The organism is Vibrio phycocola (genome assembly GCF_054404255.1).
On the sequence record NZ_JBTAMQ010000005.1, the window covers coordinates 57,672 to 288,357 of the forward strand.

The 230,686-nt window shown below is 41.7% G+C and carries 190 protein-coding genes, 11 tRNA genes and 1 other RNA gene (2 of these 202 only partly in view); 146 read left to right on the forward strand and 56 right to left on the reverse strand.

What is annotated here, in order from left to right; translation table 11 throughout:
- From ACXJY6_RS08935 to ACXJY6_RS08985, 11 genes are all read left to right on the forward strand, one after another.
- Positions 1 to 20, forward strand: partial view of a FecCD family ABC transporter permease gene (locus tag ACXJY6_RS08935; protein WP_458768124.1) — the 3' portion only. It extends 979 nt beyond the left edge of the window; 20 of the gene's 999 nt are visible here — the last part of the coding sequence; its start codon lies beyond the left edge, outside the window; its stop codon occupies positions 18 to 20.
- The gene (locus tag ACXJY6_RS08940; RefSeq protein WP_458768125.1) at positions 21 to 992 is read left to right on the forward strand and encodes an iron chelate uptake ABC transporter family permease subunit; all 972 of its coding nucleotides are present in this window, start codon (positions 21 to 23) and stop codon (positions 990 to 992) included.
- Entirely contained in the window at positions 989 to 1,753 is a 765-nt protein-coding gene (gene fecE / locus ACXJY6_RS08945; RefSeq protein ID WP_458768126.1) for a Fe(3+) dicitrate ABC transporter ATP-binding protein FecE, read from the forward strand. The genes ACXJY6_RS08940 and fecE overlap by 4 nt, the downstream gene beginning before the upstream one ends.
- Positions 1,754 to 1,959: 206 nt before the next feature.
- Complete coding sequence (locus ACXJY6_RS08950; RefSeq protein ID WP_458768127.1) at positions 1,960 to 4,080, forward strand: TonB-dependent siderophore receptor; 2,121 nt, start codon at positions 1,960 to 1,962, stop codon at positions 4,078 to 4,080.
- 619 nt (positions 4,081 to 4,699) lie between these two features.
- A complete protein-coding gene (locus ACXJY6_RS08955) occupies positions 4,700 to 5,176 on the forward strand; it encodes a hypothetical protein (RefSeq protein ID WP_456052874.1) in 477 nt (158 codons plus the stop codon).
- A gap of 4 nt (positions 5,177 to 5,180) precedes the next feature.
- Entirely contained in the window at positions 5,181 to 6,668 is a 1,488-nt protein-coding gene (locus tag ACXJY6_RS08960; protein WP_458768128.1) for a diguanylate cyclase domain-containing protein, read from the forward strand.
- A 477-nt stretch (positions 6,669 to 7,145) separates the two neighbouring features.
- Positions 7,146 to 8,597, forward strand: a complete 1,452-nt coding sequence (locus tag ACXJY6_RS08965) for an ethanolamine ammonia-lyase reactivating factor EutA (RefSeq protein ID WP_458768129.1) — start codon at positions 7,146 to 7,148, stop codon at positions 8,595 to 8,597.
- A 17-nt stretch (positions 8,598 to 8,614) separates the two neighbouring features.
- Complete coding sequence (gene eutB, locus ACXJY6_RS08970; protein ID WP_458768130.1) at positions 8,615 to 10,810, forward strand: ethanolamine ammonia-lyase subunit EutB; 2,196 nt, start codon at positions 8,615 to 8,617, stop codon at positions 10,808 to 10,810.
- A 104-nt stretch (positions 10,811 to 10,914) separates the two neighbouring features.
- Positions 10,915 to 11,922, forward strand: a complete 1,008-nt coding sequence (locus ACXJY6_RS08975; protein ID WP_458768131.1) for a TRAP transporter substrate-binding protein — start codon at positions 10,915 to 10,917, stop codon at positions 11,920 to 11,922.
- Between the two features lie 91 nt (positions 11,923 to 12,013).
- Complete coding sequence (locus ACXJY6_RS08980; protein WP_458768132.1) at positions 12,014 to 12,532, forward strand: TRAP transporter small permease; 519 nt, start codon at positions 12,014 to 12,016, stop codon at positions 12,530 to 12,532.
- Entirely contained in the window at positions 12,529 to 13,809 is a 1,281-nt protein-coding gene (locus ACXJY6_RS08985; RefSeq protein WP_458768133.1) for a TRAP transporter large permease, read from the forward strand. Before ACXJY6_RS08980 ends, ACXJY6_RS08985 begins: the two co-directional genes overlap by 4 nt.
- Positions 13,810 to 13,932: 123 nt before the next feature.
- Here ACXJY6_RS08985 and ACXJY6_RS08990 read toward each other — a convergent pair whose 3' ends face one another.
- The 3 genes from ACXJY6_RS08990 to kduD form a co-directional block, all read right to left on the reverse strand.
- Complete coding sequence (locus ACXJY6_RS08990) at positions 13,933 to 14,781, reverse strand: aldo/keto reductase (protein WP_458768134.1); 849 nt, start codon at positions 14,779 to 14,781, stop codon at positions 13,933 to 13,935.
- A 181-nt stretch (positions 14,782 to 14,962) separates the two neighbouring features.
- Complete coding sequence (locus ACXJY6_RS08995) at positions 14,963 to 15,601, reverse strand: RpiB/LacA/LacB family sugar-phosphate isomerase (RefSeq protein ID WP_456052811.1); 639 nt, start codon at positions 15,599 to 15,601, stop codon at positions 14,963 to 14,965.
- A gap of 18 nt (positions 15,602 to 15,619) precedes the next feature.
- Positions 15,620 to 16,378 (reverse strand): 2-dehydro-3-deoxy-D-gluconate 5-dehydrogenase KduD, encoded by a 759-nt coding sequence (gene kduD, locus ACXJY6_RS09000; RefSeq protein WP_456052810.1) that lies wholly within the window; start codon positions 16,376 to 16,378, stop codon positions 15,620 to 15,622.
- 614 nt (positions 16,379 to 16,992) lie between these two features.
- On the opposite strand from kduD, the gene ACXJY6_RS09005 reads away from it, so the two are divergent.
- Complete coding sequence (locus ACXJY6_RS09005; RefSeq protein ID WP_456052809.1) at positions 16,993 to 17,925, forward strand: exopolyphosphatase; 933 nt, start codon at positions 16,993 to 16,995, stop codon at positions 17,923 to 17,925.
- 312 nt (positions 17,926 to 18,237) lie between these two features.
- Here the strand turns inward: ACXJY6_RS09005 and ACXJY6_RS09010 are convergent, their stop codons facing one another.
- On the reverse strand, positions 18,238 to 19,455 hold the full coding sequence (locus tag ACXJY6_RS09010) for a hypothetical protein (RefSeq protein WP_458768135.1): 1,218 nt from the start codon (positions 19,453 to 19,455) through the stop codon (positions 18,238 to 18,240).
- Positions 19,456 to 19,670: 215 nt separating this feature from the next.
- On the reverse strand, positions 19,671 to 21,131 hold the full coding sequence (gene betB, locus ACXJY6_RS09015; protein WP_458768231.1) for a betaine-aldehyde dehydrogenase: 1,461 nt from the start codon (positions 21,129 to 21,131) through the stop codon (positions 19,671 to 19,673).
- Positions 21,132 to 21,443: 312 nt separating this feature from the next.
- Here betB and ACXJY6_RS09020 point away from each other — a divergent pair, with 312 nt between their 5' ends.
- The 4 genes from ACXJY6_RS09020 (at position 21,444) to ACXJY6_RS09035 (ending at position 27,317) form a co-directional block, all read left to right on the forward strand.
- A complete protein-coding gene (locus tag ACXJY6_RS09020; RefSeq protein WP_458768136.1) occupies positions 21,444 to 22,178 on the forward strand; it encodes a FadR/GntR family transcriptional regulator in 735 nt (244 codons plus the stop codon).
- Between the two features lie 65 nt (positions 22,179 to 22,243).
- The gene (betA, locus tag ACXJY6_RS09025; protein ID WP_458768137.1) at positions 22,244 to 23,935 is read left to right on the forward strand and encodes a choline dehydrogenase; all 1,692 of its coding nucleotides are present in this window, start codon (positions 22,244 to 22,246) and stop codon (positions 23,933 to 23,935) included.
- Between the two features lie 390 nt (positions 23,936 to 24,325).
- Positions 24,326 to 25,447: an alanine dehydrogenase gene (gene ald, locus ACXJY6_RS09030; protein ID WP_458768138.1), complete on the forward strand. Its 1,122-nt coding sequence runs from the start codon at positions 24,326 to 24,328 to the stop codon at positions 25,445 to 25,447.
- Positions 25,448 to 25,814: 367 nt separating this feature from the next.
- Entirely contained in the window at positions 25,815 to 27,317 is a 1,503-nt protein-coding gene (locus ACXJY6_RS09035; RefSeq protein ID WP_458768139.1) for an alanine/glycine:cation symporter family protein, read from the forward strand.
- Positions 27,318 to 27,394: 77 nt separating this feature from the next.
- On the opposite strand, the gene ACXJY6_RS09040 is transcribed toward ACXJY6_RS09035, so the two are convergent.
- Positions 27,395 to 28,930: an OpgD/OpgG family glucan biosynthesis protein gene (locus ACXJY6_RS09040; protein ID WP_458768140.1), complete on the reverse strand. Its 1,536-nt coding sequence runs from the start codon at positions 28,928 to 28,930 to the stop codon at positions 27,395 to 27,397.
- Positions 28,931 to 29,554: 624 nt separating this feature from the next.
- Between ACXJY6_RS09040 and ACXJY6_RS09045 the strand changes: the two genes are divergently transcribed.
- The 6 genes from ACXJY6_RS09045 (at position 29,555) to ACXJY6_RS09070 (ending at position 33,993) form a co-directional block, all read left to right on the forward strand.
- Positions 29,555 to 30,853: a tyrosine-type recombinase/integrase gene (locus ACXJY6_RS09045; RefSeq protein WP_458768141.1), complete on the forward strand. Its 1,299-nt coding sequence runs from the start codon at positions 29,555 to 29,557 to the stop codon at positions 30,851 to 30,853.
- Positions 30,850 to 31,632: a hypothetical protein gene (locus ACXJY6_RS09050; RefSeq protein ID WP_458768142.1), complete on the forward strand. Its 783-nt coding sequence runs from the start codon at positions 30,850 to 30,852 to the stop codon at positions 31,630 to 31,632. Before ACXJY6_RS09045 ends, ACXJY6_RS09050 begins: the two co-directional genes overlap by 4 nt.
- Before the next feature lie 87 nt (positions 31,633 to 31,719).
- A complete protein-coding gene (locus tag ACXJY6_RS09055) occupies positions 31,720 to 31,926 on the forward strand; it encodes a helix-turn-helix transcriptional regulator (RefSeq protein WP_458768143.1) in 207 nt (68 codons plus the stop codon).
- Positions 31,923 to 32,048 carry a hypothetical protein gene (locus tag ACXJY6_RS09060; RefSeq protein ID WP_458768144.1) on the forward strand — a complete coding sequence of 42 codons (126 nt, stop codon included), beginning with the start codon at positions 31,923 to 31,925 and terminating at the stop codon, positions 32,046 to 32,048. Before ACXJY6_RS09055 ends, ACXJY6_RS09060 begins: the two co-directional genes overlap by 4 nt.
- Before the next feature lie 63 nt (positions 32,049 to 32,111).
- On the forward strand, positions 32,112 to 33,521 hold the full coding sequence (locus ACXJY6_RS09065; RefSeq protein ID WP_458768145.1) for a DUF3987 domain-containing protein: 1,410 nt from the start codon (positions 32,112 to 32,114) through the stop codon (positions 33,519 to 33,521).
- A 130-nt stretch (positions 33,522 to 33,651) separates the two neighbouring features.
- Positions 33,652 to 33,993 carry a hypothetical protein gene (locus ACXJY6_RS09070; protein ID WP_458768146.1) on the forward strand — a complete coding sequence of 114 codons (342 nt, stop codon included), beginning with the start codon at positions 33,652 to 33,654 and terminating at the stop codon, positions 33,991 to 33,993.
- A gap of 310 nt (positions 33,994 to 34,303) precedes the next feature.
- On the opposite strand, the gene ACXJY6_RS09075 is transcribed toward ACXJY6_RS09070, so the two are convergent.
- The 6 genes from ACXJY6_RS09075 to rpsU form a co-directional block, all read right to left on the reverse strand.
- Positions 34,304 to 35,053 carry a hypothetical protein gene (locus tag ACXJY6_RS09075; RefSeq protein WP_458768147.1) on the reverse strand — a complete coding sequence of 250 codons (750 nt, stop codon included), beginning with the start codon at positions 35,051 to 35,053 and terminating at the stop codon, positions 34,304 to 34,306.
- A 485-nt stretch (positions 35,054 to 35,538) separates the two neighbouring features.
- Positions 35,539 to 35,615 (reverse strand) — tRNA-Ile (locus ACXJY6_RS09080).
- Positions 35,616 to 35,758: 143 nt separating this feature from the next.
- Positions 35,759 to 37,621, reverse strand: coding sequence for an RNA polymerase sigma factor RpoD (rpoD, locus tag ACXJY6_RS09085; protein WP_456052802.1), 1,863 nt, complete (start codon positions 37,619 to 37,621; stop codon positions 35,759 to 35,761).
- Between the two features lie 98 nt (positions 37,622 to 37,719).
- Positions 37,720 to 39,465, reverse strand: coding sequence for a DNA primase (gene dnaG, locus ACXJY6_RS09090; protein WP_458768148.1), 1,746 nt, complete (start codon positions 39,463 to 39,465; stop codon positions 37,720 to 37,722).
- Between the two features lie 96 nt (positions 39,466 to 39,561).
- Positions 39,562 to 40,005 (reverse strand): GatB/YqeY domain-containing protein, encoded by a 444-nt coding sequence (locus tag ACXJY6_RS09095; protein WP_456052800.1) that lies wholly within the window; start codon positions 40,003 to 40,005, stop codon positions 39,562 to 39,564.
- Between the two features lie 27 nt (positions 40,006 to 40,032).
- Positions 40,033 to 40,248, reverse strand: a complete 216-nt coding sequence (rpsU, locus tag ACXJY6_RS09100; protein WP_456052799.1) for a 30S ribosomal protein S21 — start codon at positions 40,246 to 40,248, stop codon at positions 40,033 to 40,035.
- A 253-nt stretch (positions 40,249 to 40,501) separates the two neighbouring features.
- Between rpsU and tsaD the strand changes: the two genes are divergently transcribed.
- Entirely contained in the window at positions 40,502 to 41,533 is a 1,032-nt protein-coding gene (gene tsaD, locus ACXJY6_RS09105) for a tRNA (adenosine(37)-N6)-threonylcarbamoyltransferase complex transferase subunit TsaD (protein WP_458768149.1), read from the forward strand.
- A 2-nt stretch (positions 41,534 to 41,535) separates the two neighbouring features.
- The gene (locus ACXJY6_RS09110; RefSeq protein WP_458768150.1) at positions 41,536 to 42,351 is read left to right on the forward strand and encodes an alpha/beta fold hydrolase; all 816 of its coding nucleotides are present in this window, start codon (positions 41,536 to 41,538) and stop codon (positions 42,349 to 42,351) included.
- 22 nt (positions 42,352 to 42,373) lie between these two features.
- Here ACXJY6_RS09110 and ACXJY6_RS09115 read toward each other — a convergent pair whose 3' ends face one another.
- Positions 42,374 to 43,021, reverse strand: a complete 648-nt coding sequence (locus tag ACXJY6_RS09115) for a cell wall hydrolase (protein WP_456052796.1) — start codon at positions 43,019 to 43,021, stop codon at positions 42,374 to 42,376.
- Between the two features lie 55 nt (positions 43,022 to 43,076).
- Positions 43,077 to 43,673, reverse strand: coding sequence for a glycerol-3-phosphate 1-O-acyltransferase PlsY (plsY, locus tag ACXJY6_RS09120; protein WP_456052795.1), 597 nt, complete (start codon positions 43,671 to 43,673; stop codon positions 43,077 to 43,079).
- Positions 43,674 to 43,955: 282 nt separating this feature from the next.
- On the opposite strand from plsY, the gene folB reads away from it, so the two are divergent.
- The 11 genes from folB to rpoS all read left to right on the forward strand — a co-directional run bounded on the left by folB (position 43,956) and on the right by rpoS (position 51,771).
- Positions 43,956 to 44,309 carry a bifunctional dihydroneopterin aldolase/7,8-dihydroneopterin epimerase gene (gene folB / locus ACXJY6_RS09125; RefSeq protein ID WP_456052794.1) on the forward strand — a complete coding sequence of 118 codons (354 nt, stop codon included), beginning with the start codon at positions 43,956 to 43,958 and terminating at the stop codon, positions 44,307 to 44,309.
- Entirely contained in the window at positions 44,306 to 44,794 is a 489-nt protein-coding gene (folK, locus tag ACXJY6_RS09130; RefSeq protein ID WP_458768151.1) for a 2-amino-4-hydroxy-6-hydroxymethyldihydropteridine diphosphokinase, read from the forward strand. The genes folB and folK overlap by 4 nt, the downstream gene beginning before the upstream one ends.
- Before the next feature lie 18 nt (positions 44,795 to 44,812).
- The gene (locus tag ACXJY6_RS09135) at positions 44,813 to 45,613 is read left to right on the forward strand and encodes an undecaprenyl-diphosphate phosphatase (RefSeq protein ID WP_458768152.1); all 801 of its coding nucleotides are present in this window, start codon (positions 44,813 to 44,815) and stop codon (positions 45,611 to 45,613) included.
- A 141-nt stretch (positions 45,614 to 45,754) separates the two neighbouring features.
- On the forward strand, positions 45,755 to 46,045 hold the full coding sequence (gene ftsB, locus ACXJY6_RS09140) for a cell division protein FtsB (protein ID WP_456052790.1): 291 nt from the start codon (positions 45,755 to 45,757) through the stop codon (positions 46,043 to 46,045).
- The gene (gene ispD / locus ACXJY6_RS09145; RefSeq protein ID WP_456052789.1) at positions 46,038 to 46,751 is read left to right on the forward strand and encodes a 2-C-methyl-D-erythritol 4-phosphate cytidylyltransferase; all 714 of its coding nucleotides are present in this window, start codon (positions 46,038 to 46,040) and stop codon (positions 46,749 to 46,751) included. Before ftsB ends, ispD begins: the two co-directional genes overlap by 8 nt.
- 1 nt (position 46,752) lies before the next feature.
- Positions 46,753 to 47,229, forward strand: coding sequence for a 2-C-methyl-D-erythritol 2,4-cyclodiphosphate synthase (gene ispF, locus ACXJY6_RS09150; protein ID WP_456052788.1), 477 nt, complete (start codon positions 46,753 to 46,755; stop codon positions 47,227 to 47,229).
- Positions 47,230 to 47,256: 27 nt separating this feature from the next.
- A complete protein-coding gene (truD, locus tag ACXJY6_RS09155) occupies positions 47,257 to 48,306 on the forward strand; it encodes a tRNA pseudouridine(13) synthase TruD (RefSeq protein WP_458768153.1) in 1,050 nt (349 codons plus the stop codon).
- Entirely contained in the window at positions 48,303 to 49,043 is a 741-nt protein-coding gene (gene surE / locus ACXJY6_RS09160) for a 5'/3'-nucleotidase SurE (protein ID WP_456052786.1), read from the forward strand. The genes truD and surE overlap by 4 nt, the downstream gene beginning before the upstream one ends.
- A 6-nt stretch (positions 49,044 to 49,049) precedes the next feature.
- A complete protein-coding gene (locus tag ACXJY6_RS09165; protein WP_456052785.1) occupies positions 49,050 to 49,676 on the forward strand; it encodes a protein-L-isoaspartate(D-aspartate) O-methyltransferase in 627 nt (208 codons plus the stop codon).
- Positions 49,676 to 50,710, forward strand: a complete 1,035-nt coding sequence (locus ACXJY6_RS09170) for a peptidoglycan DD-metalloendopeptidase family protein (RefSeq protein ID WP_458768154.1) — start codon at positions 49,676 to 49,678, stop codon at positions 50,708 to 50,710. The genes ACXJY6_RS09165 and ACXJY6_RS09170 overlap by 1 nt, the downstream gene beginning before the upstream one ends.
- A gap of 74 nt (positions 50,711 to 50,784) precedes the next feature.
- Positions 50,785 to 51,771 (forward strand): RNA polymerase sigma factor RpoS, encoded by a 987-nt coding sequence (rpoS, locus tag ACXJY6_RS09175; protein WP_456052783.1) that lies wholly within the window; start codon positions 50,785 to 50,787, stop codon positions 51,769 to 51,771.
- Positions 51,772 to 51,840: 69 nt separating this feature from the next.
- Here rpoS and mutS read toward each other — a convergent pair whose 3' ends face one another.
- Positions 51,841 to 54,387 carry a DNA mismatch repair protein MutS gene (mutS, locus tag ACXJY6_RS09180; RefSeq protein WP_458768232.1) on the reverse strand — a complete coding sequence of 849 codons (2,547 nt, stop codon included), beginning with the start codon at positions 54,385 to 54,387 and terminating at the stop codon, positions 51,841 to 51,843.
- Between the two features lie 109 nt (positions 54,388 to 54,496).
- Here mutS and ACXJY6_RS09185 point away from each other — a divergent pair, with 109 nt between their 5' ends.
- From ACXJY6_RS09185 to luxS, 21 genes are all read left to right on the forward strand, one after another.
- Positions 54,497 to 54,991 carry a CinA family protein gene (locus tag ACXJY6_RS09185; protein ID WP_458768155.1) on the forward strand — a complete coding sequence of 165 codons (495 nt, stop codon included), beginning with the start codon at positions 54,497 to 54,499 and terminating at the stop codon, positions 54,989 to 54,991.
- Positions 54,992 to 55,103: 112 nt separating this feature from the next.
- Positions 55,104 to 56,150, forward strand: a complete 1,047-nt coding sequence (gene recA, locus ACXJY6_RS09190) for a recombinase RecA (RefSeq protein WP_458768156.1) — start codon at positions 55,104 to 55,106, stop codon at positions 56,148 to 56,150.
- Between the two features lie 69 nt (positions 56,151 to 56,219).
- Positions 56,220 to 56,675: a recombination regulator RecX gene (recX, locus tag ACXJY6_RS09195; RefSeq protein WP_458768157.1), complete on the forward strand. Its 456-nt coding sequence runs from the start codon at positions 56,220 to 56,222 to the stop codon at positions 56,673 to 56,675.
- Positions 56,676 to 56,813: 138 nt separating this feature from the next.
- Entirely contained in the window at positions 56,814 to 59,396 is a 2,583-nt protein-coding gene (gene alaS, locus ACXJY6_RS09200; RefSeq protein WP_458768158.1) for an alanine--tRNA ligase, read from the forward strand.
- A 420-nt stretch (positions 59,397 to 59,816) separates the two neighbouring features.
- On the forward strand, positions 59,817 to 60,014 hold the full coding sequence (gene csrA, locus ACXJY6_RS09205; protein ID WP_456052778.1) for a carbon storage regulator CsrA: 198 nt from the start codon (positions 59,817 to 59,819) through the stop codon (positions 60,012 to 60,014).
- Positions 60,015 to 60,195: 181 nt separating this feature from the next.
- A tRNA-Ser gene (locus ACXJY6_RS09210) sits at positions 60,196 to 60,288 on the forward strand.
- Between the two features lie 37 nt (positions 60,289 to 60,325).
- Positions 60,326 to 60,402: transfer RNA gene (locus ACXJY6_RS09215), tRNA-Arg, on the forward strand.
- Between the two features lie 22 nt (positions 60,403 to 60,424).
- Positions 60,425 to 60,517 (forward strand) — tRNA-Ser (locus ACXJY6_RS09220).
- A 65-nt stretch (positions 60,518 to 60,582) separates the two neighbouring features.
- A tRNA-Arg gene (locus ACXJY6_RS09225) sits at positions 60,583 to 60,659 on the forward strand.
- A 34-nt stretch (positions 60,660 to 60,693) separates the two neighbouring features.
- Positions 60,694 to 60,770, forward strand: a tRNA-Arg gene (locus ACXJY6_RS09230).
- A gap of 22 nt (positions 60,771 to 60,792) precedes the next feature.
- Positions 60,793 to 60,885, forward strand: a tRNA-Ser gene (locus ACXJY6_RS09235).
- Between the two features lie 65 nt (positions 60,886 to 60,950).
- Positions 60,951 to 61,027 (forward strand) — tRNA-Arg (locus tag ACXJY6_RS09240).
- Between the two features lie 17 nt (positions 61,028 to 61,044).
- Positions 61,045 to 61,121: transfer RNA gene (locus tag ACXJY6_RS09245), tRNA-Arg, on the forward strand.
- Between the two features lie 363 nt (positions 61,122 to 61,484).
- Complete coding sequence (locus ACXJY6_RS09250; RefSeq protein WP_458768159.1) at positions 61,485 to 61,748, forward strand: oxaloacetate decarboxylase subunit gamma; 264 nt, start codon at positions 61,485 to 61,487, stop codon at positions 61,746 to 61,748.
- Positions 61,749 to 61,777: 29 nt separating this feature from the next.
- Complete coding sequence (gene oadA, locus ACXJY6_RS09255; RefSeq protein ID WP_456050547.1) at positions 61,778 to 63,571, forward strand: sodium-extruding oxaloacetate decarboxylase subunit alpha; 1,794 nt, start codon at positions 61,778 to 61,780, stop codon at positions 63,569 to 63,571.
- 9 nt (positions 63,572 to 63,580) lie between these two features.
- Complete coding sequence (locus ACXJY6_RS09260; protein ID WP_456050548.1) at positions 63,581 to 64,711, forward strand: sodium ion-translocating decarboxylase subunit beta; 1,131 nt, start codon at positions 63,581 to 63,583, stop codon at positions 64,709 to 64,711.
- A gap of 120 nt (positions 64,712 to 64,831) precedes the next feature.
- Entirely contained in the window at positions 64,832 to 65,779 is a 948-nt protein-coding gene (locus tag ACXJY6_RS09265) for an NADP-dependent oxidoreductase (RefSeq protein WP_458768160.1), read from the forward strand.
- Positions 65,776 to 66,237, forward strand: a complete 462-nt coding sequence (locus tag ACXJY6_RS09270; RefSeq protein WP_456050550.1) for a YqaA family protein — start codon at positions 65,776 to 65,778, stop codon at positions 66,235 to 66,237. Before ACXJY6_RS09265 ends, ACXJY6_RS09270 begins: the two co-directional genes overlap by 4 nt.
- A gap of 9 nt (positions 66,238 to 66,246) precedes the next feature.
- Positions 66,247 to 69,102: a M16 family metallopeptidase gene (locus ACXJY6_RS09275; protein WP_458768161.1), complete on the forward strand. Its 2,856-nt coding sequence runs from the start codon at positions 66,247 to 66,249 to the stop codon at positions 69,100 to 69,102.
- A gap of 139 nt (positions 69,103 to 69,241) precedes the next feature.
- Positions 69,242 to 70,810, forward strand: a complete 1,569-nt coding sequence (gene gshA, locus ACXJY6_RS09280; RefSeq protein WP_458768162.1) for a glutamate--cysteine ligase — start codon at positions 69,242 to 69,244, stop codon at positions 70,808 to 70,810.
- Positions 70,811 to 70,914: 104 nt separating this feature from the next.
- Positions 70,915 to 71,433 carry an S-ribosylhomocysteine lyase gene (luxS, locus tag ACXJY6_RS09285; protein WP_456050553.1) on the forward strand — a complete coding sequence of 173 codons (519 nt, stop codon included), beginning with the start codon at positions 70,915 to 70,917 and terminating at the stop codon, positions 71,431 to 71,433.
- Positions 71,434 to 71,533: 100 nt separating this feature from the next.
- Here luxS and ACXJY6_RS09290 read toward each other — a convergent pair whose 3' ends face one another.
- Both ACXJY6_RS09290 and ACXJY6_RS09295 read right to left on the reverse strand, forming a co-directional pair.
- Entirely contained in the window at positions 71,534 to 72,799 is a 1,266-nt protein-coding gene (locus ACXJY6_RS09290) for an HlyC/CorC family transporter (protein WP_458768163.1), read from the reverse strand.
- A 96-nt stretch (positions 72,800 to 72,895) separates the two neighbouring features.
- The gene (locus ACXJY6_RS09295; protein ID WP_456050555.1) at positions 72,896 to 73,690 is read right to left on the reverse strand and encodes a cytochrome C assembly family protein; all 795 of its coding nucleotides are present in this window, start codon (positions 73,688 to 73,690) and stop codon (positions 72,896 to 72,898) included.
- A gap of 219 nt (positions 73,691 to 73,909) precedes the next feature.
- On the opposite strand from ACXJY6_RS09295, the gene ffh reads away from it, so the two are divergent.
- The 5 genes from ffh to rplS all read left to right on the forward strand — a co-directional run bounded on the left by ffh (position 73,910) and on the right by rplS (position 77,435).
- Positions 73,910 to 75,283 (forward strand): signal recognition particle protein, encoded by a 1,374-nt coding sequence (gene ffh, locus ACXJY6_RS09300; RefSeq protein ID WP_456050556.1) that lies wholly within the window; start codon positions 73,910 to 73,912, stop codon positions 75,281 to 75,283.
- A 162-nt stretch (positions 75,284 to 75,445) separates the two neighbouring features.
- Positions 75,446 to 75,694, forward strand: coding sequence for a 30S ribosomal protein S16 (gene rpsP, locus ACXJY6_RS09305; protein WP_456050557.1), 249 nt, complete (start codon positions 75,446 to 75,448; stop codon positions 75,692 to 75,694).
- A 45-nt stretch (positions 75,695 to 75,739) separates the two neighbouring features.
- Positions 75,740 to 76,270, forward strand: a complete 531-nt coding sequence (gene rimM, locus ACXJY6_RS09310; protein ID WP_456050558.1) for a ribosome maturation factor RimM — start codon at positions 75,740 to 75,742, stop codon at positions 76,268 to 76,270.
- Between the two features lie 26 nt (positions 76,271 to 76,296).
- Complete coding sequence (trmD, locus tag ACXJY6_RS09315) at positions 76,297 to 77,040, forward strand: tRNA (guanosine(37)-N1)-methyltransferase TrmD (RefSeq protein ID WP_458768164.1); 744 nt, start codon at positions 76,297 to 76,299, stop codon at positions 77,038 to 77,040.
- 41 nt (positions 77,041 to 77,081) lie between these two features.
- Complete coding sequence (rplS, locus tag ACXJY6_RS09320; protein ID WP_456050560.1) at positions 77,082 to 77,435, forward strand: 50S ribosomal protein L19; 354 nt, start codon at positions 77,082 to 77,084, stop codon at positions 77,433 to 77,435.
- A gap of 89 nt (positions 77,436 to 77,524) precedes the next feature.
- Here rplS and degS read toward each other — a convergent pair whose 3' ends face one another.
- The 3 genes from degS to zapG form a co-directional block, all read right to left on the reverse strand.
- Positions 77,525 to 78,586 (reverse strand): outer membrane-stress sensor serine endopeptidase DegS, encoded by a 1,062-nt coding sequence (degS, locus tag ACXJY6_RS09325; RefSeq protein WP_456050561.1) that lies wholly within the window; start codon positions 78,584 to 78,586, stop codon positions 77,525 to 77,527.
- A 140-nt stretch (positions 78,587 to 78,726) separates the two neighbouring features.
- The gene (locus tag ACXJY6_RS09330; RefSeq protein ID WP_456050562.1) at positions 78,727 to 80,091 is read right to left on the reverse strand and encodes a DegQ family serine endoprotease; all 1,365 of its coding nucleotides are present in this window, start codon (positions 80,089 to 80,091) and stop codon (positions 78,727 to 78,729) included.
- A gap of 134 nt (positions 80,092 to 80,225) precedes the next feature.
- Positions 80,226 to 80,663 carry a Z-ring associated protein ZapG gene (zapG, locus tag ACXJY6_RS09335; RefSeq protein WP_456050563.1) on the reverse strand — a complete coding sequence of 146 codons (438 nt, stop codon included), beginning with the start codon at positions 80,661 to 80,663 and terminating at the stop codon, positions 80,226 to 80,228.
- Between the two features lie 150 nt (positions 80,664 to 80,813).
- Between zapG and zapE the strand changes: the two genes are divergently transcribed.
- The 8 genes from zapE to sspB all read left to right on the forward strand — a co-directional run bounded on the left by zapE (position 80,814) and on the right by sspB (position 87,117).
- Complete coding sequence (zapE, locus tag ACXJY6_RS09340; protein WP_458768165.1) at positions 80,814 to 81,926, forward strand: cell division protein ZapE; 1,113 nt, start codon at positions 80,814 to 80,816, stop codon at positions 81,924 to 81,926.
- 229 nt (positions 81,927 to 82,155) lie between these two features.
- Positions 82,156 to 82,584 carry a 50S ribosomal protein L13 gene (gene rplM / locus ACXJY6_RS09345; protein ID WP_456050565.1) on the forward strand — a complete coding sequence of 143 codons (429 nt, stop codon included), beginning with the start codon at positions 82,156 to 82,158 and terminating at the stop codon, positions 82,582 to 82,584.
- Between the two features lie 15 nt (positions 82,585 to 82,599).
- Positions 82,600 to 82,992 carry a 30S ribosomal protein S9 gene (gene rpsI, locus ACXJY6_RS09350; protein ID WP_456050566.1) on the forward strand — a complete coding sequence of 131 codons (393 nt, stop codon included), beginning with the start codon at positions 82,600 to 82,602 and terminating at the stop codon, positions 82,990 to 82,992.
- 308 nt (positions 82,993 to 83,300) lie between these two features.
- Positions 83,301 to 83,894, forward strand: coding sequence for a ubiquinol-cytochrome c reductase iron-sulfur subunit (gene petA, locus ACXJY6_RS09355; protein ID WP_458768166.1), 594 nt, complete (start codon positions 83,301 to 83,303; stop codon positions 83,892 to 83,894).
- Positions 83,894 to 85,159, forward strand: a complete 1,266-nt coding sequence (locus ACXJY6_RS09360; RefSeq protein WP_456050568.1) for a cytochrome b — start codon at positions 83,894 to 83,896, stop codon at positions 85,157 to 85,159. The genes petA and ACXJY6_RS09360 overlap by 1 nt, the downstream gene beginning before the upstream one ends.
- A complete protein-coding gene (locus ACXJY6_RS09365; protein WP_456050569.1) occupies positions 85,156 to 85,893 on the forward strand; it encodes a cytochrome c1 in 738 nt (245 codons plus the stop codon). The genes ACXJY6_RS09360 and ACXJY6_RS09365 overlap by 4 nt, the downstream gene beginning before the upstream one ends.
- 97 nt (positions 85,894 to 85,990) lie before the next feature.
- Positions 85,991 to 86,626, forward strand: a complete 636-nt coding sequence (sspA, locus tag ACXJY6_RS09370) for a stringent starvation protein SspA (RefSeq protein WP_456050570.1) — start codon at positions 85,991 to 85,993, stop codon at positions 86,624 to 86,626.
- 17 nt (positions 86,627 to 86,643) lie between these two features.
- A complete protein-coding gene (gene sspB, locus ACXJY6_RS09375; protein WP_456050571.1) occupies positions 86,644 to 87,117 on the forward strand; it encodes a ClpXP protease specificity-enhancing factor in 474 nt (157 codons plus the stop codon).
- Between the two features lie 90 nt (positions 87,118 to 87,207).
- Here the strand turns inward: sspB and ACXJY6_RS09380 are convergent, their stop codons facing one another.
- The 4 genes from ACXJY6_RS09380 to ACXJY6_RS09395 are packed head-to-tail and all read right to left on the reverse strand — an operon-like array spanning position 87,208 to position 90,546.
- A complete protein-coding gene (locus tag ACXJY6_RS09380; protein WP_458768167.1) occupies positions 87,208 to 87,777 on the reverse strand; it encodes a BON domain-containing protein in 570 nt (189 codons plus the stop codon).
- Positions 87,778 to 87,779: 2 nt separating this feature from the next.
- Positions 87,780 to 88,370: a phosphoheptose isomerase gene (locus tag ACXJY6_RS09385; protein ID WP_456050573.1), complete on the reverse strand. Its 591-nt coding sequence runs from the start codon at positions 88,368 to 88,370 to the stop codon at positions 87,780 to 87,782.
- 3 nt (positions 88,371 to 88,373) lie between these two features.
- Positions 88,374 to 88,742 carry a YraN family protein gene (locus tag ACXJY6_RS09390; protein WP_456050574.1) on the reverse strand — a complete coding sequence of 123 codons (369 nt, stop codon included), beginning with the start codon at positions 88,740 to 88,742 and terminating at the stop codon, positions 88,374 to 88,376.
- The gene (locus ACXJY6_RS09395; protein WP_456050575.1) at positions 88,729 to 90,546 is read right to left on the reverse strand and encodes a penicillin-binding protein activator; all 1,818 of its coding nucleotides are present in this window, start codon (positions 90,544 to 90,546) and stop codon (positions 88,729 to 88,731) included. Before ACXJY6_RS09395 ends, ACXJY6_RS09390 begins: the two co-directional genes overlap by 14 nt.
- A gap of 64 nt (positions 90,547 to 90,610) precedes the next feature.
- Between ACXJY6_RS09395 and rsmI the strand changes: the two genes are divergently transcribed.
- From rsmI to carB, 21 genes are all read left to right on the forward strand, one after another.
- A complete protein-coding gene (rsmI, locus tag ACXJY6_RS09400; RefSeq protein WP_456050576.1) occupies positions 90,611 to 91,474 on the forward strand; it encodes a 16S rRNA (cytidine(1402)-2'-O)-methyltransferase in 864 nt (287 codons plus the stop codon).
- Positions 91,475 to 91,530: 56 nt separating this feature from the next.
- Positions 91,531 to 91,938: RNase P RNA component class A (gene rnpB, locus ACXJY6_RS09405), an RNA gene on the forward strand.
- A gap of 182 nt (positions 91,939 to 92,120) precedes the next feature.
- Positions 92,121 to 93,071 carry a 16S rRNA (cytosine(1402)-N(4))-methyltransferase RsmH gene (rsmH, locus tag ACXJY6_RS09410; RefSeq protein ID WP_458768168.1) on the forward strand — a complete coding sequence of 317 codons (951 nt, stop codon included), beginning with the start codon at positions 92,121 to 92,123 and terminating at the stop codon, positions 93,069 to 93,071.
- Positions 93,071 to 93,400: a cell division protein FtsL gene (ftsL, locus tag ACXJY6_RS09415; protein ID WP_456050578.1), complete on the forward strand. Its 330-nt coding sequence runs from the start codon at positions 93,071 to 93,073 to the stop codon at positions 93,398 to 93,400. The genes rsmH and ftsL overlap by 1 nt, the downstream gene beginning before the upstream one ends.
- On the forward strand, positions 93,397 to 95,124 hold the full coding sequence (locus ACXJY6_RS09420; RefSeq protein ID WP_458768169.1) for a penicillin-binding transpeptidase domain-containing protein: 1,728 nt from the start codon (positions 93,397 to 93,399) through the stop codon (positions 95,122 to 95,124). Before ftsL ends, ACXJY6_RS09420 begins: the two co-directional genes overlap by 4 nt.
- A gap of 16 nt (positions 95,125 to 95,140) precedes the next feature.
- On the forward strand, positions 95,141 to 96,625 hold the full coding sequence (gene murE, locus ACXJY6_RS09425; protein ID WP_458768170.1) for a UDP-N-acetylmuramoyl-L-alanyl-D-glutamate--2,6-diaminopimelate ligase: 1,485 nt from the start codon (positions 95,141 to 95,143) through the stop codon (positions 96,623 to 96,625).
- Entirely contained in the window at positions 96,625 to 97,986 is a 1,362-nt protein-coding gene (locus ACXJY6_RS09430; RefSeq protein ID WP_458768171.1) for a UDP-N-acetylmuramoyl-tripeptide--D-alanyl-D-alanine ligase, read from the forward strand. The genes murE and ACXJY6_RS09430 overlap by 1 nt, the downstream gene beginning before the upstream one ends.
- Positions 97,983 to 99,065, forward strand: a complete 1,083-nt coding sequence (gene mraY, locus ACXJY6_RS09435; RefSeq protein WP_456050582.1) for a phospho-N-acetylmuramoyl-pentapeptide-transferase — start codon at positions 97,983 to 97,985, stop codon at positions 99,063 to 99,065. Before ACXJY6_RS09430 ends, mraY begins: the two co-directional genes overlap by 4 nt.
- A gap of 26 nt (positions 99,066 to 99,091) precedes the next feature.
- Positions 99,092 to 100,414 carry a UDP-N-acetylmuramoyl-L-alanine--D-glutamate ligase gene (gene murD, locus ACXJY6_RS09440; protein ID WP_458768172.1) on the forward strand — a complete coding sequence of 441 codons (1,323 nt, stop codon included), beginning with the start codon at positions 99,092 to 99,094 and terminating at the stop codon, positions 100,412 to 100,414.
- Positions 100,415 to 100,438: 24 nt separating this feature from the next.
- Positions 100,439 to 101,614: a cell division protein FtsW gene (ftsW, locus tag ACXJY6_RS09445; RefSeq protein WP_456050684.1), complete on the forward strand. Its 1,176-nt coding sequence runs from the start codon at positions 100,439 to 100,441 to the stop codon at positions 101,612 to 101,614.
- Positions 101,611 to 102,672 carry an undecaprenyldiphospho-muramoylpentapeptide beta-N-acetylglucosaminyltransferase gene (murG, locus tag ACXJY6_RS09450; protein ID WP_458768173.1) on the forward strand — a complete coding sequence of 354 codons (1,062 nt, stop codon included), beginning with the start codon at positions 101,611 to 101,613 and terminating at the stop codon, positions 102,670 to 102,672. Before ftsW ends, murG begins: the two co-directional genes overlap by 4 nt.
- A gap of 10 nt (positions 102,673 to 102,682) precedes the next feature.
- Positions 102,683 to 104,143 (forward strand): UDP-N-acetylmuramate--L-alanine ligase, encoded by a 1,461-nt coding sequence (gene murC, locus ACXJY6_RS09455; protein WP_456050585.1) that lies wholly within the window; start codon positions 102,683 to 102,685, stop codon positions 104,141 to 104,143.
- A gap of 157 nt (positions 104,144 to 104,300) precedes the next feature.
- Positions 104,301 to 105,083, forward strand: a complete 783-nt coding sequence (locus ACXJY6_RS09460; protein ID WP_456050586.1) for a cell division protein FtsQ/DivIB — start codon at positions 104,301 to 104,303, stop codon at positions 105,081 to 105,083.
- Positions 105,076 to 106,338: a cell division protein FtsA gene (ftsA, locus tag ACXJY6_RS09465; RefSeq protein ID WP_456050587.1), complete on the forward strand. Its 1,263-nt coding sequence runs from the start codon at positions 105,076 to 105,078 to the stop codon at positions 106,336 to 106,338. The genes ACXJY6_RS09460 and ftsA overlap by 8 nt, the downstream gene beginning before the upstream one ends.
- A gap of 30 nt (positions 106,339 to 106,368) precedes the next feature.
- Positions 106,369 to 107,577 carry a cell division protein FtsZ gene (ftsZ, locus tag ACXJY6_RS09470; protein WP_456050588.1) on the forward strand — a complete coding sequence of 403 codons (1,209 nt, stop codon included), beginning with the start codon at positions 106,369 to 106,371 and terminating at the stop codon, positions 107,575 to 107,577.
- A gap of 102 nt (positions 107,578 to 107,679) precedes the next feature.
- Positions 107,680 to 108,597: a UDP-3-O-acyl-N-acetylglucosamine deacetylase gene (lpxC, locus tag ACXJY6_RS09475; protein WP_456050589.1), complete on the forward strand. Its 918-nt coding sequence runs from the start codon at positions 107,680 to 107,682 to the stop codon at positions 108,595 to 108,597.
- 419 nt (positions 108,598 to 109,016) lie between these two features.
- Positions 109,017 to 111,740 (forward strand): preprotein translocase subunit SecA, encoded by a 2,724-nt coding sequence (gene secA, locus ACXJY6_RS09480; RefSeq protein WP_458768174.1) that lies wholly within the window; start codon positions 109,017 to 109,019, stop codon positions 111,738 to 111,740.
- A gap of 107 nt (positions 111,741 to 111,847) precedes the next feature.
- The gene (gene mutT, locus ACXJY6_RS09485) at positions 111,848 to 112,249 is read left to right on the forward strand and encodes an 8-oxo-dGTP diphosphatase MutT (protein ID WP_458768175.1); all 402 of its coding nucleotides are present in this window, start codon (positions 111,848 to 111,850) and stop codon (positions 112,247 to 112,249) included.
- Positions 112,250 to 112,349: 100 nt separating this feature from the next.
- Positions 112,350 to 113,159, forward strand: coding sequence for a 4-hydroxy-tetrahydrodipicolinate reductase (gene dapB / locus ACXJY6_RS09490; protein ID WP_458768176.1), 810 nt, complete (start codon positions 112,350 to 112,352; stop codon positions 113,157 to 113,159).
- A 479-nt stretch (positions 113,160 to 113,638) separates the two neighbouring features.
- Complete coding sequence (carA, locus tag ACXJY6_RS09495; RefSeq protein WP_456050593.1) at positions 113,639 to 114,778, forward strand: glutamine-hydrolyzing carbamoyl-phosphate synthase small subunit; 1,140 nt, start codon at positions 113,639 to 113,641, stop codon at positions 114,776 to 114,778.
- A gap of 15 nt (positions 114,779 to 114,793) precedes the next feature.
- A complete protein-coding gene (carB, locus tag ACXJY6_RS09500; protein ID WP_456050594.1) occupies positions 114,794 to 118,024 on the forward strand; it encodes a carbamoyl-phosphate synthase large subunit in 3,231 nt (1,076 codons plus the stop codon).
- Positions 118,025 to 118,151: 127 nt separating this feature from the next.
- Here carB and ACXJY6_RS09505 read toward each other — a convergent pair whose 3' ends face one another.
- The 8 genes from ACXJY6_RS09505 to gltB (ACXJY6_RS09540) form a co-directional block, all read right to left on the reverse strand.
- A complete protein-coding gene (locus tag ACXJY6_RS09505) occupies positions 118,152 to 118,763 on the reverse strand; it encodes a TRIC cation channel family protein (RefSeq protein ID WP_458768177.1) in 612 nt (203 codons plus the stop codon).
- Positions 118,764 to 118,838: 75 nt separating this feature from the next.
- On the reverse strand, positions 118,839 to 119,657 hold the full coding sequence (gene btuF / locus ACXJY6_RS09510; protein WP_458768178.1) for a vitamin B12 ABC transporter substrate-binding protein BtuF: 819 nt from the start codon (positions 119,655 to 119,657) through the stop codon (positions 118,839 to 118,841).
- On the reverse strand, positions 119,650 to 120,612 hold the full coding sequence (locus ACXJY6_RS09515) for a cobalamin biosynthesis family protein (RefSeq protein WP_458768179.1): 963 nt from the start codon (positions 120,610 to 120,612) through the stop codon (positions 119,650 to 119,652). Before ACXJY6_RS09515 ends, btuF begins: the two co-directional genes overlap by 8 nt.
- Positions 120,613 to 120,633: 21 nt before the next feature.
- Positions 120,634 to 121,329, reverse strand: a complete 696-nt coding sequence (mtnN, locus tag ACXJY6_RS09520) for a 5'-methylthioadenosine/S-adenosylhomocysteine nucleosidase (protein WP_458768180.1) — start codon at positions 121,327 to 121,329, stop codon at positions 120,634 to 120,636.
- Between the two features lie 208 nt (positions 121,330 to 121,537).
- Positions 121,538 to 122,950, reverse strand: a complete 1,413-nt coding sequence (locus ACXJY6_RS09525) for a glutamate synthase small subunit GltD family protein (protein WP_456050599.1) — start codon at positions 122,948 to 122,950, stop codon at positions 121,538 to 121,540.
- Positions 122,951 to 122,967: 17 nt separating this feature from the next.
- Positions 122,968 to 127,431, reverse strand: a complete 4,464-nt coding sequence (gene gltB, locus ACXJY6_RS09530) for a glutamate synthase large subunit (protein WP_458768181.1) — start codon at positions 127,429 to 127,431, stop codon at positions 122,968 to 122,970.
- A 372-nt stretch (positions 127,432 to 127,803) separates the two neighbouring features.
- Positions 127,804 to 129,273, reverse strand: coding sequence for a glutamate synthase subunit beta (locus tag ACXJY6_RS09535; RefSeq protein ID WP_456050601.1), 1,470 nt, complete (start codon positions 129,271 to 129,273; stop codon positions 127,804 to 127,806).
- The gene (gene gltB / locus ACXJY6_RS09540; protein ID WP_456050602.1) at positions 129,273 to 133,814 is read right to left on the reverse strand and encodes a glutamate synthase large subunit; all 4,542 of its coding nucleotides are present in this window, start codon (positions 133,812 to 133,814) and stop codon (positions 129,273 to 129,275) included. Before gltB (ACXJY6_RS09540) ends, ACXJY6_RS09535 begins: the two co-directional genes overlap by 1 nt.
- 557 nt (positions 133,815 to 134,371) lie before the next feature.
- On the opposite strand from gltB (ACXJY6_RS09540), the gene ACXJY6_RS09545 reads away from it, so the two are divergent.
- A complete protein-coding gene (locus ACXJY6_RS09545) occupies positions 134,372 to 135,298 on the forward strand; it encodes a tRNA modification radical SAM protein MnmL/YtqA (RefSeq protein WP_458768233.1) in 927 nt (308 codons plus the stop codon).
- 125 nt (positions 135,299 to 135,423) lie between these two features.
- A complete protein-coding gene (arcB, locus tag ACXJY6_RS09550) occupies positions 135,424 to 137,778 on the forward strand; it encodes an aerobic respiration two-component sensor histidine kinase ArcB (protein WP_458768234.1) in 2,355 nt (784 codons plus the stop codon).
- 88 nt (positions 137,779 to 137,866) lie between these two features.
- Here arcB and arcA read toward each other — a convergent pair whose 3' ends face one another.
- Positions 137,867 to 138,583, reverse strand: coding sequence for a two-component system response regulator ArcA (gene arcA, locus ACXJY6_RS09555; protein ID WP_458768182.1), 717 nt, complete (start codon positions 138,581 to 138,583; stop codon positions 137,867 to 137,869).
- A 730-nt stretch (positions 138,584 to 139,313) separates the two neighbouring features.
- Here arcA and ACXJY6_RS09560 point away from each other — a divergent pair.
- The 4 genes from ACXJY6_RS09560 to thrC all read left to right on the forward strand — a co-directional run bounded on the left by ACXJY6_RS09560 (position 139,314) and on the right by thrC (position 144,924).
- On the forward strand, positions 139,314 to 139,802 hold the full coding sequence (locus ACXJY6_RS09560) for a putative 4-hydroxy-4-methyl-2-oxoglutarate aldolase (RefSeq protein WP_456050604.1): 489 nt from the start codon (positions 139,314 to 139,316) through the stop codon (positions 139,800 to 139,802).
- Positions 139,803 to 140,211: 409 nt separating this feature from the next.
- Positions 140,212 to 142,671, forward strand: coding sequence for a bifunctional aspartate kinase/homoserine dehydrogenase I (gene thrA / locus ACXJY6_RS09565; protein WP_456050605.1), 2,460 nt, complete (start codon positions 140,212 to 140,214; stop codon positions 142,669 to 142,671).
- 1 nt (position 142,672) lies between these two features.
- Positions 142,673 to 143,644, forward strand: coding sequence for a homoserine kinase (gene thrB, locus ACXJY6_RS09570; RefSeq protein WP_456050606.1), 972 nt, complete (start codon positions 142,673 to 142,675; stop codon positions 143,642 to 143,644).
- On the forward strand, positions 143,641 to 144,924 hold the full coding sequence (gene thrC, locus ACXJY6_RS09575) for a threonine synthase (protein WP_456050607.1): 1,284 nt from the start codon (positions 143,641 to 143,643) through the stop codon (positions 144,922 to 144,924). Before thrB ends, thrC begins: the two co-directional genes overlap by 4 nt.
- Positions 144,925 to 145,065: 141 nt before the next feature.
- Here the strand turns inward: thrC and grcA are convergent, their stop codons facing one another.
- Positions 145,066 to 145,443 carry an autonomous glycyl radical cofactor GrcA gene (gene grcA, locus ACXJY6_RS09580; protein ID WP_456050608.1) on the reverse strand — a complete coding sequence of 126 codons (378 nt, stop codon included), beginning with the start codon at positions 145,441 to 145,443 and terminating at the stop codon, positions 145,066 to 145,068.
- Positions 145,444 to 145,762: 319 nt separating this feature from the next.
- On the opposite strand from grcA, the gene nfo reads away from it, so the two are divergent.
- From nfo to ACXJY6_RS09595, 3 genes are all read left to right on the forward strand, one after another.
- On the forward strand, positions 145,763 to 146,668 hold the full coding sequence (nfo, locus tag ACXJY6_RS09585; protein WP_458768183.1) for a deoxyribonuclease IV: 906 nt from the start codon (positions 145,763 to 145,765) through the stop codon (positions 146,666 to 146,668).
- Between the two features lie 243 nt (positions 146,669 to 146,911).
- Positions 146,912 to 147,592 (forward strand): uracil-DNA glycosylase, encoded by a 681-nt coding sequence (gene ung / locus ACXJY6_RS09590; RefSeq protein WP_458768184.1) that lies wholly within the window; start codon positions 146,912 to 146,914, stop codon positions 147,590 to 147,592.
- A 161-nt stretch (positions 147,593 to 147,753) separates the two neighbouring features.
- A complete protein-coding gene (locus ACXJY6_RS09595) occupies positions 147,754 to 148,293 on the forward strand; it encodes a hemerythrin domain-containing protein (protein WP_456050687.1) in 540 nt (179 codons plus the stop codon).
- 50 nt (positions 148,294 to 148,343) lie between these two features.
- Here the strand turns inward: ACXJY6_RS09595 and ACXJY6_RS09600 are convergent, their stop codons facing one another.
- Positions 148,344 to 148,523 (reverse strand): DUF3545 family protein, encoded by a 180-nt coding sequence (locus ACXJY6_RS09600; protein ID WP_456050611.1) that lies wholly within the window; start codon positions 148,521 to 148,523, stop codon positions 148,344 to 148,346.
- Positions 148,524 to 149,048: 525 nt separating this feature from the next.
- Here ACXJY6_RS09600 and ACXJY6_RS09605 point away from each other — a divergent pair.
- The 4 genes from ACXJY6_RS09605 (at position 149,049) to ACXJY6_RS09620 (ending at position 152,296) form a co-directional block, all read left to right on the forward strand.
- On the forward strand, positions 149,049 to 150,479 hold the full coding sequence (locus ACXJY6_RS09605) for an alanine/glycine:cation symporter family protein (RefSeq protein WP_456050612.1): 1,431 nt from the start codon (positions 149,049 to 149,051) through the stop codon (positions 150,477 to 150,479).
- A gap of 95 nt (positions 150,480 to 150,574) precedes the next feature.
- Entirely contained in the window at positions 150,575 to 151,348 is a 774-nt protein-coding gene (gene yaaA, locus ACXJY6_RS09610) for a peroxide stress protein YaaA (RefSeq protein ID WP_456050613.1), read from the forward strand.
- Between the two features lie 26 nt (positions 151,349 to 151,374).
- On the forward strand, positions 151,375 to 151,512 hold the full coding sequence (locus ACXJY6_RS09615; protein ID WP_458768185.1) for a DUF5363 family protein: 138 nt from the start codon (positions 151,375 to 151,377) through the stop codon (positions 151,510 to 151,512).
- Positions 151,502 to 152,296 (forward strand): TatD family hydrolase, encoded by a 795-nt coding sequence (locus ACXJY6_RS09620; RefSeq protein ID WP_458768186.1) that lies wholly within the window; start codon positions 151,502 to 151,504, stop codon positions 152,294 to 152,296. Before ACXJY6_RS09615 ends, ACXJY6_RS09620 begins: the two co-directional genes overlap by 11 nt.
- Positions 152,297 to 152,396: 100 nt before the next feature.
- Here the strand turns inward: ACXJY6_RS09620 and ACXJY6_RS09625 are convergent, their stop codons facing one another.
- The 4 genes from ACXJY6_RS09625 to ACXJY6_RS09640 form a co-directional block, all read right to left on the reverse strand.
- On the reverse strand, positions 152,397 to 153,362 hold the full coding sequence (locus ACXJY6_RS09625; protein WP_456050616.1) for an ABC transporter permease: 966 nt from the start codon (positions 153,360 to 153,362) through the stop codon (positions 152,397 to 152,399).
- A gap of 2 nt (positions 153,363 to 153,364) precedes the next feature.
- Complete coding sequence (locus ACXJY6_RS09630) at positions 153,365 to 154,480, reverse strand: ABC transporter permease (protein WP_458768187.1); 1,116 nt, start codon at positions 154,478 to 154,480, stop codon at positions 153,365 to 153,367.
- On the reverse strand, positions 154,477 to 156,039 hold the full coding sequence (locus tag ACXJY6_RS09635) for an ABC transporter ATP-binding protein (RefSeq protein ID WP_458768188.1): 1,563 nt from the start codon (positions 156,037 to 156,039) through the stop codon (positions 154,477 to 154,479). The genes ACXJY6_RS09630 and ACXJY6_RS09635 overlap by 4 nt, the downstream gene beginning before the upstream one ends.
- 127 nt (positions 156,040 to 156,166) lie before the next feature.
- Positions 156,167 to 157,162: a BMP family lipoprotein gene (locus tag ACXJY6_RS09640; protein ID WP_456050619.1), complete on the reverse strand. Its 996-nt coding sequence runs from the start codon at positions 157,160 to 157,162 to the stop codon at positions 156,167 to 156,169.
- 455 nt (positions 157,163 to 157,617) lie between these two features.
- Between ACXJY6_RS09640 and ACXJY6_RS09645 the strand changes: the two genes are divergently transcribed.
- The 8 genes from ACXJY6_RS09645 (at position 157,618) to ACXJY6_RS09680 (ending at position 164,569) form a co-directional block, all read left to right on the forward strand.
- On the forward strand, positions 157,618 to 158,022 hold the full coding sequence (locus ACXJY6_RS09645; RefSeq protein ID WP_458768189.1) for a DNA polymerase III subunit psi: 405 nt from the start codon (positions 157,618 to 157,620) through the stop codon (positions 158,020 to 158,022).
- Positions 158,023 to 158,025: 3 nt separating this feature from the next.
- A complete protein-coding gene (gene rimI / locus ACXJY6_RS09650; RefSeq protein WP_458768190.1) occupies positions 158,026 to 158,484 on the forward strand; it encodes a ribosomal protein S18-alanine N-acetyltransferase in 459 nt (152 codons plus the stop codon).
- A 51-nt stretch (positions 158,485 to 158,535) separates the two neighbouring features.
- Positions 158,536 to 158,907 (forward strand): YacL family protein, encoded by a 372-nt coding sequence (locus ACXJY6_RS09655; protein ID WP_456050622.1) that lies wholly within the window; start codon positions 158,536 to 158,538, stop codon positions 158,905 to 158,907.
- Between the two features lie 197 nt (positions 158,908 to 159,104).
- A complete protein-coding gene (glnK, locus tag ACXJY6_RS09660) occupies positions 159,105 to 159,443 on the forward strand; it encodes a P-II family nitrogen regulator (protein WP_456050623.1) in 339 nt (112 codons plus the stop codon).
- 28 nt (positions 159,444 to 159,471) lie between these two features.
- Positions 159,472 to 160,701: an ammonium transporter AmtB gene (locus ACXJY6_RS09665; RefSeq protein WP_458768191.1), complete on the forward strand. Its 1,230-nt coding sequence runs from the start codon at positions 159,472 to 159,474 to the stop codon at positions 160,699 to 160,701.
- Between the two features lie 182 nt (positions 160,702 to 160,883).
- On the forward strand, positions 160,884 to 161,897 hold the full coding sequence (locus ACXJY6_RS09670; RefSeq protein WP_456050688.1) for a Fe(3+) ABC transporter substrate-binding protein: 1,014 nt from the start codon (positions 160,884 to 160,886) through the stop codon (positions 161,895 to 161,897).
- A 9-nt stretch (positions 161,898 to 161,906) separates the two neighbouring features.
- Positions 161,907 to 163,532, forward strand: coding sequence for an ABC transporter permease (locus ACXJY6_RS09675; RefSeq protein ID WP_458768192.1), 1,626 nt, complete (start codon positions 161,907 to 161,909; stop codon positions 163,530 to 163,532).
- Positions 163,532 to 164,569 carry an ABC transporter ATP-binding protein gene (locus ACXJY6_RS09680; protein ID WP_458768193.1) on the forward strand — a complete coding sequence of 346 codons (1,038 nt, stop codon included), beginning with the start codon at positions 163,532 to 163,534 and terminating at the stop codon, positions 164,567 to 164,569. The genes ACXJY6_RS09675 and ACXJY6_RS09680 overlap by 1 nt, the downstream gene beginning before the upstream one ends.
- Before the next feature lie 48 nt (positions 164,570 to 164,617).
- Here the strand turns inward: ACXJY6_RS09680 and ACXJY6_RS09685 are convergent, their stop codons facing one another.
- The 5 genes from ACXJY6_RS09685 to hemL all read right to left on the reverse strand — a co-directional run bounded on the left by ACXJY6_RS09685 (position 164,618) and on the right by hemL (position 171,331).
- Complete coding sequence (locus ACXJY6_RS09685) at positions 164,618 to 166,693, reverse strand: VIT and vWA domain-containing protein (protein WP_458768194.1); 2,076 nt, start codon at positions 166,691 to 166,693, stop codon at positions 164,618 to 164,620.
- 147 nt (positions 166,694 to 166,840) lie between these two features.
- Positions 166,841 to 167,581, reverse strand: coding sequence for a helix-turn-helix domain-containing protein (locus tag ACXJY6_RS09690; RefSeq protein ID WP_458768195.1), 741 nt, complete (start codon positions 167,579 to 167,581; stop codon positions 166,841 to 166,843).
- Between the two features lie 45 nt (positions 167,582 to 167,626).
- Positions 167,627 to 168,652 carry a 16S rRNA (guanine(1207)-N(2))-methyltransferase RsmC gene (gene rsmC, locus ACXJY6_RS09695; protein ID WP_458768196.1) on the reverse strand — a complete coding sequence of 342 codons (1,026 nt, stop codon included), beginning with the start codon at positions 168,650 to 168,652 and terminating at the stop codon, positions 167,627 to 167,629.
- Positions 168,653 to 168,718: 66 nt separating this feature from the next.
- Positions 168,719 to 169,804: an AI-2E family transporter gene (locus tag ACXJY6_RS09700; RefSeq protein ID WP_458768197.1), complete on the reverse strand. Its 1,086-nt coding sequence runs from the start codon at positions 169,802 to 169,804 to the stop codon at positions 168,719 to 168,721.
- A gap of 231 nt (positions 169,805 to 170,035) precedes the next feature.
- Positions 170,036 to 171,331, reverse strand: a complete 1,296-nt coding sequence (gene hemL, locus ACXJY6_RS09705) for a glutamate-1-semialdehyde 2,1-aminomutase (RefSeq protein ID WP_458768198.1) — start codon at positions 171,329 to 171,331, stop codon at positions 170,036 to 170,038.
- Positions 171,332 to 171,590: 259 nt separating this feature from the next.
- Here hemL and erpA point away from each other — a divergent pair, with 259 nt between their 5' ends.
- A complete protein-coding gene (gene erpA / locus ACXJY6_RS09710; protein WP_456050632.1) occupies positions 171,591 to 171,932 on the forward strand; it encodes an iron-sulfur cluster insertion protein ErpA in 342 nt (113 codons plus the stop codon).
- Positions 171,933 to 172,008: 76 nt separating this feature from the next.
- Here erpA and ACXJY6_RS09715 read toward each other — a convergent pair whose 3' ends face one another.
- Complete coding sequence (locus ACXJY6_RS09715; protein WP_456050633.1) at positions 172,009 to 173,301, reverse strand: peptidoglycan DD-endopeptidase ShyC; 1,293 nt, start codon at positions 173,299 to 173,301, stop codon at positions 172,009 to 172,011.
- A gap of 130 nt (positions 173,302 to 173,431) precedes the next feature.
- Between ACXJY6_RS09715 and tyrS the strand changes: the two genes are divergently transcribed.
- Positions 173,432 to 174,619 (forward strand): tyrosine--tRNA ligase, encoded by a 1,188-nt coding sequence (gene tyrS, locus ACXJY6_RS09720; protein ID WP_458768199.1) that lies wholly within the window; start codon positions 173,432 to 173,434, stop codon positions 174,617 to 174,619.
- Positions 174,620 to 174,666: 47 nt separating this feature from the next.
- Here tyrS and dacB read toward each other — a convergent pair whose 3' ends face one another.
- Positions 174,667 to 176,094: a D-alanyl-D-alanine carboxypeptidase/D-alanyl-D-alanine endopeptidase gene (gene dacB, locus ACXJY6_RS09725; RefSeq protein ID WP_458768200.1), complete on the reverse strand. Its 1,428-nt coding sequence runs from the start codon at positions 176,092 to 176,094 to the stop codon at positions 174,667 to 174,669.
- A gap of 201 nt (positions 176,095 to 176,295) precedes the next feature.
- On the opposite strand from dacB, the gene ACXJY6_RS09730 reads away from it, so the two are divergent.
- From ACXJY6_RS09730 to greA, 3 genes are all read left to right on the forward strand, one after another.
- The gene (locus tag ACXJY6_RS09730; RefSeq protein WP_458768201.1) at positions 176,296 to 177,294 is read left to right on the forward strand and encodes a GlxA family transcriptional regulator; all 999 of its coding nucleotides are present in this window, start codon (positions 176,296 to 176,298) and stop codon (positions 177,292 to 177,294) included.
- Between the two features lie 36 nt (positions 177,295 to 177,330).
- Positions 177,331 to 178,470, forward strand: a complete 1,140-nt coding sequence (locus tag ACXJY6_RS09735) for an MFS transporter (protein ID WP_458768202.1) — start codon at positions 177,331 to 177,333, stop codon at positions 178,468 to 178,470.
- Positions 178,471 to 178,815: 345 nt separating this feature from the next.
- Positions 178,816 to 179,289: a transcription elongation factor GreA gene (greA, locus tag ACXJY6_RS09740; RefSeq protein WP_456050638.1), complete on the forward strand. Its 474-nt coding sequence runs from the start codon at positions 178,816 to 178,818 to the stop codon at positions 179,287 to 179,289.
- Between the two features lie 84 nt (positions 179,290 to 179,373).
- On the opposite strand, the gene yhbY is transcribed toward greA, so the two are convergent.
- Positions 179,374 to 179,670, reverse strand: coding sequence for a ribosome assembly RNA-binding protein YhbY (gene yhbY, locus ACXJY6_RS09745; protein WP_456050639.1), 297 nt, complete (start codon positions 179,668 to 179,670; stop codon positions 179,374 to 179,376).
- Positions 179,671 to 179,789: 119 nt separating this feature from the next.
- Between yhbY and rlmE the strand changes: the two genes are divergently transcribed.
- From rlmE to nlpI, 15 genes are all read left to right on the forward strand, one after another.
- A complete protein-coding gene (gene rlmE / locus ACXJY6_RS09750; protein ID WP_456050640.1) occupies positions 179,790 to 180,419 on the forward strand; it encodes a 23S rRNA (uridine(2552)-2'-O)-methyltransferase RlmE in 630 nt (209 codons plus the stop codon).
- 108 nt (positions 180,420 to 180,527) lie between these two features.
- The gene (ftsH, locus tag ACXJY6_RS09755) at positions 180,528 to 182,486 is read left to right on the forward strand and encodes an ATP-dependent zinc metalloprotease FtsH (protein WP_458768203.1); all 1,959 of its coding nucleotides are present in this window, start codon (positions 180,528 to 180,530) and stop codon (positions 182,484 to 182,486) included.
- An 88-nt stretch (positions 182,487 to 182,574) separates the two neighbouring features.
- Positions 182,575 to 183,405, forward strand: coding sequence for a dihydropteroate synthase (folP, locus tag ACXJY6_RS09760; protein ID WP_456050642.1), 831 nt, complete (start codon positions 182,575 to 182,577; stop codon positions 183,403 to 183,405).
- Between the two features lie 39 nt (positions 183,406 to 183,444).
- Positions 183,445 to 184,785, forward strand: coding sequence for a phosphoglucosamine mutase (glmM, locus tag ACXJY6_RS09765; RefSeq protein ID WP_456050643.1), 1,341 nt, complete (start codon positions 183,445 to 183,447; stop codon positions 184,783 to 184,785).
- Positions 184,786 to 185,015: 230 nt separating this feature from the next.
- Positions 185,016 to 185,360 (forward strand): preprotein translocase subunit SecG, encoded by a 345-nt coding sequence (secG, locus tag ACXJY6_RS09770; protein ID WP_456050644.1) that lies wholly within the window; start codon positions 185,016 to 185,018, stop codon positions 185,358 to 185,360.
- A 22-nt stretch (positions 185,361 to 185,382) separates the two neighbouring features.
- Positions 185,383 to 185,466, forward strand: a tRNA-Leu gene (locus ACXJY6_RS09775).
- 54 nt (positions 185,467 to 185,520) lie between these two features.
- Positions 185,521 to 185,597, forward strand: a tRNA-Met gene (locus tag ACXJY6_RS09780).
- Between the two features lie 229 nt (positions 185,598 to 185,826).
- On the forward strand, positions 185,827 to 186,282 hold the full coding sequence (rimP, locus tag ACXJY6_RS09785) for a ribosome maturation factor RimP (RefSeq protein ID WP_456050645.1): 456 nt from the start codon (positions 185,827 to 185,829) through the stop codon (positions 186,280 to 186,282).
- A 20-nt stretch (positions 186,283 to 186,302) separates the two neighbouring features.
- On the forward strand, positions 186,303 to 187,790 hold the full coding sequence (gene nusA / locus ACXJY6_RS09790; RefSeq protein ID WP_456050646.1) for a transcription termination factor NusA: 1,488 nt from the start codon (positions 186,303 to 186,305) through the stop codon (positions 187,788 to 187,790).
- Between the two features lie 24 nt (positions 187,791 to 187,814).
- Positions 187,815 to 190,523 carry a translation initiation factor IF-2 gene (gene infB, locus ACXJY6_RS09795; protein WP_456050647.1) on the forward strand — a complete coding sequence of 903 codons (2,709 nt, stop codon included), beginning with the start codon at positions 187,815 to 187,817 and terminating at the stop codon, positions 190,521 to 190,523.
- Positions 190,524 to 190,656: 133 nt separating this feature from the next.
- Positions 190,657 to 191,052, forward strand: coding sequence for a 30S ribosome-binding factor RbfA (gene rbfA, locus ACXJY6_RS09800; RefSeq protein ID WP_456050648.1), 396 nt, complete (start codon positions 190,657 to 190,659; stop codon positions 191,050 to 191,052).
- On the forward strand, positions 191,052 to 191,999 hold the full coding sequence (gene truB / locus ACXJY6_RS09805) for a tRNA pseudouridine(55) synthase TruB (RefSeq protein ID WP_458768204.1): 948 nt from the start codon (positions 191,052 to 191,054) through the stop codon (positions 191,997 to 191,999). The genes rbfA and truB overlap by 1 nt, the downstream gene beginning before the upstream one ends.
- Positions 192,000 to 192,132: 133 nt before the next feature.
- A complete protein-coding gene (gene rpsO / locus ACXJY6_RS09810) occupies positions 192,133 to 192,402 on the forward strand; it encodes a 30S ribosomal protein S15 (protein WP_456050650.1) in 270 nt (89 codons plus the stop codon).
- Between the two features lie 273 nt (positions 192,403 to 192,675).
- Complete coding sequence (gene pnp, locus ACXJY6_RS09815) at positions 192,676 to 194,805, forward strand: polyribonucleotide nucleotidyltransferase (RefSeq protein ID WP_456050651.1); 2,130 nt, start codon at positions 192,676 to 192,678, stop codon at positions 194,803 to 194,805.
- A 202-nt stretch (positions 194,806 to 195,007) separates the two neighbouring features.
- Complete coding sequence (gene nlpI, locus ACXJY6_RS09820; protein WP_458768205.1) at positions 195,008 to 195,904, forward strand: lipoprotein NlpI; 897 nt, start codon at positions 195,008 to 195,010, stop codon at positions 195,902 to 195,904.
- Positions 195,905 to 196,031: 127 nt separating this feature from the next.
- On the opposite strand, the gene ACXJY6_RS09825 is transcribed toward nlpI, so the two are convergent.
- The 3 genes from ACXJY6_RS09825 to ACXJY6_RS09835 all read right to left on the reverse strand — a co-directional run bounded on the left by ACXJY6_RS09825 (position 196,032) and on the right by ACXJY6_RS09835 (position 200,089).
- Complete coding sequence (locus ACXJY6_RS09825) at positions 196,032 to 196,910, reverse strand: U32 family peptidase (protein ID WP_458768206.1); 879 nt, start codon at positions 196,908 to 196,910, stop codon at positions 196,032 to 196,034.
- Between the two features lie 15 nt (positions 196,911 to 196,925).
- On the reverse strand, positions 196,926 to 197,939 hold the full coding sequence (gene ubiU / locus ACXJY6_RS09830) for a ubiquinone anaerobic biosynthesis protein UbiU (protein ID WP_458768207.1): 1,014 nt from the start codon (positions 197,937 to 197,939) through the stop codon (positions 196,926 to 196,928).
- Positions 197,940 to 198,046: 107 nt separating this feature from the next.
- Positions 198,047 to 200,089, reverse strand: a complete 2,043-nt coding sequence (locus ACXJY6_RS09835) for a sensor domain-containing protein (RefSeq protein ID WP_458768208.1) — start codon at positions 200,087 to 200,089, stop codon at positions 198,047 to 198,049.
- A 226-nt stretch (positions 200,090 to 200,315) separates the two neighbouring features.
- Between ACXJY6_RS09835 and ubiT the strand changes: the two genes are divergently transcribed.
- The 5 genes from ubiT to deoD all read left to right on the forward strand — a co-directional run bounded on the left by ubiT (position 200,316) and on the right by deoD (position 204,497).
- Complete coding sequence (ubiT, locus tag ACXJY6_RS09840) at positions 200,316 to 200,843, forward strand: ubiquinone anaerobic biosynthesis accessory factor UbiT (RefSeq protein WP_456050655.1); 528 nt, start codon at positions 200,316 to 200,318, stop codon at positions 200,841 to 200,843.
- Positions 200,827 to 201,333, forward strand: coding sequence for a GNAT family N-acetyltransferase (locus ACXJY6_RS09845; protein WP_458768209.1), 507 nt, complete (start codon positions 200,827 to 200,829; stop codon positions 201,331 to 201,333). Before ubiT ends, ACXJY6_RS09845 begins: the two co-directional genes overlap by 17 nt.
- Before the next feature lie 270 nt (positions 201,334 to 201,603).
- Complete coding sequence (gene deoC, locus ACXJY6_RS09850; RefSeq protein WP_458768210.1) at positions 201,604 to 202,380, forward strand: deoxyribose-phosphate aldolase; 777 nt, start codon at positions 201,604 to 201,606, stop codon at positions 202,378 to 202,380.
- A 16-nt stretch (positions 202,381 to 202,396) separates the two neighbouring features.
- Entirely contained in the window at positions 202,397 to 203,719 is a 1,323-nt protein-coding gene (gene deoA, locus ACXJY6_RS09855; RefSeq protein WP_458768211.1) for a thymidine phosphorylase, read from the forward strand.
- A gap of 55 nt (positions 203,720 to 203,774) precedes the next feature.
- Positions 203,775 to 204,497, forward strand: coding sequence for a purine-nucleoside phosphorylase (gene deoD, locus ACXJY6_RS09860; RefSeq protein WP_456050659.1), 723 nt, complete (start codon positions 203,775 to 203,777; stop codon positions 204,495 to 204,497).
- A 58-nt stretch (positions 204,498 to 204,555) separates the two neighbouring features.
- Here the strand turns inward: deoD and ACXJY6_RS09865 are convergent, their stop codons facing one another.
- A complete protein-coding gene (locus ACXJY6_RS09865; RefSeq protein ID WP_456050660.1) occupies positions 204,556 to 205,161 on the reverse strand; it encodes a YtjB family periplasmic protein in 606 nt (201 codons plus the stop codon).
- Positions 205,162 to 205,264: 103 nt separating this feature from the next.
- Between ACXJY6_RS09865 and serB the strand changes: the two genes are divergently transcribed.
- Positions 205,265 to 206,245: a phosphoserine phosphatase gene (serB, locus tag ACXJY6_RS09870; RefSeq protein ID WP_456050661.1), complete on the forward strand. Its 981-nt coding sequence runs from the start codon at positions 205,265 to 205,267 to the stop codon at positions 206,243 to 206,245.
- Positions 206,246 to 206,304: 59 nt separating this feature from the next.
- Here serB and ACXJY6_RS09875 read toward each other — a convergent pair whose 3' ends face one another.
- Positions 206,305 to 208,647, reverse strand: coding sequence for a PilZ domain-containing protein (locus ACXJY6_RS09875; RefSeq protein WP_458768212.1), 2,343 nt, complete (start codon positions 208,645 to 208,647; stop codon positions 206,305 to 206,307).
- A gap of 146 nt (positions 208,648 to 208,793) precedes the next feature.
- Between ACXJY6_RS09875 and radA the strand changes: the two genes are divergently transcribed.
- From radA to galM, 5 genes are all read left to right on the forward strand, one after another.
- Positions 208,794 to 210,176, forward strand: a complete 1,383-nt coding sequence (radA, locus tag ACXJY6_RS09880; RefSeq protein ID WP_458768213.1) for a DNA repair protein RadA — start codon at positions 208,794 to 208,796, stop codon at positions 210,174 to 210,176.
- Positions 210,177 to 210,370: 194 nt separating this feature from the next.
- Positions 210,371 to 212,455 (forward strand): elongation factor G, encoded by a 2,085-nt coding sequence (gene fusA / locus ACXJY6_RS09885; RefSeq protein ID WP_456050664.1) that lies wholly within the window; start codon positions 210,371 to 210,373, stop codon positions 212,453 to 212,455.
- Positions 212,456 to 212,778: 323 nt separating this feature from the next.
- On the forward strand, positions 212,779 to 213,825 hold the full coding sequence (locus ACXJY6_RS09890) for a UDP-glucose--hexose-1-phosphate uridylyltransferase (RefSeq protein WP_458768214.1): 1,047 nt from the start codon (positions 212,779 to 212,781) through the stop codon (positions 213,823 to 213,825).
- A 45-nt stretch (positions 213,826 to 213,870) separates the two neighbouring features.
- Positions 213,871 to 215,031, forward strand: coding sequence for a galactokinase (gene galK, locus ACXJY6_RS09895; RefSeq protein WP_456050666.1), 1,161 nt, complete (start codon positions 213,871 to 213,873; stop codon positions 215,029 to 215,031).
- Positions 215,032 to 215,033: 2 nt separating this feature from the next.
- The gene (gene galM / locus ACXJY6_RS09900) at positions 215,034 to 216,095 is read left to right on the forward strand and encodes a galactose-1-epimerase (RefSeq protein WP_458768215.1); all 1,062 of its coding nucleotides are present in this window, start codon (positions 215,034 to 215,036) and stop codon (positions 216,093 to 216,095) included.
- Between the two features lie 55 nt (positions 216,096 to 216,150).
- On the opposite strand, the gene ACXJY6_RS09905 is transcribed toward galM, so the two are convergent.
- Positions 216,151 to 217,149 carry a substrate-binding domain-containing protein gene (locus ACXJY6_RS09905; RefSeq protein ID WP_456050668.1) on the reverse strand — a complete coding sequence of 333 codons (999 nt, stop codon included), beginning with the start codon at positions 217,147 to 217,149 and terminating at the stop codon, positions 216,151 to 216,153.
- 244 nt (positions 217,150 to 217,393) lie between these two features.
- On the reverse strand, positions 217,394 to 217,990 hold the full coding sequence (locus tag ACXJY6_RS09910) for a gamma-glutamylcyclotransferase family protein (protein ID WP_458768216.1): 597 nt from the start codon (positions 217,988 to 217,990) through the stop codon (positions 217,394 to 217,396).
- Positions 217,991 to 218,270: 280 nt separating this feature from the next.
- Here ACXJY6_RS09910 and ACXJY6_RS09915 point away from each other — a divergent pair, with 280 nt between their 5' ends.
- A complete protein-coding gene (locus tag ACXJY6_RS09915) occupies positions 218,271 to 219,455 on the forward strand; it encodes an NnrS family protein (RefSeq protein WP_458768235.1) in 1,185 nt (394 codons plus the stop codon).
- A 100-nt stretch (positions 219,456 to 219,555) separates the two neighbouring features.
- Here the strand turns inward: ACXJY6_RS09915 and dapD are convergent, their stop codons facing one another.
- Both dapD and ACXJY6_RS09925 read right to left on the reverse strand, forming a co-directional pair.
- A complete protein-coding gene (gene dapD / locus ACXJY6_RS09920; protein ID WP_456050670.1) occupies positions 219,556 to 220,587 on the reverse strand; it encodes a 2,3,4,5-tetrahydropyridine-2,6-dicarboxylate N-succinyltransferase in 1,032 nt (343 codons plus the stop codon).
- A gap of 236 nt (positions 220,588 to 220,823) precedes the next feature.
- Entirely contained in the window at positions 220,824 to 221,135 is a 312-nt protein-coding gene (locus tag ACXJY6_RS09925; RefSeq protein WP_458768217.1) for a YebG family protein, read from the reverse strand.
- 208 nt (positions 221,136 to 221,343) lie between these two features.
- On the opposite strand from ACXJY6_RS09925, the gene recC reads away from it, so the two are divergent.
- The 3 genes from recC to recD form a co-directional block, all read left to right on the forward strand.
- On the forward strand, positions 221,344 to 224,763 hold the full coding sequence (gene recC, locus ACXJY6_RS09930; protein ID WP_458768218.1) for an exodeoxyribonuclease V subunit gamma: 3,420 nt from the start codon (positions 221,344 to 221,346) through the stop codon (positions 224,761 to 224,763).
- A gap of 303 nt (positions 224,764 to 225,066) precedes the next feature.
- Positions 225,067 to 228,711, forward strand: a complete 3,645-nt coding sequence (recB, locus tag ACXJY6_RS09935) for an exodeoxyribonuclease V subunit beta (RefSeq protein WP_458768219.1) — start codon at positions 225,067 to 225,069, stop codon at positions 228,709 to 228,711.
- On the forward strand, positions 228,708 to 230,686 hold the 5' portion of the coding sequence (gene recD / locus ACXJY6_RS09940; RefSeq protein ID WP_458768220.1) for an exodeoxyribonuclease V subunit alpha. The gene runs 160 nt beyond the window's last position; 1,979 of the gene's 2,139 nt are visible here — the first part of the coding sequence; its start codon is at positions 228,708 to 228,710; its stop codon lies off the right edge, out of view. The genes recB and recD overlap by 4 nt, the downstream gene beginning before the upstream one ends.

Sequence of the window (230,686 nt, forward strand, 5' to 3'; positions counted from 1 at the left end):
CTGTTCGAGGAGTGCGATAGATGAGTTCAGTAAAGATGACAGCGTTGTTTGGTGTTTTATTGGCAACATCTGTTTTTGCTCTTTTGGTTGGTGCATCGAATTTATCGTTCGAAAAAGTGTATCAAACCCTTCTTTTTGGGGGGGAGTTTGACTTTATTATCAATCAATATCGACTGCCTCGAATCGTTTTAGCATTGGGTGTGGGAGCGGGTCTTGGTATTGCGGGGGTGTTGGTTCAAGGTGTTATTCGAAACCCGTTAGCGTCACCGGACCTTATGGGGGTCAGTGCTGGCGCAGGGTTGGCAGCTACCACTTTGCTCGTGTTGAAGCCTGATTCCTCACTATTTGTTTTATCTCTTAGTAGTATGGGTGGCGGAATCATGACCGCTATTATCATCGCCTTCATAGCAAAGTTGAGTAATCCGACACCATCACGTTTGGCCTTGATCGGTATATCGATTAGCGCGTTTCTTGCAAGTTGTATCGACTATCTCCTGATCGTCCATCCTATTGAGATCAATACCGCGATGGTATGGCTTACTGGGAGTTTATGGGGAAGAAATTGGTCACAAGTGCCATTTTTGTGGGCATCATTGGTTGTGATATTGCCGGTTGCGTTTTGGTTAGCGTGGCGGTTAGATATCCTTGGGCTCGGGGAACCATCGGCAAAAACATTGGGAACTAACCCGGAAAAAGTTCAAGTGTATGCGCTTGTCCTTGCAGTATTGTTAACCGCCATAAGTGTTTCTATTTGCGGAACCATTAGCTTTGTTGGGCTTTTAGCGCCGCATTTATCTCGATTTCTGTTTGGTCACTTTCATAAAATGATCATCCCTGGCGCAGCGGCGATTGGTGCACTGATGATATTGGCAGCAGATACGGTGGCAAGAGGCATTCAACCACCACTAGAGCTTCCTGCTGGTGTACTGACTTCTTTGATCGGCGCGCCTTATTTTATTTTTCTGTTGCGCCGATATAGGGGCTGGCAATGATCACGACAAAAAACCTCTCAGTGTCTTATGGGAAAACAACCATTATTCACGATCTCTCTTGTAGCATTCCGGCTGGGAAAATTACGGCATTAATTGGGCCCAATGGATGCGGTAAGTCGACTTTATTAAAAGCATTATCACGTATAAAAAAGCCCACTTCTGGCGACATTATGTTGTATGAGAAGCCATTATCATCTTATGGAGATAAGGCTTTAGCTCGTGAAGTCTCAATGTTGTCGCAAATTTTGACAACACCTGAAGGGGTATCGGTTCGTAGATTAGTGGAATATGGCCGCTCTCCCTATGTTTCACATTGGGGAAGATTGGGGGAAAAAGATAAGGAAGTAGTTGAGTCATCGATGCGAGAAGCGGGCGTGATTGAGCTTGCTGATGTGAACGTTGATTTGCTTTCTGGAGGGCAGAGACAGCGAGCTTGGATAGCAATGGTGCTCGCACAAGATACTCCGATTGTTTTACTGGATGAACCGACGACCTATTTGGATTTATCTCATCAGGTTGAATTGATGGATATAATGCAAAAGCTTAATGATAAAGGAAAAACAGTCGTTGTTGTTTTGCATGACTTAAACCAAGCGTGTCGATATTGCCATCATTTAGTGGTGCTAAAAGATGGAAACTTAATTCAACAAGGTGACCCGAATACGGTTTTTACAGAAGCGCTTTTATCTGAGGTTTTTTCCTTAAAGGCCAAAGTTATTACGGACCCTGTCAGCGGATCGCCAATGTGTATCGCGCTTTGATAGTTGAGTATGAGTGTGAAATCATCTCTCATGCCTCTGGCGTTTTTTATTGCAATCAATAGCTCAGAACTACTCAAATTATGACCAACAAAACCTCCCTGTAAATGACACCATATTTTATTAATACAAATGATAATAGTATTGAAAATTATTATCATTTGAGTGTATTATTGACCAAAATTTGTCTTCAATGGTGACGTAATATAATGCGGTTAAAAAAATCGATTATTGCAATGCAATTCTTAGGTGTAATCTCTTTTTCTCCTATGGTTTTCGCGGAGGAAGTTAGTGGTGAAATAAAAGAAACACCATCAACGGATGATACTGAAACTCTAGTGGTAACCGGCAGGGCGTTGACGCTTTATCAGGCCGAGGAAGGATCTTTGAGTACTCGCTCTGAGACTCCGGTTGATAAATCACCTCAGTCAATGCAAATTCTGACTCACGATTTGATAGCCGACCAAGCTGCAAATGAAGTAACGGATCTTTTCCGTTCTTTATCGGGCGTATCCTATTTCAATTATGGGGTTATGAAGGTACGAGGCTTCGAGCAAGAGAGCCAAGTGCTTTACGATGGTGTTAAAGGCGACCCGTTTAGAACCTTTACAGTTCCTCAGTTGTTTAATATCGACCAGGTTCAAGTGCTAAAAGGGCCATCTGGTGCGCTATATGGTGCTGGTGAGGCTGGTGGTGTTGTTAACTATGTGACTAAAAAACCGAGCTTTGAGCAACAAACCACCGTTGAGCTTACGGCTGGAAATAAGGACTTTCTAAGCGGGAGTATTGAAACGTCAGGGCCAGCAAATGCCGATGCGTCACAACGCTATCGAGTCGGTATTTATTCAAGTGGTGAAGATTCGTATCGGAATAACGTTGAAGAAGATAACCTTATTATCGACCTTGGGTATGCGTGGGATCTTAATGATCTTTCAACATTAACGTTACAGTACACACACTTTTATCAACTTGGAGAGCGCTTAAGAGGAGTACCGATCGACTCTGATGGGAACTTTTTAGCGGATACATCTTGGAGCAGCAATGAGCCTTCTGATTATCAAAAGTTTCAATCTGATATTATCCAAGCGAATCTCGAGCATTCCATCAATGACTGGCTAGACGGTAATTTTTCAATTCGTATGTACGATACGAAAGAAGTGATTAAATTTCATCAAGCAAGAAGCTTAGTTTACTCCGATGACGCCGATGATTCTAATGACTATGTGACGCGTCGTTATCAAGACCAAGTTCGATATTACAAGGGTCTAGACCTTGCTTCATCTTTTGTCGCCGAGCGTGGTGACCACACGGTTGTGATCGGAGCAGATTATCATTTCGCCAATGAAGATGAGGTTTTCTATTATTCTGGAAACAGTGATGGTACCGCTTCTACACCTTCTAACTTATTCCTTTCTGACCCGACTTACGGTGATGATATCAGTGCGTACTCTATGTCATTAAACCGAGATCGTTCGACCGATCTTAATCAAGTGGGTATTTATATCCAAGACCAATGGCAAACGACAGACAGGCTTAATATTGTTGCAGGCGGTCGAGTTGATTATGTTGATGAAAATGTCGTTGATAACGATGATGGAAGTGATAACGCATCCTATCACGATGTAGGGTACTCTGCTCGAATTGGGGCAACGTATGAAGTCAGTCATCAATTTAAACCTTATGCTTCTTACTCTACAGGCCTTACACCGCAAAGCGCATCTGATCAGCTTGATTCACAAGATGGCAGCTTATTTGACCCTGAAGAGAATAGACAATTTGAGATAGGCGCTCGCTCTTATTTATTTAATCATCGCTTAAGCTTGAACACAGCGGTTTATCACATCGTAAAAAACAACATCGTAACCGAAGATCCGATTGATGATGATTACAATGTGGCAATTGGAGAAATACGCAGTCAGGGATTTGAGTTAGATGCTTTGGCACAAATCACACCAGTTTGGGTCGCGAATATAAGCTATGCATATAATGATTTAGAAGTCTCAGACAGTGATGACTCATTGCGTGCACTTTCAAACTCGCCGCACAATCAATTAGGTGTATGGACTCGCTATGAATTACCAAGTCTTAATTCTTCAATCGCGTTTGGTGCGGATTATGTCAGCGAGCAAACTGATCGTAATGAGAATACCATTAAGCCTTACACCATTTACGATATGTCTTGGCAGACCAATTGGAATCAATGGAAGTTTCAAGCAAACGTTAAAAACCTATTTGACGAGGAGTATGCGATTGCTGGGTTTAACTCAACCTCTGGCGCTATTATCGGTGAACGACGTCGCCTTTACTTAAAAGCTGCGTATCAGTTTTAAGTCGTTGTAGGTTGGTAGGGTTAAAGCTTGGTTATTCAATGTGACAGTAGGAGTGTAAAAAGGTCTTTGGTTGTATGAGTCAACTTAACACTATCAACGAGTAAATACTCTCTAGAAAAATATAAATGAAAAAATTAAATCCGCCGATGATCTTGGCGGATTTTTTATGCTATCGAATCTCTTAATAGAGTAGGTGTAGTAATGCAATAAACCGTATTTACTTATTGTCTTGATCTATTGCACTGACTTTCTGGGAGATAGGGATGAAGATGCATTGATTCCTTGGTTGATGATAAATATCAACCCCATATCCATTCTCCAAATTTAGATATAGATAAACAAAATTTAAGTAATAACTAAATTATCTATAGGATAGTTTGCACATTCCTGCTTATCTGGCTTATTTTTTTGGAAAATGTACTACATTTAATAACATCGTGAGACTTATATGCCAAAAATATAACGGAAACTTACGAGTTAAATCATATTATTAATATGATGTTTTATTATTTTACTTTTTCATATTTGTTTGTGAAAAAGTTCGACACAATCCCAAATGGATTTAAGGGTTAATATGAAAGGTATTTCCGAGCTGATCTTCATTTGCTCATTATTGATAATGGCCAATAAAACTTTTGCTGAATCGAACGCAAGCTATCCAGAAGGATGGGAAAAATGGCCAGTAGTGAAAGAGTCGATGAATCTTCCTGCCGATACTGTCCTGCCGCCAAATACATCATTATTTATTCAAGAGTCGGTTCGAGCTTATGCGTGGATTAATAATGGACAGGGCTCTCCTCTGACGATTCGAGTGAATCCAGAAAAACTAGAACAATATAAAACACATGGTCCTTATAGTGATGGTCCTACTGTTGTTGCTGTTTCCGAAGCGCAAGGGATCATCTGGGTGACTGAGCATCTTGGTGGCATGCCTTTGTACGGAAGTTATGATCGTAATGGTCACGATACAAGCTCAATGCATCCTTCCCTAGAACCTAGTTTCTGCGAAAGTTGTCATTCAACGTATAAAGATATTTGTATCAATGGTACGTGTACAGAGCCTGTTTTAAGTTCTTATATTGATATAAAAGACTAAAGCTATGAGTGATCGGCTGTTTGGTTGGTTGACAATAAACCAAATGCTATTTGTTTCGCATTTAGTGCTTGTGATGTCTATTATTCTGGGGATGTCGTACTCTCGATATCAAAGTGACTGGGCGACAAAAGTTGAATATCTAGCAGACATGTCAGCCAGTCATTTATCTGCGTATAATACATTTTTCTCTGGTTCGGTTGCTGGGCGAAATTATGCGAATTTATTGATGCAATCAACACTCGATAACTTGAAAGCTATTCCCAATCTGAAATTCGCTGAAATCTCCGGAACCAGCGACTATTTAGATAGTAAAGTCAAAGTTAGATATTCGATTGAGAAAAGTAAAGGTTGGCGATTAGACTTGACTCAACAAGATGCTATTCAACTTTCTACCCAGTTAGAGCAATTAGAACGTTCGCTTGATAAAACATCAGAAACCAATACCGTTCATATAAAAAAACTTCACCACCTCATTAATAAAATAAAGCAGGATCTCAAAGGAACAATTGAGAGCATTGAATTACAATCCCTGTTAATCCCTAAAGCACCAGAGTCTATGGGAACAAATTCGTATTATCTCGATGAAAGCAATGCTTTGTTGTATGTACAAATAAAACTGCGTAATCAAAATGGTGGGCTTTTTAAGGCTACTATTGATGCCACTGAACTGAAGACAATCAAAACCAACTTGCTAATAAATGTCGTAAAAGAAGCGATTATTGCGATACTTGCTTCATTCATTCTCATCTATATCATCACATTTTGGCTTGTGAGCCCGCTAAAAGTATTGGCGATATCAATGAAGCAAGACATTGAAACTATCGACCAGTCTAAAATTCCTGAAATTAGACGAGCAGACGAAATTGGTGACTTAGCTCGTTCTTATTCAAGCTTGATTACTAAAATTAAAAATCAGTTACGAATTCTTCACAATCAAACAGAAACGGATCCTTTAACCGGTATCGGCTCTCGTTTTAAATATCAGAAATATGGTGCCAAGCGAGTCCAAGATACATTGTCGAACGGTAATCTTGTTTACGTTGTGATATGTGATATCGATAATTTCAAGCGCTTTAATGATACTTATGGGCATACTGAGGGTGATAATGCTCTCACTGACGTTGCAAACAGTATGTACAGTTTACTGAAACCAAATGAGCTTGGGTGCCGTCTGGGAGGAGAGGAGTTTGTTTTTCTATTATCAGGAAAGGAGAAAGAAGCACTGAAGCAAAGAGTGATCGAGTTGAGGTTAGCAGTGCTGGAGCTTGGTATTCCTCATACAAGTAATGATCCATATGGAATAGTCACTGTATCTATTGGTGCTGTTCCTATTATTTCTCAGCAGCGTTCTGTGACCCTTTCTCAATCAGAACAAGCACTAACACAAGCTCTTTCTGAAGCAGATAAGCAGTTATATCAAGGGAAAGCTCTAGGGCGAAATACGGTAATGGTGAGTTCATCTCTGTCTATAGATGGCAAGAGCCAGTGCTAGAGCATTTTTATTTTTGACCATCCATTTTTATCACAAGAAATCATTGCCAACAATGATGATACCTCTCTTCACTTCTCCGTGTTAGTTGACCATTTTTATTTTTCATTTCTTACTGTAACTCTAGTAGGAAGTGATTATATTTCGAGCAATTAGTTTTATATCGAATGTAACTGAAATAGTGCAATAAGCCGTCGATAATTGTGCATTTTAACAAGTTAAGTAAAAAGCGCTTACTTATAAGGAAAACATCAGGTTAGTTTTACATTTAGTACACATCAAAATAAACCTACATTTAATAAATACTTATTTTTATACATTCATTGATGTAAACGTATACAATTTGGAGGTTCAAGCATCGATACCATCACTAACGATCTGATTTAGCGACTATTAGTTCTCATTCTTTAATTATAAATTTATCTCTATGGCACGATTAATGCTTTTATCACGTTATATAGCATTAATCTCTGGTTGTTTATGGAGCAAGATAGTCTGGTTCAACATAAGAAAGATCAGGTAAAAATGATTGGTATGGACTTTGGTTCTACTACTAGCAGCGCAATGGTAGCTGTTGCTGGTGTTGGATTGAATTCAATTACTGGTCGTATGGCCTTTTCTGATCCGGAAGTTGTTTATCGTTCACAAGTGGAATTTACTCCTTTTAAGGACGGTGAGATAGATGCGACAGCCATTGCTAAACTTTTAGATAGTTGGTTAGAACAAGACCAAAACCTATTTTCGGGTGGTGTCATTATCACGGGACTTGCTGCATTGCGAAGTAACGCTGATCATATTGCTAAACTCGTCAAGGAACGAATTGGAGAGGCGGTGATTGCGACCGTTGATGATCCTAATCTAGAGTCCTGGCTTGCATTTATGGGGTGCTCCACACTTCTTTCTCGTCATTATAGTGACCGTACTTTAGTTAATCTTGATATTGGCGGGGGAACAACGAACCCTGCCGCTGGAGTAAATGGTCATGTTAAAACGACAGGGTGCTTCTATATTGGAGCACGACATTTCCAGTTTAAGCCAGGTACATACTGTTTAATTAATATCTCTGATTATGGGCGAGCAATTTTACATCAGTTGGGCAGTGATGCTCTACTGGGTGAGGAGTTAGAGCCAACTACGGTTGATCAAATATTAGATATTTATGTCGAGGCTTTAAAAGCCATTGCTAATGGTCAGCAAGATTATTTTTCTAACTTTCTTGGTGAACAACTTTGCCAAACTCCATTCATTCTTCCTGAGAATAACCAAACACCATTGATTACATTTTCTGGTGGTGTTGGAGAGCTGATTTATCAAATAACATCAGGTGAAGCTGTACCTAATACCACTTATTATGGTGATCTCGGGGTTGATTTAGCACTTCGTTTGATAGCTGATCCTTTCTTTTCTAGCCACATCAATAGTTTACGACCTGAGAATATGGGGAGAGCAACCGTTTACGGGCTTACTCTACATAATACCGAAATCTCAGGTTCGACCTTATTCATACCCGATTACACTGCGTTACCTTTAAACGATGTTCCGATTGTCGCTCGCCTAAGTATGACTTGTGATATGGAGGAAATTTTGAATGCTATTTCCGTGGTTGGAGCTAGAAGTGGTAAAGCATGTATTCAAATGGTTTCGGCAAAAACTCAAGAAAATGAGTCGCCAATTCCTGCAACTCTTGAAGAGATTAAAACACTAGGTTTGAGAATAGGGGATGCATTAAACACCCTGACCTCGGATCTACCGTTGGTTATTTTGGTTCCTGGAAATTTTGGTAAAGCGCTTGGTAACTATGCAACCGGTTGGGGGAAGTCAATGCATAAGTTAATGATTATTGATGAAATTCCAGATCGTAATGCTCAGTTTGTCAATGTTGGCAGTTCTTATCGTGGTGTTGTTCCCGTTTCATTTTACGGTATATATTAGAAATTAAGGTTTGTTTCATGAAGCATCTCATTCCTCTTAACAATATTAATGTCCCTGTTCCTGGCCCAGAAGAAACCTATTCTTTCCAGATATTAAATGAAACTTTTAGTTTTACGGGTTTGAAGAAACTCCTCGGTGCTGCTGACATCAGTAAGGCGGGCGATCGAACAACTGGGTTGGCTCCGGAAAATGCTATGGCACGAGAAGCCGCCAGAGCTATTATTTCATCGCTTACTCTTCAACATATTTATGATAACCCGTTGACCGGACCCGATGGTCGTGTTGATTCCGTAATGAAAGCAGGTTACGAAATAGATTTGGATATCTTCCATACTATAGCCAGTATGACAATGGGAGAGTTAAAGGATCACTTGTTGGCGAGTAATGGTACTCGTATTGGTGCAGTGGGCTTGGCATTAACTCCGGTGATGGCATCTGCTCTGACTAAGCTTCTGGACGTGCATGAATTGGTATTTTTGCCTGCTAAAATCGTGAGACAAACCAAAGCTCGAACTCTTATTGGCTTACCGAAAACACTCTCTTTTCGTCTGCAACCTAATCACCCGAAGGACAACCTTGATGCCATCTCGATGATGGTTTACAACGATCTTGCGATGGGTATGGGAGATTGCATGATTGGGGTAAATCCTTCAGATGGTTCTGTAGATAATGTTTCGGCGATCCTTTGGCATTTAGATAAGTTGCGCCGTGAAACAGGAGCGCCATCGCAGATTTGTGTTCTAGGGCATATCAAAAGTCAATTGACCGCATTAAAGCAAGGTGCACCCGTAGAGATCCTATTTCAAAGTTTTGCTGGAACCGAACAGACATTAACGGAAGAATTTGACGTTACCGTCGAGTTTATGGACCACGCCTATGAAACGATGAAAAAGGAAGGACCTCTTAAAGATATCGCTGATCAGTTTATGTATTTCGAAACGGGTCAAGGTAGTGAAATGACCTACCGTAAACACAATGATATGGATATGACGACGTGTGAAGCTCTCTGTTATGGGCTGTGTCGTCGATATGATCCGTTTATGGTGAATAATGCGACCGGTTTTATTGGCCCAGAAACTCACCTGAATGATTTTGAATTAATGGTATCGACACTTCAAGATCACTTCATGGGTAAGCTATTGGGATTACCTATGGGGATTAGTCCGAGTTATACCTTGCATTCAAATTCACATATCGAAGGTCAGCAAATGGCGGTTCAATTGGCTACTGCGGCTGGCGCTAATTTCTTTATGGATATCTATCTAGGTGCCGATCGAATGTTGGCGCACTTTGTTAACTCGGGTCACGATGATCAAACCCTAAGGGAAGTTTACCACCGAAATCCTGCTCCAGAATTTTTACAATGGGCTGTAACGAAGGGAATTTACATTCAAAACACTGATGGCAGTGTGGAGCGCGGACCTAATTGGGGTAACCCTAGGTTATTCATAAAGAGCGATATGGAATTTCAGCGTTTACATGAATCGCTACCAAACGCACCTGGTTTTGAAAATGCAGGCCCGCGTCCTGCCAATAAAGTACAAGAAGCGATCAGAATTAATCAGTCAGTAGGACGAGAAGCCGTTCATTCGGAACTTAGAGTGGAAGAATTTAGCGGTTTCAAATTTAGAGAGTTCAAATCGACAGCACTTGATCATTCTGAACATCTTAAAAACCCTGAGTTGGGATCAAAACTATCTCAGGAAGATCTAAATACACTCACAAAAGAGAGCAATGATGTGCAAATTATCATTACTGACGGGCTCTCTGCTGAGGCGATACATCACAATGTTCCAGAGTTGATTCCTGTGCTTATGGATGGACTAAAAAGCCGGAATTACACATTAGGTGAGCCGATAGTAACTCACTTTGGTCGAGTTAAACTCGCTGAGTGTATCGCCGATGTTTTAGATTGCAATATTGCTATTTTACTCGCAGGCGAAAGACCGGGAGGGGATGCTCTTTCTTCTAAAAGCATGTCGGCTTATCTAGTGCTAAAGCTTAAGGATGCAGATGCTCAGAAGAATGCAGCCAAATATAGTGAGCTTGAAAATATTCGCTACGAATACACTTTAATAACCAACATATATCAAGGTGGCTTGCCTCCAGTTGAGGGGGGTAGTGTCGTAGCCGAAAAAGTGATGGAAATTTTGGAACATCAAGCGGCAGGCAATCGTTTAGAGGATTTATTAAAAGAAAAGATCAGTGCTTAGCTATGAGTTTCTAATCTGTACATTAGCTAATCGGTACACTAGCAAGATTTTATTTATACACACCTTAAACAAGGATAGGAAAGATGATGGTAAAAAATAAAATTATGAAAAAGACAACGCTCGCGTTGAGTTGTCTTATGTTGTTTTCAGCTCAAGGACTTCACGCTGAGACAATGAAGCTTAAATTTGCGCACCAAAACAATGTGTTTGATGCCGATCAGTTACTCGCGGAAACGTTTAAATCGTTACTCGAAGCAAAAACGGAAGGTGATTTAGCCGTTTCAATATTCCCCGGAACATTAAGTAGTTCGGAAGAAGAAGCTTTGGAATTTGCAAAAGCGGGCACCGTCGATATCGCGGCCAGCAGTGCCGGACATATTGCGGGTTATTATGATGATATTCAGTTTCTCCAATTACCCTATCTATTTAAAAGCGCAGAGCATTACAAAGTGGCGCGAAGTTCAGGAGTCGTGAAAGAAGTGCTTCAAGGAGTTGGTGATGCAACTGGAATGATTCCGCTTGGGGTTTATTCCGACTGTAACGGGTTTGCAGTAGCGAGTACGAAACCAATCAATAACATTGCAGATGCGAAAGGTATTAAGCTTCGTGCAATGCAAAATCCGTTGTTTATCGATATCTACGAAGCATTTGGTTTTACCGTTACACCAACAGACTGGGGTGAGCTATATACCTCACTACAGACTGGTATGGTTGAAGCTGACGACCTAGGCGTGTACTGCAACAATATCTTTAAAATGAGCGAAGTTGTGAATAGCTATGCGATTCTTAACCAGATGTGGACTCAGAAAATTCTTTTTATCTCGCCAAAAACGTGGGGCAAGCTTAACGATGAACAAAAAGAGATCGTTCAAACCGTGGCTGCTGAAGCAATTGAGCTAACGGATGCTTGGCAATATACCCGTGAAGCGGAATACATTGAAAAAATGAAAGCCGACGGAATCACGGTTACTTACCCTGACACTCAGGAATTTAAAGCGGCCTCTGAAGCGGTTTATACGAAATGGTTTGATGATAAGCCAAATTGGAAAGCATGGTATGAGCATATCCAATATCTAGATCCGAATGCTCGTCTTCCAAAAGCATTTAAATAGTAATAAACCTTTAAGTTTATGCTCTGCTCATCGCTAGGTGAGCAGGCATAAGCTAACCAAACAATATGAGCAACGGGGTCAGCTGCTAATTATGGCTAAAACAGACACAGGTAAATATGATATCGGCCGTTGGGTTGACGTAATAATGAACCGAGTAAAAAACGCCAGTGGTTCGGTTCTGTTTTTGCTAATGGTTGGGCTAATTGCGCTACTCGGAATCAATATTGTATTAAGGTATTGGTTCGACTCTCCTATTTCCTGGTCCAATACTATCTCTCGCTACATTTATATTGTTATTGTTTTAGTCGGTAGCGCTATTGCATATATTGATGATGGACATGCAAGAGTTGATATCCTTTACGACCGTGTTAGCCCTAAAGCTCGCAAGGTGTTCGATTTCATCCATTGCCTTATTATGATAGCGCTTTGTCTGATTTTTATGGTTATTGGGACTGAACACGCCATTTCTATGTGGTCAGTGAGTCCACCGATTATTTCTTGGTTTCCGATCGGCAGCGTTTACTTATCCATACCACTATTTGCCTTTTTAATTTTTCTTTATCTATTAAGAAAATTAATCTCCCTTTTCAGTCCTCGGAGCATCTCATGACTTTTGTTCTGTTAATGATCTTAGTTTTTATATTGCTAATGGCCATTAGAATTCCAATTCCTTTTGCCCTGATTGCGTCGACATTAGTCTACTTCATTGGTTCGGAAGTTCCGCTCAGTATCATGATTGTTAGATTACTACGATCATTCGATTCATTTGTTTTGTTAGCAATACCGTTTTTTATCCTCGCGGGTAAAATTATGTCTGAGTCGGGAATTAGCGACCGAATTATTCGTTTAGCCGACCTTATGGTAGGGAGAGTTAAAGGTAATTTGGCATACGTTAATATTGTAGTCAGTATGTTTTTTGGTGGGATCACTGGTACGGCTATTTCTGATACGACGGCAATTGGCTCTGTGATGATTCCATCGATGACTAAAGCAGGATATAAAAAAAGCTTTAGCGCAGCGGTGACTGCTGCATCATCTACCATGGGTCCAATCATACCGCCAAGTATCATGTTTATTATTTATGGCTCTATTGCTCAGGTTTCTATTCGAGATATGTTTCTTGCTGGAGCACTTCCTGGAATCATGGTTGGTGTTTCACAGATGTTGGTGGTTTGGTTATATGGACGAAAAAATGATCTTCCTAAACGAGAAGAAAAATATACGGTAAAACAGGGGTTTAATATCGTCGGTAGTGCTTTTTACGCTCTGCTTTTGCCGATAATTATTCTGGGCGGAATTCTCATGGGAATCGTCAGTCCAACCGAAGCTGCGGTGATAGCGACATTTTACGCCATGTTTATCGCCATGTTTGTATACCGTTCATTATCTTGGACAAAATTAATGGGGATTATTCGAGAATCTACCGTTGAAACCGGAAGTGTATCGATCATTATCGCTGCCGCAGCGATTTTTGGGTGGGCATTATCTAATGAGCAACTGCCTATGATGTTTGCGGAATACTTGATGGAAAATGTTGAATCGCCTTGGTTGATTCTGCTGCTTATCAACGTGCTGTTGTTTTTCTTAGGTATGTTCATGGACTCAATTCCTGCATTGATGATAGTTACACCTGTATTTTTGCCGCTATTTAATATGATGGGAATCGACCCTATTCATGCGGGATTATTTATGTGTGTAAACTTGATTACAGGACTCGCGACCCCGCCTGTCGGCTGTTGTTTATTTGCTGCATCCATTATTTCAGGGGAATCGATGGAAAAAATTAGCCGTGCGATAATGCCGTTTATCGTGGCCAATATTATTATTGTTCTGTTGATCACTTATATTCCAGCGTTAACCTTATTTATCCCATCGCTGTTTGATTAACCTAAGGTGACATTATGCTTAAAACGCACAAGACGAAGCATTAGTGTCGAGTTTGAAGTCGCTCGGTGGGTGTAGAGAAAGCGGAGGCTGACAGCTATAGAGCTGTCAGCATACCTTGTTCGCTTAAAATGGCACCGAGTCGGGATCTTTTGATTCACCGCATCGACCCGTGAGGTTGGTTAGCATGGCGATATCTTCATCTTTAAGTTGAAAGTCGAAGATGTCAGTATTCGCTTGAATTCTTTCTAGCGTCACGCTTTTTGGCAGCGGTAAGAAGCCCATCTGCAAACTCCATCTCAAAGAGACTTGTGCGATGGTTTTATTATATTTCTCAGCGAGTGCTGTGATTTCTGGTGTGTCAAAAATCGCGCCTTGTCCTAACGGGCTATAAGCCTCAAGCAGCATGTTGTGTTGACGACAAAAATTGACAGTTTCAACATCCACATCACCAGGGCATAAGCGAATTTGATTTATCGCTGGAACCACGGTTGCGGTTTTTAATAGTTCGTTAATATGGTGAGTTTTAAAATTACTCACACCAATAGCTTTTATTTTTCCCTGCTTATAATACGTTTCCAAGGCTCTCCAAGTTTCGCTATTCCGTGATTGCCATTGATCTCGAAACCTTTTAGGGCTCGGCCAATGAATAAGCACGAGATCAATCGTTTCTATGCCGAGTTTGTTAAGGGATTCATCTAAAGATTTTATTGTATTTTCATAACCGTTGACTGAGTTTGCTATTTTGGTGGTAATGAATAATTGCTCGCGAGGAATATCGGATAATTTAATGGCTTCTCCCACACAGCCTTCATTTTTATAGCTTTGGGCTGTATCAATGTGTCGATATCCTACTTTTAGTGCATTTACGATGGCTTCAATACCCGACTGGTCATCCGGAGTTTGAAATGTTCCATAGCCTAATTTAGGAATTTCGATGCCATTATTCAGTTTATATGTCGCGCTCAAATTCATTGTATTTCCTCTATATTCACATTTTTGCAAAACGTTATTCGATTGAGAAATTAGTGCATTCGTTGTCAAGGCATTGGTTGTGGTGACCTATCAGGTTTATGATTTTTTTAAGATAAATAAAAGCAGCAGTATTTATCACTCTGCTGCCTTTATATGCGATGGGCATTAAGTTTGTACTAGGTTAAAGCAATGATCGTACGTAAGCTTCAATATCCTTGTCTTGGCAATTATCAAAGAAGCATTGCTGGAAGCGCTCGCCAGTCACTGCAGTTTTCACTAGCTCCTGATCAATGGCTTTCATACCCTCAAGGAAATCGTTCTTAGCAAGAGCGGCTTTTACATCGTTAAGTAGGCCGGCATTTTTCTGTTGCGGTTCTGCTCTTTCAAGTGGGTAACCTAAACCTCGCTCTCCGGTTGTGAATGCTTTCTCAAACATATAACGCACGTTGAGTTCCGCTCCCCAACCAAAACCTTTAGCAAAAGCCAGCGCTAGGGCATTACCATTGTTGATTTGATTAAAGAGGAATGCATCGGCAGGATCGAGGCAGTAGCCACAAACAACACCAGGGTGAATATTCAGTGACATCATTGCCCCTTGTCCCGTCCCACAGCCTGTAACGACAAAATCAACAGCTTTTGAATTAATAAGTAAGCTGGCCATGATACCCAGGTGAACATAGGTAATTGAATGATCATTCTCATCACTCATACCTACGTTGTAGACAGGGTAATTGAGATCATCAACAACGTGGTGCAACTCTTTTAGTATTGCCGCATTTTTCGTTGCTTGGCTGTTTTCCATCATAAGAGCGATTTTCATTTAAAACTCCATTTGTTATTAGCGAGCTAGCCAACCACCGTCGACTGCTATAGTAAAGCCATTGATATAGTCTGAAGCACTCGATGCGAGGAAAACACATGGGCCAGCAAGGTCATCAGCATTTCCCCACCTTCCGGCTGGGATTCGATTTAGGATCTCTTGGTTTCTAACTTCGTCTGCTCTGAGTGCTTCAGTATTATTCGTTGCCATGTAGCCCGGCGCGATCGCGTTAACATTGATATTGTGCTGAGCCCACTCATTGGCCATAAGGCGCGTTAATCCAAGGATGCCACTTTTTGAGGTTGTATAAGAAGGAACTCGAATACCTCCTTGGTACGATAGCATCGAGGCGATATTGATAATTTTCCCGCCTTCACCTTGGGCGATGAACTGCTTGGCAACGGCTTGAGAGAGGAAAAAAAGAGACTTAGAATTGACGTCCATGACATCATCCCAATCTTGTTCAGTAAAATCGATGGCGTCGTTGCGACGAATAATGCCCGCATTGTTGACGAGAATGTCGATTCTACTCAATTGGCTTAACGTTGTTTCAATAATGGTTGGGATACAGTCGAGTGATGAGATATCAACGCGAATATCGATAAACTGTTGCCCTAATTCTTCAACCTTTTGACGAGTTTCAGTCGGTTCACTGCGGTTCACCCCTGCAATATGACAGCCAGCTTTGGCTAACGCGACAGCCATTCCTTGCCCTAGTCCAGTATTACAACCGGTCACTATTGCAACTTTTCCTTGTAGATTGAATGATTCAAGCATTTGTAGGTTCCTTGAAATGTTTACGCTAAATAATGATGACTGTGAGTGACTTTGAGTAAAGTCGTCTCTACTGAAGAAACCTTCTAGTGGAGGAACTTGAAAGCTCATTCATCAACATGTGCAGGTGAATTTTAATAATCATACAAATATAGCGTTAATGATTTGCGTTTACTACGACCTGAATAACACTTCTACTGCTTAGCTTCATGTTTATTGAATGTTATAGCGAGCCTATGTTTCATATAAACTTCATTTGGAAAGGGATAATGTGCCAATATCAGCTTAGTTAATTATGAATATTGAGCCTCGATTTGGTTGGTTAATATTTCGAAAAGAAAAGCGTAACCTTCTGTGGGTAAAACCTTTTTTTATAAAGGAGCGTGGTCTTTTTTACTCGTAAAAAAAGAATCTAAATTTTTTGTTCGGAGAGTCGTTGTCTCGGCTGGAAAGTTTTCTATCTTTGTCTAATATTAAGGCATAGTAATATTAAATCTTTGGCAGCTACCTGTAGAGGGTTCATGCCACATCATCTGTGTAACTTCTATACCTGAGAAAATAGCATTTCATGCTAATGAAGTTGCGCATAATATTTGAAGTAGATTAGGTGAATCAGTATGTCAGAACAAAAGTATAGGCTTGTCACGCGCAGTGACTTTGATGGGTTGGTGTGCGCAGTACTGTTGAAGCAACAAGGGCTTATTGATGATATTAAGTTCGTCCATCCAAAAGATATGCAGGATGGGATTGTTGAAATAACACCGAATGATATTGTGACTAACCTTCCTTATGTTGAAGATTGCCACCTAACGTTTGATCACCACCTTTCTGAAACGATTCGAAATAAAGGTGCAAAGGATAACCATATTATTGATCCTGATGCACCTTCTGCTGCTCGAGTTGTTTGGCGCTATTACGGGGGCCTTGATACGTTTCCTGTCGAATGGGTGGAAATGATGGAAGCCGTCGATAAAGGTGACTCAGCCCAATTCAATCGTGATGAAGTATTAAACCCACAAGATTGGAATTTATTAAACTTTCTTATGGATGCGAGAACTGGCTTGGGACGTTTCCGTGAGTTCAGAATCTCAAACTATGCATTGATGATGGATTTGATTGATTACTGTAAGAACCATAGTATTGAGGAAATACTCGCATTACCAGATGTGAAAGAGCGCATTGAGTTGTACCGTGAACACGAAATGTTATTTCAACAGCAAATTTTGAATTGTTCAACGGTTCACAACAACTTAGTTCTTCTTGATTTAACCAACGAAGAAACGATTTACGCAGGTAACCGCTTTACTATTTACGCGCTATTCCCCGATTGTAATATTTCTATTCATAAAATGTGGGGCTTCCAAAAACAAAATATTGTATTCGCGACAGGTAAATCGATCTTTGATCGCGGGTGTAAGACCAATGTTGGTGAATTAATGCTCGGTTACGGTGGTGGTGGTCATGTGGCTGCCGGTACTTGCCAAATTGCTATTGAGAAAGCAGATACTGTACAGCAAGAGTTAATCGATACGATTACTAGCGCGGGCTAATTATACTTTAAATTATAAAGCATACGAATCGGGACTTTTAACATGGAAGTTCCGATTTTTTTATGTCTTATTAATGGTTCTCCACAGTAGTTTGAGAATCCGATAAGGCAAGACCTACATTCGGGTCCTTGTTCGCGTTATGGTGCAATGTCGACGTTTATCGCAGATCTAAACCGACAGAAGTTACCATTTATTGAAAGAGAACGAGTTAAATTTTGGAAGGGAGTGACCCGAAACGGATAGATATAAAGTTTAACTTAAAATTTGTGAATAAACATTGAAGGAGGCGTTTTAGCCTCCTTCTTTTTTGGTTTAGTTACTGAGTTCGATTTTCTTAAAATCAACAACGTCATTTTGAGTGGAGCGGTCGATCTTGGCTACTTTCCGATAATTGGTTGCCAAAATATAAACAAAACACCCTAGTATAAGGGCAATCGCTAACGCACCAACCCATTGTATTTGTAAGAAATCCAGTTTAAACAAAAGGGTTAATCCTGATAATAAAACTAAATTACCCACAAAGTAGAGTGGTTTACCAAAGCGTTTAACAGTTAGGTTCAAGTTATCTGTATATAAGCGAACTAACGAATCGAGAGAGTTAACAACAAACGTGATACCAACAAAAATCATCGCTATATTGAAAATGCCATCAACAGGAATCGCTTTTAGATTGTAGTAATAAAGAACGGTAAACCATATCGCAATTGGGATAGATGGGAATATCATCATTGATGCGAGAACTTGGTACGTTTTCAGGCCACCGACAAAGCGAGAGGTAAACTGTCCAATCATAATGCTCCATGAGAACCACCAGAACAGGTAGAATTCATGATAATCATTAAGCGGCAAAACAAATTTATGCAGGTTTGTGAAGTAACTTCCAAGTAAGGAGAACGTCGTAAAGAATTCACCAACACTAGAATTTTCGCCTAAGAAAGCATTTGCCCACATAAGTGCGATTAACCCAAGAAATAACCAGCTACTGCCTAAACTTAATATTCTGACATATCGAATATTAGTGCTTGAATATACGGCAATTGCGATGACCACAAAGACAATTAAATAGAAGCTACCAATCACGGTTTCCCCGTCACCTAATTGCGGGATATACCAAGGTAAATTAATCAATAATAAGTACGCGGTGAAGGCACAAGTGCTTACGATTACGACATTATTTATAAACTTAATGATTGGAATGTCGAAGAATTTTACTTTTGGTTCGATGACGCAAAAGTAGAAGCAAGTTAGAAAGTAGAATGTCCAAATGAAAAATGCCCAATATCCAAACTCGATAGCGAGTGGATTACTGAATGCATATTCGGGGCTTGTCGCGACGTCTGCATATCCAGCAAACTCAGTAAGCGGGAACATTATTAACCCGACATCTAACCCAGATGTAAAAAGGATTGCAATAAAGGTAAAGTTTCGTACTGGTGTAACACCAATGCATTTTAAGTTGCCCCAACGATATAAGACAAATGCGATGGAGATGAAGGTAAATAAAATACCGATAGATATCCAAGCTGTCATTACTTAGTACCTCCGGTTGTTTGCTTAGCACACATATAAGATTCCTTGTGTATGATTATGCAACACTTCAAATCATCAATATCAAATCTTAAGTATCGTGTTAACGATAATTAAAACCTGATTTGCGATATGAAAATGATGCTTGAAATATCGTCATACTCTGAGTCCGTTAGAATATGACGATACGTGTTCGATTGGCTCAGTTATAAAAACCTCTATTCGTATGGCGACTCCAGATCACCTAAAGTGATCAATACGCTCTTAGTTTGTGTATAACTGTGCAGTGTCTCAGGGCCATTTTCACGACCAATACCAGAAAGCTTATACCCACCAACTGGCATTTCAGCGGGAGAGTCACCCCAGGTGTTTATCCAGCAGATACCCGCTTCAAGTTGTGCGATAACTCGGTGAGCTCGAGAAAGATTTTGCGTAAACAAACCAGCTGCGAGACCATACTCGGTATCATTGGCGCGACGAATGACTTCGTCTTCATCTTTAAAACGCAAGACTGACATCACAGGGCCGAAAATTTCGTTTTTCACGTGCGGCATAGTCTCGTCGCAATCTGCAAATATCGTTGGTTGAACAAAGCAGCCTTTATCCATCGGTGGCGTAACTTCGCGTTCTCCACCGCAAACTAAGCGAGCTCCAGAAGCTTTCCCTTGTTCAATAAAATCAAGTACTTTGCTCATGTGCTCTTTCGAAATCAGAGAACCAACTTGCGTCTTTTGATCAAGAGGATCCCCAAGGATTAATTTTTGGGTTCGTTGAGTTAAGGTTTCTAGAAACTCGTCGTAAATAGCATCATGAACGTACACTCGAGTGCCGTTGGTGCAGACTTCTCCCTGGGTATAAAAGTTCGCTAACATGGCACCAGTGATGGCATTATCCATATTGGCATCATCGAATACGATAAGAGGGGACTTACCGCCCAGCTCCATTGTAACTTGCTTTAGAGTTTGAGCTGCAGCGGTCATTACTTTGATACCTGTTGAACTCTCTCCAGTAAAGGAAACTTTGGCGATGTCTGGGTGACCCGTTAACATCTCCCCAACTCGGTAATCGCCTTGGACGACGTTAAAAACACCATCTGGTACACCTGCTTCAGTGTATATTTTCGCTAATTCAATGGCAGTAAGAGGAGTCTCTTCAGAGGGTTTGAAGATCATCGCATTGCCCGCAGCGAGAGCTGGAGCTGATTTCCACATTGCGATCTGTATCGGGTAGTTCCAAGCACCTATACCTGCACATATTCCCAAAGGCTCTCGGCGAGTGTAAAAGAACTGTTCAGTATTTAAGGTTTGCTGTTGTCCTTGCAAACTAGCCGCTAAACCTGCGAAGTATTCGATAACATCGGCACCCGTAGTAATATCGACTTCAAGCGCTTCTTGAAGTGGCTTTCCGGTGTCTTTCACTTCTAATTCAGCGAGTTCATCGTTGCGTTCTCGTAGAATCGCAACCGCACGCATCATAATTCGTCCTCTCTCCGCACCAGAAAGGGCTGACCATTGTTGAAAACCTTTTCGAGCAGACTCAACCGCGGCGTCAACATCTTGTTTTGAAGCTTGGTCTACTTCAGCAAGTTGTTCACCATTTGCAGGATTGAATGTAGGAAAGGTTTCGCCTGATGTCGCTTTGAAGGCTTTTCCGTGGATATAAAGTGAGGTCATATAGATGTGGACTCTTTGTTCAATAAAAAATCAATGTTACCGACTCTACTTTGTAATATCAAACAGCTGTCAATGGAAGTGTACGAGTTTATAGTTAATTGGTTGTTAGTTAAGTTATTGAATTTTATTCATTTAATGGGTTAATTCTATTTGCTTTATTAGCGATTCCCTCACAAGGGAAATATGTTATTTTTATTTAGGTCGTACCAATAGGTTTATATTTGTTTGAATTTTGCTCTATTTTACCATTTTGTTTATAAATGATACTATATTGGTAGTACCATTGTTGTTTGATAACGTAGAGAGAGTAAATTCATCATGGATAAGCAAAGTAGACCCGCTCTATTTATGCCGGCTCAAGCTGGACGCGCTAGTGAAGACATTACCCTTCAGATTGAATCCGCCATATTAAATGAAACGCTGCAACATGGTGATAGCCTTCCTAGTGAAAGGGAGCTTCAGCAGCAGTTTGGTACCGGACGTGGCGTGATTCGAGAAGCGATTAGTGCTTTAAAACAAAAAGGATTGGTTGAAATACGTAAAGGGCCGAAAGGTGGCACGTTTATCAAACAAGTAGATGTTTCAAATATCAGTGAATCCTTAGCCTTGTTCCTTAAGCAAAAGCATGTCAACCCCAATGAAATATCTGAGTTTAGAGAGAGCATTGACCAGAGCGTAGCGTTATTGGCAATGACTCGAGCGACTGAAGAGCAGAAGTCTAAAATGCTGTCTTTGGTTGAACATATGGAACATATCGCAAAGCAAACTCCAGTGGATTTTTTTGAATTGGCCGAAACGGATCGCAAGTTAAATTTGATGTTGGCTGAAATGGCGAGAAATGCGGTGTTTGAATGGGTGATGCATGCGATGCAACAAGGTTTTGGTTCCTACGACAACAACCTGTACGACGATCCATATTTCTTATTAAAAACAGTAGAGAACTGGCGCTATACCGCAGAACAAATTATTCATCAAGAGCCCATTAAGCTACAAGGTTCCATTAGTAGGCACTACTTACTGTTACATGAATGTCTGCAACGACGTTCATCATAAATTTATTACGCAAAGAATTACATTTTTATATTTTTTAAAAGATTAAGTTGAGGAGTTAATATTTCATGGCGGAACAGAATTACGATTACATCATCGTAGGTGGTGGTTCGGCGGGCTGTGTACTGGCTAACCGGTTAAGTGCAAACCCAGAAAATAAAGTCTTGGTATTAGAAGCTGGGCGTCCCGATTATCGATTTGATTTTCGCATTCACATGCCGGCAGCACTGACTTACCTACTTACCGATGGTACGTATAATTGGTTGTATGAATCGGCACCTGAACCTCATATGCATAACCGAAAAATAGCCCATCCTAGAGGGAAAGTTCTCGGCGGTAGTAGCTGTATTAATGGCATGATTTATATCCGCGGCAACGCAATGGATTATGAAAAGTGGGGCGGCCATGAAGGCTTAGATAATTGGGACTATAAGCACTGTTTGCCTTATTTCCGTAAATTTGAAACGCGTTTAAAAGGCGCGAATAAATACCACGGAGATAATGGTCCACTCTCAATTTCTACTGCTGCTTGCGATAACCCTCTATTTGAAGCGTTTTTTAAAGCTACGCAAGAAGCGGGATATCCTTTAACCGATGATGTTAATGGTTATCAACAGGAAGGTTTCGGTGCGTTTGACCAAAATATCTACCGAGGTCGTCGTTTAAGCGCTGCACGTGCGTATTTACATCCGGTTAAAAACCGTAAGAACTTGACGGTATTAACGGGTGCTACAGCAAGTCGTGTTATTTTTGATGATAAAACGGCTATTGGTGTTGAGTTTAAACGTCGCAATAAAACAAATACGGTTTATGGTGGTGAAATTATTTCATGTGGCGGCGCTATTAACTCTCCTAAACTCCTGCAATTGTCGGGTATTGGTAATAAAGAAGAGTTGAAGGCATTGGGTATTGATCCAGTTCACCATTTACCCGGTGTTGGTGAGAACCTTCAGGATCACTTAGAGCTTTATGTTCAATATACGTGTAAGCAACCTGTTAGCCTTTACCCAGCGCTCAAATGGTACAACCAACCAAAAATTGGCTTCGATTGGCTATTTCATCGTAAAGGGAATGCGGCAACCAACCATTTTGAAGCGGGCGGTTTTATTCGCGGAAATGATGAAGTTGCGTATCCTAACCTTCAGTACCATTTCTTACCGTTAGCAATTCGCTACGATGGTAGTGCACCACGTGATGGACATGGCTTCCAGTTGCACGTTGGCCCTATGAATACCGATGTTCGTGGTCACGTGAAGATTAAATCGAGTGATCCAGATGAAAAACCTGAAATCCTATTTAACTATCTTTCGACTGAGCAAGAGCGTAAAGAGTGGGTAGAAGCGATTCGTTGTACTCGTAATATCATTGAACAGCCTGCATTTGATGACTTACGTGGTGAAGAACTTGCACCAGGACCGAATGTACAGACTGATGAAGAGATTCTTGATTTTGTCGCTCGTGATGGTGAAAGTGCTTATCACCCAAGTTGTACCTGTAAAATGGGGTACGATGAGATGGCCGTGGTTGATGGTGAGTTGAAAGTACACGGGGTTAAAAACCTACGAGTTGTCGATGCGTCTATCTTCCCAGTCATCACCAATGGTAACTTATATGCGCCAACGATGATGGTTGCAGAAAAAGCGGCTGATATTATTCTGGGTAACTATATTGAGCCTGCGCAAGATGTTGAATATTATCAACATAATCCAGCAACAAATACTGGCGTTGAAGAGAAAGAAGAAAGTACAGAGCAAGCTTAAACGCACTCTTTCTTCTTCGTTATGATAGTTAGGCACTCTTGCAATGGAGTGCCTATTTTTTTGGATCGACACCTTAAAACTCGCATTCCTTTCCTACTTTTTAGCTACTCACTTTTCCTTTTTCTAACTCATTCTACAGTGCACTATAATCGTGCGTATTGATAAATGTACAAATAAAGAGCATCTTTTTTTTGCCCCATAATTAGTAATAGACACTTAAATTTAAATTTTAAGTGGTGTTTTTATTCATATTTTTTTAATTTTTAGGTTTGTTACACTGCTTGCACCAAAAATACCCAGTTCATATCACTATGTTAGTGTTGATTTTGTGGTTTATTTATCTTTTAATTGCGTTGGTTTTATTAATCACACCTTATTTTGGAGATAGCAATGCTAATTGGCGTACCTAAAGAAATTAAAAATCACGAATACCGTGTTGGAATGACACCTGCGAGTGTTAAAGAATTGAGTAGCCGTGGTCACCGTATTTTGATCGAAACATCTGCTGGAATGGGAATTGGTTTTAGCGACCAAGATTACCTTGATGCTGGTGCGGACATTGCTCCAGATGCTGCAACTGTCTTTGCAGAAAGTGAAATGATCGTAAAAGTAAAAGAGCCACAAGCCGTTGAGCGTGCGATGTTACGTGAAGATCAAATTTTATTTACCTATTTACACCTTGCCCCTGATGCAGAACAAACCGAAGACTTAATTAAAAGCAAAGCCGTATGTATTGCTTACGAAACAGTAACAAGCGATAAGAAAACTCTTCCTTTGCTCGCTCCTATGTCTGAAGTTGCTGGACGTATGGCGATTCAAGCGGCAATGGCATCATTAGAAAAATCTCATGGTGGTTGCGGCATGTTACTTGGTGGTGTTCCGGGAGTTGAGCCTGCTAAAGTAACGATAATTGGTGCTGGTGTTGTTGGACGTAACGCAGCACAAATGGCCGTTGGTGTTGGTGCTGAGGTCGTCATTCTAGATAGAAATACTGATGCATTACGTGAAGTGGATGCTATTTATCAAGGTCGTATTAAAACGGTTTATTCGACAGCGGATAGTATTGAAAAACATGCGACGACGTCAGAAGTTGTTGTTGGTTCTGTACTTCTTCCTGGTGCTTCTGCGCCTAAACTGATTACTCGTGAATTGATCAAAAAAATGAAACCGGGTTCGGTAATCGTCGATGTTGCTATCGATCAGGGCGGCTGTGCAGAAACATCAAAAGCAACAACCCACCAAGATCCAATTTATATCGTTGATGACGTTGTCCATTACTGTGTCGCTAACATGCCAGGTGGCGTTGCTCGAACTTCTACATTTGCTCTAAATAACGCAACGTTGCCATATATTGTTGCGTTGGCAGACAAAGGTTATAAAGATGCATTGCTGAATGATCAGCACTTGTTGAATGGCTTAAACGTATTCCGTGGTCAAATCACGAATCAGTCTGTTGCTGAAAGCCGTAATCTTGAATATGTAGCACCTAAAGAAGCACTATTGAGTAACTAAGCTTTCTATCTCCTTCCGTCTTTTTAGATAAGAAGGTTAATAAAACCCAAGACCCAGCCATTTGATATTCGTGGCTGGGTTTTTTCATTTCTGAATATTAAACGAACCTAATGTGATCATGATTAATAATGGTGCAAAAATAAAAATCTTCATATTTTTGCTTTGAATTGGTGCATTTAATTAGGAAGCTTAGTTTCGTTGTAGAAGATTATTATCCAATCCTTAAGTTTGAATTTTTATAGTTATATAAACTTCTTTTTATGTTGTTATTGGTGGTAATTGATGTTGTTTTGAATTCTGGCGCTATTTTTGCAGTGTTTATATTAACTATATCGATATAAAAAACTACTTTAAGGTAACAAGAAAAATGGAAAGCGTAATAGGATTTTTAAATGGAATAATTTGGAGCCCAGCTCTGATCTATTTATGTTTGGGAGCTGGATTGTATTTTTCAATCAGAACTCGATTCATGCAGGTTCGTGGATTTAAAGAGATGCTTCATCTGATGTTTAAAGGAGAGAAGTCTCCAGCAGGTATCTCTTCTTTTCAAGCATTAGCTATGTCACTCTCGGGGCGAGTTGGAACTGGTAATATTGCGGGTGTGGCAACTGCAATCGCATTTGGTGGTCCAGGAGCTGTCTTTTGGATGTGGATGGTTGCTTTTCTTGGAGCATCTACCGCCTATGTTGAATCGACGCTCGGTCAGATTTACAAAGAGAAAGATGATAATGGTCAGTATCGTGGTGGCCCTGCATTTTATATAGAAAAAGCAATGGGACTGAAATGGTATGCATGGGTATTTGCGGTAGCGACTGCAATCGCGACTGGATTATTTTTACCGGGTGTTCAGGCCAATAGTATTGCTTCAGGTATGGAAAATGCATGGGGGATTTCTCCAGTTATTACCGCCGCGGTTATTGTTATTGGTCTTGCGTTTATTATCTTTGGTGGTGTACGACGTATTGCAGCGTTTGCCGAAATCGTTGTGCCATTTATGGCGCTTGTTTACATCTTCATCGCGGTAGTTATTGTTGCTATGAATGCTTCGAAGATTCCGGAAATGATCATGCTGATCTTAAATAGTGCTTTCGGGTTTGATGCTGGTTTTGGCGCTATGATTGGTATGGCTATTCAATGGGGTGTTAAGCGTGGAGTGTATTCCAACGAAGCAGGTCAGGGTACCGGTCCTCACCCAGCAGCGGCAGCAGAAGTATCGCACCCAGCAAAACAAGGATATGTACAAGCTTTCTCTGTCTATATTGATACTCTGTTTGTGTGTACTGCAACGGCATTTATGCTGCTAGCAACCAATAGCTACAATGTGCATGCGGCTGATGGAACAATGTTAGTTGAAGGGCTGGCTGGCGTAAGTGCTGGTCCTGGTTTTACTCAAGCTGCCGTTGAGTCGGCTCTACCGGGGTTTGGCGCAAGCTTCGTTGCGTTAGCTCTATTATTCTTTTCATTTACGACCATGCTTGCTTATTACTACATGGCGGATTCTAATATCTCTTATATAAACCGTACGACGAAACGCCCTTGGTTGACGTTACTGATGAAGTTGATGTTTCTAGCATCTGTTGGTTATGGAACTGTACATAGTGCTGGTGTCGCATGGGGATTAGGCGATGTTGGTGTTGGCCTGATGGCTTGGTTAAATATTGTCGCCATTCTTATCTTACAAAAGCCAGCATTAGTTTGTTTGAAAGACTACGAAACTCAGAAAAAAGCAGGTCTAAATCCAATTTTTGACCCTGATAAGCTTGGTATCAAAAATGCGGATCTTTGGAAAGAAATTAAAGAACGCAATGAGGCGATGGCTGAACAAGAAAAGCCGGAACTGGATGGGAAGCCATTAGAGAGTACGCACTAAATAACTTTCCGTACCTCTCAATAAAATAGCCTACTGAAAAGTAGGCTATTTTTGTTTTATATACTGCACATATTGGCTTAATCAATAGTTACAGTTACATCACTAACCCAAGTTTCAGATATAACCTCGTCTTCATGCATCAAATACGCTTGGATGTTAGCTGGGTCGCTATTTTCTTGCTTGTAGTCGAAGGCCAATCGCCATTTGTTTGTTCCTACGATAGGGTAAGCTCCGATAGGTTCTAATATTTCACCGTTGCTCGCTTTTACTACCGGTTTAACGCCACTTTCGCGATCGAGTCCCTTTAATCTAGGTCCTTCAAAGTCAATGACCATTTTGTTGACACCTTCAGGAATCGGTTGACCGGGAATTCCGCCTAACCCTTGTCTGGTATCAGAAACACTGGCTAACTGTTTTGATTTCGGATCAACAGGGCGCCATTCGATGTCATAAGAAAAGGAAAACTCTTCTCCTTTACGGGCTTGTTTTTCTGGTACCCAGTAGGCAACGATATTATCGAAAGTTTCATCTTTTGTTGGAATTTCTACGAGCTGTACAACACCTCTTCCCCAATCGCCATTAGGTTTAATCCACGCAGAAGAGCGCTTGTTGTAAAATACGCCATCATCTTGGTAGTTGTCGAAGTTACGATCTCGCTGAATCAGTCCAAATCCCTTTGGGTTTTCATCAGTAAAGCTGTTGGTTGAAACCGAGTGAGGATTATTCAGTGGCCGCCAAATGTGTTGGCCAGTCCCTGTATGGATAGCGAGACCATCACTATCGTGAATCTCTGGGCGCCAGTCTTTAGCGATTGTTTTGTCTCTTTGTGAGTACCAATACATGCTGGTTAGCGGTGCTATCCCTAATCGTTCAACATCGGCACGCATATATAAATGAGCCGAAACAGACGTAACATGTCCTTTGGTTTTTTTGTTGTCTTTGGCTAAACCAAAGCGATATGCGCCAGTTATTGATGGCCCTTCAAGCAGTGCCCACACTGTCAAGCTCTCTCCTCTATGCTCTGCTGGACCAAGCCAAAACGCAGAAAACCGAGGGAACTCTTCAGGCTGATTCATACCTGTATTTATGGCAATACCTCGTGCTGATAGCCCATATTGTCCCTCTGGCCCATCGGTACGAAAATAGGATGCACCCAAAAAAGAAACCCAATCAGGCTTCATATTTGGTCGCATAATTCTAAAACCTGCAAATCCGAATCCTTCAGGTAAATCATGAGCAGGACTATCGGATGGCATATCAAAAAATTCGTTACTGAAAGGGACTTCATCGGCGATATTCTTATCGTCTCTGATATAGATTTTTACCGGTTCTGGGAAGTAGCGGCCAGGGTAAAATAACTGTATGGGCGCCTTTTTCCCACTAGCATACAAGCTTTCATCTTCTTTAAAGCGTATTTTCCAGTGTTGGTCGTAATCAATTTTTTCTATTAATTCCCTTGAGGGAACAACCGGTGCAGAGTATGGCTTTTCCGCCGAAGCTTTTGCGAGTGCTTTTAAATCTTCGAAAGTAAATTCAGTTTGATGTAACTCTTCTGCTGCCTGAGATGATATCGAGATAGAAAACAGAATCGCGATAAATGACTTTAATTTCATAAAGAGAATTTCCGATTAATTAAATCTGAGCTCGCTCCAGTCGACTGGTGCCGTTCTGGTGACGTTGAGCTTCGGTATGACTTCGATAAATATTCACTAACTTTACCGTTCTATTTCAATGTTATCTTTAAATAACCTTGCTAAGTTAAATTTTGGTAAAGCTCATGATAAAAGTTTATCTTGTCTCATTTTTTCGCAATTCTTGAACATAGAAACGACGATTTATAGATAGTTTTTAGTGGATCTGTCGAATAGAGTTTTATCGTTTATCTTTGACATCGTGTGTTGATACATATGTTGTTTAGTTAGCAAAGTTGATATGGCTTATGTGGGCAAGGAAAGTAGGAAAGAAAAAAGGTTAGTAGCCATATTGGATACTAACCTTTTAAAATTTGGTGGGCCTTCCGGGACTCGAACCCAGGACCTGCCGATTATGAGTCGTAAGTGTTATCTTTACTTTATTATCTCACCATTTCTCGCATTAGTTTATTTTTATTGTTATTCAGTCAGTTAAATTTTCGTTGTGTTTTGTATCTTCTCATATAATCTCAAATAGGTATAATCTAACTACACCCATTACTACACCTAATTTAATTTGAGTGTGGTTAACTAGATAGGTATCGCATGGCACTGACACAAAAGGAAATTACAGGACTAAAGCCAAAGAGCAGCGCTTTTTATGTATGGGACGACACTGGAACTAGAGGCACAGGGCGGCTTGGCGTCAAGGTAATGACTAGCGGTTCTAAGGCTTTTGTATTTCGTTACTTTAAAAATAAGCAACGTGCATTCATTCAATTAGGTCGTTTTCCTGAATTAAGTCTTTCCAATGCGAGAGAGGTGGCAAGAAATTACGGGCTATTGCTGCAGCAAGGGCTAGATCCAAAACAAAAGCTTGCTGATGATAGAAAGGCAGAGGAAAAGAAGCGCCGAGAAGAATCCCAAAAGGGCACGATTAAACAGTTATTTCATGCTTACACCGATAGAATGAAAAGAGAAGGGAAGCGCACATACAAGGCAGTGCTTGCCTCGCTGGAAAAAGAGGTTTATCCAATCGTTCCGCCGGACACGAAAGCAAGAGATTTTACCAAAGATGACAGTTTATTAATTCTTTCAGGAATGATAGAACGTGGAGCGCCAGTTCAATCAAACCGAGTTAGAAGCTACCTTTTAGCTGCATTTAATTACGGCATAAACGAACACGAAAACGATCCGGCTAACCTTGTGAGCAATGTCATATTCAGCTTAAATAGTAATCCACTAGCACAGGTGAAGAAACAGAAAAAGGCGGAAAAGGAAGGGAAGCATTATTTAAAAATGAATGAGGTCATAATGTTAATTGATGATCTCAACAATGAATACCAACGATTTAAGATGGGCGATTCTATTCGAAACTTAATATTGTTGTGTCTATACACTGGTGGGCAACGTCCGTATGAGTTAGCTGCGTCAAAGTGGGAGTCGGTAGACTGGCAGCAAAAGACATTACTTATCACGCCCGACATATCAAAGAATAAGCGAGAGCACTTAATACCACTGACTGACAGTGCGCTTGAGGTACTGGAAAGACAACTTACCAATAACGATAGTGACTTTATTTTTCCACACAGGTTAAAGGATGATGCGCATATTAGATTGGACTCTTTAGCTCAAAGCATTGACCGATATCGTAAAGCCACGCCACACACTGAGTCGTTTATACCTAGAGACCTGCGTCGTACAGCTAAAACATTAATGGGCGCGCTTGGATTGAGCAAAGAGATCCGCGACAGACTACAAAATCACGCGCTCAACGACGTATCAGCGAAACATTATGATCAATATAAGTATTTGCCTGAAAAGCGCATAGCATTAGAGGCTTGGGAACAGAGGTTGAATCAATCCGCGGTGGATAATGTGAGTGAGTTTCGGAGGCAGTCATGAGCGAGAAAGACAACGAGCTTGAGCAGCTTAAAATATACGCACAAAAGCAAGGTGTTGATCCTTCAAAAGTCGAGGCAGCTTATCTTGCACTTGGCAATTATCGCAACTACATAAACCAACGAGCGGTTGCATTCAATAAGCCTTTTTTTGATGAAAGCGAATTTAGTCCTGTGTTTTTATTTATGGCTGACACTATCGATGCGTTTGCTGAACTTGAGCATGACAGGCTCATGGCTGGACGTGCAGAAAAGCTAAACATAGCACACAAGAAATATATGTATAATTTGGTTAAAAAAGCTAGGGACGCCTCCAGATCAGCGAATAAACCACTGTCAATGAAAAAACTAGCTAACTTTCTTGATGCTGATGTATTTCAAGCCGAATCACCGCGAAAAATTAAAAGACTAAAAGCAGGACTACCAGAAACAGCGCAAGAGATTGTAAGCCTTATTGAATCGGTTCGAAGCTATAGATTAACTAATTCGAATGAGGAATTTATTGAGTCAGTTTCTGGCTCGCTCAAGTGGTGGGCTGATATTGATATGCCAGATCCAGAGTCATCTCAATCTAGCGCTCGTAGTAATAGTTTAATAAAGAGAAATGAGCATTACCTTGTCAGCATGCTGATAGAGCTTGACCTAGCCACCAGTGATTACTATAAAACCGTGTACCACCGAGAAAAAGGACGTCATTACAAAGGTATTACAAAGAAGCAAATCGGTTCAAAGTTCCTCAAACCGCGAGCAACACCCAGATCACCCATCGAGAAACGCCGCTAACTCAAAAAGTGGCAACGATCCTCCAATAGTTCATATTTTCTCAAATCAGCTTTAATAAGCCCATCAACAACGAACGAGGGCTTTATTATGAACAACCAAAACACCCAAAATAATCAATTCGACCGTGTCATTCCTATGGCAGAGGTCGCACAGATCCTTAACCGCTCTGCAAAAACATTGTGGCGCTGGTACGCAAAAGACAAAATCATTCCGCAGCCGCTAATGGTTAACGGTCGTGCTATTGGCTATCGATCTAGCGTTCTAAATCAAATTATTGACGGCTTTCAGCGATGAGCAGTCTATCCCCAGAAGCACAAGCAAGCCTTGCGCGAATCAAGAAAAAACTGAAATTCCTTAAGGCAGCAAACAGAATTTTAGGTAAAGAAAAAGCCACAACTCAAAAAGAAGCGGCTTAACAAATCAATCTATAGTTGGTGGTTCAGTTTGGCGACAGACCACCATCGATCTGAGGATACACCATGAAAGATAGTTATAACAACACCATTGAGCGATTTATGGACAATTGTTCTGATTTAATCGGATTTTGCCCTGATACTGGTATCGCTCGTTTTTCTCGTGAGTTGGCAGAAAGCGCCAAAATGCCCAGAAACACAACATTCTTAACAGTGTTGAGTATCTTTAGCTCAGTGGCTTGTAGGTCATATCGTGTCAATTATGAGCATGGAGGGGGACAGCCTTTAAGTATCAATTTTTGTGGTGAACAGCCACCAGCAGCAGCGAAAAGCCGAGTATTAGCCGAAGCACAGAAACCCATCATTCAAGCGGTGATGGCTGATAGTAAAGCCATTTATAAAGAGCTAGACGAGAAGCAAAAGCAAATTGCTACTGCTACAGATAAGGAAGAAGAAAAAGCCTTAAAGGTGGAGTTGAAAGAAATTCAGAGAAAGCTGAATGGTCTCTTTGAATTTGTGACTGATACAACGCCCGAGGCGCTAGATATGAGCCTGATAAATTCAAACGGGTACTACTCGATAGCCAGTGCGGAACAGGGCGCAATAAACACCTTGATGGGGATTTCATACGGTGATGGTAAAGGTGTCTCAAACCGTGATTTGGTTCTGAAAGGCTGGAATGGTGAATGGCACAGCTCAAAGCGTAAAGGTCGAGAAAGTTATAAAGGTAATGTCGTTGGTGCTATCACGGCTATTGCTCAAGATGGAATGATCGAGAACTTACTCAAAGCATCAGATACCAGTGGAGTGATTGAACGTTTTATTTTATGGGCTGAAAGTACATTGTTAGGTGAACGAGATCACACTCAATATCACAAGATGAATGAACAGAATGTTAATGACTATCATAATGTGCTGGTGGCGATATATCGAAAAATAGTAAACAGTGACTATAACGATCTCGAAGCCCTTTCATTAAGTATAAGGGCGTGGGACAAAATAAAGTTAAGGCGTAATGAGCTAGAGCCAACAATCGCTAATGATGGTGAAAATGCTAATACTCTGCTAAGGGGGCTTATTGGCAAGTACGATATACACGTAATGAAAATTTCTGCTTGTTTACACTTGAGTAACGGGCAAGACAAATTATTGATTCACGATGACCGAGTAACCGAAGCTATGTCTATTGTGGATTGTTATATATTGCACTTGCAAAGTCTTATTAAAGAAGCAGCAATACTGGCATTTAGTGAGCGAGAAAGGGCTGTTTTAGATTTTGTTAAACCCAAGCAAAAAGCGCAAGCCTCGAGCGTTATAAACGCACTGTCACGGCGAAAATGTTTTACAAAGGGTAAGCGAAGCAGAGATTCAAAAGCGGTACAGGAAACGATAGAGCAGCTAAGTGAGCGTGATTTATTAAGTATAACAAATAAGCCTACGGCTTTGTTTAGTGATGCAATCATCTCGATAGTTTAGCCAAACACATATCTGCTAGTTTTCTAAGTAAAGCTGGCAGATTTTTTTATAAATAGTCAATTTTCTTATCCCACAATGTGCTGAGCTATAGTTATTCATAAGGCAAACCGTTAACCATTCTAGGGACATAATGAAAAATTCATTGATATTGGTAAGGCTGAATAGCGAGCAAATAGAACGAGCTAAAGAGGTAAACGGAAATCGAAAGAAATTCACTCATGCTTTGCTATGCGGTGAATATGGGCAAATATTAGGGACTGAAAAGAAATGTTATAAGTATTTTCATGCTTGGGAAACAATCTTTTCTGATCTATTTTTTGATATTAAGGTGTGCAATGAGCATCACATACAGAATTATGAGACTACATTTAATTTGGTAAATATTCTTTTTGAAGCTTTAGATGGACAAAAACCATCAATACAAATTAAACCAGTCAAAAAACAAGGTTTGTGGTCTCGCCTTTTTAAGTAGCATTTATCGATAGGTGGATGGCTTGAGCAGGAAAGGTATTTAACTGTCAGTGATGTCAGTTCAAAGTCAGTTGATTGACAGCGTGGAAGCCTTGCCACATAAGGGATAGAGAAGAAATAGTAAAAAAGTCAGTTTTTTCTGTTTTCTCTCTTCTTCTTGCTATTTTTTCACTTACTCTCTGGCACACTGACAAAAGTGACTAAATTGACTTTCATGCTCTAAAGCCTTTCTGTGTAAGGGCTGGATGGAGTCAGTTGATTGACTTTATATTGACTATTGCTTTCTAATTACTTTTAGGTGTTGTGAATTGTTATAATTTAAGTCCATATTTGCTTAGTAAAAAATTGGCTGAATCATGAATGTCACTACATTCCTTAGCATCGGTATCAATCAACTCCTTTTGAACGTAGCGTTTTGCTCCTGTGAGAGAACGAAGTCCTTGAGCTTTTATAGCTGGTTCACCAGTTACCATTTTATACCATCCAGATTGATGTAGTTTTGCTTCGTTAAAATTGGTGTCTACAAAATAGGCATACAGTTTTATTGAATCTTCGAAGTAGAGTTTAGAATCGCCAAGGATAGCGTTTGGGTTTACGTCAGCAACACCAGCACAAATTACACTAGCAAAGCCTAATCGCCAGATCGCTATATCATCTTTTGGTGTTATTGGGGGGGCATTTCTATTTGTCATTTTGTCCTGATGGGTATCGTTATCTAGTGGATATCGCTCAAATATCTGATCCTTCACATCAATTAAATTGTCAAATACAGATAGCAGAGCTGAACAGGGGAGACCAGATAGTTCTTCTGATTTAGAAATAAGAACATAGTCTTGAGCATTGATTGAACTTACTATTTTCAAATAGCTATCTTTCTGTTGCTGACTAATTTTGCATGAATTCAGTTGCGACAGTATATAACTGGCTTTGATGTATGAGACGCCATCTTCTCTACTTTGAATATTAATATTTAATTGAAATGGTTCTTGAGTAGTCTCACTATTTGCTTGATTTATAGATGAAAATACAATCAATAAAATAAGCGCAAGAAAACGATTCATTTTAGATTTCCTATAAATGTGTCAGGAAGAGTGATAAAAATTTAATATGTACGCTAACTCATATACCCTACCACTACCAATCTTTTTTAAGTGAGACATATTTCTAAAGGTTAACTTTCCGACATCGTATCGACGGAATAGCATTAGAGGATTGGAAGTCTTTGCTAGAGATTTATCCATCAGCATGGGAAAGAATTTAAAAGAAAGCTTATGGACTTAGAAAATGGATGCCGACGTGGACTCTAGCAATGCGACTGAATGAGACATTCCAAATAATACTTCGACATCAATAAACGCCTACATGAATAATACTTTTGGGGGGCTTATAGAAGGAATATTCGGAAGTCGTAGAGGGATATGTTATTGATATTTTCTAATGCGAAAACAGAGTTAAGCAATTCACTAACTACACCCGCAACTACACCCTTAAAACGACAGGCATAAAAAAGGTTAGTAAACACTACGCTTACTAACCTTTTCGAATTTGGTGGGCCTTCCGGGACTCGAACCCAGGACCTGCCGATTATGAGTCGGACGCTCTAACCAACTGAGCTAAAGGCCCCAAATAGGTCAACGATTATAGGTGAACCCGAGTTGGGTGTCTAGAGAGAATATGGGTTAAATCTGTTTAGATTTTATTCACTTAGAACAATTCGATACAAAAAAGGTGAGCGGAGCTCACCTTTTGTTCAGATTGATGGTTATTTACTCGTCTAAGAAGCTGCGCAGAGTTTCTGAGCGGCTAGGGTGACGCAGTTTACGTAACGCTTTTGCTTCAATCTGACGGATACGTTCACGTGTAACATCAAACTGTTTACCCACTTCTTCAAGTGTGTGGTCAGTGTTCATGTCGATACCGAAACGCATACGCAGAACTTTAGCTTCACGTGGCGTTAAACCTGAAAGAACATCACGTGTCGCGACATGTAGACTGGTTGCTGTTGCTGAGTCTAATGGAAGCTCTAACGTAGTATCTTCGATAAAGTCACCTAGATGAGAATCTTCATCATCGCCTATCGGTGTTTCCATCGAGATTGGCTCTTTCGCAATCTTAAGGACCTTGCGAATTTTGTCTTCTGGCATTTGCATGCGTTCTGCTAGCTCTTCTGGCAGAGGTTCGCGGCCCATCTCTTGCAACATCTGACGAGAAATACGATTCAGTTTATTGATTGTTTCAATCATGTGAACTGGAATACGAATTGTTCGTGCTTGGTCTGCAATGGAGCGAGTAATCGCCTGACGAATCCACCAAGTGGCGTAAGTCGAGAACTTGTAACCACGACGGTATTCAAATTTATCAACCGCTTTCATCAAACCAATGTTGCCTTCTTGGATTAAATCTAAGAATTGCAAGCCGCGGTTAGTGTATTTTTTCGCGATTGAAATAACCAGACGTAAGTTCGCTTCAACCATCTCTTTTTTCGCACGACGAGCTTTTGCCTCACCGATTGACATGCGACGGCTGATGTCTTTAATACGTACGACTTTTAAAGAAGTTTCTTCTTCGATTGATTTTAGCTTCTGGATCGAACGACGAATATCATCCTCATTGAGGCGAATTTTTTCAGCGTAAGGTTTATCAGAAGCTAAAACAGTATCTAACCATTCTTCGCTTGATTCATTACCTGTAAAAGCTTGAACAAATGCTTTTTTCGGCATTTTTGCGTATTCAACCACAGAACGCATAATTAAGCGTTCTTGGGTACGAACACGATCCATTGACGTACGAAGGTTTCGAACTAAATGATCAAACTGCTTGGGTGTTAAACGGAATTCACGGAATGCGTCCAATACCAATTCAGAAGCTTCTTTCGATGGCTTACTTCCATCACCATGTTCATTGAGAGCTAGTTGGTAATTTTGGAAGCGAGAACGAAGGTCATTAAATTTCTCTGCGGCGAATTCAGGATCGATACCAGTATCTTCTTCCTCATCGTCCTCATCATCCGTATCATCTTTGTCTTTATCTTCTTCAGTGTCATCTTCATCAGCAAGATTTGAACCTGTCAGCTCCGAACCGATATGTGTAGCGGTTGGTGCTGCAGTCTCATCTGCATCAGGGTCGACAAAGCCTGAAATCAAATCGGTAAGACGAAGCTCTTCAGCTTGCACTCTATCGAATTGTTCAAGAATGTAAGGAATGGTTCCTGGGTATTCAGCGACAGAACGTTGAACTTGGTTGATCCCTTCTTCGATACGTTTTGCTATATCGATTTCGCCTTCGCGAGTAAGAAGTTCAACAGTACCCATTTCACGCATATACATGCGGACGGGATCGGTCGTTCGGCCAATTTCACTTTCAACGCTTGAAAGTGCAGCAGCAGCAGCTTCAGCTACGTCTTCATCAGTAACTGCAGTGTCGTCATTAAGAGCAAGATCATCGGCATCAGGAGCAGTTTCAACTACCTTTATGCCCATGTCATTGATCATCTGAATAATATCTTCTACCTGTTCAGAATCTACGATCTCTGCAGGTAAGTGGTCATTTACTTCGGCGTATGTCAGATAGCCTTGTTCCTTGCCTTTAATAACAAGTAATTTTAGCTGTGACTGCGGATTTTGATCCATAGACGGTATCCAACTTCATATCTGGTGACGGAATAAGTATGCGAAATGCAAACCACGTATGATAACAAATTTCTAAATTGCTGACTATAAGATAAGGGTTACGCTTTTAAATCTAGCATTAGAGCTAACAGCTCCCTTTTCTCATCGGATGATAAACCGACACTTCGCTCTCTAGCCTGCAAATCTTCAATTTGTTTTTCTATGCACTGTGCAAGTATTTTATCTAGTGAGTCTAAAAACAGCTCTTCTTGGTTTTCTTCATTAATATGTATCTCCCAGCTTGCTAGCCGAGATACCAAAGGCTCGTTTTTATTGCCTCGCCAGTACTCAAGTAACTGGCCTGTTGTGATATGGGGATAATTTCGACAATTTTCAACTACCTCGATTAATAAAGTGAGACCTGGAATAGGTAATGTTCTTACACTGCTTAGATCCGGTACCCTTTGAGCATAGCTCGGATTTTGCAGAAGCAAAGCAATCACTTCTCTCATCGGTGTCCGCTTTATTTCTCTATGTGGTTGAGGTGTTCGGTTATCCTCTTTATTTACAACAGGTTTTTTATAAACTCCCGTTTTTTGCTCCAGCAATTTTAAAAGTTGAGATTGCAAATATTCATCGGGAATCTTAAAAATAAGAGGTAATGCAAGCGCTTCTAATGCTGCTTTACCTTCATTGTTGCCAACATCGACTTGTTGAAGAAGATGATTAAACAAGTACACAGAGAGGGGTTGCGCTTCCTGAACTTGTTGTTCAAATGCTTCTTGTCCATATTGGCGAATGTAACTATCTGGATCTTCCCCATCAGGCAAAAATAAAAATTTGAGAATATTGCCACTCTTGAGGTAACTCAACGCATTTTCTAATGCTCTCCAAGCTGCTTCACGTCCAGCTCGGTCCCCATCATAACAACATACGACAGTATTGGTTTGACGAAAGAGTAACTGAAGATGATCGCCGGTTGTTGACGTACCCAATGAAGCAACGGCGTAATCGACATCGAATTGTGCCAATGCGACGACATCCATATACCCTTCTACGACCAAAATCTGCTTTGGTTCACGATAGGTTTGCAATACTTCATACAAACCGTAGAGCTCTTTGCCTTTATGGAAAATTGGAGTTTCAGGTGAGTTTAAATATTTAGGCGTTCCATCTCCTAATACTCGACCTCCAAACCCAATCACGCGGCCGCGACGATCTCGGATTGGAAACATAATCCGACCTCGAAAACGGTCGTATCGATTACCACGATCATTTTCAATCAACAAACCGCCATCAACCAACATATCTTCGCTTTGTTTAGAGGTGGCAAATTGTTGGCGAATAGAATCCCACTCATCTGGGACGTATCCAATTCCAAATTTTTGAGCTATTTCTCCGGAAACCCCGCGAGCTTTCAAGTAATCAATAGCTTGTTTCGCTGCCGGTTTTTTTAATTGTTGACGATAAAACTGAGCTGCACTTTCAAGTAGATCATAAAGTGATCGCTTGGTATCACTACTCACTCTTGGTGTGTTGTCATTTGCTCGAGTTCCAGGGCGTTGTTCTCGAGGAACTTCTATACCCAATACACCCGCAAGTTCATCAATTGCTTCAACAAAATCGAGTCGTTCAAACTCCATAATAAAGTCGATAGCATTACCGTGTACACCACAGCCAAAACAGTGATAAAACTGCTTTTCCTGACTAACGCTAAATGAAGGGGTTTTTTCGTTATGGAATGGACAACACGCAGAGTAGTTTTTTCCTTTCTTTTTAAGTTTCACCCGCGCGTCTACGATGTCGACAATATCAAGTCGAGCTAGGAGATCATCAATAAAAGTACGAGGAATATGTCCGGCCATAAAACCTAAAAAGAAACATCCAATTTGATTGAGTTAAATGCAAACAAGCCGTGCATTCGTAAGAATAACACGGCTTATTAATCTTTGTGATGGATATTAAGCTAGATTAGACTTAACCAGTCCGCTAACTTTACCCATATCTGCGCGTCCCTGTATTTGCGGTTTAAGCACAGCCATTACTTTACCCATATCTTGCATGCTAGAAGCGCCAGACGTTTCAATTGCCGCTTTGATTAGCTCAGCAACTTCATTATCATTTAACGCTTGAGGCATGAAATCTTCAAGTATTGCAATTTCAGCACTTTCTGCTTCAGCAAGATCACTACGACCTGCGTTTTCATACTGAGCGACAGAATCGCGACGTTGTTTAACCATTTTTGTCAGTATTGCAACAATATCATCGTCAGTGAGCGTTATACGTTCATCAACTTCACGTTGTTTAATTGCTGACAGGGCTAAACGAATAGTGCCAAGGCGTAATTTGTCCTTGGCTTTCATCGCTAATTTTTGCTCTTCTTTGAGTCGTTCAATCAGAGCCATAACTAAATCCTTAGTTGGAATCAGTTATTAGTACAGGCGAACGCGACGAGCGTTTTCGCGAGCTAGCTTCTTAGCATGACGCTTTTGAGCAGCTGCTTTAGCGCGTTTACGAACTGTAGTAGGCTTTTCATAGTGCTCACGGTTGCGCACTTCAGAAAGAATTCCTGCTTTTTCGCAAGAGCGTTTGAAACGACGTAATGCAACGTCGAACGGTTCGTTTTCACGTACTTTAACTATTGGCATATGCCTTTCACCTCAGGGGTTATTCGTTAATTCTGGTTTCTTCTAGTCTAGATACAGAGAAATACGGTATCGCTTGACTCGTATCGGACCTTTAACCAGCTAGATCAAAAATGGTGCGGAATTTTAATCTGAACGAATGGGCTTTGTAAAGCACTTTGTCTAATTTTAACGAAGACAAAATTTGTCTGTCGACACAAGCCAAGGTAACATGTCGCCAATTTCTATCTGATGAGAAAAGTGTAGCGAATTAATTATGCGCATTATTGGTATTGAGACCTCGTGTGACGAGACTGGAATCGCTATTTATGATGATGAAAAAGGGTTGTTATCTCATCAGCTATATAGCCAAGTAAAACTGCACGCAGATTATGGTGGGGTAGTGCCTGAACTTGCCTCTCGTGATCATGTAAAAAAAACTATCCCTCTTATTAATGCTGCTTTAGAGGAAGCCGGTTGTACCAAAAAAGATATTGATGGTATTGCCTACACGGCTGGACCTGGTCTTGTTGGGGCACTATTGGTTGGTGCGACCATTGGACGTAGTTTGGCCTACGCATGGAATGTTCCTGCTGTCGCGGTTCACCATATGGAAGGGCATTTACTTGCCCCAATGTTAGAAGATACACCGCCAGAGTTTCCGTTTGTCGCGGTTTTGGTTTCCGGTGGTCATAGTATGATCGTTCAAGTCGATGGTATTGGTGCGTACACAATTCTTGGCGAATCAGTCGATGATGCTGCTGGTGAGGCTTTCGATAAAACGGCGAAATTAATGGGGCTGGATTATCCAGGTGGACCATTACTCGCTAAATTGGCAACAAATGGAACGCCCGGCCGCTTTAAGTTTCCACGCCCGATGACTGACCGACCAGGTCTTGATATGAGTTTCTCCGGTCTAAAAACCTTCACTGCAAACACGATTGCTTCTAATGATAACGATGATCAAACTCGAGCGGATATTGCATATGCATTCCAAGAGGCTGTGTGTGAGACTCTTGTGATTAAGTGTCGTCGCGCCCTAGAACAAACAGGTATGAAAAGAATCGTTATCGCTGGCGGCGTGAGTGCCAATGTTCAATTGCGAGAGTCACTGGGTCAACTTGCGAAGAAGATTGGAGGAGAGGTGTTTTATCCTCGAACTGAATTTTGTACCGATAATGGTGCCATGATTGCATTTGCAGGCATGCAGAGATTGAAAAATAACGAGACCAATGATTTGGAAGTCAAAGCGGTTCCTCGCTGGCCAATAGATCAGCTCAGCCCCGTAAGTTCGACTCAAAAGGATTAGATATGCCGGTTTTTGTCGTTAATGGTAAAAGTATGCATTACCAAGACATTGGTCAGGGAGACGTGATCGTATTTGGCCATGATTATCTTTGGGATTGTGAGATGTGGCGAGAGCAGGTCGCTGAGCTTAGCCAATCTTACCGCTGTATTATTCCCGATTTTTTTGGGCATGGTTTATCCGACCCTCTTCCTTATTCTGGTTTCGACTTAACCGACTATGCAAAACATGTTTTAGCATTGCTTGATTCATTGGATATTAAAGACTTTTCACTTGCAGGCTTGTCACTAGGCGGAATGTGGAGCGTGGAGCTAACCATGTTGGTTCCACAGCGGGTTAAAAGTTTGGTTTTACTGAATACATTTGTTGGCTTCGAACCTGAGGTCAATTGCACCAAATATAACGATTGGTTTCACCGTATGAAGCAAGAGAGTCAGATTTCCGATGAGGTTATTACGCCATTGCTTCCACTCTATTTTTCAACATATGCACTAGAACAGTCAGAAGGTTATGTGGCTGAATTCGAGAATAAGTTGAAAAATGCAACCGAGCTTCAGATCCATTCATGGGTTGATGTTGGCAAGGTAATGTATTCTCGTCCCGAGCGCTTTGAAGATATTGAGAAATTTGCATTACCGGTATTGATTATATCTGGATCAGAAGATCGAGCACGTCCACCGTTGGAATCGTACTTGATGAATGATGCGATCACGGGCAGTGAACTAAAAGTGCTTGCGAATACTGGGCATATGAGTGTACTTGAATCGAGCGCAGAGGTGACGTCTCATCTCAATGCTTTCTTTGCTCATAATCTTGGGTAAGGTTTTAAGCGGTAGAGAGGCGTTATTTCGAATTGTTACTGCCTCTTAGCTGTTTGACACCATTGCTCAGAGGGCTTTTCAGTAAAGGAAAAGAGGTTAAGCTTTTTGAGGTTGAAGGCGTTTCTTCCGCTTCTGAGAGGCACATAATCGAATAAAAAGTATGATCAGCAATGCTGGCTGAAATTGGGGCATTACCAAAATGTTCAAGGTGCCCCGATACCGACCCTTCCTCAACTCTTTTTGCGACGATCTGGGTATTTTGAAAATACAATGCCGCATGAGTAGGATCGGACATATATCCACTTTGAGCTAATTCAATTATCGTTTCGATACGAGCACGTTGCTCTAATGTTGGCTGTGGTAATTTTTCCCAACCACCGGCTACAGTGACGGGTTCAAACTGATTATTACTGTTAATAATGCTTTTTATTGAATCTGAAAACTTGCCACTGATTTTGCGGTTTAAAATCGTAAACACAACACCAGAAAGACCTAATGAACCTTGGTTGGCGGCTTCGGCGTAAGCGGTTCGGGTGATTGCATCGATGTCCGTCGTGGTCAGCTCTAGTTGTGATAGTTCTTGAATATAGGTTTGGTGAACAGAATCACAATCAATATCAATTGAAGCATTTGCCGAAGCACAAAGTGCCAGCATAGAAAACCAAGTCATAGTGCCAGTCTCAAGGAATGTGGTCGTTTAATCAGTAAGTCTAATCTCTTTTGGATCAAATAGCGGATCTTTTCCCAATTTTTGGTTCGTTTCCCGCGAGCAAGCGTTTCATGTTGTCTTGATGGCGAAATAGAATTAAGCAGCAGAGCATTGCGACAGGTAAGGTATATTGAGGATTGACTAGCCACGTATAAAGTGGAGCGAGAATCGCACTAGTGATCGAGGCTAATGATGAATAGCGGAATATAAAGGCAACACTTAACCAAGTTGCAACGATCATAGAAGTGAGAGAAAACCCAATTGGAGCAATGGCACCTAAGGCGGTCGCGACACCTTTTCCACCTTGAAAGTTAAAGAATATCGGGTAGATATGCCCCAAACATGCGGCTATGGCAATAACACCAAGTAGTACAGGGCTGATACCTAAATAATAGCTGCCCCATACTGGAATCATACCTTTTAGTACATCACAAAAAAGTACGAATGCAGCGATACGGCTCCCACCTAGTCGGAGAACATTTGTGGCTCCAGGGTTTTTTGAACCTTGTTGTCGAGGGTCTGGTAGATGTTTGATGCGAGAGATCAAGACCGCGCTAGATACCGAACCGATCAAATAAGAAGCAACAATAATCAACAAGATAAAAGGCGACATCTAAGGCTAGACTCTCTATTATTGAGATGACTCACTATGACTTTATCGTCACTATTCTTCACTAAAATTAGCTGATAAATTGTAATGGAATTCACAATTTTACCTCTTTTTCGACTATTATATCTTGTCGCTTTTGTTTACGTATCCAATTGCGATATTTATGAAGTGTCGAGTAAGCCAATTTGAATGATTATAGTACGCTTAATTGTAGGATAAGGGTATCCGACCTGTCGTCGTGATACTGGTGCTCGTGGGAAATGTGTTGTTTGGAAAAAGGGTATTATGGATAAGGTATTTATTGAGCAACTGACAGTCATCACGACAATTGGAGTGTATGACTGGGAACAACAGATTAAACAAAAATTAGTGCTTGATATTGAGATGGCTCATGATAATCGTCTCGCAGGTAAAAGTGATGATGTTCAAGATGCTTTGGATTATTCGGTTGTTAGCCAAACGGTCATTGATCACATCGAACAAGGGCGTTTTTTATTGGTTGAAAGAGTCGCTGAAGAGATCGCTGAGATCATCATGACTAAGTTTAACGTTCCTTGGGTTAAAATCCGCTTAACAAAACCCGATGCTATAGCACAAGCCAGCGGTGTTGGTGTTGTGATCGAACGAGGCAATGTGTGACGATTACTTATGTTGGTATTGGGTCGAATATTGAAAAGCATCAACATATAGAGAAAGCTATTCGAGCTATGATCGCCTTAGATCCGGCGGCACGTTGGTCCACAATCTATGAATCACCAGCGTTTGGGTTTGATGGTGATAGCTTTCTTAATCTTGTTGTAGAAGTCACGACGAAGCACACATTAGAACAATTTTCTGATGAATTGAGAAAGATAGAATGGCAATTAGGTCGACCGCAAGATGCTCAAAAGAAGCAGTCTAGAACGATAGATTTAGATATCCTTCTATTTGGTGATTGTATCTGTAACGAAACGGTTAAGGTTCCACGACAGGATATCTATCAATTCCCTTTTGTTATCCAGCCGCTTTATGAGCTTTGTCCCGAACGTGTTATTCCCGGAGATGGACGTTCGGTTAAGGATATCTGGGTAGAGTTTAATAATTTAGAGATTTTATCGGCGATTAAGCCGTGGTTTAAAATTTAATATAAAAAGAGAATAACAATGAACTATTTTGAAGCGTTTATACTGGCGTTAATTCAAGGCTTAACTGAATTCTTACCTATTTCGAGCTCTGCTCATTTAATTCTGCCTTCGGCAATTCTTGGTTGGGAAGATCAAGGCTTATCGTTTGATGTTGCTGTTCATGTCGGAACACTTGCCGCGGTTGTGATTTACTTCCGCAAAGAAGTGGTCAGTTTATTGAGTGCCTTTATTGGTTCTATTTTTAAAGGTGATCGAAGTAAAGAAGCGAAATTGGCATGGCTTATTATTTTAGCGACGATTCCTGCTTGTGTATTTGGCCTATTAGCGAAAGATCTCATTGAAGTTTATGCCAGAAGCGCCACTGTTATTGCGACGACCACGATTGTTTTCGGGTTACTACTTTGGTACGTCGATAAAACCGCTAAGCAAAATTTAGATGAATACCAAGGAACATGGAAAAGTGCCCTTATTATCGGTATTGCACAAGCTGTTGCTATGATTCCGGGAACATCTCGTTCAGGTGCAACCATTACCGCTGCGTTATATCTTGGTTTTACACGTGAAGCTGCTGCACGATTCTCTTTCTTAATGTCGATTCCAATTATTGTTTTAGCAGGAAGTTACTTAGGGTTGAAGTTAGCGGTAAGTGGTGAGCCTGTTCATGTCGGTTTTTTAGTAACTGGGATAATTACTTCATTTGTTAGTGCTTATTTGTGTATTCACCTGTTCCTTAAAGCCATTTCTCGTATGGGTATGATGCCATTTGTGATTTATCGCTTATTGCTTGGTTTTGGTTTGTTTGCTTATATATTGCTCTAGATACTAAATTAGCATGGTTTCTTGTATCACGTTGACGCACACGGCGGCGACGTTGATACAAGGTGTCGTATTCCTCCTTAATTTTGATCCTTCCTTTATTACATTAGGAAAGGTATTGAACAACGATATAGTGTCAAGATTATGCGTATTTTTTCGATGGTTTTATTTTTGCTGCTGGTTGTTCTGCAATATACCTTATGGCAAGGCAAAAATGGGATCTCAGATTATCAAACGTTATCGAGTGAGATAGACAGTCAAACTCAAGTGAATGACAAGCTTTTCGAGCGGAATCAAGAGATGTTCGCTGAGATAGACGATCTTCGCCAAGGATTAGATGCAATAGAAGAGCGTGCTCGAAATGAATTGGGAATGATTAAAGAAGAAGAAACATTCTATCGAATTTTAGGTGAGGAAAAATTTGGTGATGAATAGTTCTTCGATTCCACATAATTCTATCGTCGCAATCGTTCCTGCTGCTGGCGTTGGAAGTCGGATGCAAGCAGATCGACCAAAACAGTATTTGCCTTTATTGGATAAAACGGTGTTGGAGTATACAGTAAATAAACTTCTTGCCCTTCCAAGCATCAATTCTGTGGTTATCGCACTTGGTGCCAAAGACCCATACTTTTCAGCATTGTCCATTGCAACAGACCCACGAGTAATACGTGTTAATGGTGGGAAAGAACGAGCGGACTCAGTCCTAAATGGTTTGAATTATGCGTTAGAGCATCAACTAGCGGAATGGGCATTGGTGCATGATGCCGCTCGTCCATGCTTTGATACTGATGATATTGAAGAGCTTATTGAGCAGGCTCAAGGTCATCATGTTGGAGCGATTTTAGCGTCTCCAGTCAGAGATACGATGAAGCGTAGTGACAAAGGTTGCTTAATTCAGCATACGGTTGAGAGAGAGCAGCTTTGGCATGCTCTAACTCCTCAACTTTTTAGAGCCGCCTCTTTAAAACAAGCACTTGAAACCGCAATGACTTCTGGAGAAAAAGTTACCGATGAAGCATCTGCATTTGAATATATAGGGCAAACACCTTTAATCGTCGCTGGAAAGGCGAGCAATATAAAAATTACTCAACCAGAAGATCTCGCTTTAGCAGAGTTCTATCTGAGTAGAACAAGGAAATGAGATGTTTAGAATTGGACATGGTTTTGATGTACATAAATTTGGTGGTGAAGGTCCAGTAATTATAGGTGGTGTTGCTGTTCCTTATGAACAAGGGTTACTTGCTCACTCCGATGGTGACGTCGCCTTGCATGCCTTGTGTGATGCATTATTAGGTGCGATCGCAGAAGGGGATATTGGTCGTCACTTTCCGGATACCGATGATAAATGGAAAGGCGCAAATAGCCGAGAATTGCTTAAGGATGTGTATCGCCGAGTTCAGGAGAAAGGTTACCGCCTTGGGAATGCGGATGTGACGATCATTGCGCAAGCACCTAAAATGGCCCCTTTTATTGATGCGATGTGTCAGACAATCGCTAATGACTTACAGTGTGACATTTCTCAGATCAATGTTAAGGCGACGACAACCGAACGTCTTGGTTTTACTGGACGTAAAGAAGGTATTGCTAGCGAAGCCGTTGTGCTTCTATTGCGGGTATAATTTTTTTCAATTTTGGAACCATTCATCATGAGCGATATTCTTTCTTCATTCTCTTATTTATTGGGAGCTCCGAACGCAAAAGCAAAACTGAAAGTCGTGGCGGAGGATTTTAAGGTGGTCGAACAATTGGGTTTCGATCTTACTGGCTCTGGTGAGCATTTAATGCTTCGTGTGCGTAAGCGTGGTGAAAATACCAGTTTTGTCGCCAATGAATTAGCCAAAGTATGCGGGGTTAAATCTCGTGATATAGGGTGGGCGGGTTTGAAAGATCGTCATGCGGTAACCGAGCAGTGGCTTAGTGTCTATTTACCAAAATTAGAGTCACCTGATTTTACCGGTTTTCTAACGCAGTATCCTCATGTTGAAATCTTAGAACAAACACGACATAACAAAAAACTAAAAGCTGGCGACTTGGCTGGAAATGCATTTGAAATACGTTTAACTGAAGTGAGCGATATTGAATCTGTTATCGCTAGGTTAACGGCAATCACAACATCAGGCGTTCCGAATTATTATGGTACTCAGCGTTTTGGGCGAAATGGCAATAACTTAACGGAAGCGCGCCGCTGGGGGAAAGATAACGTACGGTCTCGAAACCAAAATCAGCGCAGCATGTTGTTGTCGGCTGCGCGCTCGTGGATTTTTAATCGTATTGTATCGGAACGTATTGACCAAGGTTGTTTTGAACATGTTGTTTCTGGTGATATCGTTGAGCAAAAGGATTCACATTTAACAGTAAATGCCGACAACCAATCAGAGCTTGACCAAGCGATCGTAAACGGAGAGGCTTCTATCACAGCCGCCCTTGCGGGAGATAATGAGCTTCCAACAACCGAAGCGTGTTTGGCGTTAGAGCAATCTCACCTCGATAGTGAAGAGGACTTGATGTCTCTAATTCGTGGGAATCGTATGCGCCATGATCGAAGACCAATTCGACTACTCCCAAAAAACATGACATGGCAGGTTGATAAAAATGTCGTTATAGTAAGTTTTTCACTTCCTGCTGGAGCGTATGCAACATCAGTATTGCGTGAAGTGGTAGAAGAAATACCTCATGAGCGAGTATTTGATCAATGAGAATTTTATTGAGTAATGATGATGGTGTTTATGCGACAGGAATAAGGACACTTGCTGCGGCGTTGAGTGAATTCGCAGAGGTTATTATTGTGGCACCGGATCGTAATCGCTCAGCGGCCTCAAATTCATTGACTTTAGAACAGGCACTTCGTGTCGAGCAGATCGAACCAAATGTGTATTCTGTACAAGGTACACCGACAGATTGCGTTCATTTTGGTTTGAATGAATTGTTGAAAGATCAATTACCGGACTTGGTGCTTTCAGGAATAAACCATGGTGCAAATTTAGGTGATGATGTGCTTTATTCAGGCACGGTGGCAGCGGCGATGGAAGGGCATTTTCTTGGAATTCAATCAATGGCATTTTCATTGGTTGGGCAAACAAACTTCGAGTCGGCAGCAAGAGTTGCCTGTAAGTTGGTAAAACGACATATAGCTCAACCGGTAAAAATTCGTCGCTTAATTAACGTTAATATACCCGATGTACCGTACGAAGAACTCGGTGATATTGCAGTGACACGTTTAGGGGCTCGTCATCACGCTGAAAATATGATTAAGCAAAAAGATCCTCGAGGACAAGACATATATTGGCTAGGGCCTCCAGGAAAAGAGCAAGACGCAGGTGAAGGGACAGATTTTTATGCGGTTGAACAACGGCATGTATCCTTAACGCCGATGCAGGTAGATCTCACCGCCCACAACTCAATACTCGATATGAAAGATTGGTTAAAAGGATAGATGTCGATGCCAAATCCACAAGCAGATAAATTGATCGAATTTCTTGTTCGGAATGGTATTACTGATCAAAGTGTTTTAAATGCGATCCATGCATTACCGAGAGAGATTTTTGTTTCTCAGGCGATGTTTCATCAGGCGTATGACAACAATGCATTACCCATTGGTGCTGGGCAAACCATTTCGCAGCCATATACGGTTGCGAAGATGACTCAGTTATTAGAGCTGCAACGCGAAAGCCGTGTACTGGAAGTGGGTACGGGCTCTGGCTATCAGACAGCGGTATTGTCTCAATTGGTCGATCATGTTTGTACAATAGAACGAATCAAGTCATTGCAATGGGATGCAAAAAGGCGTTTACGTAAGCTTGATATTTATAATATTTCCAGTAAGCACGGAGATGGGTGGCAGGGATGGCATTCTAAAGCGCCGTTCGATGCGATTATCGTCACCGCAGCCGCCGCGACAATACCTAAAGCGCTATTAGAACAGTTAGCAGAAGGTGGTAGGTTAGTTATTCCCGTTGGTGAAAATGAACAACAATTAATGCGCGTTGTCAGAGTTGGAGATTTATTTGAAACGGAAATTATTGAGATGGTCAGATTTGTTCCTTTAGTTTCAGGCGATTTAGCTTGATGAGAAAACACTTTTTTAGATTGATCTTTTTCGCGATCTCTTTTGCTGTTCTTGTTGGGTGCGCAAGTTATATTCCTGCCTCTGTATCCGATGTTAGTGGGCAATCCAATAACGGGCGCGGTGAATATAGAGGGAGTTATTACAAAGTCAAAAAAGGCGATACGCTTTATTTTATCTCTTACCTCACCGATAAAAATGTTAATGATCTTATTGCTTATAATGCACTAACCCCACCATATACTATATATCCAGGGCAAAAACTCAGTCTTTGGAGTCGATCCTATCAAGCTCCACAATACGGAAAACGATCTTATTCAGTAGATAATCCTGAATTGAGATCCAATGGCAGCTCTCGGTCCCAATCGAATATATCAATTAAAACAGCAAGTAAACCCAGTGTTGGCAAGGCTTCAGAGGCTACATCGGTTGTTGGATCAGCTGTTACCCAAAGAAAACCATTAACAGAGAACGCATTAAAAAATTCTAAAAATGAGCAGAATTCAAACATATCAGCAAATAAAAGTGATGTGGTTAAAAAAGATCCAGTTAATAGTATTGAATCTAAACAAATAAAAAGGTATGGTAGTTTTGAAAGTCAGGAAACTGTTAATAATAATAAAGATTCCAACTTTCGAGACAGGCAATCAAAAATAAGAAATAACAATGAGGTCAAAGATTGGCTTTGGCCGACAAAAGGGAGGGTAATAGCTAAATTTTCCACTGGTGATCAAGGAAACAAAGGAATTGATATTGCTGGTCAGCGAGGTCAAGCCATTGTTGCTACCGCCGATGGGTCTGTTGTTTATTCAGGCGATGCACTCAGAGGGTACGGTAATTTAGTCATCATTAAACATAACGATAATTATTTAAGTGCTTACGCACACAATGACAGGTTACTCGTGAAAGAAGGTCAAAATATAACTGCAGGACAAAAGATTGCCACAATGGGCAGCACAGGAACCAGCAGTGTTAGATTACATTTTGAAATTCGTTATCAAGGAAAATCGATGAATCCAATTCGATACTTGAAATAACGTCACGAAACAAATAATAAGCCATAACGACATATTAAGTTGTAATGTCTTGCTAACTCGCCGGGGGAGGCTATATGAGTAAAAGCAATTCAGTCACTAAAGTCGAGCAATTTTCGTTTGATATCGAAGAAAATCAAGCGGGGCTCGAGTCTGTTGATTCACATACAGAAGAACAACAAACTGCCGTTCGTGAGGATGTTGATACTTCAACTAAAAGCCTAGATGCAACTCAGATCTACTTGAGTGAAATCGGTTTTTCTCCATTATTAACTGCCGAAGAAGAAATCTTGTACGCTCGTCGAGCCCTTAGAGGTGATGAAGCAGCACGTAAGCGCATGATTGAAAGTAACTTGCGTTTAGTTGTGAAGATTTCACGTCGCTATTCAAATCGAGGCTTAGCTCTACTCGATCTTATTGAAGAAGGTAACCTGGGTTTGATCCGCGCGGTAGAGAAGTTTGATCCTGAGCGTGGCTTCCGTTTTTCTACCTACGCTACTTGGTGGATTCGTCAAACTATCGAACGTGCATTGATGAACCAAACCCGCACAATTCGCTTACCTATCCATGTAGTTAAAGAGCTTAATATTTATCTCCGAACTGCTCGTGAATTATCACAAAAACTAGATCATGAGCCTACCGCTGAAGATATTGCATTTGAATTAGATAAGCCTGTCGATGATGTTAGCAAGATGTTAAAGCTAAACGAGCGTATTAGCTCAGTCGATATTCCTATCGGTGGTGAAGGTGATAAATCACTTGTTGATATTATCCCTGATTCGAATAACTACAATCCTGAGTATGCACTAGAAGATAACAACATTAAGAAATCATTAGTTGATTGGCTTGATGAACTTAATCCAAAGCAGAAAGAAGTTCTTGCTCGTCGTTTTGGTCTTTTAGGCTACGAACCATCAACACTTGAAGATGTTGGTCGTGAGATTAGTCTTACCCGCGAACGTGTTCGTCAAATTCAAGTTGAAGGACTGCGTCGTTTAAGAGATATTTTACTTAAACAAGGTCTGAGCATGGAATCGTTGTTTGATTTTGCTAACGATCATTAATGATTAACTTGTTTTATATAAAAGGCGCTGATTCAGCGCCTTTTTTGATCCTTTACTTTATATCCACAGCTATAACTGTTTTTTTAATAGATACAGCATATCGAGCGCCTGTTTTGGCGTAAGATCATCAGGGTTAATATTACTTAGTTGCTTCTCAACGTCGCTCAGTTCAGGGATCAAGCTTAGCTGATCTTCTCGATGATCATGATCTTGGCTTGCGCTTTTTGCGTGAGGTTGAGTCGAAATATGGTTTTTTTCCAACTGAGTTAATTTATTTCTCGCATTTTTTATGACGTTTTTGGGCACTCCTGCGAGCGCTGCAACAGCAAGGCCGTAAGATTTACTGGCAGCTCCTTCCTGCACGGAATGCATAAACGCAATATTGTCACCATGCTCAACCGCATCAAGGTGAACATTGGAAAGGTTAGGAATTAGATTTGGTAATTCAGTTAGTTCGAAATAGTGCGTAGCAAACAACGTCAACGAATTGATTTTTTTAGCTAACCATTCAGCACTTGCCCACGCTAGAGACAGACCATCATAAGTACTGGTTCCACGGCCAATTTCATCCATTAACACCAAACTTCGGTTAGTTGCATTGTGGAGTATATTGGCGGTCTCGGTCATTTCGACCATAAAAGTAGAACGGCCAGAAGCGAGATCATCAGAGGCTCCAATTCGAGTAAATATGCGATCCAATGTCCCGATAGTCGCCGTCTGTGCTGGTACATAACTTCCGATATGAGCCATTAACGCAATCAATGCCGTTTGGCGCATATAGGTGGATTTTCCTCCCATGTTAGGACCAGTAATGATTAGCATTTTGCGTTTAGTATTGAGCAAAACAGGGTTGGCGATGAACGGGTCTTTCATTACGTGCTCTACTACGGGGTGACGACCTTGTGTGATATCGATACCAGGCAGCTTGTCCATAGTCGGACGGCAATAATTTAACGTGTCAGCACGTTCGGCCAAGTTTTGTAGTACATCTAATTCAGCGACTGCATTAGACAAGCACTGTAAGCTCTCCAACTGAGGGAGTAACTTATCAAACAGTTCGTCCCATAGCTGTTTTTCAATTGCTAAAGCTTTTGATTTAGAATTCAGAACTTTATCTTCATGTTCTTTAAGCTCAGGAATTATATAACGCTCGGCATTCTTTAAGGTTTGACGACGGATATAATGAGAAGGGACCAAATGGCTTTGGCCTCGGCTTACCTGGATGTAAAAGCCATGAACATTGTTGTAGCCGACTTTTAATGTATCAATATCATGGCGTTCGCGCTCATCCGCTTCTAAGCGTTCTAAATACTCTGTTGCCCCATTGGCGAGATCACGCCATTCATCCAATTTTTCGTCGTAGCAGGGAGCGATAACGCCACCATCGCGAATAATAACAGGTGGATTTTCAATGATGGCTGATTCGAGTAAACCACAAAGTTCATCCATTGGTTGGCATGAGGCAGCGATCTCTTTTAATTGAATACTCGAAAAAATCGACAATGATGTGGATAATTCAGGGAGTTGTTGAAGTGCAAGGCGTAATCGAGCTAAATCTCTTGGACGTGCACTTCTGATCGCCAAACGGGCAATGATTCTTTCAATATCCCCGATTTGCTTAAGTATTGGTTGCAGCTCTAGAAAGGCACTGTGCTGTAATATTTCGCTAATAACATCTAAACGCTGATTTATCGTATCGTGATCGCAGGTTGGTTGATGTATCCAACGCTTTAACATTCGGCTCCCCATAGCGGTTGCACTTCGATCCAAAACATCAGCAAGTGTGTTGTCGCTGCCGCCTGATAAGTTTGTCGTGAGCTCTAGGTTACGCCGAGTCGCCGCATCGAGAATGACATTATCGTCTTGACGGTTAAATGTTAGCGCTCGAATATGAGGTAATGTCGTTCGCTGTGTATCTTTAACATATTGAATCAAGCATCCCGCTGCAGATAAGCCCAATTCGGCCGATTCAATACCGAAACCGACTAAATCTTTAGTGCCGAACTGTTGAGTTAATTGTTGTCGAGCTGTACCAATTTCAAATTCCCATATCGGACGGCGGCGTGCGCCTTTGCAAGATTCGATCAAATCGATTGCAGTAAAATTTTCTGGGTATAGCAGTTCTCGAGGTGAAGTTCGTTGGAGCTCAGCCAACATTGCCTCTTCATTTTTTAGTTCGCTTAATTGAAAACGTCCGCTGGTTACGTCGAGAGTTGAATATCCAAACATCTCATCATGTTGATAAATTGCAGCGATTAAATTGTCGAAACGCTCAGGTAGTAATGCTTCGTCAGTCACGGTACCGGGGGTAATAATCCGCACGACTTTACGTTCGACTGGTCCTTTGCTTGTTGCCGGGTTACCAATTTGCTCGCAGATAGCAACTGATTCACCAAGTTGAACAAGCTTTGCAAGGTAACCTTCTGCTGCGTGATAAGGAATACCAGCCATCGGAATGGGCTCACCCGCCGACGAACCTCGCTTAGTTAGCGATATATCCATTAACTGCGATGCGCGTTTTGCATCTTCGTAAAACAGTTCGTAGAAGTCACCCATACGATAAAAGAGCAATATATCGGGATTTTCAGCTTTGAGTTTTAAATATTGCTGCATCATGGGGGTATGATTATTGGCGTCTTTCACGGTAACATCTTTCGTTTGTTTTCATTGCGGCTTAGGATACGTTAATCAAGCGTGAGCTTAAAGAGTTCTAAAAGGAATAAGCATGGAATTAGATCAAAATCTTAGTGAGAACCTTGGTCACCTTTTATTGCAAAATGGTTGGGTGTTAACCACGGCCGAATCGTGTACTGGTGGTGGCATCGCATCTGAAATAACTGAGGTCGCGGGAAGTTCTCAATGGTTTGACCGAGCTTTTATTACATACAGTAATGAGGCGAAAATAGAGATGCTGGGAGTAAATCAAGATACGCTTGATGAGTTTGGAGCAGTAAGTGAAAATACTGTTATCGAAATGGCTAGTGGGGCTTTGCTTCGCTCAAATGCATCTATTGCGGTGTCGGTTAGTGGTATTGCTGGGCCTGGAGGTGGTAGTGAAGATAAACCAGTGGGTACTGTTTGTTTTGCTTGGCAATCGAAATGGGGCTGGAGCAGAGTAGAAACGCATTACTTTTCTGGAGATAGAGCTCAAGTTAGGCTACAAGCGGTTCAACAAGCGTTAACAACATTGCATGATTACTGTATTAGCGAAGAAAAGTAAATTTACACTAGACACTGTATGAATCCACAGTATAATAAGTTTATACTTAGAAAATATTAATAGCACTCAGTTTCCCCCTTCATAAGTTAAGAGTGCCAGTTTGGAGAATGTAATGGACCAAAATAAGCAAAAAGCACTCGCTGCTGCTCTAGGGCAGATTGAAAAGCAATTTGGTAAAGGCTCAATTATGCGTCTTGGTGATAATACCACCATGGACGTAGAAACAATCTCAACAGGATCACTTGCGCTTGATATTGCGTTAGGGGCAGGCGGTTTGCCTATGGGACGTATTGTTGAGATTTATGGTCCAGAGGCTTCTGGTAAAACAACGCTAACTCTCGAAACAATTGCTGCGGCACAACGTCAAGGTAAAACATGTGCCTTTATTGATGCAGAGCACGCACTTGATCCAATTTATGCAAGAAAGCTAGGCGTTGATATTGATGCGTTACTTGTTTCTCAACCAGACACTGGTGAACAAGCGTTAGAAATTTGTGATGCTCTAGCTCGCTCTGGCGCTATTGATGTACTTGTAGTCGATTCCGTTGCTGCCTTAACTCCGAAAGCTGAAATTGAAGGTGAAATGGGCGATAGTCATATGGGGCTTCAGGCTCGTATGTTGTCTCAAGCGATGCGTAAATTAACGGGTAACTTAAAGCAATCAAATTGTATGTGTATCTTCATCAACCAGATTCGAATGAAAATTGGTGTGATGTTTGGTAACCCTGAAACAACAACAGGTGGTAATGCACTTAAGTTTTATGCTTCAGTTCGTCTCGACATTCGCCGCACAGGTGCAATTAAAGATGGCGATGAAGTGGTTGGTAATGAAACTCGAATTAAAGTGGTAAAAAACAAAATTGCTGCGCCGTTTAAAGAAGCTCATACCCAAATACTTTATGGCCAAGGCTTTAACCGTGAAGGTGAGTTGGTAGACCTTGGAGTTAAGAATAAATTAATTGAAAAAGCAGGTGCTTGGTATAGCTATAATGGCGATAAAATTGGCCAAGGAAAGGCAAATGCTTGTAAGTACTTACGTGAAAATAAAGAAGCGTTTGATATTATTGACCGTACGTTACGCGATTCACTTTTAAATGCGAATGCAATTGTTGAAGAAGAAGCTGTCGCAAAGGATATCGAAGCGGAACAAGACTTTTAATTTAAAGTTTCGTTTCTAAGTGATTAAAATTAGCCTCGCTTATGCGGGGCTAATTATTTTGGAGAACTCATGACTCGTTTCTATACTAACACCTTATCTTGTAAAGAAAGCGCACTGAGGTTATTGAGTCGCAGAGATCATGGCCGTCAAGAATTAGCGGGTAAACTAAAAATTAAGGGATACGAGCTTAACGAGATCGATGAAACAATCGATTACTGCAATGGCTTGGGTTATCTCGATGATGTAAGTTTCGCTGAGAGTGTTTTGCGACAACATATTAATCGATGTCATGGGTTACTGCGGATTCGCCAAGAGCTAAAACAGAAAAAAATTGATAACGATATTATTGATCAGGTACTTCAAGAGTGTCAGCACGATTGGTTCGAACTTGCCAAACAAGCGGCAGAAAAAAAGACAGTAAACCGCCTCCAATTAGATCAAAAAGAGAAGGCTAAGCTTATTCGATATTTGCAATACAGAGGGTTTTCATTTGATCAAATTAAGTACGCATTAAGTGATGATTAAGGCAACATAAGTTCTATTTTCCTGATAATCCTACCGATACCTCTTCAACCGCCTCTTTTCTATAAGAACACTAGTCGAACAGTTATCCTTGCTTTACAATATGGCAAAAATATAACTCGATCATTCCAGGAAAAGCACATGTTTATGAGCACTGATGAGGTACGCCGATCGTTCCTCTCGTTCTTTGAATCAAAAGGACACCAAATTGTTGATAGTTCGTCATTAGTTCCCGCAGATGACCCAACTTTGCTATTTACTAATGCAGGGATGAATCAATTTAAAGACTGTTTTCTTGGTTTAGAAAAACGTAGTTATACTCGAGCCGTAACATCACAACGTTGTGTTCGAGCGGGCGGTAAACACAATGACCTAGAAAACGTAGGCTTCACAGCGCGTCACCATACTTTCTTTGAAATGTTAGGTAACTTTAGTTTTGGTGATTACTTCAAAGAAGAGGCGATTAAGTTTGCGTGGGAATTTCTAACCGAAGTTCTTCAATTACCAAAAGAGCGTTTGTTGGTAACGGTATATCAAACTGATGATGAAGCCTTCGCCATTTGGAATGAAAAAATGGGCGTGCCCGCGGAGCGGATTATACGTATCGGCGATAAAAAAGGCGGCAAAGCTTACGAATCAGATAACTTCTGGCAGATGGGCGATACTGGTCCGTGTGGTCCATGTTCTGAAATTTTCTACGATCACGGTGAACATATTTGGGGTGGGCCTCCGGGATCACCAGAAGAAGATGGTGATCGTTTTATTGAAATTTGGAACAATGTTTTCATGCAATTTAACCGTCATGCAGATGGCACAATGGAGCCATTGCCAAAACCATCTGTAGATACGGGAATGGGTATAGAGCGTATTTCTGCCATTATGCAAGGAGTACACTCGAACTACGAAATTGACGTTTTCCAATCGTTAATCAAAGAAGCAGCGACAATCACAGGTCATCAAGATCTGACGAATCAATCATTACGTGTGGTCGCGGATCATATTCGTTCGTGTGCTTACTTAATTGTTGATGGAGTAATGCCTTCTAATGAAGGGCGTGGTTATGTCCTACGCCGCATTATTCGTCGTGCCGTTCGTCATGGAAATAAACTGGGAGCGCAAGATACTTTCTTCCATAAACTTGTTGGTCCATTAGCGGAAATTATGGGTAGCGCTGGTGTTGAACTTAAAAATCAGCAAGCAATCGTTGAAAAAATTCTACGTATTGAAGAAGAAAACTTTAGTCGTACGTTAGAGCGAGGTATGGCGATACTTAATGACGCCCTAAACCAAGTCGAAGGAAAAGTGCTCGACGGTGAAACGGTATTTAAGCTTTATGATACCTATGGTTTCCCAGCAGATTTAACCAATGATGTTGCTCGAGAACGTGGCTTTAGTATTGATGAAGTTGGCTTTGAAAAAGCGATGGACGTTCAACGCAATCGTGCTCGTGAAGCTGGGCAGTTTGGTACCGATTATAATGCGCAGGTTAAGAGTGATGCGACAAGTGAGTTTTGTGGGTACACCTCAACTCAAGGTCAAAGCCAAATCGTAGAGATATTTGTCGAAGGTGAAGCCGTACAATCTCTTTCGGCGGGGACTAAAGCAATGGTTATTCTGAATGAAACGCCATTTTATGCAGAATCTGGTGGTCAAAGTGGTGAGAGTGGGGTCATAAGATCCAAATCTGGCCTCTTCAATGTTGAGGATACCCAAAAACTAGGACAAGCAGTTGTCCATTATGGTGAAGTCGTAGAAGGCGTTTTTGCTCAGGATGACGAAGTTATGACATCTGTCGATGAAGAACGCCGTCTATCTAGTGCTTTAAACCACTCAGCTACTCACTTGATGCACGCAGCATTACGCCGCGTATTGGGAGACCATGTTTCTCAGAAAGGTTCGCTTGTTAAACCCGAAGGGCTGCGTTTCGATTTTTCTCATTTAGAAGCGGTAAAAGCGAGCGAACTAAAAGAGATTGAACGACTTGTGAATGCTCAAATTCGTAATAACGACTCTGTAGATACTGAAATTATGGATCTTGAGTCTGCGAAAGAAAAAGGAGCAATGGCATTATTCGGTGAAAAATACGATAGCCAAGTTCGAGTACTTTCAATGGGAGACTTCTCAACAGAATTGTGTGGTGGTATTCATGCCAAGCAAACTGGTGATATTGGTTTGTTTAAAATTGTATCCGAAGGTGGTATTGCTGCGGGTATTCGCCGAATTGAAGCAGTTACCGGTGATGCAGCTCTCGATCTTATTGAATCACAAGCCAATGCTTACGAAGTCAAATTGAATGATTCAGCATTGAAAGCTAAACAGCTTGAAAAAGAGATTCAACAGTTGAAAGATAAGCTTGCTTCTCAAGCCAGTGCTAACCTTATCGATCAAGTTAAAGAAATCAAAGGTGTCAAAGTTCTGATCGCTCAACTGGATGGCGCTGAAAATAAAGCGCTGCGTGGTATGGTTGATGAGTTGAAGAACCAAATTGGTAGTGGCATCATCATGCTTGGAAACGCTTCCGATGGTAAAGTTGGCTTGATCGCTGGCGTAACAAAAGATCTTACTGCAAAAATAAAAGCAGGGGATCTTGTGAATAGCGTTGCGATACAAGTTGGTGGTAAAGGCGGTGGTCGTCCAGATATGGCTCAAGCAGGGGGAAGTGACATTGATGCGCTTCCTAACGCATTGAATTCTGTGTCGGAGTGGATCGAAGCTCGTTTATAATGTCGGCAAAATAACTAATGAGCCTAAATTTATCTAATGAAGAATAATTAGGCTCTTTATTTATGATTCTAAATTCAGAGAAATCGTTTCCTGAGGTAAGAAGGTGATCCTAAACACAAAACTTAGTGTTTATGTCTACATCCTCATCAATGTAATGTTTTTTTCTGGAGTTAGAATTGAAAATCCGTAATAGTAACGAACAATTTTAGCACCCTCTATCTATCTAGGTGCTAATTCGCATATTGAAGAACTAAAACTAGCGAATTTTCATCATGTTGACTAAGCTTCTAACGATGAAAGTACTATTTAATGATTAAATATGTGCAAAGAAATTTACGCTAATAGCTATGCTGTTGGCCAATAAAATACGTAGTGATAGCTTAATTACAGGCAATATAGAGAATACTCAAGGAGCCAATAATGCTAATTTTGACTCGCCGTGTTGGCGAAACGCTGATGATAGGTGATGAAGTAACCGTTACAGTTCTTGGTGTAAAGGGAAACCAAGTTCGCATTGGTGTAAACGCACCTAAAGATGTTTCTGTTCATCGTGAAGAGATTTATATGCGAATACAGCAAGAAAAGGGCAGTGGCACACCAAACCCTAACGGATATTGATGTAATTTAGACTAGCGAAATCGCTAGTCTTTTTATATGGTTGAAATTTATACCGCCCACAAAAGTTGCTTATCCAAGCAGTTTGATTAAATAGCCAACGGTTAGTTATCTTTTTTCTCTTATTTACCAAGAAAGTGTTTGACATATTTTTGGTAAATCGTAATATGTGCCTCCGCAAGATGGTGAGGTGGCCGAGAGGCCGAAGGCGCTCCCCTGCTAAGGGAGTATGTGGTTTGTAGCCGCATCGAGGGTTCGAATCCCTCCCTCACCGCCATTTCTTGCGAGTTTATCTTTAGCATGATAAACAAAGTGCGTCCTTAGCTCAGCTGGATAGAGTACCTGGCTACGAACCAGGCGGTCGGAGGTTCGAATCCTCCAGGACGCGCCACTTTTTTAAAGTGACAGAATGTGGTGAGGTGGCCGAGAGGCCGAAGGCGCTCCCCTGCTAAGGGAGTATGTGGTTTGTAGCCGCATCGAGGGTTCGAATCCCTCCCTCACCGCCATTTCTTATGTCCATTAGGGCATTTTTAGTTTTTAGCAGACTAAAGCGTGGGTTATACCACATTGCGCGCTCGTAGCTCAGCTGGATAGAGTACCTGGCTACGAACCAGGCGGTCGAAGGTTCGAATCCTTCCGAGCGCGCCATTATTTTGAATATAGATCATTGAATTAACTCGACGCGTCCTTAGCTCAGCTGGATAGAGTACCTGGCTACGAACCAGGCGGTCGGAGGTTCGAATCCTCCAGGACGCGCCACTTTTTTAAAGTGACAGAATGTGGTGAGGTGGCCGAGAGGCCGAAGGCGCTCCCCTGCTAAGGGAGTATGTGGTTTGTAGCCGCATCGAGGGTTCGAATCCCTCCCTCACCGCCATTTCTTATGTCCATTAGGGCATTTTTAGTTTTTAGCAGACTAAAGCGTGGGTTATACCACATTGCGCGCTCGTAGCTCAGCTGGATAGAGTACCTGGCTACGAACCAGGCGGTCGAAGGTTCGAATCCTTCCGAGCGCGCCACTTCCATTATATTATTTGCGTCCTTAGCTCAGCTGGATAGAGTACCTGGCTACGAACCAGGCGGTCGGAGGTTCGAATCCTCCAGGACGCGCCATACACTAAAACCTCGCTTTTTAGCGGGGTTTTTTTGTGTCTTTAATATTGAACTTTTGTCGTAAATTCCTAAATGTTTACTTGGTAATTGCACTTTTTTTACCTAGAACACATCTTTTTAGGCGGAATTACTTTATAACAACGGAAAGATGTTATTGGATATTTTGTATACTGGTCTAAATATGGCATATATCACTGCTATTAACTCTGGATTAAGTATCTTATGGTTTATCTCTAAGCGTGAGAAATGTACGTTTGACAACACTAGAGCAATCGAGATAATTCTTTATTACGAGCCTTTAATTAAATTGGCATTATTAAGGAAGACATAGTTCTCCAATTTATAAATTTGAAAGGAAGCAAAATGGATAATATTGGTAGCCTGCTTGGCGATGCAGCTGTCCTAATGGGCACAGGTATGACATTCGTATTTCTATTTTTGACCATTCTTGTCTATCTCGTTACGTTAATGGCAAAAATTATTCCACAGGAACAGCCTGCTGCTCCCGTGGCACCATCAAAAAGAGTTCAGAATAATCAATCGAGCACTACGGGGAATAACCCACACGTAGTCGCTGCTATTTCGGCCGCGGTCAAACAGTATCGCTCGTCATCAGCGAAGAAATAGTAAAAGGGATTTAAAAGGAGTTTAATTGCATGTCTAAACCACTCGCTATTACAGATGTCGTCCTTCGTGACGCACACCAATCACTTTTTGCTACACGTATGCGTATCGAAGATATGCTACCGATTGCCGCAGAATTGGATAAAGTTGGATATTGGTCGCTAGAAACATGGGGAGGCGCTACATTTGACTCTTGTATTCGTTTCTTAGGTGAAGATCCGTGGGAACGTTTGCGTGAGCTTAAAAAAGCAATGCCAAACACGCCAATGCAAATGTTGTTACGCGGACAAAACCTTCTGGGTTACCGTCATTACGCCGACGATGTGGTTGAAAAGTTTGTTGAACGTGCGCATAAAAATGGTATGGATGTTTTTCGTATTTTTGATGCGATGAATGATGTTCGTAATTTTGAGAAAGCAGTGAAATCAACTATTGATGTTGGCGCTCATGCTCAAGGTACACTTTCTTACACGACCAGTCCTGTTCATACTGCTGACACATGGGTTGATTTAGCTAAACGCCTAGAAGACTTAGGTTGTCACTCTTTGTGTATTAAAGATATGTCAGGTCTACTTAAGCCTTACGAAGCCGAAGAGCTGATTACCCGTATTAAAGCGTCGTGTGATGTACCACTTGCTTTACATTGTCATGCCACTACAGGGCTATCTACGGCGACTGCGGTAAAAGCGGTAGAAGCGGGGGTTGATATCTTAGACACCGCTATTTCATCGATGAGCCAGACGTATGGTCATACACCAACTGAAACCGTCGTAGCGATGTTAGAAGGTACAGAGCGAGACACAGGTCTTTCTTTAACTGAAATCGCTCCTATTGCGGCTTATTTCCGTGAGGTCCGCAAGAAGTACGCGAAATGGGAAGGAGCAATGAAAGGGGTTGATTCTCGTATCCTGATTGCCCAAGTCCCTGGTGGTATGTTGACGAACATGGAAGGTCAGCTAAAAGAGCAGGGTGCAGCGGACCGATTAGACGAAGTATTACAAGAGATACCTAAAGTACGTAAAGACTTAGGGTATATTCCTCTAGTTACACCAACATCGCAAATTGTTGGTACTCAAGCTGTTATCAATGTTTTAACTGGCGAGCGTTATAAGTCGATTACTAAAGAAACGGCTGGTATTTTGAAAGGCGAATATGGTTGTGCGCCAGCAGAGCTAAATGCAGATCTTCAAGCAAAAGTATTGGAAGGTGCAGAACCTATTACTTGTCGTCCTGCTGATCTTTTAAGTGCAGAGATGGACAGTTTAACGAAAGAATTGTTTGAGAAGTCAAAAGCAGAGGGAATTTCACTTGCGGAAGATACCGTGGATGATGTCTTGACCTACGCTTTGTTCCCTCAGGTTGGTCTTAAGTTTCTTAAGAATCGTCATAACCCAAGTGCGTTTGAACCCGCTCCGACATTAGAAGATTCGGCTCCTGTAGTTGCCGCTCCTGTTGCAGCTACTGCACAAGGTGGTATTGAAGCTTACAGTGTGAAAGTTGATGGTCAGGTGTATCAAGTTGAAGTTGGCCCTTCAGGTGCATTAGAGTCGGTAACACCGGTGGCAAATGCAGCTCCAGTTCAGGCGGCTGCTCCTGCAGCACCAGCTGCTGATGCAGAAGTTATTTCTGCTCCATTAGCGGGCACCATTTTCAAAGTGAATGTATCAGCTGGCGATCAAGTAGCCGAAGGGGATGTTATTTTCATTCTAGAAGCAATGAAGATGGAAACGGAAGTTCGGGCTGCACGTGCAGGGGTTATCGATAGTGTTTATGTCAAGGAAGGAGATGCTGTTGCTGTTGGTGCTCCTCTTGTTGGTTTGGCATAAGGGATAACCATGGACGGATTAATTACACTTTGGAGTGAAACGGGTTTAGCTAACTTTGAGTTTACTCAAATCATTATGATTTTAGTGGGCTGTGGGCTTTTGTTTCTAGCGGTTGCTAAAGGCTTCGAACCATTATTGCTTTTGCCTATTGGCTTTGGTGCTATTTTAGCAAACATTCCTAATGCTGGGTTTACTGATGAAGGCGGCCTGCTTTACTATATTTATCACGCCGGAATTGAAACGGGCATTTTCCCGCTTCTGATCTTTATGGGCGTAGGAGCGATGACGGATTTTGGTGCGCTGATAGCAAACCCTAAAACGTTATGGTTAGGCGCGGCTGCTCAGTTAGGTATCTTTGCCACATTGTTTGGCGCTATTTTACTGAACGTTATTCCAGGCATGGAATTTAGCATGGCCGATGCGGCATCAATATCGATTATCGGTGGCGCGGATGGTCCTACTGCTATTTTCTTAGCGAGTAGGCTATCTCCTGATTTATTAGGCGCGATAGCGGTAGCGGCTTATAGTTATATGGCGTTAGTTCCTATTATTCAACCTCCGATTATGAGAGCGCTGACTACCCCTGAAGAGCGTGTAATCAAAATGGCTCAGCTCCGTCATGTTAGTAAAGTAGAGAAAATGGTCTTTCCTCTAGCTGTACTTTTGATGACGATTCTCTTCTTACCATCCGCGACTCCACTGGTGGGAATGTTTTGTTTCGGCAACTTTATGAGTGAGGTTGGTGTTGTTGATCGCTTATCGAAGACTGCGCAAAACGAGTTGATTAATATCGTTACGATCTTTTTAGGATTAGGTGTTGGTTCTAAGCTACAAGCAGATCAATTCTTAAATTTTGAAACGTTAGGTATTTTAGCTCTTGGTGCCGTTGCTTTTAGTATCGGTACTGCTGGAGGTTTGCTGATGGCCAAGTTACTGAATAAGCTTTCGAAAGAGGATATTAACCCATTGATTGGTGCGGCAGGTGTATCAGCGGTTCCGATGGCGGCTCGAGTGGTTAACAAAGTTGGGTTAGAGGCAAACCCACAAAACTTCCTATTGATGCATGCAATGGGGCCAAACGTCGCTGGGGTATTAGGTTCAGCTGTTGCTGCTGGTATTCTATTAGCGTTGGCTGGTTAACAACTTAGCGTGAAATTGGCTTTCATAGTTTACCGATTGCCAATAAATGATATATATTCAAAGGGATGCTTACATGCATCCCTTTTTTATTGGCCGTGATTGAGTGAAAGGATTCTAGAAATGGAAAATAAACAAATTGCGATATCTCAGTTTGGTGATGTTGATACTTTGGTGATTCAAACTACCTCCGTTCCTGAGCCCGCTAAGGGTGAAGTTCTTGTTGAAGTAGCATTCTCTGGTATTAATCCAATCGATGCTAAAACAAGAGCAGGCCTTGGGTGGGCTGCACAGCAAAATAAAGACAAGTTACCTTGGGTACCAGGTTATGATGTGTCAGGTAAAATTATAAAACTAGGTGACGGGTGCACGCGTTTTGCTATTAATGATAGTGTCGCAGGGTTTATTGGTTTTCCATTGCAAGGTGGAGGGTACAGTCAATATATCTCCATTCCTGAAGCTGCTCTTAGCTTAATTCCGAGCTCAATAACTCTGGAAGCCGCCGCGGCATTGCCTTTAGCTGGACAAACGGCTGCTCAAGCTCTGAACCGTGGTGAGGTCACAGAAGGGGACTGCGTACTGATCTTGGCTGGAGCGGGTGGTGTTGGTCATTTAGCTATTCAAATGGCTATTGCTGCAAAAGCCGAAGTTTATACAACGTGTAGTGAAAAAAACCTCGATTACCTCGCGACGTTAGGCGCTCACGCCATCAATTATAACTTTGCGCCTGTTTCACAACGACTCGATGGTGTCGATGTACTGATTGATTTGGTTGGCGGAGATGTTGCGCTGGATGCATTAAAGTGCTTAAAAGATAATGCTCGAGTGGTGACTGTACCAACACTCACTGCTGAATTGATTTGTGAAAAGGCAACTTTATTAGGATTTCAAGCGACAGGTATGCTTGTTGAACCAAATCCTGAGCAGCTCGATACTATGCTTTATATGGTTAGTGTCGGATTGCTTAAGACCGAGATCCAAAAAATTTATTCTTTAGATGATGTTAAAGTAGCCCACACTGAAATTGAAAGTGGGCATACTCGCGGAAAATTATTACTTAGTATGCAATGAACGAAACATTAGAGGCGCTGTTTGGTACTCTTGGTTTATCTTGGGAGCAATCAGCGCCATTTACATTATTTCTCTCCAGTTTTTTAAGTGCGACACTGTTGCCAGGAAGTTCAGAAGCTACGCTATTAGCCGCTCTTTCGTATTCTTCTCATTCTTACGTTTATTTGTTTATAGTTGCCACACTAGGTAATACGCTCGGTGGATTCACTAATTATTTGTTGGGTTTATGGTTACCAAACAGAACTGATTCTACTTTGAGAAGTCGAACCTCTATAGCATGGTTACAAAAACATGCTTATTGGGTTTTATTGCTCAGTTGGCTACCTATTATTGGCGATGCATTGTGCTTGACCGCAGGATGGATGAGGATGAAAGCACTCCCTTCGTTCCTTTGTATTCTCATTGGTAAAGCAATTCGATACGCTATTCTCATAGTGTTGTATTTAGGTTTATTTTAAGGAGTTAAAATGACAAAGCTTTGGCTAGTTGCCTTGTCACTCTTCGTATTGGTTGGATGTACTTCATCTAGCAAAGATTATTCATTTTTCTCGTCACTTCCCGATGGTATCTCATTAGTTGAACAAGTTGAGGCTGTACCAGGGAAAGCGATGATTCCTTATAAGAAATACCGCTTAGATAATGGTATGACCGTTATTTTGTCTCCAGATGATTCGGACCCATTAGTTCATGTTGACGTTACCTATCATGTGGGCTCCGCACGTGAGGTCCAAGGCAACACAGGTTTCGCGCATTTTTTTGAACACATGATGTTTCAAGGATCAAAGCATGTCGGTGATCAGCAGCATTTTAAATACATTACTGAAGCGGGTGGTGAGCTTAATGGCACCACCAACCGTGATAAAACTCATTACTTTGAAACAGTCCCAGCAAACCAACTTGAAAAAGTCCTATGGTTAGAATCTGACCGGATGGGCTTCTTATTGGATGCCGTTTCTCAACGTAAATTCGAGATACAAAGGGATACCGTTAAGAACGAACGTGCACAAAATTATGATAATCGTCCTTATGGACTGATTTGGGAAAAAATGGGTGAAACGTTGTACCCAAGATCTCATCCTTATTCTTGGCAAACTATTGGCTATGTTGAAGATTTAGACCGAGTTGATGTGAATGACCTTAAATCTTTCTTTTTACGTTGGTATGGCCCAAACAATGCGACGTTAGTCATTGGGGGAGATATTCAAATTGATCAGACATTAAATTGGGTGAACAAATATTTTGGATCTATTCCTAAAGGGCCTGAAGTCGATGATATGCCAAAGGCACCAGCGGTCATAAATGAAACGCGTTTTGTTACGATTGAAGACCGAATTCAGCAACCTATGGTTGTGGTTGGGTGGCCAACGGAATACTTAGGAGCTGAAACTCAAGTTCCACTTGATGTTTTATCTCAAGTGTTGGGAAGTGGGGCAAACAGTCTACTTTATCAAAAGTTAGTAAAAACCAATGAAGCCATTAATGCAGGAGCATTTCAAGACTGTGGAGAACTAGCTTGTACTTTTTATCTCTACGCTATGTCTTCATCAACGGCACCTGATGCATTGCATACACTTTACCAACAATTATTAGATATTATTCAGGAAGTAAAATCTCAAGGTGTGAATGAAGAACGATTTGAAGAAATAAAAGGGATAGCGCAAGCTGATGCAATTTTTGCCTTAGAAAGTGTAAAAGGGAAAGTCTCTCAACTTGCTTATAACGATGTGTTTTTTGATCAGCCAGATCGACTTCAAACCAATCTTTCATTATTAGAAAATGTATCGATGTCGGACATAGATTCCGTTTTGTCTCAATTTTTAGTCGATAAATCACATGCAGTTTTAAGTGTTGTCCCCAAAGGAAAAAGAGATATAGCAGTACAAGCTGTTAACTTCATCCCAGAAGAGCGGGTTATTCAGCCACATAAAACCATTGCATTAAATCAGCTAGAATTTCGAAATGTTGAAGATGACTTTGATCGAAGTGAAGTTCCAGTTGTTGGAGATTCGCTATCGATAAAAGTACCTGAGTTATATAAACACCACTTCAGCAATGGGATCACCTTGATGGGTACAGAAAGTCTAGAGTCGCCTTCTGTACTATTTAAGTTAAAACTTCCTGCTGGTGAACGCTATGTTGATGAGGGGAAAGAAGGACTAGCAGAACTGACTGCAAGTCTAATTGGAGAAGGAAGTCAGAGTCGAACACAAGAGCAAATTCAAGCGCAGTTAGATAGGCTTGGTTCATCTGTATCAATCAGTGCAGGTCACTACACAACAACAGTGACAGTCTCAGCTTTGGTTAAGAACTTTGATCAAACCTTAGCGATTGTTGATGAATTGCTATTTCATCCGCGTTTTGACCCTAAAGACTTAGAGCGGTTGAAACAAAAGATGAAAGAAGGCGTTGTGTACCAACAGCAAAAGTTGACTTGGCAAGCTTCACAAGCCACCCGTCAGGTACTATTTGGAGATTCGTTATTCTCTCGTATTAGTGATGGTACAGAGCAGAGTATCGATTCATTGACATTAGAGGATGTGCTCGCATTTTATCAGCAGCATTATACTCCGCAAGGCGCTCAGATCGTGATTGTCGGTGATGTTAATGAAGGTGAAGCGATTAGTAGCCTTGATTTCTTAGGACAGTGGCAAGGGGAATATCCTCCGCTACTTGCGCCTCAAATATTGCCGCAACAGTCAGAGCAGAAAATTTATGTACTTGATCATCCAGGAGCGACTCAAAGTATCGTCCGTTTTGTTCGCACCACGAAACCTTTTGATGCAACTGGAGAGTTATATTTAGCTCAATTGGCAAACTTTAATTTGGCAGGCAATTTTAATAGCCGAATGAATCAAAATTTGCGTGAAGATAAAGGGTATACCTATGGTATGGATGGTTATTTAGCGAGTAATCGGGAAATTGGTATAGCGGTCTTTGAGGCTCCGGTTAAGGCTGAAGCAACGGGTTTAAGCATTATTGAAATGCGTAATGAAATGAATCATTACGTACAAAATGGATTAGATGACGATGAGTTGGCTTTCATGCGGCTTGCTGTGGGGCAGCAAGATGCATTAATGTATGAAACGCAAGATCAAAAAGCTGACCTAATTAGCGGGATATTAACTTATAGTCTGCATTACGATTATTTACAGCAGCGTAATGAGATTGTAGCAACAGTGAAAAAAGCAACATTGAATGAAAGTGCTAAAAAATGGTTTAACCCGAATGATTACCAAATTATTGTCGTTGGCGATGCTAACGTCGTTGAACCACAACTTGAAAAATTAAACTTACCGATGGTTAAACTTGAAATCATTCGTTAAAGTACCAACTTAAAAGAGATACCCCATGTCGTAAACACTTCTGAGCTATCTAGCCACTTGATTTAGGCGCTCAGAGCTGTTTATTGAGGTGACTGTGATTAGCTCACGTATTATGACAATAAATATAAGTGAACCTGTTTTGAATAAATTAACTGAACGACTTAGCCTAGCAGCTCAAAACCCCGATATATTTAAGCAATTTAATCGTGGTATTGAACGTGAAACACTGCGATATAACACTGATGGTAGTATTGCGACAACACCTCACCCAAGTGCGCTCGGTTCGGCTACTTTTAATCAGTGGATTACAACAGACTTTGCTGAATCCTTGCTCGAGTTTATTACTCCCGTAAGTCAAAATGTTGATACCATTGTTGACCAATTATCCGATGTGCATCATTTTAGTCAGAGCCATTTGAGTGGCGACGAAAAATTGTGGCCGATGTCGATGCCTTGTTATGTTCCCAATGAAGACGCTATTCAGTTAGCTCAATATGGTACATCTAACAATGGGCGAATGAAGACTTTGTATCGTGAAGGGCTTAAGCGCCGTTACGGAAGTCTGATGCAGATTATTTCAGGTGTTCACTTTAATTTCTCTTTTCCTGAAGCTCTTTGGGATCAGCTCTATGGTGATCAAACTCAGGAAGCGAGAGAAAAAACGAAATCCGATTCCTATTTTGGTTTGATCCGAAACTACTATCGCTTCGGCTGGTTAATTCCTTATTTCTTCGGCGCTTCTCCAGCTATTTGCCCATCTTTTTTAAAGGGACGAGACTCACAGTTGCCTTTTGAAAATGTTGGAAAAACATTGTATTTGCCATACGCAACCTCACTGCGGTTAAGTGATTTGGGCTACACTAACAGTGCTCAAAGTGGCCTGAAAATTGGTTTTAATAGTCTTGAACAATATTTAGAAGGTGTACACAGTGCGATTCGAACACCTTCTGCTGAGTTTGCTGATATTGGTGTGAAAGTCGATGGAGAGTATCGTCAACTCAACAGCAATGTGTTGCAAATCGAAAATGAACTTTATGCTCCTATTCGTCCTAAGCGTGTTGCAAGTGCTAGTGAAAAGCCTTCTGAAGCTTTGCAGCGCGGTGGTGTTGAATATATTGAGATTCGTTCTTTAGACGTAAACCCATTTAGTCCTATTGGGGTTAACAAAGATCAAATTCGTTTTCTCGATTTATTCTTAACTTGGGCTGTAATGAGCGAATCGGATGAGATGACTAACTGTGAGCTGGAGTGCTGGCGTAGTAACTGGAATAAAGTGGTCATTGAAGGTCGTAAGCCAGGATTAGAGCTTAAAATTGGTTGTCATGGTGAAGTTCTTACTCTTAACACCTGGGCTCATCGTGTTATGGATGAATTATTCTCCATTGCCGAGTTATTCGATAAGGCAAATGGCGGCAACGAATACAGTCAAGTTTGTCAACGATTGACCACATGGATTGATGATCCAGAGTTGACATTGTCAGCTCAATTTTTGACTCAGTTAAAGCAAGAAGGATGTATGATTTCTCTTGGTTCTAAGTTAGGTAATGAATACGCTCAACAAAACAAAGAACATCAATATTCACAGTATTCTGGCGAGGAAATGCAAAAAGAAGTCGAACTCTCTCTTGCGAAACAAGCAGAGGCGGATAATGCCGAAGAGATCGACTTTGATACTTTTTTGGAGAACTACTTTTCTGATTTAAAGTGAAGTACTGAATCGATTTAATAGCAGAAATACGGTTTAGCATACATAATGTATATAATTTTTTGATTCAGTTTCAATGCAACTGAATTGTATTTGGAGAAAAATAAATGCCTTTACTTGATAGTTTTACCGTCGATCATACACGAATGACCGCCCCTGCCGTACGTGTTGCGAAAAAAATGCAAACACCGAAAGGCGATACTATTACGGTATTTGACCTGCGCTTTACACTTCCGAATGTAAGCTTGTTATCGGAGAGAGGTATTCATACACTTGAGCACCTATATGCTGGCTTTATGCGTGATCACCTCAATAGTTCCGATGTCGAAATTATTGATATTTCACCAATGGGATGTCGAACCGGGTTTTACATGAGTTTAATTGGCACACCAGGTGAGAGCGAAGTTGGGCAAGCTTGGCTTTCAGCAATGAAAGACGTATTGGAAGTAGAAAGCCAAGATAAAATTCCTGAGCTAAATCAGTACCAATGTGGAACCGCTGAAATGCACTCTTTAGAGGAAGCGAAAGAAATTGCAACTGCAGTTATAGATGCGGGCATTTCGGTTAATAAGAACGATGATTTGGCACTACCAGATGCATTGATTAGTGAACTAAAAGTAAACTAATCAATATCATCAGGCATGGTGGTAATAAAAAAAGCTTGGCGATGTGCCAAGCTTTTTTAGTTAGATAATAGAAGTTTTTGATATTGGATTAGGCTAAAATTTAGCTTTTGTTGGGGTAAACTTTGACCAATTTAATTCGGTTCTCTTCAATATCAATGATTTCCATTTCGTGATCAGCAACGCACACACTTAAACGCGTTTGAGGAATATCTTCTAGATGTTCTAGTATCAAACCATTTAACGTTCTTGGGCCGTCGGTTGGCATCTGCCAGCGTAAGTATTTATTGATATCTCGGACATTGGTACTGCCCTCAATCATAAAGCTGCCATCTGCCTGAGGGATGATTTCATCTGATGAACTTGGAGACATCGAAGTGGTAAATTCCCCCACAATTTCTTCAAGAATATCTTCGAGGGTAATCAAGCCATCGATATCGCCATATTCATCGACAATTAAGCCAATTCGTTCTTTATTGCGTTGAAACTTAAGTAATTGAACGTTCAATGGGGTAGATTCGGGGATAAAGTACACTTCATCCGCAGCCCGAAGTAAAACCTCTTTGTTGAACTCATTCTTTTCAAGCATAAATCGAAATGCATCACGCAGTTTCAATATTCCAACAACTTCATCGATGCTATCTCGATATAACACAACTCTGCCATGTGGTGAACGAGTCAATTGGCGTACGATCGATTTCCAGTCATCATTTATGTTGATTCCTGTGAGTTCGTTTCGAGGAACCATAATGTCGTTTACGGTAACGTGTTCGAGATCCAAAATAGAGAGCAACATATCTTGGTGGCGTTTTGGTATCAACCCACCCGCTTCGTTTACCACGGTCCTTAGCTCATCAGAGTTCAGACGGTCAGCGCCATCATGCTTGCTTGATAAACCTAAAATACGAATGAAGCCATTAGTTATGATGTTTACAAACCAGACTAAAGGCGCCATGAATTTCATTAAAATACTAAGCAAAATACTACTTGCAAATGAAACTCGTTCTGGATAGAGAGCTGCGAGTGTTTTTGGAGTGACTTCGGCAAAAACTAAGATAACAAGAGTTAAGCCTCCTGTTGCTATGGCTACCCCAGCGTTACCAAATAGGCGCATACCTAAGATGGTTGCAATGGCCGATGCCAAAATATTAACGAGGTTGTTTCCGATGAGGATCAAGCCGATAAGTTTATCGGGGCGGCTGAGTAATTTTTCTACTCTCTTCGCACCTCGATGACCTTGATTGGCGAGATGTTTAAGGCGATAGCGATTTAACGCCATCATTCCAGTTTCAGAACCTGAAAAATATCCGGATATAACTATAAGACATGCGAGCGTCGCAAATAATATACCCGTTGATATGTCGTCCAAATTTATAAATTCCTTTACACTATTTGATTAATTTATCGCCTAAGTTGGGGTTGCTGTCAATGGTTAACCTGCAAGTCTTTACTTAGACCTCTACGCTTAGCTGAGAATTATTTCTCTAACAAAGCGACTGCCAAAGTAAGCAAGCGTTAATATACAAGCACCTGCAAGGGCATACCAAGTGACGGTGCGACCGCGCCATCCTTTATGGTAATGTCCCCATAACAACACTGAATACACCACCCATGCTACAAAAGAAAGTACTCCTTTATGAGCATTACCACTACCAAACATCTCTTCGAGATAAAGAAAGCCAGTGACGAGAGTTCCCGTTAGTAGTAGGTATCCAATTAAGATAATTCGGAATAGTTGGCGTTCCACAAGAAGAAGAGGTGGGAGGTTAGGGTTAATAGCCAACGATTTTTTCTGTTTAAGTTTGTAATCCAGCCACGCTAACTGCAAGGCATAAAGCGCACCAATTGTCAGAGTTGAATAGGAAAATAGTGCGATTGAAATATGAAATAAGAGCCAAGGATCATGTTCTAAATGGGTAACAAAACTTCCTGGCAGGTAAGCGGCGGCAGCGATATTAATAGCGGAGAAACTGTAGACAACCGGTAACATAAACCAAAGACGAGCTTTTACCATAGACAAGCTCATCACGAGAGAAACAATGAAACTGATCAAGGAGGCGACATTAAGAATACTTAGGTTTTGGCCACCATGGTTGAAAATCAGGTCGCCTAAAATCCAGCCATGAAAAATAAGCGCAAGTATGGCGCTCAAGAAAACGGCTTTTACCTTAATTCCAGTCTGGTGTACTAGCCCTGGAATGATGGTAGCAATAGCTAAGCTGTAAAATAACGCTGCTACTATTGCAATGACTTTGTCCATATCTCTCTTTGATAGGTGAATTAGAAAGGACATTATACATCGGTAACTTATCGAGAGCTATCATCATTCAAAGAGATTTATAGTTTGATCGCTGTGTTATGGACGTGAAATGTCACTTCATAAGTTGAAAGGTTGGCAACATAGAGTGGTTCGGGTATATATCTATAGAAGGCTAAGGTATAATTAAACGAGTGATCGCCTCATAGCGAAGAGAGAAGTATGTTTGAGAATTTAACGGATCGACTATCCGGTACGCTAAAAAATATTAGCGGTAAAGGTCGTTTAACCGAAGATAATATAAAAGAAACACTGCGCGAAGTACGCATGGCTCTACTCGAGGCCGATGTTGCACTGCCAGTGGTTCGTGATTTTATTCAGCGCGTGAAAGCCGGTGCGGTTGGCGTTGAAGTTTCTAAGTCTTTAACTCCTGGGCAAGAATTCATAAAGCTAGTTCAAACAGAACTTGAAGCTGTTATGGGGGAGTCCAATGAAGCGCTCGATCTAGCGGCTCAACCACCAGCCGTTGTTTTGATGGCTGGTTTACAAGGTGCGGGTAAAACCACAAGTGTTGGTAAACTCGCTAAGTTGCTAACAGAGCGTGATAAGAAGAAAGTTCTGGTTGTGTCTGCCGATGTTTATCGTCCGGCAGCGATTAAACAGCTTCAAATGCTGGCAGCAGATGTTAGCGTCGACTTCTTCGAGTCCTCTGCAGATCAAAAGCCAATCGATATTGCTAATGCCGCCGTTGACCATGCGAAGAAGAAGTTCTATGACGTATTGATTGTCGATACGGCAGGTCGGTTAGCGATTGATGAAGAGATGATGGCGGAGATAAAAGAACTCCACGCAGCTATCACTCCCGTAGAAACACTATTTGTCGTTGATGCAATGACAGGTCAAGATGCTGCGAATACAGCAAAAGCGTTCGGCGATACACTTCCGTTAACAGGGGTTATCTTAACCAAAGTGGATGGTGATGCTCGTGGTGGTGCGGCATTATCTGTGCGTCATGTTACTGGTAAGCCGATTAAATTCTTAGGTGTTGGTGAAAAAACCGATGCATTGGAACCTTTCCATCCAGATCGCGTCGCATCTCGAATTTTGGGAATGGGCGATGTACTTTCTCTGATCGAAGATTTACAGCGTAATGTTGATCACGATAAAGCAGAGAAACTGGCGAAGAAATTTAAACAGAAAAAAGGCTTTGACCTAGAAGATTTTCGTGAGCAGTTAGGTCAAATGCAGAATATGGGCGGCATGATGGGCATGATGGATAAGCTTCCAGGAATGTCAAATCTACCCGCTAATATGAAAGACAAAGTAGACGATAAAATGTTTAAGCAGATGGAGGCCATTATTTCCTCTATGACGATGCATGAACGCCAACGTCCTGATGTTATTAAAGGTTCGCGCAAAAAGCGGATTGCCGCAGGTTCAGGTACTCAAGTACAGGATGTCAATCGCCTAATTAAGCAATTTACCCAGATGCAAAAAATGATGAAGAAAATGCAAAAAGGTGGCATGAAAGGAATGATGCGTAACATGCAAGGGATGATGGGAGGCGGTGGTGGGTTCAACCCATTCGGTCGATAATCCCTTTCTAACCATTCATTATTATTGAAATAGTTAAAACCCTTGCATTGCCCCGGAATAAGAGTAAAATTCCGGGGCTTTATTTTGGCACGAGACCCCAAGCTGATTTTTTGATTAGTTATTGGGGTTAATTTTATTATTGAGAAAGCAAAAGAGGACGATATGGTAACCATTCGTTTGGCACGTCACGGCGCTAAAAAGCGTCCATTTTATCAAATTGTAGTTGCGGATAGCCGCAATGCTGCAACTGGCCGTTTCATTGAAAATGTTGGTTTCTTTAACCCAACAGCAACTGGCCAAGAAGAAGGTCTACGTTTAGATCTAGATCGCGTTAACCATTGGGTTGGTGAAGGCGCATCTCTATCTGATCGCGTAGCTAAGCTAGTTAAAGACGCTCAAAAAGCGGCTTAATTTAGCAATTAAAATTTGCGAATGTCTAAGTAGGGTGAATAAGTAATGAGTGAGCAGAGCGAAAAAATTGTTGTTGGGAAGTTCGGAGCTTCTTACGGCATACGTGGCTGGCTTAAAATTATCTCTTACACAGACAATCAAGAAAGTATTTTTGATTATAGCCCTTGGTTTATTAACCAAAAGGGTGAGTGGGTCGAATGTAAGGTTGAGAGTTGGAAGCGCCATAACCAAGGTTTGGTGGCTAAATTAGTGGGTTTAGATGTTCGAGAGAATACCAGCCTCTATACCAACTTAGAGATCTCCATTAACCCAGTATCACTACCAGAATTGTCAGAAGATGAGTTCTACTGGCGTGAATTATTTGGTATGCAAGTTTTTACAACAAAAGGTTACGATCTAGGAACGGTCACTGATCTTTTGGAAACTGGCTCAAATGATGTTCTTGTAGTGAAAGCAAATCTTAAAGATGCTTTCGGTCAAAAGGAACGATTAATCCCGTTTCTTGAAGAGCAAGTGATCATATCGATTGATCGCAAAGCTCAACGGATCGAAGTTGACTGGGATCCTGGATTTTAGTTTCCCCAAACGGAGCGTAATAACATATGTGGGTTGGCGTAATTAGCCTATTTCCGGAAATGTTTCGTTCTGTTACTGATTTTGGGGTAACAGGTCAAGCGGTAAAACGAGGCCTTTTATCGATAAATGTTTGGAACCCTAGGGATTTCACTCACGATAAACATCGAACAGTCGATGATAAGCCTTACGGTGGTGGACCGGGAATGTTGATGATGGTGCAACCGTTAACGGATGCGATTCAAGCAGCAAAAGAGGCCGCACCGGGAAAAACGAAAGTCATTTATCTTTCACCTCAAGGTCGAAAACTTGATCAACAAGGTGTTGAAGAGCTGGCGACAAATGAAAATATGATTTTAATTTGTGGTCGTTATGAAGGGATAGATGAGCGTGTAATCGAATCGCATGTTGACGAAGAATGGTCGATTGGTGATTTCGTAATGACAGGTGGAGAGTTACCCGCGATGACGTTGGTCGATTCAGCCGTTCGGTTTATTCCGGGGGTGTTGGGAGATTACGCATCAGCAGAAGAAGACTCTTTTGCGAATGGGTTACTTGATTGTCCGCATTATACACGCCCTGAAAATTTGGATGGAAATGAAGTGCCTGCGGTACTCAAATCCGGAAATCATCAGGACATTCGTCAATGGCGGTTAAAGAAATCGTTAGGCCGGACCTGGCTAAGAAGACCAGAACTCCTGGAAAACCTAGCTCTGACTGACGAACAGGAAGCGTTACTTGCTGAGTTTATAAAAGAACTCAAAGTGAAGTAACCAATTTTATTTAGTATCAGTTTATTCTAGGAATTTAAAAAATGAGTAATATCATCAAGGCTCTTGAAGAAGAGCAAATGAAGCAAGACCTACCAAAATTTGCACCAGGTGACACTGTGGTTGTTCAAGTTAAGGTAAAAGAAGGTGAGCGTGAGCGTCTACAGGCATTTGAAGGTGTTGTAATCGCTATTCGTAACCGTGGTCTTCACTCTGCTTTCACCGTACGTAAGATTTCGAATGGTGAAGGTGTTGAGCGTACGTTCCAAACTCACTCTCCAATAGTGAATAGCATCGAAGTTAAACGTCGTGGTGCAGTACGTCGTGCCAAGTTGTACTACCTACGTGAACGTTCAGGTAAGTCTGCTCGTATTAAAGAGAAACTTACTAGAAAATAATGCTTTCACAAGCGTTCTCAAAGTAAAAACGGAGCCAATTGGCTCCGTTTTTTTATATCTGCTTTTATATGATATCGCGGTTGCTATCATTAAATTCGAGTATCTTCGGCTATTGTGACTGGAATTGTAATCTCTTGTCCATCTCTGAGTGCGATAACGTTAACCGTGATTCCCGGCCTAAGATCCGTCACTAAATCCATAACACTTTGACGTCCTATAATGTCATGTCCATCAATTTTAATAATAATGTCCTGAACTTTAAATCCAGCTTTAAACGCTGGCCCATTGGGATCCATTCCCAATACAACAATCCCGCCATTATATTTTCCACCTAGCAATCGAGATGTTAGAGAACTGATATCTTGCCCATCGATACCAATATAGCCTCGAATAACACGACCATCAGCGATGATTTTTTCCATGATCTTGTTGGCGAGAAGATAAGGGATAGCAAAAGAAATACCGTAGGTTTCTAAATCAGTCGCTTGTTGAAAGGAAGCAGTATTGATACCAACGAGTTCACCTTGAGTATTGACTAATGCTCCGCCAGAATTACCTTCGTTAATCGCAGCATCAGTTTGAATAAAAGCTTGACGCCCATCAGCACTAATTGAAGATCGTCCTGTTGCAGATATTATTCCAAAAGTGGTTGTCTGCCCTAAATTATAAGGGTTGCCTATTGCTAACACGACATCACCAACTTGAGGAGAATATTGTGGGTTTAAGGGAATAACAGGAAGATTACTCCCTTCGATATGAAGAATGGCAATATCGGTGCGACGATCTTGCCCAACAACCTGAGCGGCGGCGATACGACCATCTTGCAGCGCGACAATAATTTGATCAGCCTGTGCTACTACATGGTAGTTAGTCACAATATAGCCTTTTTCACTGACAATAACCCCAGAGCCTAGGCCCTGAGTTGAAAGCTTTGTTCGATCACTTTCAGTATATTTTCGACTGTAAATATTGACTACGGCAGGAGCGGCTTTACTTACTGCTTGATTAAACGATAGTTGCAGCGAAGCAATGTCTTTGGGTTGGTTGGTTAACTGAGGAATCGTAACTTGGCTTCGCAGGCTTGGCACGCTAATCACAACTACAAGCGCTGCGATAAGCCCTAACCCTAGAGACCGAAGTAAGTAATTCAAAGTGATATCCTCAATTGAAGCGAATGATTATCTTAACATAATTAATTAAGTGCTAGATTAGCACTAGATACCAAAATAGAAAATGAGCTTATCGTACAGATAAGCTCATTTCTCGGTAAGGTTTAATAAATATCAATTATTTAGCGAACGACAAGGTAAATACTCTGCTCGCCACGTTGAATATTCAGTGCCAAAATAGACGGATTTTGATCAAGAATAGACCGAAGTTGTGCAATGTTGGAGACTCGATGTCGATTGACGCCAACGATAATATCTCCTTCTTTTAATTGATAACTTTCGGCTGAGGATCCTTTCGCAACAGAAGTGACTTTGACACCTTGTATTGTGTCATTCGAATTCGTATTGGAGAGTTCCGCACCTGTTAGCCCTTCATGAAGAGATTTGGCTTCCGTTTTTACATCAGTTTGTTCACCAAGAGTGATATCGAAACTCAATGATTCGCCATCTCGCAGTACGCCTAGAGACACCTCTTTTCCTGCTCCGAGTGTCGCAACTTTCGCTCGAAGTTCGCCAAATGTATTTATTGACTTATCGTTGATAGAAACAATAATATCTCCGGCTTCCAGCCCTGCTTCATCGGCTGCGCTATCAGGTACTACTTGACTAACGAAAGCGCCTTTATTGGACTCATACCCCATCGCTTCTGCAAGTTCAGAAGTAATTTCTCCTCCTTGAACCCCAAGCATTCCTCGTTTAACTTCACCAAATTCTAAAATTTGGTCAGTGAGGTTTTTCATCATATTTGATGGAATCGCAAAGCCAATCCCAACGTTACCACCACTGGGACCTAAAATTGCAGTGTTAATACCAATCAATTCACCATTTAAGTTAACTAATGCACCGCCAGAGTTACCACTATTAATTGCGGCATCAGTCTGAATAAAGTTCTCGAAATTCTCTATATTAAGCCCACTGCGTCCCAATGCTGAAACAATCCCTGAAGTCACGGTTTGTCCAAGACCGAATGGGTTACCAATCGCGACTGTGAAATCACCTACATTCAGCTTATCTGAATCGGCTATTGATACTTGGGTGAGGTTTTTTGCATTGTCTAACTTAACCAAAGCGATATCAGACATTTTATCTGCGCCAACTAGCTCTGCTTGGTATTCTTTCCCATCATGCAGTTGTACGGTGATTTTATCGGCTTTATTAATGACATGAAAGTTAGTCACAACATACCCTTTTTCCGCATCGATGATCACACCAGAGCCTAATGCATGAAACGGACGTTGTTGTAACTGTTCGGTTGGAAAGTTAGGACCAAAGAAAAACCTAAATTGTTCAGGGACCTGTCGCTGGGCTGTTTGAGTCCCTTCTACTGCAATACTCACGACAGCAGGCATGACTTGCTGAAGCATTGGGGATAAGCTAGGAAGTTGTTGACCATCGACTGTCACAGGAAGTACTGCGGATGCTGGAGGTGCGACGAAAGAACTAATACAAAGAGAAAGTGTAGTTAATGCGAGTAAAGATTTTTTCATGCTATGACTCCTATGAAAATAGAACCCAGATTAGTATCAACTATCTGGGTAATTATAAACTCTCAATAGTTTGTGGAGTTTAGGACTCAAAAATCTTTACAAAGTTCACGAAAATAATTTAGTTATTTCTTTTTCTACGAATCTTTTTCGGTGACAGAAGGTTTATCCTCTGGTTTTAATAATCCTGAAGAACCTTTAGCATAGTCTTTAGGTTGCGTTTCCGTTGACGTACTGTCGTTTACTTCTGTTTCTGTCGTTACTTTATTCTTTTTCTCAATAGTTTTGATAAATGGATTATCTTGTTCAGGGATATTGGGAATCAGTTCCGAAGAGCTTTTTGCGAGGTGTTGGTAAAGTTTTGTATAGTCTTTACCAATGGTATCTAGCATACCTGCAGTTTGAGAAAAATGATCCATTAGTTCTTGGCGTTGTTGTTCAAGAGCAAATTTTGAAGCATCTAGTTCTTTTTGTATCGACTTCTGATTTTTGTATTGTGGAGCAGTAATGCGGGAAACGATCGCTCCGACAACACAGCCAACTAATAGCCCGACAATGGCATACATCCAAGGCATAAATTCTCCTTCCTGTTGTTATTTAACATATGTTTTACCACTTGGTTACACATGCAGTTTGGACATGGTACTATGAGTTTATAGACCGATAAAGTGAAACTCGGTATTTGAAAATTAACTCTTACCACAACCACATTCTATATGATTTTTATGACTCCAAAGCAACGTTACCTTCATGATATTGAAAAAAATACGATAAAACCTGACAGTGCGCAAGCAATGGCTGTCGATGCGCTCGAGCATTTGTATCAAGAGTATGCTTTATTTTTAGAACAGGAGCCTCAAAAGAAACCAACGTTTTTGGAGCGGATTACTGGGAAAAAAGCAGAGAGTAAAACACCGCCTAAAGGTCTTTATATGTGGGGAGGTGTTGGACGTGGCAAGACGTATCTGATGGATGCATTTTTTGATACGTTAACGCCTTCAAAAAATATGCGTATCCACTTTCATCGCTTTATGTATCGTGTTCATGAGGAACTTGCTCAATTAGAAGAAACTTCTGACCCATTATTGATAGTGGCAGATCGTCTTAAAGTTGAAGCTGATATTATCTGTTTTGATGAATTCTATGTCTCCGATATTACCGATGCCATGATCCTTGGAACTTTGTTTGAAGCACTATTTGCTCGTGGTGTTATATTGGTCGCGACGTCGAATATTCCTCCAAGTGAATTATACCGCAATGGATTACAACGAGCTCGCTTTATGCCAGCAATCAAACTGATCGAACAAAACTGCCAAATAATCAATGTCGATAGTGGTGTCGATTATCGACTACGAACTCTAGAAAACGCTGACATTTATCACTCGCCAAATGATGACCTGGCAATGGCGCATTTGCAGGAGTACTTTGCTCAACTTGTTGGTCACCCCTGGGCACAAGAACAATCAGTATCTATTGATGTTAATCATCGTCAAGTTGATGTGATTAATGCATCTAATGGCGTTCTTTTTGCTAATTTTGAACAGCTTTGTCAGACAGCCAGAAGCCAAAACGATTACATTGAACTGTCAAAAGTCTACCATACAGTTTTACTTAGTGATGTGAAGCAGATGGATAGAAGTCTTGATGATGCTGCACGCCGATTTATCGCATTGGTTGATGAGTTTTATGAGCGTAAAGTGAAACTGATTATTTCAGCAGAAGTTGAACTAGAGTCTCTTTATACCTCTGGACAACTTGAGTTTGAATTTAAGCGTTGCTGCTCAAGGTTGACCGAAATGCAGAGTAGAGATTACTTGTCAGAGGCTCATTTGACATAATAAAAAGGAAGAGAGATGTTTTTTTATTCTTTTGCTTCTTTAAGTCAAAAAAAAGATGATTTTTTCTGCGCTCTTCTCTATAATCCTGCGACCCACCGTTACTGCAGGCTAATTTCTTTGGAAATATAGCCGAGAGTGCCAACCACTCGAAGGGGTGATGTACGGGCTCTTAGACAGTGGGAGCATTAGCTCCTTAAGTGTAAATTTAATTATATGGGTTATTATTAGCATGAAAACTTTCGTTGCTAAACCAGAAACCGTTAAACGCGACTGGTATGTTGTAGACGCAGAGGGAAAAACTCTAGGCCGTCTCGCAAGTGAAATTGCATCTCGCCTACGTGGCAAACATAAAGCTGAATATACTCCTCACGTTGATACTGGTGATTACATCATCGTTGTAAACGCAGAGAAAATTACTGTTACAGGTAATAAAGGTGAAGGTAAGATTTACTACCGTCACACTGAATTCCCTGGTGGTTTAAAGTCAACTTCTTTCAATAAGTTAATTGACTACAAACCTGAAATGGTAATCGAGCTAGCGGTTAAAGGTATGCTACCACGTGGTCCTCTAGGCCGTGCTATGTACCGTAAGCTTAAAGTTTACGCTGGTGCTGAGCACAACCATGTTGCTCAACAACCAACAGTACTAGACATCTAATTGGGGATTTCGAAAATGGCAGAGAATCAATACTACGGCACTGGCCGTCGCAAAAGCTCAGCTGCGCGTGTTTTTATCAAACCAGGCAGCGGTAACATCGTAATCAATAAGCGTACTCTTGATGAGTATTTTGGCCGTCCAACTTCTCGTATGGTTGTTAAACAGCCTCTAGAGCTAGTTGAAATGGTTGAAAAGCTAGACCTATACATCACTGTTAAAGGTGGTGGTATTTCTGGTCAAGCTGGTGCGATCCGTCACGGTATCACACGCGCTCTAATGGAATATGACGAATCTCTACGTCCTACTCTACGTTCTGCGGGTTATGTAACTCGTGATGCTCGTAAAGTTGAGCGTAAGAAAGTTGGTTTACGTAAAGCACGTCGTCGTCCACAGTTCTCTAAACGTTAATCTTATTTCAAGATTATCGGGCAGATTGCTGCTTACTATGTGCTACAAAAGCTCGACCTTGGTCGAGCTTTTTTGTATTTATAATTCGTCATATTTTTCAATTATTTTTTGCTCAAAATTTCTATAATGCTATGAACGTGACATTTCCTGCATAAATGTTACAGAAAAGTAGCTTTACCTTGTCAAAAAGTAGGGTTTTATTTATCCTCGTCAACAAAATAAATATAACGAATTCCAGTTTAGTTAGCCGAGTTCGACTTTTAGAGTGTCTATACTTTTGAAGAGAGAGCCGATGGGAGAGTTTTTGGATGAGCAATGCACCAATTAATAAGGGGCGTAGGCGTTTTCTAACTGCATCGACAGCTGTCGTTGGTGGCTTAGGCGCAGTAGCAGTCGCTGTACCCTTTATAAAATCATGGAACCCAAGTGCCAAAGCGAAAGCTGCTGGTGCTCCGGTAGAAGTGGATATAAGTAAAGTAGAAGAAGGGCAGTTATTACGCGTGGAGTGGCGTGGTAAGCCTGTTTGGATCGTTCGACGTCCTAAGTCGATTTTAGATGGATTGGCGACACATGATTCTCAATTAAGGGATCCTAGCTCTGAACAAGAGCAGCAGCCTGAATACGCTCAAAATGAGTACCGCTCGATTAAACCTGAATATTTTGTCGCGGTAGGGATTTGTACTCACTTAGGGTGTTCTCCGACTTATTTGCCGAGCTCTTTTAATGAGCAGGTCGAAGGTGTGCCATCGGGCTTCTTTTGTCCGTGTCATGGCTCAAAATTTGATATGGCCGGCCGTGTTTTCGCTGGTGTTCCAGCACCGCTTAATTTGGTTGTTCCGAAATATATGTTCTTAAGTGATGCCCGTATAGTCATTGGTATCGATGAAAATGGGGAGGCATAATGCAAGTCCTATTAGATTGGGTTGAAAAACGCCTACCAGCGATGAATGCGTATAAAAAGCATTTATCTGAATATCCGATGCCAAAGAACTTTAACTTTTGGTATCTATTTGGTTCTCTAGCAATGTTGGTTTTGGTTAATCAAATTCTTACTGGTATTTGGTTAACAATGAATTATGTTCCATCAGGGGATGGTGCATTTGCTTCTGTCGAATATATTATGCGAGATGTCGATTACGGTTGGTTGCTGCGCTACATGCATTCAACTGGTGCATCGGCATTTTTCGTTGTCGTTTACCTCCATATGTACCGTGGATTGATCTATGGTTCTTACCAAAAGCCTCGTGAGTTATTGTGGTTATTTGGGATGCTGATCTTCTTGGTTCTTATGGCTGAAGCCTTCATGGGGTATCTACTTCCTTGGGGACAAATGTCCTATTGGGGAGCACAGGTTATTATTTCCTTGTTTGGAGCTATTCCATACATTGGTGATGATTTGACTTTGTGGATTCGTGGTGACTATGTTATTTCAGGCGCGACTTTAAACCGTTTCTTCGCATTACATGTAATAGCATTACCGATAGTGTTACTCCTCTTAGTTGTACTGCATATTCTAGCGTTACATGAAGTTGGATCGAATAACCCTGATGGTATCGAAACAAAACTGAAGAAAGGCACTATGGGTGAAGATTACAAAACCCAGTTTAAATTCCATGAGCAATATAGTGGGAAATACGACATTATCGACTCTATTCCGTTCCACCCTTATGGAACAGTGAAGGATATGGTTGGTATCGCCGGGTTCTTCTTCTTCTTTTGTTATGTGTTGTTTTTCAATCCAGAGATGGGGGGATACTTCCTTGAGCCGCCAAACTTTGAGGCTGCTAACCCATTGAAAACACCTGAACATATTGCGCCCGTTTGGTACTTTACGCCATTCTACGCCATTCTCCGTGCTGTCCCCGATAAGTTGCTCGGAGTGATTGCAATGGGTGCATCTATTGTCATGCTGTTCCTATTACCATGGTTAGACCGTTGTAAGGTTCGTTCATATCGTTACCGCAGCAAGTTCCATTTGTTTAATATCATACAGTTCACAATCAGCTTTATAGTGTTAGGTGTATTGGGAACTTTGCCTGCTACGACAGTTTATACACTGATGGCTCAGATCTTTAGCTTAGGTTATTTTATGTTCTTTGTGCTGCTGTTCTTCTACAGTAAGAATGAAGCCACCAAGCCACTGCCAGAGAGGGTTAACTTCAAATGAAGAAATGGATTGTAATTTTATTTGGTCTTTTACCTTCTATGGTTTTTGCGGCAGGCTCTGGCGTACATTTGGATGCGGCAGAAAATGATTTAACAGATAAAGCATCGTTACAAAACGGCGCAAAACTGTTTATGAATTACTGCTTCGGTTGTCACTCAACTCAGTACCAGCGTTATGAACGTGTTGCGAATGATTTAGGAATTCCAAAAGATCTCATGTTGGAAAATCTAGTATTTGAACCAACGGCTAAAATTGGTCAATTAATGGAAAATGCGATTCCTGATGAAGATGCGAGTAAATGGTTCGGTTCTGCGCCACCTGATCTCACTTTGGTTGCTCGTGTTCGAGGTACTGATTGGGTGTATACCTATCTACGCTCTTTCTATGTAGATCCTAGCCGTCCATTTGGTGTCAATAATACGGTATTCCCTAGTGTAGGTATGCCTCATGTATTAGAGGGCTTGCAAGGGATTCCTTATCCTGTATATGAAACAACTCAGGTTGATGGAGAGGATGTACAGCACATTGTCGGTATCGAATCGGATGGTTCAGGGGAACTTACTGCTTCAGAATATGATATAGCGGTTAGAGACCTTGTTAATTTCCTAGAGTATTCCGCCGAGCCTATGAAACTTGAACGACAATCAATGGGGTGGTGGGCTATGGGCTTTATCTTCATTTTCACTATCGTTGTTGTGTTGCTCAAGAAAGAGTATTGGCGTGATGTGCACTAAATGTGCTAATATTCCGTGTTATTTTTTGTGAATATTAAATCTGACAATGGAGGCTTGCCTCCATTGTTTACATTTGTAAGTATGCTGGAGGGCTCTAATGGCTGTAGCTGCCAATAAACGTTCTGTGATGACTCTTTTTTCTAGTGCCTCTGATTTATACAGTCATCAGGTACGTATCGTTCTAGCTGAGAAAGGTGTAAGTGTAGAGGTTGAACTTGTTGATGACTCTAATCTTCCTGCTGAACTCATAGAGCTAAATCCATATAAGTCGGTGCCAACTTTGGTTGACCGTGAGCTTGCTTTATATGACTCCAAAATTATCATGGAGTACTTAGATGAGCGTTTTCCTCACCCTCCATTAATGCCAGTTTACCCTGTTGCCCGTGGTAAAAGTCGTCTTATGGTTTACCGTATCGAAAGAAATTGGTATAGCCTAGCGAACACGATTACTTCAGGTAATGCAGAAGAGGCTGAGTCTGCACGTAACAAACTGCGTAATGATCTGCTGACACTTGCTCCAATTTTTGCTGAATATGAATATTTCATGAGCGAAGAGTTTAGTTTAGTTGATTGTTATCTTGCACCATTATTATGGCGCTTACCTGTATTGGGTATCGATCTGGTTGGTGCTGGTTCTAAAGAACTAAAAGTTTATATGAACCGTGTATTTGAACGTGATTCATTCCTTGCATCATTGACTGAATCTGAGCGTGAGATGCGTTTAGCTCGCTAATATAGGATTCAGTGGCTATGGATATTGAAAATATGACGCCTCGACGCCCTTACATGTTACGGGCGTTTTATGATTGGTTAGTTGAGAATGATCTCACACCTCATCTCGTTGTGGATGCAACATTGAAGGGAGTGCGAGTACCACTTGAATTTGTCCAAGATGGTCAAGTTATTCTCAATGTGGCACCACGAGCAGTTGGTAATCTAGATATAGGCATTGATTCAGTGAGTTTTAATGCTCGCTTTAGTGGTACTCCACATGCGGTACTAGTACCGATATATGCTGTACAAGCGATATATGCTCGAGAGAATGGTGCAGGTACAATGTTTGAACCTGAAGATGCCTATTTGACTGACTCCGTTGAAGAGAGCATACCTGAACAAACTCAAGAACCTAGTTTGTCGGTCGCTGAAGCGCCCTCAGAAGATGAAGAAGGCGGTGATGAGCCACCAAGAACGAAAGGTAAACCGAGTTTGCGAGTGATTAAGTAAAGCATCGGGAATCATAAACAAAAAAAACAGCGATAATTCGCTGTTTTTTATTGGGTGATTTATATGGACTAAAGTAATTTAATAGTTTCGTTAGTCGGCATATTGAAAAGCAAGGATAACTTGTTTTACACCTTCGATATTTCGCGCGACTTCACTTGCAATATTTGCATGCTCTCGAGATACATAACCAAACAAAAAGACTTCTTTGTCTTCTGTTATAACCTTAATTTTGACTCCGTTTAGATCTTTGTGAGTCAACACTTCTGATTTTATCTTTGTTGTAATCCACGTGTCGTTAGCGATTTCTTGTGTTGTTAACGGTGTTTTAACTCTTATTTGATCGTGGACTTGTTCGACGCCTTTGATCTTTTTAATGTTTTCCTCTAAGGCTACTAACATCGAAGAATCAACAATTTGTCCCATTAAAACAACGGTTCCACGAAACGAGCTAGAAAGAATACGAGACTTTCCTCGATATGGTGGTTTTTTGATTAAGCCAGTCACTTCTGCTTCGATATAATTATCATCCCAGATTTCTTGGCTCGTTCTTGGGTCTGTGGCGATGTTAACGGTCGTTGCTGCGCCTGCTACAAATAAACCGACACATCCAGACAGCATAACAACTAAAGATAGAGTAACTAACAGTGTTAAATTTTTCATTTTCATTCTTCGTGGGCTGGAAATAATACTTGATCAATTAAATCGCAAAGACAATGAAGTGTCACCATGTGAACTTCATGAATGCGAGCGGTGCGCTGGGAAGGAATGCGAATTTCAACGTCATCCTCTCCAAGAAGGCCAGCCATTTCCCCACCATCTTTACCTGTTAAGGCAATGATAGTCATATCGCGGGTAACTGCCGCTTCCATTGCTTTAATTATATTATGGCTGTTTCCACTTGTTGATATTGCCAAGAGGATATCGCCAGATTGCCCAAAGGCACGAACCTGCTTTGAAAATATATCATGATAGTGATAGTCGTTTGCGACTGCTGTCATAGTAATATTATCTGCAGTTAAAGCAAGCGCAGGTAAGCTTGGCCGCTCGGTTTCAAAGCGATTGAGCAAACAGGAAGAAAACTGCTGTGCGTTAGCAGAAGAACCACCATTACCACAGCATAAAATCTTGTTGCCATTAAGTAAGGTACTGACCATTGCTTGGGCTGCATGAGTAATCGCGTCAGGGAGTGCTTCTGCCGCGGCAATTTGTATTTGAATACTTTCGGTAAAACTTTCTTTAATGCTCTCGAGCATCTCTTAATCCTGAGTTATCGCATTTTTATACCAATTGATGTCTGCGCCATGGTTATGAATCGCAATGACATCAAAACGAAAGTCTGTGCTGTAAGGTGAGTAACCTTGCATCATCATCCAGTGTTGTGCTGCTTTGATCAACTTCTTCATTTTACTAGGAGTAACCATTTCAGCTGCATGGCCATATTTATGATCATGCCGATATTTTACTTCAACGAAGATAATCGTTTGCTGGTCTTGCATAATTAAATCGAGCTCTCCACTACGGCAAGTGAAGTTCTTCTCAATTAACGAGACCCCGCGGCTAATTAAAAAATCAGCTGCGGTTTGCTCGTAGAGTTCACCAATTTTTCGTTGGTTAGCCTGCGCCATGCTCCGCCCAGCTAATATTGCGGTGGATTACGCATTGTTCATCAATGGTAAGTAACCCTGTTTGGCCTGATATTTCGTAGCCACTTACCGTTTTCATTTGTGGGAGTTCATTGAGAAGGGCATAGGCATCCATTCCCATTGCGCGCAAACGAGTCTCTGCATTTGATGCATTTGGCCAATTAATATCCATCTGAGCTTTAATCTCTTCTTGAGGAGAAATTAACAGTGGAATGTCGCTATATATAACACCACTTAAATCTTCATATTGTTTGTCAGCAGTATGACTTCGAGAACCGGCATAAAGTTTAGGTTGTGGTGCTTCTGGGTTAACTGCAACCTCTATAAAGGGCTTAATCAAGGTTAGCTGACGGTTATCAGCAGCAATATAAATAGCATCGATATCTCGACGATTTCGTGGTTGTCCCTCAAGTGAACGCCCCAAAATTGACTGGATTTTGGCAATGTTTTGGCGACTTGTTTGTAATCCCATCGCAGTATTAATATTAATCTGCATTTTGTTTGTAGACTCGATAAAACCTACAGCAACTGGGTGTTCACTATGGTTCGCCCACTCTTTTTGGAATGCTTCAACCACACGTTGGCCATAGCTTCCTTCTGGAGCGAGTACCATTGGGAATTGATATTCTTGAGCTGCGAAATATTTTGCTGTTTGATCCGCTTCTTGTTGCGGTGATAGCCCAAAGTAACAAGTGCCCATTGTTGGGTCGACTTCTGCTGGAATATTCAAAGCGAGCATGGGTATTTCTTTTGATTGTAGAGCCATTATTTGCTTTAACTGTACAATATTGTCTTTAACAAGAGGACCAACAATGAAATCTATTTCGCTAGCAACAAGATCGTCTGTAATGGAGTACAAATCTTGCTCTTGAGTGTCAATTATTTTTAATTCAGTAATTTTACTCGGGCTGTCGTCATTGGCTTGAGCAAACATAAACCCTTCTCGGATAATTTCTGCTTGCTTAGCAAACTTACCTGAGAGAGGCAGTAATAGTGCTGGGTTTTTCGGTACTATAAATTGCATTGATAGTAGCGATGCGATTGACTCTGGAGTGTAGAGTGTTGCCGCATGATGAGGGTTATCGATTAGCCACTGTTCGATAAGCTCTTTTAAGTGTGAAATATTGGCATTATTCGCTTTAACGTACGTCGCTAGCTCGACCCAGCCATTTAATTGTAGCTCCGCCGGAGAGATGTCGAGTTGCTCTAGCTCTGATTGATTAGAGTGACCAATTGTTTCCCAAATAAGTTCGGAAAGCTTTGCTCGTTTAGGCTCTTCACTCAGGTGGTATACATGAATTAATGAACGAGTTGCTTCGGTCCAACGTTCCAGCTCAATCAGTATTTCTGAACGAATTTCGTAATATCTTAACCACTGGGAACTGTCAATCTCCCACGTTGATTCAAAAGTAAGTTGCTTGAGGGCCGCAAGACTTTGTTGACGATCAATCAGGAGGCGAGCTCTAGCTAACTGCCACTCGGCCAGTTGACTGTCATTGAGTTCTTCGTTTGTTAACTTAAAGAAAAGTAGATTGGCTTTACCAATTTGCTGTTCATCGATGGTCGCCTTTAGTGCCATGATTAGCCAGTTACTTTGATTTTGCCCAAAGCTAGTCTCGGCTTTTAACATGTAATCATCAGAAGAAAGAGTGGGTTCTTGAGTAATATCCACTCCAGACATTGTATTCTCTAGTGATACTGATGAGCATGCTGATAATACAATTGCTAGTGCAATTGGAGTTAAAAGGCGTGGTACACTGCGTTTCAAATGGTTAGTTTTAGCCATGAGCTTGTTCAATATTCCAGTCAAATATGGGTTCAATAATAGTCTTTCACGTAATGGTAAACAAATGACACAAAAAATAAATTCAACATCAGATTACCCAACTCTCTTCATTGTGCCAACCCCTATCGGAAATTTGGGGGATATAACGCAAAGAGCTGTAGAGGTTCTCTCTAGTGTCGACTTAATCGCTGCGGAAGACACTCGCCATACTGGCCGACTGCTGGCGCATTTTAATATATTAACCAAGACTTTCCCACTGCATGATCATAATGAGCAAGATAAAGCTCAGCGTTTAGTTGAGCGGTTACTCGCGGGACAATCTATTGCCTTGGTCTCGGATGCGGGTACACCGCTTATTAGCGATCCAGGATACCATCTTGTCAATCAATGTCGTCAAGCTGGCGTTAAGGTTGTCCCGTTGCCAGGAGCTTGTGCCGTCACGACGGCATTAAGTGCTTCCGGATTGCCTTCCGATCGTTTTTGCTTTGAAGGCTTTTTACCACCAAAGACCAAAGCAAGGAAAGATAAGATTCACGAAATTGCGACCGACAAGCGAACTTGTATCTTTTATGAGTCACCACATCGGATAACGAATGCATTAAATGACATGCTTGAAGTTTTAGGCGCCGACCGACAAGTTGTGCTCGCGAGGGAGCTAACCAAAACATTTGAAACAATTCATAGTTTGCCTTTAGGAGAGCTGATTCCGTGGATCGCAGAAGATGAAAACCGTCGAAAAGGTGAGATGGTGATTTTGATTCATGGTTATCGCCAGGATGTGACTGATGCCATTCCACCAGAAGCAATTCGTGCTTTGACCATTTTAGTCGCCGACTTACCTTTGAAAAAAGCCGCGTCAGCAGTTGCTGAAATATATTCGTTGAAAAAGAATGCGCTTTATAAATGGGGATTAGAGAATCTTGATTAATGGGTTGTGTTATATTGCCTAGACAGAGAATCGCTTTGTCTATACAATCCGCGCCTGGAGTTGACTGGGTAGTCGCTGCCTTATTGATGTCCTTCACTTACGGGTTTGGGAGACTGATAAGGGGGAGGAAAGTCCGGGCTCCGTAGAGCAGGGTGCCAGGTAACGCCTGGGAGGCGCAAGCCTACGACAAGTGCAGCAGAGAGAAGACCGCCGATGGCCACTTTTTCGGAAGTGATGTACAGGTAAGGGTGAAAGGGTGTGGTAAGAGCACACCGTGCGTCTGGCAACAGTGCGTAGCAGGGTAAACTCCACCCGGAGCAAGACCAAATAGGCTTCCACACAATGCGGCTCGTATTAGGGAGCGGGTAGGTTGCTTGAGCTAGTGAGCGATTGCTAGCCTAGAGGAATGGCTACTACCGTTATTTATAACGGAACAAAACCCGGCTTATAGGTTAACTCCACCTATTACAGACCCATCATAAGTTATCTTATGATGGGTTTTTTGCTTTGAGTTGCCTCTAGATGAGACATAATGGCAAAACTTACGTCATTAATGAGCTTGGGACGTGTAATTTACTAGCGTACTTTGTATCATTCCTCTAACATTATCCGCCAGAAAATAGGTTTAAACCGTAATGAGAGCGTTATGAATCCAACATTTCAACATGTTTCAGTATTACTGAATGAATCTATTGATGGTTTGGCGATCAAACCTGATGGTGTTTATATTGATGGTACTTTTGGTCGTGGTGGACACAGTAGAACAATTCTAAGCAAGTTAGGGGAACATGGACGCTTGTATAGCATCGATCGCGATCCTCAAGCTATTGAAGAAGCAAATAAAATTGACGATCCACGTTTCACCATTATTCATGGAGCATTCTCTGGAATTGCTGACTATGCTGAAGAGCAAGGCTTAGTTGGAAAAGTAGACGGTGTTTTATTTGATCTAGGGGTTTCTTCACCACAACTTGATGACGCAGAACGTGGATTCAGTTTTATGAAGGATGGCCCACTAGATATGCGAATGGATCCAACGAGTGGTATACCGATCTCTGAATGGTTGAGTACCGCAGAGCTTGATGATATCACTTGGGTTATTCGAGAGTTTGGTGAAGATAAACATGCTCGGCGTATTGCAAAAGCGATTGTGGCTTATCGTGAGAACGAAGAAAACGAACCATTAACTCGTACTGGTCAATTAGCGGCATTAATTTCTGACGCTGCACCGAAAAACTTTAAAGAGAAAAAACACCCGGCAACTCGCTCATTTCAAGCGCTACGTATTTACATCAATAGTGAGTTAGAAGAAATTGATAAAGCACTGAAAGGAGCTGCATCCATTTTGGCTCCGCAGGGGCGCCTCTCGGTGATTAGCTTTCATTCTTTGGAAGATAGAATGGTAAAACGCTTTATCCGAAAAGAGAGTCAAGGACCTCAAGTTCCCCATGGTATTCCTATGACGGAAGCTCAGATTCGGGCTCTGGGAGAGGCAGATTTAAAAACTATGAGCAAAGCGATTAAACCGAGTGCAAGTGAAGTAGAGCTTAATCCGCGTTCACGCAGTTCAGTTTTAAGAGTTGCGGAAAAGCGCTAATGTGGTTTCGACTCCCTCGTGCCAAGTATAATTTGGCTAAAATAATCGCTCACGATCTGCTGACGGTTGGACGCATTCCTCTGTTATTAACCGTCGTCATTTTTATTAGCGCAATGTCGGTTGTATTTGTTACTCACCAAACTCGAGGGGTGATTTCAGCTAAAGAGCAAGAAATGGTTAAACGTGAAAATTTAGATAACGAATGGCGAAACTTATTGCTCGAGGAAACAGCATTATCGGAACATAGTCGTGTCGAAGTGTTGGCTGAAAAAGAATTAGAAATGAAGCGTCCTGAGCCCGATAAAGAAGTGATTATTGACCGACAATGACTAAAGTAAAGCCAAGTAAGAAAGAGATTCAAGATAAGGATCAAGGCACACCCGCTATTATTCATTGGCGTTTTTATGTCGTCCTCGTTTTCGTGTTTGTTGCTTTTTCATTTTTGATTGGGCGTGCAGCTTATATTCAGGTCATTGAACCCGATAACTTGATTCATCAGGGCGATTTGCGTTCTGTTCGAGCGAAAACGCTTAATTCTGCTCGCGGTATTATTTCTGATCGAAATGGCGAAGCTCTAGCAGTTAGCGTTCCTGTTGAAGCCGTTTGGGCCGACCCTGTTACTATTTTTAAAGAAAATCAACTTGAAAACCTCTCACGTTGGTATGCGCTTGCTGATGTGCTTCGGCTCGATCGACAAGAGCTAATTGAAAAAATCAAAGCCAATAAATCTCGTCGTTTTATCTACTTAAAACGTCAAGTTAGTAGTGCGATGTCGAAATATATTCACGAATTAAAAATTAAAGGCGTGGGTCTTAAAGATGAATCTCGGCGTTATTATCCAGCAGGGGAAGTTAGTGCACATTTAATTGGTGTTACTGGTATCGATGACCGAGGACTTGAAGGGGTTGAACGTAGTTACGACAAGTGGCTTACTGGAGAATCTGGAAAGCAAGTTATTCGTAAGGACCGTTTTGGTCGTGTTGTTGAAAATATTTCCTTAGAAGAACGAGAAGAAGGAAAACCGTTACAACTTACCATTGATCAGCGTCTTCAGGCCATTGCGTATAAAGCTGTAAAACAGGCTGTTGCCGATTATCGAGCGACATCAGCGTCTGCCGTTATGCTTGACGTAAAAACAGGCGAAGTGCTTGCCATGGTCAATGCCCCTTCATACAACCCCAATAATCGTTCAGATTGGCAGACGTTCAAAATGCGCAATCGTGTTATCACCGATGCATTTGAACCTGGCTCGACAGTTAAACCATTCGTAGTATTAGCCGCGATGGAAAATGGTATCGCAAATGAACATTCATTAATTGATACCGGGAATGGCTTGCTACAAATAGGGGGCAGCCGAGTACGTGACTCTTCTCCTTTAGGTAAAGCTAGCCTACAAAAAATACTGCAGAAATCGAGCAATATCGGTGTAACTAAACTGGCGCTGCAAATGCCAGTGCAAGCTCTTTTAGGTATGTACAATTCTGTTGGTCTTGGTGAAGTTTCAGGACTGAATTTGGTCGGAGAAACATCAGGTATATTCCCAAGCCGAAGCCGCTGGTCTAAATTTGAACTCGCAACACTTGCTTTTGGTTATGGGTTGTCGATTACTCCAATCCAACTGGCTCATGCGTATGCAACCTTGGGTAACCTCGGTCTATACCAGCCGATACATCTTATAGATAGTAATGCTCAAGAAGCGGGTCATCGAGTTGCAGATGCTGAGAATGTTCGTAAAGTCATCGGTTTTATGGAAACAGTGACTCAAAAAGGTGGAACAGCAACGCTGGCAGCCATTCCTGGATACCGTGTTGCAGCAAAAACAGGGACATCACGGAAGGCAATCGCGGGCGGGTATAGTGATGAATACTTTGCTTATACCGCTGGCATTGCTCCGGTCACTGATCCGCGTTTGTCATTGGTGGTTATGGTGAATGAGCCAAAAGGTGATGCATACTATGGTGGGGTTGTCGCCGGTCCAGTCTTTGCCGATATTATGAAAAGTGCGTTGCAAATTCTTAATATTGCCCCAGACGCACTTGATACAAGCAATTAATTCTCTAGGTGTTTTAATGAACAATTCAGTTTCTGCTTCTGACCTTCTGGCTCCTTGGCTTAATTCGCTTCCACAGTCATATGCGGCATTGGCGATTTTTCGATTGGAACTCGATAGCCGAAATATTAAGCCTGGTGACACTTTTGTTGCTGTCGTTGGGCATGAAGTTGACGGGCGACACTATATTGAAAATGCAATAAAACAGGGAGCCAATCTCGTTATTGCACAAGCCGATGAAGGGTTACCTCATGGTTTAATTGAAAATAATTCCGGTGTTGAAATTGTTTATATTGAGCGACTCAACCAAATCTTGTCTCCGTTAGCAGGACGTCTTTATCGTCATTCGACAAACAAACTAATTGGTATCACTGGAACTAACGGTAAAACAACGATTTCTCAGCTAATTGCACAATGGCTTGAATTAATTGGTAAACGCTCTGCGGTTATGGGAACGACTGGAAATGGTTTTCTAGAACAATTAGTGGAAGCAAAAAACACCACCGGAAGTGCGATTGATATTCAACGAACGCTTTCAGAATTATCTTCTCAAGGCGCTGAATATACAGCGTTAGAAGTGTCGTCTCATGGTCTTGTTCAAGGGCGTGTCTCTGACTTGAATTTCGAAGCTGCAGTTTTTACAAATCTTAGCCGAGACCATCTTGATTATCATGGCACCATGGAAGCGTACGCATTAGCGAAGAAAAGCTTATTCACTCAACATAACGTTAAACATGCGGTTATTAATGTTGATGACCCCGTCGCTAAGCACTGGGTCGATGAGCTACCAAATGCGATTTCTGTTTCAATTATGCAGCAGCCTGACTCTTTCGAGGCTGTGTGGGCTAAAGGCGTTCGTTATAGCGAGCAAGGGATTGAAATAGCATTCTCGGGAAAATGGGGGGAAGGTCAGTTAAACGCTGGCTTGATTGGTGAATTTAATGCCAATAATCTTCTCGTTGCATTTGCGACGTTACTCAGTTTGGGAATCGAAAAATCCAAATTGTTACAAGTGAGTCATAAACTTATTCCAGTGATTGGTCGAATGGAACTTTTCCAAGCGGACAATAAAGCCAAAGTTGTCGTGGATTATGCCCATACACCTGATGCGCTAGAAAAAGCGTTATTAGCGTTACGTGTTCATTGTGACGGTAAACTATGGGCGATTTTCGGTTGTGGTGGCGCTCGTGATAAAGGAAAGCGTCCAATGATGGCATCGATTGGAGAGCAGTTAGCTGATAATGTTATTTTAACCGATGATAATCCTCGAAATGAGGAACCAAGCGACATTATTGCAGATATGTTGGCGGGAACTCATACACCTGAAAATATACATGTTCATCATCATCGTTATACCGCGCTTGAATTTGCATTATCTCAGAGCAACCCCAACGATATCATTCTTCTTGCGGGTAAAGGCCACGAAGATTATCAAGTATTTGCCTCGGAGACAGTACATTTCTCTGATCGTGAATCTGCTCAAACACTTTTAGGAATAGAATAATGGTTGTGACTTCACTGAGTCAGTTAGCTTCGATACTGGATGCTCGGCTTATCGGCGATAATAGAAAAATTAGCGCTATTTCTACTGACACTCGAACTATCGATAATGATTGCTTATTTATTGCATTGATTGGTGAACGGTTTGATGCTCACCAATTTATAAATAATGCCATTCAGTCGGGAGCATCTGCTGTTCTTGTTTCGAAGCAAGTTGAAAGCTCAGTTCCTCAGCTTATTGTGTCTGATACTAAAGTGGCTTTAGGCTTGATCGGTGCTTGGGTTCATCAGCAATGCGAAATACCAACAGTCGCCATTACTGGCAGTTGCGGCAAAACAACGGTGAAAGAGATGGTTGCATCGATTTTAGCGTTGAAAGGGGAAATGATGTTCACCCAAGGCAACTTTAACAACGATATCGGCGTACCACTAACATTGCTTCGCTCAGAACCCCAGCATGATTATGCTGTGGTTGAGCTTGGCGCGAATCATATCGGTGAAATTGCCTATACCACAAAGTTGGTTCAGCCAAATATTGCACTGGTTAATAATGTTGCTAGTGCTCATATTGAAGGGTTTGGCTCGCTTGATGGTGTAAAACAAGCGAAAGGAGAAATCTATTCTGGATTGAGCTCTAATGGGCTTGCGTTAGTCAATCTCGATAGCTGTAGTGAACAATGGTGGGATGGTGTTCTAAATCACAAACGAGTGATGACTCTTTCTACCCACAACAGTCGAGCGGATTTTTACGCAGAAGCAATCGCCCTGAATCAAGATTCTATGGCCGAGTTTACGTTGGTCACTCCGTCAGGGAGAGTCAACGTTACGTTGGCCGTTGTTGGTGTGCATAACGTTTCCAATGCAATTTCTGCGGCCGCTATTAGTTATGAATTTGGCGCATCTTTGTCAGAGATTGCTCAAGGTCTGCACAGTTTATCGTTTGTTAAAGGTCGTGTGGAAATTACCGAACTAAATAATCGTATAAAATTAATCGATGATAGTTATAATGCGAGTGTGCCCGCAATGTTGGCCGCTGTGGATCTATTGTCTACTTTTCAAGGAGACAAGTGGTTGATTCTTGGCAATATGGCAGAGTTGGGTAACGAATCTCTTGCACTTCATCGACAAGTCGGTGAACATGCTGCACCGTTTAAGTTTAAGCATATTTTGACCTATGGGGATGATGCAAAAGTCATTAGTGACGTTTGTCATGGCAGACATTTTGTTACCCACCAAGATATGATGAATTATGTTGAGCAGCAGCTCGAACAAAATACAACACACGCTCAAGTCTTACTTGTTAAGGGAGCAAACAGCGCAGGTATGAGTAAAATCGCCGCTGTTTTGAAGGAGAAGTTCTTATGATGATTTGGCTTGCAGAATTACTACAGCCATATTTTTCTTTTTTTCGTCTTTTTGAATATCTATCGTTTAGAGCGATTGTCAGTATTCTTACCGCATTAGGTTTTTCTTTGTGGGTTGGTCCTGTATTAATCAGACGTTTACAAATGCTACAAATTGGACAAGTCGTACGAAACGATGGTCCTGAATCACATTTCTCTAAACGAGGAACCCCGACTATGGGGGGAGTGATGATTCTAAGTGCGATTATTATTACTGTATTTTTATGGACCGATCTGACCAACCCTTATGTTTGGGCGGTACTTAGTGTATTGATTGGATATGGCATTGTTGGTTTTGTTGATGATTATAGAAAAGTCGTGCGCAAAAATACCGATGGTTTGATCGCTCGTTGGAAGTACTTTTGGCAGTCGTTGATCGCTCTGGTTGTTGCGTTTGCAATGTATGCTCACGGTGCCGATACACCTGCAACTCAATTGGTTGTTCCTTTTTTCAAGGATGTTATGCCGCAGTTGGGTTTATTGTATGTAGTGTTAACGTATTTCGTTATTGTTGGGACAAGTAACGCCGTCAACTTGACCGATGGTCTTGATGGCTTGGCAATTATGCCTACGGTTTTAGTGTCTGCGGGGTTTTCTGTCATAGCTTGGGCGACTGGTAATGTGAATTTTGCGGCTTATTTACATATTCCTTATATTCCTTACGCCTCAGAACTTGTGGTTGTTTGTACTGCGATTGTCGGCGCCGGTCTTGGTTTCCTTTGGTTTAACACTTACCCTGCTCAAGTTTTTATGGGTGATGTTGGCTCTTTAGCGCTTGGTGGGGCATTAGGAACGATTGCGGTGTTAGTAAGGCAAGAGTTTATTCTCGTTATTATGGGTGGTGTTTTCGTTATGGAAACAGTGTCGGTAATTCTTCAGGTGGGGTCTTATAAACTGCGTGGGCAGCGTATTTTCCGCATGGCACCTATCCACCATCACTATGAACTAAAAGGATGGCCGGAGCCAAGAGTGATTGTGCGCTTCTGGATCATTTCTATCGTACTGGTTTTAATCGGATTAGCGACACTTAAAGTGCGCTAATTTATCATCAATGTCGTGGAAGAGTCATGGATCGTTGGCAGAGAATAAAAAACGTTGTAGTGGTTGGCTTGGGAGTAACAGGTCTATCAGTCGTTAACTATCTACATCGATATCAACCAGGTACTGCCATTCGTGTTATTGACACTCGTGACACTCCACCTGGACAAGATGATTTACCACCAGGTATTGAGTTACATAGTGGAAGTTGGCAAATTGAATGGTTGCTAAATGCCGATCTGGTGGTGGTTAATCCTGGAATTGCTCTTGCAACACCAGAAATTCAAATGGCTATTGATCACTCTATCTTAGTTGTGGGTGATATTGAGTTGTTTGCATGGCATGTAGAAAAGCCGGTTATAGCGATTACAGGATCAAATGGAAAAAGTACCGTAACTGACTTATGTGGTGTCCTTGCTCGTGCTGCTGGCTTTAACGTTGGTGTCGGTGGGAATATCGGTGTTCCTGCCCTTGATTTAATTGATGACCGACGTGATCTTTACATTCTAGAATTATCCAGTTTTCAATTAGAAACCACTTCTTCTCTAGTACTTACGGCTGCGGCTTTTCTTAACCTTTCAGAGGATCATATGGATCGTTATGAAGGTATGCTCGATTATCGCCAAGCAAAGTTACGGATTTTTGAAGATGCCCAATGCGCTGTTGTGAATCAAGATGACTCTGCAACGTTTCCTGATACTTTTTCAAACGACGTTATCCGCTTTTCTGTTCTTGAATCGAAGGCCGATTTTTCACTTGTTACGTCTAACGAGTGTGAATATTTAGCGAAGAGTGGTGAGCCACTTATCGCGACGAATGAGCTTAAGTTAGTTGGTCGACATAATTTAGCCAACGCACTTACCGCATTAGCGCTACTCTCAAGAGTCAATATTTCGTTAGATCGTTGTCGCACGGCTTTGATGTCTTACACCGGTTTGACACATCGTTGCCAAGTTGTTGTCGATAATCAGGGTGTTAAGTGGGTCAATGATTCTAAAGCTACTAATGTAGCATCAACGCTAGCCGCTCTCTCTGGACTTGATTGTACAGGAACACTGTATTTATTGGTTGGTGGTGTGGGTAAAGGAGCAGATTTTTCACCACTTGCCCCTGCTCTTGCGGCACTTAAGGTAAAGCTGTGTTGTTTTGGTCGTGATGGCGAGCAGTTTATGTCTCTTCATTCTCAATCGGTTTACTTTCCATCAATGGATGAAGCGATTGTGAATATCACACCGCAACTTGTCGCTGGAGATATTGTCATGCTTTCACCGGCTTGTGCCAGTTTCGACCAATTTAATAACTTTATGCATCGGGGTGATTATTTTTCTCGGCTCGCTGCTCAATACGCTTAGTTTTTGGGAATGACAGTGACTGCAATATCGAGAGTGACACAAAAATTACAGTATTGGTGTACAACGCCAAGTCCAGATGCTCTATATGATCGCCAATTGGTATGGCTCTCTTTGTCTCTTATGTTGGTTGGCTTGGTGATGGTTACATCCGCGTCATTTCCTGTTAGTTACCGACTTACCGATCATCCTTTTCATTTTATGTCTCGTCATGGTGTTTTTTTATTGATGGCGATTTTGGTTTCCTCAGTCGTCCTTCAAGTACCTACCGAAAAGTGGCTGAAATCGAGTACTTCATTACTGATTCTATCCGTTGTGCTTCTTGTCATCGTTTTGGCTATTGGTAAATCGGTAAATGGGGCGGCTCGGTGGATTTCTCTTGGGCCATTTAATGTTCAGCCAGCTGAAGTAGCCAAACTCTCCTTATTCATTTTTATGTCCGGGTATTTAGTTCGCAAACAAGATGCGGTTAAAGAAAAGTTTTTTGATGGTTTCTTAAAGCCGATTATGGTGTTTGCGCTTCTTGCAGTGCTGTTGTTGGCGCAGCCAGATCTCGGTACGGTCGTTGTTATGTTAGTCACGCTATTTGGCATGTTATTTATTGCTGGTGCTAAATTATCCCAATTTATCGCATTAATGGTTGCGGGTATTTTTTGTGTGATCGGTTTGATTGTGGCGGAGCCTTATCGAATGGCGCGGGTTACGTCATTTCTAGATCCTTGGGAAGACCCTTTTGGTAGCGGTTATCAGTTGACTCAATCTCTTATGGCATTTGGTCGTGGTAACTGGTTCGGTCAAGGGCTGGGAAACTCTGTTCAAAAGCTTGAATATTTACCAGAAGCTCACACCGACTTTGTGTTTGCGGTATTGGGAGAAGAGCTTGGGTTCGTTGGCGTGCTGATTGTTTTGTTATTACTGATGGCTTTAGTACTGAAAGCCATCTTTATTGGAAATAAAGCCTTTAATGAAGGTCACTTTTTTGGTGGATATCTTGCTTTTGGTATTGGAATCTGGTTTGCATTCCAGACTCTAGTTAACGTTGGAGCAGCAGCAGGTATGGTTCCGACAAAAGGTTTAACCTTACCTCTTATCAGTTATGGTGGCTCCAGTTTAATCATAATGTCGGTTGCCGTATCCATTTTACTTCGAATTGATTTCGAACGTCGGCTTCAGGCTAAAATAGAATTAAAAGAAAACAGATGAAAAAAAACAAACGGTTAACGGTGATGGCGGGTGGCACAGGAGGACATGTTTTTCCTGGGTTGGCTGTCGCGAAGCAATTGCAACAGCAAGGTTGGGATATTCGTTGGTTAGGAACTGCGGATCGTATGGAAGCTGAGTTAGTCCCCAAACATGGTATCGAAATAGACTTTATTAAAGTTAAAGGTATTCGAGGTCTTGGTGTCGGGCGTTTACTCAAAGCGCCATTTCAAGTCATTAATGCAATTCGTCAAGCTCGTGCCCATTTTAAACGATTCAAACCTGATGTTGTATTAGGCATGGGTGGTTATGTCAGTGGCCCAGGAGGAATTGCTGCATGGACATTGGGAATCCCAGTCGTGCTGCATGAACAAAATGCAGTTGCTGGATTAACCAATCAATGGCTTGCTCGGATAGCAACACGTGTTTTCCAGGCTTTTCCAGGTGCCTTTCCTACTGCAGATGTGGTGGGTAACCCGGTACGAGAAGATGTTGTTTCACTTCCTGAACCAAAGCAACGGATGGAAAACAGGCAAGGTCCAATTCGTATTTTAGTCATGGGTGGGAGTCAAGGTGCTCAAATTCTTAATTGTACATTACCAGACGTAATGGCTGAACTTAGTGAAGAGTATGAGATTCATCACCAAGTGGGCAAAAACAATGTTGCAGAAGTGGAAGGTTTGTATCAAAACCATCAAATCTTGAATTACAAAGTTGATGAATTTATCGATAATGTTGCTCAAGCCTACGATTGGGCCGATTTAATCGTTTGTCGCTCTGGCGCATTAACAGTGTCAGAAGTTTCTTCTGCAGGATTAGGGGCGATTTTTATTCCATTTATGCATAAAGATAGGCAGCAGGCACTAAACGCTGACCATCTTGTGGCGTGTGGCGGCGCTAAAATGATCGAGCAGCCAGATTTGACCGTTGAGAAACTGGTTACGCTGATTCAGTCATTAGACAGAGATATTTTAACTAATATGGCCGTTCAGGCTAGAAAGGCGGCGATGTCAGATGCTGATATGGTTGTCGCCAAAGCAATTGCTTCATTAACAGACTAACGAGAATTTTATGATCATTAAGCACACCCAAGATTTAGCTCAAATTCGAGCAATGGTACCTGAAATGCGTCGCGTAAAATGCATTCACTTTGTGGGTATTGGTGGAGCGGGTATGAGTGGTATAGCTGAAGTGCTGCTAAATGAAGGTTATCAAATCTCAGGCTCTGATATTGCTCGAAATGCAGTAACGGATAGCTTAGAAGAAAAAGGTGCCACCATATTTATCGGACATCGAAGTAGTAATGTTGAATTGGCGAGTGTCGTTGTGGTTTCAACCGCTATTGCACAAGATAACCCTGAGTTGGTTGCTGCAAAGGAGAAGCGAATAACGGTCGTTCGTCGAGCTGAAATGTTGGCTGAATTAATGCGTTTTCGTCATGGCATTGCGGTCGCTGGTACTCACGGTAAAACAACGACAACGGCTTTGGTTACTCAAATCTACTCTGAAGCTGGTCTCGATCCTACGTTTGTAAATGGCGGTTTAGTCAAAAGTGCCGGAACAAATGCGCGCTTGGGGTCTAGCCGAATTCTAATTGCCGAAGCCGACGAAAGCGATGCTTCTTTCCTCTACTTGCAGCCGATGGTTAGTATTGTAACGAACATTGAAGCTGACCATATGGATACTTATGGTGGTAACTTTGAAACGCTGAAACAAACTTTTATTGATTTTCTTCATAACTTGCCATTTTACGGGCAAGCCATTTTATGTATCGATGATCCCGTTATTCGTGAACTGATTCCTAAAGTGAGTCGTCAAGCTGTTACATACGGTTTTTCTGAAGACGCCGATGTACGTATTGAAAATTACCAGCAAAATGGGCAGCAAGGGATATTCACTGTTGTTCGGCATAATAAAGCGGATCTAACGATTACGCTTAATATTCCTGGTCGACATAATGCCCTTAATGCAGCCGCTGCAATCGCGGTTGCAACAGAAGATGATATCGGCGATGAAGCTATTTTAAAAGCAATGGCAAATACCCAAGGTACTGGGCGTCGTTTTGAGCATTTAGGTGAATTTGAAACTGGGAATGGTAAGGCTATGTTGGTGGATGATTATGGTCATCATCCTACTGAAGTCCAGGTTACGATTAATGCTGCTCGCAATGGGTGGCCGGAGCGTCGCTTGGTGATGATATTCCAACCGCACCGCTATAGCCGAACACGTGACCTGTATGATGACTTTGCAAACGTGCTTGAGCATGTTGATGTCCTCATTATGCTCGATGTCTATACCGCGGGTGAAAAGCCTATCGCTGGCGCGGATGGTCGATCATTGTGTCGTACTATTCGCAGTCGTGGAAAAATAGATCCAATCTTTGTTTCAGAAACTCAAGGATTACCTTCGGTTCTCGCTAACGTATTGCAAGATGGAGACTTAATTCTGACGCAAGGCGCTGGAGATGTCGGTAAAGTAGCGCGACAATTAGAGACATTAAAACTCAATATTTCCGATATGCATAAAGTTTAGTTCTCACCTTTGATTATTATGTTTGCATAGACGTTGTAATTATTAGATATTGGAATTGATACTTTGTTTAGTCTCAGTATAATTAATGAGTTATAGCCATTGGGATGGTATCGGTGTTTGATAGGTCATTTATTTACGAACCTTAGGATGTTGGATTTTGACACAATCGGTTATAGATAAATCTCCTCAATTATCAGACTCTAAAATGATAAAGCGTCATCTTTTTGGCGCGATATTTTTTGTGAGTGTCATCATATTGTTAGTCACTCTGTTCTATTCGACAATCAGTTGGATGTGGGATGAGCAGCGTTTACCATTATCGAAAGTGATTATTCAAGGGGACTTACAATACGTTAAGTCTGGTGATGTACAACATGCACTAGGTCAATTGTCACATATTGGCACCTTTATGTCGCAAGACGTACTGGAACTGCAAAATACCGTAGAGCAGTTGCCATGGGTGGAGCATGCTTCAATTCATAAGCAATGGCCTGACACCATAAAGATTTTTCTTACAGAACATAATGTTGAAGCTATCTGGAATGGTAATGAATTACTGGATGAGCATGGCGTAGTTTTTGAAGGCGATCTTGGTTTGTTGGAAGAGGACTATGTCAAGTTATATGGTCCAGATGGAACGGGACTTGCATTAATCGAAACTTGGAAGAAATATACACCCATACTTCAACAGTTGGGGTTACAGGTTTCTTCTCTAGTATTGAACGAACGCCGAGCATGGCAATTTATACTTGATAATGGTATTCGACTCGAACTAGGTAAAGAGTCTCTCGATGAACGAATTAATCGATTTGTTGCCTTATATCGAGATATTGGACAAAAAGTAGAACAAATAAGTTATATCGACCTCCGATATGATACTGGTGCGGCAATCGGGTGGTTTCCAGTACAAGAGGAAGAACAAGAGAATATAAATGACTAGAATGACCGATGACAACATTATTGTTGGTCTCGATGTAGGAACAGCGACGGTATCGGCTTTGGTTGGGGAGTTACTCCCTGATGGCCAAATTAATATTATCGGAGCCGGGACCAGCCCTTCAAGAGGCATGGATAAAGGTGGTGTCAACGACCTAGAATCCGTTGTAAAGTCGGTACAGCGAGCTGTTGATCAAGCAGAATTGATGGCCGAGTGTGAAATTAGTAATGTGTTTCTTTCTATTTCTGGCCGTCATATTGCGAGTCGAATTGAAAAAGGGATGGGGACCATCTCTGAAGAAGAAGTCACTCAAGAGGATATGGACCGTGCCATTCACACGGCGAAGTCTATAAAAATAGGTGAAGAGTTACGAATTCTTCATGTAATACCGCAAGAATTTACGATTGATTACCAAGAAGGCATAAAAAACCCCCTTGGTTTATCAGGTGTGAGAATGGAAGTGAGTGTCCATTTAATTTCCTGTCACAATGATATGGCGAGAAATATAATAAAGGCAGTTGAACGTTGTGGTTTAAAAGTTGACCATCTCGTGTATTCTGGATTAGCTGCAGGTAATGCTGTTATTACAGAAGACGAACGTGAACTAGGCGTTTGTGTTGTTGATATCGGTGCTGGTACTATTGATGTGGCTATTTGGACTGGTGGAGCGTTACGCCATACCGAAGTCTTTAATTATGCCGGAAATGCAGTTACGAGTGATATTGCTTTTGCTTTTGGTACGCCAGTCAGTGATGCGGAAGAAATTAAAGTTAAATATGGGTGCGCTTTAAGCGAACTCGTGAGTAAAGATGATACTGTAAATGTTCCAAGTGTTGGTGGTCGTCCTTCTCGAAGCCTACAAAGGCAAACCTTATCTGAGGTAATTGAACCTCGATACACTGAGTTAATGGGGTTGGTTAATCAGTCAATAGACTCAGTGCAAGAAAAGCTAAAAGCTGAAGGCATTAAACATCATTTAGCCGCTGGTGTTGTATTAACTGGCGGTGCTGCACAGATCGAAGGGTTAGTTGAGTGTGCAGAGCGTGTTTTTCGCAATCAAGTACGAGTTGGCAAGCCTTTAGAGGTGAGCGGGCTTACAGATTATGTAAAGGAGCCGTATCATTCTACGGCAGTTGGTCTACTTCATTACGCAAAAGATAGTCAAATAAATGACGAAATAGAATATACTGAGCCGAAACGCCAGCCTATGTCGACATTTTTTGGTCGTTTACGTAATTGGATACAAAAAGAGTTTTAACCTGAGTTGCAGGAAAAACGGAGATAACACATGTTTGAACCAATGATGGAAATGTCTGACGAAGCAGTAATTAAGGTCGTTGGAGTTGGTGGTGGCGGTGGTAACGCTGTTGAACACATGGTGCGTGAATCCATCGAAGGTGTGGAGTTTATTAGTGTTAACACTGATGCTCAGGCACTTCGTAAAACAAGCGTCAATACTGTGATTCAGATTGGTAGTGATATTACCAAAGGCTTAGGTGCGGGTGCGAACCCTCAAGTAGGTCGAGAAGCGGCTCTTGAAGATAGAGAAAAAATTAAAGAATCTTTAGCTGGTGCCGATATGGTGTTTATCGCAGCAGGAATGGGGGGCGGTACCGGTACTGGAGCTGCTCCTGTGATTGCAGAAGTCGCTAAAGAACTTGGTATCTTGACTGTTGCGGTAGTGACAAAACCATTTAGCTTTGAAGGTAAAAAACGTTTGGCTTTCGCTGAACAAGGTATTGAAGAGTTGTCTAAATATGTCGATTCTTTGATTACCATTCCAAATGAGAAACTGTTAAAAGTTCTCGGTCGTGGAATTACCTTACTTGAAGCATTTGGCAGCGCAAACGATGTATTACGCAATGCTGTACAAGGTATCGCAGAGCTGATTACACGCCCTGGTATGATTAACGTCGATTTCGCCGATGTAAGAACTGTGATGTCGGAAATGGGTCATGCGATGATGGGTAGTGGTATTGCCTGTGGTGATGATCGAGCTGAAGAAGCAGCTGAAATGGCAATTTCTAGTCCATTGCTTGAAGATATCGATCTTGCCGGCGCTCGTGGTGTGTTAGTGAACATCACTGCGGGGTTAGACATGCGTTTAGATGAGTTTGAAACAGTAGGTAACACGGTTAAGGCTTTTGCATCAGATAATGCAACAGTAGTAATCGGAACGTCATTAGACCCTGATATGGCTGATGAAATTCGAGTTACAGTTGTGGCAACGGGTATTGGTACTGAAAGACGTCCTGATATTACATTGGTTTCTGGTGGCAAAGCGCCAACCATGTCAGCACCACAACCTCATTTACACCAACCTGCTCAGGCGGCAACTAAACCAGAAGAAAAAGTGGCCTCTAACTTGCATGATAATGTTGAAGTAAAACAACAGCCAACGGCAGGCTCATCTTCTGGTTCAGCACAAGCTGCACCGAAAGAAAAAGAGCAGGGTTACTTGGATATACCAGCGTTTTTACGTCGTCAGGCTGACTAATCAATCCACTAGCATAATTTGACACTGTTCAAAACTATGCTAACATTTACGGTTGATAGCTATATCAACCGTGATGTGTGGTATCAATATTGAGGTAAGCAGATGATCAGACAACGAACACTTAAAGAAATAATCAAAACAACTGGAGTAGGATTACACTCCGGTCGTAAGGTCACGCTCACTCTACGTCCAGCCGCGGTTAATACTGGTATTGTTTATCGTCGCACCGATCTTAATCCACCTGTTGATTTTCCAGCACAACCCGATGCTGTTCGTGATACTGTGCTTTGTACCGCTTTAGTCAATGAAGATGGTATTCGAATTTCAACGGTAGAGCATTTAAACGCAGCTCTTGCCGGGATGGGTGTTGATAACATTATTGTAGAAGTTGATGCACCAGAAATTCCGATTATGGATGGCAGTGCTAGTCCATTCGTATTTTTGCTTCAACAAGCTGGTATTGAGACTCAAAATCGTCCTAAGCGATTTATTCGAGTTAAAAAACCTGTACGTTTTGAAGATGGTGATAAGTGGGCTGAACTTGTTCCTTACGATGGTTTTCGTATGGACTTCGCTATCGAATTTAACCATCCTGCAATTGATGTTGATCAGCAACACCTAAAATTTGATTTTTCTTCTCAAAGCTTTGTTAAAGAAATTTCTCGAGCGAGAACATTTGGTTTTATGCGTGATATTGAGTATCTTCAATCACAAAACCTTTGTCTTGGTGGCAGTTTTGATTGCGCCATTGTTTTAGATGAATATCGAATTTTAAATGAAGATGGTCTTCGATTTGCTAACGAATTTGTTACTCATAAAGTATTGGATGCCATTGGTGATTTATATATGTGTGGCCATCCAATTATTGGTGAGCTTAGAGCATTTAAATCAGGCCATGGGTTAAATAACCAACTACTTCGAGCACTTTTGGCAAATCAAGAAGCGTGGGAATGGGTAACATTTGAAGAAGAGCAAACTTCTCCGGTGGCTTTCGCTGATCCAAATCATGTCTTAGCTTAAGTGAAACTTAGCTAGTAACGATTTTTTAAAAAGCGCCAAGTTTTATGACTTGGCGCTTTTTTTATGTGTGTTTGAGTGTTCCTCGAAACTAAAGTCGCCTAGCGATTTTGGGTCATTATACTTTTCTTTTCTATTCTGTTTTCATTATTATCTGATTACGCTAGTGCCTATCTCGACTAATTGTGTGATAAATCATGATTAAACCCCAAATAAATCAAACATTCGGTTATTGATGATTGAGCAATAGGGCCAAAATTCTTTAAACTATAGTAATCTTTAGGTTTGAACTTGAAATTAACAAGTTGCGCCACAATATTAAACCTCAGTTGAATACGTTCAGTACACTTAGTTGAAAGTTCGACATAGTGAAAGGCGAAGTATTGATCATCCATGATCACAAAGAGAGAGATTCCAAGTAAATGATAACTAAGCTACTGACCAAAGTTATAGGTAGCCGCAATGATAGAACACTGCGCAACCTTAAAAAAATTGTTAAGCAAATAAATAGTTTTGAACCAAGTTTTGAAGCGCTCTCAGATGAAGAATTAAAAGCGAAAACTGTAGAGTTTCGTCAGCGTTTAGAACAAGGTGAAGATCTCGATAAATTATTACCAGAAGCGTTTGCTACTGTACGCGAAGCATCTAAGCGTGTATTTGGCATGCGTCATTTCGATGTCCAGCTTATTGGTGGCATGGTTTTGAATTCAGGTAAAATTGCAGAAATGCGAACAGGTGAAGGTAAAACTCTTACCGCAACTCTCGTAGCATATTTAAATGCTTTGCCTGGCAAAGGTGTGCACGTTGTTACTGTCAACGATTACCTTGCTAAACGTGATGCGGAGACGAACCGCCCTCTGTTTGAATTCTTAGGCATGACTGTGGGGGTGAATATTCCAAATATTCCACCACAAGAAAAACAAGCGGCATACCAATCCGATATTCTTTATGGTACTAACAATGAATTTGGCTTCGATTATTTACGCGATAATATGGCGTTACGTAAAGAAGACCGTTTTCAACATGACCGTTTCTTCGCGATTGTGGATGAAGTTGATTCTATCTTAATTGATGAAGCCAGAACTCCTTTGATCATTTCAGGTCCAGCTGAAGATAGCTCTGAACTCTATACCAAGATTAATGTGTTGATTCCAAGTCTAGAATTACAAGATGAAGAGGATTCAGAAGAGTATCGAGGTACGGGGCACTACACGTTAGATGAGAAAGCTAAGCAAGTATATTTAACGGAAACAGGTCAAGAGTTCGTTGAAGAACTGTTGGTGACAAATAAGTTAATGACTGAAGGTGATACGCTATATTCACCTGCGAATATTAGTTTGCTTCATCATGTGAATAACGCGCTTCGTGCTCATGTGCTTTTTGAGCGAAATGTCGATTACATCGTATCTGAGCAAGGTGAGGTTGTTATTGTTGATGAACACACCGGACGTACGATGCAAGGTCGTCGCTGGTCTGATGGTTTGCACCAAGCAGTAGAAGCAAAAGAAGGAGTGAAAATTCAAAATGAGAACCAAACTCTAGCTTCGATAACCTTCCAGAATTATTTCCGTCTATACAATAAACTGTCTGGTATGACAGGAACAGCCGATACTGAAGCGTTTGAATTTCAATCAATTTATGGTTTGGATACGGTTGTTATTCCGACGAATAAACCAATGGTCCGTGATGATATGCCTGATATGGTATATCGTACTGAGCCAGAGAAGTTCGCGGCGATTATTAACGATATTCGTGAACGTGTTGAAAATGGTCAACCAATACTTGTTGGTACGGTATCGATTGAGAAATCTGAACTCCTATCGGATGCTTTGAAAAAAGCGAAAGTCAAACACAACGTATTGAATGCTAAGTTCCATGAAAAAGAGGCTGAAATTGTTGCTAGTGCTGGTACTCCTGGCGCGGTCACGATTGCAACTAACATGGCAGGACGTGGTACCGATATAATGTTGGGCGGCAATTGGCAAATGAAAGTTGCTGAGTTGAATAACCCAACAGATGATCAGATAGCAAAAATTAAAGCTGATTGGCAACAAGTTCATGATCAAGTACTCGCCTCTGGTGGTTTACATATTATTGGTACAGAACGTCATGAGTCTCGTCGTATTGATAACCAGCTTCGTGGTCGTTCTGGTCGTCAGGGTGATGCTGGTTCATCTCGCTTTTACCTTTCTATGGAAGACTCGTTGTTGCGAATCTTTACATCTGATCGCATGGCGAACTTGATTCAGAGTGGTATGGATGAAGGTGAGGCGATTGAAAGTAAGATGCTTTCGCGCTCAATCGAAAAAGCGCAACGTAAAGTAGAAGGAAGAAACTTCGATATTCGTAAGCAACTTCTTGAGTATGATGATGTTGCGAATGATCAGCGTAAAGTGGTTTATGAGCTTCGTGATGAATTGATGGAAGCTGATGATATTATGGACATGCTCAAGCTAAATCGCTTGGATGTGTACAACTCGATCATCGATGAATTTATTCCACCACAGTCTCTAGAAGACATGTGGGATATTACAGGCCTAGAAGAACGACTAAAGAATGACTTTAATCTTGAGTTGCCAATTCAAACTTGGTTAGATGATGATGACAATCTTTATGAAGAAGTGTTGCGTGAACGCATTATTGAAAGTGCAGTAACGGTTTATCAAGAAAAAGAAGATATCGTCGGAGCACAAGTTATTCGTAACTTTGAAAAGTCGGTCATGCTGCAAACGCTTGATACGTTATGGAAGGAGCACTTGGCGGCAATGGATCACCTTCGTCAAGGGATTCATCTACGCGGTTATGCTCAGAAAAACCCTAAGCAGGAGTATAAGCGAGAGTCATTTGAACTGTTTGAAGAATTGCTTGAAACATTAAAGTTTGATGTTATTTCAATTTTGTCGAAAGTGCAGGTTCAAAAACCTGAAGAAGTAGACCGCATGGAAGAGCAGCGTCGTGCCCAAGCAGAGGCGGCAGCACGTATGGCTCAAACTAATCATGCTGCAAGTGAAAATATACTTGATGATAGTGAAGCTCCTGTTACGCCTAAAACAGTGGTGAATGAAGTGAAAAAAGTTGGAAGAAACGATCCATGCCCATGTGGAAGTGGCAAGAAATATAAGCAATGCCACGGTAAAATTTCTTAAATCAGTACTGTCTAATTACTCAAACCGCTTCTATTATAGAGGCGGTTTTTTATGGGCAGTACACTCTTACAGTCCTACTTTACTTAATATGCGAAAATGGTATCGAAATGAAAAGAGTTCATATTGTTGCAGCGATTATACTTAATCCAGATAAGAGCCAGATATTTATAACGAAGCGCCCAGACCACGTTCATAAAGGTGGATTTTGGGAATTTCCCGGTGGCAAGGTTGAAGTTAATGAGTCGGTTGAACAAGCGGTCGTTCGTGAATTGAATGAAGAGATTGGAATTGAGGTTACTCGGCAACATTTGTTCCATCAATTCGATTATGACTATCCAGATAAGTCACTGCACTTTGACTTTATTTGTGTAACTGAGTTCGTCAATGAGCCCTATGGAAGAGAAGGGCAACAGGGTCAATGGGTCAGCGTTAGCACTTTAGCCGATTTTGAATTTCCAGAAGCAAACCGACCGATTGTCGAACAAGTTATCAATCAGTTTTCAGTCTAAGTTTGAGCTAGCCAATGATAGGCTTTATTGGTAGTTTATTGTAACGCAAAAAATGATATCGCCTACAGATGCGAACAAAACAACAACGGAGAATGAATTAATGGTAAGAATTGCAATTGCGGGTGCAGCGGGCCGCATGGGACGTAATCTTGTAAAAGCGACTCACCACAATAAAGACGCGACAGTGGGTGCTGGTTCAGAGCGCTCAGAGTCTTCGTTAATTGGCGTTGATGCTGGTGAATTATGTGGTGAAGGTCGTTTTGATGTTGCCGTTGTCGATGATTTGGAATCGGTGATAAATAACTTCGATGTTATTGTCGATTTTACCGCGCCACAAAATACTTTAGCAAATATCGAGCTGTGTAAAAAACACAATAAAAAGTTAGTGATTGGCACGACTGGTTTTACTGAAGCTGAAAAAAATCAGATTGATGAAGCCGCTAAAGAGATCTCAATTGTAATGGCCCCCAATTATAGTGTTGGGGTTAACCTTGTGTTTAAGTTATTAGAAAAAGCCGCCAAAGTAATGGGTGATTACTGTGATATTGAAATCGTTGAAGCTCATCATCGTCATAAAGTAGATGCGCCATCAGGGACTGCGCTTGGTATGGGAGAAGCAATTGCTGATGCCATGGGAAATAAATTGAGCGATGTTGCCGTGACAGCTCGAGAAGGTATCACCGGTGAACGCAGCCGAGAAGAAATTGGTTTTGCAACCATTCGAGCAGGTGACATTATAGGTGAACACACTGCAATGTTTGCTGATATTGGCGAGCGCGTTGAAATAACTCACAAAGCAACTGATCGTATGACATTTGCCAATGGTGCAATAAAAGCAGCGGTTTGGTTAAACAGTAAACCTGCTGGCTTCTATACTATGAGTGAAGTATTAGATTTAGATCGCCTGTAAGTTCTATTGATTGCGCCAAGTCCTCTTGGCGCATTAGTTTTAGTTCTCTTTTTTTTCATTTATTTTCGGTCAATATTGCTGTTTTTTTCATTATTTAGTTTTATTTATGTTGCTTTGGTGTTTTTTTTATTACGAAGTGAGTAAAACTAGCTATAAACTCTATCTAGGTATCGTTTGCTTGAGTAACTTTTTTAAAAAAACTTAATTTGAGAGTTATCACTCGGATAATTATTCAAATTTAGTCTTATTACTTAGAAATTGATGAGTATTCATATCAATTTTATATGTTATAAACCCTTTCCTTAGTTAATGCGCCAAAAGTGTAATTTAACTCTCCTCTAAACGTTGACACAAATCACAGCAATCTTTAGAATGCATCCAATTTGTCCGAAATAGCTATTTACTCAGTTTTATAGCCTAAAGGAAGGCAAATTTGCAGTTTAATCTCATATTTATGCATTTTTATTCTGGAGGTTGTCTTGAGTAAGTCAGCACTGTTAGTCCTAGAAGATGGGACGGTTTTCCACGGAACGTCCATCGGAGCCGATGGAACATCCGTCGGGGAAGTTGTTTTTAATACCTCAATGACCGGGTATCAAGAAATCCTCACTGATCCTTCCTATTCACAACAGATCGTTACATTAACGTATCCCCACATTGGTAATACTGGGACTAATAGCGAAGATGAAGAGTCCTCTGCTATTCATGCTCAAGGTCTTGTCATTCGTGACTTGCCTCTTATTGCGTCAAACTTTCGCAGTGAACAGAGCTTGTCCGAGTATTTAGAAGCGAGAAATATTGTCGGAATCGCCGATATTGATACGCGTAAGCTTACTCGTATCTTAAGAGAAAAAGGCTCTCAAAACGGCTGTGTAATGGCTGGAGATAACCTGGATGAAGCGCTCGCATTGGCAAAATCGAAAGAGTTTCCTGGTTTAAAAGGAATGGATCTTGCGAAAGTCGTGACAACTAAAGAAGCTTATGACTGGAAACAAGGTTCATGGACGTTAACTGGTGGATTACCTCAGCCAGCAGAAGATAAAGAGTTGCCGTTCCACGTTGTCGCGTATGACTTTGGCGCAAAACGCAACATCTTACGTATGTTGGTTGATCGTGGATGTCGCCTGACTGTTGTGCCAGCACAAACACCAGCAGAAGAAGTATTAGCCTTAAACCCTGATGGTGTCTTCTTATCTAATGGCCCTGGTGATCCAGAACCTTGTACCTATGCTATTGAAGCAACTAAGGTATTCTTAGACAAAGGGTTACCATTGTTTGGTATTTGTTTAGGTCATCAAATTCTTGCTCTAGCATCTGGTGCAAACACCATAAAAATGAAGTTTGGCCATCATGGTGCTAACCACCCAGTTAAAGACTTGGATAGAGACGTTGTGATGATTACTTCTCAAAACCATGGATTCGCAGCTGATGAAGCAACTTTACCTTCAAACTTGAGAGCAACGCATAAATCCCTATTCGATGGTTCACTACAAGGTATTCATCGTACGGACAAACCAGCATTTAGTTTCCAAGGCCACCCTGAAGCAAGTCCTGGACCGCACGATGCGGCACCGTTATTTGATCACTTTATTGAACTTATCAAGCAACATAGCGCTTAATCGGAGTAGTAGATAATGCCAAAACGTACTGACATAAAAAGCATCCTAATCCTAGGTGCTGGTCCTATTGTTATCGGTCAGGCTTGTGAGTTTGACTATTCAGGTGCGCAAGCTTGTAAAGCACTTCGTGAAGAAGGTTATCGAGTTATTCTCGTTAACTCGAATCCAGCAACCATCATGACTGATCCAGAAATGGCGGATGCAACTTATATTGAACCTATTCAATGGGAAGTGGTTCGTCGAATCATTGAAAAAGAACGCCCAGATGCAGTACTCCCGACAATGGGTGGCCAAACGGCATTGAACTGTGCTCTTGAGCTTGATAGCCGCGGTGTGCTTGAAGAGTTTGGCGTTGAAATGATCGGTGCTACTGCTGATGCAATTGATAAGGCAGAAGACCGCTCTCGCTTTGATAAGGCAATGAAGTCTATTGGTTTAGAGTGTCCACGTGCTGATACTGCTAAAACCATGGATGAAGCCTATGCTGTGCTCGAGAAAGTAGGCTTCCCATGTATCATTCGTCCTTCATTCACCATGGGTGGATCAGGTGGCGGTATTGCTTATAACCGTGAGGAATTCGAAACAATCTGTTCTGGTGGTTTAGAGCTTTCTCCAACCAATGAACTTTTAATCGATGAGTCGTTAATCGGTTGGAAAGAATATGAGATGGAAGTGGTTCGTGATAAGAACGACAACTGTATCATCGTATGTTCAATCGAAAACTTTGATCCTATGGGCATTCACACTGGTGATTCAATTACCGTTGCTCCAGCTCAAACGTTAACGGATAAAGAATATCAAGTGATGCGTAATGCGTCATTGGCTGTTCTACGTGAAATCGGTGTTGAAACTGGTGGTTCAAACGTACAGTTTGGTGTTAACCCTGCTGATGGTCGTTTGGTTATCATTGAGATGAACCCTCGTGTCTCTCGTTCTTCAGCATTGGCATCAAAAGCAACTGGATTCCCAATTGCAAAAGTGGCTGCAAAATTAGCGGTTGGTTTCACCCTTGATGAATTGATGAATGATATTACCGGTGGAGCAACACCTGCATCATTCGAGCCAACGATTGACTATGTTGTCACTAAGATTCCTCGCTTTAACTTTGAAAAATTTGCAGGTGCTAACGACCGTTTGACGACGCAAATGAAGTCTGTTGGTGAGGTTATGGCTATTGGTCGTAACCAACAAGAGTCACTGCATAAAGCACTACGTGGTCTTGAAGTAGGAGCGACTGGTTTCGATGAAATGGTCGACTTAAATGACGACGATGCAATTTCTCGTATTCGTAAAGAGCTTAAAGAAGCGGGTGCAGAACGTATTTGGTACGTTGGTGACGCATTCCGTGCTGGCATGAGTGTTGATGATATCTTCCAGCTTACTGAAATAGATCGTTGGTTCTTGGTTCAGATCGAAGACATTATTAAGATTGAACAAGAAATAAAAGCCGGTGGTTTTGCAGGTCTCACTGCGGATGTATTGCGTAAAATTAAGCGCAAAGGTTTTGCGGATGCTCGATTGTCCAAGTTACTTGGTGTAGCTGAATCTGAAATTCGTCGAATTCGCGATCAATTTGATATTCACCCTGTATTTAAGCGTGTGGATACGTGTGCTGCAGAATTCTCTTCGGACACTGCTTACATGTATTCATCATATGATGAAGAGTGTGAATCACAGCCGTCAGATAAAAAGAAAATCATGGTACTTGGTGGTGGTCCTAACCGCATCGGTCAAGGTATTGAGTTCGATTACTGCTGTGTACATGCTTCACTTGCTCTACGTGAAGATGGTTATGAAACTATCATGGTTAACTGTAACCCTGAGACAGTTTCAACAGATTACGATACTTCCGATCGTTTGTACTTTGAACCAGTAACGTTAGAAGACGTATTGGCGATTGCTCGAGTTGAAAAGCCAACGGGTGTTATCGTTCAATATGGTGGTCAAACACCATTGAAATTGGCACGTGCGCTTGAAGCTGCAGGTGTTCCAATCATTGGTACTAGTCCTGATGCTATCGACCGAGCAGAAGACCGTGAACGTTTCCAAAGTGCTGTTGAGCGCTTAGAGTTGAAACAGCCAGAAAATGCTACTGTTACAGCCATGGAGCAGGCAATTGAGAAGTCGAAAGAAATTGGCTTCCCATTAGTTGTTCGTCCATCGTATGTGTTAGGTGGCCGTGCAATGGAAATCGTTTATGACGAGCAAGATTTACGTCGCTACTTCAATGAAGCAGTAAGCGTATCTAATGAATCTCCAGTGCTTCTTGACCGTTTCTTGGACGATGCCGTTGAAGTCGATATTGATGCTATCTGCGATGGTGAGCGTGTTGTGATTGGCGGTATTATGGAGCATATCGAGCAAGCAGGGGTTCATTCTGGTGACTCAGCATGTTCACTGCCACCACATACATTAAGTAAAGAAATGCAAGATGAGATGCGTCAACAAGTTGAGAAACTCGCATTTGAACTTGGCGTTCGTGGCTTGATGAATACCCAATTTGCGGTTAAAGATAACGAAGTTTATCTTATCGAAGTTAACCCACGTGCAGCTCGTACTGTCCCATTTGTATCTAAAGCAACTGGAGCACCTTTGGCGAAGATTGCCGCTCGAGTAATGGCTGGCCAATCATTAGCAGAGCAAGGCTTTACGAAGGAAATTATTCCACCGTACTTCTCTGTAAAAGAAGTGGTTCTTCCATTTAATAAATTCCCTGGCGTTGACCCATTATTGGGGCCAGAAATGCGTTCGACAGGTGAAGTTATGGGCGTAGGTACTACATTTGCTGAGGCCTTCTCTAAAGCAGAGCTTGGTTGTGGAAGTGTCTATCCAGAAGGTGGCCGTGCGTTAATTTCAGTACGTGAAGGCGATCGCCATCGTGTTGCTGATTTAGCGAAGCAACTTGTTGAACTGGGTTATCAACTTGATGCAACTCACGGCACTGCAGTGGTACTTGGTGAAGCGGGAATTAATCCTCGCTTGGTGAACAAAGTTCATGAAGGCCGTCCTCATATTTTGGATCGCATTAAGAACAAAGAATACACCTACATCATTAATACCGCTTCTGGTCGTCAAGCGATTGAGGACTCTAAAGTACTGCGTCGTGGCGCATTGGCTCAAAAAGTCAATTACACCACGACATTAAATGCCGCATTTGCTACTTGTATGGCTCATACCTCTGATCCAAAAGCATCGGTTGTATCTGTTCAAGAAATGCATGCTAAAGTACTGGAAAACGAAGCGTAAGAGTTCTTTTCAGTAAGTTAGACGGTATAAAAAATATTGAGCCCGCTATTCGTAGCGGGCTTTTTTATTATTGAGTTATTGTTGGTGACCAGAGCTCGACTCGAACGATAACGGTATGAAAGTAAAGTTAGTGATTGAAATTGAAGTTAGGTAAGGATAAATGCCAGCGAATGGCACACAAGCGAATTAACAGCGTTGAAATGAGCCCTGCTAAAATAGCGACATGCTGATGAAAGTCTAGCGCCAATGCCGTGGTGTGGAATACTCCGCCAACAATACATGCGGTCGCGTATACTTCACTTCTGAGAACCATAGGTACTTCTCGTGCAAGTATGTCTCGAATAATACCACCACCACAGCCTGTGATTACGCCCATGACGACCGCAACCATATATGAATCTTGATAGGTAAGTGCTTTTTCTACCCCAAGACCAACGAATACTGAAAGCCCTATTGCATCACACACTGGTAGGATCCACCATGGCAAACGCTTAGGCCGACGGACAAAAAACATTGTAAGTATGCAAGTTGTAATGATGACCCAAAGATAGCTAGTATCCGTGATCCAAAATACGGGAGTTGCACCTAAGGCAATATCACGTATGGTCCCACCACCAACCGCCGTAACACTCGCTAGAACGATGACACCGAAAGGGTCCATACGCAATCGGCCAGCAAGGAGAACACCTGAGATGGCAAATATAGCCGTTCCAAATAAATCGATTATATAAAGTAGCATGGTGATTCCGCTTCTTTAGAAGCCTAAAGGGAAATAATAACGAGGCCGCATTGTACAAAAAAGTTATGCTAAGTGTTAGTGGCTTTCACGTACTACGTCTAAGTACTCACACACCTGAGTAATGGCGTTTAACGTTCGTGGCGTTGGACGGTTAATCCAATCCGCATTGAGCATCCAGATATGTTGGTTTTTAACAGCGGGTATTGTGCTCCAATCAAACCACATGTCCCCATTTTCCATTGCATGACGAGAGGTAAAAATGGCGTCTGGTTTTCCTAGTACCACTTGTTCGATACCGACTTGAGGGTAGGGAGCAGAGCTTGTTTCGAAAATATTAACACCGCCGCAAAAACGAAATACTTCGCTGGGCCAGTTATCTTGCGCCACCGTAATGATCGGCTTTTCACTCAATTGATAAAAGTAATTTACTTTCGGTTTGTGTTGATACTCTTGTTTAAGTAACAGCAGTTGATCGCGAAACTTTTGAGCATTGCGTTGACCAATCGATGGATCATCAGCGTATTGACTGAGTTTATCGATACTATCGGCGATGGAGTCGATGGTGGTTACTTGAGATTTATAGACTTCCACCCCTAGCTTTTCGAGCTTTTCGAGTTCTCTCATTGGGTTGCCTGCGGGCCATGAGATAACGAGGTCGGGATTGAGAGCAAGAATACGCTCTAACTTGATACCTTGATAACTGGCGACTTTTTCTAGATTATGTGCCTCTTCTGGGTAATCACTGTGCGCGCTTACCGCTATAATTTTATCCCCTAATCCCGCAGAAAATGCTAACTCGGTAGCATGAGGGGCAAGGGTAATAATACGTTGATATTGGTTAGCAACGGCTGATTGAGTTGCAAATAGAGTTAAAATAAAGATGAGTTTATGCATGAGGTACCAAACAGATGAGAGCTATAATGATACTTTGTATTGCCAACCAATAAAGTGTTCTTTGGTTAAGCAGTTTCATTACCTGTGAAATATGAATTGCTGATGGGGCAATTCGTCCGCCTAGTTTGGCTCGAACCATTTTTTTATTTTGGTAAATTGCGGGCCCGCCCATTGCTAGTTGCAATTTGTGACCAACAATAGCGAGTAGCCACCCTTGATTAGGAGAAGGCCAACCTAGCGTTTGAGTTTTTGCTTGTTGCAGTATCGTTTTACTGTTCTTACCTAGAAGAGTCAATACTAAAAATAAGCGCAAAGGTAGCCATTCTAGCACCAAGACCAAGCGAGTAGATGCTAAACCAAAGGGGCGAAACTCCGTTCTAGAAGGTGACCAAGCACGATGTAGTTCACACGCAAGGCGGTAAATGAATGCACCGATTCCACCACTTACTCCAAACCAAAATAGTACGCTAATCACTTGTCGACTATGACCCGAAAGCAATGTTTCACAGGTCGCTTTTCCTAACCCAACAATTGAAAGTGTTGTTACTTGACGGTTCAGTAAAGGGGATAACTCTAATCGAGCATTGTCTTTATCTTCTTGGCTAAGAAACTGACCTATTTTGTTAGCGAGCTGAAGTTGATGACGCCAGTCTAGAGCTAATAATAGCAATGCAAATTCAAAGTAGTGGGGCTCCCAAGCAAGGGTCTTTATTGCTAAAAGTAAGACAAACGCAGGAAAGAGCATTAGCCCACAAGCCAGGGTCCCAGAGATCAAATCTTGTTGATAACTACGGTGCAAATTAACTTTAGAAGCGAGCAACTGGGCAAATTGATACCATACCCTTGCAGGGTGAGCAGCATAAGGGATAGGGAGAGCTAGATTCGCAAGCACCGCCGCCCACATAACAATTAGTGGACTAAACGTGGTAAGGATGTCGATCAGTTGTTCGCTCATTTATCCCTCGTGATAGATTGATTATTTTAATAGCGAAATCATTTTTAGCACCATCTCTGATGAGCTTTGAGCGGCGAGGGGTAAAAATTCATCGAATGACATCGGGGATTCTTTGTCAGCGACATCCGAGATAGCGCGAACAACAACAAATGGAACGTTAAATTGATGACAAGTCTGAGCGATGGCGGAGGCTTCCATTTCAACGGCTATCGCATTCGGGAAGTTTTGGCGAATAAAAGCTTGTTTATCGGGCGTACAAACAAAGACATCTCCGGTGCAAATTAGTCCTTTAACTGCGTGACGGTCTTCTGTCTGCTTAACAGCCTGCTCAGCTACGCTTATGAGTTTTTCGTCTGCCATAAAAGCGGCTGGCTGTCCGGCCATTTGTCCAATCTCATAGCCAAATGCGGTCACATCAGCATCGTGATGACGAACTTCAGATGAAATGACAACATCTCCCATAGTAAGAGACGATGCAAATCCACCGGCGGAACCCGTATTAATAATGACATCAGGTTGGTAGTTATCAATCAATAGCGTAGTACCAAGCGCCGCAGAAACCTTTCCAATTCCAGATTGCAGTAGTACAACATCAACACCATCTATTTGACCGGAAAAGTAGTTTGCACCTGCTTTCGTTGTTTCCGAAAGGTTCTCCATGGCTGACTTTAGAATTGCGACTTCTTGTTCCATTGCGCCGATAATACCGATCTTCATAATGTTCTCTTTGTGTTTAATTTGAGCGTATTGTTAGAGGAAGTTTAGCACGGAAATTTGTTAGTGGACTACTCTCGGCGCTATTTTGAATTTTGAGAAAGGAGATTGGGTCAATTAGAGTGGATATAAAGCCTAAAGGGCGGTTACTTGTTGATAAATTGAATATTATTTAGCCTTGGGTACTAGGCACCCAAGGCTAATTTTATGGTTAGATTTGGAGGTAATCTAAGATACCATCCGCGGCTTTTCGTCCTTCATCGATAGCAGTGACAACAAGATCGGATCCTCTTACTGCGTCACCTCCAGCAAAGATTTTTTCATTGCTCGTTTGAAATGGGAACTCTTGAGTGAGCGGAGCAGAGATACGTCCCCATTGGTCACATTTCACACCAAAAGGCTCAAGCCAGGGCATCGCGTGAGGTTGAAAACCAAATGCCATAATAACCGCATCGGCTTCAAGAATATGTTCGCTACCTTTTACTGGCTCAGGACGACGACGACCAGCTTCATCTGGTTCACCTAACGCTGTTTTGACAACTTTAACGCCAACGACCTTGTTGTGAGCATCAACTTCAATGCCTAAAGGTTGAAGGTTAAACATAAAATTCACGCCTTCTTCTTTTGCATTTTTCACTTCACGGCGAGAACCCGGCATGTTCGCTTCATCACGGCGATAAGCACAAATAACGTTCGATGCACCTTGACGGATTGATGTACGGACGCAGTCCATTGCCGTATCACCACCACCAAGCACAACCACTTTTTTATCTGCCATATCAATAAAAGGTTCTTGAGTATCAAGATCCATAACTCGATAGGTGTTTGAAACCAAGAATGGCAACGCATCATATACCCCAGATGCGTCTTCATTTTCCAAACCTGCACGCATATTTTTGTACGTGCCAACGCCCAAGAAAACGGCATCATAAGAGTCAATCAAGGCTTGAAGTTCGATATCTTTACCGACTTCTATACCTAACTTGAACTCTACGCCCATTTCTTCGAATATGCGACGGCGGTTGGTCATCACGTCTTTTTCAAGTTTAAATGATGGTATCCCAAATGTAAGCAGTCCACCGATCTCAGGGTAACGATCATAGACCACAGGACGAACGCCATTGCGAACTAAGACATCTGCTGCCGCGAGTCCTGCTGGGCCTGCTCCAATAATTGCGACTTTCTTATCAGTGAAAGTCACATGAGACATATCGGGTTTCCAGCCCATCTTAAATGCTTTATCGGTAATGTACTTTTCAACATTTCCGATGGTGACAGCTCCAAAATCATCATTTAGGGTACAAGAGCCTTCACACAAGCGATCTTGCGGACAGACTCGGCCACAGACCTCAGGCAGGCTGTTGGTTTGATGAGAAAGCTCTGCTGCTTCAATAATTCGTCCCTCATTGGCCAGTTTCAGCCACTGAGGAATATAGTTATGAACTGGACATTTCCATTCACAATAAGGGTTACCGCAATCTAAACATCGATCGGCCTGTGCAGATGCCTGTTGTTTAGTAAAGGGCTCGTAAATTTCAACAAATTCAATTTTTCGAATCGTTAGCGGTTTTTTAGCCGGATCCACGCGACTCACATCAATAAATTGGTATACATTCTGGCTCATCAAAAAACTCCTTCTATTTATTGAGCTTGGACGCGAAGTTCAGCAGCACTGCGGCTTTGGTGGCCAAGTAGTGTGCTTAATTCTGCGGCTTGAGGTTTGATTAGGTAGAACTTGGGAATCCAATCATCGAAATTTGCTAAAATCATTTCAGCGTATTCAGATTGTGTTTCTTCTAAATGCTCTGCGATCAAGCCACGTAAGTGCTCTTGATGAATATAGAGATCTTCTAATGAGAGTGCTTCGACAGATTCGTTGTTGACTCGTCCGGCAAAATCACCATTTTGATCGAGTACATAAGCAAACCCTCCGGTCATACCTGCACCGAAGTTTACGCCAGTTGCGCCAAGAATTGCGACAATTCCGCCTGTCATGTATTCACATGCATTATCACCAGCGCCTTCGATTACGGCTATGGTGCCAGAGTTTCGAACACCAAAACGTTCGCCGGCAGTCCCAGCGGCAAACAGTTTTCCGCCAGTTGCGCCGTATAAACAGGTGTTACCCATAATCGTGGCGTCATTACACTTAAATGCCGTTCCTTGATGAGGGTGGATAACAATTTTCCCCCCAGCCATGCCTTTACCAACATAGTCGTTTGCATCACCAGTCAGATAGAGTTCGATCCCCCCGGCATTCCAAACTCCGAAAGATTGTCCTGCAGTACCTTCAAAATGGAGCTTAATTGGTGATGAAGCAACCCCTGCATTCCCATAACGTTTAGCCACTTCACCCGATATCCGTGCGCCGACCGAACGATCGGTATTGATGATGTTGTAATAGAAATCGGCAGTGTGCTGAGCGTCAATCGCTTGAGTGGCATCTTCGACGATTTTTTGATTGAGCAACCCTTTATCAAACGGGATATTTGGCTCGGTGCAAAACATCGGTAAATGATGTTTCGAGACCGGTTTCTCCAAGATAGCAGAAAGGTCTAACTTACGTTGTTTGGCTGTATTGCCTTCTAGCACTTCGAGTAAATCAGTTCGGCCGATAAGGTCAGTCAGTTTCTCGACGCCAAGCTGAGCCAGATAACCACGTACTTCTTCAGCAATACCAGTAAAGTAGTTAATTACCATATCTGGTAGACCCTTAAAGTACTCTTTGCGCAAGGTTTCATCTTGAGTGGCCACGCCGGTTGCGCAGTTATTGAGGTGGCAAATCCTAAGGAACTTACACCCCATTGCGACCATTGGCCCGGTACCGAAACCAAAGCTTTCAGCGCCTAATATCGCGCCTTTTACGACGTCGAGGCCAGTTTTTAAGCCGCCATCAACTTGAAGACGTATTTTGTGGCGTAATCCATTGGCAACTAAGGCTTGTTGTGTTTCTGCTAAACCAAGTTCCCAAGGACACCCCGCGTATTTCACCGATGTTAGTGGGCTCGCAGCGGTGCCTCCGTCGTAACCGGATATCGTGATTAAATCTGCGTACGCTTTAGCCACGCCGGTTGCAATGGTTCCAACTCCCGGCTCAGACACTAATTTGACCGATATTAATGCATTTGGGTTTACTTGCTTAAGATCGAAGATCAGCTGAGAGAGGTCTTCTATCGAATAAATATCATGGTGTGGTGGCGGTGATATGAGCGTGACACCTTGTACTGAGTGACGAAGTTTGGCTATTTCTGCTGTGACTTTATGGCCTGGTAGCTGTCCACCTTCGCCAGGTTTTGCACCTTGAGCGACCTTAATCTGCAATACATCAGCATTTATTAAGTAGTGTGGTGTGACGCCAAATCGACCAGAGGCAACTTGCTTAATTCGAGAGTTACGCTCAGTACCAAATCGAGCCGGGTCTTCTCCACCTTCTCCAGAGTTAGAGTAACCGCCAATACGGTTCATCGCCGTTGCAAGAGCTTGGTGTGCTTCTGGGCTTAGTGCACCGATCGACATAGCCGCTGAATCAAAGCGTCTGAAGAGTGCTTTAGATGCTTCGACTTGCTCCAATGGAATTGGCGAGGTACTTGAACTCAGGCTAAATAGATCTCGCAGCATTGAAACTGGTCGCTGGTTTACTTGAGCCGCATAAGTAGTGTAGTCAGTCGGTTCGCCAGTTTGTACGGCCTTTTGCAAAGTACTGACCACATCTGGGTTGTAGACGTGATACTCACCACCATGGACATATTTGAGTAACCCGCCATGTTCAATCAGTTTTCGAGTTGCCCATGCTTTACGCGATAAGTTACTCATATCTTGTTGGAAATCAGAGAATGTGGCGCCTTCTATTCGAGTTGTCACACCACTAAAGCAGAGATCGACTAGATCTTGGCTCAAACCTATCGCTTCAAACAGGCGTGAGCATCGGTAGGAAGCGACAGTTGAAATGCCCATCTTGGACATGATTTTAAACAGTCCTTTGTTGATGCCGTATTGGTAGTTTTGCATCACATCGCGATAGCTTTTTTCGATTAAACCGTCAGCGACCATTTTTCCAAGTACTTCATACGCTAAATACGGGTATACAGCGGTAGCGCCAAATCCGATAAGTACCGCAAATTGATGAGGATCGCGTGCGGTTGCGGTTTCAACCACGATATTAGCGTCACAACGTAGTTGAGTATTCACTAAGCGAGAATGAACAGCGCCCACTAACATAGCGGCAGGAATCGGGAGCTTGTCCTTGGTTATATCTCGATCAGATAAAACGAGTAGCACGGTCCCTTCTCGAACGACCTGTTCAGCTTGGTCACAAATATCTAAGATCGCTTGTTTTAAATCTTTTTCATTGGGATCAAAATTAATATCGAGAATGGTATTTTGGTAATGTTCGTTATCGAGGCGCAACAACTGGCGCATATCGGAGTACATTAATACTGGTGAATCAAATGTAACTCGATGAGCATGGCCATCGGTTTCATTAAAGACATTCATCTCTTGGCCAATGCTCGTGGCCAAAGACATGACGTGTTTTTCGCGTAACGGATCAATCGGTGGGTTCGTTACTTGAGCAAATTTCTGGCGGAAGTAATCGGTGATTAAGCGCTCTTTCGAAGACAATACCGCCATTGGTGTGTCATCGCCCATTGAACCGACTGCTTCTTGTCCCATGTCGCCAAGAACTCGCAATACTTGATCTATCTCTTCGTTGCTCATAGCAAATTGCTTTTGATAGACTTTTAGCTCTTCCACCGAAAGGTTTGTTTGTCCGATGAGCGTATCGTCCAACTGGGCAAAAGGCGTTAATTGATGAACGTTATTTGTCATCCACTCTTGATATGGGTGACGTGATTTGAGTTCATTATCAATTTCACCGGATTGCCAAATTTTACCTAGTTTGGTATCAATGACAAATAACTCACCAGGGCCGACACGACCTTTTGTTGCGATTTCATCGGGAGCGTAGTTCCAAATTCCAACTTCAGAGGCGATGGTAATCAGATTGTCTTTTGTAATCACATAGCGCGCAGGGCGTAAGCCATTTCGATCGAGGTTACAGGCGGCATAACGACCATCAGATAACACGATTCCTGCTGGACCATCCCATGGTTCCATATGTTTTGAGTTAAAGTCGTAAAACGCGCGAAGTTCAGGATCCATATCTGGGTGATTTTGCCATGCAGGTGGAACCAACATTCTCATTGCTCTAAATAAGTCCATACCGCCCGCTAAAAAGAGGTCGAGCATGTTATCCAAGCTCGAAGAATCGGAGCCTATTTCATTCACGAACGGTGCTGCGGTTTGCAAGTCTGGAATCAGAGGAGACGCAAATTTATAGCCACGAGCCCGTGCCCATTCTCGGTTTCCTTCAATGGTATTGATTTCACCATTGTGGGCTAAATAGCGAAATGGTTGCGCTAAAGGCCAGCGGGGTTGAGTATTGGTTGAGAAGCGTTGATGGAACAAACAGATCGACGACTCCATACGCAGATCGGCGAGATCAAGGTAAAAACGTGGTAAGTCCGCAGGTAAGCAGAGTCCTTTATAAACAATGACTTGAGTGGATAGGGAGCATATATAGAAATCAGAGTCGTCGGTGATACGCTTTTCTATTCGTCTTCTAGCAACATAAAGGCGGCGTTCAATATCTCGATCTCTCCAACCTGCAGGAGCGGTAATAAAAACTTGTTGAATGTCTGGTAGCGACTCATGCGCAATGGGACCGAGAACATTGTCATTGGTTGGAACAGGACGCCAACCACAAACGGTTAGTGTCTCTTGTTTTAGTTCTTGGTTGATGATGTCACGGGCAGTTTGAGCTTTTATAGGATCTTGACTCAAAAACACCATGCCAACCGCATACTGATTACCCAGTGTCCAACTGTTTTCTTCGGCAATAATGCGAAAATAGCTGTCTGGTTTTTGTAGCAGTAAGCCACAACCATCACCGGTTTTCCCATCCGCAGCGATTCCGCCACGGTGCGTCATTCTATCTAATCCTGAAATAGCCGTTCGGACTAGTTTGTGGCTTGGTTTTCCTTTGATATGTGCTATCAAACCAAACCCACAGTTGTCTCGTTCGAAACTTGGATGACACAGCCTCATTGCAATTCTCCTTTTGCTAATCTGTTATAACACAGTAAGTGACTAACTATTCTTATTTCTCGCTATTATTGAGTTTATATGCACTTATTGAGCGTATAAATGCGAGTTGCTTGTCTGATCATGACCACCTAAGCTAGAGCTAAAGTGACAAAACGTCAAGAGAATCATGCTGACTTGTTGCATAAGTTATTGATTTGTTAACGAGAGTGTTACTCAAATATTTTATGCTGAGCGGAGTCGTAGGTAAAATGATAGAGGATTTATAGTTAGGAGCATCCGTCAGACGGAAAAATAAAAGGTCAGTCGCGAGCGACTGACCTTTAGGTGATGCTATTAATGTTCGCTTAATAAGTTATCAAGCAGAGTCGACATTTAGTTAGATAACATTAACGAATCTGCTTTCGCTTCTAAGTTAGTGTTACCCATTAGGTATTCATCGACAGCACGAGCACATTCTCGACCTTCGTTAATACAACGTACGACTAAAGATTGGCCTGTTCTCATGTCACCTGCGGCAAAAACACCCGCTTGGTTGGTTTGGAAATCTTTGGTTGCAACATTGCCTCGGTCATCGAGTTTGATGTCAAGTTGAGCAAGAGTCCCATGTGGCTCTGGGTGTAAGAAACCCATAGCCAAGAACGCCATGTCACAAGGGATAACACGTTCCGTATTTTGGATTTCACAGAAGTTAGGGCGAACACCTGGTTCAGCTTCTTCCCATTCGATATCGGCGATACGAAGGCCTTTAACATTGCCATTGTCGTCGCTGATAAATTCTTTGGTAAGAATGTTCCAGTGACGCTCACACCCTTCTTCATGAGAAGTAGAAGTACGCATAATCATTGGATACTGAGGCCAAGGCATATTCGCAGTACGCTTTTCCGGTGGTACTGGCATGATCTCAACTTGAGTGATACTTGCTGCACCATGACGGTTGGACGTTCCCACACAGTCAGAGCCGGTATCACCACCACCGATGACGACTACGTGCTTACCTTCTGCATAAATTTCTTCGGTCTTTAAGTCCATATTATTAGCACGGCGATTGTTTTGACCTAAAAATTGCATCGCAAAATAAACGCCATTGAGTTCACGTCCCGGGATTGGTAGATCACGAGGAACTGTAGATCCGCCAGTCAGCAATACAACATCGTATTCTTGACGTAATTGCTGAGCATTTATGTCGACACCGATATGAGCGTTAACAACAAACTTAATGCCTGCCTCAGTCATCAAATTGATTTTACGATCAATGACATCCATTCCCAGTTTAAAGTCAGGAATACCAAAACGGAGTAGGCCACCGACTTTTTCATCACGCTCATACACAGTTACGGTATGACCAGCACTGTTTAACTGCTCTGCAGCAGATAAACCAGCAGGACCAGAACCAATGATAGCAATGGTTTTTCCAGTACGGCTACGTGGCGTTTTCGGTTGTGCATAACCTTCACGGTAAGCAGTCTCAACGATGGTTTTCTCAATGTTACAGATAGTGATTGGATCTTGGTTGATTCCAAGAACACAAGCAGTTTCACATGGTGCAGGACACACACGCCCCGTAAATTCAGGGAAGTTATTGGTCGAGCTCAGAATGTCCCAAGCTTCTTCCCAACTGTCTCGATAAACCGCGTCATTGAATTCTGGAATGATGTTACCAATTGGACAGCCGTTGTGACAAAACGGCACACCACAATCCATGCAACGAGAAGCTTGGGTATTTATTTTTTTACCAAACTCTTTGTTGAGGACGAATTCTTTATTGTCTTGAATACGTACCGAAGGTTCTACTTTACTTGGTAGTTCACGGCCGTGTTCTAAAAATCCAGTAGGCTTACCCATTATACTGCCTCCGTTTGTTGTTGCTGTGCTGCTTCTGCCTTACGTTGAAGAAGGACACGTTTATAGTCACGTGGCATAACTTTTACCATCGACTTGAGGTTGTCTTCAAAGCTAGTAAGGAATGATTGTGCAACTTCACTTCCTGTGAATTCAACGTGCTTAGTTAACATCTCTTTAAGGAGATCTTTGTCTTCTTGCTCAAGCGCGTCAAGGTCGACCAATTCAGGGTTGAGTTTGGTGTTGAAGTCACCAGCTTTATCCCAAACGTAAGCAATACCACCACTCATACCTGCGGCAAAGTTACGACCAGTTGAACCAAGGATGACCGCAATACCACCTGTCATATATTCACAACCGTGATCACCGACACCTTCAACTACTACTTTGGCACCTGAATTTCGAACACAGAAACGTTCGCCAGCTTTACCACGGATGTAGGATTCACCAGAGGTTGCACCGTAGAAACAGACATTACCAACAACAATGTTGTCTTCAGCCACTAAAGAGGATTTCGCGTCAGGATAAAGAACGATCGTACCACCGGATAACCCTTTACCCCAATAATCGTTGGCATCACCTTCGACTTCAAACTTCACGCCTTTCGCTAAGAACGCTCCGAATGATTGCCCTGCAGAGCCATTGAATTTCACATTTAGAGGCTGTGGTAGTCCTTGGTCTTTGTATACTTTCGATATTTCATTCGACAGCATGGTACCCGTACTACGGTCGGTATTGATGATAGGGAATTCACCATTTACCGCTTCACCACGCTCTAGTGCTGGAGTCGCAAGTTCAATCAACTTACGGTCGAGAATATCATCAAGACCATGATTTTGATTTGTCTGACAGTACACGCCGTCTTCTGCACGAGCTTGCTCGATGTATAGAACAGGTGAAAGATCAAGGTTACGGTATTTCCAGTGATTGATGTTATCGCGCACTTTCAGTTTATGTGCTTGACCAACCATTTCATCAACACTGCGGAAACCAAGTTCAGCCATGATTTCACGTAGGCCTTCAGCCATATAATTAAAGAAGGTCACAACATCTTCAACACGACCATCAAAACGCTCACGTAAAGTCTTGTTCTGAGTTGCAATACCCACAGGACAGGTATTCTGATGACATTTACGCATCATGATACAGCCTTCAACAACAAGAGCAGCTGTTGCAACACCCCATTCTTCTGCACCAAGTAACGTCGCAATCGCGATATCACGAGGTGTTTTCATTTGGCCATCGGCTTGGACAACGATACGGTTACGCAGACCATTTTTCAGGAGTGTCTGGTGCGTTTCTGCTAGACCTAATTCCCAAGGAAGGCCGGTATGACGAATTGATGACATCGGTGATGCACCTGTTCCTCCGTCGTAACCCGCAATCAGGACAACATCCGCTTTGGCTTTCGCCACACCAGAGGCGATAGTACCGACGCCTGCTTCGGAAACGAGTTTGACGTTTACTCGGCCAACACGGTTAGCGTTTTTCAAATCGTAGATTAGCTGAGCTAAATCTTCGATAGAATAGATATCGTGGTGTGGTGGTGGAGAAATAAGTCCGACCCCTGGGGTTGAGTGACGCGTCGCGCCAATCCAGTCGTCGACTTTATCACCAGGAAGTTGACCACCTTCACCAGGTTTCGCGCCCTGAGCCATCTTAATCTGAATTTCATCAGAGTTCGTTAGATAGTATGACGTTACACCAAATCGTCCAGATGCAACTTGCTTGATAGCAGAACGTTCTGAATCGCCATTCTCTTTTGGAGAGAAACGAATAGGGTCTTCACCACCTTCACCAGAGTTTGACTTCGCGCCAATGCGGTTCATTGCCACTGCAAGCGTGGAGTGAGCTTCGTGAGAAATCGAACCAAATGACATTGCACCAGTCGCAAAACGTTTAAGGATGTTTTCTACTGGCTCAACATCTTCCAACGGAATTGATCCTGCTGGATTCTTAATAAAGTCCAATTGGCTACGTAATGTAACGGCTTTATCACCTTGAGTATCCACTGCGCTTGTGTATTTCTTAAATTGAGCAAAGTCTTTGTTGCGCGTCGACTGTTGCAGCAAGCTAATGGTTTCAGGGTTGAATAAGTGCTGTTCACCACGTTGTTTCCATTGATATACACCACCGACATCGAGCGTTTTAAGTGGGATTTCCCGTAGTGGGTAACCAACACGGTGACGGACTAAGACTTCCGTCGCAATGTCGTCTAGAGTTAGACCTTGAATACGCGAAACAGTACCGGTGAAATATTTATCTACTACGGATTTGCTGATTCCAAGTGCTTCAAAAATCTGAGCGCCATGGTATGACTGCAATGTTGAAATACCCATTTTCGAGAATATTTTCAACAGACCCATATTGACGCCTTTACGATAGTTATCGAATAAGTCATTAAGAGGGGTATCAGCATCGAGCTTCTTGCGACGTTGAAGATCAACAATCGTTTCAGTAACGATATATGGGTTAACTGCATTTGCACCGTAACCAATGAGTGTTGCGAAGTGGTGCGTTTCACGAGCATCACCAGTCTCAACAACAATGCCACATTTCGCACGTAAACCACGACGAATAAGGTGGTGGTGTACAGCGCCAACAGCAAGCATCGCTGGAATAGCTGCATGGTTAGAGTTCGCTGAACGGTCAGTTAATAGGATGATAGAGTAACCGTCGGTCACTGCATCTTCTGCGTATTGGCAAATACGTTTTAAGGCGCGTTGCAATTTGCCTTGATCACCATTGGCTTGGAATACAATGTCCAATGTTTTCGCTTGAAGGTGCTCGTTATCGATAGCTCGAAGTTTTTCAAGCTCTTGGTTCGAAATAACCGGAGAGTCCAGTTCAACCTTACGACAGTGTGCTGGTGATTCTGCAAGTAGGTTTTGCTCTTTACCTATGTAGGTTTTCAGCGACATTACCATACGCTCACGAATCGGATCGATAGGCGGGTTTGTCACCTGAGCAAATAACTGTTTAAAGTAATGAGATAGATGTTGAGACTGATGCGATAAAACCGCTAGAGGCCAGTCTGCCCCCATTGAACCTAATGGCTCATAACCAGTTGCTGCGAGTGTTTTAATGATGTCATTAACTTCTTCACTGCTAACACCGAACGCTTGTTGACGGTGCAATAAACGTTCTGGTTTTGGTTGGCTGTGGCCAGTGTCAGCATCTGGTAACTCACGCATGCGAAGTAGGTTGTCTTTCACCCATTTCTCATACGGTTGCGAGTTTGCGATAGAATCTTTTACTTCATCATCAGAAATGATTCGACCTTCTTCAAGATCGGCAACAAAGATACGACCAGGTTGGAGACGACCACGATACTCAACGTTCTCAGGATCGATATCAACCGCACCAGTTTCTGATGCCATGACGAGGAAATTGTCCTTAGTCACAGTATAGCGAGATGGGCGTAAACCGTTTCGGTCTAGAGTTGCCCCTACTGTAACACCATCGGTAAAACATACAGATGCAGGGCCATCCCACGGTTCCATAATGTTGGCGTGATATTGGTAAAACGCACGACGTTTTGGATCCATGTTTTTATTTTCTTGCCATGCTTCAGGAATCATCATCATAAGAGCATGTGGCAATTTACGCCCAGAAAGAACCAATAACTCTAGAGCCATATCGAAGTTCGATGAATCTGAACTGCCTTCTTGACAAATCGGCAGCAACATATCGATTTCAGCTTTAGTGAACAATTCTGATTCTAGAATCGCTTCACGTGCTTTCATCCAGTTCAAGTTACCGCGAACAGTGTTGATTTCACCATTGTGAGCGATATAACGGAAAGGTTGAGCCAAACGCCATCTTGGGAATGTATTGGTAGAGAAGCGAGAGTGAACGAGCGCCAATGCAGAAACCATCGTTGGGTTCTGAAGATCTAGGAAGTATTGAGGCACCTGCTCAGTTGTTAACTGACCTTTATATACCAATGTTTTGTAAGACATTGAGTTAATGTAAAACTCATCGGCAATATTAGAGATACTTTCTAGACATACGCGGACAGTATAGTTACGTAATACGTACAGTTTACGTTCTAACTCTTCTGGCGTAACACCAGGGCCACCAGAGATAAACACATGCTCAAATTGAGGCTCTGTGCTTAGCGGATCGGCACCTAACATAGAGTTGTCAGTCGGCAATACTCGATAGCCTAAAATTTCTAGCTCTAAACGCTTAGCATTGCGTTCTAGAATATCACGACACTGATCGCGCTTATATTCGTCTTTCGGGAATAAAACGACACCGACACCGTACTTCTCAAATGATGGAAGCTTAATGCTAAGTTTTACCGCTTCTTCAAGAAGAAATTCATGAGGCTTCTGTAAAAGAATACCTGCACCATCACCACTACAAGGATCACAACCTTGACCGCCACGGTGTTCCATGCGCGCTAGCATTTCCAATGCTTGAGTGACGACCTCATGAGATTTACGATTCTTCAGATGAGCGACGAAACCGATACCACAAGCATCATGCTCCAATTCTGGAGTATATAGTCCTTGTGAATTCTGCTCTCTATCTAACATAGATACATCCTTCCAGTTTAATCGAGGCACATTTAGGCCAAGGGAAATAAGCCCTTAGCCTGAAAGCGCGACCGATTTTATCATTGTTATGGTTCTAAACTAATGATGTGTCATTAGTTCGAGTCCTTTCCGTATCTCACAGAAAAATAGCGTGAGAAAAACAGTCCTTAGTGATATTTAAGTTATTATTGCTTCTTTTATAGAGCTTTATATAGGTGGGGATAAATATCACCGAATCTTGTGCTGGTGAAATAGGGTGAGAAATCACCTGTAACAGCATCAAAGTGTACGTATCCTACAATTTTGTTTCTATAAATTCCAACGAAAACGTCGCTTTTATCTGACATTTTTTTCGTTCGTTTAAATTGACTAGCTTTTCGTTTGTCCAGCATTGGGAATTAATTCGTTTAATTTCGTATGTTTATTGATGTTTGCTAGGTTTTACAATGGGTGAGCGAGCTAAACTAGCGCCTCAAAATTGCTGAGCAGAAAAACAGCTACGTGAAGCAATGTGACTATTTATGCATTTGAGGTAATTAGTGAAGCAATTACACGAGATGGTTAATACCATAGGGCAAGATCTGAAACGCCGCTATGGTGAAAAAGTTCATAAACTCGGTTTACATGGTGGCTTCAGTTGTCCCAACCGTGATGGGACGATTGGAAAAGGCGGGTGTACTTTTTGTAATGTCTCTTCTTTCGTTGATGAAACAACCCAACAAGACTCGATTCCAGACCAATTAGAAGCCAGAGCGAATGAGGTAACGCGTGCTAAGAAATATTTAGCCTACTTTCAAGCTTACACGAACACTTATGCTGAAGTACAAGTGTTAGACAAAATGTATCAAGAGGCGCTACTCGGTAAAGATATTGTTGGTTTGTGCGTGGGGACTCGCCCAGATTGTGTGCCTACGGCAGTACTGGATCTTTTAAGTAATTATCATACTCAAGGCTATGAAGTGTGGTTAGAGTTAGGGTTACAAACCGCTCATGATCATACTCTGAAAAAAATTAATCGTGGTCATGACTTTGCTTGTTATCAAGCGACGACAGAGAAAGCGCGCGCATTAGGAATCAAAGTGTGTACTCACCTTATTATCGGGTTACCTGGAGAGACTCATCAGGATAATATAATGACTTTGGATCAGGTGCTTGCGGTTGGTACTGATGGAATAAAGCTCCATGGTCTTCATATTGTAGAAGGAAGTACTATGGCAAAGGCATGGAAAGCTGGAAAGTTGGAAGCGCCCAGCTTAGAGCAATATGTGACGACAGCGAGCGAAATGATTCGTCGCACTCCCAGAGATATTGTTTATCATCGAGTTGTTTCGACGGCGCGTCGGCCAACCCTACTTGCTCCTATGTGGTGTGAAAACCGATGGTTAGCAATGATGGAAATTGCGAATCGACTTAATCTCGATGGGGAACAAGGATCGTTGGTTACCCAAAATAGTGATGTCGAACAAATAGAAACACGTGATTAGACATAACTGACTTTTTTTGTCTTATACTGACCTGAACTCGCCAGTAGCTATACTGTATTCAGTATTTAACGTTTGATATCTGGTTTCCTACATTCAATTAGATTCGGAGTGATGGCATGAAGCCAATGAAGAACCTTGCTCAATACTATGTCGATCTTTTAGTTAAATTGGGCATTTTACGTTTTTCTTTATTATTGGCGTTAGCATTCGTTGCTTTGGCTGTTGTTGTTCAGGTTGGTATAACGTTAGCGCTTCATGGGTCAGTGGATAATGTCGTGATTATCCGTTCGATTTTCTTTGGATTGATCATTACACCATGGGCCGTCTATTTTCTTTCTGTTGTCGTCGATCAACTAGAAGAGTCTCGTCAACGACTATCGAAGTTGGTTTCAAAGTTAAAAGATATGCGCTCTAGAGATCAAGAGCTCAATCAACAACTCCAACAGAACATTGCTAAGTTAAATTTGGAGATAGAAGAAAGAATTAAAGCTGAAGATGCTCGTAAAGCAGCAATGGTGGATTTAGAAAGTGAAGTCCGTCAGCGAGAGAACACCCAGCTTGAATTAGCGGAGCAAACCGCATTGCTGCGTTCATTTATTGATGCATCTCCGGATTTAATTTATTACCGAAATGCCGATGGTGTCTTTTCAGGGTGTAACCTCGCACTTGAAGAGTTAACCGGTAAGAAAGAGAGTGAATTAGTCGGGTTAACTCCTTGGGATGTATATCGTAAGGAGATCGCAAAAGAAATTGTGGCGACTGATGAACTGGTATTCACTCAAAATCGCTCTATCACTTATGAACAATGGCTAGAGTACCCTGATGGGCATAAAAACTATTTCGAACTACGTAAAGTGCCATTTTACAACAATGAAGGTCGTCATTTAGGCTTAGTTGGTTTTGGGCGTGATATTACCGAACGCAAGCGTCATGAAGATTCCCTTGAAAAAGCGAGCCAAGATAAGACGACATTCATTTCGACAATCAGTCATGAATTACGAACCCCACTGAATGGGATTGTCGGTTTAAGCCGTATGTTGCTTGATACAACCATGTCAGAAGAACAGCGTAAATATATGCAAACCATTCACGTTAGTGCTGTGACTTTAGGCAATATATTTAATGACATCATTGATATTGATAAATTTGATCGTCGCAAATTGGACTTACTACCTGAAACACTGAATTTCCAAGAATTTGTCGCTGAGCTTGAGAGTCTTGCTGCGTTAATGGCACAGCAAAAAGGGCTACGTTTTGATCTTGAGCGTTTAAGCGATCTTCCTACTTACGTTCAAGTCGATGGTACTCGTTTACGTCAGGTGCTTTGGAATATTCTTAGTAACGCGATTAAGTTCACTAAAGAAGGTGGGGTTGTCGTGAATGTTAGCGCCGATACTGAAGCTGAGCAGGCGCATATAATTATTGATGTTGAAGATAGTGGTATTGGCATTCCAGAGGAAGAGCTCGAGAAAATCTTTGCAATGTATTACCAAGTGAAAAGTGGCAAAGATAATCTGCATGCGGTTGGTACGGGTATTGGATTGTCAGTTTCAAAACAGCTAATGAAGTTGATGGGAGGCGATATTTCAGTCTCTAGCGAAGATGGTTTTGGCAGTACTTTTAGTGTCACATTTAGTGTTCCTTTGATGCCACATCCGTTTTCTCAGGCAGAGCCTATCTCTTCATGTAAAAGCTTGAACATTTTCATGGTAGAAGATATTGAGTTAAATGTAACGGTTGCCCGGTCTTTATTAGAGAGTATGGGGCACAGTGTTGAAGTTGCGATGTGTGGAGAGGATGCTAAGAACCTCTTTATTCCAGGTATGTATGACTTGGTTTTTCTCGATATTCAACTTCCGGACATGACGGGCTTTGATGTAGCTGCTTATTACAGAAAAACTTACGAAGCGAATGGGATTGGGTTACCTCCCTTAGTTGCATTAACGGCTAATTTACTGAAAGACAAAAATGAATATTTACGTCAAGGGCTAGATGATGCCATTAGTAAGCCTCTGTCTGTTGTCGATATCAAATCGGTTATCGATAAACTCTGTGTTCGGACTGGTTCTATTGAGGCTTCCCAAACTAATGTGATTGCCAAAATAGAGAAAAATGGTCTATCTGATGGCGAAGTGGCAAAAATGTTAGATATCGATATGTTAACTTCTTATATCGATATTGTCGGTAATAAGCCAGTTCTTGATAGTATCGATATGTTTGAAACGTTGATGCCTGATTACATCAAAATACTTGACTCAAATATGATCGCTAAAGATCAAGATGGTATTGTCTCTGAAGCTCATAAAATTAAAGGAGCAGCTGGTTCGATAGGGTTAGCTCGAATTCAACGTGTTGCTCAAAAGGCTCAATCACCCGAGGCGCCAGCATGGTGGGAAAATATCGATGATTGGGTTAACGAAATTAAAAATGAATACCACAATGACATTCGTTTATTGAGGGACTGGATTTCAACACGTTGAGAAGTGGAATAGAGTTTATTTGAGTGGATAAATAAAAACCCCCTGAGATAGGGGGTTTTTATATTGACATGACTTTGTTAGAAAGTGGTTAGTCTTCTAAGTCACCACAAAATCGATAACCTTCACCATGAATGGTCGCTATGATTTCAGGCGTACCTGCAACGGATTCGAAATGCTTACGAATACGACGAATGGTTACATCAACAGTTCGATCATGCGGCTTTAATTCACGCCCGGTCATTTTCTTTAATAAGTCAGCACGAGTTTGAATCTTGCCTGGGTTTTCACAAAAATGCAGTAGAGCACGAAACTCTGAGCGTGGTAGTTTATAACTATCCGCAGCCGGGTTAACTAAAGAACGGCTATTTATATCCAATTCCCACCCGTTAAATTTGTAGCTTTCGACATTACGTTTCTCTTCGAAAGTCGTATTTTGGGTCATTGCACGACCTAGTAAGTTTCGAGCTCGAATCGTCAGCTCTCTAGGACTGAATGGTTTGGTAATGTAATCATCGGCTCCAATTTCTAATCCGAGAATTTTGTCTACTTCATTGTCACGGCCTGTTAAAAACATTAGCGCAACATCAGCTTGCTCTCGCAATTCTCTAGCCAGAAGAAGCCCATTTTTACCTGGTAAGTTGATATCCATAATGACCAGATTAATTGAATTATCTGATAATATATTATGCATATCTTCTCCATTGCTAGCCTCGAATACGTTGTATCCCTCTGCTTCAAATATGCTTTTTAGCGTGTTTCGAGTTACTTGCTCATCTTCAACAATCAGAATCTGCGGAGTTTGCATTAGCGGCACCTAAACTTTGTAATTGAAATGTAGTAAATATATATAATTCTAGATAAAAAATAACATTTTCGTAATATATTTGTGATGGTAAGCCAAGCCTTAAATACCTTGGGCTTTAGCTTCTATTACTATTTTTGTATGAGTCAAGATCACGAGTAAGACCCAACTTATGTTATTACCTGTGTTGCGGTGGATTCTATATTGTTAACAGCTTGCTAACAACACTCGGAGAATATTACTGTTAATTTTGTTGATTTACATCAATAGAACTAAAATCATAAATAACACTATTATAAATACTGATGGTAAAGTATCCAATATCACTAATGTTAATTTTCTTTTTTTATTAAGTGCCCGTTTATTAACTGTTTGTTTTTAATGTTTCTTTTTTTATTTTTATTGTCTTTTGCTAATATCTTTATGCTGAGTAACATATGTGCGGCTTTGTTCCATCACCGGTTTTTTAGGGGGGGAAGAAGCACACAGAGGCACAGCAATCGTTATAATCACAGTCAATCGTTGCGGTGGTTTTAATTTCAAATGGATCGAAATTAAGCCAATAGTCATTGATAGTTTAGACAGTGATTTACTTGTAGCTTACTTGATAGTGATGGATGAATAGGAGTTATACCCACACTCAAAAATCAATCATTATTAAATTGGGGAGCACCTAAACAGGTATCTTCCCCATGTGTCAGTTTAGAATCTTTATAAAAATCAAGGAGGAATAATGAAAGATATTACACCAGATATCTGTGATAAGTTTGAATCTCAGGTAACGATGTTGGATGTACCTCTTCATAACTTCGGTCAAAAAAGTACTTTTTGGGGCGAGGTGGTGACGGTGCGTTGCTATCATGATACCTCCGTAGTGCGAGAGGTATTAAGCCAAAATGGTAAGGGAAAAGTTCTTGTCGTAGATGGAAACGGATCTTGTCAAAAAGCTCTATTTGGCGTTCAGATGGCAATAATGGCAATTGAAAACGAATGGGAAGGCATCGTTATTTATGGTGCCGTTCGAGATGCCGCTCAGCTAAGTGAAATGTATTTGGGCATAAAAGCACTGGCGACTTGCCCATTTAAAACTCATCGACATGATTCTGGGCAGGCCAATGTGCGACTTTGTATTGCGAAGCAGCAAATTTTACCTGGAGATTATTTGTACTCTGATTGGAATGCTATTTTAATCGCAGAATCTAAATTGGATATTGATCTGTAGACCAGAGCACACTCTAAACTTGTTCAAATAGAACCTTACTCATGCAGCGGCTTTAGGCCGCTGTATTACTTGAGTCTTACCACTTACACTGAATATTTCAAATTGATGTCACTCTTATTGTTACACTCAATCTTTATTTTATCCGTTTATCTACTATTTCTGCCAAATTAACATTAAAACGGCTATTTTCATTGACCTTGGTTAGTAACTAAGGTTACCGTAAGGGCATTCATAAGTTTGAGAGACGTTTTTAATGCTATCTAGCCGCCAAGTAGTAATGACAACCATTATTATTACGACAGACATTATCGCTGTTGGGGCAGGCTGCTGAGCGAAGAACTTCAAAAAAAAGGCCTGCATCCAACAAGATGCGGGCCTTTTTTTTAACTATTTTTAACTGGAGGAACGAATGCGAGTACTAAAGTTCGGTGGTTCGTCATTATCTGACGCAGACCGTTTTTTGAGAGCAGCCCAGATTGTTGCTAATAATGCCAAACAAGAAGAGGTTGCCGTCGTTCTTTCGGCTCCTGGTAAGACGACCAACAAATTGGTCGCGATTATTGAAGCTGCGTTGAAAAATGGGGCTGCTGATATTCAATTAGCAGAACTAGAGCAATCGTTTGAATCACTATTTGAGTCGATAAAAAAAGAAGTATCAGATATTGATGGGACGGCTTATTTTGCTCAAGTGAATCAATCGCTAGAGCAACTGCGTCAGTTTGTAAATGGTATTGGTTTGCTTGGAATGTGCCCAAACAACGTGAATGCACGAATCATCAGCAAAGGTGAGCGCATTTCAATTCAGTTGATGAAAGCGGTATTGGCAACAAAAGGGCTAGATTCTAACCTGATAGACCCGACTAAATACCTTGTGGCTCATGGTGATCACCTTGAGGCTATGGTTGATGTTGATGCGTCAACACTTAACTTCGAACAAAATCCACTGCCTAAAAATCATATTCATATCATGCCAGGCTTTACAGCTGGAAATGAAAAAGGTGAGTTGGTGTGTTTAGGGCGTAATGGTTCTGACTATTCAGCAGCAGTATTGGCAGCATGTTTACGAGCTGATTGTTGTGAGATTTGGACGGATGTCGATGGCGTCTATAATTGTGACCCTCGTTTGGTTCGTGATGCTCGTTTACTGAAATCACTAAGCTACCAAGAGGCAATGGAACTGTCGTATTTCGGAGCGTCAGTTCTTCACCCTAAAACAATTGCTCCTATCGCTCGTTTTCACATTCCATGTCTGATCAAAAATAGTTTTAATCCTCAAGGTGCTGGAACACTTATTGGCCAAGATACTGGTGAAGATAATCTTCCAATCAAAGGGATTACGACCCTAAACGATCTCACTATGGTGAACGTTTCTGGACCAGGTATGAAAGGCATGGTTGGCATGGCGAGTCGTGTTTTTGGAGCGATGTCGACAGCTGGAGTTTCTATTGTCCTTATTACTCAGTCGTCTTCTGAATACTCAATTAGCTTCTGTATAGAAGCCGATGACAAATTAAAAGCCTCGAAGGCACTGAGTGATTCATTTGAGTTAGAGCTTAAAGATGGCTTACTTGAGCCTGTCGACTTTATCGATAATGTCGCTATTGTTACTTTGGTCGGTGATGGAATGAGAACCTCACGAGGTATCGCTTCTCAGTTCTTCTCTTCACTAACTGAAGCTCATATTAATATTGTGGCGATTGCTCAAGGTTCATCAGAGCGAGCTATTTCTGCGGTGATTCCTGAAGATAAAGTGTCTGAGTCAATTAAAGCGTGCCATGAAAATCTCTTTAACTCTAATCATTACCTTGATCTCTTCGTCGTCGGTGTTGGTGGTGTTGGTGGTGAACTTGTTGAGCAAATTCGTCGTCAGCAACCCAAGTTAAATGAAAAAGGCATTGTGATCCGGGTATGTGGATTAGCCAATAGCCGTGGGTTACTCATGGACCCTGAAGGTCTTGATCTGGATAGCTGGAGTGATCGTATTAAAGATGCGACAGAATCATTTAGCTTAGGGAGCTTAGCGGCACTGGTTCAACGCAACCATATCATTAACCCAGTATTAGTTGATTGTACTTCTAGTGAAGATATTGCGAATCAATACGCTGATTTTCTTGCGGCAGGCTTCCATGTCGTCACACCGAATAAGAAAGCGAATACTGCAAGTATGGAGTATTACCAACAGTTGCGTAAAGTTGCTCGTGCTTCTCGACGTAAGCTGATGTATGAAACAACCGTTGGCGCGGGTTTACCGGTTATCGAAAACTTACAAAATCTCATTTCAGCGGGTGATGAACTTGAGAAGTTTAATGGTATTTTGTCTGGTTCACTTTCATTTATCTTCGGTAAGTTAGATGAAGGGCTAAGCCTAAGTGAAGCGACATTAGTTGCGAAAGAAAAAGGCTTTACTGAACCTGATCCTCGTGATGACCTTTCGGGTATGGATGTTGCGCGTAAGCTACTGATCCTTGCTCGTGAAGCTGGAATGAAGCTGGAACTGGATGATGTGGAAGTTGACCTTGCACTGCCACCAGGTTTTGATATTTCTGGCTCGGTTGATGACTTTATCGCACGGTTGCCTCAGGCAGATGACTACTTCAAACAACTCGTCGATCAAGCTGCTGCAAACAATCAAGTATTACGTTATGTCGGTGAAATATCGGAAGGGAAGTGCCGAGTGCGGATTGCACAGGTTGATGAAAATGACCCTATGTACAAAATTAAAGATGGTGAAAATGCCCTCGCGTTTTATAGTCGTTACTACCAGCCTATTCCATTAGTACTGCGTGGATATGGTGCTGGTACTGAGGTAACAGCGGCAGGTGTATTCGCAGATGTGATGCGTACTCTAGGCTGGAAATTAGGAGTCTAAAATGAGTTCTAGTGATAAAGGCGTTGTTGTATACGCTCCAGCTTCGATTGGTAATGTTAGTGTTGGGTTTGATGTGTTGGGTGCAGCCGTCTCTCCTATAGATGGAACATTATTGGGAGATCGCGTTGAAGTTAAGGCGAGCTCCGAGCAATTTAGCCTAAATCTCGTTGGCCGTTTTGTAAAAAAACTGCCTCAAGATCCAAAAGAGAATATCGTTTACGATTGTTGGGTTGTATTTTCTCGTGAGCTAGATAAGAAGAATGTCACGCTCAAGCCATTGCAAATGACGCTTGAAAAGAATATGCCAATAGGCTCCGGATTGGGCTCTAGTGCTTGTTCAATTGTTGCTGCATTAGATGCCTTGAACCAATTTCATGATAACCCACTTAGCGAAATGGAATTACTCGCATTGATGGGGGAGATGGAAGGGAAAATTTCTGGTGGTATTCACTATGATAATGTTGCGCCATGCTATTTAGGTGGCTTGCAATTAATGTTGGAAGAGTTGGGTATTATCAGCCAAGAAGTGCCTTGTTTCGATGAATGGTATTGGGTGATGGCATATCCAGGAATTAACGTTTCAACTGCCGAAGCACGTTCTATTTTGCCAGCACAGTATCGTCGTCAGGACGTGATTGCCCATGGACGAAACCTTGCTGGGTTTATTCATGCGTGTCACTCAAACCAACCACAACTTGCTGCAACAATGATCAATGACGTGATCGCGGAGCCATATCGTGAGAAACTTCTGCCAGGATTTGCCAATGCTCGTCAATACGCGGATTCAGCTGGCGCACTTGCGACAGGAATTTCAGGGAGTGGTCCGACGCTCTTTAGTGTATGCAAAGACAAAGATGTTGCTCAGCGTGTTGCACGCTGGCTAGAACAGAACTACGTACAAAATGAAGATGGATTCGTTCATATTTGTCGCTTAGATAAACAAGGTTCGAAATTGACAGGAAGTGAGCTATGAAGCTTTACAATATTAAAGAAAATGATGAACAAGTCTCCTTTGGCCAAGCCGTTCGCCAAGGGTTAGGTCGTAACCAAGGACTATTTTTCCCATCAGAACTACCGAAGTTTGATGATATTGATGCACTACTTGCAGAAGATTTCGTCAGCCGCAGTGGCAAGATACTTTCGGCTCTAATTGGTGATGAATTATCGGCTGAAAAAGTAAATGAGCTGGTTGAAAGCGCTTTTCAATTCCCAGCTCCGATTAATAAGGTAAAAGAGGGTGTTTACGCTCTAGAGCTATTCCATGGTCCAACGCTAGCATTTAAAGATTTTGGTGGCCGATTTATGGCGCAGTCTTTAATGGCGGTTTCCGAAAGTAACAACAAAATTACCATTCTTACCGCAACCTCCGGTGATACTGGGGCTGCTGTTGCTCATGCATTTTACGGTATGGAAGATATCAACGTTGTTATCTTATATCCCAAAGGCAAAATCAGCTCCTTACAAGAGAAGCTGTTTTGCACATTAGGCAAAAACATCCACACCGTGGCAATCAATAGTGATTTTGATGCTTGTCAGGCATTGGTGAAAAAAGCATTTGATGATCAACAACTTCGTTCAGATGTGGGATTAAATTCAGCCAACTCGATTAACATCAGCCGCTTGATGGCCCAGATTTGTTACTACTTTGAAGCGGCATCTCAAATGACGAAACAAGAGCGTGAAAACTTAGTCATTTCAGTACCAAGCGGCAATTTTGGTAACCTTACTGCTGGCTTATTAGCGAAAGCACTTGGTTTACCAATTAAACGCTTTATTGCAGCAACGAATGCCAATGATACCGTTCCTCGTTACTTGGAAACTGGTCAATGGGATCCTAAGCCGACAGTCGCAACGACATCAAATGCGATGGATGTCAGTCAACCAAACAACTGGCCACGTATTGAAGAGCTTTGTCGTATTAAGGGTTGGGGTCTAGACACCTTAGGAAAAGGCTCTGTAACTGATGAACAAAGTGCGGCTTCTGTAAAAGAGCTTAATGAGCTTGGCTACTTATGTGAACCTCATGGTGCAATAGCTTATCGAGTGTTAGGTGAGCAACTTCAACAAGGCGAAACCGGTCTGTTTTTATGTACGGCTCATCCAGCGAAGTTTAAAGATGTGGTCGATGATATTCTGGCGACCGATATTCCGTTACCAGCGACTCTTGCGAAACATGCTGAGATGGAATTGTTATCGCAGGATCTTGATCCTGACTTTGATGCATTGAAAGCAATACTACGCAGTGTTCAATAATTGATATTGATTCACTTGTAACGAGAAATGAGCATTTAAACAAATGCTCTTTTTATTTGATTGGATAATCCAGATCAAATTAATAAAAATAAAACGGCGCCTACAAAGGCGCCGTTTATCAATTTTTGTAAACTGAATGGATTATAGAGATTCAGTAAAAGTACGTGCGATAACGTCTTTTTGTTGTTCTGTCGTTAGAGAGTTAAAACGTACAGCATAACCAGAAACACGAATCGTTAGCTGAGGATATTTCTCTGGGTTAGCCACTGCATCTTCAAGAGTTTCACGTTTTAATACGTTAACATTGAGGTGTTGTCCACCTTCGATACGTGGTGCTGTTTCAACGTTTAGTTCACGGCTTTCAAATTGGCCAAGTTCAGTTGTTGAGATAACTTGATCAGCTTCGTAGCCAGCGCTAGCAACAACACAGCGAGCTTCATTTTTCTCGCCATCGAGTAACCAGATTGAGTTGATTAGATTATCGTTAGCGGCTTGTGTGATTTGGATACCTTGAATCATTACTATCTCCTTGCCCATATTGGGTGAAATGGTGTTAATTTTCATTTTTTGTTGAGTTACCTATTATATAGCCAATAACCACAAAGATAATATTGATTTAAATCAACAAATCAGCAAACTAGTGATCTTTTTCTCGGTCAGTTAATTGATTTCAATCAACTAAATGTTGTAAAAACATCAAGCTCTACAAAATTTTAATCTATAAAAAATAGTTTATTACCGTTTTTGTAGTAATTTAACTACATTTTTATGTTAATTAGTGATACCTAAACCAATAATTAATAGCTTATAGAACAACTTGAAAGAATCGAGAGATCAAATGAAAGCGACATTACGGAGTCATAGTACAAAATATATTGGGGCACATATTTCTGCTGCTGGCGGAGTAGAGAATGCACCAATAAGAGCAAAGGAAATTGGCGCAAATGCATTTGCCCTATTTACTAAGAACCAAAGACAATGGAATGCGAAAGCGCTAACAGAAAATTCTATTAATGAGTTTAAGCGCAATTGCAATCAGCTTGGCTTTCAACCTGATCATATTTTACCTCACGACTCGTATTTGATTAACCTTGGATCGCCTGACGAGGAAAAGTTGTTAAAGTCTCGATCTGCATTTGTTGATGAATTTGAACGTTGTCGAGCGTTAGGCTTATCTTTGCTCAATTTCCATCCAGGAAGTCACTTAAATCAAATATCAGAACAAATGTGTATTGAGAAGATCGCTGAATCGATCAACCTAGCTCATAAAGCTGTTCCGGATGTTATTGCTGTGATTGAGAATACAGCAGGACAAGGTAGCAACTTGGGGTACACATTTGAGCAATTAGCGGCAATCATTCGCCTCGTTGACAATAAAGATCGAGTCGGAGTGTGCCTTGATACTTGCCACCTCTTTGCCGCAGGTTACGATCTAAGGACATCTACTGCATGTGATGCTACATTTGCCGAGTTTGATCAAGTTGTCGGAATGCACTACCTCAAAGCGATGCACATTAATGACTCAAAAGTTGAACTAGGTTCTCGTGTTGATCGTCATCACTCGCTAGGCCTAGGCTTTATTGGCTGGGAAGCCTTTGAGTACATAGCCAAAGACCCAAGGTTTGACCATATTCCTTTAATCCTAGAGACAATTAACCCAGATCTTTGGTCGGATGAAATTGAGAAGTTGCAAACAATTCACTTGGATCATAAAAAAGATCACAAAAGTGTAAACTTGGCATAATTTTCGTATAGAGGTTTTTGTAGCCATAAGAACTGTGAGGACTCTACGATGATAAATTTATGCACTGCTTCTAGCCCAGCCCCAACGCCTGTACGTCTGCCAACTCCGAATCGTCATGTGACGGGGCCTGGCCATTACCGTCCAGCTCCAACTAAGCCACATTAATCTCTTTTTGATCTTCTTCTGCTGAGTTATGTCGTTTTTAGGTAGAATAGTCACAAATGGTACAATTTTGGGTGTTCTATGATAAAGCCACTAACTTGGCAAGATGTGATTTCTCTTGAAGAAGAGAAGGATTATTTCAAACAAATTATAACGTTTGTTCAGAGTGAACGTGACGCTGGAAAAACTATTTTTCCAGAAGAAAGTGATGTCTTTAATGCATTTCGAGTCACAGAGCTTTGTGATGTCAAAGTGGTTATTCTTGGGCAAGATCCCTATCATGGGCCGAATCAATCACACGGCTTATGTTTTTCAGTTCAACCCGGTGTAAAAATACCTCCATCACTAAGAAATATATACAAAGAGCTGACCAATGACATCGATGGGTTTGAAACTCCTAATCATGGCTTTTTACAAAACTGGGCCGAGCAAGGTGTATTACTGTTAAATACCGTTTTAACAGTAGAGCAGGGGAAAGCTCATTCTCACGCCAAAATAGGCTGGGAAACCTTTACCGACCAAGTTATTGATGTGATTAACCGCCAACGTGAAGAGGTTATCTTTTTACTGTGGGGGGCACATGCTCAGCGAAAAGGATCGATAATAGACCGTGATAAACATAAAGTATTAACCGCGCCTCACCCTTCTCCTCTATCTGCTCATAAAGGTTTTCTCGGATGTGGTCATTTCTCCCAAGCAAATCAATATTTAACTTCCTTAGGGCTAGCTCCGATTGACTGGCAACCGAAAGAAATACAATAACGTTGTCGGAAAAATGCAGTTGGGCTGCTTAAATAATATGGTACTGGTTTCGCAAAATTAGCCATTTGTACGACAAATTTCTCTTTTTTAAGATCAGAATCAAAACAATGCTTGTATGAGATTTATACAATAATTTCTCAAACTTGCATTGGAGGTGCATGATGATAATAGAAAGGATTAGGCGAGAACATGGTTATATGAGTCGATTATTAGCGATTTTGAGACGTAAGCTCGTGCTTCTTAAAGATGAAGAAAGTGTTAATTACTCTCTAGTTAAAGAAATTGTTGATTATCTTTCTAGCCACTCTGAGGTGGTACACCACCCAAAAGAAGATCTTATTTATCATTACTATGTTGAAAAATATGGCAAACAAGCAGATGTAACCGATCTAGAAGAAGACCATAAAGCTCTGTCTGCGAAAACGCATGAGTTTCTGGACTTGATCGAGATGGTTTTGCAAGATGCAGTCGTACCGCAAGATATCCTCATTACTCAACTTTCTGAGTTTATCAAATCTCAAAAAACACACTTAGATATGGAAGAGAAAGAGATTATTCCATTACTCCTTGAGACGTTTACTGATGATGATTGGGTTCATGTTGAATCTCAATGGGATCATAATGATGATGACCCGGTATTCGGGGAATCGATATCAGTACGATACAAACAATTGGCAAACCGAGTACGCCAAGAGCAGTAGTTGTATGTTAAAAAAACAAAGGCTCTATAAAAGAGCCTTTGTTTTTCTGATCAGAAATCGAAATCGTCTAATTCCAAACAACCATCCATTTCCATTAATTCTTGTTTTAGACGCTGCCTGTCTCGTATTTCTTCAATTTCGCGCCATTTTCTTTTAGTCGGTTTTGAGCGAGTGCCTCGGGCTTTGGTAATATTTTTACTTAGTATTTCTTCAAACAATGAATCATCCATAATTTGCCTCTCTAATTATCGTTACCAACGCTATTATTTAAGATCTAAATATCACATCTCAACTTAGATTAACCATGATATGTTTCTCATTTATTTCTATTCGATGACAGGTTTTTGATGAGTTCGTCTACCACTTATCATATTTAGAAATTATTTACACAATATCAAAGTATTTTCTTGTCCAGTTTTGATGAATAAACTCCATAAGAAATAAAAAATATAACTCTCGTTTGACCATGGATATTTTTAATTTAGCAAAATTGATACCAACGTGATTCTTTTACGATTTCTGTAGATAACTAATTGATTTTATTTGATAGTGCTTTAGCGGATAAATTTACTAAGGTTATTATCTTGTCTGAATTGGTACAAATTGGTGCATTTTGAACGATATCAGTTCATAGTGAAATGGAAATTTTTTCTGATTTTTTCGATTTAATGAGAGCATTGGAAATACTAGATAATCGATAAGTAGGCTAAAGTTTAGTGCAACAGAGAATTCGGCGAGTTTTAAAGGATTAATAAGTGACAGATTTAGTCAATTTAATGAATGACTTATTATGGGGTTCAATTTTAGTATACCTGCTTGTTGGAGTGGGTATCTATTTCACATTTCGTCTCGACTTTATTCAATTTCGTCATTTCAAACATATGTTTCAAGTGCTTAAAAACAGTCGATATTCTGATAAACCAGGGATTACATCATTTCAAGCGCTCTGTATGAGTTTAGCTGCCCGAGTTGGCACCGGGAATATGGCTGGCGTTGCTGTAGCACTTACGGTCGGTGGGCCTGGTGCTATATTTTGGATGTGGGTTACCGCAATGGTAGGTATGGCGACGTCCTTTGCGGAAAGCACATTGGCACAATTGTATAAAACTTGCGATCAGAGTGGGAATTATCGAGGTGGGCCTGCCTACTATATGGAAAAAGGGCTAGGCATGCGCTGGATGGGGATGCTTTTCTCTGTGTTTTTAATGATCGCATTTGGATTGGTCTTTAATGCTGTACAAGCAAACTCAATTACTAATGCCCTAAATAATGCTTTTGGATTTCAACCTATTTATGTAGGGATGTCCATTGTGTTGCTTTCTGCGCTAGTTATATTTGGGGGGATTCGTTCTATCGCCCGCACCACTGAAATTGTGGTTCCATTTATGGCGTTAATGTACCTTATTATCTCATTTTATGTATTGATAACGAATTTAGACAAAGTATCGGATGTCTTAGCTTTAGTGATTAAAAGTGCCTTCGGCCTGCAAGAAGCTGCTGCTGGTGGGCTTGGGTATATGATTGCTCAATCGTTGATCAATGGCATTAAACGGGGTCTATTTTCGAATGAAGCCGGTATGGGCTCCGCTCCAAATGCAGCAGCAACTGCGACACCTTACCCTCACCATCCTGCATCTCAAGGTTATATTCAAATGCTTGGGGTGTTTATTGATACCATTGTGATTTGTACTGCAACGGTCGCGATTATTCTGATGTCTGGTGAGTATGTACCGCATGGGGAAATTACGGGAGTAGAGTTAACTCAACGAGCACTGAACTCTCAAGTGGGGGATTGGGGAGGGGATTATATTGCGTGCGCTATTTTCTTTTTTGCCTTTACTTCGATCATCGCTAACTATTCTTATGCCGAAACAAATATGGTGTTTTTGAAACAAAAGAGTAAAACAGGTTTATTGGTCTTTCGTTTGGTATTTCTGGCTATGGTTATGTTCGGGTCGTTAGCTACTTTACCCACAGTATGGGCCATGGCCGATGTATCAATGGGCTTGATGGCAATTGTCAATTTGATCGCGATATTACTCTTATCAGGAATCGTCGTTAAACTGGCTAAAGATTATAATCAGCAGTTGAGTATCGGTAAGGTTCCTAGGTTTGATATCCGAGATTATCCAGAACTAAAGTCCCAGCTTGAAAAAGGAATTTGGGATACAAAAAGGGATGATTAATTCATTCTATTGATTTGATTGGTAAAGCCGTGCAGACAGGGTACGGCTTTTTTTGTATTCTAGAAAGATAGTATAAGAAATATAGGATTGTCAGCATGTTAATTTTGGTTTCACCTGCGAAAACTCTCGATTATGAATCGCCTTTAACGACACAAGAGTATACTCAACCTGAGCTTATTGGAGAATCTCAGTTATTGATAGAGGAGTGCCGTAAGTTAACGCCTGCTGATATATCATCATTGATGTCAGTGAGTGATAAAATTGCTGGGTTAAATGTGGCTCGTTTCGAGCAATGGAGCCCAGAGTTTAACCTCGATAATTCCCGACAAGCGATATTGGCATTCAAAGGCGATGTTTACACTGGATTAGATGCCGCGACTTTATCAGAAGATTCGCTAGATTATGCTCAATTACACCTCAGAATGCTTTCTGGATTATATGGCATACTGAGACCTCGAGATTTAATGCAACCCTATCGCCTTGAAATGGGAACAAAGCTCGCCAATTTACGTGGGACGAACTTGTACCAATTCTGGGGAGATATTATTACGGATAAGTTAAATTCAGCACTCAATGAACAAGGCGATGATATTGTTGTTAATTTAGCATCAAATGAATATTTCAAAGCGGTTAAGAAAAAAAACGTTGCCGGTTCTATAGTTACTCCGATTTTCAAAGATGAAAAAAATGGCCAGTTTAAGGTCATTAGCTTTTACGCAAAAAAAGCGCGTGGATTGATGGCGCGATACATTATTGAAAATAAGATCGATTCAATAGAAGGACTGAAAGCATTCGATAGTGCTGGGTATTTTTTCGTTGAAGCTGAATCAAGTGCGACGGATTTAGTGTTTAAACGTCGGGAGCAATAATCCTCATTTTGTGGGAGTAAAATACAATGATAAAACTATTGAAAGCTTGGTTGAAAAAGTATGATACTTGGTGTCACTCAATGGGTTTAACCCCTGAGCAGAAGCGTTGTTGTGTTGCGTATCGTACTGAGAACTCTGATAATTCGTCGGACAATGTCAGGTAAGTTAGTTTTATTTGATACTCATTGCCATTTTGACTTTGCGCCATTTAACCAAGATTATGAGTATCATCTACAACAGTGTTTAAGCTCTGGTGTCGAATCTATTTTAATCCCAGCAATAGGAGTGAGTAACTGGCAGTCTGTCGGCTCACTCGTGAATCAATTCCCCGAACAATTGTATTTCTCGTTAGGCTTCCATCCCTATTTCCTCGAGCAGAGGCCTAGCGAGGCAGATTGGCAACAATTGGAGCAGCTTTTACAGCATCGAGACCCTCATTGTGTTGCCATTGGCGAGTGTGGTTTAGATTGGCTCATAGAGATCGATAGAGAGATTCAATTAGAGATCTTTCAACGACAAGTTGATTTAGCGATTCAATATCAGTTACCCATAATCTTACACTCTCGAAAAAGCCACACTGATATTATTCGTCTTTTAAAGCGTTCTAATTTTTTTCACGGTGGGATTATTCATGGGTTTTCGGGCAGTTTACAACAAGCCAAAGAATGGGTCGCACTAGGCTTCAAAATAGGTGTTGGTGGCGTAATTACCTATCCTAGAGCAAAGAAAACGCGCGCGGCGATACAAGGGTTACCCATTGAAACTTTAGTGCTTGAAACCGATGCTCCAGATATGCCAATTAATGGGTATCAAGGAGAAGCAAATCACCCTAAGCGCTTGCCGTTAATATTAAGAGAGTTAGCGGATTTGAAAGATATGTGCGAAGTAGAGCTTGCCGAAATACTTATGAAGAATAGTTTTCAGGCGTTGAGGTTGATAAGACGTTAGGGAAGTCAGTAAAAGAGAATGAAATCAAAAAAGCAGCTCAGTCTACTTACTGAGCCGCTTTGCATTTAAGCTATATATTCATGAATGGCCGTTACGTTAATTATTCACGCTCTTTGGTGTAAGGCACACCAATTGCTTTCGGCGCTGTTGCTTTACCAATAAAGCCTGCAAGCAAGAATACCGTAAGAATATAAGGGATCGCTTCAATCGCTTGTACTGGAATTGGGAAGTCTCCAATGGTCGCACCTTGAAGACGAATAGCGAGTGCATCTAAGAAACCAAATAACAAACAAGCCGCCATAGCAGTAAATGGACGCCACTTACCAAAAATCAGAGCAGCAAGTGCCATATAGCCTTTACCAGCACTCATATTTGGAATGAATTGAGCCGTTTGCCCTACGGATAGGTAAACCCCTCCCAGCCCTACGAGTATTCCACAAATTATCATCGCTTTATAACGCATCCAAGCAACGGAAATACCAGCGGTATCAACTGAAGATGGTGATTCACCCACAGCACGTAAACGCAAACCGAAGCGAGTCTTGAACAGTAGATACCAAGACAAAGGTACGATGAGCACCGTGAGGTATTCGATAAATGAGTGACCACTAATGAGCTCTGAATATAACAGACCAATTATAGGTGTGTCCGCAAGTGCATCTGCGCCAGGTAGCGTGATTGGTGCAAAGCGGCCATCACCAGATAGTGCAGGGGTTTGCCCGCCTTGATGGAACCAATAGCGTCCAAGCGTGATTGTCAGACCAAAGGCTAAAATATTGATTGCCATGCCGCTCACAACTTGATCGCCTCTGTGGGTAATTGAGGCAAAACCATGTAAAAGAGCTAGTAGGACAGATACTGCAACACCAGCAAACATACCTAGCCAAGCTGACTGAGTTACATGAGCGGTTGCAGCTCCAGCAAATGCTGCCGCGAGTAATTTCCCTTCGAGTGCAATATTTACGACACCTGAGCGTTCACTATACATCCCAGCTAATGAAGCTAAAATAAGCGGGGTTGCAACACGAATTGTTGCATCTAGCATTAATATGATTGTCTCGAACATAATTATGCTTCTCCCTGCACTGGTGATTTAGCAAAAAGCTTGAGATAGGTGCGCTCTAATGTTGGTTTAAACATTTGCTCCAATGCACCAGAGAATAGAATAACCAAACCTTGCAATACAACGACGATATTTCTATCGACACCATATTCAAAGCTTAGCTCAGCGCCTCCTTGATATAAGAAACCAAAGAGCAGACTCGCCAAAATAACCCCAATAGGGTGATTTCGTCCCATTAGGGCTACTGCGATACCTGTAAAACCAAACCCTTCAACAAAGTTGAGCTTAATTTGATGCACTTCACCTTGAAGAACATTAAGACCAAAGAACCCTGCTAGCATGCCTGAAATGAGCATAGTTAGTACGATGATCTTAATAGAACTAATTCCGGCATATGAAGCCGCAGAGGCATTGGAACCTATTGAGCGAATTTCATAGCCCCAGCGGGTATGCCAGATAAAAAACCACATAAACAATGCACATAGAAGAGCAAAAATAAAGCTAAGATTGAGTGGGCTTGCCGCTAATGTAATCCCTACAAGATCAAAAACTTCATGCAATTTTGGTAGCCAACTGCTTGCCGCAAAGACACGGCTTTCGGTAGCCATGGAGCTCTCTGGCTTCAAAACATCAACTAAGAGGTAAGCCATTAAGGAAGCAGCAATAAAGTTAAACATAATAGTAGTGATAACAATATGCGATCCACGCTTTGCTTGAAGGTAAGCAGGTATGAATGCCCAAGCTGCACCAAAAACACCACCCGCAATTACAGCAACAGGAAAAACGAAATACCAAGGGGCAACTTCGCCTAAGGTTAAGCACACCAGTCCTACACCTAAGCCACCAATATAGGCTTGTCCTTCGACACCGATGTTAAACAAACCTGCATGATAAGCTACTGCGACCGCTAAACCGGTAAAGATAAACCCAGTAGTATAGTAAAGTGTATAGCCGATGCCTTCGGAGTAACCGAACGCACCAGTCCACATGACTTTTATGGCATCTATAGGGCTGATATCAATGTAGATAAAAAGTAAAGCTGAAACTAAAAATGCAAACAAAACGTTGATTGCAGGTAGAAGCGCGACGGTTACCCAAGCGGGTACTTTAGCTTGGCTCATGATTTCTCTCCTTGTTGCGCTTTAAGATGGTCGGGAACAATGTTAGCCATCATTAATCCAAGGGTTTTTTCGTCGGCTTGGCTTGCATCGACTTCACCGACAATAGCACCATCGAAAACGACGATGATTCTATCGGCAAGAGAGAGAATCTCATCCAGTTCAACAGAGACCAGTAATACCGCTTTGCCTTGATCTCGGCTAGCGATAATTTGTTTGTGAATGTATTCAATCGCACCAATATCGACACCGCGAGTGGGTTGTCCAACGAGAAGTACATCTGGGCTTTCTTCCATTTCACGTGCAATGACCAGTTTTTGTTGGTTCCCACCTGAGAAGTTAGCGGTTTTAAGGTGAATGTCGTTTGGCCTAACATCCCATTTATCCATACTCTGTTGCGTGATTTGATCAATCGCAGCATTATCCTGAAGGAGGCCTTTATTATATTTCTCTAAATGGTGATAACCGAGAATATAAGCTTCTTTCGCTTCAAACTTATTAATAAGCCCTTGTTTGTGTCTATCTTCTGGAATATGACCGACACCCATAGCTCGAACTTGGCGAGGATCGCTTGGGTTATCTGCGTCAATTGTATGGCCATTCATTTCAATGGCGCCAGAGGTAGGGCTGAGCATTCCTGAGAGTAATCCTAGAATCTCAGATTGACCGTTTCCGGAAACGCCTGCGATACCGACGAGCTCTCCGGCTCTAACAGAAAAGCTGATATCTTTGACACGGGTAACGCCAGTGGGATCGACATATCTGAGTTTTTCTACATTCAACAGTGTGTTAGTCGGTGTTGCCGCTTCTTTATCTACTTTTAAGCGAACTTTCCGCCCGACCATTAATTCTGCGAGTTGTTCGCGGTCGGTATCTTTGGTTTTGACATGAGCGACCATTTCGCCTTGACGCATCACTGATACGTTATCGGTAATCGCTAAGACTTCACGCAATTTATGCGTGATGATCATTACCGTCGTGCCTTGGTTGCGAAGTTTATCAAGTATATTAAATAGATGATCTGCTTCTTGAGGAGTCAATACACCGGTTGGTTCATCAAGAATTAATATTTTTGCATCTCGGTAGAGCGCTTTGAGTATTTCCACTCGTTGCTGCAGTCCAACAGGCAGATCACCGACGAGTGAGTCGAGTGGAACGTCTAAGCCATAGTCATCTTTAATCTGTTGGAGCTTTGCTCTTGCAGCTTCGATACTTGTTTCGAGTTTCCACCCACTTTCCGCACCTAAGATTATGTTCTCTAGTACGGTAAAAGAGTCCACAAGCATAAAGTGTTGGTGCACCATACCAATTCCAGAGGCAATGGCATCTTGAGAATTCGCTGGTTGATATTGAGCATTCTTAACTTTCATCTGACCAGTATCAGGCGTATAAAAGCCATAGATAATGCTCATTAAAGTCGATTTACCGGCTCCGTTTTCACCAATGACACCGTGAATAGTGCCTGCGGGGACTTGTAAATCAATATTTCGATTGGCATGCACTGCGCCAAAGCGTTTATTGATGCCTTTAAGCTCAATAGCGTAATTTGGGGTAGATATCACGTTGGGCATTTCCTAACTAATAAGCACTTGTTTTCATGAATGTCGATTTAAATTCTGGTTCAAAATACGAAGAATACCGCTGTTGAACGACAGCGGTATTCTTGTTCACGCTAATACTTACTAGGAATTAGTAGGTACAAGTGTTGTCAGACATGTAGTCATGAACGCTAATTTTTCCGCTGATAATGTCTGCTTTTAATTGGTCCATATAGCCGACTAACTCTTCGTTTACTAAAGGCTTGTTATAGTCATCTAAAGCCCAACCAATTGCATTTTGCTCTAAACCTAGCGCTTGTAGACCTGGTTTCCAAGTACCTTCTAGTCCTTGAGTCCAGCTATCAACCGCAGCGACACCAACGCGCTTAACCATCGACGTTAGCATTGTGCCAGGTTGAATGTGGTTTTGGTTTGAGTCAACACCAATAGCATATTTACCAGCATCAGCTGCTGCTTGATAAACGCCAAGTCCAGTACCGCCAGCTGCTGCATAAATTACGTCAGCGCCTTTAGAAAATTGTGATTTTGCTAATTCAGAACCTTTAGCTGGGTCAGCAAATGCACTTGGTGTTGAACCTGTCATGTTTTGAAGAACAGTGATTTCTGAGTTGGCATATTTTGCCCCTTGCTGATAGCCACACTCAAATTTACGAATCAGTGGAATGTCCATGCCGCCAACAAAACCTACAGTTCCGCTTTTCGATACTTTTGCTGCTAGAGCACCAACAAGGAAAGACCCTTCATGCTCCTTAAATACAATAGATTGCACGTTTGGTTTATCTACGGTCGCATCAATAATCGTAAATTGAATATCAGGAAATTCAGTTGCCACTTTTTCTACTGATGAAGCCATATTAAAGCCAACAGCAACGATTGGAGAGTAACCACGACTCGCCAAACGACGTAAACCTTGTTCACGTTGTGCTTCGTTCTGTGGTTCAAATTCGAAAACCTTTTGGCCCTTCTCCTGCATGACTTTTACGCCATTTTGATAAACAGCTTCATTAAACGACTTATCAAATTTACCTGCGGTATCGTAAACAACGGCTGGTTTTGATTCGGCAAATACACTAAAAGAAGAAATCGCTAGCGCGATCGCTGAAAGTTTTATTAGGGAATTTTTCACAGTGAAATCCTTATGGTTGTGATAACGCTATTGTGATGCTCATGTTGCCAACGGTTGGCATGAAGCAAGGTTCATTAATAACCAGTTTATCGTGTTCAATAAAAAAAGAAATCGATTGGTTCACGCAAACCGTGTTTCTTTTTATAGTACGAAATACTATTTGTTCGTGTTTTGTGAATTATATCATCGAAACACAGTAACAATGCTCAATAAATGAGATCGATATCAATAAATAGTGTGAGATATTCATTGCTAATTTAAATAAACATGATGTTCATCACATTTATTGCTTGTGAATATTATTAGAAAACTGATTTAAACAAGAGGCAAAATGATTCGAAATGCTACGTGAAAACTTCAGTTCTAAGGCTAAAACTTCGAATGGTATTGGTTAAGATGACTCGTTATTCCGGTTTTGTTACTATCTGAGCCTGTCTAAGCAAAGAATTCTAGCTATGCAATCGAAACAAAAAGCTTATCTATCTGAAATGGAGATCGAACATTGGCAACTCTGTCGTCCAGAGCGAATGCAAGGGATGGTAATTGAGAGGGATGATCTTGATCCAACGATTAAGTTATTACTTGTTAGCCATCTTCCATTTACCTCTGATGAAGTCATTTTTCTAGAAAAAGTATTGGCTAGTTTTGGCGTTGGGTTGAAGGAAGTCATGACAGTCCAACCCCATCAATTATGTCGCTTGGGATCGCATCAACTCGAATGGATTTGGTTTATTGATTGTCCAGTTCAACTGATGGATTCTCTCAAATCACTTGCGTCAGCCAAATTAGATCAAGTAAGTGCTAACCCAAGTTTGAAGAAAGAATTATGGAATCAAATTGTTGCCTATAAAGAGCCTTAGAAAATGTCGATTAAAATTGTTCCCATGAACGAAGCTCATTTGCCCGATATATGGCAGATAGAGCGACAAGCACATACTCATCCTTGGAAGGAAAGCATGATCTTCGACCTTAATAGTCGGTGCGCAATTCATCATACATTGCTCTATCAAGGAAAGGTGGCAGGCTACTTTTATGCCCAAAACATTGTGGGCGAAGTAACATTGCTCAATGTCGCTATTGAACCCGAATATCAGAAGAAAGGCTTAGGGCGTCAACTTTTATCATTTCTAATTAGTTATACAGAAAAGCAAAGTGGTGAAAGTATTTGGTTGGAAGTGAGGGAGAGTAATAATGCTGCTCAAGCGCTATATCATTCATTGGGATTCAACGAAATCGATCGTCGAGTAGATTATTACCCAGCCTCAAATGGCAAAGAAGACGCTATCATTATGAATTATGTACTGGGGTTTGACTTTTCTTAATGTTAAAAGAGCAAGTGGCGATATTATTCATCATTATATAAGGCGGTTATTATGGATTATGAATTTATAAAAGATAATTTTTTGAATGAGTATCACGCAAAATTTAGCCTTGAACATCAAATCGTTGGCCGCTGGCTAGTGGAAGAAATTGGTCATGATCGCACAATGATTGAGCAGGTTTATCAACTTTTACAACAAGCATCCACCTTTCCAACAAAAGAGCACTTGTTAGTTGGAAATGAAATCAGCATGATCATTTTGCAAGATGAAGTTACTATCGAAGAAAATACTATAAACCAATGTATTGAAAGCGAATTAGAGTCTGACTTTTCGATTTATACGAGTGAAAGTAGCGCCCTTTGTGGTATTGATGACTTTACTTTGATGTTTAAACAATGGAATGACTTTATACAAAACTCCTAAAGTAACTTGCACAATCGTGGTGAGCTAAATCTTCTTTGCGTTATTATTGTGAATTTGTTGCACTATTGTGGTGCTTTGTTATCAAAAACTCCTCCTCTCCTTAGAACTATTTCAATAGATTCAGTTAGTTAAAAAGTTGGCACGTACCTTGGATTATGAACTGTGTAAACGGACTACAGTTTGTAGAAGAGGATGCCATGAAATTAATTAACGCAATTATTAAACCATTTAAATTAGATGATGTACGCGAAGCACTATCCGATGTCGGTATCGAAGGGATGACTGTTTCGGAAGTAAAAGGTTTCGGTCGTCAAAAAGGTCATACTGAACTTTATCGCGGAGCAGAATACCAAGTTGACTTCCTACCTAAAGTTAAACTTGAGATTGCTACTCAAGGAGAGAATGTTGATCGTGTTCTTGAAGCAATTATTAAAGCAGCACATACCGGAAAAATCGGTGATGGTAAAATTTTTGTATATGACTTAAGTCACGCAGTACGTATACGTACTGGTGAAACTGACCAAGAAGCACTTTAAATAGATTCTAAGGATTGGAGAATAAATTATGGAACTTTCAGTAACCGTAGCAGAGTTACGTTACGCGCTTGACACCTTCTTTTTCTTAATTTCCGGCGCACTGGTAATGTGGATGGCTGCAGGTTTTGCCATGTTAGAAGCGGGTTTAGTTCGTTCTAAAAACACAACGGAAATTTTGACTAAGAACTTCGTATTATATGCAATTGCTTGTACTATGTATCTTATTGTTGGTTACAACATTATGTATGTCGACAATGCCGAAGCAGGTTGGTTACCTTCAATTGGTGGACTTATTGGTTCACAAGCCGAAGGAGCAGATCACTCTCTAGAGTCTGACTTCTTCTTCCAAGTAGTATTCGTTGCAACTGCTATGTCAGTGGTTTCTGGTGCTGTGGCTGAACGTATGAAGCTGTGGGCTTTCCTTATTTTTGCTGTTGTTTTAACTGGCGTAATTTATCCAGTTGAAGGTTACTGGACTTGGGGCGGTGGCTTCCTTGCAGATGCTGGCTTTAGTGACTTTGCAGGTTCTGGTATCGTTCACATGGCTGGTGCTGCTGCAGCTCTTGCAGGTGTTTTACTACTAGGTGCTCGTAAAGGAAAATACGGTAAAAACGGCGAAATCTTCCCAATTCCTGGTTCAAACATGCCTCTAGCTACTTTGGGTACATTTATCCTATGGTTCGGTTGGTTTGGTTTTAACGGTGGTTCTCAGTTAATGATCTCTGACTTTGAGAATGCAACTGCTGTAGGTCAGATTTTCCTTAACACCAATGCTGCGGCTGCGGCTGGTGCGATTGCTGCTCTACTTGTTTGTAGAACAACTTGGGGTAAAGCGGATTTAACTATGGTTCTTAACGGTGCGTTAGCAGGTCTTGTTGCTATCACTGCGGACCCTCTATCTCCATCACCAATGTTTGCGGTTCTTATCGGTGCGATTGCTGGTGTAATTGTTGTATTCAGCATCATTGCTCTAGATAAAATCAAGATTGATGATCCAGTAGGTGCTATCTCTGTTCACGGTGTATGTGGTCTATTTGGTCTATTGGTTGTTCCAGTAAGCAATGGCGATGCAACATTTGGTGCTCAGATTCTAGGTGCTGTATGTATCTTTGCTTGGGTATTTATCGCTAGCTTGGTAGTTTGGAGCATTCTGAAAGCAACAATGGGTATCCGTGTTACTGACGAAGAAGAGCAAGAAGGTATGGACATTCACGATTGTGGTGTTGATGCTTACCCAGAGTTTGTATCGGTTAGATAATTAAACTCGTTAGTTACAAAATGTAATATTTAAAACCTGCCTTCGAGGCAGGTTTTTTGTTTTTACTATGGATTTATTATATCTTCCTCCATATAATCAAAACGAATGAAATTGAGAACTATTATCATTAGCAGTTCTAAATAAAATCGAATAGAAGGAGATATAGTATGAAGGAACGTAATATGAAAAGGTGTTTTCTAGGTCTATCGCTGGTTGTAGCATCTTTACCAACACTGAGCTTTGCTGCTGAAGAGGTTAACGTCTATTCATATCGTCAGCCTTTTTTGGTAGAGCCTATGTTTAAAGAGTTTACAGCTGAAACTGGCATCAAAGTTAATGTCATGTTTGCGAGCAAAGGGATTGCTGAAAAACTAAAGAATGAAGGTGAATACAGCCCTGCAGATGTGATTTTAACATCCGAGTTTAGCCGTCTATTTGAACTGTCAGAAAAAGGATTAGTTCAACCTGTTGATAATGATGTTATTAATGCTAATATTCCAGAAAAATTTCGTGACGTTGAGAATGAATGGTTTGCTTTAACTCAACGTACTCGTAGTGTTTATTCATCACGTGAACGAATAGGCGCACTGCCTGAATCATTTGACTACTTGGATTTAGCAAAACCTGAATTCAAAGGGAAAATTTGTACCCGAAGTGGTAAACACCCTTATAATGTGGCCCTTGTAGCTTCAATGATCGCTCACTACGGTGAAGCAGAAACATTAACTTGGCTTGAAGGTGTTAAAGGTAATTTAGCTCGTAAACCGCAAGGTAACGATCGTGGCCAAGTTAAAGCGATTAAAGAAGGGCTATGTGATTATTCCTTGGGAAACAGTTATTATATGGGTAAAATGCTCAATGACCCAGAGCAAGTATCATGGGCAGAGTCTGTTTATATCAACTTTCCGGGACAACAAGCGAACGGGACACATGTAAATGTCAGCGGAATGGCGATGGCGAAATACTCACCAAACCAAGATAACGCAATGAAGCTAATGACGTTTTTAACTGGAGATGTAGCACAAAAAATGTACGCTGAAGTGAACTATGAGTATCCAGTGAAGTCTGGTGTTCCAACGTCAGAATTAGTCGCATCATGGGGTGAGTTTACTGCGGATACACTACCGTTAGATGAAATTGCTGACCACCATTCGGCAGCGGTAACGTTATTGGATCAGGTGAAGTTTGATCTATAGCGAGCCTCGATGAAGGAAACATTTGTTAAGTGGCATTTAAGCAGCTTTCTGTTCGCAGGGCTGCTTATTCTTCCTATTGTTTCTATCTTTTATACCTCGATAGGGGAGAGCAATGAGCTTTTTTCTCATCTCTTGTCGACGGTATTGCCTACGTACATTACAAATACCATTGTGGTCACATTTAATGTCATTGTGATTTCTCTATTGCTTGGTGTTCCCACTGCATGGTTTGTTGCCATGTGTGACTTCCCGAGTAAAGCTGTCTTACAATGGGTCCTTGTGCTTCCATTAGCGATGCCGGGTTATGTTATCGGTTATATTTACACTGATTGGCTCGATTTTGCCGGCCCTATTCAAACGATGCTCAGAGCTTGGTTTGACCTTCAACCTGGTCAATATTGGTTTCCAGATATCCGTACTGTTTTCGGTGCCAGCATTGTTCTTTCCTTAGTGTTATACCCCTACGTTTACTTAATGTGTCGAGCAGCATTTATGGAACAGAGTGTGTCGCTGTTGCAGTCGGCTCGGTTGTTAAAGTGTTCACCTTGGCAAAGTTTCTATCGCGTATCATTACCTCTAGTTCGACCTGCATTAGCGGTGGGGGTGGCATTAGTGGCAATGGAAACGATTGGTGAGTTTGGGACCATGAGTTATTTTGCGGTTAATACACTGACTACGGCCATTTATGATACTTGGCTGGGCTATTCTAACATTCATGCTGCGGCGAAAATTTCAGCGATGATGTTGATGATTGTGCTGCTGCTTTTGAGCCTTGAACGCTATAGCCGAAGGCGAACTAAACTATTTCAAAATCAATTTTCTAGCCATGATGACTTTGTGTATAAATTAACGGGATGGCAGCGCTATGGAGTATTACTTTGGTGCTGGTCTCTTGTCGTTGTGGCGTTTTTACTCCCAATATTGCAGCTTGCGTATTACGGTGTGGTGTATTTTAGCCAAAGTTGGAGTGGGTCGTTTGGAGTATTGGCGTGGAACAGCTTCTATGTATCGATATTTGCGGCGATATTAGCGACACTAATTGCTCTTCTGATTAATTTTAATCATAGATTGAAGTCGAGCCGTTTAAATACCGCATATCTTCGCTTTGCATCAATGGGTTATGCAGTGCCCGGAACGGTATTGGCGATTGGTGTTATGGTTCCTGTTCTATTTCTTGATCATTCGATAAACGATATTGCGAAATGGTTTGATTGGCAGCGCCCCGGATTGCTTTTTTCTGGTTCTGTTTTTGCGATGATTTTTGCGTTGGTGGTTCGCTTTAGTGCGATTGCAATTGGTAGTATTGAAAGCGGTTTGAATAAGATTTCCCCTTCTCTCGATATGGCTGCTCGTACCATGGGAAGCAAGCCTGACGCCATGCTACGGCGCATTCATTTTCCATTAGTTCGTCGTGGAATTTTGGTGGCTTTATTGCTGGTATTTATCGAATCAATGAAAGAGTTAAATGCAGCGTTGTTGCTTCGACCGTTTAATTTTGAAACACTTGCCACTCATGTGTATAACTATGCATCTACCGAACAATTAGAACTTGCTGCCTTACCGGCAATTCTATTGGTACTTGTGGGGTTGGTGCCATTAGTTATGATTAACCGATCATTGGAGAACTCCCACTAATGTCGATAGCTTTATCCATTGAAGAACTCACAGTGGAATACGATAAAACACGGGTGCTCGAATCACTTTCATTTGACGTGAAATCAGGAGAAATCATTTGTCTTCTTGGTGCGAGTGGTTGTGGGAAAACGACATTGCTAAAAGCGATTGCGGGCTTAATTCCGCTTTCTGATGGTTGCCTAAAACTGAATAATAAAGTGATTGATGATGGCGAGCAGTGGTTAGTGCCTGAACAACGCAACATTGGGATGATCTTTCAAGATTATGCCTTGTTCCCACATTTAACAGTGGAAAAAAACATCGCATTCGGGCTGAGTCATTTAAGTCAGAAACAGCAGCGTGAACGCGTTATTGAAATGTTGGAATTAGTTCATCTACAAGGCTTAGAAAACCGCTATCCTCATCAATTATCTGGCGGGCAGCAACAGCGTGTCGCGATTGCGAGAGCTCTGGCGTACAGCCCAGACCTTTTATTGCTCGATGAGCCATTTTCCAATATCGACACTCAAGTTCGTCATGAGTTAATCAGTGAAATTAGGCAGTTGTTTAAGCAACAAGGAATTACCGCTATTTTTGTGACTCATTCGCGTGAAGAGGCGTTTGCATTTGCCGACAAAATGGCAGTAATGAATCAAGGAGTGATTGAGCAATATGGCAGTGCTTCCGAGCTTTACTATTCACCTTCAAGTCGGTTTGTTGCTGATTTCCTAGGAGGGGGCAGTTACTTAAAAGCGACTTGTGTAGCAAAACATCAGTATGACTCAGGATTGGGGCTGATTAAGGGCGGGGCTCCTGAAACAGAAGTGAACATCGGTGAATCCTGCCACCTGTTGTTTCGTCCTCAACACATTCAATTAATCCCAACTCAAGCAAGCCACATTCATGTTCTAGAATTGCAGTTTTTAGGCGATCATTGTCGTTATATTATTGACGTTAAAGGTGAACGGCTAGTCGCTACATCATCATTACCACTTGTCGTTGGTCAATCTGTGAATGTTGAAGTTGATGCTGAGAGTGTATTGGTGTTTGCACAATAAAAAAGCTGAAGCTTCAAAATGAAGCTTCAGCTCTAACTTTCAAGTTTGTTACGACATCTGTTTTTTTCTAAATACAGCAACAAGAAGTAACATTGCTAAGGCTATGCCTCCGGTACTGCCACCACTTGAACCACCGCCACTATAACTAGGGACTGGTGTTTGATACGCGGGTTGTTGTGTATCTGCCCTTGTTGGTTTTGGATCTCGAGTCTTTCTTAGTTCTCTCGCTTTCTGTTCTTTCTCAACACGTGTTTTGTTTGTTCTGTCGATAGCATTTTCGGCGAATACGTCCTCTTCAACGACAAGTAGCGAGGTGTAATCGGTTAACAGACCGTACTCTAGAGCTAATTCTTCGAGAGCTTGCTCGGTATCTGCATCCTTAACGCCTAGATAGTTCATGCTGGCTTCCATATCTTTTATCGCAGAGAATGCCCATAAACGTTCCAATTCGGGATTATCAGTTGATTGCTCTGGTAGTGCTATTGTCGTTGTGTATTCCTCAGTGTTACTTCCTATATCTGCTTTTAACGTTACTTTTACCTGACCTGGTTTAAAGTAGTGGCCAAATACAGATAATTGCTCGCCACGATATAGAGTACGGATTTCTTCTGGGGTTAAGTTCTTCACTTTTGTGCCATCGATATCAATTCTAACGTTGCGATAGGCTTGATGATTTAGCTTACTTGTCGCACTCATTAAATGTCCCATAATATCATCGGAATTAGAGATGCTTTGAGCGAAACCATTTGACACTTTGGTCATTGATTCAAGCAATGGACGATTGGCACTGTTACCCATAATAAAGGTAAATAAGCGGACATCGTATTGCTTCATGAGATCGATAAACTCTTCTTTTTGTGTCACACCTACGTTGGCTACACCATCGGTTACCAATATTAGGCCACTTGGGCGATCGTCATCGAGGTTGGACATACCTTCTTTGAGTCCTGCATACAAGTTCGTTCCGCCTCCTGTTCCAATATTTTCCACGGCGAGAAGGGCTTGTTGTACATTGTTTGGTGTTACGGCTTCATAACCTGATGTAACTTCAGTGACTCCTTGGTCGAAGACAACGATACGAAAGCGGTCATTGCTCGGTAATTGCCCCATTGCTTGTTTCACTCCTTCGACTAAGGTGGCGTATTTCGCGTTCATTGATCCTGATTTGTCTAGAATAAAGACCCAATCTCGCTGTGAGCTAATGGGAGAAAGATCATCACCTGGTGTAAAGGTCAGTTTAAAAGTCCCTTTTGAAGATTCTGAAGGATCTCTGTAAGTCACCATATCCAATCGGCCTGGGAGCCCTTCAGTTTGTCGCCAGTAAAAAACGATATCATTATCTAGGGTATAGACAGGATTCGCTGAGCTTTGGAGTGTAGGAGTTTCTTCGTCAGCATTATCGAAAGCTGCTTCACTGTTAACCGGTTGTACGTTACCAATGGTTGCTTGCCATTCTTGTGATGTAACCTGAGTAACATTGGCTTGAGGATGAGCGGGCAGGCGAACTCCGTCGACTGGGTATGACGAGCGCAAGTGCATATTGAATGAGAATTGAGATTTGACGTCATCATTTCTGCTCCAGAAAGAATCACGAGCTTCATCGACGCCTCCTTCTTCTAACGGATAAACATAGTGTCCAATGCCATGATCGATGAGCTCATTTTGAATATAGACGAGTTTCACTTTCACCGACTGTTTCGCTCGAACTGGGTATACACTAATATCAAATGTCTTGTAGTCATCTTTTTCGGTGATCGCCGTCGCTCTTCCTTGTGATTTTTGCTCTTCATAAATCTTGCGGGCTTGGTTTTTTTTCACGGCTTCCGCGATGACTGGATTACCATCGATCCAGTACATAAACTCTCCAACCACCGCGCCTTTAGGTACTGGAAATGAGTAAATTGCTTCGAGGTCAGTGTCGTTAGGGTTATAGAACTCTTGCTCAATACTGGTCGTGGCATAACTATCTTCTATCACAACATCCACATGATGCTGTTCAATTTCCAGATCTTGATATTGACTAGAAACAGGCTTTAAAAGGCCGCTTGCTGATGCGAATGGAGCCAATACTAATGCGGCGAGTGCGAGGGTAATCTTTTGTTTAAATCGGTTTAAGATTTTCATTCTAATCTCCTTTTCTTTAAGTCCCCACGGTTGGAAACTTAAGTCATTTGCTGTGCTTCACAAGCAAGATGCAGCGTTTGGTAAGGAAAGAAAAGAGATAGAAAAAAGGTCGCAATATATGCGACCTAAAGTTATATGGGGTACAACTTATTCTTTGTCAGCAATGTCTTCAAACTGGCTAAATTGCCAAGGCCGGATGGCGACAACAAGGGAAGTGCCGTGCCGTTTGTCCATTGGTAGAGTGCTGTCATCGCGGCACGCATCATAAAATTCGGCAACGAGCTTATCCATCAGTTTATGTAAACGAGGTGTACTGTGGAGAGAAAGTAATCCGGTTGCCATGCTGAGTTTTTCTCCTTCTTTAGTAAAAAAAGAACGGAAAAACTCATCTCTCACCCATTGTTGAAAGTAGGTTTGAATGGGGCCTCCTGGTAACCACTTAAAGTTGGGTGACACCATGAGCTTTATTTTATTTCCTGGCAGTAACTCAATGAGTTTTATTTTATCCAGCAGGGCTAATTTTTGGATAAGAGTGTGCTCAGGTAGTTTGTACTGAGAAGTAATATCTTCAAATGTGTACCCGTTGTGAGTACATACTGCGATAAGCAATAAAATGGGATCGGACACCACCATCTTTTCTTGCTCCATCGTTAATGATGATATTCGGGTATCACGGGAAGAGAAGTGAGCAAAGAGTTCATCCAACTCAATACTCATCATAGTACAAATACTTTCAAGCCGATCCAATGTGAGAGAGTTGCCACTGGTGAGTAGACGTTTGACTGAAGCTTCACTGAGTTCCAGTACCTGAGCAACATCTTTGTAGCTTTTCCCATGAAGCTTGAGTTGTCGCTTAAGTTCGGAAATTAACTGTTTGGTTTGAGACATGCTAATTCCTTTAAAAATCGTGGCATTGTTTGCGAGAAAATATGGCTACGCTTTTTGCGCTGAATAAATTTTAAACTTATTGGTTTTTGCATCGACATTACAGTGACCAAAATGACGCTCAATAATAGGTGGATACTGAAGGAAACTGTTAGCAACGATTATCAGTTGACCACCTCGAGTTAGGTAATCTGGAGCCTGTGCTAATAACGTTTCCGTAGAATCATAATGAGTCTCAAGGCCTGAGTGAAATGGCGGGTTACTCACGATGGCGTCGTATGTTTCATCGACACTTGAATACACATCTGAAGCAAATGCATTTGCGGTGATGTGATTGGCTTCTAACGTGGCTTTTGTTGAAGCGATAGCTAATGCGCTGACATCACATAACGACAGTTCGATGTCTGGATTCTTTTTCGCGATAACCGCACCAATCACTCCCGCACCACAGCCAAAATCCAATACTTTGCCCGAAAGTGTTGAGAGAGTATCTAACAGTAGTCGGCTGCCAATATCCAATTCACCATGACTAAAAACACCGGGAAGTGTTTTTACGATGACATCTTCATCAGCGACATTAATCGAGTAACTCTTGTACCACTCTTCAAGAATAAAAGGTGGGGGGGTGATAGAACATTGCCCCCAATAAAATGAGCAACGTCGAGCTGAATCGTATTTTTTAATTGAGCCATATGGAGCGAACATCTTTTCGATGCTACGCACACCAGAGCGATTTTCACCCACTACGACTACCTCGGTACCTTCTCCCAATTTCGCCATTAACATTGCCAATAGGTATTGCGCTTCTTGCTTGGCTTTTGGCCAGTAGAGTAGCAAAAGGTCTGCGTCACAAGGTACGTTGAGTTCTTCAGAAAATATCGAATTGATAGACGAGTGTTTTTTTAGGTTCGAGTAATAGCCATAGTGTGTCGTAAAGACAGTGACGCTTTCGCAACTAGCTTCGAGCTTTTTAGGAAAATCATCTTCGACTTCCCCCGCAACCAGTACCTTCTTTCCAGCAAAGTAAGCCAATTGACGTTCAGAAATTTGACTGGGCGCGGTTAAACTCGACATAACACAATGATATCCATAAAGGTGACTCAAAATTGGCGCGGATTGTCGCACATTGCTCGTAAAATATCAGCTATTGTCTTGCCGATTTAAGAAGTCTTTAAACTCTTCTTCGTAGATATTAAACAATACTAATGCAATGGCAAAAACCAATGGTCCGTAGATGATCCCCATTAAACCGTAATAGTTAATTCCGCCAAGCAAAGAGAAGAAAATCAGTAATGTGCTCATACCAGAGCTTCCTTGCATTAGCAGTGGGCGGAGAACATTATCAATTGAGCCTACAACGACGACACTCCATATTATAAGGAAAATGGCCCACCCAGTATCACCAGTTGCAAAGAGGTAGAATGCCGCAGGAAGCCAAATTAGAGCTGTTCCAACCATAGGGATAAACGAAGCGAAACCCATCATCGTTCCCCAAAATAATCCGGGGAAGCCAACAACCCACATACCGATGCCACCGGCGACTCCTTGAGCAATAGCCGTTAGAAATGACCCCAACACAGCCGACTTTGATACTGTCTCGATCTCATTGAGTAGACGATCTTCTTGGCTGCGTGATAACGGTAGAATGTGACGCAGGGAGTATATGATTTTGTCGTAGTCTCTCAATAGAAAAAAGAGCACAAATAACATAAGAAGAAAACTGGCCAAAAAGCCTGTGGCATTGCCTAGAAGCTTGGCACTGCTGCCGACCATTTTTGTTCCGAATTGGCTTATCAATTCACTTGCTTTTGCGCCAATGGTTGCAGGCGTTATATCGTCAAATGGAAGGTAGCTATTGGCAAACGCAAAGGCTTCGGTAACCCAATCTTGAGCCATCAAATGAGAAAAACCATCTTGCTCGATCCAGGTGTATGCGCTTTGGGAAAACTTTACCCCTTGTTGAGAGATCGCTCCAGCAACGAGGAGTAACGGTAAAACAATAATAAAGGTAAGAAGGAGGCACGAAAGCAGCGACGCTAGGTTTGGGTAAGTGGGCATTTTGTTCTCGATTCTCTGATGTATCGGATACATCAACATCATAATGATGAAGGCGAGTACAAGAATATGTACATAGGGTTCAATCAGTAAATAACAAAAGAGAGCAGCAACTAATAAGGCGGTAAGAATAACCCAGTGGTTTGAGGTTATTTTAATAGGGTTTGACATGAATAGTTACCATATGACACTAAGGAATTATGAGTATAATGACGGGTAATTCAACACTTTTCAATTAGGAGTGAAATATGGCTTGTTGTGGCGGTGGAAACTGTGACCAGTCAAAGCAAAAGCGAAAACAAAATATCCCTTGGTTTAAACTTGCGATTGGGATTTTGGTTATCCTAGTGGTAGTAAACTGGAAGTGATATTTAGAACTCACTTCCAGCTTATCATCGAATGTTATTTCATCTCTTTTGCAATAATGGCAAAACTGCGATCGGCTGCTTCTAGAGTCGCTTCAACTTCTTTTGGACCATGTGCTAATGAGGTGAAGCTGGCTTCAAACGCAGAAGGAGCTAGGTATACGCCATGCTCAAGCATTAGGTGGAAAAAACGTTTGAAACGCTCGGTATCACAAAGAGCGACATCTTCATAACAAGTCACACTGGTTTGTTCGGTGAAGAAAAAACCAAACATACCCCCCACTTGGTGAACAAGTAGTGGGATATTGTGTTTGTCGGCTAACATTTTGAAACCGTCAGCAATGCTCTTAGTCGTTTGTGCGATACGCTCTTCATTTCCTTTATTGCGCAGTACATTGAGGCAAGTATACCCAGCTGCCATGGCTACCGGGTTACCAGATAATGTTCCAGCCTGATAAACAGGGCCAGTAGGCGCAATATGCTGCATAACTTCTTTACGTCCGCCGAAGGCGCCGACCGGCATGCCGCCACCAATTATCTTACCAAGTGTCGTCAGGTCAGGTTTAATGTTGTAATGAGCTTGAGCACAACCTAAGGCAACGCGAAACCCTGTCATTACTTCATCAAAAATAAGTAATGCACCTTCTTGGTCACAAATTTCACGTAACCCTTCATGGAAACCTGGAATGGGTGGAATGCAATTCATATTGCCAGCAACAGGCTCAACGATAATGCAGGCAATTTCATTGGGGTTTGCGGCAAAAAGTGCTTTTACTGATTCGAGATCATTAAAGCGTGCTGTCAGTGTATATTTTGCAAAATCAGCAGGAACACCTGGTGAACTTGGCTGACCTAAGGTTAATGCGCCAGAACCAGCTTTAACCAGTAGGCTATCCGCATGGCCGTGATAACAGCCTTCAAATTTAATGATTTTATCTCGGTTGGTATAACCACGAGCTAAACGAATCGCACTCATGGTCGCCTCTGTACCTGAGCTTACCATTCTCAATTGTTCCATTGATGGCACTAACTCTGATACTAACTCGGCCATATTAATTTCAGTTTCGGTTGGGGCACCAAAACTTAGCCCACGCTGAGCAGCATCGACCACCGCATCTCTAATTAACGCATGGTTATGACCCAGAATCATTGGCCCCCATGAACCGACATAGTCGATATAAGCTTTGCCATCGACGTCGAAAAGAAACGCACCATCTGCTCGTTCAATGAAAAGTGGTGATCCGCCAACGCCATTAAAGGCTCTAACAGGAGAATTAACGCCACCAGGAATGAAGGCTTGAGCTTTTTGATACAAATCGGATGATTTGGTCATGGGGTATCCTCTAAAATTTAAATTTGGATCAATTTGTGAGCATTGTACTCTACCATTGGCGCAGGAAAACCCTTTTCATTCAATTAGTCAGATTTGTTGATATTTTTTTATTGATTGAAGAGAGGGTGAAAGAGTTGAGGCGAAATCACTAACAATACTTGAACGTCTCACTGAGGTATTAGATAATGGAAATACTTTATAAATAATTACTATATTCTAGGCTGATGTGAAGCGAGAATATTATATAAGTGAGGTCGTAGTGAGTGAGTTAAACGTGCCACTGTCTTTTACTGATGCTGCGGCAATTCGAGTAAAGACGCTAATCCAAGAAGAAGAAAATCCAGATCTTAAGTTGCGAGTATATATAACCGGTGGTGGTTGTAGTGGTTTTCAATATGGGTTTACCTTCGATGAGAAAGTGAACGAAGGCGACATGACAATTGAAAATAGTGGTGTGACTTTGGTTGTTGATCCGATGAGTCTCCAATATTTAATGGGTGGTCAGGTTGATTACACTGAAGGTTTGGAAGGCGCGCGTTTCTTTGTCGATAACCCAAATGCGACCACAACGTGCGGTTGTGGAGCATCATTTAGCGTATAACCGTTAATCATATTTATATTAAAAAAGCCCATAATTCGCGTAATTATGGGCTTTTTAATTTTGTTTATTCGTCGCTCTATTTTGAGTAGAGAAATTTAGCGTAACGTTCCAGTTTCTCTAAACGTATTTTTGCATTCGCTAAAAAGGTTGTCTTATTTTTTCCTGTGAGTGACTTAGACAAAGGAAGAGATACTGTTCTTGGGTTTTTATGTACGCCGTGTACTAAAAATTCATAATGAAGGTGTGGCCCAGTCACTCTGCCTGTGCCTCCTAACGTTCCGATGGTTTGACCTTGCTTCACACGCTGTCCAGTTTTCACAGAACGCCGGGTTAAATGAAGATATTTGGTGACATAGGTATTGCTGTGCTTAATAAACACATAGTTACCGTTAAATTGGTTTCTTGCTGACTTAAGAACCACACCATCACCCGCAGCCCAAATAGGAGTGCCGACGGGCGCGACATAATCTGTTCCACGGTGAGGTTTTACCTTACCAGTTACGGGATGTAAGCGCTTGGGGTTAAAGTTCGATGAAACACGTCGAAAATCGAGTGGGGAACGAAGGAAAGCTTTTTTCATCGCTCTGCCTTTATCATCGTAGTAATCACCGGTTTTATCATCAAGAATTGCAGTGAAGGTTGTCCCCTGATTTACAAAGACTGTTGCGATGATATCACCACGCTCAACTACCTCGCCTTCAACCACTTTTTCTTGGTAGAGTATTTTGAAGCTGTCGCCTTTACGAATATCCAGCGCAAAATCGATATCCCAACCAAAAATGCCTGCAAGTTGCATAATTTGGTTGGCCGTTAATCCAGCACTGCTTGCGGCATTCCAGAAATTAGACCGAATTTCAGATTGCGCGTAATTATATTGGTAGAGGATCTCTTTTTTATCGATTTTTGAGTGATATCCACCATCTTTATTTTTACTTATTACGATGCTTTCGTAGGGACTGACGACACGTCTTAGTTGAATTAAAGCGTTGTTAGAGTCAAACCCAAATTGCAATTTATCTCCGGGCTGCAGTCTAGATAGTTGTTTCTTTATTCCACTGCTGCTGGATGTTAAGTCGTGCAGTACTTTCGAAGAAATGCCCACTCTTTGGAACAAAATAGAAGCACTTTCACCGGATTTTACGCTATAGCTTTCCCAGCGAATGGTTGCTGTCGGAGGAATGGATATGCCAGGAGAGAGAGCTTCACTATTGATTGTTAATGGGTAATGACGCCCTGTTTCAAAATGACTCCCATCGGGATCGAGATCGCGAGGATCAGGCAGAAAAAAGAGCGCGATAATAATTAACGTGGTAAAAAAACCAATTAAGAGCCTATGAAGCAACGGAAGTGTAGACAAAATTGACAGCATATTTCGGTTTCATTCTACCAATATTAATAAAATCTTAGAAAGCATAGTCTAACTGGTTTCAAAATGCAGTGCTATTCAAGTAAACTGTCGCATTATCAAATTTATGCCAAATCTGCGGGAGTGAACAAGAATGGCGAATATTGAAACAGCGCTAGCTGAGATTAAGCGTGGTGTCGATGAACTGATTCCAGAAGAAGAGTTGATTGCAAAGCTTAAAGAGGGACGCCCACTTCGCATTAAGTTAGGCGCCGACCCTACAGCACCAGATATTCATCTTGGTCATACTGTGATTTTAAATAAATTACGAACTTTTCAAGATCTTGGTCATGAAGTTACATTTCTGATTGGAGACTTTACCGGCATGGTCGGTGATCCGACAGGGAAGAACACAACTCGTCCTCCGTTAACTCGTGAAGATGTTCTGCGAAATGCAGAGAGCTATAAAGAGCAAGTATTTAAAATTTTGGATCCAGCTAAAACTAAGATTCAGTTTAACTCCGAGTGGCTGTCAGAACTTGGTGCTGAAGGAATGATTCGTCTTGCAGCAAACCAAACGGTTGCTCGTATGTTAGAACGAGATGATTTCAAAAAGCGTTATGCAGGTGGGCAGCCTATTGCGATTCATGAATTCATGTACCCGTTACTTCAAGGTTATGACTCGGTTGCGATGGAAACTGACGTTGAGCTTGGTGGTACTGATCAGAAGTTTAATTTGTTGATGGGACGAGAGTTACAAAAATCAAATGGTCAGAAACCACAAGTTGTTTTGATGATGCCATTGTTGGTGGGATTAGACGGTGAGAAAAAAATGTCTAAGTCTGCTAATAACTATATTGGTGTCTCTGATGTCCCGACCGAAATGTTCGGTAAAATTATGTCTATTTCTGATGATTTAATGTGGAGTTACTACGAACTGCTGTCATTTCGTCCTTTGGCGCAAATTGATCAGTTTAAATCGGAAGTAGCAGCTGGAACGAATCCACGTGATATAAAAATCTTGTTAGCAAAAGAAATTATTGCTCGTTTCCATAGTGAAGCTGACGCTGATGCTGCTGAGCAAGAGTTCATTAATCGTTTCCAAAAAGGAGCGATTCCAGATGAGATGCCTGAGTTCAGTTACGACAATGGTATTGCGATATGCAATGTACTTAAAGAATCAGGGTTAGTTGGCTCAACATCAGATGCGATGCGAATGATTCGCCAAGGTGCGGCTAAAGCAGATGGTAATAAAGTAGAAGATACTAAATGGGTACCAGAAGCAGGGACTTACGTACTTCAAGTAGGTAAGCGTAAGTTTGCTCGCGTGACTATTGCATAGATATCATTGCTGTTTTAATGAAAGCCAGAGTCGTCGACTTTGGCTTTTTATTTAGAGCTTTTCACAATATATTGATAAAATTCCCTTTCAAATAGAGGGAGCTGTGATTTTTGCTTTTTGGTTTCTGGAAAATAATCAGTGACTAATTGGACGAATGCAGAACTTGGCTTCCCAGATTTGTCTAAACCAAATCCAGCCATATTATACGTTCCATAGAGCGATCCACTTTTGCCGATAATTGCGCCTTTCACTGGTGCCTTTCTCATGCTGGACCGATTACGAAGAGTGCCGCTTTCTCCCGCTTTTGCCATTGATGCGACAAGATGAAGTTTACTATCGTTTTCAGCGATGTATTCGAGGACGTCAACCAATTGTTTGGCACTGAGTCGATTACTGCGTGAAAGCCCACTCCCATCATAAATTTGAGCCGTATCTAAGTTAATGCCTTCTTTCCCCAATACTTCTTTCATGGCTAAAGCCGCATTGGAAAAACTACCCGGTTGGTTGTAAAACTTTGCGCCAATTGTTTTCGCGATGTTATTGGCTATCAAATTGTCCGATCTATGCAGCATTGTGGTGATCAAATCTGATAGTACTGGAGAACGTTTAATCGCGAGTAATTGCTTTTCTTTCTTGCTCGTAGGTGTGCCGATTTTTATGTCGCCATCAAGCTTGATTTTTAGTCTCTTCAAGATGGAAACGACTTGTTCTTTTGCATAAAGAGATGGAGCACGTACGGCAAATTTTAAAGGGAGAGGGTCGTTACGAAAAGCAAGGCAACCGTCGAGATGATAGTGGTTTTCTCTCGTGGAATATAAATCTAGAAAGCAGCGCTTTTTCTTTTGCTCTTCAAGAGATACAGCAACACTTGATGTTGTGGCGACAACAGGAAAGGCTTTAGGGACATAAACTCGGGTCGTACCATCATCATTTGTATAGATTGAGCCGTATACACAATTTCGGTCTAACGTTACAGCACTTGATGGCGCACTATAACATACCCCTAAGATATCCCAAGGCCAGCCAACTGCGGCTTCATACCCATCAAATTGACTATTATCAATCCAAATATCACCTTTAATTCTCTTAACACCACTGAAGGTCAATTTAGAGAGCAGTTGAGACAGATCTTTTGTCGTTAAGGTTGGGTCGCCACTAAATTTGATAATGATGTCGTTATTGGCTCGCAGTAATGATGTGGTGAAACTAAAACTGTCCCCTAAGACGAGCTTAGCAGCTGTGGCGGTTAGTAACTTTAATGTACTTGCTGGTGGAAACAGTTCATTTGATGCAGAACCAAATGTCTGCGTAGGGAAGCTAGGCTTTCCCACTGGAGATACTGTCGCAGTATAGCGAGCGGGCAATTGGATATTCTGTAAATTCTTGTAAGTCGATGGCTGCGCAGAATTAACCATCATAGGAGAAAGAGCAAGAAAAGGAATAATGTAAAAAAAACAACGAATAAACTTAGCCACAGAACCATCTTAGTTTAAGAATTATTTGTCTAGTATAACGTTAAAAAAAGTGAGTGCCATCAAGCCAGAGTGAAAAATTATAATGTTTAGTTTTAATCGAATGAGAAACACCGTTTTTGTCCGGTTTGGTGGTGATTATGTCCTATCGGCCAGAGTTTTTGTGATTATACTGGGTTCATCAAATACGATTGAAAGGTGCTTATGCTAGAACACCAAGTCATTAAAATTGCATTGATTGCTCATGATGGAGCGAATGCCGTCGATGTGTTCGGGCCATTGCAGGTCTTTTCCAGTGCCAATTATATTCTGCGTAAAATGCACCCTGAGCGCGATATCATTGGCTATCAAACTTGTCTCGTTAGCCTGACAGACTTTCAGTTTAAGCTTGATACTCAAACCCGTGTTATAGCTGATGCTTTGATTGATGAAATGGCAACAATAAAACCAGATACCTTAGTCATCGCAGGAGGGCACCAAGCTCCGGAGGTTGCCTCTCAGAGTCAAGTTATGGATACACTCATTCCACATATTCATCAGACTCGACGTGTCGCTTCGGTGTGCAGTGGTGCTTTTATATTGGCAGCCAGTGGAGTGCTAGATAACCGTCGAGCTACAACACATTGGGAACGCTTTCCGGTATTTTCTAAGCGCTTCCCCAAAGTGCGTTTAAAAATGGATGCTTTGTTTACAAAGGACGATAAGTATTATTGCTCTGCAGGTGTAACCTCGGGAATTGACCTTGCATTGAACTTGGTGCAGGAAGATTTCGGTCGTCGTGTTGCGTTAGAAACGTCCCGCGAGATGGTGGCATTTTATCATCGCCCTGGTGGACAAAATCAGTTTTCTAGTATTGATGGTATGAAACCGGCCAAAACTGAAATATTAATTAAGGTCCAGGATTGGATAGAACAACATCTTGATTCTAACTTGGAAGTTTCTCAATTGGCTGAAATTGCGGCGATGAGTGTGCGTAATTTCTCGCGCAAATTTACCCAAGAAACAGGTCTGTCACCATCACGTTACATTGCTATCGCTCGCTTGAACAAAGCTCGGCTAATGCTGGAAGAAAGCACTTATTCCATTAGTAGGGTGGCTCGTGTTTGTGGCTACCACAATAGTGAAACTCTACGTCGTTCATTTGCCCGAGAGCTGAATGTATCTCCTTCAGAATATCGTAAACGCTTTCATGTCAACGCTTAATTATTTCACGTTCACGCCTAACTATAGGAATGCATTATGCCACCAAAAATTATTATTCTAGCGGTTGCTCAGAGCTGCTACTGGTTCGCGGTGCTGATTGGTATCAGTTTATCTTCTATTATCGGTATTAAGTTAGCTCCCCACGCTTCTCTTGCGACATTGCCATTTGGGTTAGTAAGCTTGGGGGCATTGATAAGTACTTATGCGTTATCTGTACTGATGCAGCAGCGTGGACGTCGATTAGGATTGAGACTGGGAGCATTTTCTGGAGCTTGTTCTGCGTTTATATGTGCAGTATCAATTTATATTGAGAGCTTTTCTCTGTTTTGTTTGGGAAGTTTGTTGATGGGGGGGTATCAGGCTTCTTCGGTTTTTTACCGCTTGGCAGCCATGGACGAAGCGCCAGAATCTAAAAAAGGTAGCGTGATGGGGTGGGTGTTGTCAGGCAGTTTACTGGCGGCCGTTTTAGGCCCAACATTGGCTAACTATGCAAATCAATGGTTTAGTGAGCCACCTTACCTTGGCGCGTATTTGTTTGTTGGCATTTTTGCCGTGATTGCCTTTTTATTGCTTGGTGTGTTGAGTAACCCTGTGATCAATAACAACACGCCTGCGCATAATACCCGTCGCTTTTTACGCAATTCAACTTACCGTGTCGGAGTGATCAATACGGCTTTTGGACAGTTTGTGATGATGCTAATGATGGTCGTCACGCCGCTTGCGATGCACGCTCATGAATACTCAACAGATCAGGGTGTTTCTGTGATTGGTTGGCATATTATTGGTATGTTTTTTCCCTCCTTTTTCACCGGTAAATTGATTGATCGTTTTGGTACCAACGCGATAGTTTACGCTGGTTTAGTTATATTTTCTTTAAGCGCAATTTCTACCGTTTTCGGTATGGTATTGATGAACTTTTATGTCAGCTTGTTCCTACTTGGAGTAGGGTGGAACTTTTTATATATGTCTGGTACTGGCCAATATTCTTCGGCAATAGATGTAGATGAGAAAGGTAAAGGACAGGGCGTTGCTGAGCTGATTATTGCGTTTTCCAGTATTATCGCAGTGATTGGTGGAGGGGTGCTGATAAACTGGCTTGATTGGCAGCAGTTGAATTATGGTGTGTTGGTGTTATTACTCGGTATGGCAGCCTTGAATTTGTTCGCGCGTTATTAAGTTTAACTCATGCTCAAAAATTAAGTGCTTGGTGATTTTTGTCGTATCGAGAAGGCGGAATTTTAGGTTTTTAGGTATGTTTTGCCATGTAATGCAGATCTGAAATCAATGTACTGAAGTGAGTCAGTCATGATTCTAGCCAGTGATCATGGAGTAAAAGCGTGAAAGTTGTTTTAAATTCGAAAATTTTCTGAGCCATCTCTTGATTTCAAGTGATCTAATGCCCATGTTTGTTTACACTGAAATTAAGAAATTGATATTGAACTACCTAACCCCATCGGTTGGGTAGTTTTGTTTTGTCCAAAGTTGTTTGATCCAAAAGCAGTTTTGGCATAGAGGTATATTATGGAAAACGTTCCAATGACATTACGCGGTGCTGAACAACTGCGTGTTGAACTAGATAGATTACTAAAGCTTAGACCTAAAATTACTCAAGCTATTGCTGAAGCTCGTGAACTCGGTGACTTAAAAGAAAATGCCGAATACCATGCTGCTCGCGAAGAGCAGGGGATTTGCGAAGCTCAAATTCGAGATATCGAATATAAACTTTCAGTTGCTCAAATTATCGATGTAACCACGATGGAAAATACCGGTAAGGTTATTTTCGGTACTACGGTTACCTTGATCAATGTTGATACCGATGAAGAAAATCGTTATCAAATTGTTGGTGACGATGAAGCTGATATTAAAGCGAGCCGTATATCGGTTAGCTCTCCAATCGCTCGAGGAGTCATCGGTAAGGTCGAAGGCGACGAAGTTACCATCGTGACGCCAAGCGGTGAGAAAGTGTTTGAAATTGACAAAGTTGACTATATTTAATCAGCTAACTGAGCCACTTTTAAATGACAAAAGGTCGCTAATGATTAGCGACCTCTTTTGCGTAAACGATGATATAAATGTCATTTATTTACGTGGAAGTTCAATCTTACGTTGTTCAGACTGACGATAAAGCACGAGTGTTTTTCCGATAGTTTGAACTTTTTCTGCGCGCGTTTCGCGAATAATAGCATCGATAATTAATACTTTGGTTTCTCTATCTTCTGATGCTATTTTTACTTTTACTAGCTCATGATGATTGAGCGCGAGATCGATTTCCGCCAGAACAGCTTCAGTAAGCCCGTTTGCTCCAAGCATTACAACTGGTTTTAAGCTGTGTGCTAGGCCTTTAAGATGCTGCTTTTGTTTCGTACTTAGGTTCATTGTGCGGCCAATTTATTTTTGATTAGGGTTGAAAAGTCGCATTTTAACGCCATCTATGCAGGAAGACTATATTTTCTAGTCTACTTTCTTAAATAGACATGATTTTAATTAGGTCCTCGATGAGTAAACAAAAACATTCAGCAAGTTCTGGTCGTTGGTTAAAAGAACACTTCGATGACAAATATGTCAATGAGGCTAAGAAGAAAGGCTATCGTTCGCGTGCGATTTTCAAGATAGAAGAAATTCAGAATAAAGATAAGTTACTTAAGTCAGGAATGACGGTTGTCGATTTAGGGGCAGCTCCTGGCGGATGGTCTCAATATGCTGCTAATATCGTTGGAGGGGAAGGCCAAGTTATTGCTTGTGACATCCTACCTATGGATTCGATAGCCGGCGTAGCTTTTCTTCAAGGGGATTTCCGAGAAGATGCGGTTCTGGAAGCGCTTTTAGAAAGAATTGGACCAAATATGGTTGATGTTGTTATGTCAGACATGGCACCAAATATGGCTGGTAATTTATCAGTCGATCAGCCAAGAGCAATGTATTTAGTTGAACTGGCACTTGATATGTGTCGCCAAGTTCTGGGTCCAAATGGTTGTTTTGTTGTGAAAGTTTTTCAAGGCGAAGGCTTTGATCAATACATACAAGAAGTTCGAAATATGTTTAAAGCGGTAAAAATTCGCAAACCAGATTCTTCCCGTGCACGATCACGAGAAGTTTATGTTGTTGCGACTGGTTACAAAGGGTAACCATTTTATGGGGATAGGGCACTGAGAACACTATAGCGACAAGTTATAATCTGTAGTACCCTACCTTTAATTACAACTAGTTATCGAGAGGCTTGCACCTTGAGTGACATGGCAAAAAATTTAATCTTATGGCTTGTTATTGCTGTCGTTTTAATGTCTGTATTTCAGAGCTTTGGCCCTGGTGATGCAACAGGGAAATCGGTTGACTACACCACATTTGTTAGTGAAGTTGGGCAAGGGCAAATACAAGAAGCGCAATTCAAAGACAGTCAAATTACGTTCACTCGTCGTGGTAGCACCACTAGTAACGTTACGTATATGCCGGTTTATGACCAAAAACTGCTTGATGATTTGATCAATCAAAACGTGAAAGTAGAAGGCACTCCACCAGAAGAGCAAAGCTTATTAGGGACTATCTTTATTTCGTGGTTCCCAATGATACTTCTTGTTGGTGTTTGGATCTTCTTCATGCGCCAAATGCAAGGCGGTGGTGGTAAAGGTGCGATGTCATTTGGTAAGAGCAAAGCTCGAATGATGACAGAAGAGCAGATCAAAACTACTTTTGCTGATGTTGCTGGCTGTGATGAGGCCAAAGACGATGTGAAAGAGTTGGTTGATTACCTACGTGATCCAAGTCGTTTCCAAAAGCTGGGTGGTAAAATTCCAACAGGTGTTTTAATGGTTGGTCCTCCTGGTACGGGTAAAACCTTACTTGCAAAAGCAATTGCTGGTGAAGCGAAAGTACCATTTTTCACAATTTCTGGTTCTGACTTTGTTGAAATGTTCGTTGGTGTCGGTGCTTCGCGTGTTCGTGATATGTTTGAACAAGCCAAGAAAGCATCACCATGTATCATCTTTATCGATGAAATCGATGCAGTAGGTCGACAGCGTGGTGCTGGTGTTGGTGGTGGTCATGATGAGCGTGAGCAAACACTAAACCAGATGTTGGTTGAAATGGATGGTTTTGAAGGTAACGAAGGCGTTATTGTTATCGCTGCAACCAACCGTCCTGATGTACTTGACCCAGCATTACTTCGCCCCGGTCGTTTTGATAGACAAGTTGTTGTTGGTCTACCAGATGTTCGTGGACGTGAGCAAATTCTTAAAGTTCATATGCGTAAAGTTCCTTTGGCAGGTGACGTTGAACCTTCATTGATTGCTCGTGGTACACCAGGTTTCTCTGGTGCTGACTTAGCTAACTTAGTAAATGAAGCCGCACTATTTGCTGCTCGTGGAAACAAACGTAATGTCTCCATGGTTGAGTTTGAATTAGCAAAAGATAAGATCATGATGGGTGCTGAGCGTCGATCTATGGTTATGTCGGAAGAAGTCAAAGAATCAACGGCGTACCATGAAGCAGGCCATGCTATTGTTGGGCGTTTAGTTCCAGAGCATGACCCAGTTTACAAGGTTTCTATAATTCCTCGTGGCCGTGCACTTGGTGTGACGATGTACCTGCCTGAGCAAGATCGAGTAAGTATGTCTCGTCGACATTTGGAATCGATGCTTTCAAGCTTATATGGTGGTCGATTGGCTGAAGAGCTAATCTATGGCGCAGATCAAGTTTCAACTGGTGCTTCGAACGATATCGAACGTGCGACTGATATTGCGAATAAAATGGTTACTAAATGGGGTTTCTCTGAAACTTTAGGACCGCTTTTATATACTGAAGAGGAAGGTGAAGTTTTCCTAGGACGCAGTTCAGGCAAATCTAAGCATATGTCTGATGACACAGCTAAAGCCATTGATATAGAAATTAGAACCTTAATCGATCGCAACTATCTTCGAGCTAAAAAGATACTTGAAGAAAATATGGATATTATGCATGCAATGAAAGATGCATTAATGAAATATGAAACAATCGATGCTGGTCAAATCGATGATTTGATGGAACGTAAGTCAGAGATTCGTGAACCTGCCGGTTGGGTTGAGCAAGATAAAGCTGCGCAAGAAAAGCGAGATGCAGCTGAAGAAGATAAAAAAGTAGATTCAACTGTCGAAAATTCTGAAGAAAAAAAACCAGAAGAAACGAAGGAAGAATCGAAAAAAGACCAAAACGAAGAATAAAGTTTTGGAGAGAATGAAGCCCTGAGTTTACTCGGGGCTTTTTATTAGCTAAAGCAAAAGAGATGGAACACGTTTAGATAGGAAAGTAATGCAAATATCCACATCAACCAAGACGCTAGATCTATCATCCCCTCAAGTCATGGGTATTTTAAATACGACACCTGATTCATTTTCTGATGGTGGCCAATTTACATCTGTTACTCGAGCTTTAAAACAAGCTGAATGTATGATTGCCTCGGGGGTATCGATTATTGATATCGGAGGAGAATCTACACGACCGGGAGCTCCTGATGTTGAGTTAAACGAAGAGTTATCTAGAGTTATTCCTGTTATCAAAGCGATACGTGAACAACATGATGTTTGGATTTCGATTGATACCAGTAAACCGGAAGTTATGAAACAGGCTATTGCGGCTGGAGCTGACATTATTAACGATGTCCGTGCACTACAAGAGCCGGGAGCGCTGGAAGTCGCCGCAAAAGCTCAAGTTCCGGTTTGTATCATGCATATGAAAGGTCAGCCAAGAACAATGCAACACAATCCAGAATATTCCGATGTTATGGATGAGGTTCGCATTTTTTTACAGCAACGAATCGCAGCTTGTGAAGAGTCAGGTATAAAGAAAGAAAATATTATTATCGATCCTGGGTTTGGGTTCGGTAAAACAGAATCTCACAACTATCATTTACTCGCGCATCTGAATGAATTACATGCTTTTGGTCTGCCGATACTGGCTGGAATGTCACGTAAATCAATGTTATATAAGCCTCTAAATAAGTCGCCATCTAATTGCTTAGCTGGCAGTTTAACGGTTGCATTAACCGCTTATGAAAAAGGTGCTCAGATTCTTCGAGTCCATGATTTTGAAGAAACCTTAGATGCATTAACTATTGCGAAGTTAATTCACAATAATCGTTAGGCAACGATAGCGATAAAACAATAAAACGAAAGGTACAATATGTCTGAGAAAAGACGTTACTTCGGCACTGATGGTGTTCGAGGAAAAGTAGGGCAATTTCCGATCACTCCCGATTTTATATTAAAACTTGGCTGGGCCGCAGGGCGTGTACTTGCTAAACAAGGCACTAAGAAAGTTATTATCGGTAAAGATACTCGAATATCTGGCTATATGTTGGAGTCGGCGTTAGAAGCTGGACTTGCAGCTGCTGGGTTAAAAGCAATTTTCACCGGGCCAATGCCGACACCTGCGGTAGCATATTTAACACGAACATTCCGTGCTGAGGCAGGAATTGTTATCTCAGCATCGCACAACCCTTATTACGATAATGGTATTAAGTTCTTTTCTGCGGAAGGGACCAAATTGCCTGATGAGGTTGAACTAGCCATTGAAAAAGAACTCGATAAAGATATTGAATGCGTTCCGTCTTCTGAGCTTGGTAAAGCAGCGCGCTTAACCGATGCAGCAGGACGTTATATTGAATTTTGTAAGAGTACGTTTCCATCACATCATGGTTTAGAAAAGTTAAAAATCGTTGTCGATTGTGCGCATGGTGCAACTTATCACATTGCTCCAAGTGTCTTTAAGGAGCTTGGTGCTGAAGTTATTTCAATTGGTGTTGAACCTAATGGCACCAATATTAATGATAAAGTTGGGGCAACAGACGTTAAATTATTGCAACAGCGAGTGCTTGAAGAAAAAGCGGACATAGGACTAGCTTTTGATGGTGATGGCGACCGTATTATTTTAGTTGATGCACTGGGTCATGAAGTCGATGGCGACCAGATTGCATACATCATTGCACGGGATTTACTGCGTAAAGGTGAATTGAAAGGTGGGGTTGTCGGTACTTTAATGACCAACTTAGGAATGGAAGTTGGATTGAAACAACTCGGTATTCCATTTGTCCGTGCTGCAGTGGGCGACCGCTACGTGATGGAAAAGCTAATAGAAAAAAATTGGAAAATTGGCGCCGAAAATTCAGGTCATGTGATATTACTGGATAAAGTGACCACAGGAGATGCGATCGTCGCGGCGTTGCAAGTGTTGTCGTCTATGATTGATAGCGATATGTCACTTCACGACTTAGCAAAAGGCATGACACTCTATCCTCAAGTATTAGAGAATGTACGATTTAGCGGTGATAGTAATCCTTTGGAAGCCGAAGCTGTTCTTGAAGCCGTCGCAAAAGTTGAAAAGAACTTAGGAAGTAACGGACGTGTGTTACTTAGAAAATCAGGTACCGAACCTTTATTGCGTGTCATGGTTGAAGGTCAAGACTCAGAATTAGTTCAACGTTCGGCCCATGACATTGCGGATGCAATCAAAGCCAATTGCTAGATCAAATTGCATTTATTTTCGGGATTATGCTGATTAATTTGCTTATTGGTTAGAGCTTTGTCCTTTTTTTAACCATGTGAAGCATTAAACAGAAAAAAAGTGAATTCTTCACTTGTCAGTTTTGTAAGCTTTCGATAGTATTGCGTCCTCCCTCAATGAGGGTCGCGCTAGCTATGTTTTTTCGAAAGAATAACGGCACTGGCTCAACAATTTTGACATAGGTGGAAAACATGTTTTCAGTTCTACTTGTGATTTACCTGTTGGCAGCGTTGGCTATTATCGGCTTAGTGCTGATTCAACAAGGTAAAGGCGCAGATATGGGAGCTTCATTCGGAGCTGGTGCATCAAATACAGTATTTGGCGCTGGTGGCTCAGGCAATTTCTTGTCTCGAATGACCGCAGTTTTTGCGACAGTATTTTTAATCGCTTGTTTGGTGTTGGGTAACCTCTCAACTCACAAAACAGATTCTCAATGGCTTGACCTTGAGGCTCCAGTAGCGACTGAGCAAACTGATGTTGTAAAAGCAGTGGATGATATCCCAGTTGAACCAACTGGCGATGATATCCCAGAGTAATTTATAGAATAAATCGAATATAGCCGAGATGGTGAAATTGGTAGACACGCTAGCATGAGGTGCTAGTGCCTTAGGTGTGAGGGTTCGAGTCCCTCTCTCGGCACCATTGTTTGAGAAGCTTGTAATATAACATTGACGGCGTATAATAGCCGCAATCGGACGCGGGGTGGAGCAGCTTGGTAGCTCGTCGGGCTCATAACCCGAAGGTCGTAGGTTCAAATCCTGCCCCCGCAACCAATCTTAATATTCTGATTGGTAGCAAGTTTCTGCAGTGTAAACCTCACTGCAATTGAAGTGATTTTTATAATCAATTCAATGTTTCAGGGTCCAGCATCTTTAAACCCCGATTATCGGGGTTTTTTGTTATCTGAATGTTTTATGTGATGATATTTATCTATAAAAATCAGATGCTTGCATGGAGTGGTTGATGGGCTCTGAGCCCTTTTTTTGTTTCTGGAGTGGTTTAATGACTGGTTTAGAGAAACAACTGACTGATTTATTAGAATCAGCAGTCGTTGCATCGGGCTACGAATTAGTTGGGTTAGAGTTTATTCGTGCTGGAGCGCATTCTACATTGCGTATCTATATTGACCATGAGAATGGTATCAATGTCGATGATTGTGCAGAAGTGAGTCGCCAAGTTGGTGCTGTACTTGATGTTGAAGACCCAATTTCGGTGGTTTATAACCTTGAAGTATCATCACCGGGATTAGAAAGACCACTTTTTAAAGTAGAGCACTACGAGCAATTTATTGGTCATGAGGTCAGCATCGTTTTAAATATGGCTGTAGGTAATCGCCGTAAATGGAAAGGGACTATCCATTCTATTGAAGGTGAAACGATTACTCTTATTGTTGATAAGCAAGAAGAGCAATTTGTACTTAGCAATATATCGAAAGCTAACCTGATCCCTAAATTTTAAAGTCTTAGAGGCTAGAAGTAATGAGTAAAGAGATTTTAGCGGTAGTCGAGGCGGTTTCTAATGAGAAAGCTGTCCCTCGTGAGCGTATTTTTGAAGCGCTTGAAGTTGCCTTGGCAACTTCGTCTAAAAAGAAGCACAACATCGAAATTGAAGTTCGCGTAGAAATTGACCGAAAATCCGGTGAGTTTACGACATTTCGTCGTTGGTTGGTGGTTGAAGAAGTTGAGTTCCCAACCAAGGAAATATCTTATGAAGCGGCAGTTTATGATGATGAGTCTATTGAATTAGGCGGCTATATCGAAGATGAAATCGAGTCAGTTAAATTTGACCGAATCACCACTCAAACTGCGAAGCAAGTTATCGTACAAAAAGTTCGTGAAGCAGAGCGTGCCCAAATAGTTGAACAATTTATTGATAACGAAGGTGAACTGGTCACTGGTGTTGTTAAAAAAGTGAATCGTGATGCAATCGTTCTTGATCTAGGTAACAACGCTGAAGCTGTTATTCTTCGTGAAGATCAACTTCCACGAGAGAATTTCCGTTCAGGTGATCGTGTTCGTGGATTGCTTTATGCAGTTAAACCTGATGCTCGAGGTTTCCAATTATTCGTTACTCGCTCTAAGCCTGAAATGTTAGTTGAATTGTTTCGTGTAGAAGTGCCAGAAATTGGCGAAGAGCTAATTGAGCTTAAAGCGGCAGCGCGTGATCCGGGTTCTCGTGCAAAAATTGCAGTGAAAACTAACGATCGCCGAATTGACCCAGTTGGTGCATGTGTCGGTATGAGAGGTGCTCGAGTTCAGGCTGTTTCAGGTGAACTTGGTGGTGAACGTATTGATATCGTCCTTTGGGATGATAACCCAGCACAATTTGTTATCAATGCAATGGCTCCTGCAGATGTGGCTTCAATCATTATGGATGAAGATGCAAACTCAATGGATATTGCAGTAGAAGCAGATAACTTGGCTCAAGCTATCGGTCGTAATGGTCAGAATGTTCGTTTAGCCTCTCAACTGTCTGGTTGGGAATTGAACGTAATGACAGTTGAAGATTTACAAAATAAACATCAACAAGAATCGATTCAATCAATCGAACAGTTTATGAAGTACCTCGATATTGAGCAGGACTTTGCAGAGCTTTTGGTTGAGGAAGGGTTCTCGACACTTGAAGAAGTTGCTTATGTTCCAGTAAATGAGTTGCTTGAAGTTGATGGTATGGATGAAGATATTGTGGAAGAGCTTCGCTCTCGTGCGAAAGATGCACTAACCACAATGGCATTAGCAAAAGAAGAGTCTTACGGCGACGTAGAGCCAGCAGCGGATTTGCTAGCTCTTGAAGGGTTGGAGCGTGATCTTGCATTCCAACTGGCGGCGAAGGGTGTAATTACATTAGAAGATTTAGCTGATCAAGGTATCGACGATCTTGAAGGGATCGATGGATTAACAGAAGAGCGTGCAGGAGAGCTAATTATGGCTGCGCGTAATATCTGTTGGTTCGGTGACGATGCGTAATTTTTCAGCAGGGGAGGAAGCGGCATGACACAACTAACAGTTAAAGCACTCAGTGAAGATATTGGTACTCCGGTTGACCGCTTAATTGAACAACTTGCTGATGCAGGCATGACAAAAACGAGTTCAGATAGTGTTACCGATGATGAAAAGCAGCAGTTGCTTTCACATTTACGTAAAGAGCATGGTGATAAGTCATCAGATGGCGAGCCAACTCGTTTAACGTTACAACGCAAAACTCGTAGCACATTAAGTGTGAATGCGGGTGGTGGTAAGAGTAAGAATGTTCAGGTAGAAGTACGTAAAAAGCGCACTTATGTTAAGCGCAGTGCTGTCGATGAAGAAGCACAACGTGAAGCGGAAGAGCTAGCTGCTCGTGAAGCTGAAGCGAAACGTGAAGCAGAAGAACAAGCAAAACGCGAAGCCGAAGCGAAACGTGCAGAAGAAGCAAAACGTGAAGCAGAAGAAAAAGCGAAACGTGAAGCGGAAGAAAAAGCGAAAAAAGAAGCCGCTAAAGCAGCAAAACAACCTGCAATTAGTGATGAAGAAAAATTGAAGCAAGAAGCAGCGCGTAAAGAAGTTGAAGAACTTAGACGTCGTCAAGAAGAAGAAGCACTGCGCAAAGCTGAAGAAGAAAGCCAACGTCAAATTGAACTCGCTCGTGAAATGGCCGAGAAGAATAAAGAGCGTTGGTCTGCTGAAGAAGCGAAAAAAGATACTATGGAATCACAAGATGCCGATTATCATTTAACGACTTCAGCAACTGCGCGTGCAGCTGAAGATGAAGCCGATAATAGCGTTGAAGAAGCACCTCGACGAGTGGCTAAACCAGCGAAACGTAAAGCGACTGAACGCCAAGAGCGCGATACAAAGCCTCGTGGAAAAGCAGGAAAAGCTGGTAAAGGCAACCGTGCTCGCAAAGGTAAGTTAGCTAAACCGACTTCAATGCAACATGGCTTTGATAAAAATGCGACGCATACCAAGCCAGACATTATCATTGGCGAAACGATCGTTGTCTCTGAGTTAGCTCAGAAAATGGCTGTTAAAGCGACTCAGGTTATTAAATCTATGATGTCGTTGGGTGCTATGGTTACGATCAACCAAGTCATCGATCAAGAAACAGCTCAGCTTGTTTGTGAAGAGATGGGTTATAAAGTTATCTTGCGTAAAGAGAACGAACTTGAAGAAGCAGTAATGCAAGATCGTGATCATTCTGCAGATGCACTGCCACGAGCTCCTGTTGTTACTATCATGGGTCACGTAGACCATGGTAAAACATCGACTCTTGATTATATTCGACGTGCACACGTTGCATCAGGCGAAGCCGGCGGAATTACCCAGCATATTGGTGCTTACCACGTAGAAACTGATAACGGTATGATCACTTTCCTTGATACTCCTGGACACGCAGCGTTTACAGCAATGCGTGCTCGTGGTGCTCAGGCGACAGATATCGTTGTTCTTGTTGTTGCTGCAGATGATGGCGTAATGCCACAGACAATTGAAGCGATTCAACACTCTAAAGCGGCTGGTGTACCTCTTATCGTTGCGGTAAACAAAATCGATAAAGAAGATGCAAACCCAGACAACGTTAAGACTGAGTTAGCGCAGCATGATGTTATTCCTGAAGAGTGGGGTGGAGACAATATCTTTGTTCATATCTCTGCTAAACAAGGAACAAATATCGAAGGTCTTCTAGAATCTATTCTACTGCAAGCAGAAGTTCTTGAATTGACAGCTATTTCAGATGGTATGGCATCTGGTGTTGTGGTTGAATCTCGTCTTGATAAAGGTCGTGGTCCTGTTGCGACGATTCTTGTTCAATCAGGAACATTGCGTAAAGGCGATATCTTATTATGTGGTCGTGAATACGGTCGAGTTCGTGCTATGCGTGATGAAACTGGTAAAGAAATTCTTGAAGCAGGTCCATCTATTCCTGTTGAAGTATTAGGCCTTTCTGGGGTTCCTTCAGCCGGTGATGAAGCGACAGTCGTACGTGACGAGCGTAAAGCTCGTGAAGTTGCGAACTACCGTCAAGGTAAGATCCGTGATGTGAAACTTGCTCGCCAACAGAAATCGAAATTAGAGAATATGTTCTCGAACATGGATTCTGGTGAAGTATCTGAGTTGAACGTAGTTCTGAAAGCGGATGTACAAGGTTCGGTTGAAGCAATTGCTGATGCATTGGTGAAACTCTCTACTGATGAAGTGAAAGTGAATATTGTTGGCTCTGGTGTTGGTGGTATCACTGAGACTGATGCAACATTAGCAGCAGCATCAAACGCTATCGTACTTGGCTTTAACGTTCGTGCAGATGCATCTGCTCGTCGTACCGTCGAAGCTGAAAGCCTAGACTTACGTTACTACTCAATCATTTATCAATTGATTGATGAAGTTAAGTCGGCAATGAGCGGTATGTTAGCTCCAGAATTTAGACAAGATATTATTGGTCTTGCTGAAGTTCGTGATGTCTTCAAATCACCTAAACTTGGCGCAATCGCTGGTTGTATGGTTACTGAAGGGCTTATCAAACGTAACAACCCAATCCGCGTTTTGCGCGAGAATGTTGTTATCTATGAAGGTGAGCTAGAATCCCTACGCCGCTTCAAAGACGACGTACAAGAAGTTAAAAATGGTTACGAGTGTGGTATTGGCGTTAAGAACTACAACGATGTTCGCGTTGGCGACCAAATCGAAGTATTCGAAATTGTTGAAATTAAACGTACCATTGATTAATCGACTATGATGGCAACTTCATGCTCTATTAATAGCAGCATGAGGTATATCACTATCGGTTGTTGAATACACCATGGGGGGTTGGACATTATCCATCCCCCCATTCTTTCTATCTATGTGAGAGAAATATAAGATGGCGAAAGAATTTAGTCGTACGCAGCGAGTATCGCAACAGCTGCAAAAAGAAATTGCGATGATAATACAGCGAGAAGTTCGTGACTCTCGCCTTGGTATGGTAACGATCTCTGATGTCGAAGTTTCTCGAGATCTCGCTTATGCTAAGGTTTTTGTTACCTTTTTATGTGTTGGAGAGCAAACACCAGAAAGCTCTTTAGCGGCATTGCGTGAGCATGAAGTGTCGATTAGGATGACGTTAGGTAAACGAATTCGTTTGCGCTTAACCCCTGAGATTCGCTTTTACTATGACAGCACGCTTGTTGAAGGGATGCGCATGTCTAACTTAGTCTCTGATACTGTAGCAAAAGACAATGAGCGTAAAGCTGAAGCAGGTCGTGGAGAAGAAGAATAATGGCTCGTCGTCGTAAGGGAAGACCTATTGATGGTGTGTTATTACTCGACAAGCCTACGGGAATCTCATCTAACGATGCTCTACAAAAAGTAAAGCGTATCTTCTTTGCAGAAAAAGCAGGGCATACTGGAGCTCTTGATCCTTTGGCGACAGGAATGCTTCCAATCTGTTTGGGAGAAGCGACTAAGTTTTCACAGTTCTTGCTTGATTCCGATAAGAAATATCGTGTTATTGCTAAGCTTGGCGAGCGGACCAATACATCTGACTCCGATGGTGAAGTGGTTGAAACTCGTGACGTAAATGTCGATCAAACTGATTTATTAGCAAAGATAGAAACCTTTCGTGGCGAAACCGATCAGGTTCCTTCGATGTTTTCAGCATTGAAGTTTGAAGGCCGACCGCTATATGAATACGCCCGTGAAGGGATTGATATTCCTCGTGAGCCGCGAAAAATTACCGTATACGATATCAATTTGCTGCGCTTTGAAGGCGTTGAAGTCGAAATGGAAGTGCATTGCTCAAAAGGCACTTATATCAGAACCATTGTTGATGACTTGGGCGAAATGCTAGGTTGCGGTGCACATGTGATTGATTTACGGCGAACTGAAGTTGCCAATTACCCTTACGAACAAATGGTGAGTTTAGAGCAACTTAATCAATTGCTTGAGCAAGCAAAAGAGCAAGATATTGCACCGAAAGAGCTTTTAGATCCACTACTACTGTCGATGGACACCGCCGTTCAAGACCTCGTAGAAGTGAACGTGATACCAGAGCTAGCTGATCATGTATTACACGGTCAACCAGTACAAGTATTTGGAGCACCTACATCTGGGCAAGTCCGAATTACCGCCGGTGATGAGCGTTTGTTTCTTGGTGTTGGCATTATTGATAATGATGGCAAAGTGGCACCGAAACGTTTAGTTGTATTTCGAGACGAAGAGGCTTGATCTTAATTACTTTAAATACTCAATATGCTAGTTGCTATATTGAGGGGAATTCCCTATAATCCCGCTTCCTCGTGTAGGCTGAATCAGAGATTGGCTTACACAAACTTTAAACTTTAACTCTCAGGAGAGAATTATGTCTCTGAATGCAGAAACTAAAGCAGCTATCGTAGCAGATTACGCACGTGGCGAAGGCGACACTGGTTCACCAGAAGTACAAGTAGCACTACTTACAGCTTCTATTAACCACCTACAAGGTCACTTCAAAGAGCACAAAGGCGATCACCATAGCCGTCGTGGTCTTTTACGCATGGTTTCAAGCCGTCGTAAACTTCTAGATTACCTTAAAGGTAAAGATCTAGATCGTTACCACACTCTAATCCAACGTCTTGGCTTACGTCGCTAAGAACTGGATTTTAATAAAAAAGGGGCTTAATGCCCCTTTTTTAATGCCTAAACTTGGCACATTTACTGGTTAGTAGTTTATACTAGCCAGCGTCTTTATTTGTTTTTAAATCAAGACAATTAGGCTCAAACATTACAGTCACCGAAGTCGGCCAGCAGGTCGCGACTACTCAAAAGGGTTTTAATTAAAATAGACTCTTTTTATTAGTCGCGATTAGTAGTGTTTGGAGTATTGATAATAAATATCTAGGAACTCCTAGAAAAGGAAATATTAATGTTCGAAAAACCAGTCGTTAAGACATTTCAATACGGTAACCATACCGTAACGTTAGAAACTGGTGTGATTGCTCGTCAAGCAACCGCTGGTGTTATGGTTACAATGGATGATACTTCTGTTTTTGTATCAGTTGTTGGTAAGAAAAATGCGGTACAAGGACAAGATTTCTTCCCGCTAACGGTTAACTACCAAGAACGTACTTACGCAGCAGGTAAAATCCCTGGTGGTTTCTTCAAGCGTGAAGGACGTCCATCAGAAGGCGAAACCTTAACTTCTCGCCTGATTGACCGCCCAGTTCGCCCACTGTTCCCAGAAGGGTTCACTAACGAAGTTCAAATCATCGCGACCGTTATGGCAGTTAACCCAGACGTTCAACCTGATATTCCAGCATTGATTGGTACTTCTGCTGCATTGAGCATTTCTGGCCTACCATTCAATGGCCCAATCGGCGCAGCTCGTGTTGGTCATATTGATGGTCAGTTAGTACTAAACCCAAGCCAAACTGAGCTAGCTGAGTCTCGCTTGGATCTTGTTGTCGCTGGTACGCAAAATGCCGTATTAATGGTTGAATCTGAAGCTGATATCCTAACGGAAGAAGAAATGCTTGCTGCAGTTGTTTACGGCCATGATCAACAACAAGCTGTAATCAATGCAATCAATGAGTTTGCTGCTGAAGTTGCAACACCATCTTGGGATTGGGTTGCACCAGTTGAAAATGTTGAGCTAAAAGCAAAAATAGCAGAACTTGCCGAAACTGGCTTGGTTGAAGCTTACCAAATTACAGATAAAATGGCTCGTTACGACCAAGTTGCCGTAATTCGTGATCAAGTTGTTGAAACATTAGTCGCTCAAGATGAGAGCATCGATACTGCTGAAGTGAAAGATATCTTCCACTCACTGGAAAAAACAGTTGTACGCGGTCGCATTATTTCTGGTGCTCCACGTATTGATGGTCGTGAGAAAGACATGGTTCGCGCACTTGACGTACGTACAGGCGTACTTCCACGTGTTCACGGTTCGTCTTTGTTCACTCGTGGCGAAACTCAGGCTATCGTTACCGCAACACTTGGTACACAGCGTGATGCGCAAATCATTGATGAGTTAACGGGTGAGCGTAAAGATCACTTCTTGCTTCACTATAACTTCCCTCCATACTGTGTTGGTGAAACTGGATTTGTTGGCTCGCCTAAGCGTCGTGAAATCGGCCATGGTCGTCTAGCAAAACGTGGTATCGCAGCGGTAATGCCAACTCCAGAAGAGTTCCCGTACACCGTTCGTGTTGTTTCTGAGATTACTGAATCAAACGGTTCATCTTCGATGGCTTCGGTTTGTGGTACTTCTCTAGCACTTATGGACGCAGGTGTTCCAATTAAAGCATCTGTTGCGGGTATCGCAATGGGTCTTGTGAAAGAAGGCGATGACTTCGTTGTTCTTTCTGACATTCTTGGCGATGAAGATCACCTAGGTGACATGGACTTTAAAGTAGCAGGTAGCTCTAACGGTGTTACTGCACTTCAAATGGACATTAAGATCGAAGGTATCACCAAAGAAATTATGCAAATGGCGTTGAACCAAGCAAAAGGTGCTCGCTTACACATTCTTTCTGTTATGGATGAAGCTCTTTCTAGCTCACGCGAAGAAATCTCTGAGTTCGCTCCTCGTATCTACACGATGAAGATCAGCTCTGAGAAAATCAAAGATGTTATCGGTAAAGGCGGTGCAGTTATTCGTTCTTTGACTGAAGAAACAGGCACTACAATCGAAATCGGTGATGATGGCACCATTAAGATTGCAGCCACTGAAGGCGCAGCTGCAAAAGAAGCGATTCGTCGTATCGAAGAGATCACTGCTGAAGTAGAAGTTGGTCGTATCTACACGGGTAAAGTTGCACGTCTTGCTGATTTCGGCGCATTTGTGACAATTCTTCCTGGTAAAGATGGTCTCGTACACATTTCTCAAATTGCAGATAAGCGTGTTGAGAAAGTCTCTGACTACTTAGCTGAAGGTCAAGAAGTTCAAGTTAAAGTACTTGAAATCGACCGTCAAGGTCGTGTACGTCTTAGCATGAAAGAGGCCGTTGAAAAGCCAGCTGAAGGTGCTGAAAAGCCAGCAGCTGATGCCGAGTAAATGATTCAACAATAAAGTATCTAAAGGGAGCCATTGGCTCCCTTTTTTTATGTAGGTTTCTTATGATTAGTAGCCTATATTCAATATGTTAATATCGCAATTATTGATACTTTTGTATCAGTAGTTTTAATAGAACGATGCTATAGTTACTAATATGATTAGTGAAAAACTGTAATGCAGTGGAATTACGTAGGAGTTTGAATTGAATTGGATTAAAGCGGTTGTGCTGAGCTTAACTGTATTGCTTGCAGTCGGTTGTTCCTCAACACCACCATCATCATCTTGGGTATTTCCTCCTATGGCACGTCCCCTTCAAGCGCCAGTTGACAAAGAAGTACAGCTTGTTCGTCTTAGCCAATTACTCCAGCGTGACGACCTTTCGGACGATTTGCGAGCTAAAATCTATTTTGAACGTGGTAATAATTACGATCTTCTTGGTCTGAGAAATTTAGCACGTTTCGATTTTGAACAATCTCTACGTTACAATCCGGCTCAGTCACAAGTGTTTAATATGCTTGGCGTATATTTTACTCAGGTTGGAGACTTCGATTCCGCGTATGAAGCATTTGGTTCAAGTTTAGAGCTGGATGAAAACAATGTGTTTACAATGCGTAATCAAGCTATCGCCCTTTATTATGGTCATCGCCCTACGATTGCTTTAGAAGAAATCAATAAGTTAAAAAATGCCCAGGTCGATGACCCATTCGCCTTTATATGGTACTACTTGATAGAATTTGAAACTGACCCTGTTGATGCCCATAAAAACTTGAATCAAGCTTACGTTAATTATGGAAATGATGAAGAGTGGGGATGGAACATTGTCGCCATGATGTTGGGTAATTTGTCAGCGACTGATTTATTCAATGAAACATTGGAAGGCACTCGAGATAATCAAGTATTGGCCGAGCGATTAACCGAGGTGTACTTTTACCTAGGAAAGCGAGATGCATTGATAGGAAAGTATGCAAGTGCCATTTCTCTATTTAAATTAGCGATGGCATTTAATGTATACGAGTATGTCGAGCATCGGTATGCGTCACTTGAATTAGAAGGTATTTACTTCCAATTGCAGCAGCTTGACGAATTACCGGTGGAATGAGAATAAGACTCAAAAATTCTGCTTCGTTTGAGGTTGGCTAAAACGTTTCTTAACATAGCGATATTGCACTCCTGATGCAGTATCGCTATTTTATTTCTATTGCGATTTTGACTGTCGCTATTTGGAACTAGCTGTTGCAGGTTTCTAGTCCCGCTAACTGATGCCAATATCCATTGCATTCATAGTTATTCAGCTTTTCTGGATGTAAGCCAGCTTCGTTAGCTTTGAATTTATCTAATCGACTAAAGGTTTCGACTCCCAAAGGACTTAATCGAACTACATCGACAATCCCTTTCATACTTGGTAGGTCATTGATTAAATTGTAGCAATATCCAGACTGAGTTTGGATCCCATTTAGATTAAATACCGCTTGCCCTTCTTGGCTGTTCACTTGAATACCGGTTGGGTAATTGATGCAGCATTTTTCACATTTATCCTTGGGTTTATCTTCTGCGCGAGCAGTAAAGCAACGAGCAGAATAAGCCAGAGGCAGGTAACCGTGGCTGAACAGCTCTATTTCGAACTTGTTCTTTATTCCAAGTTCATCACACCCGGCTAGCGTGTTGATCAGCCAATCACGCGATAACTCTACCGGCATACACCAACGTATCATTCCTTGTTTTAAAAATAGTGCTAAGGTTTGAGCGTTGTAGACATTGACGGCGGGGCCGACGACAAAAGGGACCTTTGCCTGTTGAGCAAGTTGTATCGCAGAAATATCATTGGCTTCAATAATAAACTCACCGTTATCAATATATTGCTTCATCACACTGAGTTCACTTCGTGACTCGAGTAAAGCCATTGTGGATAGCACAACTTGTTTGCCATTGTCAGCAAGAGTTCTCGCGGTACTAAGCCAATCTTCAGGTTTGAACTCTCTACGCTTAGAACACACTGTTTCACCGAGGTAAATAATATCAGCTTGTGACTCATTTGCTTTGTTGTAAAACGCTTCGGTATCCTGTTTCGACCAAAAATAGAGTAAAGGGCCAAGTGCATATTTCATTAAATTAACTTCCTTTTATTGCCATTGACGATGATAGGCGCCAAGCGTAGTTTGCGTCCCTTCAGACAAGTTGGCTAAGGTTGAATTCCAAGTATCAGACACCTGGTAGGTTTGTGGGTTGGCGAGATAGGTATCAATTGCAGCGCGCCATGTTCTTGTCACTTGTTCAACATAAGCAGGACTACGCTGGCGACCTTCTATTTTTACCGATGCGACGTTAGCGGCGAAAAGCTCAGGTAACAGCGATAATGTATTAAGGCTTGTGGGCTCTTCAAGAGCATGATACGGCTTAGTTTGATTATCTAATTCAGCAACAAAACGCCCTTTACATAAAGTTGGATACCCCGCATTTTCCCCCTGGGCATACTTATCGATTAGGATTTCATTGAGGCGCGACTCTAAGCCTTCTGGCTTTTCTTGCCAGCGGACGTACTTAGCTGGGGAGCAGGCTCCCACAGTATTCGGAGATTCACCTGTCATATAGGAAGATAGGTAGCATCGACCTTCAGACATAATGCACAAGCTACCAAAGGCAAAAACCTCCAAATCGACCCCATGTGGTATCGATTGAGACAATTGTCTAACCTGATGAATGGAGAGTACTCTCGGTAATACGACGCGTTTTACGTTAAATTGTTGTTTATAGAACTCAATTGCAGCACTGTTAGTTGCGGATGCCTGTACCGATAAATGGAGTTCAAGATCTGGGTAACGGTTTGCCGCGTATTCTAAAAGTGCTATATCAGCGATAATTAATGCATCGACACCAAGGTCTGCTGCGTTGTCAACGGCTTGAGTCCACCGATTAAAGCGTTCAGGGTGGGCAAATGTATTTAATGCGACATGAATTTTTTTGTCACGATCATGGACGTATTGAACGGCTTTATCGAGTTTTTTTCCAGTAAAGTTTAAGCCAGCAAAATGACGTGCATTCGTTTCGTCTTTGAAGCCGATATAAACGGCATCGGCCCCACAATCGATAGCGGTTTTAAGAGCTGGCAAGTTGCCAGCAGGGCAGAGTAGTTCCATGAAAGTCTGTACCAATATGCAGGAAATATATGTATTTTATGGAAAAAATACATATATGATTTTGACATAAGGCAGGTTTGCGTAAATCTATGTGTGGTTATATTCGATCACTGCTTTTTTGCTCGGCGGTTCTTTGCAAAGAGAGCTTCTATCTCATGTTTCGGCTGAGGTCGGTGGAAATGAAACCCCTGAATAGAGTTGCACTTCATACTCGATAGCAACATTGCCTGTTGCTTCGTTTCGACACCTTCTGCAACGACAAGTAAGTCTAAAGAGCGGCCTAAGTTGATGATATTTTCAATAACCGTTACTTGCTTTGGCAGAACATCAAGCTCGGTAATAAATGAGCGGTCTATTTTTAGCTCATCAATTGGGAAACGTGCAAGATACGCTAATGATGAATAGCCAGTCCCAAAGTCGTCGATTGAGAGGGAAAAACCTAACTTTTTAATTGAGTTAAGCATCTGTAAAGTATGCTCACCATTACTCATAACAGCACTTTCGGTCAGTTCAAAAGTGATATAATTCGCATCAACTTGAGTAGTTTTTAGCAACTTCTCCATATATTCAATCAATTTGGCGTTACAAAATTGTTCTGGAGATAGGTTAATCGCAACTCGTCCAGGCAAGATCCCTTGACGTTTCCAACGCTTAATCGTGGTAAAGACTTCGCGCATTACAACTCGACCTAGGTGCTCTATGAGGCCGGCTTTTTCTGCGACAGGGATAAATGCTGCAGGGCTAATATAGCCTTCAACAGGGTGTTTCCATCGAACTAAAGCTTCAGCACCGCTGATACTAAAGTCTCTTGCATCAACTTTAGGCTGATACCAAACTTCTAATCCACTTTGCTGTAGTGCTTTTTGCAGCTCGATTTCTAGCCATAAGCGAGTTCGTGCTTCTTTATTCATTTGATCGTCAAAATGAATCAGTCTATTACGCCCGCGAGCTTTGGCTTCGTACATTGCAGTATCGGCATTCTGCAATAGAATTCGAGCATCATTGCCATCTCCAGGGTAGTTAACACTGCCAATTGAACAAGAAAGTCGCTTACTAAAGTAATTTAAATCAAAAGGTTGATTTATTACGGAGATTACTCGGTCAGAGAGTTGCTCTGCGACATTTTTTGAGTCTGGAGAAGGTATAATGATGCCAAATTCATCGGCACCAAGATGCCCCAATATTGCAGACTTTGGAATTAACCGTTTGAGGCGATTCGCCACTTCACAGATAACTTTATCACCAATGTGATGTCCCAAAGAGTCGTTAATATTTTTAAAATTATCAATATCTAGGTAGAGCAAGATACACGGGGTATCACTGCTGATTATCTTATCTAACCTTTTGGTAAACCCAGTACGATTATAAAGTGCAGTAAGTGGATCAACCATTGGGTCAGACGCAATTATTTGATTGTTATCCGATACACATTCTAATGGAGCATTAATCAAAACTAACGTTGCCTCAGAGCCCAATATCAACGTTTTTTTTGCGACTAGGCTGACCGCACGCTCAGTTAGACATGTAGTGCTTAATAAGCAGTCAGTAGGAGTGTCAGATAACAACTCAATAAATGGAGCCTTAAAAGCGGTTTGAGTTTGAGGATCAACAAAAAGATCATCAATTTTTTCGCCAAGAAAATCTTTCGAGTTATTGAACCCAAGGATTGTCCCCGCTGCAGGGTTCGCGGTGATCACTATATCGTTCTCAACAAGTAGGTAACCTTCGTGGAGCGAGTGGGTTAGTGTGGCATACTTGCTTTCCGATTCTTGTAGCGATTTTATTAATATTTGTTTTTCAGACGTATCAAATGCTTGAAAGGTGATTAATGGCGAGCCTTCTCCAACGAGTAACGGAGCTACGGAAATGTGCAATGTCGTTTCAACATTTTGATCGGGTATTGTCACCTCACTTTCAACCAACTCACCTCGAATTGCACGAGCATAATAAGGAGCAAGGTGTTGGTAAATATTTTCACCTAACACTTTACTGTCATTCATTCCAATTAACGCATCATTACTTAAGCCAGCAATATCCATATAGCGTTGGTTGACCGCAACATAATTATGCTGTGAGTCTAGAATCGCAAAGAAAAAAGGACTATGCGATGTGAATTTAGCGAACCAATCTTTGATATCTTGTTTAACCATATTCGATACTATCAATGCTCCGAAGGCGTCGCCTTTATTATCTCCCACTATTTAGTATTCAATGGCTTAGCATCAAATAATCAGCGAGCATCACTCTTGTGATGAGTATAGGTTTTAGAAAGTCGTCTACTTAGTATGATCTATTTTTTGATAAAAGACAGGTTTGAACGTAATCTCTTTCAGTATGATAGGAAATATTCGCTAACAACCTAATGGATAATAGAGCGTGATTAATAAGATACATAGTGGAATCGTTAAAAATGCAGCGACACTTTTGAAATCTCCAGTCCAGTTATTACCAAAATTTGTTCATCGGTTAACCATGCTTGAAGCGCTACGGATGGTATTTAAAGAAGCACTTGAAGATGGGGATTTTGAGTTTCTTGATAGCAAATGGTTAAGAGTTGAAGTGACTGATTTGGATTTACATTGGTATATCGGTTTTAATGATGAACAATTAGTAGTATCTGAGCAGGAGCAAATAGCTGATGTGTGCTTTAGTGGCACGCTAAATGACTTGGTGTTGATTGCTGGGCGAAAAGAAGATCCTGATACACTTTTCTTTCAACGCCGCTTGTCGATTGAAGGAGATACCGAACTTGGTCTCGAAGTGAAAAACCTTATGGACAGTATTGATCTTGACGCCTTACCGAAAACCTTAACAATAATGTTAAATCAGCTAGCCGAATTTGTGCATAAAGGATTACAATCTCCTCAATCCCATAATGAGGTTACCAATGCTTATTCGAACTGAAGCACCTGCTGATATTCTCGCCGTCGACCGCTTATTAAAGCGTACATTTCCCACTGATCAAGAAGCTAAATTGGTCATGGCATTGCGAGAAAATTCAAATCTTACCCTGGCCCTTGTGGCATGTGATGATAATGGGGCATTAATTGGCCACATTATGTTTAGTCCTGTCACTGTAGAGGGGGTTGATACACATTGGCAGGGCCTAGCGCCACTTGCCGTTGATCCTGAACATCAACATCAAGGGATTGGAAAGCAACTGGTCACTCAAGGGCTGGAATTTCTTACCGATTTTAGTTATCCAGCGTGTGTTGTATTGGGTGATGGGGATTTTTATAGTCAATTTGGTTTTCAAGCGGCAGAAAATATCGGTCTTCGATGCCCATGGGATGTACCAAAAGGCGCATTTCAATTTTGCGAGTTAACGCAAGATGCATCAGATGGAATTCACGGATTGGTAGAATATAGTCCTGAGTTTAATTTGGTCATTTAGCGAGCTCTCAAAGCAAATTAATACTCAAATGGATACAAGTTAGCTTGTATCCATTTTTCGTTTTTGAGTATTAGTAATGATGACATGCACTGGCTTTTGATGGCGATGGTGGTCTTAAGTTGAACAAAAAAGCATCAAAAAATCATTATTTTTCTATGCCAAACGATTACATTTTTTATTTTACTAGGGTTGTATAGATAAAGTCGTTACTCTAATCCTATTGTTATAGGTACAAATTGAGTTGTGAGAAACAGCACTCGGAGAACAGCGATGGAAAAGTTACAAATGGTAGCGCAACAAGCGTTAACTTTAATGGATTTAACCACTTTAAATTCTGATGATACTGACGAAAGAGTTATTGCATTGTGTCAGTCAGCCAAAACACCCTATGGTACTACAGCCGCAATCTGTATTTATCCGCAATTTATTGAAGTTGCAAAAGCGGCACTAGCAGAGCTTGGCTCTGTCGATATTAAGATAGCAACCGTCACCAACTTTCCTCACGGAAACGCAGACGTAGATGTTGCTGTTGCGGAAACGACTGCGGCAGTAAAAGCGGGTGCAGATGAAGTCGATGTTGTTTTCCCTTACCGAGCGCTGATTGCGGGAGATAAAGATATTGGTTTTGAATTGGTGAGCCAATGTAAGAAAGCCTGTGGTGACAATGTTCAATTGAAAGTCATTATCGAAGTGGGTGAATTGAAAACTGAAGCATTAGTTAAGCAAGCGTCTCGAATTTCAATTGAAGCTGGCGCGGACTTTATTAAAACTTCTACTGGCAAAGTAGCGGTAAACGCAACGCCCGAATTTGCTCGGATGATGTTGGAAGTGATCAGTGAATATCGTGATACTCATACTGTTGGTTTTAAGGCGGCAGGTGGTGTTAAAAGTGCCGAAGATGCGCGTATCTATATGGATATGGCACAAGAGCTGATGGGGAAAGAGTTTGTTGTTCCACGCTTCTTCCGTTTCGGTGCATCGAGCCTATTAAATAATCTTCTGATCACGTTAGGGGAAGATGTGGTGGCTTCAGATTCTAAATATTAACCACTAAGGATAGTTCATGTTGCTACCTCAAGAGATTATTCGAAAGAAACGAGATGGTTTGGTGTTAAACCAAGCTGAAATATCACAGTTTGTTCAAGGGATTACTGATAATTCAGTCTCGGAAGGGCAAATTGCTGCGTTTGCTATGGCGGTATATTTTCAAAATATGACGATGGATGAACGTGTCGCTTTGACTTGTGCGATGAGAGATTCTGGCACTGTGGTTGATTGGTCAGCATTTGATTTTGATGGCCCTATTTTGGATAAGCATTCGACCGGTGGAGTGGGTGATGTGGTTTCACTGATGCTTGGCCCATTGGTTGCCGCATGTGGCGGGTATGTTCCAATGATTTCAGGAAGAGGGCTGGGACACACGGGTGGAACACTGGATAAGTTTTCTGCAATTCCTGGCTATCAAGTTATGCCTAGCTATGACCTGTTCCGAAAAGTGACTCATGAGGTGGGAGTAGCGATTATTGGCCAGACCGGTGATTTAGCTCCCGCAGACAAGCGCTTTTACGCGACACGAGATATTACCGCAACCGTTGAGAGTATTTCATTAATTACCGCATCGATACTGTCCAAGAAGTTAGCTGCGGGGCTAGATGGTTTAGTTATGGATGTAAAGGTTGGCTCAGGTGCGTTTATGCCAACCTATGAGAAGTCACAGCAGTTAGCGGAATCGATCGTTGCAGTAGGTAATGGCGCTGGTACCGCAACCTCTGCAATCTTAACTGATATGAACCAAGTGTTAGCCAGTTCTGCCGGTAATAGCGTTGAAGTACGTGAAGCCGTTCGTTTCCTTACTGGTGACTATCAAAATCCTCGCCTGAAGAGCGTTACGATGGAGCTGGCGGCGGAAATGCTACAATTGGGGCGTCTATCGACATCAAAAAATGACGCAATGATTAAGCTTGAGCGAGCATTAGATAGTGGTGCGGCTGCAGAAAAGTTCTCACTGATGGTTGGCAGACTCGGTGGTCCAACGGATTTTGTTGAACATTATGATCGCTACTTAAAACCTGCCGCAATTAGTAAACCACTGATGGCATCATCAGCAGGCGCTGTAAACCGAATGGACACTTATGCCATTGGTATGGCTGTGGTTGAACTTGGTGGTGGTCGCCAACGTGCAGAGGATAATATTGACTATGCGGTTGGGTTTGATCAAATCGTTCAATTAGGAGAGCAAGTCGATACCGCAACACCTATTGCAATGATTCATGCACAAAGCGAAGAGGCTTGGAACAGAGCAGCAGAACGATTAACTCAAGCAATCACAATTGGAGAGCAAGAAACTGTTGCTCCTACCATATACGATTACATTCGAAACGATTAAATAAACATAGAAATTAACATAGAAATTAACATAGATATTAATAAAGGAATAAATCATGGCTACTCCACATATTAACGCAGAGATGGGCGATTTTGCCGACGTAGTTTTAATGCCTGGCGATCCCTTACGTGCTAAATATATCGCCGAGACTTTTCTTGAAGATGCAAAACAAGTGTGCGATGTGCGCAGTATGCTTGGATTTACGGGAACTTACCAAGGTCGTAAAGTCTCTGTCATGGGGCATGGTATGGGAATTCCATCATGTTCTATTTACGTAACCGAGTTGTTCAAAGACTATGGCGTAAAGAAAGTGATTCGAGTTGGAAGTTGTGGTGCAGTCAGTGACGATATTAAATTGCGTGATGTTGTTATTGGAATGGGCGCATGCACGGATTCTAAAGTGAACCGTATGCGGTTTAAAGACCATGACTTCGCCGCAATTGCTGATTATAAAATGGTGAAAGCGGCTGAGATGGCGGCAGAAAAGCGTGGTATTGATGTGAAAGTTGGGAATTTATTTTCGGCTGAACTTTTCTATACTCCAGATCCATCTATGTTTGATGTACTCGATAAGTACGGCATCGTTGGTGTTGAGATGGAAGCTGCTGGGATCTATGGTGTGGCGGCAGAGTATGGAGCAAAAGCACTGGCGATTTGTACGGTTTCTGACCATATTAAACGTGGTGAGCAGACAACTTCTCAAGAGCGTCAAACAACATTTAATGAAATGATTGAAATAGCACTTGATTCAATTATTTTGGGTGATAGTTGGGAGTAACGATACTGTCGTTATTCGGCAATGAGATAGTGAGATACTATCTCATTGCTATTTTGCTTTACTGTTTTAGAAATAAGTTTTCTTGTTTACTGTCGTTTTTCGATTTGCTGATGATGAGTACGGTAAGTAATATTCCACTGATAAAACTGACCAAAATCATTAAATACATATAGCGGTCACTTTTACGGTAATGATGGTCGGAAATTGCGGTCACTTTACCTGTCTCAAAGGTAATTCGAATAAACCCGATGACTCGATTATCCAATAAAATAGGATCGAGAAGTTGCTGCCTCCCAATTCTTGCCGTTTCTAATGGCGTATCAATACCTAATATATCTCTTACTGAGCGAGCTGAGTCACTTGCGGCTAATGGTACGCCTTCAACATCATAAATTGTGGCATCAAAAACAAGGCGATCTTCTGCTAATTGATTGGTTAGAGTAAACAAACGTTCTTGATCTAAATTGGCGAGAGGCTCACTTGCGCTATGTGAGGCTTGAGAAATGAGCAGTTTGGTTAAAGTTTCTAATTGATTGGTCTGGATTCGCTCGTTACCCTTAGTGATCATTACGCTATTTTGCACAGTAAAGAAAAAGATCAGAGAAACCAAGAGAACCGCAATCCCTCGAATTACTACGCGAAATGAGAAAAGAGAACCATCCATACAGCACCAAATGTAAAGAATTTCAGATTTTGTCCATATTGAGACTTGCGTTTGTAAATTGCAATAGGGTAACGTCTGGATAAATTAAACAAGGGTTATCTACATGGACGCATTGAAAACACTGTCGATTAAAAAACATACGACATTATTACAGAGAATCTCACTTGAACGTTTTGTTGTCAAAACGGGCAAAACAGAAGGTGGCTGGATTTTATTTGGTGATATTTTGATGGAAGATCAATTTGAACAGATTGACTTCTACACCGGTATTGAAAACACCATCGTTGCTGCATGGAAAGTAGGACACTATGAAGTTGCTCTTATGTCAGGGATACTGACAGAACAACATTTGGAAATTATTGATGCGTTAGAGCTAGATGCCGCTTCAACCGCTGATTTACCGGATTTGACCAAGCCTGGTCTTGTGTTAATGGATATGGATTCAACGGCGATTCAAATTGAATGTATTGATGAGATCGCTAAATTGGCCGGTGTAGGCGAAGAAGTTTCTGAAGTTACTGAAAGAGCAATGCAAGGTGAATTGGACTTTGAACAAAGTTTACGTCAACGAGTTGGAAAGTTGGCTGGTGCCGATGAATCTATTCTTGAGGAAGTACGTAGTACCTTGCCATTAATGCCAGATTTACCGGAATTGGTTGGAACACTAAAGCAGCTAGGCTGGAAAGCGGCGATTGCTTCCGGTGGATTTACCTACTTTTCCGGTCATTTACAGCAAACCCTTGGTTTAGATCATGCAGAATCAAATACCCTTGAAATTATTGATGGTACATTGACTGGGAAGGTGCTGGGTGATGTTGTTTCTGCTCAGACTAAAGCCGATATTTTACTTAAGTTAGCAAATGAATACCAATTGGATATTGCGAATACTGTTGCCGTTGGTGATGGTGCAAATGACTTAGTGATGATGTCTGCTGCTGGGCTAGGGGTGGCTTTTCATGCAAAACCAAAAGTTCAGCAACAAGCGCAAACCGCGGTTAAATATGCTGGGTTGGGTGGAGTACTATGTATCTTGTCAGCCAGTCTGGCATTGCAAAATAAGCTATCTTGGTTAGACCGCAGCTAATTTAGATAGATCCATGATGAAAGCTGGGAAGAAATGTTGCCCGGCTTTCATGTTAGTTTTTAACGAGCAAGCTCTAAACGTATTAATACTTCATCGGTAATATCGATGATTTCCCCATACCCTGTAATCGTAGACATCTCTTTCTCAATTGTTCTTGCATGATAACTACTAATATTGCTTAGTTCAGCTAAGTCCTGCTTGAGTAGTGATGTTATTGGGTCGAAAACAGGGGTTCCACTCATTCTAATAACAAAAACATCTCCAAGCAGTTTAGAATCTTCAATGAACGCTATACGCTCTCGCACATTAACAAACTCACTATGTAATTTGACATTAACAGAGCGAACTCGGTCACCAAATTTCCGAACGGCAATATAAATCTCATTATATTGAGGGTGAGCATCATCAATATGCTTCATCGGAAGAGCTAAAAGACTACTAGTATGTCCTTTGAAAATAGGTTCAAGTGAAATTCGCTCGTTACGGCCTAGTTTTGCAAACATCATCATACAAGAATCTAACGGGTAATTGACGCCGATAGCCTTCGTTTGCAAATTTGTTCGTTTTCGTTCAACAAAAAGTGGAGAGCACATTACACGAGCAAGTAAAATATGGTGTAAAGCTTCAAGTAACTTGTCGCTCGGTAACATTTCTTGGCATATCGTTAGCTTATCTAAATTAATATCGATGAGGCGATTGAAGAAGTTAATTATTTTTAACGACCATGGTGTGTCTAAAATAACTAATTGAACTTCTTTACCATTTGACCCAACGCGGACTATTTTGTATTCCACCCGATGTAGTGGGAGTTTTTTGTTATATAGTTTTAATTCTTTAAAATCGATTAGGGCTGTCGTCCCAATTTTAGAACTTATTGGCTCATCGAGTTTTAAACACAACCCCCGTTTTGAAATGTCCACAGATAATCCATTTATTTCTCTGTCATCCAATGAAAATAAGATCGGAGAATGTAAGGTATAGCGAGGTTCTTTACGCTGTGGGCGAGCGTCAAAGTAAACGGACATTGGAGTCGCAGTGACGGCTCGCGATTGACGAAACGGTGCGAGAGCTTTGCTGGTAAGATTTGGTTTATCGACGAGCTGGTAATCATTGGCCGTAGATGGCCCACCAATTTCCTGCAATAACCCAAAATGAGTGAGCGAAGCTAAATCTTCAGTCAACTCAGGTTGTTCAGTTTCAAGGCTTAGTCGTTCTTTCTCAGAAAGTTCAAATATTGAGACTTTAAATACGCGCCACGATGGTCTTTTAGCACCTAAATGCCAAAATAGCTTACGAATCTCAGGAGAGGCCTCGGGCATCATCATAGAAAAAAATAACGTTTTAGTATCATGCTCATGTTTAAAACTATAAATGGTATTGCTGCTTCCCTTTACACCAGGTTTAGCAAGTAACGCCATTCTTTCTTGGTTAAACATGGCACTTAAGGTCTGTTGGTTTCTTTCGTCTTTCCAGTATTGCCAAATATCATGATTGCTTTCTGTCAGCAATACAGCCTTGAGCTCGTTGTTGCTGAAAAAAACCGGCAGTTGGCACGCATGCTTAAGAAACATATGTTCAAACGCACGAGTGCGGGCTCGAATGATTTTATCTTGATTGTCATGGCGTGCGCGTTGAGCTTCATTTTTTAACGATAAATCAATGATTTGTGTAACCAAAGAAGAGTCGTTTACCTGTATTGCGCGTAAGTACTTTACGGAGTCAGTTTCATCTATATCATCAATACCTAGAATACGATACGAGACAGGATCTTGATGGCCGTAAATACCAAGCTTTTTAATGAACTCACTAAATTCAACGTCAATAATGTCGCCTAATCCATATTCAAAGGTGCTTGGGACTTTGAATCGAGCACCAGAGGGCGATATGTCAGAGGTAGCACCGTAAATTTTCTGGTTTCTTGAGAGTTTAATTTCAACTTGGGAGTGAATTTTAAGACGATTTTCTTTGCGTTTTAAGTCGTAGCCAAGATGAATTGCTTCAACTTCAAAGGGGAGTGTTTCTTCTTCTTGACTGAATTGCTCTTCTGTTCCTCGCTCACGCATAACACGAAGGTTATTACGGGTATTATAGAGAGATTCCCATACACCGTCCGTATATGAACCAAATTTTTTATAATTGCGATGGTAATCGTTAAATGCAACATCATCGAGCCAATGCGTAATTCCATTTAAATGGTATTCATGACACTCTCCCGCAACTCGGCCTCGCAAATCAACGTTGCGATTACACGGTGTCATGAGTCGATTAAGCTCCATTTTTACCAGTAACTTAAGAGAAGGAGATTTCCCCGATGTCATTTGATCAAGTATGCCTTCAAAATCGTCGGAGTGGTAAACAGGAATTAATCGTTCAGCTATTGATAGAATTTCAGTCGATTGCATAGTTCTTTGTTAAGATGTACCGGTTAGATATACTATCGGCATTGAGAAAATTATCTTTAGTGGCTTGTTTCTATTATTCATTATAGTAGCCTCGAAAGTATGTTTGTTAGTAAATTGTCGAGTCAAATTAGAGTAAAAGAGGCGAAATGGCGACTAAAGTAAAACGCGCGTATGTCTGTAATGATTGTGGAGCAGACTTCCCTCGCTGGCAAGGACAATGCAGTGCTTGTGGGGCATGGAACACCATTTCAGAAGTTAGACTGGCAGCTCAACCAAAAGGTGGCCTAAAAGATAGGCATTCTGGATATGCTGGCGCGGTAGGTGAGAATAAAGTTCAAACCCTAGATGATATTGACCTTCAAGAAGTCCCCCGTTTTAGCAGTGGATTCGCTGAATTTGATCGCGTGCTTGGTGGTGGTATTGTACCTGGCGCTGCGATATTAATTGGTGGTAGTCCAGGAGCTGGTAAGTCGACATTGCTCTTGCAAACCATGTGTTATCTCGCTGAGAACATGCCGACACTATATGTCACCGGTGAAGAATCATTGCAGCAAGTCGCCATGCGAGCGGTTCGTCTTGGCTTACCTAATGATAAGTTAAAGATATTCTCTGAAACCAATGTCGATAATATTTGTATTGTTGCTGATAAAGAACAGCCGAAGATTATGGTCATTGACTCGATTCAAGTCATGCATGTTTCTGATGTTCAATCTTCTCCCGGTACGGTATCGCAAGTAAGAGAGTCAGCCAGTGCATTAACTCGATACGCCAAACAGAATAATGTTGCTGTGTTTATTGTTGGCCATGTTACTAAAGATGGAACGCTTGCTGGCCCTAAAGTACTCGAACATATTATTGATTGCTCAGTTTTGTTGGATGGCAGTATTGATAGCCGCTTTAGAACCATGCGCAGTCATAAAAACCGTTTCGGAGCCGTGAATGAGCTTGGCGTTTTTGCCATGACAGAGCAGGGGATGCGTGAAGTAAAAAATCCATCAGCTATATTCTTAACTCGAGGTGACGAAGAAACCTCAGGCAGTTCTGTAATGGTCATTTGGGAAGGGACTCGCCCACTACTTGTCGAAATCCAAGCGTTGGTCGATTACTCCCAACTTGCGAATCCACGTCGTGTTGCAGTCGGGTTAGAACAAAATAGGCTTTCTATGTTATTGGCCGTTTTGCATAAACATGGTGGCTTGCAAATGGCTGATCAAGACGTATTTGTCAATGTCGTTGGTGGAGTGAAAGTCACCGAAACAGGAGCAGATTTGGCGCTATTAATGGCGTTACTCTCTAGTTTTAAAGGAAAACCTCTGGCAAAAGATGTGGTGGTTTTCGGTGAAGTCGGACTGGCTGGAGAGATTCGTCCAGTCCCAAGTGGGCAAGAACGTTTAAATGAAGCCTTTAAGCATGGCTTCAGAAAGGCTATTATTCCCGCAACCAATATGCCCAAGGGTGGTATTGAAGGAATGCAAATTCATGCGGTGAAGAAGCTTTCGGATGCAATTAGTGCATTTGATGAGCTATAAATTGCAGAAAGAGTAAACAAATAGGTGAAAGATCGCTACGCTTATTACGTACTCAAAAGAATGTAAAAGTGTCCCTGAATCATGATAGGATTCGGGTGAAAATAATTTAATCCAAAGTGCTCGTGGGACTACCAGTCTGAAAAGATTGTGGTATACTCTGCGCGCACTTTATACCTTATTAACAGAGTAAGACAATGACTGACTTATCAAAATACAGAAACATTGGTATTTTCGCGCACGTAGACGCGGGTAAAACTACCACTACTGAGCGTATCCTAAAGCTGACTGGTATGATCCATAAAACTGGTGAAGTACATGATGGCGAATCAACTACAGACTTCATGGAACAGGAAGCTGAGCGCGGTATTACAATCCAATCTGCTGCGGTAAGTTGCTTCTGGGATAATCACCGTTTTAACGTAATCGACACCCCTGGACACGTAGACTTTACAGTTGAAGTATATCGTTCACTGAAAGTTCTAGATGGCGGTATCGGTGTATTCTGTGGTTCAGGCGGCGTAGAGCCTCAGTCTGAAACTAACTGGCGTTATGCGAATGACTCTGAAGTTGCTCGTGTTATCTTCGTTAACAAATTAGACCGTATGGGTGCAGACTTCTACCGTGTTGTAGAGCAAGTGAAAAAAGTACTTGGCGCTAACCCAATGGTAATGACACTTCCAATCGGTATCGAAGATGATTTCGTAGGTGTAGTTGACGTATTAAGCCGTAAAGCTTACGTTTGGGATGACACAGGTCTTCCAGAAAACTACACAGTTGAAGATGTTCCTGCAGATATGGTTGACGATGTTGAGCAATATCGTGAAGAACTAATCGAAATGGCAGTAGAACAAGACGACGATCTTATGATGGCATACATGGAAGGTGAAGAACCTTCACTGGAAGACATCAAACGTTGTATCCGTAAAGGTACTCGCGACCTAGCGTTCTTCCCAACTTACTGTGGTTCAGCGTTTAAAAACAAAGGTATTCAATTAGTTCTTGATGCTGTTGTTGATTACTTACCTGCTCCGACAGAAGTTGATCCTCAGCCTCTTATGGACGAAACCGGTGCAGAGACTGGCGAGCATGCAATTGTATCTGCTGATGAAACCTTTAAAGCACTAGCATTCAAAATCATGGATGACCGTTTCGGTGCGTTAACTTTCGTACGTATTTACTCTGGTAAATTAAACAAGGGTGACACCATCCTTAACTCATTTACAGGTAAAACTGAGCGTGTTGGCCGTATGGTTGAAATGCAAGCTGATGATCGTAAAGAACTTACTAGCGCGCAAGCGGGTGACATCATTGCGATTGTGGGCATGAAAAATGTTCAGACAGGTCACACTCTATGTGATCCTAAAGATCAAGTAACTCTAGAGCCAATGGTATTCCCAACACCAGTAATCGAAATCGCAGTTAAGCCTAAAGATAAAGGTTCAACTGAGAAAATGGGTATCGCTATCGGTAAAATGGTTGCAGAAGATCCATCTTTCCAAGTTGAAACTGATGAAGATTCAGGTGAAACCATCCTTAAAGGTATGGGTGAATTACACCTAGACATTAAAGTTGATATCTTGAAGCGTACTTACGGTGTTGATCTAGAAGTAGGTAAACCTCAAGTAGCTTACCGTGAAACTATCACGAAAGAGATCGAAGATAGCTACACGCATAAGAAACAGTCTGGTGGTTCTGGTCAGTTCGGTAAGATCGATTACCGTATCAAACCAGGTGAAGCTAACTCTGGCTTTACTTTTACCTCTACAGTTGTTGGTGGTAATGTACCTAAAGAATTCTGGCCTGCAGTTGAAAAAGGCTTTGGTTCAATGATGGAAGAAGGTGTTCTTGCTGGATTCCCAACGTTAGACGTTGAAGTTGAACTGTACGATGGTGCTTTCCACGCAGTCGATTCATCTGCAATCGCATTTGAAATCGCAGCGAAAGGTGCATTCCGTCAATCTATGCCTAAAGCAGGCGCTCAGTTGCTTGAACCTATCATGAAAGTTGATGTGTTCACTCCTGATGATCACGTTGGTGACGTTATCGGTGACTTGAACCGTCGTCGTGGCATGATTAAAGACCAAGAAGCTGGTTTGACTGGCGTCCGTATTAAAGCAGATGTACCTCTTTCAGAAATGTTTGGTTATATCGGTTCACTACGTACAATGACATCTGGTCGTGGTCAGTTCTCTATGGAGTTCTCACACTACTCAGCATGTCCAACAAACGTTGCTGAAACTATCATCGCTGAAGCGAAAGAGCGTAAAGAAGCTAAATAATATTTAGAATTTCTTTTTCGTAATTGAAAGCCTCGATTTATCGGGGCTTTTTTGCGTTTAAATTTTGGTATTTAGATCGAAATTTATTGAAGTGATAGGTCCGGTTTTGAATAAATAAGAAGCGTGTTTGTTGAGTAACTAAAATGTATCTCACAGTTTTTATATGAGATTTGTGGAAACGTTTACACCTTGGGCCTATGGTCACAAAAGTGATAAATAGGCCTTGTTAGAATGGATCTCAATTGGCAATGACAAACCTACAGAACGTTATGTCTATTAGGTTTTCTGCCTTGAACTTAGTAATGGCTGTTTAGAGAAAAAGCATGAACGAATTTGATCCAGTTGAACATCCACATCGTCGGTTTAACCCATTAACAGGACAATGGGTTTTAGTTTCACCGCACCGAGCGAAACGCCCTTGGAGTGGTCAAGATGAAAAGCCAGCGGTTGGTTATCTTCCTTCGTATGAGAAAGAGTGCTTTCTTTGTCCAACCAATACCCGAGTTTCTGGAGATAAAAACCCAGACTATAAGGGAACGTATGTGTTTTCTAATGACTTTGGTGCTTTGATGCCAAATACGCCGGATGCTCCTAAGTCTGATAATGAATTGTTTAGAAGTGAAGGTGCTCAAGGCTTAAGTCGAGTTATGTGCTTTTCGCCTGATCACAGTAAAACATTGCCAGAATTGCCGGTTGACTCTATCTATCAAGTGATCGAAACATGGTGTGAGCAGCTCGTAGAATTAAGAGATAAATACCTCTGGGTTCAATTGTTCGAAAATAAAGGTGAGACGATGGGGTGTTCACAACCACATCCTCATGGCCAAATTTGGGCTAATAGCTTTTTACCCAATGAGATCGCTCGCAAAGAAGAAAACCTTAAAACTTACTTCTCTGATCATGGGAAAAATTTACTGCTTGAATATGCGTTAGCGGAAAGTGTAGATGGTGCACGTACCGTCGTTGAAACCGATGATTGGATTGCTGTTGTTCCCTATTGGGCTGCTTGGCCGTTTGAAACCATGCTTCTACCGAAATTTGCAGTAACACGAATGGAACAACTTACCGAAGCGCAAAAATACAGCTTAGCCGTTACGATGAAAAAGTTAACAAGTCGATATGACAATCTCTTTGAATGTTCTTTTCCTTACTCAATGGGATGGCATTATGCACCTTACTTTTCGCAAGGAGAGGCAACAGAACACTGGCAGCTTCACGCTCTCTTTTATCCGCCGTTACTTCGTAGCGCAACGGTCCGTAAGTTTATGGTTGGGTATGAGATGCTTGCTGAAACTCAGCGAGATTTAACCGCAGAACAAGCCGCTGAGCGTCTAAGAGCTGTAAGCGATATCCACTATAAAGAAGCGTAGCCAGATACCATAAAATTAATGTGAAATAATTTAGGAAATAGAGTCATGAAACAGCTTGTCGAAGCGGTAAAGAATTCATTTTTAGAGCGATTTGGTTCAGCTCCTCACTCTTTTATTCAAGCTCCAGGCCGGGTGAATTTAATTGGAGAGCATACCGATTACAATGATGGCTTTGTCTTGCCTTGTGCGATTAATTATCAAGCTGTGGTCGCCGCTTCTCGCCGAGCAGATTCTATCGTTCGTGTCGTTGCGGTCGATTATGATAATGAAGTCGATCAATTCGATATCTCGCAGCCTATCACCTTCGTGGAAGGAAAGTTATGGGCCAATTACATCCGCGGTGTCGTGAAGTTTTTACTCGCTCGTGGCTACTCATTTAACGGTGCAGATATCGCGGTCAGTGGTAATGTGCCTCAAGGTGCGGGGCTTAGTTCATCAGCGGCACTTGAAGTTGTTATCGGCCAAACCTTTAAAGAGCTCTACACCCTGCCAATTAGCCAAGCTGATATTGCGCTTAATGGCCAGCAAGCTGAAAATGAATTTGTTGGTTGTAACTGTGGGATTATGGATCAACTTATCTCTGCTCAAGGGCAAGAAAATCATGCATTGTTGATCGATTGTCGTAGCCTTGAAACCGAAGCGGTCTCAATGCCAAATAACCTTTCTGTGGTCATTATTAATTCGAATAAAAAGCGTGGCCTAGTGGACAGTGAATACAATACACGCCGTGAACAGTGTGAAGAGGCCGCTAAAATATTTGGCGTTAAAGCATTGCGAGATGTCAATATGGCACAGTTTTCAGAGTGTAGAAATGAGCTAAGTGATGTTGTTGCTATGCGATCTCGACATGTTATTAGTGAAAATGAACGCACTGTAAGAGCCGCAAAGGCACTGCGCGAAGGTAATATTGCATTGTTAAGTGAGTTGATGGAGCAATCGCATATTTCAATGCGAGATGATTTCGAAATAACCGTAAAGGAAATTGATTTCATTGTAGATTTAGTTAAGTCAGTGGTTGGTGTTGAAGGTGGAGTACGTATGACGGGGGGCGGGTTTGGTGGCTGCGTGGTATCCGTTGTTCCTCCTCATTTGGTGGACGCCGTTAAAAACATTATTGAAGAAAAATACCATGCTGAAACCGGTTTGCACGCTTCAATTTACGTTTGTCATGCAACGCCGGGCGCTGGCTTAGTCGAGGAAGTATAAAAATGAGTTCTCCACTGTTTCAATCAATGACTTTAACCCCTGCTTCTGATGGAAATATGGCAAATATTGTGGAGCTTACCAATAGTCAAGGAAGCTCGATTGTTGTCATGGACATTGGTGCAACCTGGCTAAGTTGTTCGCTGGCTTTAAAATCTGGCGAGCGTCGAGAGGTGCTACTTGGCATCGCAACCATGGAGCAGTTTCTCTCTCAAGGTGCTTATTTAGGGGCGAGTGTTGGTCGCTATGCGAATCGGATTAAACAAGGCCGCTTTTCAATTGCTGAACAGGCGTATCAACTTTCAGTAAATCTAGGTGGAAACACCTTACATGGTGGTGAAGTCGGTTTTGATAAGCAGCGCTGGGACATTATTGAGCAAGCTGACAACACAGTCACAATGACGTTTACATCGCCAGATGGTGATCAGGGTTTTCCTGGAAACCTAGAGGCTAAAGTCTCTTATACCTTAACCGAAGAGAACCGCGTTGAAATAGAATACAGCGCTCAGTGCGATAAAGCATGCCCAGTGAATTTAACCAATCATGCTTATTTTAACTTACTGGGCACTGATTCCGACCAGTTGTGTTTGGAGCATACCTTGAAGCTTGAGTCGAAGTCTTTTCTGCCAATCAATGATGTGGGGATTCCGTTGGGAATCAATGAATCGGTTGAAGGTAATGGTTTTGATTTTCGTCAGCCTAAGCAAATAGCGAAAGAGTTTCTGTTGGATGAGCAACAAAAAAGCGTGAATGGTTACGATCATAGTTTTATTTTACCTCAGACAAATTCGCTTTATTCTCCAGCGGCAACACTGACGTCACCTGATAATGAAGTGACGATGACAATGTTTACTGATAAGCCTGCGATTCAACTTTATACTGGGAACTTCTTAGGCGGTACACCTAGGCGTGAAGGTGGAGTGTATGCAGATCATGCGGGTGTTGCGCTTGAAACACAGTACTTGCCAGATTCTCCCAATCATCCAGAATGGTCACATTCCAATTCGATCTTAGAACCCGGTGACGAGTACTGTTTTACAACAGTATATCAATTTGACGTTTCTTAATGAGTGAACGTCAAATCATGTAAATTAAATGCTATTCGCAAGCTCGAATGGCTTTTTATAATGGAGAAACAGAATCGCGTTGAACTAAGCTTGGTGTGAACTGAAGCTGGTCGCTATCGGGAGCTTCTCCTCTGGCGAGCTCTAACGCAAGGGTTGTCGCCTTCTCAGCCATTTCTTGAATAGGATAAAGAATAGTTGTTAACCGAGGTCTGACATAGCGAGCAATCGTCGCATCGTCAAATCCAATAACCGACATAGCATCCGGAAGAGCCACATTGTGTTCCTCCAATACAGAAATTGCTCCAGCAGCCATATTATCGTTGTAAGCGACTACTGCACTGATATCAATTGACTTGCAAAGCAGGTCAGACATCGCTTTTTCTCCCCCTTCTGAATTAGGTTCAGCACTTTCGATATAATCAGAATTTAACACAATTCCGTGCGCCTTGAGGGCAGCTAAATAGCCATTGATTCGTTGCTGAGCATCTTCAATATGGTGGGTCGATGCAATACAAGCGATGTTCCGATGTCCTTGCTGAATTAGGTATTCCGTCGCAATATATGCACCTTTTTCATTGTCCAAAGAAATACAACGATCGGCGATTTCGGGGATATGACGGTTGATCAGAACCAAAGAGGGGATCTCTTTAGAGAAACTGATTAACTCTTGATCTGAAAGGCGTTTCGAATGAATCACCAGTGCATCACAACGATTGTTGATTAGCAGTTCGATGACTTTACGTTCTTTATCTGCTTCATGATAACCATTGCCAATAAGAATTTGCTTACCATTTTCTTGAGCAACATTGTCAACGGCTTTAACCAGTGAGCCGAAAAATGGATCGGAAACGTCACTCACTAAGATACCAATCGTATTACTGCTTTGGCTGACCAATGCTCGAGCAGCGGCATTAGGGCGATAGCCTAACGATTTCATTGCGACCGTTACAGAATCTATCGATGACTGACTTGCTTTCGGTGAGTGGTTAATGACTCGTGAAACCGTTGCAACAGATACTCCAGCGAGTCGTGCGACATCTTTAATGGTTGCCATAGCAGTTTAATCCGTAAACAATTCTTTAAATGTAATGGCTATTTAACGTAATGAAAAATAAAGCCATACATTTAAGGATGAAGTAAGAACAATACCTTATAGAATAAGGCGTTGATCTTAGTGTAAACGTTTTTAGTAAACTAAATGAGGTTTAGAGTCTAGAAATGTTTGTTACTACACGGTTTGGTTAAAAATAGAGAAACTCACGTACATTTTTAGAGTCTCTTTAAGCCTGTACAATGAATTAACGATTTCCCGTTATGGGTTGGAGTAGTCTGTCGATCATCGCTAACTTAGTCTGGTTAACGCCGGCATAATTGATATAAAGCGGGCTACTACGATCGTTCGCAATAGGGTGTTGCCAACCAATTGTATTATCGATAAAAAATTGAGCAAAAGATTCTGAAACTTCCAAACACCCTTCCAATACGGTATCCACATAAGTTTGTAATATTGGTGTTTTTTCACATGGTGGGAGTGGTTTATTTTTGATATAAACCCACACCAAATCATCGTCTTTCAATATTTTATTAGGTTTGCTTGTACCGAGAGGTTGTGTATTGAAGTTGATGGTTTTTGGGTCAATTTTGTGGCGATGGTATCCATGTTCACGTTTATCAAAGTTCGCTAGTTCATCGTGGTTAATTTCAAGTAACACACCGTTCACTTGTCCTTCACCGATATCGACGACTAAAGGCGAAGCTACTAACGTGGTATCAATTTTCCCCCAATGACGAACTAATCCTTGCACAATGACTGGTAGGGCATGCCTAGTTTGTCCTGTTAGTTGGCGTGATGATGAGTTCATTAGGCTTCCATAACCAAAGATATAATTTGCCACATTTTCTCCTATTTATCATTCCAGTATGGGTTAGTTAGATTAGAGGCTTTGTATGTAATATCAAGCCTGTTTTGGGTTTTCCTCTTTCTGATAGGTTTGTAATTTTGTGTCCATTAAACATTAAGTAGTCATTTTAACTTTCTATTGTTGTGTTGAAAAGACTCAAATTAGATTTATTTTATTGTTAATCGATTGATATATATTAAGTTTTTATCTGGATTGATTTTTGCATTAATGAATTATTATTTTTATGGTTACGGTTATTTTTGGGAAGGTAGAGATGGTCAATATCGTTGATCGCAAGCAAGAGTTATTAATTCCACCATTGTTTCGGCTAGGATTTCGTCCTTTTTTTCTGTTGGGAAGTGTTTATGCAGTGATTGCCATTATTTTGTGGGTTGTCATGCTTCATTTAGGTCAACCAGAGCAACTTCAAGTGCCTGCGTTATGGTGGCATGTACATGAAATGCTCTTTGGTTTTGCCTTTGCTATCGTAGTGGGATTTTTATTAACCGCAGTGCAAAATTGGACGGGTATTAATGGTACTAAGCACTATTTTCTTATCTTGCTTTCATCGCTGTGGCTGTTGGTTCGAGTGTTGTTCTGGGTTGATATTCCAGTTGCTTGGGTTTTGTCGCTTGAACTTGTGTTTATTGCGTTGTGTGGATACGAAATTGGCTGGCGAGTTATTCGTGCCAAACGTTGGAACAACCTTATTTTTATTGGTTTATTCATACTTGCGTTTATTGCCGATATTGCCAGTTTTAGAACACTAGCAGAAGATGCTCCTTTTAGTTCATCAGATGTGTGGATGGCAATGCTATGGTGGTTTACATTATTGCTATCAGTGATGGGGGCTCGAGTCATCCCTTTCTTTACCGCTCGTCGTTTTCAGTTTGAGAAACCGCAAAACAGTAAATGGCTTGATATTTTATCAAATGCTCCACTGATCATTTTATTCGGTAGCAGCTTTATTACGACACAGCATAATACTCTCGTGGCAGTATTGATGCTGATTTCTGGTGTTGCTCAGTTAGTTCGTTTGTGGCGTTGGCAACCATTGAAAACATTCTCTGAACCTCTAGTTTGGTCACTACATTTGGGGTATTTGTGTATTCCCTTGTCGTTAATACTGCGAGCGGGTTTGGGAGACAGTTTCCTTTCTCACAATCTACTTCATCTATTTGTTATTGGTGCTTTGGGTGGGATTATTTTATCTATGATAAGTCGTGTTACTCTGGGTCATACGGGAAGGAACGTATACGCCGGACCCAATATGAAGTGGGCATTTGTACTGCTCTTTAGTGCTGCGATTATTCGGAGTTTCGCCTTACCACTTTTCCCGCAGTTTTATTTTGCAATCATTGATATAACAGCGACGGTATGGATAGCGGCATTTGGGATCTTTATTTTCAAGTTTGCGCCAATGTTGGTTCAAACTCGGGCTGATGGTAACCCCGGTTAATTTAGGTTGAGTTCTTATTTTATCGGCAAATAAAAAGGCTAGCACATCGTGTGCTAGCCTAATTAATTTATTGATTTATCGTATAATTTTAGTCGTCGAACTAGTTATTGCTGTGCAACTCAGAATTAAGTTCAACAGCAGATTTATTTGCTAGACATTCAACCTGACCTGTCATTGAGTTACGACGGAAAAGAAGGTCAGAAACACCGGCTAGGTCACGAGCTTTAACGGTTTCCAGTTTATTTCCTTCTTTATCTAACATCTGAACTTTTGTACCAGCTGTAACATATAGACCAGACTCTAGGGTACAACGATCGCCTAGAGGGAAACCTAAACCGGCATTTGCGCCAAGTAGAGAGTTTTCACCGATAGAAACCACCACAGTACCACCGCCAGATAGTGTACCCATAATAGAAGCACCGCCACCGATATCTGAACCATTGCCAACTAGAACGCCTGCTGATATACGACCTTCAACCATGCTCACGCCAGTTGTTCCAGCATTGAAGTTTATGAAGCCTTCGTGCATCACTGTCGTACCTTCACCCACATGTGCGCCCAAGCGAACACGAGAAGTATCAGCAATACGGATACCTGCAGGAACAATGTAATCCACCATTTTCGGGAATTTGTCGACACAATCAACGCTAAGAGTACGGCCAGCTAAGCGAGCTTCAATTTGACGCTCAGCAAGTTCTGGAAGGTCGATTGGGCCTTCATTTGTCCATGCGATGTTGTGCAGTAAGCCAAAGATTCCATCAAGTACTGTGCCGTGTGGTTGAACAAGGCGATGAGAGATCAGTTGAAGCTTTAAGAAGCCTTCAGCTACAGACTGTGGCTTTTCATCTGTGCTCAGGATAACAATCACTAACGATTGATCCGATTGAGCAGCTTTCTCTGCAAATGCCGCAGTATCAGTTTGACCGTTTGCCGCGAATGCTTGAGCAATATCAGCACATTGGCTAGGAGTAATTTCGATTGCTTTGTTGCCATCGGTATAGCCAACAAGAACGGCTAGACCTGTAATTAAAGCATCACTAGGATTTAGGATAGGTGCTGGGAAGAAAGCTTCGATAATTTTTCCATCACGATTCTTTGTGGTGGTTCCGAGAGCAAGTGCGAAGTTGGCCATTATTTTCTCCAATTATTTTTTCATTGAGTACCGATGCGTCATCGACACTAAAACTATTATGTGGGACATGATAAAGAGCATGTCTTTCTCTGGAAAGCTTTCTATATGATAAAGTCTGCTAAACGATATGTTTTGTCGTTTTAGATATATATATCTTCACTAAGAAATTATCAAATCTAAAAAAGGAGCCGATGAGCTCCTGATTTTTTTCGTTCTGGGTTTTCAGGTTATTCGAACTACGCTGCTTGATCAGAATCTGGCTTAGCGTTAGTTTCAGCATCTGAAATTTTTTCGACTTTGGTGTTCTTTGGGCTTGGGCGACGTTTTGCTCCTAACGCAAAGAGAACTTCGTCTTTATTTTGAGCTAAGTGAAGAGCAAGCTTCTCTTGAATATCTTCGTCTGGTAACAGTTCACTCTTACTCAGTAGTACAAAGAGCTCATCTGCCATATCTAACATTTTGTCATAGGCATCAGCTTCGGCTTTTGAGGTGAATGTCATCTTCTCTTCTCCGTTACGCTCAACCACGTACTTGACGATTACAGCCATGGTAGTTCCTCTAGTTTTTAAAATTAAATACTGGTTTTTTATACAGCCTTGAATGGCAAATGTCTAGTTGATTTCGAACGGTAACGATTATTCAACCGTGTAGGGAAATAAGATATTATGGCAGTAGCAGAATTTTGTTCAAATCTCCCTTTAAAAACAGTGATGTGCTAATCTAATTCTCCATTTATCGTAATCGGTTGGGATCGTATTGTTCTCTGTATTTCACTCGAATCAGCTAGAAACCTTAAAAATTATCTTAGTCCACTTAATCAAAGCGGACCCGCTCGATAATCCTTTCACGCCGGAAACCATATTGGTTCAAAGTCCTGGCATGTCACAATGGCTAAAAATGGAACTGGCCAACGAGTTTGGCGTCGCGGCGAATATCGACTTTCCATTGCCCGCGACGTTTATTTGGGACATGTTTAGCCAAGTGCTTCCTGATGTTCCCAAGCGCAGTGCTTTCAATAAAGAAGCTATGACCTGGAAGTTAGTGACGATCATTCCCACCTTATTGGAGTTGGATGAATTTTCCCCGCTAAAACAGTATTTGTCCCGTGACGATTCTGCATTACGATTGTTTCAATTAGCAGGAAAAATTGCTGATATCTTCGATGGCTATTTGGTGTATCGACCTGACTGGATTGACTTATGGCAGAAAGATATCCCCGTTTTGGAGATTGAAGATGAGCATCCTTGGCAGCCGATTCTTTGGCGACATCTCTATCAGGAAACACTCGCGTTAGATCAGTCCCATTATCATCGTGGCAATTTGTATCAAGCATTTATTGACGCTATTGAAAAAGGCGAGATAGACACCAGCCGCCTGCCGAAACGATTGTTTATTTTTGGTATTACCGCATTGCCTCCACGCTACCTTGATGCGCTAAAAGCCTTGGGTAACTATATTGATATCTCATTGATGTTTGCGAATCCTTGTCAGCATTATTGGGGTGAAATCAGAGACCAAAAATACTTAGCTTCACTGCAACGCAAACAAATCATGCTTGATCGAGAACGGTTGGCGATATCTGGAGAAGTGAGTATCGTCAAACCACAAACCTTATCCGAAATTGAGCATGATTCTCTGCACGTTGAACAGCAAATGGGGAATTCACTACTGGCTTCAATGGGGAAATTGGGGCGAGATAATCTTTACTTGTTATCGCAACTTGAGCTTGAAGAGCATGAGTATTTTATCGCTCCTCAAGATACTAACCTGTTGCATCAAATTCAAAGTGATATTTTAAATCTTGATGAGCGTGCCAATGATCAAGCGTTAGAAATAAGCGAGCATAAAGCTCAGATAGAAGATACGGATTCAAGCGTATCACTGCACTCATGTCACAGCCCGATTCGAGAAGTTGAAGTGTTATACGACATGATTCTGTCGTGGTTCGATCAAGACCCAACGCTTCAAGCTCGCGATATTATTGTGATGGTCGCCGATATCAATAGCTATAGTGCGGCGATTGAAGCGGTATTTGGTAATGCGCCTTATGAACGTTATATTCCTTACTCCATCTCCGATCGCACAACGGATCACGAAAGTCCAATTTTAACCGCATTTCTCCAACTACTCGCCCTACCACAATCGCGTTGTTTGGCAAGTGAGCTACTGGCATTGCTTGAAACACCGGCAATTCTACGTCGTTTCGGCATCGCACAAGATGAGTTTGAATTAGCACGACGTTGGGTCGAAAAAACAGGCATTCGCTGGGGTTTGAATCATCAATCAGGTGAAGAGTTTGGCTTTCAAATTAGCGAGAAAAATACTTGGCAAAGTGGCATCGAAAGATTGCTTGTTGGGTATTCTATGGCAGAAAATGTTGAAATAGTGTCTCTAGGTACAGAGCAATTCGCACCCTTTAACGATGTTCAAGGAATGGGGGCAGAACTGGCGGGTAAACTCGCGCACTACATTGAAATAATTAGTCATTATCGATCGGCGCTGTCTAAGACTCATTCTATCGATGATTGGCGTACGCTACTTGCGACTATGCTTGATGATTTCTTTACGATCGATTTAGAAGATGATGTCGCGTTGAATATGGTTCGCGAAACGGTTCACCAACTAGAACAACAACTGTCTGATGCTCAATATGAAGAGTTACTTGATCCGGATGTTGTTCGCTATTACCTGCAAACAAAGTTATCGACGACGCGTGTGAGTCAGCGCTTTTTGGCTGGGCAAGTAAACTTCTGTACCTTAATGCCGATGCGTTCGATTCCTTTTAAAGTCGTTTGCTTATTGGGGATGAATGAAGGAACTTACCCAAGAGCCAATCAAGTTGATGGCTTTGACTTAATGCATGGTCGCAGTCGTATTGGGGATCGATCACGCCGAGATGATGAACGTTATCTATTTTTAGAAGCATTGTTGTCGGCTCGACAGCGTTTTTATGTCAGTTACATTGGTCAGTCGATTAAGGACAACAGCGAGCGGCTGCCTTCTATTTTTGTTTCAGAGTTGCTTGAGTATTGCCAACAAAATTACTGTGTATCTGGTGATGAACAAAATAACAGTGACGACTCAGCTCAACGTTTGGAATCTTTTTTAACCCATCACCATCCGATGGTTCCCTACAGTCCTCAAGCATTTACTGGCGTGTCGCCAAGTTACGCGCAAGAATGGTTTCCTGTGGCCAAACGAATTGAACCAGAATCTAAACAAGAAGGTTCAATGGAATTACGAGACTACTTGCTGGAACTTGAATCGCCCATAGGCATCGACTTAACGGAGCTTCAGGCCTTTTGGCGAAACCCAGCAAAGTTCTTTTTCAACCGGCGTCTAAATGTGGCCTATGAAGATTATTCCATCATTGTAGAAGATATCGAGCCGTTTAGTTTTGACTCACTAACCAGCTTTGGCTTACGTGCCGAGGTGATAGAGCATCTAGTTACTCGCCAAAATGAGGATATTGAAACACTTAAACAGGTCAAGCGAGCTCAAGGCTTACTGCCAAAGAATGCATTTGGGGAGATAGAATTTGAGTCGCATCTTGTGCAAGCAACACCAGTGGCTGAGAAAGTGACGCAGTTAACGCAAACTCCTTTAGATGATGTAGAGCTGACTCTAGAGTTTTATCCTTTCGATGATGAGCGCTCTGTTCAGGTCAATGGTTGGCTAACTCAGAGGTATGAAATGGGTATGCTGCGTTACCGAGCGGGTGCTATTCGATCAGCAGATAAGCTGCAAGGGTGGGTAGATCATTTGCTGTTGAATCTTGCTGGATATGCTCAATCAACTCACCTTATTGGTTTTGATAAGAAAAAAGGGATTGAACAGATCACCTTTACTCCCATCGATGTCGATGTGGCGCGACATTATATCGAACGACTACTAGGGTATTTCTTTAGTGGTATGAATCAGCCCCTCGCTTATTTTCCTAAAACCGCGTTGGTGGGTGTCGAAGCTCAACGAGCACAGGAAGATGACGTTAAGCTCAGTAAAAAAATGGCTGATGCGTATAACGGGAGTCAAATGATCTCAGGGGAAGGAAATAACCCCTACTATTCTCGATTGTGGCCAGAACTTACCCCAAACATTGAAGCCCGTTTGCTTGAGATCGGCAATGACGTATTAGCCCCAATTTGTGTGGCGCTAGCTGAGCAAGAGCAATCATGAATGGGGTGTGTAACCATTGGCAAAAGAAAAAGATGATTTCATCAAAAGGTGAAGAAAAATAAGAAAGGGCGGCCGCCAGTAAATCTAGTTATGTGTAGGGCGTTTGCTGTGCGGCCATGGTCAGAGGGACCGTTGTTTGTTTGCAATATCCGTTTGGATAGATAAGTTAAAGATGCTTACCAATTGCGAGCCAAGATAGTAGTGAGTTTTACGTGCTTCTACCGTGAGTAAGGTCTCACTCTTTTCGTCAATAGTTGGTTTGAGTCACACTTATAATCAAAATTTAAATCGCAGGTTGTATAAATGGGTAATCAGAGCTTCGAACATGACGTAACACTGTTGCAGCCAATGACGTTTCCACTTTTTGGCGCAAGGCTGATTGAGGCCTCTGCAGGGACAGGAAAAACCTATACAATCGCGAGCCTATATATTCGCTTGCTACTTGGACACGGTGGAGACCAATATGGCCACGGTAAGCCATTAAGTGTCGAACAAATTCTAGTGGTGACATTTACTGAAGCCGCAACCGCTGAGCTTAAAGGGCGTATTCGTCAGAGAATTCATGCTTCACGTCTTGCCTTCCTCAGAGGCTCTAGTCATGATGCCGTGATACAAGAGTTACTCGATCAAGTCGATGATCATCAAATGGCTGCCATGTTGTTGTTGAACGCTGAACGCGAAATGGATGCTGCAGCGATCTTCACCATTCATGGTTTTTGTCAGAGAATGTTGGTGCAGAATGCGTTTGAATCCGGTGCTCGATTTGAAAATGAATTTATTACCGATGAAACACGAATAAAATCTCAAGTCGTGGCTGATTATTGGCGAAGTCAGTTTTACCCTTTGCCTATGTCAGTAGCAAAGCTCATTCGCAGCTATTGGCCAACACCTAATGAACTGTATAGCAAGATTAGTGGTTATTTAGGTGGTAAAGCAATCCGGCTTTCCGTTCCAGCGTTGGATACTGACTTGGAGACGGCGCATCAACAAAACTTGAACCGTATTGAAGCTCTTAAACAACAATGGCGAGAAGAGAGTTGTGTTGCGTTGGAACAGCTTCAACAAGCACTTGATAATAAAGTTATCGACCGTCGTAGCTACACGAAGAAAAATTATCCTAACTGGTGTAATCGGGTCTCCGATTGGGCCAATAGCGCTACAGAAGATTATGCGTTTCCTGATGCATTGCAGCGTTTTAGTGAATCGATGCTGATCGAAAAAACACGCTCAGGAGAAGAAACCCCATCTCACGCTTTGTTTACCGCGATCGAGACCTTTTTAGCAGAGCCTATTTCTCTTGAGCCTTCATTACTTGCTCATGCAATTTCTACTTGTCGCGACTTACTCGAACAAGCGAAACAACAGAAGCAATGGCTTTCGTTTGATGACTTATTGTTGCAGCTATCGAATGCACTCGATGTTGATCAACAAGAACAGTTAACCAGTCGAATTCGCGAGTTATTTCCCGTCGCATTAATTGATGAATTTCAAGATACTGACCCTCTGCAATACAGCATATTTAGTCGTATATATTTGCCTGACCCGAGTTGTGGTTTGTTTATGATCGGCGACCCTAAACAAGCGATTTATGCCTTTCGTGGCGCCGATATCTTTACTTACATTCAAGCCCGTAATCAGGTAGTGAATCACTATACATTGGGTAAAAATTGGCGTTCAAGTGCAGAGGTGATTGACGGTATCAATCAGCTCTTCGCTCGTTGCAGTGCACCATTTATTTATCAGCAAGACATTCCTTTTTATTCGGTAGAGAGTGCGACTAAACCCAGTGAGCGAGAATGGCTAGTTGAGGGCGATATTCAACCTGCGGTAACGTTTTGGTGCTCGCAGCAAGATCTGTTAGTTTCTCGCTCTGATTACAACCTTAGAATGGCTGAGGCAACCGCAGCTCAGATTCAATCTCTACTCACTGCAAGCGACCAAGGTCAGGTTCAGCTAAAATGTTCCAGTGGTGAAAAAGCGATCGCCCCTAATAATATTGCGGTACTGGTGAGAACCGGGTACGAAGGTCAAATGGTTAAGCACGCTCTGACCAAACAAGGAATTGCTAGTGTATATCTTTCAAATCAAGAGAGTGTCTTTCGCGTCCCGATTGCAGTGGACGTGCTGCGTTTGCTGCAAGCGGTTCATCTTCCTGACGATGAACGTTTAGTTCGTTCGGCACTTGCGTCAGCATCCCTCGATTTACCCTTGACCTATATCGACGAACTCAACTACGACGAATCGTTGTGGGAAAGCGTCAATCTCGAATTTCGTCAATATCGAGAATTATGGGAACAACGTGGCGTATTACCGATGTTGAGGGCGATACTTAATCAGCGTCAATTGGCGCAACAATGGTTGGCCCAAGATGAGGGAGAGCGCTTATTAACAGATTACCTCCATTTGGGAGAGTTGCTGCAAAATGCCAGCGTAGAATTTGAAAGTGATGTGGCATTGATACGATGGTTTTCCCAGTCGATAGAAGATTCTCACAGTGGATTAGGCCGCGGCGACGAACAAATTTTACGTTTGGAGTCGGAAGATAAATTGGTCCAAATTGTCACGATTCATAAATCAAAAGGTCTAGAGTACGACATTGTATTTTTGCCATTTGCGATGAACTACCGAGAAGCGAGCGAAGCGAAATATCACGACAGCGATCACAATGAAACCATATTAGATTTAAATGCGACTTCAGAAAGCAGAGAGCAGGCAGAAAAAGAGCGGCTAGCAGAGGATTTGAGGTTACTTTATGTGGCTGTTACTCGAGCGGTATATGCATGTTACATTGGCGTCGAAGCCACACTGAAACCTCATGCGAGAAAGCAAGATGGGGAAAGTTCTGTTCATCGTTGTGCGCTCGGATATTTATTACAAGATGGTCAAGCAGGAAAAGCAGATGTGCTGCACCACGCTCTAAATGAGTTTGTAAATACGGTGGATCATGTCGCGCTCGTTGCACCTCCTGAGTTAACCTCTCAACGCTATGTTGCAACCAATTCAACTCCTGAAGTGTTGGATTATTCTCGACTGAATCGAGCCATCTCACGTAACTGGAGAATGACAAGTTATTCCAACTTGGTAAAACAGCATTCTCATGGTTCATCGATTTCTGCTGAGTTTGAGTTACCCGGATTGGATGTAGATTCGGCTGCTGAAAGTGATGAGTTGACTCTCGTGTCTGACGAAAAAACGATCTTTAGCTTTCCTAAAGGCGCGCGCCCGGGCACTTTTCTTCATGCTTTGTTTGAAGAGATCGAATTTACGTTACCGGCTAATTCAGATCACAATCGATCTGTTATCGAAGAGTTGATGCTTCAGGAGCAACTTGACCCCGAATGGTTTGATGTTCTTGCGGTGATGATCGATGAGGTGATGTCAACACCGCTTGATGGTAAACGGCTAAAACTGGGAGGGTTGGCACCTTCACAGCGCTTAGTTGAGATGGAATTTCTATTACCGATCGAATTGTTGGATTCCCCTCAGTTGAATCGCGTTATCTCTCGATATGACTCTCTTTCGCAACGTGCTAATGAACTTGGTTTTGTACCGGTACAAGGTATGTTGAAAGGTTTCATTGATTTGGTTTTTGAGTATCAAGGCCGTTATTACATTCTTGACTGGAAATCGAATCACTTGGGAAATCACTGTGAGGATTATGAACAAGCTCATCTTGATCATGCCATGATTGATCATCGTTATGATTTGCAGTATCAGCTTTATACACTCGCTCTGCATCGCTTTTTAGCCAGTCGTATTATTGATTACGATTATGAAACTCATTTTGGTGGCGTCTATTATCTCTTTTTACGAGGTGTGACTGGTGGATCATCAAATGGTATTTTTTCTGCGCGCCCGAAGCAAGGCTTGATTAATGAGTTAGATGCTTGGCTTGAAGGTAGAACCTTTTTAGATGAGAGCAAAGGCCAACTGGAGTTAGGGCTATGAGCGAGTTAGAAAATATGGATCTGTTAGTTGACCTAGATACATTACTTAATCATGGCATCATTCGTCAGATTGATCGGCAAAGTGCACGGTTCTTTTCAAATATCGAATCGACAGAATCAGAAGCGATTGCTTGGTTAACGGCACTATTGAGTCGAGAACTTGGGCTAGGGCATAGTTGTATTCAATTAATTGATCATAACAACAAATTCGATTTTCAGCTTCTTACCTTTGGCTTAAATCTTCACGAATTTGTCGGATTAAAAGAAAAAGTGGTTGCGATTGATTGGTTGAGTGTATTAACCCAGAGTGATGTCATTGGCAAAGAAGGGGAAGATAAACCCTTAGTGTTTGATGGTGAAAGGCTCTATTTTCATCGCTATTGGCACTATGAAACTAGCCTAATGAATCATTTACATCATTTTGGCTCACCAATCGATTTAGACGACAATAATATTCACAAGTTATCGCTTATGCTCGATCGCCTTTTTGGTCGAGAATATGGTTATCTTCATCAAGCTCTGAGTCAGTATCAGAGTAAAAACCACTACCAGGAACGTCAAAGTTTAGTATGTGACGTTTTGGATGTGGTCAATCAAAACGGAATTAATTGGGAGTTGGTCGATGCTCAGTTAATGAAGGCAAACACCAGTGATGATCTTCAATTTTTGGATAAAACTATTCCTCAAAGTAATTGTTTAAATTGGCAAAAAGTAGCAGCTGCGGTGGCACTCTCCCGTCGTTTTACTGTTATTTCTGGTGGGCCAGGAACGGGAAAAACCACCACAGTAGCCAAGCTCCTTGCAGCATTAGTGCTACAGGAAAAAACAGAGCAGCAATGTCCTAATATTTGTTTGGTAGCTCCAACGGGCAAAGCTGCCGCTCGTTTGACAGAATCGATTGGCAACGCGATTGGACGGTTGCCAATCGACAGTGAAACGAAAAGTCAGATACCAGTTAAAGCAAGCACAATTCATCGTTTACTCGGTAGTATTCCGAACTCCACTCAATTTCGTCATAATTCGAACAATAAGCTCCACCTTGATATCTTGGTGGTTGATGAAGCCTCGATGGTTGATCTCCCAATGATGACGAAACTGTTTGATGCGTTACCTTCCCATGCTCGAGTCATTTTACTGGGAGACAAAGATCAACTCGCATCGGTTGAAGCTGGAGCTGTTCTTGGGGATATTTGTTCGTTCTTAAGTGTTGGTTACAGTGCAAAACAATCCACGCTGTTATCGACACTTACGGGGTTTTCGATTGAGCCGGAAAAAGCCTTGGTCATGACGCCACAGGTGTGTGATAGCTTATGTATGTTGCGCAAGAGCTACCGTTTTGATCAGTATTCAGGTATTGGGCAGTTGGCAAAGGCTGTCAATCTAGGTGATGCAGCGTCTGCAGAGGCTGTTTTTGATCGAGAGTTTGAAGACATCACGATGAATGGTTTGACGGGAGAAGGGCTCTCTTCGCTGCTCAGTTTACTCCACCAAGAATATCGATGTTATTTAGAACTTGCTCACCAACTTCCGTTATCAAATGCAAATACAACATTAGCGGCGCAAGAACTCTTGATAAAACCAATACTTAAAGCCTTTAATCAATGCCGATTACTGTGCGCGGTGCGGGAGGGAGAGTATGGTGTAATGCGTTTTAATCAACAGATAGAGCGAGTGTTAGTTAAGCATCGTTTAATCTCTCCAAGTGATGACATTTGGTATATTGGCCGGCCGATTATGATCTTAAAAAATGATTATAACCTCGGGCTTTATAATGGCGATATTGGCGTTTGTCTACCGGATTTAACCAGTAATGAACCTCGTTTGAAAGTCTACTTTGAGCTACCTGATGGAACTGTAAAAGGAATTTTACCTAGCCGTATTCCACAGCATGAATTGGCGTATGCTATGACCATTCATAAATCCCAAGGAAGTGAATTCGCAACGACACTAATGGTACTGCCAAAAAATTTCTCGCC

What these genes read in the sequence shown, in the direction of transcription:
- ACXJY6_RS08940 (WP_458768125.1), top strand. Translation starts at nt 21, where the DNA reads ATGAGTTCAGTAAAGATGACAGCGTTGTTTGGTGTTTTATTGGCAACA.
- fecE (WP_458768126.1), top strand. Translation starts at nt 989, where the DNA reads ATGATCACGACAAAAAACCTCTCAGTGTCTTATGGGAAAACAACCATT.
- ACXJY6_RS08950 (WP_458768127.1), top strand. Translation starts at nt 1,960, where the DNA reads ATGCGGTTAAAAAAATCGATTATTGCAATGCAATTCTTAGGTGTAATC.
- ACXJY6_RS08955 (WP_456052874.1), top strand. Translation starts at nt 4,700, where the DNA reads ATGGCCAATAAAACTTTTGCTGAATCGAACGCAAGCTATCCAGAAGGA.
- ACXJY6_RS08960 (WP_458768128.1), top strand. Translation starts at nt 5,181, where the DNA reads ATGAGTGATCGGCTGTTTGGTTGGTTGACAATAAACCAAATGCTATTT.
- ACXJY6_RS08965 (WP_458768129.1), top strand. Translation starts at nt 7,146, where the DNA reads ATGGAGCAAGATAGTCTGGTTCAACATAAGAAAGATCAGGTAAAAATG.
- eutB (WP_458768130.1), top strand. Translation starts at nt 8,615, where the DNA reads ATGAAGCATCTCATTCCTCTTAACAATATTAATGTCCCTGTTCCTGGC.
- ACXJY6_RS08975 (WP_458768131.1), top strand. Translation starts at nt 10,915, where the DNA reads ATGAAAAAGACAACGCTCGCGTTGAGTTGTCTTATGTTGTTTTCAGCT.
- ACXJY6_RS08980 (WP_458768132.1), top strand. Translation starts at nt 12,014, where the DNA reads ATGGCTAAAACAGACACAGGTAAATATGATATCGGCCGTTGGGTTGAC.
- ACXJY6_RS08985 (WP_458768133.1), top strand. Translation starts at nt 12,529, where the DNA reads ATGACTTTTGTTCTGTTAATGATCTTAGTTTTTATATTGCTAATGGCC.
- ACXJY6_RS08990 (WP_458768134.1), bottom strand. Translation starts at nt 14,781, where the DNA reads ATGAATTTGAGCGCGACATATAAACTGAATAATGGCATCGAAATTCCT.
- ACXJY6_RS08995 (WP_456052811.1), bottom strand. Translation starts at nt 15,601, where the DNA reads ATGAAAATCGCTCTTATGATGGAAAACAGCCAAGCAACGAAAAATGCG.
- kduD (WP_456052810.1), bottom strand. Translation starts at nt 16,378, where the DNA reads ATGCTTGAATCATTCAATCTACAAGGAAAAGTTGCAATAGTGACCGGT.
- ACXJY6_RS09005 (WP_456052809.1), top strand. Translation starts at nt 16,993, where the DNA reads ATGTCAGAACAAAAGTATAGGCTTGTCACGCGCAGTGACTTTGATGGG.
- ACXJY6_RS09010 (WP_458768135.1), bottom strand. Translation starts at nt 19,455, where the DNA reads ATGACAGCTTGGATATCTATCGGTATTTTATTTACCTTCATCTCCATC.
- ACXJY6_RS09020 (WP_458768136.1), top strand. Translation starts at nt 21,444, where the DNA reads ATGGATAAGCAAAGTAGACCCGCTCTATTTATGCCGGCTCAAGCTGGA.
- betA (WP_458768137.1), top strand. Translation starts at nt 22,244, where the DNA reads ATGGCGGAACAGAATTACGATTACATCATCGTAGGTGGTGGTTCGGCG.
- ald (WP_458768138.1), top strand. Translation starts at nt 24,326, where the DNA reads ATGCTAATTGGCGTACCTAAAGAAATTAAAAATCACGAATACCGTGTT.
- ACXJY6_RS09035 (WP_458768139.1), top strand. Translation starts at nt 25,815, where the DNA reads ATGGAAAGCGTAATAGGATTTTTAAATGGAATAATTTGGAGCCCAGCT.
- ACXJY6_RS09040 (WP_458768140.1), bottom strand. Translation starts at nt 28,930, where the DNA reads ATGAAATTAAAGTCATTTATCGCGATTCTGTTTTCTATCTCGATATCA.
- ACXJY6_RS09045 (WP_458768141.1), top strand. Translation starts at nt 29,555, where the DNA reads ATGGCACTGACACAAAAGGAAATTACAGGACTAAAGCCAAAGAGCAGC.
- ACXJY6_RS09050 (WP_458768142.1), top strand. Translation starts at nt 30,850, where the DNA reads ATGAGCGAGAAAGACAACGAGCTTGAGCAGCTTAAAATATACGCACAA.
- ACXJY6_RS09055 (WP_458768143.1), top strand. Translation starts at nt 31,720, where the DNA reads ATGAACAACCAAAACACCCAAAATAATCAATTCGACCGTGTCATTCCT.
- ACXJY6_RS09060 (WP_458768144.1), top strand. Translation starts at nt 31,923, where the DNA reads ATGAGCAGTCTATCCCCAGAAGCACAAGCAAGCCTTGCGCGAATCAAG.
- ACXJY6_RS09065 (WP_458768145.1), top strand. Translation starts at nt 32,112, where the DNA reads ATGAAAGATAGTTATAACAACACCATTGAGCGATTTATGGACAATTGT.
- ACXJY6_RS09070 (WP_458768146.1), top strand. Translation starts at nt 33,652, where the DNA reads ATGAAAAATTCATTGATATTGGTAAGGCTGAATAGCGAGCAAATAGAA.
- ACXJY6_RS09075 (WP_458768147.1), bottom strand. Translation starts at nt 35,053, where the DNA reads ATGAATCGTTTTCTTGCGCTTATTTTATTGATTGTATTTTCATCTATA.
- rpoD (WP_456052802.1), bottom strand. Translation starts at nt 37,621, where the DNA reads ATGGATCAAAATCCGCAGTCACAGCTAAAATTACTTGTTATTAAAGGC.
- dnaG (WP_458768148.1), bottom strand. Translation starts at nt 39,465, where the DNA reads ATGGCCGGACATATTCCTCGTACTTTTATTGATGATCTCCTAGCTCGA.
- ACXJY6_RS09095 (WP_456052800.1), bottom strand. Translation starts at nt 40,005, where the DNA reads ATGGCTCTGATTGAACGACTCAAAGAAGAGCAAAAATTAGCGATGAAA.
- rpsU (WP_456052799.1), bottom strand. Translation starts at nt 40,248, where the DNA reads ATGCCAATAGTTAAAGTACGTGAAAACGAACCGTTCGACGTTGCATTA.
- tsaD (WP_458768149.1), top strand. Translation starts at nt 40,502, where the DNA reads ATGCGCATTATTGGTATTGAGACCTCGTGTGACGAGACTGGAATCGCT.
- ACXJY6_RS09110 (WP_458768150.1), top strand. Translation starts at nt 41,536, where the DNA reads ATGCCGGTTTTTGTCGTTAATGGTAAAAGTATGCATTACCAAGACATT.
- ACXJY6_RS09115 (WP_456052796.1), bottom strand. Translation starts at nt 43,021, where the DNA reads ATGACTTGGTTTTCTATGCTGGCACTTTGTGCTTCGGCAAATGCTTCA.
- plsY (WP_456052795.1), bottom strand. Translation starts at nt 43,673, where the DNA reads ATGTCGCCTTTTATCTTGTTGATTATTGTTGCTTCTTATTTGATCGGT.
- folB (WP_456052794.1), top strand. Translation starts at nt 43,956, where the DNA reads ATGGATAAGGTATTTATTGAGCAACTGACAGTCATCACGACAATTGGA.
- ACXJY6_RS09135 (WP_458768152.1), top strand. Translation starts at nt 44,813, where the DNA reads ATGAACTATTTTGAAGCGTTTATACTGGCGTTAATTCAAGGCTTAACT.
- ftsB (WP_456052790.1), top strand. Translation starts at nt 45,755, where the DNA reads ATGCGTATTTTTTCGATGGTTTTATTTTTGCTGCTGGTTGTTCTGCAA.
- ispD (WP_456052789.1), top strand. Translation starts at nt 46,038, where the DNA reads ATGAATAGTTCTTCGATTCCACATAATTCTATCGTCGCAATCGTTCCT.
- ispF (WP_456052788.1), top strand. Translation starts at nt 46,753, where the DNA reads ATGTTTAGAATTGGACATGGTTTTGATGTACATAAATTTGGTGGTGAA.
- truD (WP_458768153.1), top strand. Translation starts at nt 47,257, where the DNA reads ATGAGCGATATTCTTTCTTCATTCTCTTATTTATTGGGAGCTCCGAAC.
- surE (WP_456052786.1), top strand. Translation starts at nt 48,303, where the DNA reads ATGAGAATTTTATTGAGTAATGATGATGGTGTTTATGCGACAGGAATA.
- ACXJY6_RS09165 (WP_456052785.1), top strand. Translation starts at nt 49,050, where the DNA reads ATGCCAAATCCACAAGCAGATAAATTGATCGAATTTCTTGTTCGGAAT.
- ACXJY6_RS09170 (WP_458768154.1), top strand. Translation starts at nt 49,676, where the DNA reads ATGAGAAAACACTTTTTTAGATTGATCTTTTTCGCGATCTCTTTTGCT.
- rpoS (WP_456052783.1), top strand. Translation starts at nt 50,785, where the DNA reads ATGAGTAAAAGCAATTCAGTCACTAAAGTCGAGCAATTTTCGTTTGAT.
- mutS (WP_458768232.1), bottom strand. Translation starts at nt 54,387, where the DNA reads ATGATGCAGCAATATTTAAAACTCAAAGCTGAAAATCCCGATATATTG.
- ACXJY6_RS09185 (WP_458768155.1), top strand. Translation starts at nt 54,497, where the DNA reads ATGGAATTAGATCAAAATCTTAGTGAGAACCTTGGTCACCTTTTATTG.
- recA (WP_458768156.1), top strand. Translation starts at nt 55,104, where the DNA reads ATGGACCAAAATAAGCAAAAAGCACTCGCTGCTGCTCTAGGGCAGATT.
- recX (WP_458768157.1), top strand. Translation starts at nt 56,220, where the DNA reads ATGACTCGTTTCTATACTAACACCTTATCTTGTAAAGAAAGCGCACTG.
- alaS (WP_458768158.1), top strand. Translation starts at nt 56,814, where the DNA reads ATGTTTATGAGCACTGATGAGGTACGCCGATCGTTCCTCTCGTTCTTT.
- csrA (WP_456052778.1), top strand. Translation starts at nt 59,817, where the DNA reads ATGCTAATTTTGACTCGCCGTGTTGGCGAAACGCTGATGATAGGTGAT.
- ACXJY6_RS09250 (WP_458768159.1), top strand. Translation starts at nt 61,485, where the DNA reads ATGGATAATATTGGTAGCCTGCTTGGCGATGCAGCTGTCCTAATGGGC.
- oadA (WP_456050547.1), top strand. Translation starts at nt 61,778, where the DNA reads ATGTCTAAACCACTCGCTATTACAGATGTCGTCCTTCGTGACGCACAC.
- ACXJY6_RS09260 (WP_456050548.1), top strand. Translation starts at nt 63,581, where the DNA reads ATGGACGGATTAATTACACTTTGGAGTGAAACGGGTTTAGCTAACTTT.
- ACXJY6_RS09265 (WP_458768160.1), top strand. Translation starts at nt 64,832, where the DNA reads ATGGAAAATAAACAAATTGCGATATCTCAGTTTGGTGATGTTGATACT.
- ACXJY6_RS09270 (WP_456050550.1), top strand. Translation starts at nt 65,776, where the DNA reads ATGAACGAAACATTAGAGGCGCTGTTTGGTACTCTTGGTTTATCTTGG.
- ACXJY6_RS09275 (WP_458768161.1), top strand. Translation starts at nt 66,247, where the DNA reads ATGACAAAGCTTTGGCTAGTTGCCTTGTCACTCTTCGTATTGGTTGGA.
- luxS (WP_456050553.1), top strand. Translation starts at nt 70,915, where the DNA reads ATGCCTTTACTTGATAGTTTTACCGTCGATCATACACGAATGACCGCC.
- ACXJY6_RS09295 (WP_456050555.1), bottom strand. Translation starts at nt 73,690, where the DNA reads ATGGACAAAGTCATTGCAATAGTAGCAGCGTTATTTTACAGCTTAGCT.
- ffh (WP_456050556.1), top strand. Translation starts at nt 73,910, where the DNA reads ATGTTTGAGAATTTAACGGATCGACTATCCGGTACGCTAAAAAATATT.
- rpsP (WP_456050557.1), top strand. Translation starts at nt 75,446, where the DNA reads ATGGTAACCATTCGTTTGGCACGTCACGGCGCTAAAAAGCGTCCATTT.
- rimM (WP_456050558.1), top strand. Translation starts at nt 75,740, where the DNA reads ATGAGTGAGCAGAGCGAAAAAATTGTTGTTGGGAAGTTCGGAGCTTCT.
- trmD (WP_458768164.1), top strand. Translation starts at nt 76,297, where the DNA reads ATGTGGGTTGGCGTAATTAGCCTATTTCCGGAAATGTTTCGTTCTGTT.
- rplS (WP_456050560.1), top strand. Translation starts at nt 77,082, where the DNA reads ATGAGTAATATCATCAAGGCTCTTGAAGAAGAGCAAATGAAGCAAGAC.
- ACXJY6_RS09330 (WP_456050562.1), bottom strand. Translation starts at nt 80,091, where the DNA reads ATGAAAAAATCTTTACTCGCATTAACTACACTTTCTCTTTGTATTAGT.
- zapG (WP_456050563.1), bottom strand. Translation starts at nt 80,663, where the DNA reads ATGCCTTGGATGTATGCCATTGTCGGGCTATTAGTTGGCTGTGTTGTC.
- zapE (WP_458768165.1), top strand. Translation starts at nt 80,814, where the DNA reads ATGACTCCAAAGCAACGTTACCTTCATGATATTGAAAAAAATACGATA.
- rplM (WP_456050565.1), top strand. Translation starts at nt 82,156, where the DNA reads ATGAAAACTTTCGTTGCTAAACCAGAAACCGTTAAACGCGACTGGTAT.
- rpsI (WP_456050566.1), top strand. Translation starts at nt 82,600, where the DNA reads ATGGCAGAGAATCAATACTACGGCACTGGCCGTCGCAAAAGCTCAGCT.
- petA (WP_458768166.1), top strand. Translation starts at nt 83,301, where the DNA reads ATGAGCAATGCACCAATTAATAAGGGGCGTAGGCGTTTTCTAACTGCA.
- ACXJY6_RS09360 (WP_456050568.1), top strand. Translation starts at nt 83,894, where the DNA reads ATGCAAGTCCTATTAGATTGGGTTGAAAAACGCCTACCAGCGATGAAT.
- ACXJY6_RS09365 (WP_456050569.1), top strand. Translation starts at nt 85,156, where the DNA reads ATGAAGAAATGGATTGTAATTTTATTTGGTCTTTTACCTTCTATGGTT.
- sspA (WP_456050570.1), top strand. Translation starts at nt 85,991, where the DNA reads ATGGCTGTAGCTGCCAATAAACGTTCTGTGATGACTCTTTTTTCTAGT.
- sspB (WP_456050571.1), top strand. Translation starts at nt 86,644, where the DNA reads ATGGATATTGAAAATATGACGCCTCGACGCCCTTACATGTTACGGGCG.
- ACXJY6_RS09380 (WP_458768167.1), bottom strand. Translation starts at nt 87,777, where the DNA reads ATGAAAAATTTAACACTGTTAGTTACTCTATCTTTAGTTGTTATGCTG.
- ACXJY6_RS09385 (WP_456050573.1), bottom strand. Translation starts at nt 88,370, where the DNA reads ATGCTCGAGAGCATTAAAGAAAGTTTTACCGAAAGTATTCAAATACAA.
- ACXJY6_RS09390 (WP_456050574.1), bottom strand. Translation starts at nt 88,742, where the DNA reads ATGGCGCAGGCTAACCAACGAAAAATTGGTGAACTCTACGAGCAAACC.
- ACXJY6_RS09395 (WP_456050575.1), bottom strand. Translation starts at nt 90,546, where the DNA reads ATGGCTAAAACTAACCATTTGAAACGCAGTGTACCACGCCTTTTAACT.
- rsmI (WP_456050576.1), top strand. Translation starts at nt 90,611, where the DNA reads ATGACACAAAAAATAAATTCAACATCAGATTACCCAACTCTCTTCATT.
- rsmH (WP_458768168.1), top strand. Translation starts at nt 92,121, where the DNA reads ATGAATCCAACATTTCAACATGTTTCAGTATTACTGAATGAATCTATT.
- ftsL (WP_456050578.1), top strand. Translation starts at nt 93,071, where the DNA reads ATGTGGTTTCGACTCCCTCGTGCCAAGTATAATTTGGCTAAAATAATC.
- ACXJY6_RS09420 (WP_458768169.1), top strand. Translation starts at nt 93,397, where the DNA reads ATGACTAAAGTAAAGCCAAGTAAGAAAGAGATTCAAGATAAGGATCAA.
- murE (WP_458768170.1), top strand. Translation starts at nt 95,141, where the DNA reads ATGAACAATTCAGTTTCTGCTTCTGACCTTCTGGCTCCTTGGCTTAAT.
- ACXJY6_RS09430 (WP_458768171.1), top strand. Translation starts at nt 96,625, where the DNA reads ATGGTTGTGACTTCACTGAGTCAGTTAGCTTCGATACTGGATGCTCGG.
- mraY (WP_456050582.1), top strand. Translation starts at nt 97,983, where the DNA reads ATGATGATTTGGCTTGCAGAATTACTACAGCCATATTTTTCTTTTTTT.
- murD (WP_458768172.1), top strand. Translation starts at nt 99,092, where the DNA reads ATGGATCGTTGGCAGAGAATAAAAAACGTTGTAGTGGTTGGCTTGGGA.
- murG (WP_458768173.1), top strand. Translation starts at nt 101,611, where the DNA reads ATGAAAAAAAACAAACGGTTAACGGTGATGGCGGGTGGCACAGGAGGA.
- murC (WP_456050585.1), top strand. Translation starts at nt 102,683, where the DNA reads ATGATCATTAAGCACACCCAAGATTTAGCTCAAATTCGAGCAATGGTA.
- ftsA (WP_456050587.1), top strand. Translation starts at nt 105,076, where the DNA reads ATGACTAGAATGACCGATGACAACATTATTGTTGGTCTCGATGTAGGA.
- ftsZ (WP_456050588.1), top strand. Translation starts at nt 106,369, where the DNA reads ATGTTTGAACCAATGATGGAAATGTCTGACGAAGCAGTAATTAAGGTC.
- lpxC (WP_456050589.1), top strand. Translation starts at nt 107,680, where the DNA reads ATGATCAGACAACGAACACTTAAAGAAATAATCAAAACAACTGGAGTA.
- secA (WP_458768174.1), top strand. Translation starts at nt 109,017, where the DNA reads ATGATAACTAAGCTACTGACCAAAGTTATAGGTAGCCGCAATGATAGA.
- mutT (WP_458768175.1), top strand. Translation starts at nt 111,848, where the DNA reads ATGAAAAGAGTTCATATTGTTGCAGCGATTATACTTAATCCAGATAAG.
- dapB (WP_458768176.1), top strand. Translation starts at nt 112,350, where the DNA reads ATGGTAAGAATTGCAATTGCGGGTGCAGCGGGCCGCATGGGACGTAAT.
- carB (WP_456050594.1), top strand. Translation starts at nt 114,794, where the DNA reads ATGCCAAAACGTACTGACATAAAAAGCATCCTAATCCTAGGTGCTGGT.
- ACXJY6_RS09505 (WP_458768177.1), bottom strand. Translation starts at nt 118,763, where the DNA reads ATGCTACTTTATATAATCGATTTATTTGGAACGGCTATATTTGCCATC.
- btuF (WP_458768178.1), bottom strand. Translation starts at nt 119,657, where the DNA reads ATGCATAAACTCATCTTTATTTTAACTCTATTTGCAACTCAATCAGCC.
- ACXJY6_RS09515 (WP_458768179.1), bottom strand. Translation starts at nt 120,612, where the DNA reads ATGAGCGAACAACTGATCGACATCCTTACCACGTTTAGTCCACTAATT.
- mtnN (WP_458768180.1), bottom strand. Translation starts at nt 121,329, where the DNA reads ATGAAGATCGGTATTATCGGCGCAATGGAACAAGAAGTCGCAATTCTA.
- ACXJY6_RS09525 (WP_456050599.1), bottom strand. Translation starts at nt 122,950, where the DNA reads ATGAGCCAGAATGTATACCAATTTATTGATGTGAGTCGCGTGGATCCG.
- gltB (WP_458768181.1), bottom strand. Translation starts at nt 127,431, where the DNA reads ATGAGGCTGTGTCATCCAAGTTTCGAACGAGACAACTGTGGGTTTGGT.
- ACXJY6_RS09535 (WP_456050601.1), bottom strand. Translation starts at nt 129,273, where the DNA reads ATGGGTAAGCCTACTGGATTTTTAGAACACGGCCGTGAACTACCAAGT.
- gltB (WP_456050602.1), bottom strand. Translation starts at nt 133,814, where the DNA reads ATGTTAGATAGAGAGCAGAATTCACAAGGACTATATACTCCAGAATTG.
- ACXJY6_RS09545 (WP_458768233.1), top strand. Translation starts at nt 134,372, where the DNA reads ATGGTTAATACCATAGGGCAAGATCTGAAACGCCGCTATGGTGAAAAA.
- arcB (WP_458768234.1), top strand. Translation starts at nt 135,424, where the DNA reads ATGAAGAACCTTGCTCAATACTATGTCGATCTTTTAGTTAAATTGGGC.
- arcA (WP_458768182.1), bottom strand. Translation starts at nt 138,583, where the DNA reads ATGCAAACTCCGCAGATTCTGATTGTTGAAGATGAGCAAGTAACTCGA.
- ACXJY6_RS09560 (WP_456050604.1), top strand. Translation starts at nt 139,314, where the DNA reads ATGAAAGATATTACACCAGATATCTGTGATAAGTTTGAATCTCAGGTA.
- thrA (WP_456050605.1), top strand. Translation starts at nt 140,212, where the DNA reads ATGCGAGTACTAAAGTTCGGTGGTTCGTCATTATCTGACGCAGACCGT.
- thrB (WP_456050606.1), top strand. Translation starts at nt 142,673, where the DNA reads ATGAGTTCTAGTGATAAAGGCGTTGTTGTATACGCTCCAGCTTCGATT.
- thrC (WP_456050607.1), top strand. Translation starts at nt 143,641, where the DNA reads ATGAAGCTTTACAATATTAAAGAAAATGATGAACAAGTCTCCTTTGGC.
- grcA (WP_456050608.1), bottom strand. Translation starts at nt 145,443, where the DNA reads ATGATTCAAGGTATCCAAATCACACAAGCCGCTAACGATAATCTAATC.
- nfo (WP_458768183.1), top strand. Translation starts at nt 145,763, where the DNA reads ATGAAAGCGACATTACGGAGTCATAGTACAAAATATATTGGGGCACAT.
- ung (WP_458768184.1), top strand. Translation starts at nt 146,912, where the DNA reads ATGATAAAGCCACTAACTTGGCAAGATGTGATTTCTCTTGAAGAAGAG.
- ACXJY6_RS09595 (WP_456050687.1), top strand. Translation starts at nt 147,754, where the DNA reads ATGATAATAGAAAGGATTAGGCGAGAACATGGTTATATGAGTCGATTA.
- ACXJY6_RS09600 (WP_456050611.1), bottom strand. Translation starts at nt 148,523, where the DNA reads ATGGATGATTCATTGTTTGAAGAAATACTAAGTAAAAATATTACCAAA.
- yaaA (WP_456050613.1), top strand. Translation starts at nt 150,575, where the DNA reads ATGTTAATTTTGGTTTCACCTGCGAAAACTCTCGATTATGAATCGCCT.
- ACXJY6_RS09615 (WP_458768185.1), top strand. Translation starts at nt 151,375, where the DNA reads ATGATAAAACTATTGAAAGCTTGGTTGAAAAAGTATGATACTTGGTGT.
- ACXJY6_RS09620 (WP_458768186.1), top strand. Translation starts at nt 151,502, where the DNA reads ATGTCAGGTAAGTTAGTTTTATTTGATACTCATTGCCATTTTGACTTT.
- ACXJY6_RS09625 (WP_456050616.1), bottom strand. Translation starts at nt 153,362, where the DNA reads ATGTTCGAGACAATCATATTAATGCTAGATGCAACAATTCGTGTTGCA.
- ACXJY6_RS09630 (WP_458768187.1), bottom strand. Translation starts at nt 154,480, where the DNA reads ATGAGCCAAGCTAAAGTACCCGCTTGGGTAACCGTCGCGCTTCTACCT.
- ACXJY6_RS09645 (WP_458768189.1), top strand. Translation starts at nt 157,618, where the DNA reads ATGCAATCGAAACAAAAAGCTTATCTATCTGAAATGGAGATCGAACAT.
- rimI (WP_458768190.1), top strand. Translation starts at nt 158,026, where the DNA reads ATGTCGATTAAAATTGTTCCCATGAACGAAGCTCATTTGCCCGATATA.
- ACXJY6_RS09655 (WP_456050622.1), top strand. Translation starts at nt 158,536, where the DNA reads ATGGATTATGAATTTATAAAAGATAATTTTTTGAATGAGTATCACGCA.
- glnK (WP_456050623.1), top strand. Translation starts at nt 159,105, where the DNA reads ATGAAATTAATTAACGCAATTATTAAACCATTTAAATTAGATGATGTA.
- ACXJY6_RS09665 (WP_458768191.1), top strand. Translation starts at nt 159,472, where the DNA reads ATGGAACTTTCAGTAACCGTAGCAGAGTTACGTTACGCGCTTGACACC.
- ACXJY6_RS09670 (WP_456050688.1), top strand. Translation starts at nt 160,884, where the DNA reads ATGAAAAGGTGTTTTCTAGGTCTATCGCTGGTTGTAGCATCTTTACCA.
- ACXJY6_RS09675 (WP_458768192.1), top strand. Translation starts at nt 161,907, where the DNA reads ATGAAGGAAACATTTGTTAAGTGGCATTTAAGCAGCTTTCTGTTCGCA.
- ACXJY6_RS09680 (WP_458768193.1), top strand. Translation starts at nt 163,532, where the DNA reads ATGTCGATAGCTTTATCCATTGAAGAACTCACAGTGGAATACGATAAA.
- ACXJY6_RS09685 (WP_458768194.1), bottom strand. Translation starts at nt 166,693, where the DNA reads ATGAAAATCTTAAACCGATTTAAACAAAAGATTACCCTCGCACTCGCC.
- ACXJY6_RS09690 (WP_458768195.1), bottom strand. Translation starts at nt 167,581, where the DNA reads ATGTCTCAAACCAAACAGTTAATTTCCGAACTTAAGCGACAACTCAAG.
- rsmC (WP_458768196.1), bottom strand. Translation starts at nt 168,652, where the DNA reads ATGTCGAGTTTAACCGCGCCCAGTCAAATTTCTGAACGTCAATTGGCT.
- ACXJY6_RS09700 (WP_458768197.1), bottom strand. Translation starts at nt 169,804, where the DNA reads ATGTCAAACCCTATTAAAATAACCTCAAACCACTGGGTTATTCTTACC.
- hemL (WP_458768198.1), bottom strand. Translation starts at nt 171,331, where the DNA reads ATGACCAAATCATCCGATTTGTATCAAAAAGCTCAAGCCTTCATTCCT.
- ACXJY6_RS09715 (WP_456050633.1), bottom strand. Translation starts at nt 173,301, where the DNA reads ATGCTGTCAATTTTGTCTACACTTCCGTTGCTTCATAGGCTCTTAATT.
- tyrS (WP_458768199.1), top strand. Translation starts at nt 173,432, where the DNA reads ATGGCGAATATTGAAACAGCGCTAGCTGAGATTAAGCGTGGTGTCGAT.
- ACXJY6_RS09730 (WP_458768201.1), top strand. Translation starts at nt 176,296, where the DNA reads ATGCTAGAACACCAAGTCATTAAAATTGCATTGATTGCTCATGATGGA.
- ACXJY6_RS09735 (WP_458768202.1), top strand. Translation starts at nt 177,331, where the DNA reads ATGCCACCAAAAATTATTATTCTAGCGGTTGCTCAGAGCTGCTACTGG.
- greA (WP_456050638.1), top strand. Translation starts at nt 178,816, where the DNA reads ATGGAAAACGTTCCAATGACATTACGCGGTGCTGAACAACTGCGTGTT.
- yhbY (WP_456050639.1), bottom strand. Translation starts at nt 179,670, where the DNA reads ATGAACCTAAGTACGAAACAAAAGCAGCATCTTAAAGGCCTAGCACAC.
- rlmE (WP_456050640.1), top strand. Translation starts at nt 179,790, where the DNA reads ATGAGTAAACAAAAACATTCAGCAAGTTCTGGTCGTTGGTTAAAAGAA.
- ftsH (WP_458768203.1), top strand. Translation starts at nt 180,528, where the DNA reads ATGGCAAAAAATTTAATCTTATGGCTTGTTATTGCTGTCGTTTTAATG.
- folP (WP_456050642.1), top strand. Translation starts at nt 182,575, where the DNA reads ATGCAAATATCCACATCAACCAAGACGCTAGATCTATCATCCCCTCAA.
- glmM (WP_456050643.1), top strand. Translation starts at nt 183,445, where the DNA reads ATGTCTGAGAAAAGACGTTACTTCGGCACTGATGGTGTTCGAGGAAAA.
- secG (WP_456050644.1), top strand. Translation starts at nt 185,016, where the DNA reads ATGTTTTCAGTTCTACTTGTGATTTACCTGTTGGCAGCGTTGGCTATT.
- rimP (WP_456050645.1), top strand. Translation starts at nt 185,827, where the DNA reads ATGACTGGTTTAGAGAAACAACTGACTGATTTATTAGAATCAGCAGTC.
- nusA (WP_456050646.1), top strand. Translation starts at nt 186,303, where the DNA reads ATGAGTAAAGAGATTTTAGCGGTAGTCGAGGCGGTTTCTAATGAGAAA.
- infB (WP_456050647.1), top strand. Translation starts at nt 187,815, where the DNA reads ATGACACAACTAACAGTTAAAGCACTCAGTGAAGATATTGGTACTCCG.
- rbfA (WP_456050648.1), top strand. Translation starts at nt 190,657, where the DNA reads ATGGCGAAAGAATTTAGTCGTACGCAGCGAGTATCGCAACAGCTGCAA.
- truB (WP_458768204.1), top strand. Translation starts at nt 191,052, where the DNA reads ATGGCTCGTCGTCGTAAGGGAAGACCTATTGATGGTGTGTTATTACTC.
- rpsO (WP_456050650.1), top strand. Translation starts at nt 192,133, where the DNA reads ATGTCTCTGAATGCAGAAACTAAAGCAGCTATCGTAGCAGATTACGCA.
- pnp (WP_456050651.1), top strand. Translation starts at nt 192,676, where the DNA reads ATGTTCGAAAAACCAGTCGTTAAGACATTTCAATACGGTAACCATACC.
- ACXJY6_RS09825 (WP_458768206.1), bottom strand. Translation starts at nt 196,910, where the DNA reads ATGAAATATGCACTTGGCCCTTTACTCTATTTTTGGTCGAAACAGGAT.
- ubiU (WP_458768207.1), bottom strand. Translation starts at nt 197,939, where the DNA reads ATGGAACTACTCTGCCCTGCTGGCAACTTGCCAGCTCTTAAAACCGCT.
- ACXJY6_RS09835 (WP_458768208.1), bottom strand. Translation starts at nt 200,089, where the DNA reads ATGGTTAAACAAGATATCAAAGATTGGTTCGCTAAATTCACATCGCAT.
- ACXJY6_RS09845 (WP_458768209.1), top strand. Translation starts at nt 200,827, where the DNA reads ATGCTTATTCGAACTGAAGCACCTGCTGATATTCTCGCCGTCGACCGC.
- deoC (WP_458768210.1), top strand. Translation starts at nt 201,604, where the DNA reads ATGGAAAAGTTACAAATGGTAGCGCAACAAGCGTTAACTTTAATGGAT.
- deoA (WP_458768211.1), top strand. Translation starts at nt 202,397, where the DNA reads ATGTTGCTACCTCAAGAGATTATTCGAAAGAAACGAGATGGTTTGGTG.
- deoD (WP_456050659.1), top strand. Translation starts at nt 203,775, where the DNA reads ATGGCTACTCCACATATTAACGCAGAGATGGGCGATTTTGCCGACGTA.
- ACXJY6_RS09865 (WP_456050660.1), bottom strand. Translation starts at nt 205,161, where the DNA reads ATGGATGGTTCTCTTTTCTCATTTCGCGTAGTAATTCGAGGGATTGCG.
- serB (WP_456050661.1), top strand. Translation starts at nt 205,265, where the DNA reads ATGGACGCATTGAAAACACTGTCGATTAAAAAACATACGACATTATTA.
- ACXJY6_RS09875 (WP_458768212.1), bottom strand. Translation starts at nt 208,647, where the DNA reads ATGCAATCGACTGAAATTCTATCAATAGCTGAACGATTAATTCCTGTT.
- radA (WP_458768213.1), top strand. Translation starts at nt 208,794, where the DNA reads ATGGCGACTAAAGTAAAACGCGCGTATGTCTGTAATGATTGTGGAGCA.
- fusA (WP_456050664.1), top strand. Translation starts at nt 210,371, where the DNA reads ATGACTGACTTATCAAAATACAGAAACATTGGTATTTTCGCGCACGTA.
- ACXJY6_RS09890 (WP_458768214.1), top strand. Translation starts at nt 212,779, where the DNA reads ATGAACGAATTTGATCCAGTTGAACATCCACATCGTCGGTTTAACCCA.
- galK (WP_456050666.1), top strand. Translation starts at nt 213,871, where the DNA reads ATGAAACAGCTTGTCGAAGCGGTAAAGAATTCATTTTTAGAGCGATTT.
- galM (WP_458768215.1), top strand. Translation starts at nt 215,034, where the DNA reads ATGAGTTCTCCACTGTTTCAATCAATGACTTTAACCCCTGCTTCTGAT.
- ACXJY6_RS09905 (WP_456050668.1), bottom strand. Translation starts at nt 217,149, where the DNA reads ATGGCAACCATTAAAGATGTCGCACGACTCGCTGGAGTATCTGTTGCA.
- ACXJY6_RS09915 (WP_458768235.1), top strand. Translation starts at nt 218,271, where the DNA reads ATGGTCAATATCGTTGATCGCAAGCAAGAGTTATTAATTCCACCATTG.
- dapD (WP_456050670.1), bottom strand. Translation starts at nt 220,587, where the DNA reads ATGGCCAACTTCGCACTTGCTCTCGGAACCACCACAAAGAATCGTGAT.
- ACXJY6_RS09925 (WP_458768217.1), bottom strand. Translation starts at nt 221,135, where the DNA reads ATGGCTGTAATCGTCAAGTACGTGGTTGAGCGTAACGGAGAAGAGAAG.
- recB (WP_458768219.1), top strand. Translation starts at nt 225,067, where the DNA reads ATGGGTAATCAGAGCTTCGAACATGACGTAACACTGTTGCAGCCAATG.